This is a genomic window from Thalassotalea montiporae, assembly GCF_053485855.1.
The window spans coordinates 288,358-519,043 of record NZ_JBQRUO010000001.1 but is presented as its reverse complement, the minus strand read 5'-3'; the positions used below and the strand labels follow the sequence as shown (position 1 = coordinate 519,043).

The window sequence follows — 230,686 nt, the reverse complement described above, 5'->3', positions numbered from 1 at the left end:
CACCACCATCAACAAGGTTAACCACCGAATAACCGCACCAAAACCGGCAGTTATGCGATCTATCATGGCCAAAAACACCGTTAAGCCGTTCATCTCCCCTTCTTACTCCCTACCTATTCTTTTTCTAGTATTCTTATTTTAGTAGGGCTAGTAATATCAGAAACACGTTAGAAAACAAATGTAAAAATGCCTAATCAAGCTGATTGACCAGCTGATTAGGCAGAGATAGATTCATCGCTAGTTCGCTATACGGGGGTGGTTACTTTCACTATGTAAAACAAACTGCTTATCGTGTTATGGCTAATCTTTTTGACGCTTTGGAATTGGCTCATGTGAGTAGGCTTTATTAAAGATATAGCGATTAAACCATTCAAGCTCTTTGTTAATCTTGAACAATCGGTTTTTGGGTTTGCGAAAACCGTGTGGCTCGCCCGTTGCGATATAAAGCTCGGTATCGACACCGTTATCTCGAAGGCCACGAAATAGCATCTTTGATTGTGTCGAAGGCACCCTGACATCTTTTTCCCCAACAAAAATTAAGGTCGGGGTTTTTACTTTCCAAAGCTCACTAATGACTGAATTATTGCGATATGTATCAATTGGCGCATTTTTCTCCCATGGCTTACCACCAAACCACCAAGTTCGCATATATGCTGCATCAGTTTCACCATACATAGACATCCAATCAACCGCGCCAGCACCAGAAGAGGCTACTTTGAATCGGTCAGTGTGGGTGATCATTTTGTTAGTCATATGACCACCCGCACTCCAACCCATTTTAACCAGTTTATGCTGGTCTGCTAGCCCCTCTGCGATTAGAAAATCGACACCAGCCAACACATCTAAATGGGCGTTTCTAAAGTAGCCTCCAACCATATCTCTAAGAAATTCATCGCCGTAACCCGTACTACCGCGATGGTTAACCATCAAGATACCATAACCATTAGCTGCCAACACAGGCAGATAATCAGAGGTACTCCATAATCCAAATTGATCTGAACTGCGAGGACCGCCATGTGTTTGAACAACTAACGGGAAAGCATTCCCTTCCTTGTGATTAAGGGGAAACGTCAGCAAACCTTCAATAATTTGCCCATCATGGCTAGGCCAGCTGATTTTTTGCTGTTCTGGAAGCTGGTACTGCTGGGAAATATTTTGGTGATGCTTAGTTAAACGTTTTGATTTCAAGCCTTGTTGAACATCAGAAAAGCTATTTTCATGCTTTACTAATTGCCAAAAATCCCCTGGTTCAGTAGCACTTCGCTTTTCAATAATATGGCGGTCAAGTGACGATTGATAAAACCAATCATCTATCGTCCAATCACCAACAGTCAGCTGGATAATTTTATTATTACGGATATTAACCTGATGCAAATGGCTACTTACCCCAATATTGGCAACGAAGAATACATAATTAGCGTCGGCAGCCCATTCAACCTCTTCAATTTCACCAGCAAAATTTTGGCTCAATAAGCGGCTCGTTTGCTGCTCAACATCTAAGACAAATAAATTACTGTTGTAGTATTGTTCCTTCTGACCATTAACCGTCGCCGTGTAGATAACCATTTTACCGTCAGCTGATAAGCGGCCATTGCGCTCAAAGTAATGATTATTAGTTAATCGTCTTTCGCTTTTATCTGCTAAATTCAATAACCAAAGCTCTGCTTGATGGCGCTGGTCCAATAACTTGCCTGGCGCTTTACTCAACAATACGGTTTCGCTGTCATTCGCTAACTGATAATAAACAATTGAGCTACTAGCTTGCGTCAGCTGTTCGACCTTTCCTGATGATAAGGCAATTCGCCACAGAGCATTTTTATCTTTGGGGTCTTCAAATGCTGTAATAATGGCTTTATTTTTTTTTGCCTTTTGCTGCTCATTAGAAAGTGACGGTCGAGCCGTGAAATACAAGTATTGCCCATCAGGAGACCAAGTTAGATTGCTAGGACTAACCTCAAGCTTACTCAATCTATAAGCCTCGCCACCATCAAGATGCATTACGTACAGCTGACGGCTTTTGTCTTTGCCGCGTCGAGTAAAAAAAGCAATTTGCTGATCGTCAGGGGATAGCACTAAATTACTTACTGAATCTCGACCAAACGTTAATTGGCGGCTTGCGCCAGTTGCTTCTTGAAATCGCCATACCTGATTCACCCAGCGATTCCCTTGCCAATCGAGTTTATTTTTCAAATACAGTAAGCTTCGGCCATCACTGGTTAATCGTGCATTGCGAACTTTGCTCAATTCAAGCACATCTGAAATACTCATCGGTTTGGTGAAAGCTTTTGTTGACGAACGCGATTCGAGCGCACTCTTTTCTGGAATAGTGTTCAGCGCTCCTACCGATGGCTCTGGCGTTGCTAGCGCATTGGCGGTACAAGCGGTCAAAAAGACTGACCATAACACTATGATTAGCTGATGAAACTTAAACATAATTTGCTACTCGATAAATTTTCTCTAGGTGTTAGCAGCCAGCTGAGTGACGTATAACCATAGAAAGACTGGGTAATAAGAAAAAGTGGATGCCTAAATCAAATTGGCAAGCTGGCTAGCGAACGCTAGCCAGCCAAGTTTTAGAAGGTTAGGTTTACACGAGCGTAGCCATAACGTCCGCGATAGCCAAAGGCGTCGGCAACATTATGTGAACCACCCGCCTCGGTATCACCAGTTGGCAGGAATGGCCCTTCATTGTCAAAGACATTATTTAAACCAACCGAGAAGCGGGCTTTAACATCGTTGAACTGGTGCGTGTACGACAAAGTGAAGTTGTGAAAGAACTCTTCATCAATATCAAGAAATAGAGGTTTTTCCGGCGCTGTAGCATTTGGATTACTGACCAGAGCTTCTTGATGGTCAGCAATAGCATCTTCATACGCACCTTTGAGTTCGTTACTATCAAAACTAGAGCCGTAATAAATGGTACGCCAGCTGACACGCCAATCATCGTAACGCCAAGTTAGACTTAAACGACCTCGATCTTCAAACTTCTCATTTACTAGTTCACCTTTTTGATCATCAATGATTTGGCCGTCCAAACCTTCGGAGGTCAACACGTGCTTGATCAAGTGAGTATGTAAGTAACGTACCTCCAGCTCTCCAGGTAACCCCAGACCATCAAGCTCAAACTCGTAGTTAACTTGATAATCCACACCGCTACTTTCTAGCGAATTCAAATTAAATTGGCGCTGAATAATATTGGTTAGCTGGCCATCTTCGGCGTTTCTGCTGATATCTTGGCAAAATGGATTATCTGCCCCAAAGCTGTCGCTGTCATAGCACTGGCGTAAAATATCAGAGTTCGAGTATGAATCGATCACATCAGTGATTTCGACGTTGTAATAGTCTGCTGCAAAACTAAAACCTTCGAGATAAGACGGCTGCCAGACAAAGCCTATAGTGCGCGTATCAGCTTTTTCTTCTTTAAGGTTTAAATTACCGGCATTTGGTGAAGAATGGCTGCCACTGTCCTCTTCATACACACCAAGCTCTGCGATTGTTGCTGCAATACCAGGATTAGAACGGCAATTATCGGCAATACGGCCTGTTGTATTGGCATCAACACCATCACAAATATCAGTAAACGAATCTACATCACCGCGTGGTGGTGAAAATAGCTCGGTTAAATCTGGTGCGCGTAACGCTCGTTGAAATGAGGTGCGAATATTAAGTTCTTCAATCGGTTGCCATTGCAAACCAGCACCAAAACTAACAACAGTACCAATATTGTTAATGCTATAGTCAGCAACACGAACCGATAAATCTGAACTAAGGCGTTCAACCGCAGTTATGCCTTCTACTAACGGAATTGAAACTTCTGCAAAGATTTCTGTGACATTGTAGTCACCGTCAAATGCTGGCACATGGCCTGATGAATGGCCACCACGCTGATTTAGGTCATCTGGGTTAAGCTCCATTTGGTCTTTGCGATATTCGAAACCAAATGCCGCGCCAACAGTACCTGCTGGCATTTCAAATAAGTCTCCAGCCATATAACCTTGCACCGTAAACTGCTCGACAATTGCTTCTTGTGCAAGGTTAGCACGTATATAATCTGCCGCTTCTGGGGTAATTGAGCCACGACCAAATAAATTAACGGGTACACAACCATTGGCACGTGCATCAGCGTCTGCACACTGGATTGTGCCATCTGCGAGTTGTTCAGCATTTAAACCATTGCGCAAGTTAACAATATCAATTTCGTTAAAGCGCACTTGCTCTTGCTTATAGCGACCATAACCAACTGAGGTTTCCCAATCCCACTGCCCGTTGAAAGCTGTACCACTGATACCACTCCAAAAACGAGTCGTTTGACGCTCATTTTCAGTAAGTTGGCGGCCAACTTCGACGAATCGGCGATCCCAGCGAATGCCTCGACTTGATTCAGCATCAATAATCACTTGTGGGGCAAATGGATTGTCCAATGAAATTCGACCAGCATCAAAGTCTGTGGCAGCAAAGGTTACTGGGTCGATAAGTGGATGGTTGTCATTGTAGTCATCCCCTTCAGGTTCACGCTGGTTATTCGTGTCAATGTCAGAGTGAATCAAGGTTGCAAATGCTTTAATATCTTCCGTAATTTGGTAACTGCCCTTAAGCGCCAAGTTTAGGCGGTCACGAGCACCGTCTAAATCATCCTCAATACGAAAGTCATAACCGTCGCGATCGCCTTCAAAATCTTCACGCAAGCCATTCTCGTCATACCAAAAATTACTGCCATCAAAGCGCCCACCATCGGGGTCTGAGCTTAAACTGCCGTATTGATCTGGTGTGATATCGGCAACGGGGATACGGTCACCTAACATGTTAACAAAAGTATTCACACCATCGTCATATTGATAGTCAGCCTGAATTAATGAACGAGGTACATTGCGAGCGCGAATTGCCGTTTCCTTGTCATAATTAAGTGAAGCAAAAATATAACCTTTGTCGTTAGCAAAGCTGCCGCCCCAGCTTATATCAAAGGTATAATCTTCATTAGATAAACTGTTACTGCGCCCTGCTCTAGCATCGATTTCAAAGCCTTCTTGGTTGTTTTCAGTAATGATATTAACTACACCAGCAACCGCATCGGAACCATAAACTGCCGATGCCCCACCGGTAATCACTTCCACTTTATCAACGAAACTAGATGGAATGGTTCCCAAGCTAACCCGATTACCATTAGCACTGTTCGAGACGGTGCGACGTCCATCAATTAGCACTAATGTTCGGTTATCACCTAAGCCACGTAAATTGGCAGTATTTAAACCCGAGTTTTGAATACTCGTGGTCGATGTAGATGAGCTGATGCCAGCAACAGCTGATGGAACTTCAAACAATACATCGGCGATATCGTTACTGCCGATAACATCTATATCGTCTTTATTTAAACCGACCAAAGGCATCGGCATGGCAAACTCATAGCGTTTAATCCGTGAGCCGGTAATTTGAATTTTCTCTACTTCTTTCTCAGTGGCTTCGTTTTGAGACTCTGATTGTTGTGCGAATGCGCTTGGTAAGCTAGTAAAAGTAATGAGTGGCGTTAGTATCGCAGCAGTAAGAGTGCTTAGCTTGAATTTTGCTTCCATCTTGTTATTTCCCAAGTGTGTAATCGTTATTATTGTCGCTAGCTGAGCCCTTATAACAGTCCACATCACTTACTCAACTTTGAGCTTTTTTCAGTGGTTTAATTACAGGAATTGTTTTTGAAGGTATGTTAGGTAAATTTTCTCAGCATAAATAGCGCTCAATATTCTTATAGAGAAAACAGAATTTTAAAAAAAGAATAGACAGCTCGTTTTTTTCACCTTTTAATATCTATTTAATCTCTATTTTCTTATTTTTACTGGGCTTTACGCCATTTTATGACAATAACTAGCAGTACATCATTTACAGTCGGTTCTTACACCGTTATTCCTGAAGATCATAGTGTTCAGAGCGAACAGGGTGATATTGAATTATTACAACCCAAGTTTATTGAAGTACTCGCCTATTTAGCCCAAAACTATCCGAACCTAGTAAGCCGTGATGAGTTAATTGAGAATATATGGGATGGCAACAGTTATGTGGGTGAAAAAGCACTGACTAACGCCGTTTGGCACATTCGACAAAAGCTTCACCAAAATGATGATGAATATATCCAAACCGTGCGCAAAGGTGGTTACCGACTATTACATCAGCCCCACTACCTTACTAGTGAACAACTTGTGGGTGTTAAATCATCGCAGTTAAGCGAGCAATTACCAGAACAATTCAATGAATATCGAAGTGAGCATTCTGGAAAAGAAAGTTCTAACAATCACAACACCTCAATCCACCATAGTATTAAACAGCTGGGTTGGCGGCTAACAACTATTGCACTTATTATAGTTATCGCCCTGTCATGGTCCTATACATATTGGCATAGCGCTCCATCTTCGGTTCCCAAAATCACTTCACTGACTTCGCTACCTGGCCGTGCTATTTACCCTGCAACTTCACCTGATGGCCGCTACCTCGTTTATTACTGGAAACAAGCAAACAGCGCGCCTGATTTATACCTTAAAGATCTATCGCAGCCGAGCTTGGCCCCTGAGCAACTGACGTTCGACACTGACAGAGAATCAAAGCCAGTTTGGGGAAAACTAGGAAAGTTTATCTACTTTGTCCAAAAGTCTTGGCAAAAAGATCGCTGCCACATTGTGAAACTCGATCTGCAAACTAAGGGACAAACAAAGCTAGCCAGCTGTAAACCGCAAGTAAACGGTGCAATCTCTATTTCCAATAATGGTCAGCTATTAGCCTTTAACGGTATCGACACCAATAACGAAGACGTTGGTATTTATTTACTCGATTTAACCTCAAAAAACGCAAGACCAGAGCGGATTTCATGCCAAACCAATTGTGAATACTCTGATCGCGACGCAGTTTTTTCGCCAGATGATCGCATACTGGCTTTTACAAGGCGTGCTCAGCCATATGAGGAAGATATCTTTCTGTATGATCGTATTAACAACCAGGCTGAGCGACTAACTACAGGTCAAACTGACATCCATGGTATGGCCTGGCATCCATCTGGCCAACACATAGTTTACAGCGCCGAAATAGCAAACCAACGAGATGGCTACATTCTTGATATAAAAACAAGCGAGGTTAGCAAGCTCAACGTACCAGGTTTTAGCTTTCCATCTTTTGTTGCTAACACTAGTCGTGTTGTCTATCACGACTGGCAGCTAAATAGCTTCATTGGCAGTTTATCGCTGGCTGAACAAGTACTTTCTGTTCCTTTTCCAATTTTACAGTCTAGGTTCAACTACAAAGATGTGGATTTTTCTGAGCAACGTCAGCAAATAACCTATGTTTCGAATGAATCGGGGAATAATGAAATATGGTTTGCCGATAGCGACGGAACCAATCGCAAGCAATTGACCAATCTCGCTAAGAATGTTTCGGTTCCGCGTTGGTCGCACCAAGGTGATAAAATTGCCTTTTTGGTACGCGACAAAGCCAGTGCCCGTAATGCAGTATATGTTATTGATATCAAGACCAAACAGGTCACTCGAATTAATAGTCGATTAAATAGCTTTGGAACGCCTAGCTGGATGCTAGAGGATCGTAGCTTGCTAGTAGAAGCTTTTGATGATGCAAGTGAGAAGGCACAACTCTATCGGCTGACATTAGATGGGCAAGCGGAAGTGCTAATTGAAGTCGAAGGTATCTATGCAGTGCAAAGCTCAGTTAATGAAATTTGGTACAGTGTTGATGACCAAGGCCTTTATCGCTTGAGCATAAAAGACATTCCCAATCAGCTTGAATCAAGTGCTGACATTAAGCAAGCTGAGTTAATCATTTCTGGCGAACAACTAGCCAGCGACTATAGTTGGTTAGTTAGTGGAAACTATATTTATTTTTTACAAAATTTCGCCAACCACCAAGAAGTAGTGTTATTTGACCTCAGCAGCAACACAAAACAAACACTGCTAAAAATGCCTTTACGTACGTTAGATCGTAATACACCGCTTAGTATTAACCAGCAGCAGCAACAATTAATTTTTAGTCAGAGTCAATCAATGAATGTTGATATCAAGATGTTGGAGCATCCCCTGCTAAGTCAATACGAGTAAGAACGCGATTAGCTAATAGCAGGGGGGCAGAAAAAAGATTAGCGTTTGCTGCCACCAAGGCAAGCTGGTGAGAGCGGAACGTTGTCGGCGTAATAGTCTTGCCACTCCTTTTCCGTATAGGTATGCAGAGCTAAGGCGTGGATATGCTCAGACAGCTCAGTTGCGAGTACTTGATTGATCGCTCGGTGGCGTTTGATTAAGCGTTCGCCTTCAAAATTCTTAGAAACAATAATCACTTTAAAATGGGATTCACTACCTGGCGCAACATTGTGTTGATGGCTTTCATTAACCACATCTAAATGCAATGGAGAGAAGGCTGAAAGCAATTTTTGCTCGATTGTTGTTGCTATATTCATATTTTTTCCCTTAGTAAACAAACAATGGTAATACACTGTTTTTATTTTATTTTTCACCTTTGTTAGCGAGTACGTGTTTACTCTAAGTCTAGTTTGTCCCGCTTTAAGTGCCAGCCGTTTGGTGTTTGAAATGCGCCAAATACAATTAACTTACTAGCAGACAAGGCAATTTAGTTTCGGCTTTTGTCTGAGCGAGCAACACGCTGATCTGATGCCAAGATAAAGCGCTACGGCACTACAATTTGCCGAAAGGTTAAGTTAATGCGCGGCGATTTTACGCGCTTTGTTTTGGCGATACAATGCTGCCAATAATGCTGAGTTTCGCCCGCCATCAGTAACAAACTACCGCTACTTAAAGGCACAGTCAGTTTTTCATTTTGCGCTTTGTGCTTTAGCTGAAAGTCGCGTTTCGCCCCCAGTGAAACAGAAGCGATCACTGGATTTATGCCTAATTCCGCTTCATCATCACTGTGCCAGCTCACACTATCATTACCATCGCGATACAAGTTAGCTAAACAGCTATTAAAAGAACAACCACTGTAGGCCTCTACTGCTTGTTTAACTTGCACTAAGGTCGATGTCCAAGGTAGAGCATTTAATGTCAGCCCAGAATAAGTGTAGGCTTGTTGGTTGTCACCGTACCAAGCTTGTAGACGCGGAATAGTAATTTGGCGGCCATAAACAAAAATATCATCCTGTCGCCATGCAAGCTCTTGGTACAGTTGCTCAAAAAGCTGTTGTGCTTGTTGCATTCCATAGAACTGTGGCTCAAAGGTCAACGTGGCATTGGGGGCAGTAATGTTAATAATAAACCTCGATAACGTTCAGTTAGTCACTACGATGAGAAAAAGTGCTTAGCACAAGCGCAACAGCACAAAGGCGACAGCACAAACGCAACAATACAGTACATTTTCACTTGGCTGATGGCTCGTGAATTTGCGACAATACTAGCACTTTTGACTAACCCAAACAGCGCAATTGGTTGCTGCTTGCTGCCACGAAATTGTCACTACATATGATGCACAGCCCATTTTTTTTCGACGATAAGCCGCTTCGCTTGTCACGCTTTCCCGTAAAACAAGTCAACCGCAGCCTACAAGCTTGGGACGCCACTGACGAATATTTACTGTCCCATTGCCACGAGCAAAACTTACTGGCAGGCAACAAAACGGTGCTAGTTTTTAACGACAGTTTTGGCGCACTCGCCTGTAACCTTACTGATCATCAAGTCTTTAGCGTCAGTGATTCTTATCTGGCTCAACAAGGCAGCCAATACAACCTAGAAGAAAACGAACTAAACACGAATAATGTTCAGTTGCTAAGCTCGTTAGATGAATTACCAACAAATGTTGATGTTATTCTTTATCGCATTCCTAAAAGTAATGCGCTGTTGAGTTACCAGTTGAGCTTGATAGCAAATACGTATCACGCTAGCACGCCAACCTTTATTGCTGGCGCAAAAGCTAAAGATATTCACAGCTCAACGCTCAAGCTATTCGAAAAGTTTTTAGGTACTACAACCACCTCATTAGCCAAGAAAAAATCTCGACTGGCCTTTGCTCAGCTTGAGAAAACTCACAACACCTTAGCGCATCACGATTGCCAATGGTCGCTAGCACACAATGATCTAGTGATGAATATTCACAATATGGCTGGGGTGTTTTCCCGTGAGAGTTTAGATATCGGTGCACGTTTTTTACTGGAGCATTTACCTGAGGTAAAAGCGAACCAGCAGGTGGTCGATCTTGGCTGTGGTAATGGTGTTTTAGGTTTAACTCTACTGGCTAATCAACCTGCTGCACATATCATTTTTAAAGATGAGTCATTTATGGCGGTTGCAAGCGCCGAGCAAAACATTGCTGAAAACTTGCCGGAGCAGCTTTCACAGTGTCTTTTTAACGCCGACGACTGCCTAACAACAGAAGCAAGCAACAGCGCCGATGTAATTGTTTGCAATCCACCATTTCATCAACAGCATGCCATCACAGACCATATTGCATGGCAGATGTTTAATGATGCAAAGCGCGTATTGAAACCCGGTGGCGAACTGCGCATTATTGGCAATCGACAATTGGCTTACCATATTAAATTACAGCGGGTATTCTCGAACTGCAAAACCATTGCGAGTAATAAAAAATTCGTGGTTCTCTCGAGTATCAAACGTTAAGGAGCAATTAGTGTCTTACTTTTCAGCCATCTCTTCAGTTATTACACATTGCTTTTCTATGAGCAGTTTGCCCAATGCCAAAGCGAGTAAAGCCGCAAAAAATAGCAGTAAAGCGGTAAAAACTAATTCCTATCGCACCATTTTGAGTGTTTCATTTGTTACTTTGCTAAGCGCCTGTGCGACACCACCCTCACAGGTGATTGTCGCGCCACAGATAAGCCAAGCAGCCATGCCTATTTACAGCGGTGACAATATATCGTTAGCTGTAGTTGATTTACGACCAAGTAACCACTTGATTCAAATTTTGCGCCAAGACAAACCTGCTGAATTATTCTCGCCAGCACAGTCGCTATCTGACTCCTTAAGCGCAAGCTTAAGCCAGTATCTCAATGCACAAGGGCTGAGCACGCAAGGTGGCGTAACACAAATGAAAGTGTCGATTGAAAAAGCCTTGGTTAGTGTTCAACAATCGATGGTGAAATACCAAGCCAGTAGTGAAATTCGCCTGCTAGTCAACATCAATAAGGGGGATAAGATCTACAGCCAAGTGTTGACTTCCAAAGGTAACAGCAATGGTCCTATCAAGGCAGATATCGCTGTATTGGAGCGCGACTTAAATCAGCAGCTTGGTAAGGTAATTAGTGAGCTTGCTAACAACCCAGAGCTAATTGCATTTATGCAAAACAACTAACGTAACCAAAAACAACTAATACAAGTAAAACAAGAAACTGATATCAGCCAAGGACTATCGATGAAAAATATATTTCTTGCCACTACTTTGCTACTCATTAGCGCATTTGCTAACGCAAAGAATTTGGCAATTGACCCAGACAACCTCTTCCCGAAAGTAAAGTTGGAAACCAGCAAAGGTGACATTATCGTCGAGCTTGATCGCATCAAAGCCCCTGTCACTGTGGATAACTTTTTAACTTACGTGGTTCAAGGCGATTTCGACAACACGATTTTTCACCGAGTTATCGAAGATTTTATTGTCCAAGGTGGCGGTTATGATAAAGACTTCACGCATTTAAAAACCTTGCCAGATATTGTCAATGAAGCCGGTAACGGGCTAAAAAATGAAGAAGGCACTATCGCTATGGCGAAAGAAAATCGCCCTCATACTGCTAATCGCCAGTTCTTCTTTAATTTAGCAGATAACACCAATTTAGATCCTGGCCGGCAATGGGGCTATGCGGTTTTTGGTAATGTTGTTGAAGGGATGGAAGTTGTGCAAGCAATGGGCAGTTCAGCGACAGAGTACAATGAAGTGATGGGCTGGGACGATGTGCCTGTTGAGCCAATTATGCTTATCAAAGCGACCTTATTACCAGCAGAGTAATTGCATCTCAAAGACAAGCTAACGTAACGGATTAAACGCCAGCTAGCCGGAGCGTTCTAGCATTGCCTAGCTGGTTTATCTGATAATGTTCAGCTGGATACTTACCTCTGTTATTCCTCCTGATCATTTCACCCAGTCGTGCCAATTCACCTTTCTGCTAACCTTTCTGCCAAATATCTTCATCTAGCTACCTAACCTAAGTACCTAACCTTGCTACCCCAACCAAGCACTCTCGCAAATTTGCTTAACCTGTGACAGCACTTGCTGCTTATATTTCCATAATTTTAGCAGGGCTATAAAAAAAGTTCATACCTATCAAACTTTTACATCTGACAAGTGTCAGATTAATATGATAATTTAACCCAATTCTTTGACAACAGCTCAATGTTGGTCAATAACTAAGTTAAATAATAATCATTATCGAGCCGAGAGCTTTTAATGGCTTTTTAAATAAATTTCCATCGTTGGCAAGAGTAACCATCATGATAATTGAGCAGTTTATCAATGAAAAAATAAAGCAAATCAGAGCTTACATTAGCGCCGTGATTGAGCGAACACTTCATTATACTGAGCTCGACAAATTCATTGTCGATACCATGGAAGAGTGGACAACTTATAGTGTCAGTGATGAAACACCGAGCAATGCAAAAGAACGGGTATTCTGGCACTTGGTACATGAAATCAGCTTGCATGGCGCGCAAGCATTAACCACCGATTTGTTTTTTAAAAGTGAAATTAATACCTGCTTAGATTTCTTTGCGGGTAAAGGCAGCTATCCAATCGATTGCATTGGCTGGCGCCCACTGCCCTAGTCTGAAACCTTTAACTCCAAATCTTAGCCACAAACCATAGTTCCGAGCCTTAATTCCGAGCCTTAGTTCCGAGCCTCAGTTCCGAGCCTTAGTTCCGAACCTTAGCTTCATAACTTAGCCTCAAATCTTCGTCCCGAATTTTATCCCTCAATATTAGCCCCAACGCCCAGCGGCCAAATAACTCCTTTTGTCCGCTACCACAGTTTGATAGGCTTAGCGCACTATTAGTTATTCTTGTGTCGTATGCCCGCTCGCTCGCTACTTCAATCTCTGCGCTACTTTAAAGACCGCCGTCTACTTACCGTTTTCTTTTTTGGCATCGCCAGTGGCTTCCCATGGGTGATGATTGGCTCTGCCATGACAGGTTGGCTGAAAGACGAAGGCTTATCTCGCTCTAGCATTGGTTTATTTGGTCTAATTTTTGTTGCCTATAGCATTAACTTTTTGTGGTCACCGCTAGCAGACCGCATCAAAATCCCATTGCTTACGGCTAAGCTTGGTTTGAGGCGAAGCTGGATATTCACCACACAATTACTGATTTGTTTATTTACCTTACAGCTCAGCTCGCTTGATGCCACTAGCCAACTCTCTATGATGGCATTGTTTGGTTTGTGTTTGGCGATTAGTGGTGCGACTCAAGATATTGCCATCGACGCCTATCGGATCGATATTCTCAATCAAGCAAGCGATAACAGTAACGGGTTGATGGCTGCAGGTTCTGCCATGGCAACAGCAGGTTGGTGGACAGGCTACGCCGGCCTTGGCAGCATTCCGTTTATTTTGGCCAGCTCACCTGACTGGCAGTGGTCAGAAGTGTTTATGGTGTTAGCGGTAATGATGGCGGCTTTATCCATTACAGCGCTTGTGGTGCAAGAGCCAACGAGTCAACGTGAGCAAACGCTCAATCAAATTCAGCAAGCCTACCTCACGGTACTGCCCAGCTACAAAAGCCAAAGTGTTGGTATTTTACTACTGCTCCCCTTGATTATGCTGACCATACTTTACGCCAATATTGGCTACCCTCTCTGGCCTGAGTTCATCAATGAGCAATACCAGTTTAGTATCGCCACCTTTAGTGTCATTACCATGATTGCCCTATTTGCCCGTCAGCTGACAAAACTTAATCGTGCGTTAAATTCACGTACAGATGCAGTACTAGCGACTGGGCTTGCGCGCTCAAACGATAGCATTTCAACGCTAACGGCATGGCTACTGGCAACACTAGTGGCGCCAATACAAGAGTTTTTCCAACGTAACGGTGTGCGCTTAGCCTTTTCAATTTTGATGTTTATTTTCCTATTTAAGTTAGGAGAAGCGTACCTTGGCAGAATGTCGATCGTGTTTTATCGAGAAGTCGGCTTTTCCAATGAAGATATTGCTTATTACTCAAAACTGATCAATTGGGGCACAACTATCGTTTTTTCACTGATTGGCAGTGTTTTTACGATTAGATACGGGATTTTAAAAGGGTTATTTATTGGTGGTATCGCCATGTCAGCCAGTAACTTGTTGTTTTCTGTGATGGCGGTAATGGGGCCTGTAAAGTGGCTATTTGCCATGACCGTTTTTGTTGATGGCTTTACCTCAGCATGGGGCTCAGTCGCCTTCGTCGCGCTCTTATCGGTATTGTGTAATAAAAGCTTTACCGCCAGTCAGTATGCCTTGATGGCGTCACTGGGTACCTTTGGCCGTGTAATGCTAGGCTCATACTCGGGCATATTTGTCGACTGGCTAGATGGTAACTGGGCGCTGTTTTTTGTCTTAACTTCGATGATGGTGATCCCGAGTTTGCTGTTCTTGTACAGTATTCGTAAGGCACTAACTGCGTTAATTGAACAAAATGAATCGTCGCAAGACAAGCCTAAAGCAAAGTAGGCAAACACTGGTATTTGCTCTATGATTAGAAAAAAACAAAAGCATTAACTACATGATTAAATTATTTTTTTTGCTGCCTATTTTAATGTGTAGCATTTGGTGGTTGTACTTAAATCAAAAAGGCTACAGCGCGAAAGACGGGTTAAAAGGCTTCGCCTATATTCTTGGGCTAAATGGCCTACTACTCGGTTTTTTATTGGTGATGATGTATATCACTAACTAAATTAAGCCGAACCTATCACTAATCTATTCCAATTTAATGGTCTATTTTAAGCTCTAGGCTAGGCTGATAAATTAGCGCTAGCCTGTCGCCTCGATATTAGCCATGCGTGTAATTTTAGTCGCTATCAAAGGCACCATTGTCATTGTGATTGACTAAATCAATGGTTGCCACGGCAGCCAGCATCAACGGAATGTCTTCCTCATATTTAATATCAATGCCGTAGCTATCACCTAAACTAAACCAGCGTTTTGACACATATGCTATCTGCTCTCCAGCGGCAACAAACTGATATTCATGTGATAACAAATCACCATCAACCACCACTTCTGCTTTAGGGGTCGTTAGTACAAAGCGGCTGGTAAATAATGGCCAAAAACACTTTTTAATTTTACAACGCTCGCCAGTCACCAAGGTAATATAAAACGTTGGCCTCCACGCTATGAGCTTTTGCTTGATTCGCGCGACTTCCGTTTCATTAGGCAACATCAACCTAAGTCCCTTGCGGATGCTAAAAAAGCCACCTTTTGCAATAAATGCTAGCTCGTCATTTTGGTCAAATATTTTAAAGCTATCGCGCAGTGAAAATAGCTTTTGTTTCATGGTATAGCGCACGTGTGACAAACCTCCATGTTGTTTTAAATTCGTTAACTAATTTAAAGATTTAAGCACTAACTTAAGTTCACTCTGCAACTGAGATATGCGTTCATTGATTGTCGCCAGTGCTTGTTCATCGTTTGTGATTTCATCCCAATGGTTCGCCCACGCTTGTTTTAACCGCTCTGCTGCCACTTCCACCTTGGGGTCGATAAGTACGCTTAGTTGCTCAATTAAACCAACCTTGACCCAACCTATGCGTGGTGATCCCGCGACATCGTCTTCATCATAAACCGCAGCAAAAATATTTTGCTCAAGTTCAGCAATGGCAATTATCACCTCAAATGATGCCGTTCGAACCGTAGTATTGTGCTCACTTTGCTCTAATCGCCAAGTGTTGTAGCCAAAACCGAGCACAGCAAAACACAAGCTCACAATTGAAATGGTGTAATAAATTTTTAAACGGTTTTTCGACATAAAAGCGCCCACCAATTATCGTCAAGCCACTATACTTCCGCTCAGCTAGTGCGACTTAAGAAAGCTGCGCTAGCAAAACGCCAAGCCCAGCAAAACTTGCCACTAACACAAGTACTGGAACCTTAAGTCCTCTTAGTAACCATATGCCAATCAAGGCTATCACTCCATCCAACCAACCTGAGATGGCAGAAACTAGCACAGGTTGATAAAGCGCCGCGAGCAACAAGCCAACAACCGCCGCATTAACGCCCGCTAATGCACCGGCAATTTTGGGATTGCTGGCATAAGATTGCCAAACAGGCTGAAATGCTAATACCAACAAGAAGCCTGGTAGAAAAATAGCTAACGTTGCGGCAATAGCGCCGAGCACAGGGGCGTTGTGTAAGATACTCGCGCCCAGATAAGTTGCTAACGTAAACATAGGCCCAGGTACCGCCTGCGCTGCCGCATAGCCGATTAGAAACTCGCTTTGCGAGAGCGTGTCGGCCACTGCTTGCTGAAGTAAAGGCAACACGACATGACCACCACCAAAGACCAAGCTGCCAGCGACATAAAAATCTTTGACTAACTGAACGATTGCACTACCACCAGTTATCAGCACCCCCGCTATGAGCAGCAAAGCAAAAAGCACAAACATCGGCCAATTCAACGTGCGGGACTTTCCGCTATCGTCTAACGCTGGTGTCAAACCGTTAGTGCCGCTCGCGCTAAAACACGCCCGGCCTATCACCGCCGCACACCCTAACAGCACCATTTGCATCGCCGGAAAAGGCGTAAAAATCAAGACACAAGCCGTTATAACTGCTAACACTTGTTGCCACAACTTTTGACAAAAACTCTTTGCCATCGTGGCAATAGCATCGGCAACCACTACCACGGCAAGTAATTTTAATCCGGTGACGACGCCGATAAATGTTTGGCTGCTGGCAAACTCTAAACCAACAAAATACAGCAATAGCATTAATACAACCGACGGCAACGTAAAGGCAACAAAGGCAGTAATGCCCCCCATAATGCCAGCCCGATGACAGCCAATCGCAAAACCAACTTGGCTAGAACCAGGACCCGGTAAAAACTGACTTAACGCCACGATATTGCCAAACTCTTGCTGGCTTAACCATTTGTGCTGTTGAACAAAGGCTTGTTGAAAATAACCAATATGGGCGGCAGGACCACCAAAGCTAGTGCAGCCTAAGGTAAAAAATCGGATAAAGATTTCAACTAATGATGTCATTAAATTTTGTGCTCATTGTGGTTATTAATCATTTAACTAGTTATACCAATCCGCATAAATATATGTTCACTCAGCTTGAGATAAAACGCTTTAATGCAAGGCGCATGTTTGCTCGTCATAGTTACTCTATTTCAAGAACATGCAACACAGCAGTAAAGTGTTTTAGCCAAGCCCTTCGGGAGCTTTTCAGCAGCCCAATCACGGCGGCAAATTTTCTAGATGTAGAGCGACTATATCAGCAAAAATTTTTCTTGTACTTGAACCGCTGAAATAGCTCTGAGTTAATCATACTATTATGCGGATTGGTATGACTTGGCAAGCCATCAGCGACACTGATTTTTCTTTGCCAATAAGTTGTTGCTGGCCAATTTCGATAAAGCCTTGTTGTTGGTGAAATGCGATTGAGGGCGGATTTGCGGGTTTCAAATCAATTTCTGCACACAGCCAATGAAGCTGCTGATTTTGCGCATAGTTTTTTAACGCTTGGTAAATTTGACTAGCAATACCACGGCGGCGATATTGCTCACCAATAACAACGCGGTCTATATACAAAAACTGCTTTAATCGCTGACTAAACCACTGATAATTAACACTGTCGTATGCTTTATTATCTGTAAAGGCAAGTAAGAAAGCCGCCACTTGCTCTTCTACCTCAACAATCCAAAAGAGTTCGGTCATCGTAGTGAGTAATTCAAGTCGTGCTCTATCCATCGGGCTTAACACCGAAACCGATGCTAAATTTAAAGAGAGAACTGCGTCATAGTCTGCAGTGGTTGCACCGCGAATGATTGGCGTTGGCACTAAGCGCCTCCTTAACCTGAGTTTTTGGAAAGTCGAAATATCACAATAAGATCAACAGTAAGTTAAGCCTTCTATGCTGCTCAACATGAAGGTAAAGCAATCTGAGTACAAGACAGAGTCAAGTACAGCCAAAACCAATGTATAAGCAGCAAACGCAGAAATAGTATAAGCATATGAAGAATTTAATAAAAGCAAAGCGCTTGTCGCAGGGGAAGCGAAACAACAATAGTGCGCAGAGCAGCAGCGAGCAGCAAAGTGATTGCCCAGTAGCTAAGTTCGCCAACTATCGTATTAACCGCTTACTGATCACTATTATTGTGATAGCGAGTTTTATTTACGCGCCAACGTCTTTAAACGCAGAGCCTGTGCGCTGGCTAAATGATCACGGTTTCTCATCCAGCCAACAAAAAACAGTAAATAAATGGCTGAAATTTGCGGTAGATGCCACTCAAAAAAGTTTCGGTGTACTGCCGTTTGACACTATCGACTTTCGCGTCAAACACAGTCGCCGCCACTCAGAACCCGTACCATGGGGTCAAGTGAATAGAGTCGACAACTCTATTTTACTGCATATCTCTCCCTACTACGGTTTAACAGCCTTAAAGGATGATTGGACGATTTATCACGAAGTCGCCCACCTTTACTTACCATTTTTAGATGACCACGACACTTGGTTAAGCGAAGGCTTCGCCACCTACATACAGCACATCACTATGATGCAAGCCAATGTATTGACGCAAACGCAGGCTATTTCACGTATAGAAGCTGGATTTGGCCGTGGTCAGGCAAATATGCGCCGAGCTCGCGGCTCGTTGTATCGAGTCAGCGATAATATGCATTACAACCGCGCCTATATGCGCGTTTATTGGAGTGGCGCTGCGTATTTCATTGAAGCGGATCTCGCACTTCATCAGCAGGGCAAAAAGCTAACGACCATAATTGCAGACTATGCGAGCTGCTGCTTAACCATGGATGGCACGGGGAAACAGCTGGTCAAAGATCTCGATAAGCTCAGCAATACGTCGATTTTCTCAGAGTTATATTCGACTTACCGATATCGCCGTGATTTTCCTGTTATTGAGCGTCAAGCACTGACTGAATTACTTACCAGCTATCAAGTTGAGTGAATATCAGTAAATACCTGTAAAAGCCAGTAACAGCGATTAACTAGCATTTATAACCATTAAATTCATCGTAACAAGGTAAAACAAACGACTCATTTCGATATAGAATTTATTATTGCTAAGTGATTAGTATTAAAGAAATAAATTAAAAATCTTTAACTTTTGCGCAGGTCCCGACCAATTCTAGCTTAAAGATTGGTGCAATCTCGTCATGACAAACTGTAAGTAAAAATGTAATATTACAGAATAAGTTTCATATTTTTAGATAGGCGATATTCTCATGGCACACAATGAAGATACAGTATTAGCAAGCATTAAAGAAGAAACTGCACAAGCACAAAAGTCGCTAGCACAGCAATTAGCTGACGCACAGCAAGAAATTGAAGAGCTCAAATTAAAGCTAATGTGGATGGAACGCAGCTACGAATAACAGGCTAACGGTTGTTCAACTACGTTAATCGCCATTAGCACTTTCTGTAAACTTACAGGGCGGTTTTCAGGCTAGGCTCATACGAAGTGTACGGATTGACATTAAGTGTACGAATCCACATTAACGTTTTACGAAAGCTAATAATTCCAGCGAGAAACCATAAGGCTTCAACTTAGCCATATGGTTTGTGTCATAAACACTCTGCTGAGTTAGCTTTTGTCACTTTTTACCAGCCTGTACTGTCGATAATTCGATCTGCTGCGTCTAAATGCTGATATAGCTTAGCAACTGAGCCGATATCAGCTTTAAAATCTCCCCACGATCTCACCAAGTCACTCGCTTGAATATCTTGCCTGATTGGTAATTCATGGTTGATATTTGAGTACATCGTTTGTGCTTGCTCTGTTAATAAGAACTCGATAAACAACTGTGCGTTTTCTTTATTTTTTGCCGCGTTGGTAATAGCTGCGCCACTGATATTAACGTGAGTACCACGGCCTAATTGCTCTGGCCAAATCACACCAAGATTTGCGTAGACTTGGCGGTCCTGCAGTGAAGCACTTTGCGACATTGTGCCAAAGTAGTAGCTGTTTACGATCGCCAAATCACACTTACCTCGATTAACATTACGCAGTTGATCGCGATCGCCACCCGTTGGTCGCATTGCCAAATTATTCACTAAGCCCTTAGTCCACTGCCCTGCCCATTTCTCGCCATACAAGGCAATAAAGCTGGCCAACATGGAGCGGTTGTATGTATGGCTTCCCTTACGAGTACAAATTTTATTGTGCCAAGCTTCGCTGGTTAAATCTTCATAGCGATTAATATCACTAGCATTAACTTTGTCTTTGGCATAAAAAATAGCGCGCGCTCTTATCGACAAGCCATACCAAAAACCTTCAGGATCTCTAAGTTCAGGCGAAATATGTTGTTTCAGATAGTCAGATTCAATCGCTTGCAGCAAGCCAAGTTGCTTAGCCTTTTCCAAACGAACAACATTAGAGGTTAACAATACATCTGCAAAACTATTGTCACCATCTTGTATTAAGCGATTTAGTAGCTTGTCTGCTTTACCACTAACAACGTTTACTTTAATTCCCGTCGATGCTGAGAAGCGCTCTATGATAGGGTTAATTAGCTTTGCTTCACGAAACGAGTACACGTTAACCACAGACGACTCGGCACTATTTGCAGCCACAATAGGTAACATAAAACCAAGTGCTATTTTTGCTATAAACTTCATACAACACGCCCTAACCTCTAACGGAGCTAAACGTAAGCTAAGCGAAACCTAGAGGGCAGCTATCTTACGCGTTAAAATCACCAGTCATATTAATGATAATAATTATCATTTACAAGCAGTATTAACTGACATATGATACACAGGTTGCCATTTTTGGTGCCTCGCCTGTTTTATTAGTTGTAGATTGCTCATTTTCATGTTCGAAAAGTTGATTCGTTATAAAACTGTTGTTCTAACTGCGTTGATTGGCTTGGCCATGGCAATCGGCGCGTTTGGTGTTATTCAACACTATGAGCAACAGCAAATTAAAAACCAATTTCACGCAACCTTTATTGACAAGGTCACGGGCTTATCACAAGCCATTATCGCGATTGAAAAAGTGCTGATTGCGACCCAACAGATGCTTAAAGTTTACCCAGATTTAAATCGGCAACAATTTTCTCAACTGGTCAATGACGAGTTACTCTCCGGCACGGTCATAACAGGTATTGAGTGGGCGCCGAGAATAAAGCAATCTGCCAGCGCTGTTTTTGAATCAAAAATGCGTGAATCAGGCATATTTGATTACCGTATTCACAAGGTGGCGCAAACACAAAGCTGTGAACCAGCTGCCGACCAGACCATACTTCCCGTCGCGTTTACCGAGCCAAGCACTCATCTAGGGCAAGAACTAGGTTTAGACCTCAATTCAGATTGCCAATTACGTACGCAAATTGAAGAAGCCATAGACAAGCAAATTATCAGTTCAAAAACGTTCACAAGTGATCAGGATGAAATTGGTGTGAGAATGTTGCTACAGGTATCCAACAACAGTACTAATGTGGGCATTATTGTCGGCATGGTAATGGTAAACCAATTGGTAGACAGCCTATGGGGTGGTTTAACGCAATCTGAAAACTTGGTCTTAACGATATACGAAAATACCCAACTCAACGACGCGCACAATCAAAAACACAAACTCTACGATTCTCGTTGGCAGCTAAATTGCGAAAATAACATCGCCTGTTTTACGCGGCCTGCTTTAGTCGAAACCACCAATATCCCTTTTGCCAATCAGCAATGGGTCATTGAGTTTAGCCAAATTAAGTTAACTAGTGGTGAAGATTACTTTCCTTATCTTGCTGCAGCACTGGTACTGGTAGCAACAGCGAGTTTAAGTTATTACCTGTTCACGAATATTACCCGTATTCAATGGGCCAACTCGTTAGTCGAAGAAAAGACGGCATCGTTAAAGTTTCAGGCAAGCCACGATTTACTAACGGGGTTGCTTAACAAGAACGCCTTGTATGAATACTTGCAGCAATTGAACAAGACTCATCTGGCGTCTAAGTTTATGCCGTTTAGCGTTTTATTTATTGACTTGGACTACTTCAAAAAAATCAATGATACCCAAGGTCATATGGTCGGTGATTTGCTACTGGAACAAGTTGCCAACAGACTAAAACACAACAGCCGCAGTAACGATTTACTGTTTCGTTTTGGTGGCGATGAGTTTGTTATCGTACTGCAAAATATGTCCTCAGAGCGACGCGCAACGAACATCGCGCAACGCTACCTAAGTGAGCTGCAACAACCGTACAATATTGAAGGGAACACCTACACTATTGGGGCAAGTATCGGCGTAACGGTCATCGATTCCGACGACTTTCATCCTGAAGATATCATCAGAAACGCTGATATTGCGATGTATCAGGCCAAAGAGTCAGGCCGCGGCCAAGCGATTTTTTTCCAGCATAAAATGTTCGATGACATCGTTCACTTGCATCGCTTAGAGTCAGATTTAGACAAAGCGATTTCACAAGATCAATTTGAACTGTATTACCAACCGATATTTAACAATGAACAACAGCTTATCGGTTTTGAAGCCTTGGCTCGTTGGCAACATCCAAGTAGAGGGCTGATTATGCCGCTCGACTTTGTACCTATTATAGAAAAAACCAATAAGATTAAGCCATTTGGCTTACTCGTTGCGCGCAAGGCGATCGCCCAACTTGATAAATTTCGCCACCTTTATGGGGTGGAACAATGCCCAGCGATTAGTATTAATGTCTCCGCCCTGCAAATTGTTGACGATGAAATTGTACAGCTCATTGAGTCACAACTGTCCCATTACGCATTGCCAGCTCATTTGTTAGCAATAGAGCTGACCGAATCGGCATTAATAGAAAATCACACGCTTGTAAAAGCGCGTCTCAAGCAACTTAGCGATCTTGGTATTAAAATATACCTTGATGATTTTGGCACTGGCTATTCATCACTATCGCTACTGCAACACCTGAATATTGATGTGTTAAAAATAGATCGTGCTTTTATCTCAGCATTAGCTGAGCAAACGCCAGAAGCCAAAAACTTAGTGAAAGCCATCATTCATATGGCGCAAGCACTTCATTTGAAAGTGATCGCAGAGGGAATTGAGGATAAGCAAATAATTGCTCAATTGACGGCAATTGGCTGCCATGCCTTTCAAGGCTACTACTATGCTAAGCCACTCCCTGTGGCGCAGTTAGCCAGCTTTATGGCACCGCTGCTTAACCATAAGCGCAATAACAAACGTGTAATCACGAATTCAGTGGCGATAGCTAACGCAAAAGCTATAAATACCGCAATCAAGCATATCGCTTAGCTTGAGCTACTCTACCAGCGCTTATGTGAAAGCCCATTGAGCAAGGTGCTAACGACCAAGTAAGGCATTGGCTACTAAGCACCCTGTTGAGCCATTAAGGCAAGTGCTCACTTGCCAGATAATCATGTGATTGCATTTCCTGTAAACGGCTTAGACAACGTTTAAATTCAAACTCCAAACCACCATGGCTGTATAAGTTATCCATAGCCACCTCGGCCGAAATAATCAGCTTTACTTTGCGCTCGTAAAATTCGTCAACCAAGGCAATAAAGCGACGTGCTGCGTCATCACAATCAACGTTCATTTGCGTTACATTGGCTAGCAACACAGTATGGTATAGTCGGCTCAACTCCATGTAATCGCTTTGACTGCGAGCACTTTCACACAGCTCACTAAATTCAAAATGCACAACCCCATCAGACTCTTCAATGGTGGTCAGCTCGCGATGGTTGATTTCAATGACTCTACCTTTTTCACCCGGTTCAACTGACAACTGCGTGAAGTATTGTGCAAGGTTGCGACTAGCTTGTTCATCTAATGGATGATGATAAATTTCGGCTTGTTCAAGTGTCCGCAGTCGGTAATCAACACCACTATCAACATTAACGACCTCACAGTTTTCATTAATCAGTTTAATTGCCGGTAGAAAACGCGCACGCTGCAAACCATTTCGGTATAGCTCATCGGGGATGATGTTCGACGTTGCCACTAAGGTGACGTTGTGGGCAAAAAGCTCTTCGAATAAAGTCCCTAAAATCATTGCATCGGTAATGTCAGAGACAAAAAACTCATCAAAACAAATAATGCAGGCTTCATCAGCGAAACGCTTAGCAATGATTTTCAGTGGGTCAGATTGCCCAGCTAAGGTTTTCATTTCATCATGCACGCGATGCATAAAGCGATGAAAATGTACGCGCATTTTATTTTCAAACGGCAGGCAATCAAAGAAAGTGTCAACCAAGTAGGTTTTACCACGCCCAACACCGCCCCAAAAATACAGGCCTTTGACATTACTTGGTGCTTGCTTACCAACTACGCGCTTCCAACGATTAAGCACTTTTTTGAAGCCTGTCACAGGTAAAGGTTTGTTTTCTAGGTCATCGAACACACGCTGTAAATGTTTAACAGCATTCTCCTGCGCCGCATCGTATTGAAAGTCGTCACGTGTTAAGTCTTGTTGATATTTTTGCAGCGGCGTCAAATTGATCATGAAGCGTATATTCCAGCTATTACTGTTATCATCTGTATAAGTTTATTGGAGGCTTATTCTAGTGTTAATCAAGCTTCGCGCTTGAAAAACCAAAATTAGCAAACATATTCGCTATATTAGGCCTGCATTAAACGCTATATTTACGTTATACCAATTGAAATAAATACTTAATCATTCAGCGAGAATTAAAAGGCTCATAAGCAAGGCATTGATTGCAGAGAATGGCCCTCTCCTTGTCAAAATCAATAGTGCAGTATTTGAGGCTTTTAAACTCGCCCTTTGGGAGCTTGTCAGCGTCGCGATAATTGCGCCAAATTTATTCGATGTAGAATAACTATATCTGCACAAATTTGGCTAATTCTCCCACCGCTGACAACGCTCTGAATTGATCAATTAATTAATTCAATTGGTATTTATGCTAATGGTTGAATATTCTCACTAATTTTCTGAACGAATACAACGAGGAACCTAGATATGACAGTTGTAACAAGTATCGCGCTTTTGTTAGTTGGCATCGTAATTGGCTTTATTGGCGGTCGCTTTTTATCGGCATCTGCTAAAGAAAACAAAGCACTAGCGGAAAAGGTCACTAAAGGCGAAGCAGCTTTAACCCAATATCAAAACGATGTTGCTGAGCATTTGGATGATTCTGCCAAGTTACTAGAGCAAATGAACGCAACCTGCCAGAAAGCGATGAAACAAATGGAGCAAAGTACTGCTTTATTACAACGCGCTACGCCAACCGAGAGCGAAGCCATGCCATTTTTCTCTCAGGAAACTCAAGAACAGCTCGCACAAACCGTTAAGTTGCGTCATGAGAAGAAGCCTGACTTTAAAGAAGAAACGACAGATGAAGCACCTCGTGACTACTCAAGTAACCCGAGCGGTTTATTTGATGATAAGAAACAAAGTGTTACAAATGCCGAATAAGGTTATTTTGAACTAAGTTAATTACGATTAGTCTGTTAATGGGTCTACTTAATTCTTGTTAAGGAGTTTTTTTAAGTATGAAAAAATTGTCGTTAGTGATCAGCGCCGCATTAATTTCCAGTTCAATTGCGTTATCGTCAAGCCCAGCATTTGCCAATCTACCCCTTGCTGTTGAAGGCCAAACGTTGCCAAGTTTAGCGCCTATGCTTGAGCGCACGACACCAGCGGTGGTTAGCATTTCGGTTAAAGGTACGCATGAAGTAAACCAGCGTGTACCAGATGCTTTCCGATTCTTCTTTGGGAATCCAAGACGTAACCAACAGCCGCAAGAGCGTCCATTCCAAGGGTTGGGCTCTGGCGTCATTATTGATGCAGATGAAGGTTATATCGTTACCAATAACCATGTGGTTGATGAAGCAGATGAAATCTTAGTAACATTAAAAGATGGTCGCCAGCTAGAAGCAAAAAAAATCGGCTCTGACGCCGAAAGCGATATCGCACTGCTACAAGTCAAAGACGATGATTTAACGGAAATTAAAGTATCCGACTCAGATCAATTGCGCGTTGGTGATTTTGCTGTCGCTATTGGTAGCCCGTTTGGTTTAGGCCAAACCGTCACTTCAGGTATTGTCAGTGCATTAGGTCGTAGCGGGTTAAATATCGAAAACTTCGAAGACTTTATCCAAACTGATGCTGCAATTAACAGTGGTAACTCAGGTGGCGCATTGGTCAATTTGCGCGGTGAATTAATTGGTATTAACACCGCAATTCTTGGCCCAAACGGCGGTAACGTCGGTATCGGTTTTGCCATTCCCAGCAACATGATGAATAACTTGGTCAAACAAATTATTGAGTTTGGTGAAGTTCGTCGCGGCGTGCTTGGTGTTGCTGGCCGCAGTGTTAACGGCGAAATTGCCAAGGCAATGGCCTTAGAAACTACCCAAGGTGGCTTTATTGAGCAAGTGGTTGCAGACTCTGCCGCCGCAGAAGCGGGCATTAAAGCCGGTGATGTTATTACCAAAGTTAATGGCAAAATGGTGAAAACCTTTGCTGAGCTACGCGGTAAAATTGGCTCAATTGGCGCAGGTAAAAAAGTGAAATTAACTGTCATTCGTGATGGCAAAGAAAAGCGCTTTACTGTGAAGCTAAAACAAGCTGAATCAGCCAATGTGGAGGCGGCGAGTATTCACCGCATGCTTGATGGCGCCGAGTTAGACAATGCCGCTGATGGCAAAGGCATTGAGATTACTGACGTTGAAGATGGCAGTGCGGCTGAGGCTGTCGGCCTACAAGCTGGTGATGTCATTACAGGGGTTAACCGCAAAGATATTGCTACTATTGCTGAGCTAAGAAACTACCTGAAAGACAACACGGGTGTATTAGCACTGAAAGTTGAACGTGGTAACCGTGCCATGTACTTAATGATTCGCTAACCCAGTAAATCAGTAACATCTAGCTTTTACTGATATTAAAAAAGCGCTGCTTTTGTAAAAAGGCAGCGCTTTTTTGTATCTTGCATTTATTAGAAGAAAGAGTAACAGCTAGCCTTGATAATGGGCTTTGATATAAGCCAACAAATCGCGATGACTCTTACCAGGCTTATTGTTGGCCTGCTCTTTAGACGCTTGGCGAACTAGTTGCCTTAACTTTTGACGTTCCATACCCGCGCACTGCGCCAATAAGTCTTCAACCTCTTGATTACCGCCAGCCAGTAATTCATCGCGCAGCAGTTCAAACTTCTCGTGTTGCTTACTTTGCTGTTGATGCTTATTCGCTAATACGTCCATTTCCGCTTTAAGCACATCAACATCCACCTCTGTCAGCAATTTCGCAACAAAGCGGCTATGACGTTTTAACGCATCCGGTTTATTAAGGATTTTATCAGCCAAAATCATCGCATCTTGCAACTCTTCGTTTAGTGGCAATTTATTGCGCTTCGCTTTAGGCAGACGAATAATGGTCAAGGCTAAATCCTGCAATTTATGCATGTAGCGTTTGACATCGGTTTTACTTACATAATCTTCATCGAATTCGTCGATATCGTGGTCTAAGTGGTGCATAATGATCACAAATCAAAGTCAGTTTCCCGCTATTATACAGCAAATGTACAACAAACACTCTTCGGGCAACGCTTAACTTAGGCGCAACAACTCGCCAGTACCTCATCGGAAGCAAGTAATGAAAGAAGTCGATAGCATTAACACCCAAATTGATCATGTTAAAGGTCGCGTAGAGAACGCGTTAGCACTCGCCCAAAAACTGGGTGCAGACAACGCAGAAGTTGCCTTAAGCCGTCAACAGGGGTTAAGTGTTAACACCCGCATGGGCGAAGTCGAAAATGTCGAATTTACCAATGACGGTGCCCTTGGTATTACGGTATACAAAGATGGACGCAAAGGTAGTGCTTCAACAGCTGATTTATCAGAAGAAGCGTTAAATAATGCCGTTAAGGCGGCTGTCGATATAGCCAAGTACACTTCAGTGGATGACTGTTCAGGTCTAGCAGATAAAGATCGCCTAGCAATGACACCCGTTGAGCTAGATTTATACCACCCGAAAGCGCTCACCACCGAAGAAGCCATCGACATTGCCAAGCAATGTGAAGACGCAGCACTAGCAAGTGATGCACGTATTACTAACTCTGACGGCGCAACACTAGCTAGCTTTGAAGGCTTTAAAGTCTATGGTAACAGCCACGGTCAATTAGTCGGTTATCCAAGTACACGCCACAGCCTAAGTTGTGTCAGTATCGCGTCAGATGGCGACGATATGCAGCGCGACTACGCTTATACGGTTAATCGTGACTTTGCGCAATTAGATGCACCAGAGCTTGTTGGCCAACAAGCAGCGAGCGAAGTTATCTCAAGGCTACATGCCGAGAAAATTAGCACTCAAAAAGTGCCCGTCATGTTTCGTGCTGATATTGCCAATACCATTTTTGGTCATTTTATTGCTGCCATCAGCGGTGGTAATTTGTATCGTAAATCATCTTTCTTGTTAGATGCGTTAGGCCAACCAATTTTCCCAGAGCACCTAACGATCAGTGAACGCCCTCTCCTAACCAAAGCATTAGCGAGTAGTAGTTTTGATGCAGAAGGCGTTGAAACTATTGATCGCGAAATCATTAGCCAAGGACAATTAGAAACCTATCTTTTAACGAGCTATTCAGCGCGTAAGCTTGGCTTACAAACGACGGGTCACGCTGGTGGCATTCACAACTGGCTCGTTACCGCTAACGGTGGTGACTTTGACGCTATGCTGAAACAGCTTGGCACTGGCCTGTTAGTCACCGAACTAATGGGGCAAGGAGTAAATGTAGTCACTGGTGACTACTCGCGCGGTGCCGCAGGCTTTTGGGTTGAGAATGGCAAAATTGCTTACCCTGTGTCAGAAATCACCATCGCTGGTAAACTACAAGATATGTTTAAGGGCATTGTTTCGATTGGCAAAGACACCGATATGCGCGGTAGCATTCGCACGGGTTCGTTATTAATTGAAGAGATGCAAATCGCCGGAAACTAAGCTTCAGTTAAGACTACTCCCCCCAAAAGCTTACCGTTAAAACACAAAAAGCGCGCTAGTTTATGCCTTTAGGTAAAAACTAGCGCGCTTTTTATTGTCTGTTAGATTTCTATTTGGCCTTTTCTATTCGCCCTTTTCTACTTCTACCTGGGCTAGGCAGGCAACCTTACGCAACTTAAGTCAGTAATAATGTTGCAGTACCGAGGAAAGCAAAAATACCCACCACATCGGTAATTGTCGTCAAAATGACACTGCCCGCCAGTGCTGGGTCAATATTCATTCGTTTTAACATCAGCGGAATCATCACCCCAGCGATCCCCGCTGCGGTCAAGTTCATGAGCATGGCAAAAGCAATAATGCCGCCAAGCGTTAAATCTTGCTTCCACACCGCCACCACAGTCGCAATTAAAAACGCCCAAATTAGGCCGTTTAAAAAGCCAACGGCTAGCTCTTTGTACAATAAGGAACGGGCATTACTATCACCGACATGACCCAGCGCAAGACCACGAATAACCAAGGTTAATGTTTGGTTACCCGCAACGCCGCCCATACTGGGTACCAGCGAGTTCAATACCGCAAGAATCGCTAGCTGGCTAAATATGCCTTCAAACATGCTAGTTACGGCAACTGCGAGCAATGCAGTGATCAAGTTAACACCAAGCCACACGGAACGCTGGCGCGTACTTTTGATGACGGGCGCAAAAGTATCGGCTTCGTCATCAAGACCCGCCATACTCATCATTGAATGCTCAGCTTCTTCACGAATAATATCAATTACATCATCAATCGTAATACGACCGAGCAAACGCCCATCTTCGTCAACAACAGGCGCAGAGAGCCAGTCGTAACGCTCAAATAATGCCGCAACATCATTTTCAGGCATATCAGGGGCTACCGCTTCAATATCTGCGTCAATAAGGTTAGAGACGACAGTTTCAGGCTTTGAAGTAACAATGGCTGATAACGACACCGCGCCAATAAAGCGATCGTGACGATCAACCACATAAAAACTATCAGTGGCTTCTGGCAATTCACCTTTTAGGCGTAAATAGCGCAACACCACATCAACCGATACATCTGGGCGAATAGTGATGGTATCGGTATTCATGATACCACCAGCAGTATCTTCTTCGAACGATAACGCCGCCTCGACCCTAGCCCTGTCTTGTGTGTCCATACTTTGTATGACTTCTTGGTAGACACTATCAGGTAGGGTACGCAGTACTTCGGCTAAGTCGTCAACATCCATCCCTTCAGCGACTTCTGCAACCTTTTCTGGTCGCATGCTCTTCAAGATGCCCTTGCGCACCTCTTCATTGAGCTCTTCAAGTACTTCACCTTGGTGATCAGGATCGATAAGTTGCCACAACACAGGTCGGCTTTTAACGGTGGAAGATTCGAGTATCAGCGCGAGATCATAGGCAGGCAATTTTTGCAGTAGTTTGCGAACATAAACAAACATACCACTACCAAGCGCTTCATTTACCTCTTGTAGTCGTTGTTGATTAAATTCTTGTTCTGATATTTCCGGCATAACTCACCCTGCGCCGACTGATTTACTGGCTAACTTACTGAGAGACATTGACGATATCGATGTCGCGAGTAACGATAAGTATGCGGTTAATAGCTTAACGCTTGATGACAACTTGGCAACAGTTTAAACCATGTAGCATTAGTTACTGCACTGCCAGCAAGTGTATATGAGTTGCTTGTGTTTTTCAGCTTTTAATTTGGCTAAGCCTAAGATTTTTCAACTTTATTCTGCTTCGTCGAAGCGCTGGTTGATGAGTTGGCAAACACTTGCTAGGGCTTGTTCAGCATCATCACCATCGGCAGTTACCTTAACAACTTTACCTTGGCCCCCCGCAAGCAACATGATTGCCATGATGCTGCTCGCATCAGCGCTATTGCCATCTAACGCTAAAGTAATTTGTGCACTAAATTGTTGGCTTAATTGTGCAAGCTTAGTGGCAGCACGGGCGTGTAATCCCAGTTTATTAATGATTTCAATATCTTTGGAAACGCTTGCCATGTGACTTCCCAATGTAAAACTAGGCTAAATTTAGGTGCTCTTGATGTCGATATCGCGATGACGCGATTGCACATCTTCACGTTCTTTGCGAAAGTTACCAGCAAGTAATTCAGCAATATAGACTGAACGATGTTTACCACCAGTACAACCAATCGCTATTGTCACATAACTACGGTTATTTCGCTCTAGGTGCGGCAACCAAGTCATTAAAAAACTATTAATTTGCCAAACAAACTTAGTGACAATCGGCTGGCTGGCGAGAAAGTCACGGACGGGTTGATCTAAGCCAGTTTGCGATTTTAACTCTTTGTCCCAGAATGGGTTAGGTAGAAATCGTGCATCAAACACGTAATCAGCATCTGCAGGAATACCGTGTTTAAAGCCAAAGGATTCAAACACTAGCACCATAGCCCCTGTTTTCTTACCGAGTATACGTTCACGTACGAGATCGGCTAACTGGTGTGGCGAGAGCTGGCTAGTATTCATATATAAATCAGCGCGAGTTGAAACAGGCTCAAGCAGTTTTTTCTCTAATTCTAGCGCTTGATCAAGTGCAATATTTTGTCTGATCAGTGGATGCAAGCGGCGTGTTTCACTAAAACGCCGGATCAGGTCGTTATCGTTCGCATCAAGATACAGAATGGTCAGCTCTACGGCAGCAGGCAGATAATCAAGAATCTCATGAACGTCTTTGGGCTCAGCAGGCAAATTACGTACATCGAGCGATACACCAACGTTTTCGTATTCGTTAATTACTGTATGGGTAAGCGCGGGTAGCAAGTTTACTGGAATATTATCAACGCAGTAGTATCCTAAATCTTCTAAAACTCTGAGCGCAACTGATTTGCCAGAGCCTGAACGACCACTGACGATAATAAGTTTCATAGTGTGCTTACCGTTATTCCGCTTGGTTAATCAACTCGTAAAGCTCATGATTACTAGTACATTTACGAATTTTTTTATTGATTTGTTTGTTGCTCAGCAGCTTAGCAATACTTTGCAGTGTGGATAAGTGATCTTTACAACAGTCTTCAGGCACAAATAACGCCACGAAGATATCAACAGCGCGGTTATCAATCGCATCAAACGCCACTGGCTGTTCAGTGGTCATCAGTACTGCCACAACTTGATTCGTGCCAGTAAGGCGACCGTGTGGTATTGCAATACCATTGCCAATGCCTGTGCTGCCCATTTTTTCACGAGCCAGCAAACTTTGCAGCAATTCAAATGTTGAGTGTTCAGGAATGTGACTAGTTGCAATACTGCAAATTTGCTCGAGGATTTTCTTTTTGCTTGACAGTGGGACTGCACAGGATGTGCAGTCCTCGGTTAGTATATCTTGCAGCTTCATAGTTTAATGCTGAGTAATTTTACCTTTGTATTTAAGGATTTGGCGGTCAAGTTTATCAATGAGCGAGTCAATTGATGCGTACATGTCTTGATTTTGTGCTGAGGCGTGAACCTCTGTGCCGTTGAGGTGAACTGTCGCCTCGGCTTTTTGGTTTAATTTTTCTACGGTAAGAACGACGTATACATTGTTGATGTGATCGAAATGTCGCTCCAGCTTTGCAAACTTAGTGTTAACGAAATCGCGTAATGAATCTGTCACTTCTACGTGGTGGCCTGATAAATTAATTTGCATAAGCTTTATTCCTCATTGCTTGAATACTTAAAGTAGACTTTTTCTTTGATTTGACGGTGGAATAGATAAGGACTCTCGGTACTTAGCTATTGTCCGTCGCGCAACATTAATCCCTTGCTCTGCTAATAGTTCCGCCATTTTGCTATCACTTAATGGTTTCGATGGAGTTTCTGCTGAGACAAGCTTTTTAATTAATGCTCTGATAGCAGTAGATGAACATTCCCCCCCATTTTCCGTACTAACATGACTAGAAAAGAAGTACTTTAATTCGAAAATACCTCTAGGCGTGTGCATGAACTTTTGCGTGGTTACACGCGATATGGTTGACTCATGCATATCAACCGCTTCTGCGATGTCGTTTAACACCATCGGGCGCATCGCTTCTGGCCCGTATTCAAAAAAGCCTTGCTGACGCTGAACAATACAGTTTGACACTTTCAGCAGCGTTTCGTTGCGGCTTTCTAAACTTTTAATGAACCATTTGGCTTCTTGCAGGTTTGAACGGATAAACTGATTATCGTCCGATGACTTCATACTTTTGGTCATCGCTGCGTATTGCTGATTAATTGATAATCTTGGTGCTGTACTTGGATTAAGCTCAACCACCCAGCGACCATTTTTCTTTTCCACAGAAACATCTGGGATAACGTACTGATCATCACCTTGCACTACCGCATCACCAGGTCTTGGGTTTAATGATTGGATCAGGCGCAGTGCCTCGCGCAGCTGGTCTTCCTTGAGCTTGGTTTTTCGCATTATTTGACGATAGTCACGATTACCCAATAAATCAATGTGCTCGCTAATGATCAGCTTACTTTCTGCTAAATACGGTGTGTCGTTATCAAACTGATTCAATTGAATCAATAAACATTCAGGAATAGAGCGCGCTGCCACCCCAATAGGATCGAACATATTAATACGCTTTAATACCGCTTCAACTTCATCAAGTTCAACTTCTTCAAGACCTAGACTTTCCAAAATATCTTCGGCAGAAACAGTTAGGTAACCAGCATCGTCAACGGCATCGATAATTGCCATAGCAATGGCTTCATCGGTTTCACTAAAGGGTGTTAGCTCCATTTGCCAGCGCAAGTGGTCTTGAATAGAATCGGTGGTTTCACCTTGATAAACGTAGTCATCACTGCCTGCAGTGCCAATGCCTGAGCTACTTACACCTGCACTAAATGACTCATCCCAAGTGGTATCAATACTCAACTCTTCTGGAATGTCATTTTTTTCCATCGCCTCGGTAGTGCTGACTTCATCAGCGGTAGGCATAGCATCTTCAGAACCATCTGTTGTCACCTGCTCAGTCGTTGCCGTAGCAGAATAAGCATCGTCAATAGACTCGCTGTCACTACTTTCCGATGAGGCACTCGCCGACTCATCCACTTCAAGCAGTGGATTGCTTTCCAGCGCTTCTTGAATCTCTTGTTGAAGGTCTAATGTTGATAATTGTAGTAACTTGATAGCCTGCTGAAGTTGCGGCGTCATCGTAAGTTGCTGACCAATTTTTAACTGCAATGATGGACGCATTTAAGTCTAACGGTTTCCTTTTGTTGTGTTCTTTTATTCAAGTAAAACGCTAATGATTTAACTATAGCGTGAATTGCTCACCTAGGTATACATCTCTTACTTGCTGATTCGCCAAAATTTGTTCTGAATCACCTTCAGCGATTAATTCTCCGTGACTAACGATATATGCATGCTCACACACATCAAGTGTTTCGCGAACATTGTGGTCAGTGATCAAAACGCCAATGCCACGTTGCTTTAAATGCAAAATAATCTTTTTAATATCGCCAACTGAAATTGGGTCAACACCGGCAAAAGGTTCATCTAGCAAAATAAACAATGGGTCGGCTGCTAACGCTCTGGCAATCTCAACACGACGACGTTCACCACCCGATAAACTCATGCCCGTATTATCTCTTATATGGCCGATATTGAATTCTTCAATAAGCAATTCGAGTTTTTCTTCACGCTCAACTTCCGTTAAGTCTTTGCGTGTTTGCAAGATCGCCATGATGTTTTGATAAACCGTCAGTTTGCGAAAAATAGACGCTTCTTGCGGCAAATAGCCAATACCGCGACGCGCGCGCTCATGCATAGGCAACAAAGTTAAATCATCTGCCCCTAAAGTGATTTCACCGCTATCGTTCGGCACTAAGCCAACAATCATATAAAACGACGTGGTTTTACCCGCACCATTAGGGCCAAGTAAACCCACAATTTGTCCAGTACTGACCGACAAGCTGACATTTTTAACAACCTGTCGACCTTTATAAGCTTTTGCTAAGCCAGACGCGGTAAGTGTTACTTCTTGTGTCATCGGCTATTTATCACTTTTTGCTTTAGGTTTTAAAATGGTGGTTACCGACTGGTTACTGCCACCCTCTGCTTCCAATTGTTCAGTTAGCGTGTTGTATACGATTTTCTCACCGCTAACTTCACTACCAGCTTGCGTCAACAATGCATTGCCCGAGATGGTGATAGTGAACGTTAATGGTTCATATTTAATTTCATTGGCTTGCAAACGAATCTTACTGCCATCTTCAAGCAGTTGTTCAAATGTTGCTGGTTGCCCTTTAGCAACATAGGTTTGCACGTCTTGATCTTTTTGACTAAAAACTTGCACGAGGTCAGCTTTAATTTTCAATGAACCTTGTGAAATCACTACATCATCTAAGTAGCTGGCAATTTTGTTCTTTAAGTCACCTGCTTGACGCCCCGCCGAGATATGAATTTCTTGCTCAAGGTCAATTTTTGCAGCAAGTGTCGGAGTGCTGATCACACTCGCGACCGCTAGGCTAGCTAGCAGCTTTTTTATAAATAGTTTGTACATGCTCGGTCAATGTCATTTGTTTAGTGTTTAAGTCTATAATCAGCCCAGAACCATACATAGTAAAGTCTTTTCCCTGAATCAATATGGTTTGATCAGAGCTAATAATATTGGTATTCAAATCCAGTTCTAAATATTTACAGTGAATTTCCTTAATCAAACTGTCTGGCTCTGTCGCCATTAATGTCACACGGTTTTTTAATACCACGCGATTATTGTTATAAAGCGTGCCTTCAAGTGCTTCGAGTTGCCATGGTGCCGAATCATTTTTTGGATATACAGTATATTTAGGCTGCTCAAAGTGAGTAAATGCCAACTCAGCATAGTGTTCCATGCGCTCGGCAATAACATGATGCGATAATTGGCCGCTCTCACTGTAAATATCACTATTAAGCGCCTCAGCAATAAAGTCAGGGACAAGCTCTGCTTCAACAATGTCAGCGTCTTGCTGCTGTGCTTGACGCCATTGCACAACGCCATAGGCCATAAGGCTAAACAAGAAAGCGATTAGCGCTAGGCCATAAAGTCGATTCATACACTCGCGCCTTTAGCGTCTACCAATGTGTCTTGGCTATGCATAATAAGATCACAAAGTTCGCGCACAGCGCCAAAGCCACCTAGCGTAAAAGTGCGATAATCTGCTTTGTTAATGACAGCTGGGTGTGCATCATTAACCGCAACTCCCAAGGCAGCATACTCAATGCAAGGTAAGTCGGCCATGTCATCACCGATATACGCCACTTGCTCAGCCGTAATCGACAGTTCGCTCATTAGCGCTTTCATTTCGGGTAACTTGTCTTCTTTGCCCTGAATGATATGTTCAACGTTTAGCGCTTTCATGCGATCGTTAACTATTCGCGAATTTCGGCCAGTAATAATGGCGACCGTTACACCCGAGGCAATCAACGCCTTGATGCCATAACCATCTTTGGTATGAAACGCTTTGAGCTCTTCACCTTGGTTACCTAGGTAAATACGCCCATCAGAAAATACGCCATCAACGTCACATACCAATAGCTGAATGTTGCTGGCAATGGCAATAACTTTCTTGGCGACGGGGCCGTAAAGTGTCGATACGAGGTCTTGTGCTGTGTCCATCGTGTTTTCTAGTGTCATTAGAGTACGCCTGATTTTAACAAGTCTTGTAAATTTAGGGCACCTACAGGTTGGTTTTGCTCATCAACCACAATCAATCCGTTTATTTTTTTCTCTTCCATCACATTCAACGCTTCAGCCGCTAATAAGTCAGCCAGTGCAGTGGTTGGCGTTTTCGTCATCACTGACACAATTCCGTCGTGATGAATATCAATTTTACCATCTAAAATGCGGCGTAAGTCACCATCGGTAAAAATACCAGCGAGCTTTCCTTGTTCATCACAAACAGCAGTCATACCTAAGCCTTTTTCGCTCATTTCGACTAAAGCTTCTTTGATTAAGGCGCTAGTTGGTACAACAGGCAAGCGCTCACCGGTGTGCATAATATCACTCAGGCGCAGTAGTAATCTTTTTCCTAGACTGCCGCCTGGGTGTGACAAAGCAAAATCATCCGCTGTAAAACCACGCGCATTGAGTAAGGCCACTGCAATGGCATCGCCCATCACAAGTGTGGCGGTAGTACTAGAGGTTGGTGCCAAGCCAAGCGGGCAGGCTTCTTGTTCAACCTTCACACAAACGTGATGTTCAGCCAATTGAGCTAACGTTGACTCAGGGTTGCCTGTCATCGCAATAAGCGGCGTGCCGATTCTCTTAATCACAGGGATAATTGCCAGTAATTCACCGGTTTCACCAGAATTTGAAATAGCGAGCACCACATCATTTTCGGTAATCATTCCTAAATCGCCATGGCTAGCCTCACCTGGGTGCACGAAAAACGCTGGCGTACCAGTACTTGCTAGTGTTGCCGCAATTTTACCACCGATATGACCCGACTTTCCCATGCCAACCACTACCACTTTACCTTGGCAATCAAACATGGTTTGGCATGCACTCGCAAAACCTTTGTCTAAGTACTGCTTCAAACCTTCAACTGCAGCTAATTCAGTCTCAAGTACCTTATTACCCAAGGTTATAAAATTTTCAGAATTCATTAGTAAAGCAAACTCTTAATTGATGTAAGCATTTAAATATTTATCGACAATGTTGCTGATTAAGCCGCTTATGCCACTTGGCTAAACAAAATAACTTGGTAGAGAATAAACGCTAAAAACAAGGTCGCGCCTTTTAGTCGCGTGATACGGAACGCACCTTTTTCGCGACTAAAACACAGCGCAAACAGCAACAAGGTAATCGCCAGCATATATGGCGCATCGCGGCTTGCAACTTCGGCATCTATAGCGCCAGGCGCAATTATTCCTGGCAGTGATAACACTGCAAGAATATTAAAAATATTGGAGCCAATGATGTTACCAAGTGCTAAGTCATCTTCTTTCTTTATCAGACTCATCATACTTGCTGCCAGTTCTGGCAAGCTGGTACCAATAGCAATAATAGTTAAACCGATAACGAGGTCACTAACCCCAAAGGATTTGGCAATAAAGGCGGCTGAGTCAACCAAGTAACTTGCACTTAACGGCAGCAACACCATGCCAACAGCCAACCACAGAAATGCTTTGCTATTACTCGTTGCTTCTGGCACTTCTGCTTCGGCCTCGACAATCATAGGGTCGTCAACAGGATTAGTTTTAGCGCGGCGTAAGGTGATCACTAATAACGTTGCGATGTAGACAAAAAAGCCGACCATTAGAATGCTGCCCTCAACTATGCTTAACTCAAGGTTGATCAGCATTAGAAACGCAATAAATGTAATGCCCAAGGCAATCGGCAACTCGCGTTTAACTGTTGAAGAGGAGACTTGCAGTGGTTTAAGTAGCGCTGTTAAGCCTAATACCAAAGCGATATTAGTGATATTGGAGCCAATTGCATTACCGATTGCAGTATTTGCTTTGTCATCGAGCGATGCTGTTGCTGCCACCATCATTTCGGGCGCAGACGAGCCCATAGCAACAATCGTCAAGCCGATAATCATAGGTGAAACACCAAAATTTCGGGCAACCGACGAGGCACCATATACAAATTTATCAGCACTCCATACAAGGACAACGAGCGCGACAACTAATATCAATACTTGCAATAACATTTACTACTCCTGACTCTCACGTTAAATTGTCGCTGTTAAGCAGATAAAAAAAAAGAAGAAAATGAATTTACCGTCAAATTCACACACAACCTGCTGCTTTTTTGTTCAGTTATCACTTTTTTACGAACAGGCCGCAGCATTGGGTAGCTAACATGCTTTGAGAACGCAAACTTTACAAAGTTCTAAATAGAAACACTTATACACATTTATTCTGTAAAAATTTGTCAAATTCAGATGAACAATGTTAGCCGCTAAGGTAACATTCGCCACTTATATTCCTGTTAAATTGGTGTAAAAAGCGTTAATGCCAGAGACTTTGGTTGAAATTAAAAACGTTACCTTTAAACGTGAAGAAAGGACGATTTACGACAACATCAGTTTGTCTATCCCAAAAGGAAAAGTAACCGCAATAATGGGACCAAGTGGTATCGGTAAAACCACCCTGTTGCGCTTGATTGGGGGCCAACTTAAGCCAGAAAGTGGGCAAATTCTGTTCGACAATCACAATATTCCGACGCTCGGTCGTAACGCATTGTATGATGTGCGCAAGCGCATGAGCATGTTATTTCAAAGTGGCGCTTTATTTAGTGAGATGTCAGTGTTTGACAACATCGCTTTTCCAATTCGCGAACACACTAAATTGCCAGAACATATCATCGAGAAAATGGTCTTGATGAAGTTGCAAGCCGTTGGTTTACGTGGTGCGCGCCAATTGAAACCGAGTGAATTGTCTGGTGGTATGGCAAGACGTGCCGCGCTAGCACGCGCAATTGCACTTGATCCTGAACTTATTATGTATGACGAGCCATTTGCGGGCCAAGACCCTATTTCTATGGGCGTTATTGTGCGGTTGATCAAAGCACTAAATGACGCACTAGGGTTAACCTCGATCGTGGTTTCACACGATGTGCCAGAGGTGATGAGCATAGCTGATTACATTTACATTATTGCCGAACAAAAAATTATTGGTCATGGCACACCTGAGCAAATTCATCAGCAATCTTCACCTCTAGTGAAACAGTTTGTGCAAGGTGAGGCCGATGGTCCGGTGCCATTCCACTTTAATGCGCCACCTATCTCTTCTGACATTTTGCGAGGCCAAAGTTAAGTTATGCAGGCGATTTCCCAATTAGGACGCAAGACCCTAGCGATAATTGCGGGTTTAGGTAAAGCCGTGATGATGCTGTTTTCTGCAATTGTACAAATGCCTAACCCACGCAAAGGCTTTCCATTGCTGGTTAATCAACTGTATGCAGTCGGTGTGTTGTCACTGATCATTATTGTGGTCTCAGGCACCTTTATCGGCATGGTACTGGCGCTACAAGGCTACACCATCTTAGTCGGCTACGGCGCCGAAGCGAGCTTGGGGCCGATGGTTGCGCTATCTCTATTACGTGAATTAGGCCCTGTGGTTGCGGCCTTGTTGTTTGCTGGTCGCGCAGGTTCGGCGTTAACCGCTGAAATTGGTTTAATGAAAGCGACCGAGCAGTTATCCAGCATGGAAATGATGGCGGTAGACCCACTACGCCGTGTTATCGCGCCGCGTTTTTGGGCGGGCTTTATCAGCCTACCACTGCTTGCCGGCATATTTTCGATGGTCGGTATCTTGGGTGCGCACTTGGTCGGTGTTGATTGGCTTGGCGTTGATGGCGGCACTTTCTGGTCAGTTATGCAGGCACAGGTTGATTTTGAAAAAGACGTGCTCAACGGCATTATCAAAAGCTTAGTGTTTGCTTTTGTTGTCACTTGGATTGCCGTATACAAAGGCTATGCTTGTGAGCCGACATCAGAGGGCATCAGCCGCGCTACTACCGCTACCGTAGTGCAATCATCACTGCTAGTGTTAGGTTTAGATTTTATATTAACGGCGCTAATGTTCGCGCGCTAATTTTCGGGCACTAATGTTCGGGTGCTAATGTTTGGGTATAAATGCATTCGATTTATTTTTTTGCAGAGAACTGTTGCAAAGAATTATTGCAAAGAATTATTGATAGGTTAGGTGAAAGACATGACGTCTAAAAAATTAGAATTATTGGTTGGCTTATTTGTTGCGCTCGGCTTAGCCGCGATATTAGCGCTTGCACTAAAAGTTGCCGACTCTGGTATTTCAGGCAATGGGCAAACATACGAGCTATATGCAAAGTTTGACAATATAGGTGGCTTGAAAGTGCGCTCTCCAATCAAAATTGGTGGCGTAGTTATTGGTCGAGTAAGCAATATTGCGTTAGATAACGAAGACTTTACGCCAATTGTTACCTTAGAAATTTTCGCAGAATACCAAGGCTTTTCAGAAGCAACCTCCGTATCTATTTTAACTGCAGGATTGCTTGGCGAGCAGTACTTAGGGTTAGATCCAGGGTTTGTTGATGAGTCAGTCGACACTTTAGTACCAGGTGATTTTATCGAAGATACCAAGCCAGCCCTAGTATTAGAAGAGTTGATCGGTCAATTTTTATTTAGTCAGGGGAGCGACGATTAGATGAGAAAATTTATCCAATTAATAAGCAATGCAGTGCTGTGTTCAGCACTATTGCTTACGACCAGTGCTCATGCACAAATCAGTAAGCAAGACCCTTATGCAATGATTCAGCAAGTAGCTGAAATTACATTTAAACGCGTCAAAGACGAGCAACAAGCGATTCGCGAAAACCCAAACTTGCTAAAAGCCGTTGTTCGCGAAGAGCTATTGCCATACGTTGATTATCGCTATGCGGCATACAAGGTGATTGGTAAAAACATTAAGAAAACAACAGAACAAGAGCGAAAGGCGTTTGTGCCAGTGTTTCGAGACTACCTAGTCACCTCATATGCACAAGTGTTTACCTTGTACAATGACCAAACAGTGGAATTCGATCCCGGCCGCAAATTAGACAAACAAAAGATTGTCGCTGTGAATACGCGTGTTTTACAGCCAGGCGGCGAGCCAATTGATATTTCCTTTAAGGTGCGCAAAAACCGTAAAAAGAATGAGTGGAAAGCATTTGATATGGTTGCTGAAGGTATAAGCTTGCTCGACAGTAAACAAGCGGAATTAAGCAGTATTATTCGCCAGAAAGGCTTAACTCATGTGACCGATATGCTGAAAGAAAAAGCAGAACGTGACGTGGTTTTTAAGCAAGATGAGCAATAGTTCAGATGCTAGCTATAGATATCAATAACCAAGTTACTCAGCTAAAAGGCAAGCTAACCAGCAACACGGTCGCGACGATAAAAAATAAAGCGCACCGCAACATTGTCAAAACAGATAAAATGGTGGTGAATCTCGCGCAGGTTACCGACGTTGACACCGCAGGGCTTGCTTGGCTGCTTTTTTTGGTTGAGCAAGCAAAACGCCATAAATGCCAGTTATCGTTTGCAGAGCTGTCAGAAGATTTATTAAAATTGGCACAACTTAGTGATGTAGATCAGTTACTATTATCACCCAGCGCGTAACCCACTAGGAGACACCTTTGGAAATTTCAGAAATCGAACAACTTATTAATGACGCTATCAAACTAGATGAATTGCACGTAGCCTTTGATGGCTCACAGTGTAAAGTTATTGCGGTCGCAGAAGTTTTCGCTGAACTAAGCCGTGTCAAAAAACAGCAGGCAATCTCTAAGCCATTAGCGGTGGCAATTAATGACGGTCGCATTCATGCTTTAACCGTTAAGACTTTCACGCCTGAGCAGTGGAAGAAAGATAAAATGTTTAACCTTCCGCTTTAGTCATTGCAATTTAAACGCCATCAGACACAAACGAAACTGACTCAACAGAAACATACAGAAATAGCACCTTGGATTCTTTTAAAATAAACGGCGGTAACCGATTAAACGGCGAAGTTACCATCTCTGGCGCAAAGAACGCTGCCTTGCCGATCTTAATGGCTGGTATTTTGACCGACCAAAAAGTACAGATCACAAATGTTCCACGCCTAAACGACATTAATACCACCATTAAATTGCTTGAACAGCTTGGTGCACAAGTAAGTTGGGACGCGGAAAATACGCTATCTATCACTGCCGGCTCAATCGATCAGCACATAGCTTCATACGAACTTGTTAAAACCATGCGTGCATCAATTTTGGTGCTTGGCCCTTTATTAGCTAAGTTTGGCCATGCAGAAGTTTCATTACCAGGCGGCTGTGCTATTGGTGCTCGCCCAGTTGATTTGCATATTCAAGGTTTAAAGCAAATGGGTGCTACCATTGACGTGGAGCAAGGCTATATCAAGGCTAAAGTTGATGGCCGATTGCAAGGCGCAACTATTTTTATGGACACCGTCAGCGTCACGGGAACAGAAAATTTAATGATGGCTGCAGCCTTAGCTGAAGGTACAACGGTTATTGAAAACGCGGCGCGTGAGCCTGAAATTGTTGACTTAGCTGACTTTCTAAATGCCATGGGCGCAAAAGTAAGCGGCGCTGGCAGCGACACACTGACCATTGAAGGGGTGCCAAGCCTGAACGGCACTCAGCATAGAGTCATGGCAGATCGCATTGAAACCGGCACATTTTTGGTCGCAGCAACAGTCACTCAAGGTCATGTAAAATGCCTTAACGCCGATCCAAAAGCGTTAGATGCCGTTTTAAGTAAGTTGCAAGAAGCTGGCGCAAATATAACCACAGGTGATGATTGGATCGAATTGAACATGACGACGCGCCCAAAAGCCGTTAATGTTAAAACCGCACCACACCCAGCTTTTCCTACCGATATGCAAGCGCAATTTGTCACCCTTAACGTACTTGCCGAAGGCTCGGCTCACGTTACCGAGACAATTTTCGAAAATCGCTTTATGCACGTTCCAGAACTTCAGCGTATGGGCGCGAATATCGCTTTAGAAGGCAACACAGCAATCACTACTGGCGTTACAGAGCTTAATGGTGCACAAGTGATGGCTACTGATTTACGTGCCTCAGCGAGCTTAGTGATTGCCGGCTTAGTGGCCAGCAGTGAAACACAAGTTGACCGTATTTATCACATTGACCGTGGTTATCAGCATATTGAAGACAAACTACAAGCACTTGGGGCAGATATTACACGAGTTAAAACCTCGTAATATGCGTGCTATCTAACTAGCTTATATTGAGGCCAGCTAATTGCTGGCCTTTTTTTCGCGTGCCCTACTAGCAGTGAGCGTATAACGCTTACCCAACGCCGATGAGTCGATGTGTTGATCAAGAACTAAAAGGTTATGCCTTTAGTTACTCCCCTATGCCTTACTAATTGCCTCAACGAAAGCTAATTGCCTTAACGCAAACTAATGTTCTGAACGCAAGCTCACTGCCTGAACACAAGCTAATTTCTTTAACGCAAGCTAGAGTAACGCTTGATACATTACTATGGCATCGTCTTCATAAAGCTCTGGTAGGCGTTTTGCCCTTTTACAAGCCACCCTGGTACCGATTCGCCAGTGCCAGCAAGCTGTAACTTAGGGTGATGACTGATCACTTTGGCTAACATTTGCTCTTGGTTTTGCTCGATATCAACAAATAACACATGTTTCCCTTTTCTCAGCACTTCTTGAAAGCGCTCAAAATGCACGTTATTGCGCTGAATACCGATGAAACCGCCTTCCCAAGTACAAAACCCTAATACAACGATCGCTAATAAGACGAAAGGTAACCAACCTGCGGCCGATTCGGTCCAGCCCATATAATAAGCAACGAATAATGTAATTGCTGCCGCAATCACACCAATAACCGCACCAATTTCAGTTGAGTGGACAACGTCTTTTTTCAGTACAGATTCAACTTCAGGCAAGTTGTGCTCGTCAATAGCAGCATCATCATGGCTTAAGACATGAATTTGCGGATCAGTAACGCCTTGCTCAGTCAACTCGCTTTGCAGGTTTTTTAACTCAGATAGGTTTTCACTAATAAAGTAGTGTCTAAGCATTATCAATTCCTCAGCTTATGTGTTGCCAAGTATTAGCCTAACTCAGACTGCCGCACGTTATTGTTGGCAATTACTTACATACGCGAAGTACATCTAGGACACAGGTTAACTACGTTTAGTGTTTGCGTGGCAGATCATTATGCCAATGCAGTAATAAAATTATAGCAGCATGATTGTGCTGCTACATTATTAGTAATTTTGGAGAAGGGGTTGCTGTTAAGATTGGGGATCCAGTTGAGAATCAATCAAGGCGAGCGCCTCGTCTAAAATAGTGCTTACACACTCTCTTGCTTGTTCAGGGTTTCGGGTTTGTATGGTATTAAAAATGTCAGCGTGCTTTTGTACATCAGCCCCGGGAACGCCTTTAATACGATTGGTATAGCGTATACTCACTCGAAGTGCAGTCCCAATAAAATCGGTAAGCTGAGCGATAAATCGGTTACCACTGGCCAGTAGAATGGCCGTATGAAAGGCGATATCGGCATCAAGCGGGTCATCTAAGCCTTTATCTGCATCGGCCATGCGAGATAGCGCTTTTTCAATCTCTGCTATTTGCTCATCACTGGCATTTAAAGCGGCAAGAGCAGCGGCTTCGGGCTCGATTGCAGCCCTAACTTGCGTAAATTCTTTAAGTAAAGTCAATGAAGGCTTACTGTTTAAAATCCAACTCAGTACATCAGTATCAAACATATTCCAGCTGCTTTCTGGCAGTACTAAGATGCCTTGTTTAGGACGAGAAGATATCAGTCCTTTTGCTGACAGCATTTTAACCGCTTCACGCGTCGCACTGCGGCTAACATCATATTGCAAGCAAAGGTCAGCTTCAGATGGCAACCCAGATCCCACAGGGTAGTCACCTTTAACAATTGCCATGCCAAGGTTATGTGTTAATTGATGGGTTAAATTGTGTTTAGGGCTACTTCTCATCACATTCTCTTGCTTCTAAGGTTTTAATGGCGGTAGTGCAATTGCCATATTCACCACTTTTTATTGTTGCAACTAAAAGGTTTTATAGTCTGCGTTCTTATGCCTGATAAATATATACTACTGCTTTTCCTTAGCACGCGATAGCCAGTTAGTTACTCTTTTTTAACATAAACAATAGTGAGTTGTTTCGCAGCGTTTTGCTTTTTATTATTATTAATATAATAGTATATAACATATTATTGATTAAATAACGAACACATGAAATTTGCGTTTGCCATTGGGTCACCTGTTTTTGCGGTGCGGTTTGCACCTGATATAAAATTCGCTAAAGTGTTATTAGTGCTTATTTATTAGGAAGTTATATTGTCTACTTCAACCCAGTACTTGAGTTTGCGCAACAAGCGTATTTTTATCACTGGCGGTGCCTCTGGCATTGGTGCAGCGATGGTTCGAGCTTTTGTCGAACAAGGCGCTTACGTTGCATTTATTGATATCAATGAAGAAGCTGGCCAATTATTGCTTGAAAAATTATCGAGCTTTCACCAACAGCTTTGGTTTCAGGTAGTTGATGTGACTGTACAACCTGAGCTTACCCATGCAATTGCCAGTGCAACTGAGGCATTGGGTGGCATGGATGTACTGATAAACAATGTTGCCAATGATATGCGCCATAGGCCACAAGATGTCAGTCCACAAGATTGGCAATCATGCATGCAAATAAACCTAGATGCGGCATTTTATGCTGCACAAGCTGTTTTCGAACAAATGCGTAAACAAAAAAGTGGCGTAATTCTTAATTTTAGTTCAATCAACGCACTCATTGGCCCGAAAAATATGGTTGGCTACACCACAGCAAAAGCTGGCCTTATTGGCATGACAAAATCCTTAGCCAAAGACTATGGTCGCTACAACATTCGCGTTAATGCGATTTTACCCGGCTGGATAGCAACCGATAAACAACTGGCCTCTTACCTTAGCGAGCGCCAAGAAAAGCAATGGATGGCAGCAATGGCAATCAAGAAAAGAATAGCGCCCTCTGAAGTGGCGAAGTTAGCGATGTTCTTATCGTCTGACGATAGTGCAATGATCACTGGTCAATCAATCACCATTGATGGTGGACGCACTTAGGGTGGATGCAACACATATGAATAGCATTGAACATGCAGATCTCATTGCCATTGATTGGGGAACTAGCCATTTGCGAGCTTATCTATGTCAATACAGACAGGATAATTCGCTTAGACTGCTAGCAACAAGTTATGCGCGTGGCGTCACTAAAGTCACCCATGGCTTCGAACAAGAGCTGTTTAATTGCATTGCGCCATGGCAAGCGCACTATCAACATTTGCCAATTATTATGGCTGGGCAAATTGGCTCAAGCATAGGCTGGCAAGAAACCACTTATTTACCCTGCCCTATTTCACCTAATATGGTTGCACAATCGTGTTTACACTTTACTTGCCGTGATCAGCAACTATCCATAGTGCCAGGGCTACACTGCAGCCATGAAAATAACCATCGCGACGTTATGCGTGGTGAAGAATTACAAGTGCTTGGCTGGTTGGCGCAAGACCAAGCGCATCAACAAGGGCAGCACTTAATCTGCTTACCAGGCACACACACCAAGTGGGTGTTAGTTGATGATGGACAAGTAAAGCTGTTTAAAACCGCCATGACAGGTGAGCTATATGATCTTTTGTGTCACCACAGTGTATTAATTCAAGATGCACATGGGGAGTTTTGCCCCCACGCCTTTGCCTCTGGTGCCCAATATACGCTAGCAAGTGCACTAGGTAGCTTTATCCATGGCTTATTTAGTGCCCGCAGTAAACAGCTATTCAAAGAACTTGCGCCTGAGCATGCGACCTCATATTTATCCGGCATGCTTATTGGCAGTGACGTCAGAGCGGCAATTAATGCAACCGAATGGTCGTTTGAACAACTTAACTCCGTAAGCATTATTGGTAATAACACGCTCAGCCAGCGATTTAGCGAAGTATTAACCATGCAACAGATAGCTACAACACGATACGACGTTGAAGCAATTACACTGGCAGGGTTCGCATCAGTTTATCAGCAGCTATTGGTCGGCTCACCGTCCAGTATTTAATTGCTTTCTTACAAGATCAAATAGCTAAACCAATTAGCCAAACGCAGTAGTCGAGTGAAATAGCCAAGTGAAATAGCTAAGCAAAGTGCGCAACAATGAAAAAGTAGGTGTCAGGTGAATACAATCAATGAGTGGATACCAAGCAACCCGATAATAGCCATTTTACGTGGTTTAAACAAAGCAAGTGCGATCGCAGTAGGTCAGTTGCTGTATCGATACGGCATCAGAGTGATGGAAGTGCCATTAAATCGACCAGAAGCGCTCGAATGTATCACTTTGCTGCGCGAGCACATGCCTTCAGACTGCTTAGTTGGCGCTGGTACTGTGATTAATATCAATCAAGTTGAGCAAGTAAAGAATGCTGGTGGCCAAGTAATTATTTCACCCAATTGTGATGCTGGGATTATTGATTACACACTTGAATTAGACATGATCAGCATTCCAGGAATTGCCACGGTCAGCGAAGCATTCCAAGCCTACAACGCAGGGGCGACCGCACTCAAAATATTTCCTGCTGCAACTTATGGCGTTGAACATATCAAAGCATTATTAACGGTATTACCCCAAGAATGTGGACTTATCGCAGTCGGCGGCGTGTCGTTAGCAAATCGTCAGCAATGGCTTGATGCAGGCGCTAGAGCAGTCGGCATTGGTAGCCAACTCTACACCCAAGGTGATAGCCTGTCGCAAATCGAACATAAGTTAACCTTGCTTTAATGAAATTAATCAAAACCTTAGCTGTAGAAAATCAACTGGCAGAAGGCGTGTTATGGCACCCAGAGCAGGATTCATTGTGGTGGACTGATATTCAAACCAGTAAGGTGTATGAATATCAGCTCCGAAATGACCATCTCAAATGCTACAGCATGCCGGAGCGAGTCGGCTGCTTCGCATTTACCAAACAACCTCAGCAACTACTCGTTGCTTTTGCATCAGGTGTCGCTCTCTATAATTTAGCTAGCCAAACAATCAACTGGCTCGCCCATTTAGACACCGCCAACCAAGGCCATCGCCTCAATGACGGCCGACTGGATCGCAGCGGCAGGTTTTGGGTTGGAGACATGGTCGAAAATAATGTCGAAAAAGAGCTCGAATGTGCTCATCAGAGTGATAAAAACGCTAGCCTTTTTCAGCTTGAGCAAGATTCGTCTTCATTTCGACTCCGAGCCAAAAAAACAGGTATCAAGATATCCAATTCACTGTGTTTTAGCCCTGATGGTAAAACAATGTATCATGCCGATTCACCAACAGGCATTATTTACCAATATCAGTTATCTGCAGACCTGCAATTAACCAACGAACAAATTTTTGCAAAAACTGAAGCAGGCGCCTACCCAGACGGAGCTTGTATCGATAAAGATGGCAACCTGTGGTCTGCCCAATGGGGCGGTAGCCGTGTGGTTCAATACTCGCCACAAGGCCAAGTAGTACAACAACTTGATTTGCCAGTGTCTCAGCCGACTTGTGTCGCCATAGGTGGCCCAAACCGCAATTTACTGGCAGTCACTAGTGCTCGTGATGAACTTACACAGCAACAACTTGCCAGTGAGCCAGAGGCAGGCAATATATTTATCTATCAGTTGGAAGAAAGCATTGGTATTGACGAGGTTTATGCAAATGTTGACGATGTTGCAGCGCCCGTTCAATGATAAGAATTGGTTATGTTTCCTGAATATTAAAAAGCTCTAGAGCCATTCAAGGCGAATCAAAGCAAGTAAACAGTTTATACCAGAGTTTCTATGCCAGTGCTGTTTAGATCAGAGCCTATAACTTTATTGCCATTTATTACAAAGTAAGGCAGAAGATAATTATCCAAGAAGCGGTTTTAAACGCGCAAAAATAAAGATAGTATATATAATACAAATAAAGCAACTATCTACTAAAGCTAGCTGATACATAGCTTTTTTCACCACTATAAATAGCAATAATTCATTGATAGGTTAAAGACTTAAACGCTAAACCATATTGAAGCTAGAGTCTTTATTGATATCGAAACAAGGTGAAATGCCAAGCGTGTATAGCCCTAAGCCTGCCCTGATTATCCAGAGCAATCTCTTGGTTAGCGCTAGCCCAGTGTCTAAGAGGAATCAAGAATGTCAGCACAAGCCATACAGGTCATAGTGTTTTTCGGAATTACTGCACTAATTGCTTTCGCTACCTATCTAAAATGTGCTGGTCACGCCCGCTCAAGCGATTCTAACAAAGAATACTTTCTTGCCAGTGGCGGTTTATCTTGGATGTTTGTTGCTGGCTCAATCACGCTAACCAACTTAAGTACTGATCAGTTGATTGGCATGAATGGTAACCAAATGGCGTTGCTCGCATGGTGGGAGTTTGCCGCAGTGATCGGGTTAATCATACTTGCTAAAGTCTTTTTACCCGTTTACTACAAAAATAACTGCACAACTACCACAGAATTGTTAGAAAAACGCTATGGCGACAAGAATATACGCGCAGTAATTGCCGCCCTATTTCTATTAGGTAACGTATTTATTTTCTTACCCGCAGTGCTATATAGTGGTTCATTATTTATGAAGTCACTATTTGGCACTGAGCTAAGTATCATGTTCTTGGCAGTGTGCTTTGCGTTGGTGGGCGCCTGTTACGCAGTATTTGGTGGTTTGCGCGCCGTTGCAGTTTCAGATACCTACAGCGGTATATTATTGCTTGGCATGGGTATGTTAATTGTTTACCTTGCGGTTGCTGCCATCGACTTTGATTTTTCTGGAATTCCTACCGAACGCCTGACCATGATAGGTGGTGATGACTCTCCACTCCCTTGGCATGTACTGCTAACGGGGATGATATTTATTCAAGCCTTTTATTGGGGTACAAACCAAACGATTACCCAACGCGCAATGGCAGCACCTAACCTGAAAGAAGCGCAAAAGGGCGTATTTTCAGCTGCGGCTATACGTTTATTAATTGTGCCACCAATGATTGTAGTGCCTGGTATCGTTTCGTATAAACTCTACGGCGATATTGGCGATGCCGCTTATGGCACCATAGCAGCAGATGTTTTACCAGTGTGGTTATCAGGCGTTTTTGCTGCAGCCATTGCCGCCGCCGTGTTAACAACATTCAACAGTATTTTGAACTCTTCTGCTGCGCTTTACTGCTGTGATATTCACGAGGCTTACGTCAACAAAGATGCCAATGTCGGTAAGCTCAATGCAATTATTACCATTGTATTTGTTGGCATTGCATTAGCGCTAGTACCGGTTTATGCCGCCCAAGAAAGTATTATCAATACGGTTCAAGAACTTTATGGCCTGCTCAGTATGCCTATTCTTTCGACCTTTATTGTTGGCCTGCTATTTAAAGATGTTGATGCTCGCGCCGCGATTATCGCAGTTGTGTTTGGCACCTTGTTATACGCTTTCTTTGTGTTTGTTTGGGCACCGTTCCACTACATTCATATGATGTGTATTACCTTATTCGCTTGCGTTGGCGTGGCACTAGCCACCAACCGCTTGGTATTTGGTAATAAAGTTTCTTTTGCTCGCCAGCAAACAGCCTAGTCGCTGTGGTAGTGATAACAGGTAAGCAACAATGACAAGTAAGCAACAAGTTTCAGCGATTAATTTACTCGTTAGTGACTACCAAGCGGCTCTCGATTTCTACACCAAAAAGTTAGGTTTTTTAGTTAGCGATGATGTGCAAATGAAAGATCACCGCTGGCTAACTGTTAGCCCAAGTGAGCAAAGTAGGTTAAAGCTGATACTGCATAAAGCACAAACGGAAGCTCAGCAAAGCGCTATCGGCAAGCAAGCAGGTGACGCCGTACTTGCGATATTACAAACAGATAACTTTGAGCAGAAGTATGCTGAAATGCAGCAAGCAGGTGTTGAATTTTGTGAGCAGCCTCGCCACGAGCCCTATGGTACTGTAGTTATCTTTAAAGATTTGTATGGTAATCGGTGGGATTTAATCGAGCTGAGCGCATAGATAGCTTTAAGTTACCCTGACTTTATACATAAAACTGAACACTTTATAAAAAAACGAGTAAGGCAACTTACTCGCTTTTCTTCCTCGTTGTTCTTCACTTTTTCCCTGCCACTATTTTGTAGCATTATTTTCTTCGTTTAAGCCGTTACAGGCACGATATTGATACCCGAAATTGGTTCACCCAATTTAGTATGACCTTGAATCAAACGATTAAGCTGTGTCATTGACGATAACATCGCAAAAATAGCGGCAAAATACCCTTGGTTTAATAAGTTTTGCTGATCTTGTTCAGCGAGTGCATTAAGGGCTTTTTCATTTAAGTGACAAAGTCCTTTCAAGGTGCTCTTCTTGCCACTGGGAATCGTAATTTCAAGCTCTATTGGTTGGATAAGATCGAGCGCTTCAAGCGCTTTAATAAACTTGCCTGTTTCTAACTGGCCAAGATAAAACTGCTCTAGCTGTTGGTTATAACGCTGAAAAAACGGCGTAGCTTTACCATCATTAAATAGCGCTTCACCTTGTGAATCGCTGACTAAATTAGACTCGACATCTAGGTAGGGAATAATGTTCTTATCGTTATCTGGGTCAATACCTAATGCAAAGGGACGCAAGCTAGCAGCAAGCGGAACATAAGCCAGCTGATGCTCGCCCTTGTCATCGGTCAGTACATTTGAGTCCATCACAAAGGACGTGATTGCCGCAATTGAGGTGGTACCTGTTTCACTATTTTTGATAAAGAATAATGGAAAGCTCGACGCTGCTTGTTGCGCTTCTGTGACCGTAACTTCAAGCTGGTGTTGCCTAGCAATAAATTCCCAATCTAGGCTAGGGTCGAGTTTTAACTGCTGATGCTGCTCGGGTTTGACTGGTTGGAAATCTGACATTGGCTTACCTTCTTGTTGTTATGATTGGTATCATTGTTGGCTGGTTACTGTTAGCTAGTTATTTTTAGCTTAACGAGTTAGCCGCAAGTGTAAAGCTAAAAAATGAGCAGGTTCACATAAAAATAGCCTGAACAATCAGGCTATTTTTAATCCAATTTAATGTGTCGAATCAGGCGCTCGTTAATATAGACTCTCGCTAACTTAAACTTTTGTTAACTTGAAGACCAAAGAGTTTTGCGGAAACAATACAGGCATTTGCATACCGTGTTCCATTAACAGTTCACCACTAAAGGTTTGTCCTAGCGCTTTATCTAAAATTGACTCAGAGTACTCTTTGAAGTCTTCGCGTTTAGCAGGCCAAACAAGATCAAGCTTGTATTGGCTCTGTGCATCTAACCCTTTAAACATAAACTGATTAGGCATATAACGCAGTGGCTCAACAACACTATTGTACGCAAATAGTGCCTCAGACTTATCAGCGTTAACAATACCAAATTCGATAGAGTTTCCGTCGGTATCAAGGCGAATTAACTGCCCCTGATGAATTAATTCTCGATGTGCCTTATGCAGTGCAATCGCCGCTTTTAAGCTCGTGCGCTCTTGCTCAGTTAGCTCGCGCGGGTCCATTTCAATGCCCATATGACCAAACATCGCAACAGCAGCACGCATTTCGATATTAACGCGACGGCCAGTAATGTGACAATCTCGTGGGCCAACATGCGCACCCATCACATTAGATGGGAAGAAATATGAGCAGCCCTTTTGAATTTCTAAACGATCTAACGCATCGTTGGAGTCAGATGTCCAAACGCGATCAGTATGCGCCAAAATACCATAGTCAACACGACCACCACCTGAACAGCAACTTTCAAACTCCACCTTAGGGTGCTTAGCGCGAAGCTTATCAATTAAGGCGTATAGGGCATGCATTTGCTGGTGAATAGCTGGTTTTCCTTGACCATTACCCGGTTGATTCACATCGCGGTTCATATCCCATTTAATGTAACTAATATCTGGATACTCTACCAAAATATCATCGATACACTTAAACAAGTAATCACACACGGCAGAGTTGTTAAGATCCAACACATATTGATTTCTAAAACCAATTTGCGGGTTGCCGCGTGTTTGTAATACCCAATCAGGATGGTTGCGATACAAATCACTATCTGGGTTAATCATTTCTGGCTCAAACCAAATACCAAATTCCATGCCGGTTGCCAGTACTTGATCAATCAAAGGCTGCAAACCCTCAGGATAAATTTCTTTATCAACAAACCAGTCGCCCAATCCTGCATAGTCGCCACGGCGGCCGTTAAACCAGCCGTCATCAAGCACAAAACGCTCAGCACCTATTTCTGCTGCTTGTTTTGCCAGCTCTGCTAAAGTATCGGTGTCATGATCAAAATAAATACCTTCCCACGTGTTGTAGTGAACTGGGCGCGGTTTATTGACCACCTTGTCACTCAACAATTGCTCGCGCACAAAGGTATGAAAGCTAGCCGACATCGCATTAAAGCCGGTATCCGAGTAACAGGCATACAGCTTAGGTGACTGATAAGACTCGCCAGGCGCCAGTGTTAGCTCGCTTGGTAACAGCAACTCGCCCATTTGGACAAAGCCACGGCCATCTGCCAACAATTCGCTCATCACTTTGTGATTACCACTCCAACCTAAGTGAAAACCAATACAGTCACCTTGGTGTTCAGCTGTTGTCGCTTTGTGCATAATCAAGCCAGGAAAGCTGTCGTGCGAGGTCTTACCTTTGCGGTTTTCACGTACAAAGTTGCCAAGGAAACGGGAAATGTGCTGGCGGCGAAATTCATTTGACCAACGACCTTCAAACGCCATGATTTCTGTATAATTTGCCGGCACTTGGAAAGTGGGCGCTGCACACCATGTAACATCAAGCGGACTGTCACTATTGTTGAAAAGTGACGTCGAGCACTCAATTACATCAGTTTTAGGGCATAGCCTGAGCTCATGCAGTAACGACAAGCTTCGCTCATTGTCGGTGGTTGTAATAGCCACTTGATGTTCATTAATTTGCTCAACGGCACTAATGTCTCCGCAAAAAGACCAAGCGTCATCGTTATTGCTAACTTCAAGCCCAACATGTCCGGTAAAACCGCTACCGTAGGTTGGCGTTAATGCAATGGGCGGCTCTTCAACCACAGCACATTTGGCTTCTTGACGCGTTGCTAGCATCTCGATCATCTGTCCAGAAGACTGAGTTGATAGCTTTTTACCATAGTAACTAATACGCGGAGTGCGCTCGCTAACATTAATAATAATGCTGCTACGTTGCCCTGCTAAATGAATGTGAGTAGGTGTGTTGTTCATATTTATGCTCTTTCACTGCCATGTAGCTAAACTACTCGTCTGGCTGCTGATGATCTCTTTGGCTATTTGATAATGAGACTATTTAGTCAATACCTAAGACTAAATAACTGCAAACAAATAACCACTAACTCAAATAATAGTAGCGATTTTACTTCATCATTTGGGTGGCTTAGGGATGGTTTATTTTATTGAAAAAACCAACTTATTGTCGTATTTGTAATATAAATTAATTTAGTGTTTTTGAGAATAACATTTGAACACTATTTACGAAGGATTTAGTGGGTTCTAAGCACTAACTAAGATCAATTGTTCTAGCTGTTCTGAAAGGGTGTAAAGAAGCAGCTAAATAGGCTGTGTTCAGCTACTTCTTATAGGTGCTAAGGCAAAATTATAATGCGCTAGCTAAAGCTGTTACCTGAATTAACTGCGATTTTAACTTCGCTAATGGTGTTAAATCGCTGTTCTAGATTATTTCGGCGAATTAACGAATTAAGTTGATAAATCGACATTAAAATTGCGTACATTGGTGCTAAATAGCCTTTGTCGCTGAGTGACTTTAATTGCTCACCAGGTAAGGCGTTAAGCTTATCTTCGTCAATGGTACACAAGCCTTGCAAGGTTTCTTGACTACCGTCTGGGCGATGAATCACTAAATTGATTGCTTTAACGAGCCCCAAATCATTAATTGCCTGACCAAATTGATAAGTTTGAATATCTTGCTCGATACTCGCTTCAAGCAATTGAGTTGCTCTCATCAGTCGCTGGCTGGCTTTACCCTCGTCAGTAAAAATCGTATCGCCCGACTGCTCAGAAAAGGCACTACTTTCAGGGTCAATACCGACGGTATAGCCCTTCTCTTCGCCTTCAGCTTTCATCAAGAAAAACGGAAATGTTTGCATCGCCAAGGGTTTAAACGTTGGCTGCCATTGATTGTCTTCCACGAAAAGGTTTGTGCCCATTGCAAAGCTAGTTACAGCAGAAACACGCCATACACCTGATTTGGGATCTTTCATCAAAAACACAGGAAGACTGGTACCTGCATGACCAACTTCATGAATTTTTAAATTAAGTAAATGCTGGCTTGAGGCAAAGTTATTTTCAGCGCCTTCTTGAATGTAAAGTGACTGATGTTGTTCGCGCTTAAGTGCGACTAATGCGGCCATAAACTTCTCTTTGTTGTATCTATTATTTTTAAGTATTTGCAGTTAACTACTTTTAATTGAATTTTCACTAGCATGTGTTTAGCAATCTCACTTGCTCGCTCGTTGCTAACCCGTTGCTAGCCCGTTGCTAACCATTGCTCAATATAATCTCGATGAGCAGGCAAATTCTGCAGCATTTGTTGGGTCAGTTGCTGGTTACGTTTGATTAATTGCTCAGCTTGTTGGCGTTGATTATATAAATAGGCTTGGCTCGAAAAATCAGGTTTAAACTCCATACCATAAAGCACGTATTGATAGCTCGCGGCTGGAAACAGCTCTATGGCACTGTCAAAATCACTGGTGGCTGGACCACGATATCGCCAAATTGCTAAGTCATCTTTCAGCGATTGTGGAAAAGTCGCTTCGTCACAGTGAGCTTGCCAATAAGGTTCAGGGCGCTGAGTAAGCATGTAATGTAGCTTTAAAAAGTCTGCTATACGTAGCCAGCGATAGTCCATCTGCTGATTAAATCGTTTCGCGACCACTGGCATTAACGCTTTATCGGCGGGTAAATTCTCGCCAATAAAGCGTGATGATAGCTCAATCAGCATAATCGCCGTCGCTTCCAGTGGCTCAACAAAGCCGGCAGCCATCCCAACAGCGACACAGTTTTTATGCCAGAACTTTTCTCTATGCCCAGGTTTGTAGGAAATTTTTCGAGCAGCTAAACCATGTGCTGCTTTTCCTAAATAGCGTCTTAGATTCGCTTCGGCCTGCTCATCGCTGGTAAATCGGCTCGAATAGACATGGCCGACACCTCGGCGATGCGTTAGGCCAATATCCCATATCCAACCAGCGTCCTGTGCCGTGGCAATTGTATGCGAAGCAACGGGGGTATCAGCATTCTCGTATGGCACTTGCATAGCCAGAGCGCTATCGTTAAACAGCACGTCACTAAGTGACTTATAGCCAACCCCCAGCGCTTGTCCCAGCAATAATGAGCGTGCGCCTGTGCAATCAACGAATAGGTCGGCTGCTAGTTGCCCTGTTTTTTCCAACACGATGGCTTCAATACTGCCATCATCGGCGATTAGCGTATCACACAAGGTATCAACTAGGTGTTTTACACCCAACTTTTGGGTGCAATGCTCTTTAAGCATATTAGCCAGTTCACCCGCATCTAAATGATAGGCGTAATTACAAGGCCCTTGATAGTCAAGGTCGGCATGCCCTCTAGGGGCTAAGCCCGCTTCACATATATGGTGTTGAAAGTTTGATTCAACGGCAAAATTCTCAACGCTTTCTACATAAGGGGCGAGATCAAGCTTCCCGTAACCCAAAGGCACAGTAAACGGATGATAATAAAAGTCACCATTGCCGTGTACCCAGTTAACAAACTTGCCACCTTGCTTAAAAGCTGCATGACAACGAGCAAACACTTCTCGCTCATTTAAGCCGATTTGTCGCAAGGTATTTTTCATGGTTGGCCAAGTGCCTTCACCCACGCCAATCGTTGGTACGTCAGAGGATTCAACCAAGGTAATTCTAAACTGTTCGTCACTAGCCCCTTGGTGATAAGAAGCGATCACCGCAGCAGATAACCAGCCAGCGGTACCACCACCGACAATGACAATATTTTTCACCGGATGCGACATAAAATTTCCTTTGCTAACGACCTGCTTTAACTTATCAAATAAGTTAAGCAGGGGTTATCGCTTACTTCTTTGTTTATTTGCTTTACTTAGCTGCCTTGCTTAGCTAAACATTAACACTAAATCAGATCAACGGATGTCGAGGTTGCTAAAAGGCAATACTTAGTTATTTCAATTGCTATAAGTATTTAGCTAAGCAAAACAAACAATAAAAAATGGCCTGTTTGAATACAAGCAGGCCATTTGTGTCGAGATTAACTCGGCAAACTAAGTTCGACTAGAACTTAGCACGCACGCCAACTGCGTAACGAGAGCCGTTATCTTCAATATTGTATACTTGGTTTGCAAAACGACCTGTTTGTACTAGCTCTTCTTCAGTAATGTTAATACCTTCGAAGAATACCGAAACATTTTCATTAATATCGTAGCTAGCACTGATGTCCCACTGACCAAAGGTATCAGTATTGACTGGCTCACCATTGAAGCCGTTATCCACTAGGCGTAAGAAGCCTTCACGGTTGTTAAACGCAACACGTGCTTGCCAGTTGTCTGCTTCGTAGAATACGATTAAGTTTTGTGAATCACCCAAACCTTCTAGCGCAAAGGCCGTTGATTGGTCTTCACCTAATTCAGTGTCGCTATCAACAATTGTCGCGTTAGCAGTGAAACCGAAACCGTTTTCAAAGATATGGGTTAATGCCACTTCGTAACCGGTTACTGTGATTTCTTCCGAGTTTTGTGGACGCGTTACCGAGTAAACCTCTTGCGCACCAAATAGCTCTTCAGCGTCAGAACAGAATTCACCTTCACAGGCAAAATCAGGTGCTGTACGTCCCGTCATATCGAAGGTTTCAGTACCTGTACGGGTAATGATGAAGTCATCCACTTCTTTGTGGAAGAAAGCGAAGCTAAATAAGCTTGCATCGCCGTAATACCACTCGTAAGAAATATCCCAGTTCTCAGAGGTGAATGGTTTCAACGACTCATTACCACCTTGCGCCGTTAAGTTTTGGCGACGTGGTTCGTTAAACGTTGTCGCTGGCGAAAGCTGCGACAGAGTTGGACGCGTTAATGAATCGTATGCAGCAAAACGCAATACCATATCATCTTGTAATTCTAACTTGATGTTTAAGCTAGGTAGCAAGTTTGAATATGAACCACTTTCTGAAATGTCACGTGCTGGGCCAAAGACGTTAGCAAATAAGGTTTGGTCAGAAGTTGGTACCACGTTAACAATATCACTTTGTACCGCTTCCGCTTCAACGTCAGTTGTCGAATAACGCGCGCCGACATTAATTGTCACAGGCATATCATCTAAGTCAAAGCCAAAAGTGAAATCAGCGTATAGTGACGTAATATCTTCGTTTACTGTGTAACGGTTGTTTTGCAACGTTGGCTCGATTGGGAAGCCTTGGTCTGCTAAGTAATCAACATAAGCATCACCATCATAAGTGTAGAAAGTGTCGATTAAGCCAGAGAAATAGTTCTCTGCGGTGAATGGTCTAAAGTCGATGACATCAAGTGGTGCTGGTGTGCCGTAACCACAGAACTGACATTGGTTACCAAAAATTTGGAAGCTCTTCTTCTCACGTTCTTGACGGTAAATACCAAAACGCGCCTTCTCAAATACATCACCATCCGCTTCATAAACAAAGTCAGCTTTCAATTCAGTGATTTCGTCTTCGTCGCTAAATTGGTTACCTTTTTCGTTGTAATGTAAGCGAGCAAGTTCTGCTGGCAATAGCGAACCATTAACAAAACCGTCGTGAGTTACCGTTGGGATACCGCCTGTGCCGTCGAACTGGTAGCTATTGATAATACCAACTACGTTGAATCGGTCGCGTCCAGCGCGATCGTTTTCTGCCGATGAAGTCGACAGGTCAAATGTTGCTTCTAGCTGGTCGTTAATCGCCCACTCAACATTTAAACCAAAACCGTCGTTAGAAACATCACGTGAATTACGCGTATGTGATACGAAGTCAGTTGCTGGGTTACCACTACTTACGAATAAGTCAACATCTTGCGTAAACTGGGTTAGCGTACCCGTTTCAGGATCAATTGTTGCTGAGCCAACGCGATCAGGCTCAAACCATGACGCCAAGTCAGTTACTTGTGATTCAACTTCAAACTTAGACACAAAACCATCAAGCGTAATAGTAACTTCATCGCTTGGCGCATATTGGAAGACTAAGCTGGCATTAGTACGGGTACGCTCTTGTTGATCAACAATTTGATCCCAGTTACGTGGAATATATGCGTTAGTGAAAAGCACACCGTCACGGCTGTTAGAAATCGTTTGACCACCGCGCCAACCCGCGGTTTCAATACGGTTAATTTGGACGTCACGCTCTGAGTGAGTTACCGCAAGCAAGACACCCATGGTGTCGTCGTTAAAGGTATTGCTAACCAAGAACGAAGCACTTGGCGAAGTCTCTTCCGACAAGCTTTCGTACATGCCTTTTAGTGAGCCAACCACTTGTAAGCCGTCGTAGTCAAATGGACGTGCAGTAGACACATTGATTGTGCCACCAATGCCACCTTCTTGCAGTGTCGATGTCGAGGTTTTGAAAATATCAGCACCGGTGATTTGATCCGCCGCGATAATGTCAAAGTTGAATTCACGACCAGCACTGTCGGTCGCGATTTGACGACCATTAACAAGCACGGTATTGAACTGAGGGCCAAAACCACGAACCGTCACTTGCTGGCCTTCACCACCACTGCGATCAATCGATACACCTGTAATACGTTGCAAAGACTCGGCAACGTTTAAATCTGGGAATTTACCCAGATCTTCCGCGGCAATACCGTCTGAAACAACATCAGATTCTTTTTTATCTAACATTGACGATTTTAAGCTACTGAGCATGCCGGTAACTGTAATCACCTCAACGTCACTTTCGGCGCTATCTTGAGCGACAGCTACTTGCGAGTAGCCCCCCAAAGCACCTGAAATTGCAACTGCTAACGCAGTGCGTTTTCCTAGAGTAAACATATATCTCCCCTTTTGTACTTACTTGTTGTTTTCTCTACTTTTTAAGTAGATTTTTTACACTTTTTATAAAGCTTATATGTAAAATTTTTACTGGGTTTGTTTTCACTTAACGCTTACCTTGAAGCTTCAATTGAAAACAAACACGGGCTACTAGGTAGTTTTTACCTAATAGCCAGGTTACTAGCTTGCCATCACTCAATCTAAGCTGAGCTTGGCCTTCCTAAACTTTTTATCGCTAAGCTATTGCGACATATACTGATGTATTCTTTGTTTTTGTTGTTCATCAAGTAATAGGCCTAACTTAGTGCGTCGCCAAATCACATCGTCTAACGTTGTTGCCCATTCATTGGCCACCAAATAATCGAGTTCTCTTTGATACAAACCAGCACCAAAATCTTCTCCCATATCGGCCAAACTCTCACAGCCAGTGAGCAATTGCTTGGCAATAGTGCCGTAAGTTCTAACGTAACGAGCCGTTAACGCTGCTGGTAGCCAAGCAAAATCCTCAGCGTACTGCGCCATCAATGTTTCGCGATCAGTAAAATCACCACCAGGCAATGCCGCTTTTTTAGTCCACGCGGGTTTCATGGTGGCAAATACCTGGGTGAGCTTATCAACTGCTGCTTCGGCTAAAGTTCGATATGTGGTGATCTTACCGCCGTATATATTCACTAGCGGTGCATGACCTTCTGTGACTAATTCAATGGTGTAATCACGTGTTACTGCTTTGGCGTCTTCCGCTTCATCGTGCAGTAATGGGCGAATGCCTGAGAAAGTGTGAACTATGCTGTCACGGGTGATTTGACGTTTAAAATAGTTGTTGGTGATGCTAATGATGTAATCAATTTCAGCGGTTTCAATGGCGACATCTTGTGGATCACCTTGGTAATCAACATCTGTGGTGCCCACTAGCGAGTAGTCTTGCTCAAATGGTAAAACAAAGACAATGCGTTGATCTTCATTTTGTAAAATATACGCATGTTCGTCGTCATGAATACGCGGTACGACAATGTGGCTGCCTTTTACCAAACGCAAACCGTGAGTGCGCTCTTTCACCACTTTGCCTGTAATGTTTTCAACCCAAGGTCCGGCCGCATTCACTAGGCTTTTACTACGCACAATTAGGGTTTCACCGCTGGCTTTATCTAATAACGATAAATGCCAAATGCCATCAATCGTTTCTGCCGCGATTAATTGCGTACGAGTTAATATTGTCGCCCCTTGCGCTTTGGCGGATAGCGCATTGAGTACAGTTAGGCGCGAGTCATCAACCCAAGCGTCTGCGTATTCGAAGCCTTTCTTGATGTCTGACTTTAGCGGTGATTGCTGATCAAATTTAAACGAGCGAGATTTTGGCAGTGTAATGCGCTTACTTAGGTTGTCATAAAGAAACAAACCCGCTCGGATCATCCAAGCGGGTCGCAAATGAGGTTGATGAGGCAATCTGAACACTAAGGGCGAAATAATATGAGGCGCATTTTTAAGCAATACTTCTCGCTCTGCTAATGCTTTTTTAACAAGCCCAAACTCGTAGTATTCGAGGTAGCGCAAGCCGCCATGAATTAGCTTACTGCTGGCACTAGAGGTCGCAGATGCAAGATCATTCATTTCACAAAGCAGGACATTCAATCCACGACCCGCAGCGTCATTGGCAATTCCAACACCGTTAATGCCGCCGCCAACAACCAATACATCGTAAATTGTTTCTGTTACATCCATCTAACTTGCCACTCAATTGTTCAAAATAGTTTCAGAACTGTGCAATAAATATAATTTATATGATAAATATAATCAATATGACAAAGCGTCTAGTTTGCGCTAATTTTTGTTTTTATAAAGCCAGCTGATTGCGGTAGCTCTAATGCCTTTTAGTTTTCCACTTGTAGCTGTTCAACTTGGCAGCTTGGCACAAGACCTCAATTATTGGCCCTTAATTACAGCCCCTTAATTACTGGCCTTTCATTACTGGGCGCTTGGCACACCATCCTTGTTTGATGATTTCAGGTTTTTAAGCCTTAACTGCTCTAGCTGAGCAGTTGCACGTTCTACATTTGGCACTTCAATAAATTCAGCGAATATTGCTAAACTCGCCCCTACCATGCTTTGACTTACGCCACGATCAAAATATTGATCTAAGCCAACGGCACTTGCTAACACTGGCTTATTCAAGCGGGCAAAATGTCCTTTTTCTTTGCTTGCTTTGAGGTGTGGAGAGCTTTGACCAATCGCATTGGCAATTTTGGTTTGAATATCAGGCCGGGCAACAAAGCGTAAAAATTTCATCGCAAGGGCAGCGTGTTTAGTTTTTCGCGCAACGACTACAACATCCGTTGGCACATTCTCAAACTGTGCGATATTAGAATTTATTGTCGGGAACGGCATAAAGCCGAGATCCTCTGCTAGATGTGCAGGAACGTGGTTATCAAAAAAATTTCCTAGCAGTGTCATTGCGGTCATCTGCCGATAAAGCGGTGGCAGCATATCTCGCCATGTCACCAATTGATGATCGCTGTTAAAGCAATTTGCTTCTATTAACTGTTGCCAGTGTGTAAAAACCAATTTTACTCGTTGGTCTGTGTAGGCAATTTCACCGGCTAAAAGCGCTTGGTGAAACGCTAAGCCATTAAGTCGCAAATCTATATAATCAAACCAAGCGGCCGGTAACCAAGGATCACCACTACCGATCATAATCGGCACTTTGCCAGCCTTACTAATTTTTTCACACATCCCTAGCAATTCCGCCCAATTTTTAGGTGGAGCTATTGCTAATTTCTCCAACAAAGGTTTGTTATAAAAAAGACCCCAAGTGTAAAACGAGTAAGGTATGGCATAAACGTCTTGGTTAACGCTCACCAAGTTTTTAACAGTTTCAGGAAAGGCTTGGTCGAATTGTTGGCTTTGCCAAAGCCCGGTAAGTGGTAACAACAAGTCTTGTCGCACTAAGTTTTTTAAGCGTTCACCCGCCTGCCAATACAGAACATCCATCTCACCGCTTTCAAGCCATGGCACAAGTGCTTGCTTGTAACTAGCGTCCACCAAGCCAGTAAAATTCAATGTAATATCAGGGTGATGCTGCTCAAACTCTTCCCGCACTCCTTCAAACAAACTGCGATGACCAGGAGTGCTGTATAACACTGCTACATTAAGCGTGGCAGGTGCTTTTTCTTTAGATAGAACTTCTTTAGGCTCGCTTATTACACCACGCGTAGCGTTATCAGAAACAACTGAAGCATTTGCCGTTTTCGGCGATGGCCAAGCCGTTAAGGCAATAATAAATAGCCAAGCGACAAGCCAACTCGAATTGACAATAGGATATTGGTTGCTGGTATCTGCCACAAACTTCACAGCAGTTTGGACATTTTTTTCGTGATGCGTTTTCAAAGTTGAGCTTAACTATTTGATTATTATTATATATTAGCAAATTTTTAACAGAACATAGCGATAAATTTCAAGCGTATTAATAATCAACAAAATGGAAAAACCTTATCATTTTCAAACAAATAACAAGCAAATTGACATTGTGTATCGCGCTTAGTCACACCTAATAGTCACAACGCAAAGTCAAACTACATAGTCAAACCGCTTAACCAAACCTTAACCAAACCAGACAATGTATAGTTGACTTAACAAGTGCTAGGCTTAAGATAAATAATCATATTTATCATCTTATACAAGAGGCGGCTATGGAAAAGTACCTACTCTCTATCGACCAAGGTACCACCAGCTCACGAGCGATTTTATTCAACTTACAAGGTGAATTAGTCGACAGTGTTCAACAGGAGTTTACTCAACATTATCCAGAAAATGGTTGGGTCGAGCATAATCCTGACGATATTTTGTCAACGGTTATTAGCACGGCAAAAACCCTGCTCGCCCAAACAAAAGTTTCGCCAGAGCAAGTTGCTAGTATTGGCATTTGTAACCAAAGAGAAACCACACTAGTATGGCACCGAGAAACCGGTGAGCCGATATACAATGCCATTGTTTGGCAAGATAGACGCACTGCAGACTATTGCACTGAGCTAGTCAACGCGGGTCATAGTGAGTTGATCACCGAAAAAACCGGATTGTTAATCGATCCTTATTTTTCTGCGACAAAAATTAAATGGATTTTAGACAACGTCGAGGGTGCTCGTGACCTAGCGGAGCAAGGACAACTAGCATTTGGTACCGTTGATACCTATATCCTTTGGCATTTGACACAAGGGAAATCACACCTAACCGATGCCACCAATGCGTCACGCACTATGCTTTACAATATCCACCAAGGCTGTTGGGATGAAGCGCTACTAGCTTTGATGGATATTCCAGCGTCATTATTACCTGAAGTATGCGATAGCGCTTTTGATTTTGGCGAAACCAGTGTGTTTGGTGGCTCTATCGCTATTCAAGGCATTGCTGGCGATCAGCAAGCTGCACTCTTTGGTCAAACTTGTTTTAGCCCAGGCACCGCCAAAAGCACTTATGGCACAGGCTGCTTTTTAATGGTGAATACTGGCGAAGAAGCACTCAAATCAAACAATCGCCTACTAACCACCATTGGCTATCAAATTAATGGGCAAGTTCATTACGCGCTCGAAGGTAGTATTTTTGTCGCAGGGGCTGCTATTCAGTGGTTACGTGATGGTGTGAACATGGTTAGTTCAGCCAAAGAAACCGAAGCCATTGCCACGAGCACCTCAGTTGATAGTGGTATTTATTTTGTACCAGCCTTCACCGGCCTTGGTGCCCCCTACTGGGATCCAGAGGCACGTGGCGCCATATTTGGTTTAACCCGCGCCACCGGTATTAACGAAATTGTTTCAGCTGGCCTGCAATCGGTGTGCTATCAAACTGACGATTTAACCCAAGCTATTGCCAAAGATGGCATTCAAATTCAGCAAATGCGGGTTGATGGCGGTATGGCAGCAAATAATTGGTTTATTCAGTTCCTTGCCGACATTTTAAATGTACAAATCGATAGACCGAAAACTGTAGAAACCTCAGCACTAGGAGCCGCTTATTTAGCTGGCTTGCAAGCGGGCGTTTACGACTCACTCGAACATATTCAATCACTGTGGCAATCCGATACTCAGTTAACACCACAAATGTCGCAAGCGCAACGAGAGAAACTGCTTCATGGCTGGCAAGATGCCGTTGCTCGAGTATTAAAGAAATAACCTTTTAGGAGCTGTTGAGAGCGGTAATTTCAACCCCCTACTTGATTTTTATTATCTGCAGTAGTCAGAGTAAATTAACGACTCTGACTACTATTTCCCAAAGCCTTCTTATTCAATTTCAACAAGTTAATACTGATATCAATTTCACTAGAAACTCATTGGCTTTAGCCCACTTATCTGCCCCCTATTTTTCTGACTAAAAAATGGCTTGCTAGCGAACTTTCGCAATAGTAGTATTTATACTATAAATACTTTTTTAGTCATGATGTTGCGACACTTGCTGCCTCATGAACTCAATCTATTAGCATCAGGAAGATATTGTGAAGGTTCTTGTTACCGGAGGTATGGGCTATATTGGCAGCCATACCTGTATTGCGCTGCACAATGCAGGCTATATTCCTGTCATATACGATAATTTGTCGAATGCCAGTGTTAAGGTTATCGACCAGTTAGCACAAATTACCGGCCATCACTTTGACTATATTGTTGCCGACATCGGCGATAAAGCGGCCTTTGCTAGCGCGATTAAAGAACACGATATTCAAGCGGTTTTCCATTTTGCCGCATTGAAAGCCGTTGGTGAGTCGACTGAGCAACCCGTTCGTTACTACCAAAACAATGTCGCCAATACGTTAGCCATGATTGAAGTGATGACGGCGCTCAATGTCAAAAAGTTGATCTTTAGTTCATCCGCCACCGTTTACGGTGATCCGCAATATTTACCGATTGATGAGCAACATCCGATTTCATCCACCAACCCCTATGGCTGGAGCAAGGTCATGGTTGAACAAGTGCTGGCCGATTTAGCACAAAGTGATGATGAATGGCTCACCATTGCGCTGCGCTATTTTAATCCAGTAGGTGCCGATCAAAGCGGCTTAATTGGCGAATCTCCCAAAGGTATTCCAAATAATTTAATGCCGTTTATTGCCCAAACTGCGGTTGGGCGTCGTGAATATATTAGTGTTTTTGGTGATGACTACGACACCTCAGATGGCACAGGCGTGCGTGATTATATTCATATTAGTGACTTGGCTGATGGCCATGTTGATGCATTTACTTATCATCTTAATCATCAGCAAGCTATGACGGGTTGTCACGCATACAATTTGGGGACAGGTGAAGGCTACTCGGTACTGGATATGATCAAGGCATTTTCAACTGCTTCGGGCGTTGACATCCCTTACCAAGTTGCACCGCGCCGCAGTGGTGATATTGCCTGTAACTATGCTGATGCTAACCTTGCAAAAGAAACATTTGGCTGGCAAGCAAAACGCGACATTAATGCCATGACTGAAGATACTTGGCGCTGGCAAACAAGCTACCCGAATGGTTTGGAAGATTAGGGCTTTGACCATTATTAACACATCGTTATCTGAACATATTAACAGCAAGGCTAGTGCCACGCTGAAATAGCGCAGGACTAGAGTAGACATGAGTGAATTTGAATACACACACCGCAGAAAAAACCCATTAACTGGCGATTGGGTGTTGGTGTCGCCACATCGAAATAATCGCCCTTGGTTAGGTGCAACCGAGCAAGCTAGCACCGAGAGTCTGCCTAGCTATGTGGACGATTGCCCGCTTTGTCCGGGCAATAACAGAGCCAACGATACGAAAAACCCCGACTATCAAGACACTTTCGTGTTTGTGAATGACTTTGGCGCGCTTAACCAGCAACAACAAACGTCTGATACTAATGTCACTAGCGATGATGAGCTCTTTACTTTTGAAGCGGCAAATGGCGAATGTCGCGTGGTTTGCTTCTCACCAGATCACAGTAAAACCATGCCAGAGTTATCCGTTGATGAACTCACTAAGGTCGTCACCACTTGGCGCGAAAATTACCAAGAACTGGCGAGCAAGTTTGCCAATATTCATATTTTCGAAAATAAAGGCGAGATCATGGGCTGCTCCCAGCCACACCCGCATGGACAAATTTGGGCGCACCAGCATGCGTCTAGTGAAATCGCCCAAGAAAATAGCCAGCAAGCGGATTATTACGCTCGCCATCAAACATCATTATTAGCCAATTACATCGACAAAGAAATCGCCGATGGCAGTCGTGTTATTTGCAGCAACGAACATTGGATAGCAGTGGTACCTTTTTGGGCGGCATGGCCATTTGAAACGCTTGTCGTCGCAAGAGAAGATATTCGCCAGTTTGGGCAAATCAATGATCAACAGGCTCAAACCCTTGCCAGCCTGCTTAAAGAGCTAACAACACGTTACGACAACGTTTTTAATTGCAGTTTTCCGTATTCAATGGGCTGGCATAGTGCGCCAACCAATTTAGCTGACGACAGCCATTGGCGATTACACGCCCACTTTTATCCGCCACTGTTGCGCTCAGCAACGGTGAAAAAGCATATGGTTGGCTATGAGATGATGGCAGAAAGCCAACGAGATTTAAGTGCTGAAACCGCTGCCGCTATTTTGCAAAAAGCCAGCACGACTCACTATAAGCAAGCTCAACAAGGTAACGACTAAGTGCCCAGTAAAAAGCCTGCTCAAAAGCATACACAAAGAACACGCAAGGTATTTATTCAAGGTCTTAATTTCAAGAGCTTTATTTTAGGTAATCACGATGAATAACAATCAATTTACAGCCGATTTTCAGCAACTTTTTGGTCACCCTGCGCAAGGCCTAGCTATTGCGCCCGGCCGTGTTAATTTGATTGGTGAATTTACCGACTACAACTTGGGCTATGTGTTGCCTTGTGCATTAAATTTTAGCACCCAAGTACTGTTCAAAAAACGCGATGACAACCAAGTCATTGTTTACTCGAACAACTACCCAGGTGAGCAAGACAGCTTCGCTGTAGACGACACTATTAGCCAAGGTAACTCACAATGGGGCAACTATATTCGCGCCGTTGTCTACGTGTTAAAAAAGCGTGGCTACCCACTTGGCGGTATTGAGTTGCTAATTAGCAGTGATGTGCCACAAGGTGCCGGTCTATCCTCGTCAGCAGCGCTTGAAGTCTCGATTGCTGGGGCACTTAATCAAGCGTTCGACTTAGGTATCGACACCAAAAACATTGCCTTAATTGGCCAGCAAGCAGAAAACGAATTTATGCACTGTCAATGTGGCATTATGGACCAGCTAATTTCCGCCCAAGCGGCCCCTGGCCATGCATTGAAAATAGACTGTGACGATCTCAGCACAGAAAAAGTCAGCATTCCTAGCGATTTAAATTTAGTGATAGTGAATTCTAACTATCCACGTAAGTTGGTAGAAAGTGAATACAACCAACGCCGTTTAGACTGTGAAGGAGCAGCTGCTAAAATGCAGGTAAGTTCGTTGCGCCAAGCAGATTTAACCCTGCTTGAAAGCACTAAACCAGCACTAACCGAAAATGAATATAAACGTGCATTTCATGTCCTCAGTGAAAATCAGCGGGTTATTGATACCGTTAATGCGTTAGCAAATAACGATATGAGTGCATTGCGTGATTTACTCGCAGCCTCTCACCAATCGCTCCGTGATAATTTCGAAGTGACAGTCCCTGCAACTGATGGTCTTGTCGATATTATCAGTCGAGCACTCGATGGCAAAGGTGCTGTGCGCATGACTGGCGGTGGCTTTGGCGGCGCCGTTATATGCTTGTGTCGCGATGAAGAAATCAACACAGTGAAAGCCGCAGTTGAACGTGAATATCAGGCTAAGTTTGACTTAACTGCCGATATTTTTGTCTGTCAGGCAGGAACTGGCTTACAAGTGACTGAGATTGCTTAGGCGTAACATAAAGTTAATTTCAGTTTAAAGCGGAGTAAGCTTCCCCCCTGTTTGCTTACTTCGCGCCTTTCACATTTCTATCTTTCTGCACCTTTATAAAGAATGCAAATCATGTTGCCTTTAAGCTAGCTAGTTTAGTGAACACCATCAAGTGCAATCCAACTTAATAGGGTATCAACAATTTCCTGAGTTGATGGCAATACTTGATAAGCGGCGCTTCCCAAAGGAATAAAGCTATCTTGTGCGCAAATGCGCTTGAGCTCAGTATCGCTTGCTTGCTCATTGAGCAAGGTCACTAAGGCTTCACTAATCGAGCCAGTTTCACGGCATTCATCGACAATCAGCACCTTTTTAACATCTCTTACTTGCTCAATAATACCCACTTCATCTAATGGCGCTAGAAAACGCAAATCAACAACACAAATCCTGATACCTTGCTCAGCCAGTAATGCCTGCGCTTGGCGTGACAAATAACAACCATTGCCATAGGTGACAATACAGACTTGTGCTCTGCTTGTGCTGTCAGTCGCACCTTCGCTAGTAATATGACCAGTAATATCCCTAGTTTTAGCTGCTTTTGGATAGACCTTAACTCCCATATCAATAACGTGTTCAGCAAGCGTTTGATATTGATAAGGCGAGGTCCATAAGCCATCAGCTTGAGCTTTTTGACCACTTTTATCACTTTGAGCATTGCTACTAGGAAACAAATCTTTGGTCATATAAAGCGCTATCGGCTCTAAAAAAATCACCACCCGTTGCTGCTCATAAGCCAGCTTAATGCAGGAGCGCAGCATTTCAACGCCATCAGCACCGTTAGAGGGGCAAGCTAAAATCAGCCCAGGAATATCGCGAAAGACGGCAAACGAGTTGTCGTTGTGAAAATGACCGCCAAAGCCTTTTTGATAAGCAAGACCAGCAATTCTAATCACCATAGGGTTGGTAAACTGCTGATTAGAGAAGAATGACAAGGTTGCTGCTTCACCGCGAATTTGATCCTCTGCATTATGCACATAGGCCAAAAACTGAATTTCTGGGATAGGTAAAAAGCCATTGTGCGCTAAACCAATTGCTCCGCCTAATATCGATTGCTCATCCAATAAGGTATTCATCACACGATTGCTACCAAAGCGTTCATTGAGCTTGCTGGTAACGTTATAAACACCGCCTTTTTTTGCGATATCTTCACCTAGCATGACGATATTGGGAAGCTCAGCCAGTGCGTCCATTAGCGTCCAATTAAGCAACTTAGCTAAGTGTTGTGGTTTATCTAAATTATGTTGTTCATGGGCAAACAAGGCATGCCGCTGTGCTTGACTAACAACTTGATAATTTTCAGCATTATCAGGTATTGCTTTCGGAATTAGGCTTGCCATTACCTCTCTTGCACTTTCAAGCCTTGGCTGCTCAGCCACTTGCTCAGCTAGTTCGGCGATATGTGCTGCCGTAGCCTGATAAAGCGCGATCATTTTGTCCGCAGTCATTATGTTGTGGGTAAGTAAAAGCAGGGCAGAATGAAGCAAAGGGTCTTGTCGCTCAATGGCTTCAATTTCGCTTAGCTCACGGTAAGCAAATTCACTATCAGAGCCTGCATGACCTAACAAGCGCACCATTTTGACATGCAAAAACACAGGCTTTTGCTGTGTTCTGGCAATTTTCTCAGCTTTACAAGCAGCCTGGTAAGTATTCAACAAATTTAGGCCATCACAATAAAGGTAAGTAATACCGGCTCTATTGCTAAAATTGGCAGCAATCCAGCCTTGCGGAGTTGAAGTTGAAATACCGATGCCGTTGTCTTCACAGATAAAAACAATGGGCATTGGAATCGACTGGTAAGCACACCAAGCGGCACTGTTAATTGCCCCAAGCGCTGTTGAGTGGTTTGCGGAAGCATCACCGAAGCTACACAAAATAACGCCGTCTTTGGTCAGCTTTCCTGTGAAATCTAATCGCTGTGCTAAGCCTATCGAAAATGCCGCTCCCATTGCTTTGGGTAAATGGGAGGCAATAGTGCTAGTTTGCGGTGGAATATGATGAGCTTTAGAGCCCAACACCTTGTGGCGACCGCCTGAAACAGGATCTTCACTGCTAGCGGCAAACGAGAGTAGCATTTCATAAAGTGGCGCATGACCTGTCGCCTCTTTAGCACGTTGCAAGCAAAAAGCACCACTGCGGTAATGTAAAAACGCCATATCGTCAATGCGAAATGCTTTAGCATAGACTACATTGCCCTCATGGCCGGCACTGCCTATGGTGTAAAAGCTTTGCCCTTGTTTTTGCATCACGCGCGATTGCAGATCTAAATGTCGGCTCATCATCTGAGTCGTGAACATATCAATCAAGTCTGACGCATTAAGGCCAACCGTATCAGGAGTATACGATACGCTTAGTTCCGGTAAACTGCCGACGCTGACAAACTTAGCAAAATTATCTTTGACTAGCTTATTTCTATCACTCATATTTCAAGTACTTAGTCCATTATTTCCCCTTCTAACGCTAGTAACCAAACGCCCAGAGCGCAAACTCATTTGTGATAAAAACGTGATTCTTTTGTGACCACTTTGCAATGGCGACGCAATATCTATCAATCATGCTGTAATGGTCCAAGGTGCTAGCTAGGTGCTTGCTGTTTGAGCAAACGTAACTGCCTGGCCGCTAATTCGTTTGCTTCATTTAGCTTTATTTAATCGACTAGCTAGACCTTGTTTTAACCTTTAAGTTGTATAAATACAGAAGTGCTCGCGCTGTGGTGATCGAGATGACGATCACACTTTCAATTAGTGCGCTAATCGACCTGCAGATTAGCGCGCTTTTGCCTATCTTTTAATTTATTTAAAAACAATTAAATAAGACTGAATAAAAATGTGATGTTATCCGGTCATGAATTATTAGCTCTATCATCGATAGTGACGGGAAGCTTTGTTTTCGGCCTTTTCCGTCACTGCCACTTAGGTGTTGTAAGTGCTGATGATAGTTAAAAAATTGGTTCTAATTCAGGATATTTATGAGCTTTTATAAAGTTTTCTGAGCTTTTTCTGAATTAGGGTCGAATGTTAGTTTTCTTATAACACAAACAGAATAGGCAGTTGGCAATAGCCAACTGGTGGCCAGGGATTATGACTGACAAAATTTTGATCATTGAAGACGAACAAGATATTGCTGAGCTAGTTGCTGTTCATATGCATGAACTTGGTTTAACACCTGACAAATGTCACACCGGAAAACTAGGCTTAGCTGAAGCATTAAGCCAAGACTATGAATTAGTTATTCTCGACGTGATGTTGCCCGATATGAGCGGTTTGGATATTTGCCGACAATTACGCGAAGCCAAGCCATTGCAAGCTATCATGATGCTTACGTCGCGCAGCTCTGAAACAGATCGGGTGCTGGGCTTAGAGCTTGGTGCTGACGACTATATGGCAAAACCTTTTAGCGTGCGGGAACTGCAAGCGCGAGTCAGAGCACAATTAAGGCGTGTGCATAGCCTGCAGAGTATAGCCATTCCAACTCAAGCCAAGGCCGTCACATGTATTGGCAACCTAACGGTAGATCACCAGTGTCACAAAGTGACTTACCAAGACACGGCTATCGACTTAACTTCCACAGAATTCGAATTATTGAGCTTTTTAGGCAAGCATCCTGATCAAGTGTTTTCGCGTAGCCAATTACTTGATTCAGTGTGGGGTTATCACCACAGTGGCTACGAGCATACCGTGAATTCCCACATTAACCGCTTGCGCAACAAGCTGGAAAAAGATGTTACCCAGCCACAAATTATTCAAACCGTTTGGGGCGTAGGCTACAAACTCAACTCAGCAGGAGTGCATTGATGAAGGTTATCGCCAACTCTCTTTACCAACGGCTGGCGATTTCTGTCACCTTAACGTTTGCTTTATTGGGGTATTTATTTTTTTGGTGGAGTAGCTCACTTGCCCAGCATTCTCAATTTCAAGCTGAGCAAAAGCTTCACATTGAGCTCGCGGAACACTTAGCGCAAGACAACCCTCTGCTACAAGACGGCGTTTACGACAAACCAGCCCTTGAAAACCTGTTTCACACCTTAATGCTGCTTGGCCCGGCATTTGAGTTTTACTTCCTCGATCCGAGCGGAAAGATTCTGACCTACTCAGCTAAGCCCGACAAAATTAAACGCAAATCAGTCGACCTAACACCAATATCGCAGCTTATTGATGCCCCTCACCAAGTACCGATTTTTGGCGATGATCCACGGCACTTGTCGAGGAAAAAAATATTCTCGGCAGCACCTGTTTACAAGGGTGAAAAGCTTCAAGGCTATTTATACGTGATCATTGGCGGCGAAATTTATGATTCAACTTATGCAAAAGTAAAGTCTGATCAGCAATTGTTAGAACACTTGTCGCTACTCGGCGGCAGTTTACTGCTGTTGTTGATTTTATTGCTTATGCTGTTTCGCAGTTTCACTAGCCCTATTCGCCGGTTGGTACGCGATATCAATAACATTCGTGATGCCAACTTTGATCAGGAGAAAATTAGTTTAAATCACTGGCGCGCAAACTCGACGATAACAGTTGACCAAGCCGTAACTGAAGCTACTTATGACGAGTTCAAAGAGAGCACTAAGCAAAATGAAGTTGAGCAGCTCGGCGCTAATTTTGTCGCCATGGTGGAACAAATCAATAGCCAATTTCAGCAGCTTAAACACAACGACAAAATTCGTCGCGAACTGCTGGCTCATCTATCTCACGACTTGCGAACACCGTTGGCGGCGATGAAAGGCTATGTAGAAACCTTATCGCTTAAAAATGAAGAGCTGAACATTTCGCAGCGTCAGCAGTACATCAATACAGCACTGCGAAATGTTGAACAGCTCAAACTGCTCATCGATCAAATATTTGAGCTAGCTCACTTAGAAGATGGGCAAGTGTCAGTAAACAACGAGGCTTTCGCTGTTGGCGAATTACTGCATGACATCATTGCGAAATTTGCACTAAAAGCACAACAAAAGCATATCAATTTATCGCTATTACCCGACCACTGCGAGCGTGTAGTTTATTCTGACATAGCTAAACTTGAGCGTATTTTAACTAACCTTATTGAAAATGCGCTGCGTCATACGCCAGAAAACGGCAACATCAGTGTTCAAATCACACCAGTGAACGATAAGTTGAGAATTAGTGTGGTGGACACTGGCACAGGTATTCATCAAAAAGATTTAGCTTACATATTTGATGCCCGCTATCGCGCCAGTAACGCACAAGGAGAAAAGAACCGACATGCTGGCCTAGGCTTAGCCATTAGTAAACGTTTGAGTCAGCTACTTAATAGTGACTTAAGCGTGACCAGTGAGTTAGGCAAAGGCAGTGCTTTCTCACTGACGCTGGCGCAAGCTAGGTAGCATTAATATATGGGTAAGCGAGTTATTTAATTTTTGTAACAATAAGCCTGTATTAACTAGATACAGGCTTATTGCGCAAGCTTTAACATTAATATCAGCGTGTTACTGCGTCTCTTTGGCGGTTTTGGCAGCTTTGCCGAGCAAGGCAATACACTCATCAATTGGCACCGCAGGACTAAAATAGTAGCCTTGAATTTGATTACAGCCATAGTCTCGCAGGCAATTGAGTTGCTCTATGGTTTCAACGCCTTCGGCAATCACTTGCATATCTAATTTACCAGCAAGATCAATCAAGGTTTGTGTCAGCAAGCTTTGATTGCGTTCTATCAAAATATTATCCACAAACGACTTATCGATTTTCAAAATGTCGACTGGGTATTCAATCAGGTTACTAATGGATGAAAAGCCAGTGCAGAAGTCATCTAGCGCAATTTTAACACCTGTATCTTTAAGCTTAGCCAATGCCTCATTTACGTAATGATTCGATGACATAGCCACTGACTCTGTAATCTCAATAACAACTTTGTCAGCCGGAATAGCATACTTGGCTATGGCTTGCGTCACCAACGCCACTTGATCGTTGTCAGTACGAAATTCATTGATTGAGCGGTTAATGCTAAAACTAATGTGCTCATAACCTAGTTGGTGTAAGCGCCCTAAATCTTGGCAAGCACGCTCTAGCACAAATTGGCCCAACTTGGAAATTAAACCAAACTCTTCTGCGATGGGGATAAACTCTCCAGGGGAGACAAAACCAAATTGATCATCATGCCATCGTACTAAGGCTTCAAACTTTTCTATTTGCTGGGTTTTAGCGCAAATAATGGGTTGGTAATTAACCGTTAATGCATGTGCGGCTAGCGCGAGTTTTAGTTTGTCTCTTAATGCCAAGCGACGCAGGTACTGTTGCTGTAATTGCTGGTCATGAACGCCAATCGCGTGTTTATTTGAGCTTTCACGGTTACTGTTCGCTTTTGCCCGCTGCATTGCATGACTGGCATTTTTTAAAAGCTCAGTTGCGGTGGCATTGTTTTCACAACAAAGGCCTTGAGAAAACTCTGCCAAGCCAATGCTCACCTGTATTGATAGAGCAAGTTGTTTAAACTCAAAAGGCGCTGACAATAGCTGTTGAATTTGCTCAGCTTTCATTTTCGCTTGTTTGAGATCGCTATTGGGCAACAACAAGGTAAATTCATCGCCACTATAACGACAAATAAGGTCGTGATTGTCGTAGGCCTCTTGCAATCGCTTACCAACAGCGACCAACAAAAAGTCACCCATCACATGGCCGTAAATATCATTAATCTCTTGAAAACGGTTGATATCAAGGTACATCACCACAAAAGGCTGGTGAGACGCTTTACTGCGTTTGACCTGTGAATCGACACTTTCAATAAAAGCTCGACGATTAGCTAGTCCAGTTAACGGCTCTTTATCAGCATAAAAGCGCAAACGTCGCTCAGTTTCTTTCCATTCGCTAATATCACTAAATATAGCGACGTAGTTAGTAATCTCTCCGTGCTCGTCTTTTACGGCATTGAGCAATAACTCTTCTGGAAAAATTTCACCATTTTTTCGTTGGTTATAAATTTCACCGCGCCAAACTCCCTTTTCAACTAAGGTTTCCCACATATCTTGGTAAAAATCTGCGTCTTGTTTACCTGAGCTAAAAATAGCGGGGTCTTGGCCAATTAGCTCTGCTTCATCATAGCCAGTTAAATTTTCTAACGCTTTATTAACCCATACAATTTTGTTTTTACTATCAGAAATCATTACTGCTTCAGAAGCATTTTCTAGCACGGTATCAGCCAAACCCAGTCGCTTAATCAGTTGCTGCTGTTCAGTAATATCCTGAATGCTCAATTGCACAACGAGTTCATCGGTAAGGCTATCTGTTTTGGTTTCACCCAACACTTTTAGGTGTTTACTCTCGCCAGCAGGCGTCGTAATTTCAACTTCAATAGCAAAGCATTCAACATCGCCTTGTTCGATAGCCGCCAACTGTTCAGTTATTTTTTGATGATCTCTCGGTACAATTAGTGCTGCTAATTGTTTACGTGTAAGTTGCTGCTGCTCTGATAAACCAAAAAGTTGATAAGCATAATCACTAGCAAACACGGTATCAGCGCTTAAATGCCACTCAAGCGTACAAAGTTTTGCGAGCGATTCACCCAGTGACATATGTGAGATTAGCTGCTCATTTTCTACAGAATTTAATTCATATTTAAATTCGGCACCAATTAGGTAGCCAACTTCACGAAACCAAGCGCAATCACTTGGCGCCACATCAGTTGGACAATCAAACAAACAAACTAAAATACCAACTGGTTTATCGTTAAATGATCGAATCGTAACGGCAATATAGCTTTCAATTTTCCAGTCCTTTAGCGCATCATCATAGGGGAATATTTCCTGCACACCACTTGAGAACTTGCATGTTCCAAGCGATTCTTTGGCTTTAGCACAAGGAGTGCCAGCAAGTTGATAAACGAAGTTTTCCGCTTCTTTGCCATCGGCTAAATGCAATACGGTTCTTACTTGATCGTCATCGACAAATTTACCAATAAAGCAATGGCTAGGTTGTAGCTTTTCTTGAATACTATGCAACGCATGACGATACCGTCCTTGACTGGACTGGATGCCAAAAAACTGCGCTAGATCGTTAGTCATATATTAAAACCGGATAACAAAGGCCACTTAAAGTCGTAATGTGGTTGCAACCTCACCCTATAATGTGAAGTTGCGACATATTACCTAAACAGCCCTGTTGTTTATTGATTATAGGTCAATGAATTAATTAAACGTTGTTGTTAGCTCTTCAATGTCTTCAACATTGCTGAAAACATCAATACTGTTTTGCTCAACTTGTCGCACTATTTCATTACTGCGATGCGAGCTATCAGTAATAGTCTGAACACTTTCTCTAAGCTGCTCGGTAACGACACTTTGCTCTTCCGTCGCAGCGGCAATTTGCGAAGTAACATTGTCAAGTTCATGCATCATATGAATGACTTTATCCATCGCCTGTTTTGCTTGAACAGACTCCGAATTACATTGCTCTGCATTATCTTTACTGACCAACATTAAATTACTCCATGAGGTTAACGTCGCTTGTAACTCTTTCACTGAACCACGAATTTGCTCTGTCGCTCCTTGGGTACGACTTGCTAAGGTGCGCACTTCGTCAGCAACAACAGCAAAGCCACGTCCTTGCTCGCCAGCGCGCGCAGCTTCAATGGCAGCATTTAAAGCTAATAGATTTGTTTGGTCGGCAATACCTTCGATTTCCGCCATGACAGTCGATATCTCATCGGCATCACTCACTAATTTATGTGCCGTGCTTGCGGCATTATCAACTTCCCCAGCCAATGTACTGATTTTTGTTTGACTAGAGTTAACAATTTCAATGGCATCATCACATGTCGCTTGTACTTCACGGACTTTTTCGTAGGCATTAGCGGTATTCTGATTCACTTCTTCAAAGCTACCACTCATTTGCGTAATTGCCGCAGCTAATTGATCAAAGTGACCGCTTTGTTCCATGATGCGAGCAAACGCTTCACCGGTTGATGTTTGTAACTGCTCAGCAACACGCTTTAGCTTACGGCCTGAATCATTACCACGCCCCAACACGGTGCGAATTTTGGCTGATAATATTTGACGAGGATAATCAATAATACCGACACTTCCTTTACCGCTAATAATCAAACGCGTTGGGCTATCGTATAGGGCTTTTGATTCGGCCACATACCTAGGGAGGCGAATAAATTCTTCGGAAAAAATAACGACCAATATTGCTACCAGCAAAAAAGGTAAAAACGCTAGGCTCAAAGCGCCTGTCTGCCAGTAAAGTAGAACAGCAGTGAGCATTGTTACCACTCCAGCCAAGCTAAGTTTCAGTGGGCGATTTGCATGAAAGTCAGTCAGTGACTTTTCTTGATTAACAGCATCATAAAGTGCTTGAGCCTGATCTTTTTGTGCTTGGCTAGGTTTACAACGCACAGATTGATAACCAGTAACGACTCCGCCTTCGTAGAGTGGTGTGACAAAGGCATCTACCCAGTAATAATCGCCATTTTTACAGCGGTTTTTCACTAAACCACGCCAAGAGTCGCCGCGTTTTAGCTTTTCCCATAAGTCGCCAAAAGCCACTTTAGGCATATCTGGGTGACGAACAATATTGTGCGGCTGGCCAATTAACTCGTCTTCACTATAGCCAGCAATTTTACAGAACTCTTCATTGGCATATGTGATCACACCACGGGTATCCGTGATTGAAACCAGCTGCTCTGATTCTGGAAATAAAACTTCTACACCGCTCATAATATTTACCCCAATGATTACGCCTGATTTTTTATATAAAATTTGTAATTTATTTGTTTTTTATCAATAAACTCATCCATGAATCCGATCAAAATTTGATCATTATCAATAACTATAGAAATAGATGCAAGACCACTCAAATTCATAACTTTATTTGGGATATGCCTATCTTAAGCCGCTATACCAGTGGCTTAATGGCAAATTATTCCAAGCTAAGTAATTGCATGTATATGTAACAAGGTGTTACTGCACGCAATTTAGATAAATCAGAAAAGCAATAGAGTTGACCAAGCAGTCAAAATAATAACTTAGTCAAAATTAAATCAACGTAACTAATTGTAATCGTTGGTTTAAGTATAGAGGGAGCAATGATTAGCAAGTTCGCATAATTATCGAACAACTAGCGTACTACTATGAGCAATCAAAAATAGGCGTAATAAAAGCTGGCCACAGCGTCTGTGCATGCTTAGATCGAAAGAAACCAAAGTGACCAATCTGTTCAAGGTTTTGTTCTTTCGGTGAAATATATTGATGATTTTTTTCAGCTGTTTGATAAAAGCTATGCAGCTTATCAACACTGGCATAGTTAATCAGTTCGTCGTCCTGAAAAGCTAAGGCTGTAATCGGCAACGTTAACGCATGGTATTGTTCGCGCACTTGGTTACCCTCACAACCAACTAAGTAGTCTGGATTTAGACACCATTGCCGCCACTGGCGCATCACCCCATAAGGTAAATCACCAATGATACCGAGCTTTTTACCCGGAAAATAACCAACAAGACGAGTTGCAATCGGCACCACTAAAAACCACAACATTAACGAAACAGATTTAATTTTAATGTCTGATGTTTTCCAATAACCTGAACCCGAGGCTACCGTAATTAATTGTGTTACCTTGTGTCGATTGGGGATCATCGCAAAGACTTGCCCACCTAAACTATGGCCTAACCAATAGATAGGTTTTCCTTGCGCAAGTAACTCAGCTTTGTCGATCATGTAAACACAATCTTGCTGTACCCAATCAGAAATAGTTATCGAGACTTGTGCAAGCGGTTGTCGCAATGACTGCCCCATGCCACGGTAATCAAAAGTAAGTACCTCGAATCCTTGCTCTGCCAACCACTGAGCAAAGTCAAAATAAAACTTTTGCTCCACACCCATCGCAGCGGCAATGACCACCACACCGCGATCGGCTTTACTGGTTTGAAAATGGTATCCAACCAATGGATTATGACAACAAATTTCAACACTAAACCTTTGCTGCACAAGCTATTCCTCGCTTACTTTTTGCTCTAGCATATAAAACTGTACCTGCTTAAGCAATCAGCTTGTTTAAGCAATTTTACGGGCAGCTTTACCTATTTTTTTGACTACTTCTTGTCGGTTCGGTAACTGTGGCTCTGCGCCCAGGCGTAGCTCTTTTACCTCTAACATCTGACAGAATTTTTGGAAGGTGGCAATATCTTGCGCGGAAAAACCTTCTTCACCGGCGTGTAAACTACCGTCTAAAAACGCAAAGTCACCATTAACGTTTAGTTGGGCAATCGCCCTATATGGCTGTCCATAGCTATCAACTTTTAGAGCGCGTACTAACTTGATTTCAAAAATCCAGTCATCCATGCGCACACATCGTGAAATAGCTTCAGTCATCGTGCTACCTTATTGTCCTATGTTACTTATTTTAATAAGTTATGTGTTGTAAAAAAGCCGATTGCAGGTTGGGGGTACAATCGGCAAGATGGGAGAAAATACTCTTTATAAGTTATGCGGAAACGTTTAATACCAAACGGGTATAAACTGCCTAGAAGTTCTTTTTGACATCAACTTTGGCAAGAAAGCTCTTCAACTCTTCTTCGCTGATACCTTTATCTTCATTGCGATCAATTTTTTTGAACTGCTCTTTGAGTAGTTTATTCTTACTCATGCTCAGCTCTTGTTCGCTGATCACGCCATTGCTGTCGATATCAAGCGGGGCAAACAGCTTGTCATGCGACACCATATGGCCTGCTTTCACAGATTTTTCTTCCATTTGAGCCTTGGCCTTATCAAGCGCTGCTTTTTCTTTTGGATCTTCGTTAGCTTGTACCGTAATTGAACAAACAGCTACGGCAAATACCAATGCAGATACTTCAAGTAAGCTTATGTTTTTCATGATGTAATATCCTTGTTTCTATAATATCGCTGGTTTGAGGAGTCAGACGTTTCGCATGCAATAACAAATGTCTATGCTCCTTTAATAACCAGAATGCAGTTATCGCACCTGTGCTATTGCTCTTGTGCTCCTGTTCTATTGCACTTGCCGTACCAAGAAGGCAAACCATTGAAATATATAAATATTAACTATTTTCACAGTGCAGAATTGTTGTTTATCAACGACAGATATAAACAAGGAAATAACTAAACTTTGCAGGCTCCTTTACTCCAGAGGTTTTTATTTATATTTATCAAAACGTTAGCCAAACAAAGCGAATAACTCTTGCACTGTTGCCAAAAAGCAACACGCTTGTGTTTAGCAATTAAACACCTTTAAAGTGATAACAATCATATTCAATCTTTTAGAGCGAAAATCAGCATGACTAGCGATCTACCGCTGCTAGCACGAGTGCAACGAACGATTCGACAGTTGTCAATTAAGCACTTGGCAGTATTAGGTTTTTTTAGTGTTATTGGGCCTTTGTTTGCGGCTTTACTGTTTATTGCAGAGCAAACTAAGGCAGCATCAACCTTAGGTGTGCAATCGATATTGGCAGTGTCTACTTTGGTGGAGGCGAACCAAGATCTCAGTCAAACACTCACTAAAGCTGAGCGCTTTGCCAGCCAATACATCGTACTTAAAGAAATTGAATTATTAGACAGATTCACGGTTGAACACTTTAAAGCGGTCAATATTTTGGATAGCCAACTTGCCAAAATTAAAGATCCGAAACTCGACAGCAATATTGACGCACTTAATCAGCAATTAAGTTGGGTCGCTGAACGTTTACCCAGAGATCTAAATAATCTTGAAGAGGTCAGCCAGGCATTTCGCGATATAGCCCCCTTGAGCCAAGCACTAAGAGAACGCAGTGATCAGCTAATTCAGTTAAAAGCCCATGCCATTCGTGGACAAACAGAAAAAGTTGATAGCGTTATTTATCAAAGCCTAGTTATCGTGCCCATCAGTTTGCTGATTGCGGCGATTTTTGTTTATTTGATCAATCGACCACTGCGCCGGTTAACTCAGCAAATTGCGCACCTGACGCAAGATAATTTTGAGCATGCCTTTGCCTTAGGCGGTCCAAAAGAAATTAACAATATCGCCCGAGCATTAGAGACTATGCGGGTTCGATTAAGGGCGCTAGAACTGCAAAAATCATCGTTTATCCGCCATATTTCTCATGAATTAAAAACACCGCTAGCAGCAATTCGTGAAGGGAGTGCCTTGTTAAACGACAGCAGCTTAGGAGCATTAAATGCAGGCCAGCAAGAGGTCAGTGGCATTATCGTTAATAGCGTTATGCGCTTACAGCAGCTTATTGAAGACTTGTTAGCGTTTAACATTGTGCTTGATTCCACGAGTTTGCAAGACCGTCAGCTAACCAAAGTGTCAGATGTTATTGAAAACGTTGTCAGCCAACATAAACTCGCGCTGCAACGTAAAGCGTTAACAGTTGATTTAACGTTAGTTGATGTTCAACTCATGACTAATCAGAAACAGCTTACCGTGGTAGTTGAGAACCTCTTATCGAACGCAATCAAATACACACATCATGGCGATACCATCACAGTAGCGACTAAGCTAGATAAAGAGAAACTAATACTCTCAATTAGCGACAATGGGCCGGGTATGTCAGCACAAGAGATGGAACAAATATTTGATGCCTTTTATCAGGGCAAGTTGGCGAATACCAGTGAGATAGACAGCAGCGGACTTGGTCTTACCATAGTGCAAGAGTTAGTGATGCGTTTAAATGGCAAAATTACCGTAAATTCCAACCAAAGTGAGCACACTCACGGCAGCCAATTTGTCGTAAACTTACCGCGCCCTAGTGGGCAGGAGTCCTAGCATGAAGCGTATCAAAGTTGTTATTGGTCTATTTGCTATCAACTTATTAATAGGGTGCAGTCATTTAATCTTGCCCTCCTCGCCTACTTCTTCTCAACCGCAGGAATTACATTCAATAGATGCAAATGCTCGGATAAATACTATCGGTCAACTTAACTTGAGTGGCTATTATCAATGGCTAAAAGGTTTAGAGCCTGAACAACTGGCTAGTGAAGTGGCACTGCAACAGTCGCGCAAAGCAAAAGATAACCCAGATGCTGATTTATTCTTACTGTTACTGAGAAGTTTACCTAGCACTTCCATTCACAACCCATACACAGCGAAAGCTATGCTTAATCAAGGGGAGTTCAACCAATACATTTATGCCAATGTCAGCCCCGCTGATTTGGCCTTTGTCACAATGTTGCGCGATCAACTCAACCAACAACTTTTACTCATACAAGCGAATGAAAAAACGATTGAGCAAAGCCAACAAGAAATCGCCAAACTGACAATTAAGCTTGCCATGTATCAGCAAGCAAATACCTCGCTCAATGAAAAACTTGAACAACTTAAAGCTATTGAAGCTCAGCTCAACGCAAGAGAACATCAGTAATGTCTACTTCCCTATTCTCCAAAGAAAACGTCACAAAGAACACTACGGATAGCGCCACTGAGCATGCCCGAATTCTTGTTGTAGACGACGATCCTAGCTTGCTTAGATTGCTCAGTATTCGCTTAGCCGGTGCTGGCTATCAAATTGAAACTGCTGAGAACGCAAAGGTTGCGCTTGGTGTAATGACAAGCTTTCAGCCAGATATGGTGATTAGCGACTTAAAAATGGAAGGGATGGACGGTTTTGCGCTATTTGAGCAAATTCGCGCCCGTCATCCCCACTTACCCGTTGTCATCATGACCGCACACGGCACAATTCCCGATGCTATTAATGCGACGAAACAAGGGGTGTTTAGCTTTCTAACCAAACCCTTTGAGAGTAAACAATTATTAGATACGGTTGAACAAGCACTCAAATTGCAGCCTTTGCACGCCAATGACACAGCTGACGAAAACTGGCGTAAACGTATAATTTGCCGAAGCTCAAAAATGGCTCAACTACTGGTGCAATCGAAACAGGTGGCACAAAGCAATTTTAGTTTATTAATACACGGTCAAAGCGGTACAGGCAAAGAATTGCTCGCCAATGCCATTCATCAAGCCAGTAAGCGATCAAGCCAGCCATTTACCGCAATCAACTGCGCAGCAATCCCTGAAGCATTACTAGAGTCAGAACTCTTTGGCCATGTCAAAGGTGCATTTACAGGGGCAGATAAGCGCCACATTGGCCTGTTTGAAGCGTGCGATGGTGGCACTTTATTTCTCGATGAAATTGGCGATATGCCAATGAATTTTCAAGTTAAGTTGCTACGTGCGTTGCAAGAAAAAGAGATTCGCCCGGTCGGTAGCACGCAGTCAATTGCAGTTGATGTTCGGGTTATTTCAGCGACCCATAAAAATCTGCGCAAAGCGATACTCGAAGGTAAATTTAGAGAAGATCTTTATTATCGGCTTAATGTCGTCGAGCTCGAAATTCCGCCGTTAGCAGAGCGCCGTGAAGATATTCCGTTGCTCGCACAGCACTTTCTTCACAAGAGCAAAAACCAAACCGACAGTGTTAATGTCACTGGGTTTACCCAAGAAGCGATGGAGCTATTAATTACTGCCCCTTGGCCTGGCAATATTCGTCAATTGGAAAATGTTGTGGAACAAAGTATTGCACTTGCAACTGAGCCACTCATTAGCGAGCAATTAATTAGCAATGCACTGCGCAACAAACCCGGTGTACTGCCTTCTTTTGCACAGGCTAGAGAGCAATTTGAGCGCGACTATCTAGCCAAGTTACTGCGACTAACTAATGGCAATGTAACGCAAGCCGCTAGAATTGCTCAGCGCAATCGTAGCGAATTTTACAAGCTGTTAAATCGCCATCATTTAACACCTGAAGCTTTTCGTGATGCTAGTGACTTACACGAGTGATAATTACGACAGTGCTAACTCACGACAGCAAGGTAGCGATTTAGCATTTCAGATAGCGCGTCTTTATTAATCGGCTTGCTCAAATAATCATTCATGCCTGCCGCTAAACACTTTTCTCTATCTCCTGCCATGGCATTCGCTGTCATGGCAATAATCACCATTTCTTGATGCCGCTTACCACCATCGCCAGCACGAATCGCACGTGTTGCTTGATAGCCATCCATTTTAGGCATTTGAATATCCATCAAAGCCACATCGTAGTGCGCATTGCTCGCACTTAACATAGCTATCGCCTCAAGACCATTGGCTGCAATATAGCAGCTGTAGCCCAACTTATTCAGCACCCCTTTAGCAACCATTTGATTAACGCGGTTGTCTTCTATCAGCAAAATTTTATGCTGCGTCGCTGGATTTTCCTCAGGTTGCGAACTGGTGCTGATTGACGTCACACGCTCAGTTTCGACTATCGATATTGGGCTGTTGTTATTCTCAGCGAGCTGTTCTAACGTGTTTGGCTGGTCATTTACTCTGTCTTGGCTGCCCTGTTCACTTTGGTTGCCCTGCTCACTTTGGCTACCTAGTTCACTAATGTAATGTCTTGTCACAAGTGGCTTGGCAAAACGCAGCGCTTCGCCATCATCAGCAATAATATTAACTGCGGCGCGCAAATCGTTAATCGTTGCAGGTTTTGGGAAGTAACCACTAAAGCCCATTTGTGCAAAGTGTTTTGCATCACCCGGCGTTTGCATCGATGTCATCACAATCAGTTTCATCTGATGTTCAGGGTCAAGCTTGATTAACTCACGCGCCAGCATTTCACCATCCATGGTTGGCATTTGCATATCTAAAATACCAATATCGAATAGCGGCTGCTTAGCTTCAATGCGTTGCTGACAAATCAGTAGTGCTTGTTCACCACTACTACAACTCGTCACATTCGCTCCCCATTGAGTGAGCTGGCGGTTTAAGACTTCGCGATTGGTGTCATTATCATCCACCAAAAGAATAGTCAGTTCACTGATATCAACTTCCGGCATACTGGCAACAATTTGCGGTGTTTTGCCAACCCGAATATCACAAGTAAATTCGCTACCTTTATCTTGCACTGTGCTGACCGATACATTGCCATTCATGCGCTGACAAAGCTTCTTAACAATCGCTAAACCAAGGCCGGTACCACCGTAATGGCGAGTTGTTGATGAGTCAACTTGACGGAATTTTTCAAATAATAAATGCAGTTTATCTTGTGGTATGCCAATGCCAGTATCTTTGACAACCAGCCGCAAACGCCAATAAGTTTCATCTTCTTCCGTCAGACTTGCTGAAATAACCACTTCACCACTGTGCGTAAACTTAATTGCATTACTAATTAAATTAGTCAGCACTTGCCTGATACGGCTTGGATCACCGATGACTTGTCGGTCGCTCAGCCCAACCGTATCAAGGATTAATTCAATGCCTTTGCGCTGAGCCTGTGGCGCCATCGCTTCGCTCAACTCACCCATCATATGAGCAAGATCGAACACAATCGCTTCCAGATCTAGTTTATCGGCATCAATTTTAGAGAAATCTAAAATATCATTAATCAACTGTAACAATGAGTTTGCGCTACTTTGCGCTAGTTGCACTTTGTGTTGTTGATCGCGCTCTAATTCACTGTCTTGCAGCAGCTCTAACATGCCAATAACACCATTCATTGGTGTACGAATCTCATGGCTCATGCTGGCAAGAAATTCATTCTTGGCTTTAACCGCAGATTCAGCCTGCGTTTTCGCTGCTTTAAGCGCAAGTTCGTCACGCATCCTGTCGGTCACATCGTAATTTACACCAATTAGATTAGTAACTTGCCCTGCCTCATTGACCGTATTGATGGCTGAGGCTTTGATGTAACGCACTTCGCCCGATGGACGAATAATTCGAAATTGTGCGTCAAACTTACTAGCAGTGCTGATTGCCTTTTGTAAGAGTTCATTAATTTGAATTCTGTCGTCTGGATGCAGTCCTTGCCTCCATGCAGACAGCGCACCTGAGAAGTTATCACGCTCAAGACCATAGAGTTTGAGCATCCACTCGTCCCATTGGAGCTCATTGGTCAACACGTTAAAGTCCCAAATCCCGATCCCTGCAGAATCAGCAGCTAAGCTCATACGGCGGTTACTTTCCGTGATTTTACGAGCTGCAGCTTTTTGTTCGCTGATATCGAGATGTGTTCCGATCATTCGCTTAGGTCGGCCGTCTTCGTGCCACTCGACAACCTTGCCCGTGTCTAACACCCACAGCCAATGTCCGTTTTTGTGGCGTAAACGGGTTTCGCAATTGTAACGCTCGGTTTCACCGCGCCAATGACGTTCAAGTTCAAGTTGAGATTTTGGTAGGTCATCAGGATGAACCCTTAACGACCAAGACTTGGCACTGACTGGTGCTAGCTCTTCTAAGGTATAGCCAATAATATTCGCCCATCGCTCGTTGAGTACAGCCTCGTCGGTGTCAATCTCCCAATCCCAGATACCAACGGCGGTAGCATGTATTACCGAAGCTAATCGCTCATTGCTGTCGGATAGTGCCTGCTGCGCTTTAACGCGTTCGGTAATGTCTTGAAATGAGCCATACAAACGCACGCACTCACCGTCTTCAAATTCTGCTTCGCCCTTGGCAATGACCCATATTTCACGGCCTGTTGCGGTAACTAACTCCAGTTCTTGCTCATAAGATTCACCATAAGCGATAGAACGTTCAACCAACTGAGTAATAAGGTCGCGGCTACGACCTTCTTTATAAAAGTTTATCGCCGTAGCCAATTCAGGCACATAATCTGCCGGCACTTCATGAATTTGCTTGGTCATAGACGACCAATAGATGTGATTCGTTTTTAAATCAACTTCCCATGCACCTAGACGCGCCAATTGGCTCATGTGCTCCATTAACTGCTGTTGACCAGAAAGTTGGTCGCGCTGACGACTGCGTGTTAGCTCATAACCAACCCAATGCGCCATAAGTTGCAATAGCTCAATGTCTGAATCTTTAAAGCTCTGCGCCGAAGGCGAATCACTAGAAAAATTCATGGTGCCATAACGTTTGCCATCAACCCACAGTGGCGTACCTATGTAGGTTTCTAAAGCAAACTCTTGATAGCAAGGGTGACCACTTAACTCACTGTTAGCAACGTGTTCAATTGCCATGGGTTTATTAGCATTTAGCGTATGAAAACAATAAGTTTTAGCCAGAGTGAAAGTATCTCCTGGCTGTAAAGCATCGTCAGGACTACGGGCACTCAGAATCACATAATCATCATCTTCAATTTGACTAATAATGCCATTAGGCAGGTGAAATAAATCACAGCCTAACGCTAAAATTTGCTGCATTTTATCGTCAAGGTCAGCGTTACTGTCTGTGGTGATTTCGTGTATACGCTTTAAGGCAAGTTCCGTTCGTCGTTGCTCAGTAATATCGTTTTGAATAAGGATGAATTTGTTGCGTTTGGTATCTGCCTTTAATGGCACTATGGTAGTCGTGAACCAAAGTTTGCGACCGTAACTTGAGAGCGTGCACAACTCACCACGCCAGACATTACCAGTACGTAAGGTTTGATAAATTTTTTCAATAAAGCTATCGCTGTGATGATCGCTACGCAGCTTTTCGACTGGTTGAAACAAAAGCGCATCTGGCTGGTAACCATACACTTGACTAAAACGCTTGTTATAAAACGTGATGGTACCTTGCTGGTCGAATTGTAATACGAGTGAGTGTTTATTAATGGCAAACTGAAAGTCTGAAGCACGATTGCGTTCATTACTTAACTTTGAGTATGTGTCGCGCAATAGTTTGCGCATCACGTAATAGGCATAATAAGCAACAAACAAAAAGACCAAAATAGTGACTGACCAAATCACATAACCTTTGCGCTCACTCGCATGATATCGTTCGCTTGCCTCTTGCTGAAAAACATCTAAAGCATGCTCAAGCAAGTTAACAAAATCATCGCCTACTAACGCCCTAACTTGCACTTGTTGCTCGGTAGAAATTGAGGGGGCACGTGCCAGTGCTTCAGCGCTGTCCAAATAAGCAGTAAGGCGTTGGCTCAAATCATGGTATGCGTCGTAATTTCTTGAGAATTCTGACGATTTATTTTCCATTAACAAACCAACATGTTGCACTAAGACACTGAGGTTATCTCGCATTCTGGTTGCCGTAGAAATTACTTTGGTCGCTAACTTGGTATCACTATCAGTTTCATTACCTTGCTGATAACTTTGCAGTAATAGGGTTATTTGTTGAAGCAAATTGCGCTGTTCATTAGCTGTTATCGACACTTGCTGAAAGATTTGCTGCTCTTGATAATGAACGCGTAATTGGTAAAAAGCAGCGATCACCAAAACAACATTCAACGCAAATAATAAAACATAACGTCGAGTAAAATTGGCGAGTACTGAGTGCATTTTTTGCATTAAGCAACCTTAGTAGGTTTAGGTTAAGTAGATTAGGTTAAAAAAGACTTATTAACCTCGGCTCGGGATAAGAAATAGTGAAAAACAAATTTAATCCCAAAGTTACAATTAAAACCTTCTTCTAGCATGATATTTTTGCTGATATCAAGGCGAATTTACGCGTCAATAGCTAGTCTATTGCAAGTGAATTCAACACAGATAGCAGTGTAAATAGCTGCTAGAAGTACATTAATTATCCTGAGCTGAGGTTTCTTAATAATTTGTAAAGTATTGCACGCCTTCAAGGCAAATCAATGCCAATGTTTATACGTAGCACCATACTGGCGGACATTTGCTGCTGGTAAACATAAACAGCGAGCAGCCATACACGTTGTGAGTATTACTATTCCATTAACAATCGACTAAGCGACTGCTGATATTTCTCTTTTTTCTCCTCGGTAAAGCCTACATGGGTTTCTACTAGTTCACCTTCGCGATTAAATATCATGCTGCTTGGCATGCCCGGCAAGTTAAAATGGCGAGCAATTTTGCCATTTGGGTCGTAAATAACATCAAAATCCGCCGGATGCTCCTGCAAAAATACCAAGGCATGTGCTTTGTCGGCATCTAAATTGACGGTAATAATTTTTAACCCCTGAGACTGATATTTTTGCTGCATCTCATTCATCCAAGGGAAAGATGCTTTACAAGGAATGCACCACGACGCCCAAAAATCCAAATAAATCACCTGGCCTTTATGATTGGCAAGTGACGCTTCCAGTTCGATAAGTTTGGCGTGTTTCGCTGACACTTGGCTCGAAAGTACAAGCATCAGCGCGATGCTTAGCATGGTGAGTAGTCGATGGGTCAGAGGAGCAAATATTTTTTTCATAGTCATAAAAATACGGAGTAAATTAACATTATACCTATTGAAATAAAGCATTAATCAAAACGGTAGCTAAGTGAGACAAAGAGCGAGCGCGGCTCACCAACAAAGTAACGGTATTGGCCAAAGCCAAAGTCAGCACGTTCAGCATAGTCTTGATCCGTTATATTAAGCCATTGTGCTGCTAAGGTTAAATTCGTTGCAATGGGTGCACTGGCACGAAGGTTAATCAAGTTATGGCCTTCATAGTCTGCCGTGTTTTCAGGATTAACAAAATAATTCCCCATATGTTGCCACTCAAGCACCACTCGTTTGTCGTCAGGTGATTGCCAGCCCAACTGAACACTGCCCATGTGCTGCGGCGCAGTATCGATTTCATTCCCTTTAATGTTCAACCGACTTAGCGTCAGGTCAGCCTCATACGTATGGTTGGCTAAGGTGCCATTGGCTTGTACAAAGAAGTTATTCGGCAATTGGTAGCGTAACAAGAACTCTATACCACGATGACTCGTTTCACCGTTATTAACGTTTTGGCGATCAGCATCTTGAAAAATAACCTGCTCTTTTTCCATCGCGAATAACGATACATCATAAAACAGCTCACTTGTTTGACCGCGCATGCCAAGCTCAATGCCATCTGATGTTTCTGGCGCTAAGTTCGCAACGGTTTGCCCCGCTTGCAGGCGAAAAAGCTCCGTTGCTTGTGGTGCTCGGTAACCTTGTGAATATTGGCTGTACACTCGATGGTTGGGCGCTAACTGATAACTTGCTCCCACTTCAAAAGAGGTTTCATTAAAGCTCACTTGCTGTGAACTTGGGCGCGTATACCGACAATTCGTCACCTCTGGTGCGCAAGCGCTGCCATCACTCAAGTTATTTTGGTAGTCATAATCTGTGTATTCGTAGCGCACACCAGCTGATAGTTCTAATCGGTCTACAACTTGCCAAAATGCTTTCGCATAAGGGGCAATTACCGTGGCATCGACTTCATAATCATAGTGAAAACCAGTGGGTAAATGCGGTGCAAAGGGCTCTGCTTGAAACTGAGTAAGTTCACCCTGAGTATGGTCGATATCTACCCCTGCTATCCAACTAAACGTTTGCTGTACTTGTTGATAACTAAGCTTTACACCTGCCCCAGTTTGGCTATTTTCTTCAACAGGCTGCCACGGCAGAAAGTGTTGCAGAAATTCCATATCAGTCCAGCGAATGTAAGGAGTGATGTTAACCACTGAATGCTCACTCGGTCGATAGTCGATAAGCGAATAGGCTCGCATACTTTGACTGTCGCGATAAGCTTCAGGGTTTGGATTTTCACGTTTGCGAGACTGCTCTTTGTACGCCTCAAAGCCCCGAATAAAACCAGCGGTGTCTTGTGCTAAGTTAGCACCTGATATGACATTTTTTATTGACCAATTTGCCCCTTGAAATTGATGAATAAGCGTTAGTTTTTGCTGTTCAAAGCCGCTGTCATCCTTGTAACCACCGTCGTGACTGGCATTGCCATATGCCATAACACCATGTTCACCTTGATGATGGCTGACACTGAACTTAGCTTGTTGGTAATCGTGAGGACCTAGCGTAAGGCCAAGCTCACCACCCTGGTTCGACAAAGGATCTGGTGTAATAACATTAATTACACCGTGTACCGCATTTGAGCCATAAAGTGTGCTGGCTGGCCCGCGCAGTACCTCAACACGCTGCGCTTGCAACGCGTTGGTATCGAATAGTTGGTTGATATTGCAAAACCCCAAGCCACGCAACGAAATACCATCTTGCGCCATAAAAAATGCGCCACAACCGCCACCGCCAGTAAGCACAGGAGAGCGCAATGCGGTTAAATGCTCTTGACCATTTCCTCGACTCACCCAAGCGCCAGGCACGCGAGACATCACTTGGTTAATGTGTTGGTGATTTACCTCTTGCAAGGTATCTTGACCAAGTACCGTTAAATTACTGCTCAGTTTCGCCAGCTGTCGTTCAATACCAGATGCCGTTACAGTTATGGTTTCAAGTGTTTGTTGTTGCTGTGCATAGGCGTAAGAAGAAAGACCAACCACAGAAATATAGATAGGCGTGCAAAACAATAAGCGAGAAAAATTCAAAATTTGTCCTTAGTAAGGCAGCAAGCTCAGGTAAAAAGTTCAAGCAGAAAGCACCGGCTAAAAAGGGCTGCTACTTATGAAATTTCGCTATGACTTTCTAGCCAATATTTTTATTTGTTTTATAAGTATTCGTGAGCACTAAGCAATCGATTTAGTTAGCCGTCATATAGGCAAAGATTGCTGCTTAGTTACTAACATAAGCTACTTAAATTAGTTGTCACTAACCGCTGCAATACATTCCACTTCGACTAAAGAGCCAAGCGCTAATTCGCTTACTGCAAACGCGCTACGTGCAGGATATGGTGCACTGAAATACTGTGTGTAAACTTGGTTAAATGCTTTGAATTGTTTGATATCAGTCAGCATGACTAAACACTTTACAACGTCCGACATTTGGTAGCCGTGTTTAGTTAATGTCGTTTGAATGTTTTTCATTACCTGATGTGCTTCGTCCTCAAAGCCACCCGTTGCTAACTTTCCGCTAGCTGCATCCCAGCCAATTTGCCCAGAAAGATAGAGTGTATTGCCAACTTTCACGGCTTCCGAAAATGGTAGAGCTTTATTACTTTGTTTGCTGTTTAAGAATTGAATGTCGTTTGCTTGTGATGCAAAAGAAGGTGTTGCGACTAACATACTCATCGCAGCCACTATTGCCGTAATCGTTTTTTTCATGTTCCAACCTAATCTAATTGTTTTTATTGATGTTGTTTATATCCATTACTAAATCAGTAACAGGATGTCAGCTACCGAATCTTTATTGTGCTTGCTTACGACATAGTAAGACCTGCAGATTAAAAAATACATTCAAAAACGATGCATGTAAATTTACATTCACATAAATAATAAATTGATATGTATAACATTCACCAAGCCTTCCTGTGAAAACTTGTCAAAAACGATTTAGTTATTGGCATCAAAATTAGGCCGTGCGGCTCATCACTTCACCATTGATATATTGACCTATTCAAAGCCAACGATGGATACAAAGAACAAATACAAATAACTTGCGTGCATTTAGTTTGTGTGAACAAAGAGGAATTTCACTTTCAACTTAATAAACGACAGGCTATGGTAATAAGTATTGGTAAATTCGTGATTGCAATATTCATCATAGCTATAAAGGCAGCGCTCTTTATTGACTATTGCGCGACTAATAACCTTATTGCTCAATAAGTTAAACTTAACGACTCGCAATCACTTAGTTACAAGTAATAGAGCTAATGAAGCATTTATTTTTCATCTTACTAATCATTACCAGTACCTGTGCACTCGCAACTGCTAACCAAGTAGAAGTAGTTTCTGAACATTGGCCGCCATTTATTGTCCATCAGAAAGGTCTTGCGCACCAGTCAACGCATAAAGTCACAGGCCAAGTAACCCGCAATGTCCGTGAAATTTTACATCTGGCGGAACTTGATTATTCTTTAACCATTTACCCATGGGCACGAAGCTATCATTTGGCAACCAATAAACCAAATGTACTGATTTATTCAATTTTTAAAAATGAACAAAGAGCACCTAAGTTTCATTGGTTCTGTCCTATTTACCCATCCACACCAATTAAAGCCTACAAATTAGCCAATAACGACGCTGACGTTCACTCACTTGAGGCATTGAAGTCTGCCGTTGTTGGTGTGATGCGCGGTGACAATAGCTACAAGTATCTACTCGACAAGGGATTTGAAGAAGATACGCATTTGGATGTTTCTGCCAATGAAGAGATTAATTTGTTAAAGCTTATTACTGGCAAAATTGATGTAGTAATACAGTCAGAGCAAGCGTTGCGTTATCGATTGAAACAGCTTAACGCCAGCCACCTAACTGTTGTTGAAGGACTTACTCTGCATCCCATAAAACAAACAGAGCATTGCATGGCGCTTAGCCGTGGTTCGGACGAAAAAATAGTGGATAGAATTGATCACGCTTTTAAACAATGGTTGGCGCAGCAGAGTTCGCTAACAAGCAGCTAGTACTTTGCTAGAAATCTGCAAGTAAACGCCGACTAGGTATACCAATTTCAACAAAGCACTTGAAAAGTATTCTGCAATGAATATAGGTTTGCTAGACTGGTTATATTAACACTTTTTAACTTAACCAATTTAGTGCTTTTACAAGCTTATTCAATACCTTATCTTCGTTATGCCCTATCAAACGTTTAAACAACTGCTTAGCCCTATTGTCACCATGGATGACAGTTTATGGGAGGCGTGGTACGCAATCACCAAGCCGGTGACCATAGCAGCGGGTGAACAAGTACTTTCGGCGGGTGAAAAGCAGACCCACTTTTATATTATCAAACAAGGTGTGGTGCGCTTTTTCTATATTTCTCCCGACGGCAAAGAGTGGAATAAAGCGTTTTTTAAAGAAGGCGACCCCATTGGCTCGTTGTCAGCCTATTTAACTGACTCACCCAGTCAATTTACCGTTGAAGCGATAGAGCCTTGCACGCTATATAAAATTGCGATTGATGACTTTAATCGCCTGATCAAAGCACACCCCAAAATTATGGGATTTCTAAACAATCTAACGATTAAATTATTTACCAGAAATGAGCAACGTGAGGGAATTTTGCTAACGGGCAATGCAGAAGAGCGGTATCAATGGCTAATGGCAAATGAAGCTTGGCTAATTGACAGGCAAATTCCGCAATATCACATTGCCTCATACCTGAGTATGGATGCGGTTTCCCTATCACGCCTTAAACGTAAAAATAGCGCAAACTAATGCGCTATTTTTATGCCTTTAACGTTTAGCCTTTATGTTTTAAACCTCAAATAACTTAAAGGTTAATTTCAAGGTTTAAGCTTTCCGCTAAATGATGGCATGTTTGGGCTAAAGACTCGCTAGACTCAGATGTTGAAACATCTAACGACACTTTACCGCAGCTCAGCATTTTCGCCGTAATATCAACAGCAAGGCTCGGCTCTTGCTCTGCCAACTGTTCTTTTACCGCTGATGCAGCAGCCAGAGCGCGTAATTCCGTTTTTTGAATTTTACCCACTGCCGTTAGTGGTAATGCATCAAGCAAAGTAATCGCCTTTGGTTGTGCCGGTGGCTCATCAATATGTTGTTTAGCATGGGCCATTAATTCCTCAATACTGACATCCGCTCCCTCATGCAATTGCACGTATACCACAGGCAATTCACCAGCATAGGCATCTGGTTTACTTACGGCTGCTGCCAGTGATACCGCTGGGTGCTCCTCTAAACAACTTTCAATCACCACAGGGTCAATATTGTGCCCACTGCGAATAATCAAATCTTTAGAACGGCCAGTAATAAATAAACTGCCTTCGTCGTCTAAATACCCCAAGTCACCGGTTCTAAACCAACCGTCAGTGAGCGGTGATTCCGAAACGCCAAGGTAATTTTCAAAAACCATAGGGCCACGCACACATATCTCGCCGACACCATCTGAATCAGGTGCTAGCTCATCAATGGCAATTTCCATTCCTGCGGCTTTGTAGCCTGCGCTCAACAACTTGGCAGGCGCATCTAAATGCGGCATCGCAATAACGCCTGACGTTTCCGTCATTCCATAGACTTGATACAACTCAAGGCCAGTCAATTTAGTGATGTCTTGACCAACACTTTCTGGCAGTGAAGCGCCGCCTGAAAGTAAGTATCGTAATGAGCTAATATCACTGTCGATTGGCACGCTAGTTAGCGCTGCAACAGAAGTTGGGATCGCACCACCTAGCGTTGCTTGATAACGCTCAACCAACTGCCAGTACTGTTTGATAACTTGCGGATCTCTAAATCCAGCCATAGTCGGAAATACAGTATGAATACCGGCCGCTAAACCGCCAAGGCCAAGCACAAGCGCGCCAGCAACATGAAATACCGGTAAACCATTAATTAACGTGTCTTTGTCACTTGCCTGCATCGCTTCAACAAAAGCGTTGGCTGTGGCTAAATGGTTTGCTTGGCTTTGTACTACCAACTTAGGCGAGCCGGTTGTTCCACCGGTATGAAAATAGGCTGCAACATCAGTTTGTGTTGGCAGCCAATGCTGAGGTAACGTAGCCGCATCAAAATCGCTGAGCTGAGCACTAAATGCAGGGGCTTCGTCAGCAGGAAAAACCACAGGGACGAGTTTAATATCGCGAGCAGATTTTGCAGCGGCAGCTTGTGCCTTTTGCCAAAAGTCCGTTCGAGGGTTCGGTCCTACTGCAAAAATAATATCAGTTTCTGCTTTGTCCATTAGCACGGTGAGTGCATCAACACTTAGCAGTGGGTTTAGTGGGTTAGCAATGCCGCAACTTTCTGCTGCCCATAGAATATATTGAGCTTCAGAAATATTCGGCAGTAAGAAAGAAACCACTGGGCGCTGGCTGCTATCCTCAGCAAGACCAATATGGTGGCGAATTAATCTGACGGTGCGATGTAGATTATCAAGAAATGTTTGGTAACTAACGGTTTCGTCGACTAGCTCTGGCGCTAACTGTTTAATTAAGGTGAATGCTTTAGCATTAGGCTGTTGCTGACAAACATGTTGCAATAAATGATAAACGCTTGGCATATCAATCGGTGCTGGTGATGCGGAATGTGACATGAACTCTCCCCGTTTCTTTTTAATATTTTAAGAAACATACTGAGTGTTATTGAAACTAGGGTCATTAACAAATGTTAATGCAATTGTAAGCAAGTAACGGCAAACGTTTGGTTTGCTCGAGCTGCAATCGCTATCGGCTAATACTTTCTAACGAGGAAAGAAATGGTGGAGAAAAGAAAGAAGAATATTGGTAGAAAGCCTTGGTTTTACAAATAAAAACCAACTAATTTCAGTTGTTTATTCGAGTACGGATTCGTTTATTGATTCGTTTATTGATTAAGTAATGAAAGCGCTAATTCTGGTTGGATATTAGCTTGCGACAAAATCGATTGTGATGCTTGTTGCAAAACTTGCTCTCTGGCTAATTTTGCCGTTTCGCTGGCATAGTCGGTATCTTGAATACGAGAAGTGGCGGCAACAATATTCTCATGTGAATTCATCGAGGTTCGAGCAGCACTCGACAACACATTTATCGACGCACCATATTCACTGCGATAGCCAGCAATTGTGTTTAATGCGTTTTGCAGCGCGCTAATTGCTGTTTGAGCGCCCGATGCACTGGCAATGGTTAAGGGAGCTATACCCAAATCAACCGATGAACTGGCAGTTTTTTCGATATCAATAAAATCGTCATTGTTTCCATCAGGTGTGGTCGCTACAAATACTTTAAACGGTTCATCGTTGTTAACTGTGTTCCCTAGGTTGCTATAATTCACGGTGAGATCAAAACTACCGCTACCGACTACCGCCACATAGAGTGGCTCTGTCGTGGTATCAATATGAACCGCTTCAATAAGCGTCCCTCCGGTATTAACACCATCATTATTTCCATCAGCGGGAGAAGTACGATCACCGTCTCCACCAAAGCTTATCGTCATACCATTGTAGCTAGTACTGTTCGCCGCGCTGGGCGAGTAAACCGGGCCACCAGAGTTTAAATTACTCGCGTCATAACTCGCGCCAGGAGGGAAACCATTTTGCGGGGTAAATAAATTATTTTCGACATCTTGCGGTGTGCTAATGGGAATATTGTCAGCGTTATTTTGCCAGCTATTATCATTTAAATCGGTACCCACCAAATGCCTACCATCCTGCGTAAATATTTGGATGTCATCATCTAAACCAAGTGAGTCTAGTGTTAAGCTGACATTGTTGGAGCCGGCAGGGATTGCAGCAAACGAACGGATACCAGAGCTAAACGTACCACTTCCCCCACTGATGGGGAAGATATCCCCAAGCGAAGGTACGTTGTCACCACCAAGTAGCGGGAATCTGCCAAAAATTTCAGTTTCGTTAGCGATGCGATTTATTTCTTGCTTTAATCCTTGAAATTCAACATCTAGCGCTTGCTTATCTGTTGTCGTAAGCGAGCCATTTGCCGATTGAATCGCCAATTGGTACATGCGTTGTGCCATATCTGACACCTCAGCCAACGCCCCTTCAGCCACCTGAGCATAACTGATACCATCGTTAATATTTTGCTCAATGCGTGTTAATGCATTCGACTGGGCGGTAAGCCGTACAGAGATCTGCAAACCAGCAGCATCGTCGGCGGCAGAGTTTATTCTCTTCCCCGATGAAAGCGCTTCATAGCTTTTTTCCAGCCGATTAGCATTAGTGTTAAGCTGATTGATAGCGTTGAGTGCTGACGTATTGGTATTAACAAACATCAGTCACTTAACCCTAAGCAGAGTTCAAGTTGCATTACCTTTTCAAAACGATTCAAAAAATTGACAGAAATCTAGGTAATGCAGGTAAAGCACGAGCTATACCAATGTAGAATTAACCGATAAAGAAATCCTTTACGTGTGATCTACCATTGAAAAATAGCAATAAAGACAAAATTTTAGGAGGGGTTTAACTTTGTTACATCTCCCCCTGAAGATAGGGGTTAGCGCGCAATTGCTCGGCCGCTAAATCAATAAAAGTCCGAATTTTGGCGTTGGCTCGACGCCCTTCAACATGAACAATCGATACTGGTAAATCATCTTCCTCAAAGTTAGTTAATATTCGCTTAAGCTGGCCTGTTGCTAATGCTTCGCCAGCCTGATAAGACATAAGCCGAGTTATCCCTGCGCCCATTACAGCTGCCGATAGCGCAGCGGCATTGTGATTACACATTAAGCTTGGGTTGAGTTTAACGGACAGCGTCTGACCGTTATTATTAAACTGCCAACTGCGGCCAGTTTCATAGGTGGTCGGAAAAATAATTTGATGTTCACCGAGCGACTTAGGCTCTAACGGCAAGCCATAAGTTTCAAAATAACGAGGAGCACCACAAACAATACGTTTCACCGAGCCAACTTGCATCGCATAAAGGTTTGAATCTTTCAGTTGACCGATACGAATTGCCACATCAATCTCTTCTTCAAGCAGGTTCGTGATGTTGTCGTAGAACAGTGTTTTCACATTAACATCTGGATATTGTGCCAAGTACTTAGTGACAATCGGCATAATATGCAAAGTACCAAACAGCACAGGTGCAGTAATGGTTAAGGTACCGCTTGGTTTTGCATACACACCACGCACCGCGCCTTCGGCTTCAGCGACTTGCTCTAAAATATGTTGAGCGTCTTGTAAAAAACCAGCGCCAGAGGCCGTAAGCCGAACGTGCCGTGTTGTACGATTAAACAGCTTGACGCCTAATCGTGCTTCCAAAGTGGCAACCGCTTTAGTTGTCGCTGGTGCAGAAATACCTAACTCGTTGCTGGCCGCCACAAAGCTTCCTTGTTTTGCTACCGCGACAAATACTTGCATGGTTTGAAATTTATCCATTAAGCACGCCTTTTATTTCAATTTAAGAAATTAATAATTTTATTTTTAGCTAATTATTTCGTTTTTGTATACGACTATAGTGCTTATCAAGCATTGAATATCATTCTGATGAAAAGGAAAGACCATGACTAGACCGCCCCTCCCCCCTTTTAACGAACAAAGCGCAGCAGAGAAAATTCGCCTTGCCGAAGATGGTTGGAACAACCGTAATCCAGAAAAAGTTGCACTGGCTTACACGCCAGATTGTCAATGGCGAAATCGCGCAGAGTTCGTCACTGGTCGCACAGAAATCCAAGCCTTACTCAAGCGAAAGTGGACACGCGAATTGGATTATCGCTTGATCAAAGAGTTGTGGGCATTTACTGAAAATCGCATTGCCGTGCGCTTTGCCTATGAATTTCGCGACGATTCAGGCCAATGGTTTAGAGCCTATGGCAACGAAAACTGGGAATTTAATGATGATGGCTTAATGCGTAAACGCATTGCCAGCATTAATGAACACCCAATCGCAGAAGCTGAACGAAAATTTCATTGGCCCTTAGGTCGCCGACCTGATGAACACCCTGGATTAAGCGAACTAGGCCTGTAGTTAAAAAACCGTTTAGTCAAAAAGACAACATTCAAATCAAACAATAAGGCACACAAATGAACGCACAATTTTCACCACAACGAGCACCGATAAAGCTCTACCGTCACCCACTATCAGGCCATTGCCATCGGGTTGAACTCATGTTGTCGTTACTTGATTTACCTTATGAAACAGTAGATCTCGACATGGCAAACGGTGCTCATAAAGCGTCTGAATTTTTAGCTTTCAGCCCTTTAGGACAAGTCCCTGTTATTGACGATAATGGCACCACGTTATGTGATTCAAACGCCATTATTACTTATGTAGCAAACCGCTATAACGATGGCTACGAATGGTATCCGCGAGCACCAACAGAAGCAGCTGAAGTGCAGCGCTGGCTATCGATGGCAGCTGGTGAAATAGCCTATGGCCCTTGTGCTGTGCGGCTAGTCAAAGTTTTTGGTGCAGCCCTTGATTATTCAGTAGCCGCGCAAAAAGCACAAACCATTCTCGCGGTAATGGAAGCTACGCTTTCGCAACGTCAGTTTTTAGCAGGTGATGCCATCAGCATCGCTGACATTGCTGGCTATAGCTACATTGCCCATGTGCCAGAAGGCGGCATCAGCTTGGCGCCTTATCCAGGCATTCGCGCTTGGCTAGCACGTATTGAAGCGCAACCTCGATTTGTTGGCATGACACGTTCACCTATCCCAGCAGAGCTAATCTAGAAAAAAGCAAATATCACAAAGGAGACAAGTCATGAGCGACAACAACTCTCAGCAAAAGCAGGTGCAGTTCACAGACTCTCAATTTCATGCAGATGAAATCGCAGTGCAAGCCCGTTTAGGCATTGCCGAGAAAGTCGCTCATTACAGTAAAGGATTTATTCGCGACGCCATGCCCGAGCAACACCGTGAGTTTTTTTGTCAGCTCCCTATGGTCGTTTTGGGCATGGTTGACCATGATGGCTTTCCTTGGGCGCTGCCACTTTATGGTAAGCCTGGGTTTATTCAATCACCCAGCGACACTCAATTGACCTTAGAGGCAACGCCGGATTTGGCGTCATTATTCGCTTTAGACGTTCACCATGGTCAAAAGATCGGCCTATTAGGAATTGAGCTAGAGACTCGCCGGCGAAACCGAATGAACGGCACAATACGCGAAATCAGTAGCCAAAGCTTGGCTATTGAGGTTGAGCAAAGCTTTGGCAACTGCCCGCAATATATTCAAACCCGAGCGTTTAATTATAACGAGCTTGAATCAAGCGCTTACCAAGCAGATCCAACAGGCTTTGAGCACTTAACACTTGCTACAAATATAGCGCCGTCATCAAAATCACTGATTGAATCTGCCGACACTTTTTTTATTGCCTCACGCACTCGCGATTTTAATGAAGACAAGCGAACAGGCATTGATGCCTCACATCGTGGCGGAAAACCTGGGTTTGTAAAAGTGACCGGTAATTCGCTGAGCTTTCCAGACTTTAGTGGCAACAAGTTTTTTAACACCTTAGGCAACATTACCTCTGATGGTCGCGTTGGTTTGTACTTTCCCAACTATGCAACGGGTGATGCGGTTTTTCTTACCGGTCAGGCAAGTATTGCTTGGCAACATAAAGCCCTTCCCGACATTAAAGGCGCTGAACGAATTATTGAAGTGACTGTTGAAAAGTCAGTGTTTATCTCGGGCTACTTACCAGTTACGGGTGAACTTGTGGAAAACTCCCCTGCGCTCGATAACACGGGGACTTGGCTTAAACAAGCTGCCACTCCTAGTGTCACTTCTGAGACAGCCCCAAACATGTCGAACGTCCTTAACACGCAAAATAATGCTTTTAGCCCTTTTGTTATCACCAAAAAACAACGTGAAAGCAGCACCATCACCTCGTTTTATTTTGCCCCACGTGATATTAAGTCACAGAACCCTGAGAAAGTGCGCACTGATATAAAGCGAACACATAAAGAGTCCACTGAGAAAGTGAGCACTGATAAAGCGAGCACTGAAAAAGCGGCGTCGAGCTATCAAGCTGGGCAATTTATTCCAATAAAAATAGCACTCCCCAATAGTCAAAAAACCGCACAACGCAGCTATACCTTATCGCAGGCTCAAACCTCTAGCTTGTCGCAAGCTCACACTGGCGCAACAAACAATCATTATCGAATCTCGGTAAAACGCGAGCCACAAGGGCTAGTATCAAAAGCACTACATGACCATTATCAAGTCGGCGATACCGTTTGGCTTGGTCAGCCAGCAGGAAATTTCACCTTAAAAACCAGTGACAAACCGATAGTACTGCTTTCAAGCGGTGTTGGCATTACGCCGATGATCGCCATGTTACAAGGCCAAATTAACCTGTTAAAAGAGCAAAGCGCTAATGTCATAAAACCTCGCCCTGTGTGGTTTATTCACGGCAGCCAAAACAGCGACACACAAGCTTTTAACGCGTACCTGAAAACACTAAGTGCACAGCACCAATGGCTAAACATCAAGACATTTTATTCTCGCCCGCTCAAGCGCCATAAACTCGGTCAGGACTATGACATCAAGGGGCGAATATCAGTAACGGAGTTACGCCAGATACTGCCGGATATAAACTGTGATTACTACTTGTGTGGCTCAGAGCAGTTTATGCGAGATTTATTCGCAGGACTGATAAAACTCGGCGTTGAAAAAACCAATATTTCATACGAGTTTTTTGGCGCCGGCAGTATTGAAGAACCAACACAAAGCCAGCAACCGACTCACCAAACCAGTCACAGTGCTCTACCTGAGAAGTCGGCCAAGTCAGCTAAGGTCATATTTTCCAGCTCACAAACCAGCGCCCAATGGACACCAAACGAGACAAGTTTACTAGCACTTGCCGAAGCAAAAGGGCTAAACCCTATGTATAGTTGCCGCTCAGGTAACTGCGGCGCTTGTACGTGCAAACTGGAAACAGGACAAGTGACTTATCCCCAGCAACCAGCTTATCCGGTGGCTGAAGGTGAAGTGTTGATTTGCTGCGCGCAGCCTGCTGCGGGCACGAAAACACTCACGCTTACTTTGTAGCTGGTTACAACCCATTCATACCCGCAGGCTCTGCTGGCTGGCTTGGCGCTTGTTCGTTAATGTTCGCAGGTGTTATCAAATAGTCTCTAACAATCACTAACATTCGAGAATAACGAGCGGCTATTAATCATGCGATTGGTGCACGAACCCTTAAATTCAACGATTTTTCGATTATCGCGAGGTGCTAGCGCGTGAATTTCATCAACCGTTGAAGTGCCATCTACCTGACTGTAAAACACCGCAAGTTGACCAGCAAAATTATCTATTGCTCGTGTCACTGAAAGCGCCTTCAAACGCACTCTGTCGTTGATGAACACCTCTTTTTCCATGCGTGCAAGCAACATACTCGGTAGGCGGTTTTCACGAATAAACTGCTGTAACCTTTGGTAGAAATCAAGTACTGGTGAAACCAAGGTTAACTTACCTTGGTAGCGGGAAAACCACATGCTGTTACCTACAATTGAAGTACCAACTCCTTGGGTAATCACATGTGATGGTGCTGGCAAATAACGTGATACAATATCAAGCGCATTACTCCAATTGGGTAGAGAGACAAATTGCTCGCTTCGGCAGTGATTATGGTGATGATTATGTCCGGTTTTGCTATGACCACCTCGCTCTGGTAAAAATTCAATGGCGATGCAAGTATAGCCCTGCTTCACTAAGCGTTTGATAAGGGGAGTAAACTGATGCGCATTACCCCAACCGTGCACTAACCATATATACCTACTCTCTGTGTCACCTTGGCTTTCGCCTCGACTCTTGTTATCGCCGGTAGTGTAAGTGCGAATACAACCATATTTAGTACGATATAACTTTCGCTTGCTCTCCTTAGTCCAACGCACGCTTGAAGAGCGTGGGGTGAGTAATTTGCGCTTAACTAGCCTGTAAGCATACTCGGGAAAACATTTGCTCAACAGCTTAATCCCAAAAATGAATAGTCTTTCCTCGCTCATCACTTATCCTACTGCACTTGTGATCCAGTTTTTGTTGCGGATGAATCGAGTTCAAGCGAGCGGTCAACGTAAGGGTAAAACTCGCTTTCGGTAAAAATATGCTCAAGTAACTCAAACTTAGCGCGGCAGCTACAACAAGTAGTAACAACTTTCACTAAACCTTCGTCAAACAAATGATTATTTGAACCATACACGTTAAACAGAAGCTTTAATTTTTTTAGATGCTCTGGTGTCACCTTGCCAGCCAACTGCTCCAGCATCATCAGTACTTCTAGGCAATTATTGGTATCAGGACGAGCTATGGTGAAAATACGACCTAAAATTTCATCTGCATCAAGCTCATCGGCGTTAATATCGCTTTTTCTAGTACTTTTTTTAGCAATTGTATTTTTTTTCTTCGACGCACACTGCAACGGTTGCGAACTAATGTTTTCCACGTTTTGATTAACGGTTTGTTCAGCTTGAGCATTTGTATATTGATAGACTTCCTTGGCTTGGCTAGCTTGGTTAATGTTGGTTAGGTCGGCTATTGAAGAGTTAAGAACTATATCGTGGTTGAGCTTATAGCGACTTTGTCTCATCAGATATAAATCAATCAAAACGGCAATTATTATTAAGATGATTATGCTGAACAAAAGCCAGTCCATAACGTTAACTCCAAAGTTAGGCTCGTATTTTTCCTAGGACTATAAACTGCAAATAGGGAGGAAATATGGATAGGCTTTTCGTTTGTTTTTCTAGAGAAAAGAAAGCGCCAATAAAAATAGCGCGGTTATCTATGAGGCTGGAACAAGCAGCACAGCTATAAGTGGCAAAAGCACAGCTTTGTTCTTAAAGGATTGCTCGCCGAAGGTTATCAAAGAACAAACAAGCCGTTTGCTATGGCGTAGCAGAGTGTTCAACGAGTGGCAAAGTGATCAATATAGCGACACCGCCCAATGCGCTTTGCTTCGCTTCAATGGTACCTTGGTGTGCATGGATAACATTTTGGCATATCGCAAGCCCCAAACCAGAACCACCAGTCGCCCGATTTCTCGATTTTTCAAGCCGATACAAACGCTCGAAAATTTTAACAAACTCACTTTCTGGCACTGAAGGCGAAGTGTCTTGTACGCGAAAATGCACCAGCCCATGTGCTTGCCAAACTTTCAATTCAACTCGGCCAGGTTTATCGGTGTAGCTATCGGTGTAGTTAACACTGTTATTAATCAGGTTCGCCAATACTTGTTTAATGCGATCTTGATCAATGGCTACCCAAGCAGGCTCTGAAACGATGTCGTCATGCCATTGCAGCTCATGCCCTGTTACATATTGCTCAAATTCGCTGCTCCACTGCTTGAGCACAGGAGAAATATCGAGCTGCCGCGTATTGATAGACAAACCATACACATCTGAAACCGCTAACTCATAAATATCGCGAATCAAATGACTTAGATCGGTAATTTTGTTACTGAGTTTTTGATAACTCAGCTCCACATCATCCACCAAGTTGTAGCGCAGCGCATCTACTTGCAGTTTCAAGGCAGTTAACGGTGTGCGCAGTTCGTGTGAAACATCGGCAAGTAGCTGATTTTTCTGTTGTAGTGCATCTTCATACAAGCTGGCAGAAATCATCGCAAGTTTGCGCCGCTGATGTAGCACATAGAAAATCAGCAGAAATAGCACCACCAAGCCCAAAGTGAGCAAGGTCACTTTTTCCGTGACTTTTTTCTGTGCAACCACTTCTAGTTCCGATTGCTTACTGGCCTCTTCCAATTTCGCGACTTTCACTTGCTGTTTCAGCAAGTTGATATCGCGCTTGTACTTTTCTAGTTCTTTAATACGCAGCTCTGAATCCAATTGTTGCTTGAGCTCATACGCAGCCTTTAAATGAATGAGGGCGAGGGAGTCTTGGCCTAGTTGGTGATGAATTTCACTGAGTAGCCTGTTGTCATCGAGCTGGTCTTTAAAAAGCTCAAGTTTTTTTGATATTGCTAAGGATTTGCTGACGTAGTGCTCTGCCTCTGTTAATGCTTGGTGATCAAAATGGTAAACCCCAAGGTTGTGCCATACTGATCTCATTTGGAAATCAGCGTTAGAGACTTGTCCTGTTTTTTCAGCCAATAGCAAGCTGGCTAAACGGGCCTCTTGCTTATTGAGCTTGTCAAAAATTTGCGCCCGCTGAACATACGAGCGAGACAACACCTGATGGAAAGACCCTTCAGCAAAGATATCAATCGCTTTTTGGGTAACATCCAACGCTTCATCAAGCTTGTGCTGCGCCATGTAAATAGAGCCAATTCGATGATAGTCGTAACCAATATATTCTGTGTCGCTGAGCTTTTTATCGAGTTCTAACGCCTGCTGATAAAAAGATAATGACTTATCGTAATCTTCTGAGCGGTAGAACAATTCACCTAAATTGAAATAACTACTGGCTTGGTCTTGCGCATTACCGATTCGCTCAAATAGCTTCATGGCTTTGATTTGATATTCAGCGGCGAGCACTAAGTCATCTTGTGATTCATACAACACCCCTAAAGAGCCATACATACGTGCAATTTCTAATTCATCACCTAGTACTTGATAATTTTCTAATGCCAACAAGTAATACTTTTCAGCTTCAGCATGTTGTTTGTCCAGACGGTAAAACCTTCCTGTATGCTGATAAGTACGCGCTAGCAAAGCTGCATTTTGGCCAGCGAGTGGAATCCCTTTAGTTTCAAGCATCTTCGCAGCAGTTACATAGTTATTTTTCTTGCGTTCAAGTTGCGCTCCGCTAATCACAACTTCCAACTGCAATTCATTGCTAAATTGTGCTGCGGCTTGGTTTAAATCAAGTAACAAGGCACTCGCTTTTTCAACTTGTGCGCTGCGACGATAAATACCGACCAGTTTTAGCTGCGCATAGACTCTATCTTCGCCACTTAATTCTGCAATTAACGCCATAACAGCTTGCTCGGCGCTCAAGTCTGATCCTTCAATTTTCGCCAACTGCGCTTTAATGGCTGATGATGCTGGAACAGCACTATTGGTGTTTGTGTTTACGCTTATGTTTGCAGACATAGCCGCCGATTCACTGGCGAGTGCCTTGGTAGATAGCACGCTAGTGAATATCATGGTGCTGCATAGAAACGAAGAGACAAGCCAAAAGACAAGAAAAAAGAGACGTGAATAGTGATCATGAATACTCAATATGCGCTGCGTTAACTGTATGAAATACAAATTGATGCCTTTAGTTGATAATGCGTGATGACTCGTAAATATTCGTTTGGTTCCTTCGCTCGCTTCCACTCGCAGCAAGTACATAACGAAGCCGATGCTATAAGAAAGAGCAATTAATAAAATAGCGGCAAAATGTGCAAGAAATATGGATACGAGTCTTTAGCCACACTATTCACTCAGAATTCGTTGTGTATAAGTCAGTTACAAGCTGAGGATACTTGCCATAAAAATCTCAATAACAAACGACTAAAGGCGTTTACTTTTATATAGCGTTGAATGCATGTTTAAATGAACCTCTTTTACAAAAGGCATCAAAAAATAAAAGCATCATTAGTAAATCAATGATTTACAGCCAGTATTTATCTAATATGAACGTTTCACTGGTATTTAGTAATCAATTTAGTGCAGTAGATACTTCGATTTACTCTTGATAAAAAATAAGGCTTGCAAAAAATAGCAAGCCTTACTGATAACCCATTACGTTAGAAGTTTAATACCTCTTATAGTCCTTATATCATAGGAAAAGTAGATAAATTCCGACTATAAAAAAACACCACAACGTACAATATAATCTTTAGTGATTAATTGTTTTTTAAAAACACTTCCATTGAATTAAAGTAGTCGGCGGCGATTAGCTAATACTGCAAGCATCAATGCAAATACAGCCATCACTGACGGTTCAGATATCACCGACGCTTGACCAAAAGATAGCTGGCCAAATTGGTCACTATTCGCTGCCGTTACGTTGATAACATTATCAAGTAAAGGATCTGGGCTAAAGGCATCAAAAAAGCCATCATACCCAACACCATTGCTCGATAGTATATCAAACTCAAAAAACTCAATTCCGGCATATACATCGTCTACGAGGACTTCTATCGTAAACAAAAACAAATCTGCCATACTAAATTCATCGACTGATGTTATCGCTCCAAGGTCAGGATCAAAAAGTGTCAAACTAAAAAATGATTCAATTACAAAATAGTCGCCATCGATAAATCCATCACGAGTATCAACCGTTATTTCACCAAACACATTATCATCAAGTAAAATGTCTTGTGTTATAAGCGCAGCGTTTGCTGTTTGAGAGAGCATGAACACCACACATAGCGAGCCTATTGTTGTTGCTAACCAATTTTTTATAAATTTCATCATTTAACTTCCTATAAGTCTGTAAATGTTAGCTAGGGCTTTACACACCCTAGCGTAATATCTCTACTAATTCTGAACTTCTATTAATGTGGTAGCTTGAGGTGTACCACCATCGTCATAGAAAGTGACTGCGCCCATATGCAAGTTACCTTCAATTAAATTTCGACTGGTGATAGAAACTCTATTGAATCGACCATCAACAGCACGTGTTGAAGCGCGAATACGAGTAGAGCTTTCTGCTTGATGCAATACCCAGCTTGTCACTGTATAGTCAACGCTAGCTTCACCAGCAGTATCGAATGGACGCATGTACAAGATGTAGGTATCAAGCTCTGCTGGATTATCTCTCACTTCAGGATCCATCACGATAATCTGCTCATTGTTACCAAAGTTTTGCGATGTCGCCGCAACTGAACAGAAGCCCTCACGACAGACAATTAACCAAAGATCAATATCAGCAGCAGGTACACTGACCATATCTTCTGTAAGTTGAACTCTTAGGGCTTTAGTACCTTCAGGTACTGGCAAGTAATAACCTTTATCGAATACAGAGCCAAACGTAAACGGCTCATTAGCTTCTGCAGTATTGGAGAATGATTCAGATGGTGTTAAGCCCACATAGTCAATACTCGTTTCACCCGAATAAAGCATTTCCACAACAAATGAACCACGACCGCGACTATTCAAATCGACAGATACTGCCGGTGGAGCATCAATTAATACGGTTTCTGCAGGTAAAATAGCAATTGGACTACGCACGACATGACCACCGTTACCTGTTAATGTCACCGAACCAAATACCCATTGCCCAATCACCGCACTTTCAGTGCGAGAGAATGTCAACGCATAGTTAGCTTTGCCATTTGCAGGCACAACTAATGTGTTTCCTTCTGTTGGATTATTTTCACTGTCAAACGCAGTGATTACTACGTCAATACCAGCTGGCGCTTCAACAGATATTTGATATTCACCGCCATTGTCTGTTGCATCTGTTACTGTGCGAGAAATTGTTTCTGGCGAGGTAAGCTCAGCAATAGCTATCGAAGGTAAGTTAAGCTGACTCGCGTCTGTTGTGAAACCACTGTCACTGATGGCTTGACAATCACTCCCTTCCAATAAGCCCGAAATTAAGCCATCTGCGCCTTGGCCACATAAAAATCCAAGGTAGTCTAGGAAATTAGCGTCATAAACAAGTCCAGGATCAGTAGCATCTACAGGTGAGGCATGTCCTGCACCAAAATCGAAGGGATCAGCTGGCGTTGTACCATTAGGCTTAAATACCCCTTGATAAGCTGTTGTCATTAAGGCTGATTTCACCTGTGCTGGAGACCAACCTGGGTACTTTTCCATCAAAAGCGCAGCCATGCCTGCAATGTGCGGGCTAGACATTGATGTACCAGACAAATACGTAAAGTTCTCACCGTCAGAGTTTGAACCAAGTTGATCAAAGCTCGAAGCAGCTAAGATACGTGAGCCCGGCGCCGTAATATCTGGTTTAATAATGTCAGCAGTTTGAGGGTTAGGGCCTATGGAAGATGACGAATTCATAATGTTGCCCACTTCAATTGAATCTTCATCAATAGAGTTGTTGGTCATATTCACAGTCACAGGCGGAGGGACTTCTGCTGTTAATGCCGCTAAAAGAACTAGGCCATCAGAGTTTTTAATCATTACGCCTGGGATTAAGATATCGCTTGTATCTTCAGTAGCCCCCATTTGCAATGGCGCTCTGTCGTCTGTGTAAACAACAATGCCGTCAGCGTTAGCTTCTTGCGCATTTCTAAATTTGACGGTGAAGTTACAGGTGCCACGAGCAATTAAGGCGATTTTACCCGTCAAGTCAACAGTTAGAGGGTCACAAGCAGTGTAGATATTTTCTGTATCCTCAGCATTAACCAATTGAAGCTCTCGATTTAGCCCTTCTGCAGGAACTGGTGGGTTGATCGTACCAACAAATGAAAACACCGCCGTCGTCTCTGCATCAGCGATGTTATATTCGAGCTGGTTACCAATAAGCTTTGAAGTACCGTCATAAGTAGAGTTACCCACTGTTATCATCCAAGGCATAATATTACGAACAGAGCCCGGACCATCTGTCCCTTCGTTACCCGCCGAACCAGCAAATAAGACACCTGCTTGGGCAGCTTTTAATGAAGCAATGTTAACCGTACTCAAACCACCAATGGTCGGTGAATTGCCAATTGAATGGTTAATAACATCAACACCGTCAACTACTGCTTGATCAATAGCTGCTACACGGTCAACAGTTGTACAACTTCGAGGCCAACATACTTTATAAGCAGCAATACGAGCACGTGGTGCAATGCCTGAAATAACACCAATATCTATGCCCTGGATAGAGGCTTGAACCCCTGCATTACCGCCAGCTGTGCTTGCTGTATGACTTCCATGGCCATCAGCATCTCTTGCGGACACAAATTCACCGCTGTCGAAATCTATTCCTCCACTAGCAGTAAAGCCCGTGCCAAAATAGCGCGCACCTATTAGCTTATTGTTACAGGTAACTGTTTCGTCTTTATCTGTTGTTTCATCAGAATAAATAATAGTATCGTCATCGCCGAGTAGTGTTCCTATCGTGCCGACGTTACAAGCACCTTGCCAACCTTCTGGTGGGGCGTCATAGGCTCTTTCTGGAATATTAGAATCTTCAGCAAAGGCTGGGTTTTCAGGCCAAATACCGGAATCTAGAACACCTATAATGATATTCTCACCTTTCACATCGAGTGTCGGTTGATTGACTGCATCTACCAGCCCTAAAAAAGCAGGGGTATTTGATGTGTCAAGAGAGTCTATTCGATCTTCACTTACTGAGAGAACCTCGGGATGAGCGCGTAAAGAAGCTACTTGTTCTGGCGACAACTTCGCGGCAAAACCATTAACCGTGTGCGCGTAGTTATAAAGTATATCCACACTACCAATGTCAGACGCCACTTGCGCTTGTTTCGCTTTCATTGTTGCGATGTACCTGGTGATATTCGGTGTAGTCGGGTTATAACGGTTACCAAAGCTTGCCACTAACTGATTACTTGGTAATAGCTCCCCAAGCTCGGATGCTTTGGTAATACCTGATGCCCCTTTTAGCTGAACAATATAGACATCTGATTGCTTTTTACTTTTAGACGTAAGTCCGGTTTGGTCGACACTGGTGCTGGCACTAGTTGTGTTGGCACTAGTTGTGTTGGCATATACATGACTTTGAGCGATACCAACGGTCAGCGCAAGTGTTGCTAAACTCACCGTTAGTTTTCTTTTAAACTTCATTGCTTTCTCCTGTCGAAGTTTTTAACTTCTATGTGAATTACGTTCGTCAACAGCCACAAATTTTATGAGATGGCTGTATAAAAACGGTTTAAAACAACTGCCGTTTTTGAGAAAAGAAATGTTTAAGGATGGTAATAATTTATTGTCATATGAAGGTTCCTTTGTTTAGTTATTCTTATTATTAATCAGTTATTGTTATTGGATAGCGGTAGCTATGCTTAAAAGGCACTGCACCACTTTTTCTGACCGACACAAAGACTACTAGCTATGAACCAAGCCAGAATTTGTTATGACTAGCAAAGCTCGATCCAAAATCTCATCCAATTGATTGTTAAGGGTTTGTTAACATTACGATAATAAGAGGTGAACTATATTGTTAAATAAATTGACATATTTTGAGACAAAATATTGCTTACTCTTCTATTTTAGCAACACAAGGAGATTGAAATAGGCTCAAAACCAAGCTATACCGTTGATATGTATAATAAAATACTAGATAAAATTTATTTTAAGTATATTATTCATATATTATCTAGCAGTGTGGAAATTACTCTTATTGCCGTTTAACGCAAATACCTGTTGCCTAAACGCTTCTGCGCTTGAACAGAGAATCATTTCAAACTAGTGTTACTTTGTAACAAAAAATAACGATAAACTCGGTGAAACATGAAAAACCTACTCAAAGCAGCGATAGCTGCCTCCTTGATGGTGTCTGCTGCTGGCGTCTCAGCCAAGTCGGACGACGCCGAAAACAAATCACTGTTTACCAGTAAAACCTTTGATGCGATGGAAATGCGCAATATCGGCCCTGCTTATATGTCGGGTCGAATTGCTGACATTGCCGTCGACCAAAACAATCCGTCTACCTGGTATACCGCGGTAGGCTCAGGAGGTATTTGGAAAACGGTTAATGCAGGTACAACTTGGACACCTATTTTCGACAAGCAAGCGGTTTACTCAACCGGTGATGTCACTATCGATCCGAGTAACTCAGACATAATTTGGGTAGGTACAGGTGAGAATAACGGTGGCCGCCATATCAGTTTCGGCGATGGTATTTACAAGTCACTCGACGGCGGTAAAACATGGAAAAACATGGGCTTAAAAAAATCTGAGCGCATTTCCGATATTATTGTTCATCCGACCAATTCCAATATTGTTTGGGCGGCAGTGCAAGGCCCATTGTGGACGGGCGGCGGCGAACGCGGTCTTTACAAAACCACTGACGGTGGTAAAACATGGAAACAAGTATTAACGCCTGAAGACGAGTGGACGGGTGTTACCTCACTGTTGATCGACCCACGTAACCCTGACAAACTTTACGCAGCCACTTGGTCACGCCAGCGCAAAGTTGCCATTTACGTAGGTACAGGCCCAGGCTCAGGTATTCACACATCAGACGATGGCGGCGAAACATGGACTGAGCTAAAAACTGGCCTGCCAAAAGGCAACATGGGTAAGATTGGTATGGCAATCTCGCCAACGAATCCAGATGTGGTTTACGCAACGATCGAAACCGACAATCGCAAAGGTGGTTTTTATCGCTCCGCAAATCGCGGCGCTAGTTGGGAGAAAATGTCTGACGAAGTCGGCGGTGGTACAGGCCCTCACTACTACCAAGAAATTTTTGCCGATCAGCACCAATTTGATCGCGTTTACATTGCCAGTAACTACTCAAAAGTGTCGGATGATGGCGGTAAAACTTGGACGCCGATTAGCACTAAACGCAAGCACGTCGACGATCACGCATTTGCCTTCCACCCAACCGATCCTGACTTTGTCTTAATTGGTTCAGACGGCGGTATTTATATGTCGCACGATCGCATGGAGCACTGGCGCTTTATTGCCAACTTGCCATTAACTCAGTTCTACAAAGTCGCTCCTGACGATGCTGAGCCTTTTTACAATGTTTACGCAGGCGCACAGGATAACTCAACGCAAGGTGGTCCATCGCGCACTGCACGAGCAGAAGGCATTAAAAACAAAGACTGGTTCCTCACACTAGGTGGCGATGGTCATCAGCCGGCAACAGAGCCGGGCAACCCAGATATTATGTACTCGCAGTGGCAACAAGGTAACCTTAACCGCCGTGACGTAAAAACGGGTGAAAATGTTTACATCAAGCCACAGCCTCGTCCGGGTGAGCCAGCAGAGCGCTACAACTGGGATGCACCAATCAATGTTTCAAGCCATGATCCAAAGCGTTTATATTTTGCGTCACAGCGCGTTTGGCGATCTGACGATCGCGGCGACAGTTGGACACCCGTTTCAGGTGATTTAACTAAAAACGGTAATCGTATGCACATCCCAATGATGGGACGTACTTGGTCGGTAGAAGCTGGCTGGGATATTTACGCGATGTCGGAATATCACACCATTGCTAACTTCTCAGAAAGTCCAGTGGATGAGAACATTTTATGGGTCGGTACAGACGATGGGTTAATTCAAGTCACCACTGACGGTGGTAAAACGTGGAAAAAAATTGACTTAGGCAAAGTGCGCGGCGTACCTGCGACTGCCTATGTAAACGATATCCGCGCCGATCTTTACGATCCAAACACAGTTTATGTTGCGCTTGATAACCACAAGTACGGTGATTTTAAGCCTTACTTAATCAAATCCACTAACTTAGGTAAAAAGTGGACATCACTGGCCAAAGACCTACCAGAGAAACACTTGGTATGGCGCATTGTTCAAGATCACGTGAATAAAGACCTGATGTTTATCGGTACTGAATTCGGTGTTTTCTTCACGGTTGATGGTGGTAATAAGTGGTTAGAGCTAAACGGCGGCATACCAACGATTTCAACTCGCGATGTAAAAATTCAACGCCGTGAAAACGATTTAGTTGCCGGTACTTTTGGCCGTGGTATCTACATTTTAGATGACTATGCACCACTGCGTAACCTCACTGAAAAAGCGATGGAGCAAGACGCACTATTATTTGCGCCAAGCCGCCCAGTAAAATGGTTCTCGTTAGATACGAATCATGCAAGATCTGACGGTGACGATCGCTATGCAGCGAAAAACCCAGCACATGGTGCGACCCTAACCTATTTCTTAAAAGACAGCTTATTGACCGCAAAAGAAAAGCGCCAAGCAGCTGAAAAGAAAATGGTGAAAGATAAGAAATATCCTAAATACCCAAGCTGGGAAGCGATTGAAAAAGAAAATCAAGAAGCTAAACCTGCTGTTTACCTTGAAATTACCGACGCAAACGGCCAATTTGTTAACCGTGTTGCAGGTAAAACAACAAAAGGTTTACACCGTATCACTTGGGATATGACCTATGCTAAGAGCACTGCGGTTACAGGCGAGAAACAATCGCCTTGGCACCCACTTGCTAAGGGTTTAATGGCATCACCAGGTAAATACACAGCGACTTTATATCAGCGCGTTGGCAGTGAAATTAGTCAACTTGCTAGCCCTGTAGCCTTTGATCTTAAACCTATTTTTGACGCGGCAATTAGTGGTAATTCACAAGATGAAATCGTTAAGTTCGGCCAAGATGTGGTTGCAGCAGAGCGTCAATCTTCAGCCGCAAGTGCCGTACTTAAAGGTATTACCAAGAAGATGGAAGCGATTCGCACAGCCATTGATCGCACGCCGAACAATATTGCAGCGTTAGAGCGACAATATGCTGACATTCAGGCAGAAATTAACGCCATCAACCTTGAGTTAACTGGCTTGAAATCACGTGATCGCAAAGGCGCGAAACCGGCCAATATCGCAAGCCGCTTAGGTTACGCCATGTCGGCAGTACGCTCGTCTTATGGCCCTACTCAGCAGCATCGCGAGCAATTTGGCTATGCACTTGAAGGCCTGAATGCGGTAACCAAGCGCTTGAATGTGCTGGAAGTCACGACAATTCCAGCATTGCAGAAAGCCATGAGTGAAGCAGGTGCCCCTTGGACGGTTGGCTCTGCACTTATCACACAATAGTTAGGTTAAGCTGAAGGCTTTTTACTGTTTAACCTCCTCTCACCAATTTGAGACAGGTGAGTAATCAAAAACGGCGTCTACATTAGACGCCATTTTTATGCCCATACGATAATCAACAAAGGTTGCCCCTTGTTCACCTTTCAAATTGATATAGAAAATAACAGCTTACTCATGTTAATTTTCATCAGCATGAGTAAGATAAGAGCTCAGCAGACGCTCAATCGAATAAGGGACGCCTTAACTAATGAAAAAAATCAACAAAGTTGCCGTAGTCGGTGGTACGCACGGTAACGAATTCAGTGGAATTTACCTGTTAAGAAAATGGCAAAAATCCCCTGATTTACTCGCCAGAGAAGGGCTTAACGTCGAAACCTTATTCGCCAACCCCAAAGGCTTTGAAGAAAATAAACGCTATCTTGACTGCGATCTTAACCGACAGTTCACGCTTGAAGATCTCGCCAACCCAGCATTGGCTAACTACGAACAAAGCAGAGCTAAAGTTATCAATGCCCAGCTTGGTCCGAAAGGAAATGCCAAGTCTGACTTTATTATCGACTTGCACAATACCACCAGCAACATGGGGCCAACCCTGATCCTATTAAAATCGGATGATTTTAATAAAAAAATGGGCGCTTACGTATTGTCAAAAATGCCTGAAGCCATTGTCGTTTATGAAGATCAGGTGTCGATGGAAGAACATTACTTCTTGGCATCCATTGCACCACAGGGGGTGATTGTTGAAATTGGTCCTCAGCCGCAATCGGTGATACGCCAAGACGTGCTCGATTGGATGGAGACCATGACGCAAACCATCTTAGATTTTGTCGTAATCTACAATAACAACCGGTTGCCTGAACTGCCTGCTAGCTACGATGCTTACAAATACACCGAAAGCCTCACACTGCCACAAGATGAAGACGGCGAGCGTATCGGTATGGTGCACAAAAACGTGCAAGACAACGACTTCAAGCCATTGAGTAAAGGCGACCCTATTTTCACCCTATTTGATGGCGGTGAAATTACTTACCAAGGTGAATATGAAGCCTATCCGCACTTTATTAATGAAGCAGCGTATTACGACAACAACCTAGCAATGTCACTGGCTGAGAAAATTACCATCACGCTTGATTAAAGCGTGATGGCTTACTTGCTCGACAACAAAATTTTATTAGACTTTTCGGGAACAAGTAGGACGTTTATACTTGCCACATCTAGAGTTTGATAGTTTTGTTAATCGGCTGAAAACCAAAGGCACTAATCAATTTTTCATCATTTGGGCAAATTTGCATCAGTTAAGTATAAAGTAGAGAAAGGTATTATGGGTTCAGGATTTTGGAAGTTATATTCGTTTATTGAAACGAGTTTTTTTTATACCTTGTCGCGAAAAATCATCGGCAACATAGGTTTTCTACTCTTATTTCAAATCGCTGCGTTTGTCTTATTTCTACAATTAGATGGCGCTTCTGCCGAGCAAACAGAAACTATTTTAACTTGGGGGAAAACGCTGTTTGCCCTCAGCTTTTTAGCCTTCGGTTTTACTCTATTCTATCTGCACTACTTATTTGTTAGGCCAATTAAAGCGATTTTAGCCAGCTTACAAAACATTAACTCCCATGATGGTGACTTAACCACTCAGCTACCGGCATTCACTCACGACGAATTTCGCCAACTTTCTGAACAGTACAACACCTTTGTTGCCAACTTATCTGAGCTACTTAACACCATTCACAGCAATTCAGAGCAAGCCAATAGTGCTACCGACAGCGTTGTTCACGCAGTCGCTGTTGCCAACGACAAAGCGAATTCTCAAAAGCAGCTCAGTGAGCAAATTTTTGAATCCAGTAACCATATCAACAACAGTATCAGCCATATTGTTGGCGCGTCAGAAACGGTTGCAACTAGCAACAAATCGAGCTTAGATAAAGCGATGTCAGCAAACCAGCAGCTGACCCAAATACAAGAGCAAACTGCACAAATCGGTGCCTTACTTGGCCAGTTCGCAACAACCGTTGACGGCCTACAGCAAAATGCAGGTAATATCCGTAACATCCTTAAAATGGTGGAAGAATTTGCCGACCAAACCAACCTACTGGCATTGAATGCTGCAATTGAAGCAGCGCGAGCGGGTGATGCAGGTAGAGGTTTTGCCGTAGTAGCGGATGAAGTGCGCTCGCTTTCCTCTAAAGTTGCTGACGCAACCCAGCAGATTACTTCATTTATTAACGATATGGACAGTTTGGTCACTGACACTAAAACGGAATCTGACAAGCTAGTTGACCAATCGCAGCAAACGCATAATACCATTGAAGAAACCAACTCAACGTTTGCTCAAATGATGACTGACTTTAATGCCAACACCAAAGAGTTTGACGCCATCAGTGATGCCATTCATGAGCTCAACGCACAGTACCTTCAAACCCATAGCAACGTTGAAAACATCTCAAGCTTGAGTGAAACCTTACAAGGGCAAATGCAACAAGCCAACAACGAAGCACAAGTGGCACAAACACAAGCCGAACAAACCCAAAACCGACTATCTCGCTTTGCTCGCTAAGTTTGACTGACGATAATTATTAGCGATGAGGTATTTAGAGCCACCGCCTCGCCTGCCCCCCTAAAACTATTTACTCGATTGTTTGAATCGAGTAAATAGTGAATAAACCTACGAAATTATGAGAAACAATCTAACCGCTTGATAAGTTCACTTAGTGATGGCTCAAAATACATACTGATTAACGCTAAGAGCTAACTTAAGAATCAAGCCATCCATACTCTCTTTAATGCTCCTCACGAGTTCTTATACTTCTAATTATTAAAATAAATCTCAAAGAGTGCCGCTCAGAATATATAAACAGTCTGCGCTTTATGGCAACCAGGTAATTAATCACATTAGTTAATTTCAATGTTAATAAATCTCTTAAGGTTTCGTTAAGATTCACTTCTTAGTGTTTGCACATAGCCAGTGAAAAGGAGCTCGTTATGATGCAAGCATACAGTCTAGAAAGACACTTTACGCCGCCATTATTTGTCCCTCAGCAACCCAAGGCATTAGATAAAAGTGCTGAGAAACAGGTGATTTTTGCCAACCGCCATTCATCATCGAGAGCAGAAATAGCGCAATTTATTCAGTCGGGCTTTCGCACAGCATATGGTGCATCTATTCAAGTTTCGATGCCTTACTTAATTGCAATTGAGCAGTCAAAAAAGAAAGCATCACTTGGTTTTAGAGGGGGACACTTACCCTTATTTGTCGAGCAATACTTTCACCATACGATTGAGCAACACCCATTTTTTAAGGCGGAAAAAGTCGCGCGCAACAACATCGTCGAGATCGGCCATTTGTATAGCAATAGCCGTATGCTAACCCTGCCGTTATTTATGGTGACTGCGCTTAGCTTGCAACAGCTAGGTTTCGATTACCTGGTTTTTTCCGCCTCGCACAAGGTTAAAAACATCATCGAAAAAGGCGGTATCCAGCTTGACTATTTAGTCGATGCCTGCCCAGAGCAGCTGCGTGATTCAGACGAACACTGGGGCAGTTACTATCAAACCAATCCGAAAGTTTACGCCTTATCGCTCAAAAACATCGTCGATAAAGTGCGAACTTCCCCTTACCACAGGCCTTATCGTCACTTTTTAAACGCTGGCGTCGATGAAATCTGTGAACAGTATTTAACGCAATTAACTCAGCAATACCTAGCTAAGCAATACCTATCTAAATAAGGAATATAAATGAAATTAGCCACTTACCTTTTATCTAGCTGTCTACTGTCAAGCGCCGCCCTTGCCACCGAAGTAAGCAACACCTTTAATGATAAACTGCTTGCCGTTCAGCATGCTTGGGCAAAAGCTAACTATGAAGCTCAGGACAAAACTCAACAGGCGGCGTTTAAGCAGCTATCAGAGCAAAGCTTAAATTTAGCAAGTGAGTATCCTAAAAAAGCAGAGTCATGGATCTGGCATGGCATCGTTCAGTCAAGTTATGCAAATGCAAAAGGCGGTCTAGGTGCCCTATCGCTAATTGATGATGCAAAAGAAGCGTTTGAATTAGCCATTGACCTTAATGACCAAGCGCTTGATGGCTCAGCACATACCAGCTTAGGTATTTTGTACCTTAAGGTGCCCGGTTGGCCGGTCAGTTTCGGGGATGATGACGAAGCCGAGAAACATTTAAAATTGGCACAACAAATCAATCCTGATGGCATCGATGTAAACTTCTTCTTGGCGCAATATTATATTGAACAAGACAAGTGGCCAAAAGCCAAAGAGCATTTACTGCTTGCCCAAGCGGCGCCAAAACGAGCGCATCGACCATTAGCAGATAAATACCGACAGCAAGAGGTTGCGACCTTACTCACCGAGGTAAATAAGGCGCTCGACTAGCCACTTCAATCTGCTTTTAATTATCTAAGCTTGTCAAACGACAAGCTTTTTTAGCTTTCACTCCCCTCTGTGCTTGCACAAAATAAGCGTTATTGCATCCAAAATTCTTCAACAAAATTAACTCAATTCATGCCTGAGTAATTATTTTGATTTCTTAAGATTGCGTTAAGGATCGCCCCTTAATTTGTACATAACGACGCTTTAGGAGCATGTTATGAGGCAAGCACAGGCAATTCAAAATCGTCATCTACTTATCTCGAGGCCAGCCGAAAAGACGGGTAATCTCCCGCCAGTTACCCATGGCGTCTTACCCATACTTTTTCTCTATTCAAAAAAGGGCTGCTATCGCAGGCCGCTCCTTAGAGCAAGCACTGAGCTAGCCAGTTCAGCGATGCAACACATCAAACAGTTAACCGAGCAAACCTTTAAGCCACAAGTCAACCAATGGCTAGGTGTAGCGCCTACTTGTGGCTGCAATGGATTTTGAAACAAGTCGCGGTTGTTGCGACTGACTTCAAAAAATAGGCACAAAAACGTGCCACTAACCCTTACTTAACGATCTGATACAAAGAGGACATTGATCATGAAAGTAAAACACATCAAAAGACTGACCATTGCTAACGCGGTATCTGCCGCCTTAGTTTGCGCTGCAAGTGCGCAGGCCGAAGAGCAACTGGTCGACGCGAAATTTACCCTACATAACCAGCAACTACTGATTAATTCTATCGTGCAAGAAGATAATGAGACTTCAGCAGAAGTCGATTTGCTGACCAAGGTCGAGATGCTACCTAGTGAGTGCGATACCTTAGGCACATACCCTGATAGCGAGCTTTACCTTAGCGATCCTGCACTAGAACTGGTCGGTAGCTGGACAGCAGATGATATTGAATTCGTTGAACTAGATAACGCGTCGGAAGATGAGGTCGATGATGAAGATGACGACCTCGATGACGGCGACGAAATCGACGACGACGACGAAATCGACGACGACGACGATGACGACGACGATGACGATGACGATGACGACGAAGATGACGACGACAGCGATGATGCGTTAGAAAGCGAAGTATCAGAGCAGGAGACGCAATATTTAAGCATCTCGTTTGAAGGCTACCTTGTCTTTAGTGAGTTGGTAACAGAAGCTGGTGTCGCCACCTGTAACTCGACCTTTATTGGCGAGTTAAACGGCGATACTTACACGCCACCAGTAGTGGAATAAGGCTCACACTCCAAAAACAATCAAATCATGTAGATGCGGCATTCGCCGCTCTACTTTTCTTACTTATTGAACTCATGGTTATTTAGTAAATCGCTATTTGATTAGCCGCTGTAGCATATAAGTTGTCGTTTGCTGGAATATACAGCCGTTTACCGTTACTGCCATTCGCTTTCACAAGCATTCTTTACCACAAACATTCATTATCATGACAATTGCCTGTATCGGCATTTTATCTTTAAAAGAACGCCCATGTCCGCAACATTGCCGCGCCATTTATGCCCCTAATATAGAGGCTAAACCCATCTGTTATAGAATAAAGAGATTGGCGATTGGCAAGCGCTGCCAGATTAGCCATGTACAGCAAATGAAAACTCAACCGCTAAGCCACCTTCTGGTCGTTGCTGCAGTTGCCAGTGAATTTCATGCAGGCTAGCAATTTTATCAACAATGGCTAAGCCTAACCCTGAGCCTTCGGCTTTCGCGGTTGGGACTCTGAAAAACCTGTCTTTAACACGCTCTAATAGCTCTGCTGGCACGCCAGGGCCTTGATCTTGCACTGTCACTTTTTGCCCATCGAGATCCACCAAGATAGTTATATCAGACGACATTGGTGAATACTTAATGGCATTGCTAACTACATTGCTTAGCATATTGTGTAATAGTGGCGCATTGCCTTGGAATTCCAAACTATTTTCCGTGTTGTTAACGTATTTTATCGTAAGCGTTTGCTCTTTATTTTGCGCAAGCTGACGATTATCCGCTAATACCTTATCGACAATCGCTAATAAGTTCACTGCATCAAATTGGTGGTGTGCTACTTCAGCGTCAGCTCGGCTTAGCGCGAGAAGTTGTGTTACCAAATGCGATAGCCGGTGAATGCCGCGTTTAAGGTTGATGATAGCGCCGTCAAGCGCGGCATTATCATTTTCTTCCAGCAGATTTTCGGTATGGATCATTAATGCCGCTAATGGTGTTCTTAATTCATGTGCCGCATCTGATGAAAAGCGCCGCTCCTTTTCGTATTGCCCCGATAAAGAGTCAAAAAGCAGATTAATTTCATCGATAAGACTGCTCACTTCTTCTGGCTCTTTGTTATAGGCAAGCTTTTCTAAGCTGTTGTAATCTCGATCCTTAACATCTTTGGCGATGATAGCCAGTGGTTTCAGGCCATTTCTGATCACTAGGTTGACGATAAAAATAAAAAACGGCGTAAAGGCAAAGAGTGGAATGGCGTGATCAAGGGCAATATCGTGCACCAGTTCATCGCGAATATCCATGCGCTCACCCACCACTAACCACCAGTTGTCTTCTTTGGAAAACAAGGTGAAGATTCGCCATTCAAATTCGCCTACTAGATGAAAGGTATACCCTTGCTTTAGTCCAGACTCAGGATGATCAGGGGCACTGGCTGAGCGAAGAATTAAGCCAGTTTCGTCAATCACTTGAAAAGAGACTTTTTTCTCGTAATTGTGTTGCATTACATGCGGATCTTTTTCCTTGGCCAGCAAGGCTTCAACCATAGGTACCTGATGCTGTTCAACGGTTTGTCGACTGAGCATACCGTGCAGCACGCGTGCCGATTGGGCTAAGCTGGCATCGAATAATTCTTCGACTTCACGCGAGGTGTCATAGTAGACCCAAGCGGCAGGAATAATGGTCATGGTTAGCACCCATGCCGTAATATTCAGGGTGAGATAACGCCTGATTGAATAGGATTTCATGATTTAGTTACTTTCTAATTTATATCCAACACCCCTAACCGTTTTTATGATTGAACTATAAAGTTTTTTACGCAGGTGATGGATGTGAACTTCAATACTGTTGCTTTCTACTTCTACATCCCAGCCATATACCACATCTTCAAGCTTCTCTTTGCTGAGCACACGATTAGGATGATTGAGAAATTCAACTAACAAAGTTGTTTCTCTGCGGCTAAGTTCTACTTGTTGGCCATCTAAGGTCACTTCTCGTGAGGCAGGATTAAATGACACTCGACCATGTTGCACTAATGGCTCGACATGACCATGATTTCGCCGCCCTAAGGCTCTAAGTCGCGCTTTTAATTCCGCGAGTTCAAAAGGTTTGACTAAGTAGTCGTCGGCGCCGGAATCTAAGCCAATGATCTTGTCATCTGTGGTATCGCGAGCGGTGAGAATGATAATCGGCGTATCAAATTTCTCACGTCTGGCATCCTTTAACACCTCAATACCGTCTTTACTTGGCAAGGTTAAATCTAAAATAACCAAATCAAAGGATTCTGTTTGAATAGCCTGACTCGCCTGAGCCCCATCCGTTAGCCAATCCGTTTGGTAACCCTCTTTATTAAGAGCGGTTTTTATTCCTTCACCTAAGAGTTCGTCGTCTTCAACAAGTAAAATGCGCACGTAAAATAAGGCTCTAAGCTATGATAATTGTGATACGCGTTAAACTAGCGTATTTGTTTAGCTACATCAATCTGCTTAGACCCTTATTTGTTATGGTCATCAACACTTTAGCGCAAAGCTTTTGATCACCGGCAACTGTTTGGCAATGGATTGACCGACCAGATTGGGAAATAGCTGATTCAGTTTGACAAAAAAGCGCTCAGGCCAGCCAATATAGCGCTCACGCTTGCGACTGGCTAACAAGGTGACCAGCTCCTGTGCCACTAACTCCGGGCTATCAGTCGCTGTTTTTAGTACTTTATTGAGCTGATTAACCGCATCGCTATTTATCGTGGTCGCGGTCGCACGCGGCGAAAAATACTTAACCGCGACTTGTGTGTCGGCTAATTCTCGCCCTAATGATTCACTAAAGCCTCGAAGTGCATATTTACTGGTGCAATAAGCTGTGTAGCCGGGATAGCCGATACTGCCAAATGTAGAGCCAACGTTAATAATTTGCGCGCTATCTTGTGTTAATAACATCGGCAATAGACATTGGGTTAGCTGCATTGGCGCTAACGAATTAGTCACCAGCATATTTTCTAATTGCGCTGGGCTGGTCTGCTCAAGCAATGCAAACTGACTAATACCAGCGTTATTAATTAGAGTATTCACCTTAAAAGGCAATGCCTGTAATGCAGTAAGTAATGTTTGGCGATCATTTTCATCAGTGATATCCACCTGAATGGCAAACACTCGCTGCTCAGAACTAAGGCAGTTAGCTTGTAACTCGCGCTGTAACTGCTCAAGTTTTTCTTGGCTTCGCCCCAGTAGCACCAGATTTGCCCCTGCTTTACATAATAACTTGGCAGTGGCTTGGCCAATACCACCGGTTGCCCCGGTTAACAAGACATTAGATGAGGCTAAGGTTTTTAACTGAAGTTTGTTCATCTTTATTCCCTCCAACACAATAAACGACTAACTACCCATACCGATAAATAGCTCGCGCTCGCTCAGTGGTACGGTGATTTCTCGGCGCCCATGCATCACTCTATGGTTGTCGATTAGGATGACATCGCCATCCTGCCACTGGTGCTCTATCGTTAACTCCTCTGCCAGCGCTGCGGTATCTTGAATCAAGGCGTCACTGACTTTTTCACCATTTTCAAAGCGGTATTCTGGCGTTTGGTAGTTAAACGAAGGCCCTAATATTGCGTTTGCAAAGGCCAATTTGTGGCTGTCAGTGCTGCCGTTTACTTTCAAACAGGGATTAATATCAAGCTCGTAATGAAGGTTATCTTGCTCATCAATGGTGCCGCGCTGCCGTGCGTTGACCTTGATTAAATCTTGCAAATGCTGCGCTGAAACTTGCTCAGGATTGTCTAGCAGCGGATGTTGATCGACCACGTATTGTCGCCACAACGCAGAGGGCAGTTGACGGGAGACGGTTACTTGCCGTTGCCACTGTTTTTTCATCGCAGGCGGCATCGCTTCATATAATTCAACGCCATCACATATCGTAGTTTGTGACCCCTTAGCCGCACTTTTCGCGCTATAAAATGCCACAAGTTTTGGCGGGAACGGCGTATTACCGTTTTCTATATGCAGGCCAACCGCAGCCGTACCAGCATCGACTTTTTGGCTCACGCCATCGATAAAAGCTCGCGCAGGGTCAAAGGTTAGCTGATTGGTATATTGCTTTAATAACGCACTAAACATCTCAAGGTTTTCGCAATACTGATTAACCAGTGCCCAGCCACGCGTGCTAAGTTGTTGCTGAATATGCAAGCTTGCCTGGTTGGCAAGTATTGAGCGCTCTACTGATTTGGTGTTAGTTAATGTCATCTTATCTCTCCTGCTAAGCTGCGCTAGATGTGGCTAGTGTTGAAAATGTTTTGTTTTCATAGTGGCTCAGTATCTCCGCTCGCTTAGGACGGCCATTTGCGGTTAGTAGTCCATTTTCGGCGGTAAATGGGTAAGAGCTGATATACCAATGCCCCAGCCTTGCATAATCAGGTAGCTGCGCATTAACACGAGCTAATATCTGGCTGACATTGACCTTGCTCTTGCTCTCATCATTTAGCACCAAAACCGTCGATAATGTCGCTTCAGCTTCGCCGATAACCACCGCCTGTTTAATTTCTTTTTGCGCCGTCAATATCGACTCCACCCACTCTGGTGAAATATTGCGGCCAAATGAGCTCACTAAAATATTCTTCTTGCGACCAGTGACAAAGACATAACCCTCTTCATCGATATAACCGAGATCGCCGGTCGCAATTGAGCTCCCAGTTGCCGCAAACTCGCCCAAATAGCCCAACATTGACTGACCATGAACAATCAGCTCACCGTCGGAATTAACCGTTAACTGGGCGTGATCTAATACCTTGCCAACGCTGCCAACTTTGTTGTGCTCAGGCACGTTCAAGCAAACAACGGAGCCACATTCGGATAAGCCGTAGCCTTGGAATATTGGCAGCCCTATTTGCTCTGCCAGTTGTAACACCTTAGGAGAGACAACGCCGCCCCCCACGGCAACAAACTGCAAATTGTTAGCAATTCGAGATAAGTGCTTGAACGGCTGCGCGACCAAATTTTCCAATATCTGAGGAAATAAAATCATGCTTGCTACCTGAAAACGGGCAACTTGCTCAATTAGCCGTGCTGCATCAAATTGAGCATTAGAGTCAAATCCGAGTTTCTGAATTGGCTGGGTGATAACAACGCCACCACTCAATAGCGGTAAATAAACCCCTGCGATGTTTTCCAACAAGGTTGCTAACGACATCACACATAAATGACGAGGATTGGTATCACGAGTATTCGTCTGAATTGCCTGCAATAGGCTTAAACAAACAGTTTCTATATTGTCGTAAGATAAACATACCCCTTTCGGCTCACCCGTAGACCCAGAAGTAAAGGTAATTTTGGCAGTGTTTTTGGGATACTTTTGCTGCTGGCTAGCTAGCGACGTAGCAACTAATTGACAGTGTTCGCCAGAGACCTCAATCCCCTGAGTCGACGTATCCGTTATCGGCAATACTTGGCGCAGTTTAGGGTTATTGAGCAATACAAAATCAATACCGGCGTTGGCGATCAAATGTTGAGTTTGCCTAGGAGAAAAGAATAAGGGGATAGGGATAACACAGATGCCTAACTTTGCCGCCGCAAGATCGTAAACGATCCAATCCGCACAGTTATCCATGTAGATACCCAGACAACTTACATTCGCTGCCTGCAAACTCCCTTCTGCCGCAGCAATAGCATCAAGCAAACCTGCATTACTAATGATTTTTGGGATGTCACCATCACAAATTAACGCCGTTTGCCGTGGCGCACTGGTAGCCCGTTGCTTTATTGCTTCTAAAATCAGTTCCATATGTGCTCCTGTAGGTAAAGGCTAAGCGTTAGCGCTATGCTTTTGCGCTATACGTTGGTTTTAGGAACACTTTGCTAAGTGAAGCTTAAGGAAGTCTTAAGTAAATAAAATAATTCGAACAGGCTTAGTCGGATTCAATGCAAGCCTTTAATTCCATATGCCTACAGAAACCAAGCAAAGCAAAGCAAAGGCAACTAATCACTCCAAAAGTTTGAAACAACAGAACACTTCACAATAATTTCAATATCCACATTTTGCTCACAATTGATTGTTACTATCGCAATACAGGATGTATTACCGATGAGTGAAGAGTCTAATACGGGTGAAAAGATTACCTAAAGCGGTGTGATACTGGCCTCTGATATTGTGACAAAAGTGCTTTGCTTATGTTTGATCACAATGACATCTACCTCCTCAAAGGTAGTACCAGTTGAAACATATATGCTAGCGATGTATTTGTCATAATTGCCTTGACAATAAACGAGTCTAGTTCAATATAATTGATTAAAAAATATAAGAAGAACATACGAAAACGCAATGTTGTTATTCTCTGATGGGGACACGTTAACGTCCGGAGACTATCTAAAAGCAGATCGTTCGAAGTACCGCGAGTTACGCAACTTGCTTAACGTCGCTCAAGCGAGTCTGCGTAAATTGGTAGAGACGACCGAGTCACTCAGTGATAAAGCGCTTCAGCAAACAAATGCCGCAAGTTGGGAAGACTTGCAGGTCGCTTGTCAATCTGCCTTAAAAAATCAATCTCGTGACATTGAAATATTTTGTTGGTGGTTAACGGCTCTTGCCTATAAACGCAGTGATCTATCCTTGTTGGAGCAAGGCTTAGACGACTTTGTATTCGCTGTGACAAGTCTAGGTGACACAATTCACCCCCAACTGCCAGAAAAAAAGCTTGCTAATTATGACGGTAACCAAGTTCAGACAAAACAGTGTGAAAATCAAACACGCCCACTAGAGCAGCTTATTGGTGACAACCCAAATAGCGGATTGCTCAGCATCCCGTTAATGGCATTTCCTTTTTTAGATGATTACGCGCTGCGTAATTACCTTTCCGACAAAAAATCAGGGAATACTGACTCTGTAAAAGCAGAGTTTACCGCCAGCGCACTCAGCCGATACGACGAATTAAAAGAGCGTTATGACCGTATTCTGGCCATTGACAGTAAAATTGCGGTTATTCAACAGTGCATTAATGATTATCGATTCGAGGTCAGTAAAGAAGCGGCGATAGGCGACAAACTGCAACCGCTGGGCTTTAGCTTTGTGCGTGATAATTTAAAGCAGATCAAAAGTATGTATTTATACTTTTGCCCAAAACTGGAAACAGTAGAAGAACCTGATTCACAGGAGTCTCTCGAGCCTGCAACTCAAAATGTAGCTAATGACCAAACTAGTCTAGAACAGCATCAGCCAACGAGAACCTCGGCACCTAGTGTTACAACGCAACAAGCTACAGCAGTTGAGACAAGCTCAAGAGCTTACACGAGAGAAGATGCACTAGCAGACTTAAATCGCATTGCAGTTTTCTTCAAAAAAACAGAACCACACAACCCAATCCCCTACTTGCTAGCACGCGCGATTAAGTGGGGCAATATGTCATTTTCTGAATTGATGACTGAGTTAGTCAGTAAAGATTCACCTGTACTAGCTGAAATCAGCAAGCTCACAGGCGTAGACAGTGATATTAATACGTTATTAAACAACGATGTTGCTTTGCCGACAGCAGAAGTAGAGCAGCCTAAACCAGCAGCGCAAGCGCAAGCTCCCGTAGAAGCAAAAGAAGCTTCTACGCCGCAAGTAAGCCCTGCTGAACCAACGCAAACATCGCAACCGACTTCTGAAAGTCAGTCCGGTAGTTTGTGGTAATAAACCGATAACAAACAACCTAGATATAAGAATTTTACAACAAGGAGATTAAAATGGCTTCAATCTTTATGAGAATTGACGGCAACGAATCCATCAAAGGTGCAGCAACTGTAGTAGACCTAAACAGCAAAAAAGGTTGGTTTGCCATTGACAGTTTATCATGGGGTGCAATGCGAGGCGTGTCAGTTGATATTGGCAATGCCAACAACCAAGATAACGGTATGGTCGCGTTGGGCGAAATCAGCATTGCCAAAGGCTACGATGGAGCAACACCTTACCTACTAACATACCTTTTCCAACCTGGTGCGGAAGGCAAAACAGTCGAACTAGTGATGACGAAACCATCACGCGACGGCAAAGGTATCGTCCCTTATTTCGTCATTTCTTTAGAAGAAGCACGTATGGCTAACTTCAGTATTTCAGGTAGCGACGGTGGTCAGCCATCAGAGTCTTTTTCATTAACTTACACTAAGATTGAACAAATGTTCTTCGTTGAAGACGAAGGCGGTAAATTAGAGAAAGCGGCATCCGTTAAGTATGACGCTACCAATAACCAGTTAACGTCAGCTGCTGACTTGAAATAAACAGGTGTAAATCATGGCCTTAAATTCACAACATAAACGCGTGAGTAAAAACCGCGTAAGTATTACTTACGACGTTGAAACTAACGGCGCATCAGAGAAAAAAGAACTACCATTCGTGTCAGCGGTGATGGGTAACTTTTCCGGTGGGAAAGAAGATCCTAAAGACGTCGAAGATCGCGAATTTATCCAAGTGGATCAAGACAACTTTAACGATGTATTGAGTCGCATTGGACCAGAGTTGTCGCTCAAAGTTGATAACGTGATCGAAGAAGACGATAGCCAGTTTGAAGTTAACTTAGCGTTTAATTCGATGAAAGACTTTGAGCCTGACGCCCTTGTTGAACGAATTGAGCCACTTAAAAAGCTGCTAGAAACGCGTAATCAACTCAATGAACTGCTTAGTAAAGCGGATCGTTCACGCGACTTTGAAAAATTACTAAAAGACATCTTACAAAGCGCTGACTCGTTAAGTGCGCTGTCAGATGAACTTGGCGTCAAGGGAGAAGAGTAATGTCTGAAGAATTAGAACAAGGCGGCAGTGCTAGTGGCGAAAGTTTATCGTTTTTAGATCAAGCCATTAATGCAACCAGCCAAACGGCACCGGATCGCACCAAAGAACTGTTAACTTCGCTAACACAAGAAGCGATGTCAGGAACAGTAACATGGGATAAGAACTTAACTGATACCATTGCTAATGCAGTAGCCGCGATTGACAAAAAAATGTCTGCTCAACTTTCTGCCATCATGCAGCAAGATGAATTCAAGCAATTAGAAGGCTCTTGGTTAGGTTTACAAAAACTTATTCGCAACAGCGCATTAGGCACATCGCAGAAAGTAAAACTGCTTAACATCTCAAAAGACGAGTTATTAGAGCAATTTGAAGATGCGCCAGCAGTCGATCGCAGCCCAATTTTTAACTCGCTTTATCAACACGAATACGGCACCGCTGGTGGTGAGCCATACGGTTTATTACTCGGTGACTACGAATTCTCACAAAGCGATGAAGATGTCGCGTTATTGCGCTATATGGGTGAAGTTGGCGCAGCAAGTCACGCACCATTTATCGCCGCAGCATCCCCTGAAATGTTTGAATTGAACAGCTTCAAAACCTTCGACGAAGGTAAGCCAATTGCGCCAGCTTTTGACTCGCCTAGTTACGCTTCTTGGAACTCGTTCCGCGAAAGTGACGATGCGCGTTATGTTACCTTGACGATGCCGCGTACCATGGCGCGCATGCCATACGGCGCCAAAGGCAAATCAATAAAGTCGTTTAACTTTGAAGAATTAGGGGTAGACAGCGCAGGTAATCCTAAACCGCAAAGCAACGACGAAATCGTGTGGTCTAATGCAGCTTACGACTTAGGCCTTAATATGAACAAAGCCTTTGAAGCTTACGGCTGGTGTACCGCTATTCGCGGTATGGACAATGGCGGTAAAGTTGAGGCACTGCCTAACTTAACCTACTTAACTGACGCTGGCGACATTACCCAACAATGTCCGACTGAAGTTAACCTAACCGATGAACGCGAAAAAGAGCTGAGCGATTTAGGCTTTATGCCATTGGTTCACTACAAAAACACCGACTACGGCGTGTTCTTGGGCGGTCAAACCACGCAGAAACCCAAAGAATACACAGACCCTGATGCCACCAGTAATGCAGCGATTTCTGCCCGTTTGCCTTACATTATGGCCAGTAGCCGTATCGCCCACTACCTAAAGGTTATGGGTCGCGATAACATCGGCTCTAATATGGAAGCAGCTGATATCCAGAAACAAATGAGTGAGTGGATTGCTATGTACACCAACTCAGGTGCTATGGGTAATGAAGAACGTGCGAAAACTCCGTTGGCTGAAGCAAGTATTTCAGTTATCGAGCAACCAGGTCGCCCTGGGGCTTACTCGGCAGTTGCACACTTGCGCCCATGGTTACAGATGGAAGAATTAACCACATCTGTGCGCATGGTAGCTAGCCTTCCAGGTTAAATAATCGAGTATCAAAGGCGCCATACTTTGTGGCGCCTTTTCTCTATCAAGTAAACAGTCACTAGCATTTCTTTATTGCATTTTAGGTAGTCCAGTGTCGTCATTAACTATTGAAGCACAAGCAAGTAAGCGCTTTGCGCTAATTGCACAAGTTAAATACTTGATGGCTCAAATCGACCAAAAAGTGAGTGCTCAGTTAACCGAAATAATCACGCACCCAGCCTTTGAGCAACTAGAGTCTCGCTGGCGCAGTTTACATGAATTAATTCACTTACCGGTGAACTACCAAGCCGTCAAAGTGAAAATATTGAATATCAGCTGGTCAGAAATTTCACAAGATTTGAATATCTCGCCTTCGGTCAAGCAATCCAAACTCTACAATTTAGTTGCCAACAAAGAGTTCAATACGTTGGGAGGTGAGCCGTACGGCCTGATTGCAGTAGATCATCAATTTAGTCTAGAACTGAACTATGACAATGAATTTGACGATTTATATACGCTTGAATTATTGGCAGAGCTGGGCGAAAGGAGCTTATGCCCATTTGTTTTAGATGTTGATGAAAACTTTTTTGGCGCCAAAGGTGAAATGTATTTATCAGATCTAGAGCGCGTCTCGCGTGTTTTAGCTAGCAGCGATTTTGATGGTTGGCACCGACTACGAACCCTGAGTAACACCCAGTTTATCGGACTAGTGTTTAATAAAGTAGCTATTCGAGAACGTTACCGACAACTCAGTGCGAATTTCATTTTTAACGAAATCCATAATGAAACACACCTCTGGGGTAACGCCGCCATGACATTCATCAAAAACGTGATGCTTGAGTTTAATCGCGTCAGGTGGTTTGGTTTTTTAAAGTCTCGAAAAGTGAATTCATTAGGGGGAAGTACGATTGGTACTTTTGCCCTAAGTAGTGTTAGACCGCTCGACCGTCCCTATTTCAGAACGCGGCTCTCTGGCGAGACGGCAACCTATCTTGCGCAACAGGGCTTTATTGGTGTCTTTTACAATCCTTTGAACGAAAAATATTTCTTTCAATCGAACAACTCAGTGCGTAAAGAATCAGGCAGTGAAAATCGCTTTTTGCTACAAACAACACTAATGATCTGCCGAATTGCTCATTACCTCAAAATACAACTGCGCGCCATGATTGGTACTATGATGGAGCCTCATGATTGTGAAAATCAGTTAAATCATTGGTTAGAGCAATACTGCTCAAATTCGATCGTGACCGATGAAGCAACTCTGGCAACAATGCCGCTGCAATCTGCCACCGTTAAAGTGGTTGAAGAAGACGCCAGCGAAAGGCGCTACAGTTGCCAGATTGAACTAGTACCTCAATATCAATACGACAGAGTTACCTCAATGGTAAGTCTCTCGACTTCGACAGATTGATAAGGGGATAGCCATGGGGTTTTACAGAGCGTTTTATGCCGAAGAAAATGTCGACGTACTTGATACTAACATCTTAGCAATTTACCAAAACATCGGTCTGATATTAAAAACAGAGGCCGCTTATTTGTTTGAGGGACCAGCGCGACTTAGCCATCAATCTCATTTGTGTTTTGGCATCGAAGATATCGCCCTGTTTAGTCGGGTTAATTCAGGTGAGCAGATAGCGCTGAGAGTCAAAAACAAGCTAGTTCAATTTGAACCGAGACTAGCAAATATAGCAGTGCAATATATTGACAATGAAAGCAGTCATAAGCTCACTAATACCTTGCGCTTTTTGATCTCTGCGACGCGCGAGGTTAATGGTAAAAATGAAAAACTGATGTTGGATACGGATATCGATCTAACAGAAATGAAAGTACTGATAGAGAACGACAGCCAATATGATGAATAAAATGCTCAAGTATTTTGAACAGGAGCTCTCTGGTATTCGTCAAGGGCTAGAGGCATTTCGCCTTAAATTTCAAAAAGAAGCCGAGATTCTCAATCTAAACAACAAAGGCCAAGAAGATCCTAATGTCACGCGTCTCATTGAAAGTTTCGCTTGGGTAAGTGCCAAAAACGCACAAGAAATTGATCAACTGAAATATCGTCATATTGAAGAGTTCATTGAAGTCACATCACCGAACCTATTTAAACAAGTACCAGCAACTATTGCTTGTACTTTTGTCCACAATCCCGACGATTTCACCAAACCCGTAGTTTTAGGCAAAGGCGGTGAAGTTAGTTTTGATTTAGCGGGCCAGCAGGCAAAGTTTACACATCCGATAGCAACGGTATTGTCACCCTTGACCATCACAGGGACTCAATTCGAACAAACCCCGTTTAATCACCCGACGCCAGTTGATATCGACCACGGTAAAGTCAAATATTGCTTGCGAGTGAATATTGACTTAGTCAACGATGAAGTAGACATCAACACGCTGCTATCGTCAGGTCTTCAGTTACATTTTGGTCATAGTCGAACAGGCCGATGCAACTTAGATATTATTATGCAATCCTTGTCTAACATCGCACTCACTTGCGATGTGCAACAAACCTCGATTAGCATACCGAAAGAAAGTTTCACCCCAATTGCTCATGACCAACAAGCGCTGTTCTCACCGATTAGCGACAATGAGCTGGCAATTTATTTTCAGCTGAAAGAGTTTTTCACAATCGCTGACAAGCGTAATTACGTGCACTTACAGCATAAAACGGCAGGAAAATTAGCACCAAGCAGCCACTATTTTCTTGATCTTTATTTAGATGAATTTGCCCAAGAGCTGATGGCAAAAACGGATATCCAAGTTTCGGTTAATCGCTTCTTGATGACCAATTTATTTAAGCAGGTGTCTGAGCCTATTTCAGTCACTCATCAAGAATTATCGTACCCCATTATTGCTGATGCCAGTGTCGGCAATAATCTCGAAGTATATAGCGTTGATGACTTGTACAAAGTGAACAGTGCAAGCCAAGAGCGCATTAAACCGGTAATTGGCAGCGAACACATCAATTACCAACAAGATTGGTATTGGTCAGGTAAGCAAAAAATTTCCGCCAACGGCAACCTCGAGCACCATGTTGTTTTGCCAATCAACAAAGCATTAACTCGCGAGTCAAATGGTTTTACCGCTTTTGCCAATATTACGTGCAGCAATAGTAATCTCCATTCCTTGGTGCATATTGGTAACCAGTTTGTCGCAGATGCACAAGAGGCACTGCCGGGGGAGCTTTACATTAATGATGTCAACTTCACCCCCAATAGTACCGATATTCCAGAGCACCACTATTGGGATTTTCTCAAGTTAATGTCGTTCAACCTATCAGCGATGATCGATAAACCTGATGCAAAAGCGCGATTAGTGCAATTTTTGCGTTTGTTTACCTACAACAATGGCAAATACGTTGAGCTAGACAGTATAGAAGCGCTTAATCTAACAAAAGTGAACGCACCGTTTTTGGTGGAAGGTCGCATGTTGTTTGTGCCCGGTATTGAACTTAAATTATTGTTTAATAACGCAGAGCAAAACGCTGATTACTTTTTGTTTTCACAATTACTCAATCTATTTTTTGCCTCAATTACCTCATTCGATCGCTCATTCAAGTTAACGGTAGAGTTTACCCACTTTAATTGGTTGCCAATTAATTTTGAGCCTGTACTCGGAGTTCGAGCATGCGCTTAGGCAAAGGGGTAATGGCTAGGGTGCGATCATCGTTTCAATTGAAGCGACTTGCCAACGCACTATCTGATAAACCTGTCCGCTATCAAAGCGAGCTATTTTCTGACCACTACCACGAACAATACTGCCGTTATGAACAGGCAGCAGATGGCAGTTATCTCGTTGAGTCCAAAGACAAAGGGCTATTTGGTGTTAGAGGTGGGCTACCCAACTTTATTTTGGATTGGCTGAAGCTAAGCTTTCATCGTGCAAACGAAGCCTTCTTTTCGTTTCTCTCCTATTTCGAGCAGCGATTTGTCGAGCTTCGCCACGCTAAAGCTGAGATGACTTCCGTGGTGTATCGCGCGGAGCAAACGCAAAGCACACAAGACCAACAAGCGCTACTGAACCAGTATTTTGCCTCAATGAACTTTGAGCATAGCGACTACAACACAGTGCCTGCAACCTTACTCAATAGGCATTCAGGTCGCTCACTCAATACCATTCATCGAATGCTGGGTTTCTACTTTCCATACAAATTCGAAATTTTCGCCGACAATATTGAGTGGAAAGTTATACCAGTGGCGGCACGCAGCCAATTGGGACAAACTCAGATTGGCCGAGGTACAGTGCTCGGCCATAAGTACCCGCAGCTCAGCCATAAAGTTACAGTGACAATAAAAGTAAGTGATGCAGATCAATTCCAACAATTTTCAGTTGCTGGTAGCACGGCGGCAAAGCACCTTGAACAAATCAAAGAATTTTGTCGCCAGTGCTTTTCTGAGCACGCATCTGTTGATGTCATCGCACAATACCACGGTCACCGAGTGAGCCCGGCGTCACTTAATAAAAAGAATACAAACGCAGTAGTGCTTGGCAGTAATGCCCAGTTGCTGACTACGCAAAAAAATCAATTACAACGAATTAGAAAGCACTAAAAGGGAACCTTATGTCACACGTTTCGATCGCCAAACTTGTTAACTACCTCGACAGCAATTTAAAGAATGCATTGGAATATGCCGCGGCAGATGCAATGAAATCGGAAGTTGGTGCGATCGAAATTGAACACTGGTTATGCTCATTACTGCAAGGTCGCGATCCTAAATTACAACAATTTTTAGAAGCCCAGCGCGTTAACGTTGCCAACTTAGTAGCCGAGCTTGAACAACGCTTAGCAAAACTCGATAAAGTGCATTCAGGTCAGCCAACCATTAGCCCAGACATTATTGAGCTAATCAAGTCTGCCTGGCTGTTCGCATCTATTGAATTTAATCACGGCGCCGTTTCTGGTTTGCATTTATTACTCGCGGTGTTACAGCCCGATAATTTTGGCGTCAGACAACGAGACTTTCAAGCACTAGAGAGTATCTCACTAGAAAGTCTTAAAGAGACGATCAAAAGCTTGGCTCAACCCGCTAAAACAGCGAATAAATCTGGCGCATCTGGCGCTCCTCAGCAAGTGGTATCAGGTGCATTAGATAAATACACAGTTAATTTAACCGCCGCAGCGCAAAACGGCGAGCTAGACACCATTTCGGGTCGCTCTGAAGAGGTTCGCCAAGCCATCGACATCCTATGCAGAAAGCGACAAAACAACCCGATTTTCGTTGGAGAACCAGGGGTGGGTAAAACAGCTGTTGTTGAAGGGCTCGCACAAAAAATCGCGAATAACGAGGTACCATCGATTATCGCAGGTGTGCAAATTCACTCATTGGATTTAGGTTTGTTACAAGCGGGGGCTAGTGTTAAAGGCGAGTTTGAGAATCGCCTAAAAGATGTGATTAACGAAGTAAAAACGTCAGAAGTACCCATTATCGTTTTTATCGATGAAGCCCATACCTTGATTGGTGCTGGCGGTGCAGAGGGTCAAAACGATGCCGCTAACTTATTAAAACCAGCACTAGCACGCGGTGAATTTAGAACCATAGCCGCGACGACATGGGAAGAGTACAAAAAGTACTTTGAAAAAGATCCAGCCTTAACGCGTCGCTTCCAAGTGGTCAAAATTGAAGAACCCAATGCAGAAGACGCACTGCAAATGCTGCGCGGTGTGGCTAACTCATTAAAAAAACATCACAAGGTGTTTATTACCGAAGCTGCATTAACGTCAGCCGTTAACCTATCTATTCGCTATTTACCCAGTCGAAAATTACCAGATAAAGCAATTAGTATTTTAGATACCGCCTGCGCGCGTATTGCGTTGACGCAAAGTGCAACACCAGCTGCTATCGAATCGACCCAACAAGCGATCCGTTATTTGGACAATGAAATAGCGTCATTGTCAAAAGAAAACGCCATGCTCAATAACCAAGCTGAGGCCATTGCAGAAAAGCGCACGCAAAAAGTTAGATTTGAAACAGAATTAGACGCGTTAAATACTCAGTGGCAGAAAGAAACTGCGCTCGTCAATCAACTGGCTGACATTCAACAACAATCCGAAGATGGCGAGCTGGCAACCAGCAATGATTTTTCAAATCTGCTTGCAGAGCTCAAAGAACTGCAAGGCGAATCGCCTATGGTTCACGCTATTGTTGATGAGCAAACGATTGCCGAAGTGATCGGTGCTTGGACAGGTATTCCTATTGGCAACTTGATGAAAGAAGAGGTTAATAAACTCTTACAATTAGAAGAGTCACTACATACCCGAATTATTGGCCAAAGCCATGCGATGAATGAGCTCGCCAAAAGCATTCGTGTTTCTCGCGCTGGCTTAACGGACAAGCGCAAACCCGTTGGCGTGTTTCTAATGTGTGGCCCAAGCGGTGTAGGTAAATCAGAAACCGCTCTGTCACTTGCTGAACTGTTATATGGTGGTGAACAGGATATGACTGTCATCAACATGACCGAATTTAAAGAAGCTCACAAAGTTTCTCAACTATTAGGCTCGCCAGCAGGTTATGTTGGGTACGGTAAAGGCGGCGTGTTAACCGAGGCGATTCGACGCAACCCATATTGCGTATTGCTGTTAGACGAAGTCGAAAAGGCGCATCCAAGCGTGCACGACTTGTTCTATCAAATTTTCGATAAAGGTTGCATACAAGATAGTGAAGGCCGCAATATCGACTTTAGAAACACCCTTATTATCATGACCTCGAACGCCGCCGATAGCGCTATTGTTGATGTTTGTGAGCGCTCGCAAAACCGACCGGAAATTGTCGATTTGGTTGATGAAATTCGCCCAGCATTGCAAGAATACTTCAAACCTGCATTTTTAGGACGTACCAACATCATTCCTTACTACCCATTAAATGAGCAGGAACTAGCGCAAATTTGTGGTATTTCCCTTAACCGCGTCGCCAATAAACTAGATGAAACTTATGGCGCTGAATTAGACTACGACGAAAACTTTGTTAGCTACGTCGTCAACAAAGGCAACGAGCCGACTATTGGCGGCCGAGCTATTGAACAAATTGTTAATCGTCACCTAATGCCACAGCTTGCTGAGCACTGCATTGAGCGCATCAGCCAAGGATTACCCATTACTAAAGTAACCGTAACGGGTAGTGATGATGGCACTAGTTTTGAGCTAGTTGTCGAGTAGCTCACTGGCAAACGATTCCAAGAGATAGAAGACACCTTGAATATACATATCGCCAAAAACCAGCATGTTAAATTGCTCGTTGTTTTATTGTTACTGCTAGCTCAGTGCCGCACAGCAATTGCTGACGGCACTGTGATGTTGGCCACTCACGATGTTTATCCGCACCATTATATTGAGCGCGGTGAAATTAAGGGCCGTGTTATTCGCCAACTGCAATGCGCGTTCAATCGGATGGAAACCCCCTATCGCGCAGAATTTGGTGGTTGGGTTGACGATGAACTGAGCCTACGAACGGGCAAGATAGACGGCATTTTTGCCGTTTCGATGAACGATACGCGTAAAGACTACGGTGAACTTTCCACCACGCTGGCGACGAAGAATCTCTATTGGTATTTTTCAGGAACCAAGCTCGATGTCACTAAAGACAACCCTTTGTATCAAAGGTATCGCGTCGCCGCTGAATTTGGCTCCGACGAGTGGTTTATGATCAAACGACAAAAATACAATGTGCGAATGAAGCCTAAGAATTCACAATCGCTCGTAAAAATGCTAATCAATCACGAAGTTGATGCCATCTTAATCGACGAGCATGTCTTTGAGTATCAAAAAAATAGAGCGAATGTAGGTAACTTGAGTTTTACCCGAACACCTTTTCAAACCATTGATTTAGGTGTTTTGTTTTCAACAGCATTCTTACAAAAGAACCCAAGATTTTTGGCTTCTTTTAATTTGGCGGCGTCTAACTGCCTCATTTCAACAACAAATAACTAAGTGGAATGAATTCAATGACTTCAGCCATTTTACAAGTTACCGAAAGCCCTGCTGACGTGAAATTAGTGACACGGGTCGCCACGATCAATGACGGCACTGTCACACTCGGGAGCTCAATTGAATGCGATTTAATCCTGACGGCCGAGCAAAGCCAGAGTGATGAAATATGGGCAAGTATTACGCTCAGCGCTGACAAAGGTCAGTACTTACTCAAAGCCCATGTCGATGATGTTGTCGTTAACAGTCGCCCAATCATTAGCTCAATGGAAAAAGCCTTAGCCGATGGCGATATCATTGCGGTTGCAAACTACACAGTACTATTTTCCTGTGAGCAAGCGATTAAACCAGTAGAAGAAGTTATCGAGCCAGTCAATTACCAAGAGATTGATTTTGATGCCAATAATATTTTAGCCGGGCTTGGTGATGCGCCGACTGATCATCAAGCGCCGCTGACCGAAGAGGCACAGGCAGCATTTTTAGCATACGACGAGCTTGCGCACGCTAATAATACAAATCAAGCCCCTGACAGCTCCGTTGGCGCACTTTCGGACAAAATAGATCATTTGTTGGAAATATCGCAAAACCCTTGGATTCAACAAAAGAAATTGCTTAGTATGCTAGACGGTGTAGTTGATGAATTTATTAAGGAATTTGACCCCGCGTTAATCGAAGAAATGGTCGGCCAGCCCAGTTTTTTCAAGAGTGGAAAACAGTGGCAAGCCTATAAAAAATACTACCAACGAAAGCACAACGAAGGCCACTTTAAGCGACAGTTTAAAGCACTACTTATCGAATGTTTGCAAAAATAATAACAATATTCTCATTTATCATGCTTTTATCAGCCTGCGCTAGTGATGACGTACTCGATCGCTATTCACTGCCAATTACCGTGCGCGTCGAAGCGTCAGATAATCTCAATTGGGCTAATAATACCGCCAACCCTGTGGCATTGCGTGTTTATCAATTGACCAATGCTGAACGTTTTCAGCAGGCAGATTTTATCTCCCTGTTTCAATCAGACAAACAGTTGCTAGCAGAGCAGCTCGTAGAGCTCAAACGCATCTACCCAATTCTGCCTGCAACGACACAAGATATCACCGTCAAACTCTTGCCAACAACGCGATTTTTAGCCGTCGTCGCTGAGTTTACTGACTATCAAAATCTCGTGACAAGCAGCGTTATTGAACTACCAGAAGACATCTCAGCGGAAACTGATATTTGGTTGGGATTGCAGTCGACCGGTGTTAGGCTAAGCGTGATAAAAGAAGAAAGCTTGTTGGATAAAATAATAAAATGGGATTAAGCATTCTTGAAAAATAAAATTGTTTGGCGCGAAGGGACGTTTCTATATCCGCAACATTTTCAACAGATGGAATCTCATCTTGAAACTAGTTTGCAAGCATCGACAAATATGCTGGTTGGGGACTTAGCACCTCAATTTGGATTAGCGAATATTTCCTTTAACGAAGCCACCTTAAAGCTGGGGCAAGTATCGATTACAAACTGCCAAGGGCAACTGCCTGACAGCAGTTATTTTGAGCTGTCAGAAGAGATTGTTATCGACATTCCCGCAGGTACAGTAGATAACGTGATTTATCTTGTTGTTCCCATGTACTTGGCCGGGCGTAATAACTTTAACAACTCAGCACAAACTTCGCGTTTTATCACGACACACAAAAAAGTTTATGACTTAAGCGCTGATGACCAAGAGCAGATTGAAGTTGAAACCGCCACACTCAACATCGGCTTAAAGCTAAGCGATGACAATTTGGAAGGTTACATCAAGCTCGCAGTTGCCAAAGTCTTAGAGGTTGATGAAAACGGCCACGTAATTTTAGATAAGTCGTTTATCCCACAATGCTTGGCAGTAGGCTCTTCAAAGTACATTCTTGAGCGAGTAAAAGAACTAGAGATTCTCGCCAACGCCAAAGCCACGCAATTGCTGACCCGTTTGCAAGCAGCGGTCGACAGCCAAAAATCACTGGCTTTATACCAAGATCAGCAATTGCTCGATGCCATCTACCGCTGGCTACCGTGGTTGGAAGCTGTGCTAAGTACACCGAATTATAAATTAGGGCGATTTTTCCTCGAGTTAAAGCAGTTCGAGTCAGCACTCAACAGCGTCACCTTGACCGAGCGAAGCCCTTGGCAACCACTGCAGAACGAACAATTATTCAAACAGCTACAACCCGTATTTAGTCGCTTAAAAGCAACCTTGTCGATTACTCAGCAAAGCAATGTCACTGAAATTCCTTGGGATGACGCGTTGTTTGCCAGTCGCCGCATGATGCTGGCCAAACTCAAAGGCGCAGCGCTCGAAGCAAATACGCGCGTTATTATTGCGGTGACAGCTGATCATGGTCAAATATCGAAAGACGTGTTTCGCACAGGCTTTAAGCTAGCGGGGAATAAATCGATTGTCAGTTGCCTCAAAAACGCGACGCCCGGTATTGCCGTTAACCCTTTAATGTATGCGCCGCCTGAGCTTAAAAGCCAAGCGTTGACAGATTACTTTGAACTAGAGACCGAAGACGTCCTCTGGCAACAAGTACTGGAACAAAATGAGTTATTGGCCTTACACATCGATAGCCGTTTATTTATCAGCGCAGTAAAACTGTTTTTAATTAACTGATCATGCATTCGGCGAACTACACCGTTAATCAATTTTCATTGGTTGACGAAAAGAATGAAGCGCTAACGCAATTGCTGGCTAATTTTAGCTGGCAGGATGAGCCTTTACTAAAACTAAGCTTGCCATTGTTTCCGCAGATTGATGCGATTAGCTGTATTGATGACAACGCAACACTTGACGCTTTTCGTCACAACCTTGTGGCTCGTTTAAAGCAGCTTAAAGCACAGGGACAATCGCTTAATTTGTCACCTCAACTGCTGGATAAGCTCAGCTTTATGTGGGCGGCGTTTCTTGACGAGCGTGTTATTTATGAAAGTGACATTGACACCACTGCGTGGGAAAACAATACGTTAGTTAGCCAACTGTTTGGCATTCGCAATAGTGGCGAAACGTTTTTTACGCTCGTTAAACAGCTAATGAATGAACCCAGTCATAACCTTGAATTGCTGCAAATCAGCTACCTGTTGTTGCAACTGGGATTCAAGGGAAAGTACCACGACCGACGGGCGATAGAGCTCAACCAGTTTATCGCTGAGGTCAGCCATGCATTGTCAGAATTTGGTGTGTTACAAACCCAAAATCATCGCTACAGCGCCTACAGTAAAGTGGTGAAAAAGCCCTATCGCATGTTGCTCAAACCGGGCATACGGCCAAAATGGTTTTGGTTAACTTGTGTTGTGATACTCACCGCTGCAATAGGGGTTTATCAACAAGAGCTCAGTGAGCTATATGCTAATCAGCAAGATGAATACCGTGAAATGGCAAAAGAAACGCGCCAATATTTAACAGCAATTCAGCCAAAAACCCAATTTATTGAGCAAAAAGATTTTATTAGTCAAGGAAGTCACCTTGGACAAGGAAGCTACACTGGGCAAGGAAATTACATTGGTCAAGCAAGCAGTATGAGTAATGACACCGAATTGGCTGTCACCAAACAACAGCCAAGCGACACAGCAAAACAGCGGGTTGTTTCAAGTGCGCCTGTCGCTAATGAAACTACAGCAACATTATCAACAGAAATTTATCAACCAATAACAAAGCCAAAAACCGATAAACGTTACTTAGTACAGCTAGGCGTATATGATCGTGAATCAGCGGCCCAACAGTTAACGTCTCATTGCAGTAACGATACCTATCCATTGCAATTTGGTCACGCCGATACACGCACATTTGTCGGTTATGTTACCGAAAGTTACACACAAGCAAATACAGTCAGTCAGTTTTTTCAAAACCACTGCCAACTTGTCCCTTATATTAAGGAGTACAAGCCATGAGCCGTAAGCTGACCCATATTTTGGCTATTATCGTCGTTATTGTTGCGTTATTGCTGTCAACGGCGATTGTTTTTCTTCCGTTGGCGATGTCTTGGTGGTGGCTAGTCGCAGCACTAGTGTTTGTGGTCATCGCCATGTATACCATTCCCCCAATGGCGAACCTGTTAACCAAAGCGATAACGAGAAGGCGCCAGCGCAGGTATCTACACGCCAGTTACCAACACATTAAGAAAAAGTTGAAATTACCGAGTAATATTTATGAAACCGCTTGGTTTTTTGCTTGCGCGCAGGATACTTGTGAACACGACTTTTCTCAGTTTCACCAAATAAAAGTCCCCAACTTACCCGCCAACATTAAGGTTTATCACGTTGAGGGGGCACTGGTATGGCTGCTCAGTCCGAAACAAGACTACGACACGAGTTTATTCGTTGAGTGGCTCAAGGTAATACGCCCTAAACAACCTGTTAATGGCGCTATGTTGATATTAGACGCCTTTAACTTAGTACAAAGAGCGCATAAGCAAACAGATATCTTCATTGATCGTTTCAAGCACGGCTGTGAAGAACTTCACAATCAAAGCGACATTCTGTCGCCTCTGCATGTTTTTGTATCGGGTATCAACAAACTGGACGGGATCGCAGAAGCGATCTACGAGCAATCAGATTTCGCCCAGCTGTCGATCGATCTCACCTGTGGCGACAGCGATAAAACAGCAGTGTTTAGCACCGCCTATGACGAACTATTTAAGAGCCTGTTTGTCGCTAATATTAAGCAAGTTTCGCTACAGCTCGACGAAGACTTCAAGCGCAAACAATTGCTTGGTCCTATGCAGTTGCAATACCTAAAGCTGTCAATTGAGCAACTCTTTTCCAGCTTGCAATCGTTTGATGGCGCCGACCTCCCATACCAGCTAACTAGCTTACATCTGGTTGAAAGTGAACACGCTGAGCAGCGCATCAATTTGGCAACAGCACATGCTCTTATCAATGTTAACCAAGTTAACTTACCTGTCGTGCACGGTACCAATTTAAAGCCGCAAGCATCACTGCAAAAGGCCTTTACGCATGGGGTGTTAGCGCAATCATTCAAAGCACCTGTTAACCGTTTGCAAGTTGCTACTTACTGGCTAAAACAGGGCCTAATGGTATTCTCAGGGGCAGCTTTATTAGGCTTTGCCGCTTGGGTCGGCTATTTGAACTTTGCCTACAATGAAGGCTTACACGCACAATTCGACCGGGTTCATCAAGAATATAAACTCGTATTAAATCAACAAAAATTCGATATAGAGGAGCCAAGTAGTATTCTTGGGCCGCTCGAAGTTTTGGAAAAAGCCTATCGAAAATTTAAGGCGCAGGAGCAAGACAAACCCTGGTTTGTGATGCCGTTTATCGCTTCCATCGAACGCGAAAAGCATTACCGCACTTTATATCAGCAGCAACTGGTGATGGCATTGCAGCCGACACTTAGCAGTTATTTAGAAGAAGAGCTCTTCGTTTACTTGGAGCTTAAAGACTATTTAACTGTATTGAATATCGAAAATGTTTACGAATCATTTGCCAGTGCCAATGCGGATAATCAAGACATTATTCTTGATTATTTTACCGAGTCATTCTTGAACAGCGGTGTTATGTCTCGTGAGCAGATAAGAGAGTTTGCCATATTACTGACCGATTTATTTGAGTTAGGGTATGAGCCATTCGATGTTAACAACGAGCTGATTGCCATTGTTGATGCCGAAATATCAACGCAAAACCGCTTTCAGTTGCTGTATCAGTACATTGAAGACTTACCTGAATTTAGTAAGCTCAACGATGTTCGTTCGGTATTATTTGGTGAAAACATGCTGCAAAGTGGCGGTAAAGACCTACTCTACTTTGACCAAACTCATGCCAGTTTTCTGGTGCCTAATTTATATACCCCAGGCGGCTTACTGCAATTGTCTTTTATCCCAAATTCGGGCTTTTTCCAAACCTTAGTAAAACGCAATCACGGCCTGTTTAGAAAAATACCAGAGCCACGCGATATGGAACGCTTGGGGAGCTATTTAAAATATACCTATATCAATGAATACGTGGGCTTTTGGCGAGAGTATCTAACGCATATCAAAGCGCGTGAAGACATGGGCTTAAAACAACTTTTAGCAGCGTTAACCAAAGCTGAGGACTCGCCTTTGCCGCAGCTAAATTCGGGGGTTAGGCACTTTGTTAATATCCCACTGATAACAATAGAGCCAACACCAGAGCAGCAAGTAAAAGCGCCTAAAAAACTGGCTGCGACACTGAAAAAAGTTGAAACTGTGGCTGATAACTTGCTCCCTGAAAAGCAAGAACTGACCACATTAATGGCGCAAGAGCAAAATGAAATAGCGACCAAAATCAATCAAGCCTTTGACGATAACTTACTGCTTTCTGGCTCAACCAAGCAAGTGGATGCGATCTATCAAAGCATTCAAAAAGACTTGTTAGCACTGAAAGAGTGGCTTGATAAAGCCGACAATGAAGTCATCCCAGGTAAAGCCTATTTTGAAGACGTTACTAACGAAAAGTCATATCAAGCATTTGCCAACCTTTGGCTAAATGATTACGAGCAAACGCTGATTGATCACCTGATTGACAATATCGTTGCGCAATCTAGCCGTTATGTGGAAAACAAAATAGTGAATTTCTTAAACACACAATGGCAAACGCAAGTGGTTGCACCTTATCAGCGTGAGTTAGCTCCCTTCTTCCCTTTCAGTGACAGCGAAGAGGCCGTAAATATTCGCGCCATAGATAAGTTTTTTGCAAGCGATAGCGCATTAGCAAAATTTGAACAATCAGTGCTGAGCCAGTTTGTTGAGGTCAAAGGCAAACAACAATTAGCCTTATTTGGCAGACAACACCTACTGACGCTAAATAATGATATTTCGCCCTTTATTACCGGCTACAAAACTATGCGCGAACAGTTGTATAGCGGCGCCGACAAGATCACCACAAACATTACCTATACGCCGATATCAATGGCTCCTGAGTTAATGTCATTTACACTGAGTACCGCAGATAGTGCATTAAATTACACTCATGGCCCATTGATTGGTAAGAAGACGCTATGGCCGACAGACTATCAAGACAGCGCAATGACTATCAGCATGCGAGATAAAAATAACAAACGCCAAAACACTAGATTTGAGGGAATTTGGGCGCCAATGCAACTACTTGCCAAATATCAAGACGGCGCGGCGAGCGAGGTCTTGACCATACCTTACCCTAAAACCACAGGTGTTAAACTCAAAGTTAATGATGCAGACAAAGCAAGCAATATCATCAACCCGAATTTTTTCAGGCGTTTAACGATCCCGTCCCAACTCGTCGGCCAGCCATAGCAACATTCTAGGAGTAAGAAAAGCAATGGAAAATTATGTTGCTGGCAGCACCAGCTATTTAGAAGCTAAATCGAGCACCAATAAAAGCTATCGAATCAATAAGTGCACGATTAATCAAAAGCTCAACAACAATTTCACCATTAATGCGAGTGTGGTTACCGATGGTGAAGACTTAGACGACTTACTCGGCGATTCCCTGACCATTAGCTGGTTTCAAGATATTGCTGGTCGCGCCAACGAATTGCTCAACTATCACGGATACGTGACAGAAATCACCGAAGTTGATACAGATGCCGACAGCATTCGATCGTTTAATCTGATTATCAAGCCTTGGCTTTGGTTGCTTACATTAAATCGCTGCAACCGTATCTATCAAGCAAAGTCGGTCAAAGACATATTAACCGACATCTTCGATAGCGCTGGTTTTAAAGGTCAGTACAAATTTGGCACTATGCCGACAACACAACGAGAGTATTGTACTCAGTACAATGAAACTGATTTCGCCTTTGCCCTGCGGGTTATGGCAGAAGCGGGCGTTATTTTTTATTTTATTCAAGAAGGCGGCAAGCACACGCTACAAATCCAATCTGCTGAGGCAAGTATTACCAAAAACACCCAAGCAACCTTCGATCATGCACAGGTCAAAGACAGTAATAACCTATTGCTCAGCACATGGCGAACGAAACAGCGCAGCACCCGTAAATCGCTCAGTTTATCGGGTTACAACAGTAATAAAGTGAAAACGGAACAAGCGAGTAGCCAACTGACTAACAGCGCGGTCAGCACTTATTCAAATAAGCACTTTGAATTTCACGGTCAACCAACCGATAAAGCTGACTTCTCCGACGTTGCGACCTTGGCAAAACAGCTTATTGCCAGTGAAGAAAGTCGTGCTCAAGACATTGAAGCAACGACGGATTCGAACCTAGTGCTGATAGGGCAAACACTGACCTTAGCCAAGCATCAAAATGCGGACTTCCAAGGTGATTACAATGTTATCGGCCTAAAGCACGTCATCAATGTGACCAGCAGTGCGACACAAGCTACCTACAAATGCACCATTAGCTGCCGCAAGAATACCCTAAGCGTCGCACCGCAAATGCCAGTGAAACCCAAAGCGCCGGGCTTAATGACCGCCGTTGTGGTTACAGATGCAGGCGCGTTTGACAGCAAAGGCGATCTCAACCAAGACAAAGACGGCAAAATTCGCGTCCACTTTCATTGGGATGTTAGCGACACTAAATCAGCCTCTTGCCTACTGCGGGTTGCTCAATTGATGGCGGGGAGCCAAGCGGGTATGCAGTTTATTCCCCGTATTGGCGATGAGGTATTAGTCGACTTTATCAATGGCGATATCGACCAGCCGATTGTTGTTGGTAGCGTTTACAACGGTTCGAACACGCCACTGTACAACCAAAAAGACTCCACACAATCAGGGATTAAAACCGGCTTTGCTCAAGACACAAGCCATGAATTGTGTTTTGACGATAAAAAAGGTGAAGAAAAAATTGCTCTCACCTCAGGCAAAGACCTCGCGATAACAGTTGCCAACAACGCGACAACACTAGTCAATGCTGACGATAAATTAACAATTAAAAAAACGCAGACCACGGCGATCGAAGACAAGCAAACCATCACGGTCACCAATGGCTACGGTTTAACGGCTGACAAGATTGCGCTTGAAGGTAAATCAGAAATTGAGCTCAAAGTAGGTAGCAACAGCATTAAAATTAGCAGTTCGGGCATTACCATAGACGCATCAAAAATCACCCTGAGCGCTAGCGGTGACATTAGCCTGTCAGGTACCAATGTGAAATCATCAAGTACCGCGTCAACGTCAATTAAAGCGACCGCGAACCTTGATTTAAAAGCAACCGCACAAGCAAATTTAGAAGGTACCGCTGGGGTCAATGTTAAATCAACGGCAATGGCAAAAGTTGAAGGCACTGCTGGCGCCGAACTCAGTTCAACCGCCATGGCCAAACTCACAGGTACCGCCATGGCCCAGATTTCCGGTGCTTTAGTGAAAATTAATTAACGATTGATGAACTAACAAAATGCAAATCATTACGCCAAAAGTTGTCAGCCAATTAACACAAATGAATGCGGGTCATATTGTCAACCGATACCCGATGACCGACGAAGCCAAAGCGCTTGTCACGAATGAGATGACACCGTCAGAGGCGGTTGAGAAATTGCAACAAGCTGGCCTTGAGCGCGATGCGATACAGTTTATCGCCCACGGTTTATCAGTGATGTCTGCAATAAAATGGGGGCTTAGTTGCCTTCGTCAAAAAATCGATTGGCAAGCAGATGACGAACAGATATTTGATTGTGTCGAACGTTGGGTAGCTGCGCCGAATGAAACGCTGCGTATTCGCGCTCAACAACTGTCTGATCGCAAAGGACTGGGAGAATATCCGAGCGCATGGTTAGGCTATGCTGTTTTTTGGTCAGGAACCGGCTCTATCGCACCGCCTGATTTACCTGCAGTGATGCCGCCTGACAATATGGTTGGTCATGCCATTAACGCGGCAATTTTAATGGCGATGATTTAAGCGTGGCATAACAAGCCAGCGAAAGCTTTTACGTAGCACGTTTAGATAAAACTGCGCAGGCATTAAACGCACAAAATGGCGGCTAGGTGAGCAACTAATCAACAGTTTCTCTTTATAAATGAGCAAAATACAAACAATTAACACAGTGGTAGGTTTTGTTTTACAGGCAAAGCCTCGTTACTCTAACAACCATAATAACGATAACAAGCTATTGCCTGTTTGTTCAGGTGTAAAAAATAGCGACGACACGTATGTAGGGAATTTCTATGTCTATCATTCGCAAGCTTAATTTAGCAGGCCGCAAAGTCGGTAAAGTACTTCACCTCGTCGATGCCTCTAATTACGATAAGTTACGTCGTCTCGACGCACTGATAACAAAAATCAACGCCGCGCGCAGCAACAACAATCGCTCTTTCCTCAAAGCAATAGAAACCATCACCGAAAAAGCTGGTGGGCTAAAAGAATTTAAAAAGCAAGAAATGTCAAAGTTGGACAACTTTGAGTGGGTATTTTATTTATCAGATCAGCAATGGGACAGTTTCTGTTTCCAATGGAACGAAACAAAATCGCTGTTAACCGCCAACAGGAAATCCCCTTTTAAAAGCGAAGACGAATTAACCCAAGCCTATCAAACAACGCAAGGTCCTTTTAACAGTAAAATCCAATGCTTTTTAGCGCTTTATAAAGAAGAAAAGGTGGTTAGTGATTACAGCAAGCTAGATGACTGCTTTAAAGGGGTGCCTGTTGCCTCCCCGGCACAGCAAGCGCTGCCTAAAGAAGATACAAAAATCGCTAACGAAAAAGACATTTGGCTTATTTTCCAGTCTCTTAAAGAGGACTTTCGTGAAATTGGCCTAGTCATGAAAAAGCAAATGCTGATTTTCGCAAAAACACATCTTGAGGCGATCAGAGGTGGTGCCAACTTAGAGGGCTTCAACAACATAGATAATGTCGAAGCCTTATTACCCATTGCCGATCGTGCACGAAAACAACAAATCATTATTAAGCGTTCAGGTTGGTTAGCTCCACTAAAAGACATTTACAACGCCTACAAAGTGATTGGTCTTATGGACAAAGAAACCCGTTACCGAGGAGCATTTGACGAAGGCTTCAGTGGTAAAGCTAACCGTGCAAAACTGGTGAAATACACGCAAGAAATGGTGACAGGGATCATTTCAGCGGTAACCACTACAGCAATGACAGTTGCATCTTTTGGCGCAACCTTGATTTTGTGTATTTTACAGTGGATTAAAGTATTCGATATATTGTCGTCATTTGCCACACTCATTCGCAGTTTCATCAAAGCCAAGCAGGCAGATCCCAATGTTGATTTAACCAAGTTAGATTTTCGCATGCTAAGCCAACGCACAAAAACTGGCGCTATTGCGATGAATGTGATCAGCACCTCAACAGGTGCCTTGAGTGCAGGCTTGCACGTTGGTGGTGCGGCTGAAACAGGAGCTTATGTATTAGCAGGTGCTAAAGCTACCTACAAAGCAGGCAAAGGCGCGTGGAGTAGTAAATCGGCAATCAAAAACGTTAAAAACTTCAAAGATGATCAGCACAACTTATCTGAGCAAGCGACGGAAAAAGACCTCCTCAAAGCTAAGAAGAATTTAGCGAAACGATTGAAAAACGTTGAAGAAATTGACTTTACCTTTAGCAACCCATTGCAAAACCACGAAGAATTAGCCCGTAAAGTAGAAGACTCTAAATCTAAGCTGCGCCGCTTTATGGACAGCATGGTGAAATGGGCGAAAAAAGCGTTCAGTTATCTCGTTAAACTACTAACCAAGTTAATTAAGTTTGTACTAGGTGTACTTATTGTGTTCGCCAACATTGTTGGCGTGTTAATCACAGGAATTGTGCTGTTATTTAAGCGATTTTGTGAGCTTGTTGGCTCCACCATCAACAAATTTATGGTCAAAGCCAAAGGTGATATACAAGATGGTTTGAGGTACTTAAAGCGCATGCTAAGGCAGGAAATTATAGACATTGACGCCAGATTAAAAACGGTAGCGATGAGTCCTGCGGGGTAAGTTCGGCAAACGCATATAGAGGCTCTTCGCAAGGAATCATAGACAATAAGTACTTTTAGTCATTCCTCTGTAGAGCCTTTCCCAAATGCCCATAATTACAGTAAAACAAAGACTTTAACAAATTGGCGAGCAAACTCTTTTAGTTAGCTAAAAGCAATGAGCAAGCTATAAGGTATGAGTGCAGCAGGCACCCCCAATTGTAACGAAGTCTAATCAAACTCAAAAATGTTATGTTCGCGGCTATTTGCTAATCACCGCGATAACGAAGTGAAGTATTGACAGTTATCATGCAACTTATTAACGAAAAAAGCGCAACGCTAGCGAAAAATGTGAGTGGTAAGTTCATTACCCCATTGTTAGTAGCAGGCATCTTAATTTGCCTTGTTAATGCGATTATCGCGTGTTATCTCATTTATCAAGAATCAAGTGTTTTTCAAAAGACGGTACGCGCGGAAGTAAAAACGCAAACTATTGATGCCGCTAACCAAATTAGCGAAAAACTTGCTGGCATCATGAATGATGTGAACAATTTTGCCGATCGCATCACTCGCCTTGAAGATAAACAAGACACACTCGGTTTTTTACGCCACGAGTTTTACCAAAACAGTAATTTATTTTCGTTAAGCACGACATTCAAACCCTATGCTTTTGATCCCGCAAGAAAATACGTTGCTCCTTATTATGAACGCCTTACCGACGAAGAAAAAGAATTTGAATTAACTGGCTACGATCAAAACAGTACCGAATTCAGTTGGTATAACCGACCGCTCAAAGAAGGTCCAATTTGGACAGAGCCCTATTACGAACCAGTGAATAGTGTGCTGATGACCACTTACTCGGTGCCATTCTATCAATCAGAAAAGGCGCGTGAGGCGGGCGAAACACCACTCGGTGTTGTGCCTTCCGATGTATCACTGGATCACCTCACCACCGATTTAAAACAAATTCAGTTTGGCGCTGGTGGCTACGGTATTATTTTTTCGAGCAAACAAAACTTAATCTCCCACCCTGTTTTTTCTCATGTGCGCGAAGGTGAAAACCTTAATACGCTTAAGCACAAAGACGGCTTTAACTATCTCAATAAAATCGATAAGTGTTTCGCTGACGATCTCACTTATGCCTTTTACAATGGCGAAGTGATGGATAACGACGAAGATTACGCGGCATGTGCACATATTCCGCAAACCGATTGGATTCTTATCACTCGCATGTCTGCCGATATGTTTCAAATGGACAAAGACTATCGTCGCAAAAGCAATATAGGAGCAATCAGTTGGATTGCTGCCTCATTGATTTTGATCATTTTATTGCTGACCCGTTATAAACGAATTAATTGGTCGCAAAATAACATTTGGATATCCATCATCTTAGTGACAGGAACTGTCGCTTCACTTGAGTTTGCACGCAGTCTCAATACGTTGGAGGAAGACAGTACGGTAGTGATCACCAATACCGCCCAGCGAGAAGCGTTTATCAGTAACTATGACGCCCAACTTACGCAATTGCGCTTAGACCTGCCGGACTATATTTCGACTGGCCTGATGGTCGACTCCTTAGAGTTTGTCAATGCCAATAACGTCCATCTCACTGGCATCGTTTGGGAAAGGTTTGAATCTCCTAGACCTGAACAGATATCGCCAGAAATCGCGTTCAACGAAGCGATAGAATCTGATTTAAAATTAGCATATCGACAAACTTTGCCCACAGGGGAAGAAGTTATTGGCTGGCATTTTTCGGTTGTTATTCGTCAAGAACTTGATTACTCAAAGTACCCGTTCGATCACAAGAATATTGTCATCCGGTTAACCGCTAGCAACATTGGCAGCAATACTGTTTTAGTGCCGGATTTAGAGGCCTACGAAAAACTGGGAAAAACGGATAACCCAGCCGTTGCTAAAGATATCGTTTTAGAAGAATGGACACTTAAGCAAAGCTACTACAAATACACCTATCAACATTTCAACACCAACTTTGGCATTAATGCGCATGGCTTCCAAGAGATTAGCCCTGAGCTAAACTATTCAATCAATATTGAACGCTCATTTTTAGGGCCATTTGTCACGACATTATTACCTGTCATGGTCATGGTGTGCCTGCTATATGCATGTGTCGTCAGTATGCCCTACACCCCTTATGGTGAGCTAAGAAATAATATTACGGCGGTAGTATTCACCATACTACTCGCTCATTACAGCATACGTGAACACTTACAAATCAATGAAGTCGTCTATTTTGAAGTGTTCTATTTCCTGCTTTATGTGATCGCAACCGTATTTATGCTAATTGCTCATTACTATTATCGCGCCAAAGCGCTGGACTTAAATTCAATGCGCTATAAACGTGTGGCAATCGTCTGGTACTGGCCAATACTGACATCAGCAATCTATGTGATCACTATTTGGACTTACTATTAGGCTCGATGAAAGGCAAACATGGGCGTCACCATAAAAATGACGCTCTAAGTTAAAACTAAGAACAATAACAACAGGTTAATTTTATGAAGCTCTACCGTCCATGGACCTCACTGTTTATTATTGTGGCATGTATTGCTGTCACGCTGGGATTTCACCACCATATCGCGGGTTATTACGTTAAACATGCTATCGATGCCGAATTAGAGTATTTAATTGGCAAGCTCGACAGCCACGTCACAGAAGCCATCCGCTTAAACGATGAATTTACCGAAGAGCTCGCGTTTGACTGTTCAATCTCAGATATTGAGAAAATGCAGCGAGTTGCCTTTACCAGCCCTCATGTTCGCCTGTTTGAAGTGCACATTGCAGGTGGTAAAGAATGTTCAAGTCACGGTTTAGCGGTAGAACAAGACGAAAAATCGTCTTGGAAAAACTTACGCGATAATATTTTTATTGGCTCTGAACTCAATAAGATTACCCACACGCATGATTTAACGGTGATTTATCAAGGACAAGGCTTCAACTTAATTGCCGACATCGAGCCTATCCATATCCCTAAAGCATTTTGTGAAAATTGCGCCGTACTAAAAGTGCAGCTGGGTAGCTTTGACATTCTCGTCAGCGATTTAAATCACCTTGCAGAAGACCTCTCGCTTTCCTCCTTTATTTACTCTGAGCAATATCCTTTCTCGCTATCCTTAGCGGTTTCGAAGAATTACCTATCCCCCGTCGAACACTGGAGCGGAGGCATAAGTTTAGGCATTGGTTTTTTAATCGGCATATTACTGGTCATGGGTATGCAATGGCTGCTAAGTCAAAACCAAACGTTAGAAGCACTAATTAAACAAGGGCTAGATAAGCATGAGTTCAAGCCATTTTATCAACCTATCGTGCACTCAAAATCGGGGAAAATTGTTGGTTGCGAAGTACTGGTACGCTGGGTAAAAAAAGACGGAACCATCATCCCACCTTATCAATTTATTCCCTTTGCCGAAGACTCTGGGCTTATTTTACCCATTACAGAACAGCTGCTCTATCGCGTGGTACGCGACATTCAGACCCTAAATTGGGGCGACACAGACAAGTTTATGAGCGTCAATATCGTGCCAGAGCACTTGCAAAACGACGACCTGTTCCACACTATAGAATCGTTAAAAAATGACCATTGGCAATACCACAATCTCTCATTAGAAATTACCGAGCGCAGAAAAATTGAAGATTTAGCCCAAGCTAAAAAAACACTCGAAAAATTTTATGATGTGGGCATAGACCTCAAACTAGATGACGCTGGCACTGGCTATGGCGGTTTTGCTTATGTTCAAGAATTAAAGATTTCGACCATCAAAATAGACAAAATGTTTATTGATGTTATTGGCACAGACGATATGAAAAATTCGGTGCTGTCATCGATCATCGCTTTTGCCAATGAAGCATCATCCATGAAAACCATCGCAGAAGGTGTCGAAACACGCGAACAAGTCGAGCTGCTCGCCAAACATGGGGTATACAAAATTCAGGGCTATGTTTACGCCAAACCTATGCCCATTGAAGAACTGGTTGAATGGAAAAAAATTGCCAAAAACCTAATAGCTATGGCCAGTCATTAATGATTATCCGAATAGCCAACTAACCACCAATTAGCACGGTCGGCATGCCTAAGACAATACTGCCACCGTGCGAAGTTGTATCTCCCATCCTCGCGGCAGGTTTATTGCCAATCAACACTGTCGCACTACCTTTTACAATCGTATCAGGTGGACCGACACATGTAGCCATATCCCCCATCACTACAGCAGGCATACCGCCAATTAAAACAGTAGGCACTCCGGGGCCAGATACGGGTCCGCCAACATGAGGCACTGTACCTGTTACCATTGGGCATACGTGCATGTCAGTCAAACGAGAAGCAGGTAAACTCATCACAACTCCTAAGTAATCTTCATCAAATCAACTTACTAACAAGATTAATTCAGTTTTTGTGAAAAGACTATCCAGTTTAAGACTTAAACTCTATTTGCAAACAAAAGCACTTGGCTCAAAAGCTGACGCAAGCGCTCTATTCATTTGTGATTCATCTCATAAAGGAGTTACTTCTGATCTCCAAAAACTTAACAAAAGATTTTGCAATGGCGCTTTTATCACCAATAATTTTTAAAATGAAGACCGAGCAGAAAGACCACCAGAGCCAGTAGCATCTCTAACGCCAAGGAAGGAACTTGGAAACCCTTCAAGCCCTTGTCGTCCAATGGCTATATGACAACCTATAGACGTTGCACATTGTTTCCCTTTAAGCCTTGAGCCAGTTGTTTTGATATGTTTTCGATAGCTAAGTAATTGCTGATCCAAAATATCAGTGATCGGCGGAGAGGTAACCGTAATCACTTCAATATCCTCATCTTTTGGCCAAACAAATTCATTTTGAGCATTTTTCTCTAACTTATCCGTTAACGTCGTGGCAAAAAGCATCGGAAAATTAGTTTGGTTGAAAAGCCCTTGACGCTCTAAAGCATTAATGACTTCAGGAATTTTGGGGTGCTCTTCGCGATAAGCTCTGATCAAGTAGCTATCTGAAATAGCGAGATCTTGCTCAATAAATTGATTGTTGAAATGAAGTACACCAAGCAGAATATTGGCATCTTTATAATCTCTAAATGCGGCTTTCTTTAGATACTTTATCGACTCTTTGGCATCTAAATGCTGTTCACTTATTAAGTGAATTAATCCAGTTTTATACTGCGCCGCAGGCTCACCATATTTAGACGCTTTTTTGAGGTATTTCAGTGCTTGAGCTTCGTCTTTCTCAACACCGTAACCGTTGTAATAAAACTGACCTAGTGTTGTATAGGCTTCACTGTGTCCTCTTTTAGCCGCCAATTTAAATTTGTGAAAGTAGGTTTGGCACAGTTCCGTTTGGCAAGCACTAAGCTCGCTACTTTTTGGCGAGCTGACAATATCTACAGCTTGTGAATTAAAGCTGAGAAAAATGGAGAAAAAAGTGAGTAGTGATTTTTTAAACATGCGTGAGATCCCTTCCAAGCCGCCAATAGAGTATATTTGAAGTGATAACGTTTACTAACCATCAACGAGCAGCTAACTGAGATGAACGTCAATTAGAGGCCGCTTCAAACTTCAGTATTCACTTCAAAAACAGTATCAACTTATCATCTAGCGACCAAAATTAAAATATGCTAATCACCTGAGTACAAAGAAAAATATGCTATATGAACTAACCAAAACCGCATTTGCATGTGGCATGCTTGAGCTTTGATAACACTGAAAGAAACCGCTTTGAAATGAAAAAGCCCCTGCATTGCTGCAAGGGCTTGTGGAATATGTGAGTTGGCCGATAAGCCGGGTTCTGTGTCTATCCCATAAATAGGAAAGCGACAATCATTCGTCTAGGCCTTAACTCGCGCTAAGGCTCAAGCAACCTACCCGGTTCCAACGCGAGCCACGCACTCACTATAAAAGTAATGGAACCCTATTTGGTCTTGCTCCGGGTGCCAAGTGGTTTTAGCACCCTGCTACCAATCGTTGACTTTGACATCCATAAAATGAAAAAGCCCCTGCATTACTGCAAGGGCTTGTGGAATATGTGAGTTGGCCGATAAGCCGGGTTCTGTGTCTATCCTATAAATAGAAAAGCGACAATCATTCGTCTAGGCCTTAACTCGCGCTAAGGCTCAAGCAACCTACCCGGTTCCAACGCGAGCCACGCATCATTGTCATTGATAAATCAACGCAAACTGGAACCCTATTTGGTCTTGCTCCGGGTGGAGTTTACCCTGCTGCCAACTGTTACCAGTGGCCCGGTGCGCTCTTACCGCACCCTTTCACCCTTACCTGTGCTGTTGCCAGCCATCGGCGGTTTTCTCTCTGCTGCACTTGTCGTCGGCTTGCGCCGCCCAGACGTTATCTGGCACCCTGCTCTTTGGAGCCCGGACTTTCCTCCCCCAACACTTATAAATAAGTGTTGGCAGCGATTGTCTGGCCAACTCGGCGCGTATTCTACATCAAGCCCACAGACAAATTAAAGCAACTTATTCGACTAAGCTTATTGTTTATTCAAAATAGCGCTATCAAGTTGTTGATGTAGCCAAGCGATAGCTTCAACTCTATCGGTAAATATTTTGGTGTTTTGCAGATCTAATGAAGGGGATCGGCTAAACAAAATATCAGGCTGAACCGCACTATCATAAAGTAAGGCTTTAGCGGCTATGGATTGGGTAGCCAGCCACCGATTATAATTATCAAGGATCTGATAAGCGTCAGGTGTGCCACCTTCCACTCGCGTTAAATCGACCAGCACAACAAATGGTTGACCGTTATATCCTTCTACTTGCTCACGCATTTGTTGAATATACAAAGTGATGCCATCTTCATTGAAGCTGCCAATTAAGGTGCCAAATAACATGTTACCTTGGCGACTTACTTCGCATTCACCATGTATATTCATACGCGCTTACCATTTCATCGCTAAGGTTAAATCGTAAAGCTTGTTTTTCTTCAGGCCGTAAATTTCAGCAGCAATTGAACAAGCTTTTTTCGGTGGTAATTCTTTAATCAGCAGTTTCAGTGTCTTTTCAACCTCTGCAGAAATACTGTCTGGTTCTGGCTGATAACCTTCGATCATCAGCACCATTTCTCCCTTTAGCTGATTAGGATCTTGGCTAAGCCAATCAACAAAATTACCAGCACTATCTGCTTTTATCGTTTCAAAGGTTTTGGTTAGCTCACGAGCAATAACTACTTGGCGCTCAGCGCCCATCACTTCAACGATATCTTGCAAAGTGTCCAGTGCGCGCCTTGGTGCATCATAAAAAATCATAGTACGAGTTTCGTTTTTTAGCTCGCTTAACACTTTTTGACGTGCACCTGATTTCGACGGTAAGAAGCCTTCAAACGCGAAACGATCCGTTGGCAAGCCCGCAACTGATAAGGCAGTAACTGCTGCACATGCCCCCGGTACAGGTACCACAGGTAACGACTGCTGTTTTAACCCTCGGACAATATGAAAACCAGGGTCGCTGATCAAAGGCGTACCCGCATCGGATACTAAAGCAATGCTTTTTCCTTCCTCCAACCAGTTGGCAATCTGTTCTTGTCGCTGACGTTCGTTGTGATCATGCAGCGAAAATGTTTTAGCTTTAATACTAAACGCTGTTAGTAATTTTTGTGTGTGGCGCGTGTCTTCACACGCAATCAAGTCAACTTGGCTCAGCACGTCTATTGCGCGTTGAGTCATATCCCCCAAATTGCCAATTGGCGTTGCGACTACGTATAACGTACCAGGCACTATTTGAAATTCTGTCATTTATTTACCGCTATGCTTTAAATCAGGTGATGCGTTAACTTGCGCATCAAGTGATGCAGTGGTTGAGAGTCATTAGGATGAAGTTTATTATAAACTCATACTTAAACCCACGGATTTCCAAGTAGTGAAGTCAGAAAGTCATCGGTTCTCTATTCTACAACTTACGTTAAGCGCCGTTATTGTTGCGCTTCTAGCAAGTTGCGCAGCGCCAAAAACACCTAAAATTGTGCAACAACCGCAAGTTACACAAACAGCCGAGCCTGAACAGTTAAGTGCAAGTTACTTTATTCGACAGAGTAAAGAGCAAACGGGAAAGGAAGCCTTAAATTCTCTTATTACCGCAAGTGAGTTCCAGTTAACTGAAGGCCAATCATTAAAAGCGCTTTGGTTAGCAAACCAACTGCAAGCACAGACATCGGGTGAGCAAAAATACCGCGTGTTAATCGTTAAAGCGCAAGCATTATTAGAGCTAGAACAAATTGATTTAGCCTGGCAGCAGTTAGTTAAGGCAAAATCGGTAAATACTGATCTCGACGTCAAATATTATCAGTTAGCACAGCAAATTAATTTGACGCGAGGCTTTACCCTTGATGCTTTAGATGCTCAGCTATTTGCATTTTCGATGAACCCACAGGCCGGTGAAGAAGAGATTGAGGCGCTATGGCAAGCGTTTCAACAGCTCTCTTCTTGGCAATTGAGCCAACTTGATAATAACAAAGCACCTTACCTAAGTGGCTGGGTACAATTAACGAAATACGCTCATCGTTTTGGCGATGACTTGTCTGCCTTTCACCGTTACCTGCAGCAATGGCGCAGACAATTCCCAACTCATCCGGCTAATAATTTAGTAGGTCAATTACTTAACAAAGAAAAAGCCTACCCACTGGGGGCAGAACGTATCGCTGTTATTCTCCCTTTATCAGGCAGACAGCAAGCAGCTGGTAGCGCAGCACAGCAAGGTATTTTAGCTGCGTATCAAGAGCAAAGTACCACTAAATTACATTTCTTTGATTCAGAAACCCTCGACTGGACCACGCTAAAATCGACGTTAGAGACACTAGAAATAGATTACGTCATCGGCCCCTTGTTGAGAGAGCGGGTCAATCAATACCTAGCAATTGATGACATCACAATTCCAAGCCTATTGCTGAACGTTTCAGCGCAACATACCCTAAGCGAAAATCAATTTGCCATTTCGATGCGTCCAGAAGATGAGGCCGTGCAAGCAGCGGCCACCTTAGCGCGTAAAGATTACCAAATGCCGATTGTCTTAGTGCATCAAGACCAAGTAAGTCAGCGCATTGCCACAGCGTTTGTTGATGAGTGGCAGCGGGTCACTGGTTATGCGCCTAAATTAATGCCATTTAGTAAAGGTAAGAAAATGCAAACGATGCTGAAATCTGCGCTTGGGGTTTTTCAAAGTAAAGCACGCATCGATGACTTGAATAGTAGAATTAAGCACACAATTAAGGCTGAAACACGCAACCGACGCGATATAGATATGATTTATATTGTCGGTTCAGCAACGCAAACGCGACTTCTAAAACCGCATATTGATGTGAGCATTAGCCCATTTGCCGACACTATTCCAATCTACGCCAGTAGTCGCAGTCATAGCCTCGCGGTTGATGAAGGAGATACGCGCGACCTTGCAGGCATGAGCTTTACCGAAATGCCTTGGCTGTTAGCGAGCCAAGCGCAAAACAAACCGCTAATGCAAGTCACTAAGCAACTCTTTCCAACCCGCAGTGATAGCCTGCAACGAATATTCGCAATGGGTTACGACTCGCTCGCATTAGTGAACAAGTTAGCCTTAATGCAAAAGTACCCGTATGTGCGCCACTATGGGCAGGTAGGCACCTTACAGCTTGCTGCAAATCAGGTATTAACGCGCACGCTATTATGGGGCCGCTACAACAAGGATAGTGTGCAACAAATTGCGATGGATTAAACAACCCACCACCAAAAACATTGGTGAGCAAACCGAACAACTAGCTGCGCACTACCTGTGCCAACAGGGGCTGAATTGTTTAACTTGCAATTTTAGCAGCAAATATGGCGAAATCGATATTATTGCGCAAGATGGCGAAGTACTCGTATTCGTTGAAGTAAAATATCGCAAACAAGCAAACTATGGCGGCGCAATTGCCGCCATTTCTGCAGCTAAACAACAAAAATTGAAACTTTGCGCCTCTTTTTATCTCCAACAGGCACAATTAAATGAATATAATACGCCATGTCGTTTCGATGTGGTTGCCCTGCAAGGGCCAATTGAACAACCGAATATAACCTGGCTAAAAAATGCCTTTTAAGGAACCATTACTCTTATGTTAGAGCGTATCAAAAGTAATTTTACCGAAAGTATTCAAACCAAAATCGCTGCAAGTGAAGCGTTGGCGGCTCCTATTGAGCAGGCTGGTATGGTGATGGTACAAGCCCTACTTAACGGTAAAAAAATTCTAAGTTGCGGTAACGGTGGCTCTGCTGGCGACGCTCAGCACTTTTCATCAGAGCTATTAAATCGCTATGAAACAGAGCGTCCAAGTTTACCTGCGATCGCATTAACCACAGACAGCTCAACAATTACTTCTATTGCTAATGACTACCACTACGATGAGGTGTTCTCTAAGCAAGTAAGAGCCCTTGGTAACGAAGGAGATGTACTACTAGCAATATCGACTAGTGGCAATTCAAAAAACGTAATCAAAGCCATTGAAGCGGCTGTTGCCCGTGATATGCCGATTATCGCGTTAACTGGTCGAGATGGTGGTGATATTGCTGGCCTGCTTGGTGAGAATGACGTTGAAATTCGCGTTCCATCGCCGCGCACTGCACGTATTCAAGAAGTGCACTTGCTAGTTATTCATTGTTTATGCGAAATTATCGATAGCACATTATTTCCACAAGGTGAGTAGTTCTCGTGAAACTTCATAAACTAGCTGCGCTCATTACCGCAGCTTCGTTGCTACAAGGCTGTGTCGCTGCTGCGGTTGTTGGCGTTGTTGGTGGTGCAACTGTGGCGGCAGATAACCGCTCAGTCGGCGCCCAAATTGACGATCAAAACATCGAATTACAAGGCTATGCAAAGCTTGCTGAACATAAAGGTATTAGTGACAACACTAACCTGCAAATCACCAGCATGAACGGTTCTGTATTAGTCGTCGGGCAGGCCCCCAATACCTACTTACGTGATGAGGCGTTGAAAATCCTCAAATCAGTGACAGGTGTCGTGCAAATTCACAATCAAATTCGTCTTGGTAATACCGTTTCAGTGGCGACTAAATCTAACGATATTTGGTTAACGTCGAAAGTTAAAACGGCACTATTTAAAAGCGATAAAGTAGACGCTAACAATATTAAAGTGGTCACAGAAAACGCCGAGGTCTTTTTAATGGGCTTAGTAAGCCGTGGCGAAGCAGATCAAGCGGTGAATATCGCTCGCAATATCGGTGGTGTAAACCGAGTAGTTAAAGCCTTTGAATATCAATAGAGCTTGGCTACTTTTAGCCCTAAGCCCTAGCATACGGTAAATAATTTTCGAAAAACCGTCATAGTCTATGACGGTTTTTCCTTTTTACAGCTCATTAAAGTTGTTGAATGACGGAAAAAGATGCCGCTAACTCAGCTTTCGCTTTTATTGAGCTTTCTTTGAAATTAATCAAACCGTTTGGAGGCCACATTAGCGATAGCAGCTTAGCGTCTAATTCAAGTGTTTGCTTATAAAGCGCTTTTAGTTGGTTATTGTCACCCGCCACCCGGTAAATCTTAGTCGCAATCAAATCTAGGTCACTTAAGTAGGTCTCTTTCGCGGTCATCACCGCTTTTTTAGCTTTTGGCTCCACCACATTTAACCACAGTGAGTCTAGTCGCTGACGACCATAGCGGTTGTTTAGTAGCGAAAGTAAGTAATCGTTTGACTGGCTAGCCGTTGCTATACCCTGCTCAACTTGCTGCTTGTAAAGCCAAACTAAAATACGTTGGATATCCGCTTGCTCTTGGTTAATACTTGCAGATAATGCTTCTACTTTTTCGGGCGTTAGCTTAACTAAAAAGCGATGTAAACGTATTTGCTCTTGATTGATACTATGAACATTACTTAAGCCATTAACAATTGCATTAAGCTGATAACTATTGAGTATTTCAGTACGATAGCTACCAAGTAGGTTGCGAGCATACTGTGATTGAAGAAAATACGGCGCTATGCCCTTTAAAGTAATTTGAGTTTCGTAAGCCTCAATATGACTTGGTGTTTTTTTTAATTTCTCTAATAGCCCCTTCTTAAGCAAAGCTACCTTGTTCTGCGCATTTTGAATATTGCCTTTAATTCGCTGCTTTTCAGCTAAATGCATGGCCGCGTATGAAAAGGGCTGATAGCTCGGTGCAAAGTCAATCACCAAGGACAATTGCTCATCGCTTATGCCTGCAAAGTTTTTCGGATTTGCCATGAGCTGTTCAATCACTGCACCTAGCGCTTGTTTATCTTCATAATCTTGCGCATAAACCTCAGGCGCATGTTGGTATAGTTCGTCAAGTAAGGTGAGTTGAGTAACGATGTCGCCATTGTCTAGCGCGTCTTCATATTGTTGTTCGGTAAGGTGGAGATTTGCGGTATCACAACCTGAAAGTACTGCCGTTAACAGCACAGCAGTATAAAGCCTTTTCATAACGTCCCTATCAGCATATTGCAGGCAACACAATTATCCTCTTGCTCAGCTCTCTATATTATTAGCAGAACTTTAGGTTAATGATCTATGCCTATAACTTGGCGCATTGTTAAAACACATGTTGTAAATTACTTACTTAGATGATTCAGCCGAATAGTTAGTTTTATCATTAATATGGATGGCTTAAGTAGTAACTTTCATCAAAGAAGCTATTGAATCATATTGAAATTTCTTACAAAAGTAGAGGAGTTTTTGATGAAAAGTTTGTGTCGAGTTATGTCATGCCTCAGCACAATTGGTGACCATCAGCTGCTATAGCTAATTTAGCGCTGAAAACAAAAAATCCCGCACTGGCGGGATTTTTTAATTATCTCTGAGCTTGTACTATTTCTGAGCTTGGGCTCTACGCTTAAAATAGTGCTTAAATGAAGCTCTGGTAATTGCACACCTATAGTAAGTGTAGTGTGTGCAATAGTTTATTCTGTCTCAGCTTCAGTTTCCGCTTCGGCTTCACTTGGCTTAGATAGGAACATCTCACGTAAACGGCCATCAAGCTCTTGCGCTACTTCAGGGTGCTCTTTTAAGTACTTGGTTGCGTTCGCTTTACCTTGACCAATACGGTCGCCATTGTAGCTATACCAAGCACCAGCTTTTTCTACCATCTTGTTCTGTACGCCAAGATCTAAGATCTCACCTAGGTTATTGATACCTTCACCGTACATAATTTGGAATTCTACTTGCTTGAATGGTGGTGCAATCTTGTTCTTAACAACTTTAACTCGAGTTTCGTTACCGACAATTTCATCACCCGCTTTTACTGCACCAATACGGCGAATATCTAAACGAACTGAAGCGTAGAATTTAAGGGCATTACCACCGGTTGTGGTTTCTGGGTTACCAAACATCACACCAATTTTCATACGAATTTGGTTGATGAAAATCATCATAGTGTTTGACTGCTTCAGGTTACCTGTTAGTTTGCGCATCGCTTGCGATAGCATACGCGCTTGCAAACCAACGTGCGAATCACCCATGTCACCTTCAATTTCTGCTTTTGGTGTCAATGCGGCAACCGAGTCAACCACAATCACGTCAACCGCACCTGAGCGAGTTAGCATGTCACAAATTTCTAATGCTTGCTCACCAGTATCTGGTTGAGAAACAAGTAAATCGTTGATGTTAACACCTAGCTTTTCCGCATAAATTGGGTCAAGTGCGTGCTCAGCATCAACGAATGCACATACTTTACCGTTGCGCTGTGCTTCTGCGATAACTTCTAACGTTAACGTTGTTTTACCACTCGATTCTGGACCGTAAATTTCAACAACACGACCCATTGGTAAGCCGCCTGCACCTAAGGCAATATCTAAGCCTAGTGAACCAGTAGAGATGGTTTCTACATCCATACTACGGTTTTCACCAAGGCGCATAATTGAACCTTTACCGAACTGACGTTCAATTTGACCAAGCGCGGCCGAGAGTGCTTTTTCTTTGTTGTCGTCCATTTATCGCTCCAATAAATACGATAGCGTTAATTTGTTAAGTTGCGCTTAGTATACTGTACGCTCGTACAGTATCAAGTGTAAAATAATATTATTTACCAAATCAAAGCTAAAGCACTGTTAATAATAAACTTATTGTTTCACTCCTTAGTTTGAGTATTTCTTATCCAGTAGTTTTAACCAGTACTTTAGCGAGTAATTCTCTAGTAGGGGAATGCAGGGCTTTATGGCATAATCCACGTCAATTTTATGCTAACAACACTTATCTTTTTATGACCACAGCGCCTGCCGATTTATCTACGCATACGCCTATGATGCGCCAATATCTTAAAATTAAAGCGGAATTTCCCAATATTCTGTTATTTTACCGTATGGGTGATTTCTACGAGCTGTTTTACGACGACGCGAAAAAAGCCGCAGACTTAGTGGACATTTCACTGACCGCACGTGGCAAGTCTGGTGGTAATGCCATTCCCATGGCCGGCGTGCCCTATCATGCAGTCGAAAGCTATTTAGCTAAGCTAGTGCAACTAGGAGAATCGGTCGCGATTTGTGAACAAGTGGGTGATCCTGCAACGAGCAAAGGGCCAGTTGAGCGCAAAGTAGTAAAAATTGTTACGCCTGGCACTGTCAGTGATGAAGCCTTATTGTCCGATCGCCAAGACAACCTAATTGTTGCCATTAGCGAAGTGAAAACTGGTTTTGGTTTGGCCTATTTAGATATGACCAGTGGCCGCTTTGTGGTCAGTGAACCAAACAGCGCAGAGCAATTACAAGCAGAATTACAACGACTATCACCGGCGGAGTTGCTGTACCCAGAAGATTTTAGCGCACCGCAATTACTGGAAGCTCACAAGGGATTACGTCGCCGCCCAGAGTGGGATTACGACCTAGACACCGCCATTAGTATTCTCACTAAGCAATTTCAAACCAAAGAGCTCACTGGCTTTGGCGTGGATGATCTGCCGCGCGGCTTAATGGCGGCCGGTTGCTTGCTGAATTACGTACAAGACAGCCAGCGTACTGCCCTGCCCCATATTCGCGCCATTGTCGCCGAATCATCACAAACTGGGGTAATTTTAGATGCAGCGACGCGTCGTAATTTAGAGCTAACCCATAACTTACAAGGTGGCGTTGAAAGCACCTTAGCCTCAGTGTTGGATAAATCAGCCACGCCTATGGGCTCTCGACTGTTAAAACGCTGGCTGCACTTCCCGCTTCGCGATTTAGCGGTATTAACGGCAAGACAAAACGCTGTGGGTAGTATTATCAACGACGAGTTACATCCAGAGTTTAAAACCGTGCTTAAGCAAATTGGTGATATTGAACGTATTGTTGCCCGTATTGCCCTGCGCTCTGCGCGCCCTCGAGATTTTGCTCGCCTGCGTAACGCGTTAGGTCAATTGCCAGAACTCCAAAGTTTACTAGCAGAATCAAGCACGTCAGATTTAGCGGCGTTAGCGCAGCAAACCCAGCCGATGGGTGAATTGTATGCGCTACTAAGCAGCGCGATTATTGAGAACCCACCAGTGCTTATTCGCGATGGCGGCGTAATTGCTCCCGGCTATCACCAAGAACTAGACACCTTGCGCGATTTAAGCGAAGGAGCAACGAACTTACTGGCAGAAATTGAAACCCGCGAAAAAGAACGCACCGGTATTCAAACGCTAAAAGTGGGTTATAACAAGGTACACGGTTTCTTTATTGAAGTAAGCAAAGCCTCTTCAAATCAAGTGCCTGCGGAATATATTCGTCGTCAAACCCTGAAAAACAACGAGCGCTATATTACCGAAGAGCTTAAAGCTCATGAAGAAACGGTACTGACCGCGCAAAGCCGTTTTCTCGCGCTAGAAAAGCGCCTTTACGACGAGCTATTCGATAAGGTGATGCCTGTACTTGAACAGCTGCAAACTTTAGCGCAAGGTATTGCAGAACTTGACGTACTTAACACTTTTGCTGAGCGCGCAGAAACGCTTAATTACGTAAAGCCTAAGCTAACCAAAGACAAGCGCATTAACATCGAGCAAGGTCGCCATCCTGTGGTAGAGCAAATGACCAATGATGCCTTTATTGCCAACCCCGTTGTGCTTGATAACAGCCGCGAAATGCTGATCATTACCGGCCCGAACATGGGCGGTAAGTCCACCTATATGCGCCAAACCGCACTGATTGTATTGCTAGCGCATATTGGTTGCTTTGTTCCGGCTGACAACGCTGAAATTGGCTTAGTGGATCGCATATTCACTCGTATTGGCGCGTCAGATGATTTAGCCAGTGGCCGCTCGACCTTTATGGTGGAGATGACAGAAACCGCTAATATTTTGCACAACGCCAGTGATCGCAGTTTGATTTTACTCGATGAAATTGGACGAGGTACTAGCACATACGACGGCTTATCACTGGCCTGGGCTGTTGCCGAAATGCTCGCCTTAAACACTAAAGCCTTTACGTTATTTGCCAGCCACTATTTCGAACTGACTTTATTGGCAGAGCAAATCGACACGCTAGCTAATGTCCACTTAGATGCCGTTGAGCACGATGACAACATTATCTTTATGCATGCCGTGCAAGAAGGTGCCGCCAGCAAGAGTTTTGGCCTGCAAGTGGCGCAATTAGCCGGTATTCCAAAACCTGTGATCAGCCGTGCCAAACAGCGTTTAGCGGAATTGGAAACGCAGCAAGCACCAACGGTGGCCACTAAACCGCAAGCATTTGAGCAGTTGCCGTTAATGGATGTTGAACATCCTGTGGTAGAGTCGTTAAAACAGTTAGACGTTGACGAGCTTAGTGCCAAGCAGGCACTTGATTTACTCTATCAATTAAAATCACAGTTATAGTTTTATCTATATCAAAACAGGAGCATCAGTTAGTGAAATTACCCATTCGTATTGCTGCCGAGCAGCAAGTGTCTGATGCCCTAAATATTACTAAACATGAGTTAGAGCGCATTGAAGCTTGGGCGAATTTTGAAACCTTAAAAGCCAATTGGTATGGCGACGAAGCCAATAGCCCAAGCTGCCAGATCACCATAGTGTCGCCTGAGTATTTTGATAAAAAGTTCAGCACTCTGTTACAAACAACAAGTAGCGATGACCCCATAACAGGCTTTCAATTAGACGAGAGTCAAACTGTAGCGTTTAAATTTGCAGAACTCGGCAGTAAACAACTGATAGTGATCAGTACAACTGAACAGCTTCTGATTGATCAATTGTCGAAAATAAGCGACAAAAGCGGTGGCGCTCAAGAGAGCCAAAATAGTAAATGGATAGGCACTGAAAACGCGGTAAAACTCCAGCAAGTGATTCGCCAATGGCTATTGAGCATGGCAAAACATTTTGGCTTAGACTTAATAGATTAACCTGACAGCTAAAATCATTTTTTACATGCTTGTTGCCTATCCAACGCCTTATCTTATTGATTAGCGAGTAGAATAAATTAAGCAGCGAATCTAAGGCCTGTGAAACGTTCAGTATGGTTTACAAAGTGCTCTTATAAATGGCTCAAACAGTCTACTTTTTGATCACCAAATCTCTTTACATCACCACACCTGACCTTATAATCCACGCCGATTTTTAGTAAGAGATTCAAGTCATGCGGTGCTTTATGTGCAGCCTGACAATTTTCATAGCGAGGTAGTGATGAAAAAATTAATCGGTCTAGTAGCATTTACCGCAGTGACGCTAAGCACACAGACATCAGCGGCAAACATTCAATTTGTTGGCAAAGATAAGTCAACAGAAACCAATTTATGCATGCTGGCAGCTGAGCAAGGCTACAACGCTGTTGCAGCAAAATTTGCCCAGAATAAACGCCAATTACATAACACTAAATGTAATGGCGAAACGTTGAAAGACTTCGCTGCGTCATTCAAAGCAAGTGCAAACAAGGTTGAGCACAAGACAGTGATTGTTTCTGGCAACCAATCAATGGAAAGCCAATTGTGTATGAAAGCCGTTAAAGAAGGCGTGCGTGCTGTTGGCCACCGAGTTTCGTCATTGAAATGCAATGGTCAATCTGTTGCTAGCTTTGTTAAGGCAGTAAAACGCTCTTAATCAACAAGCCTATGCTGTAACTCAAACCGAAAGGCACAAGTTCTGCCAATAAAAAAGCTCGTTAAATAACGAGCTTTTGTTTTCCCTTACCATTCTTGTTGACATAGTTCAGGGCAAATTAACTTTGCATTAATGTATTTAACGATACTTGAATTGGTGCAAATTCCTCCGCCGCAATAATCGCCCCTCGGTGCTGAATAACATGCGCTGCTAATAAACTCGCGTAACTTACCGACAAAGTTATGTTGCTGCCAACTAAGCGAGCATAAAGATAACCAGCGTTAAATGAGTCACCCGCCGACGTGGTATCGACAACATTCGCTACAGGTTCAATAGCAATAAACTGGCTTTTTTCGTCCTGAATCACTCGCACGCCATGTTCACCATGCTTAATCACCAGTTCATCAATGGCAAAGTCATTCAGGGACATTGCTACGGAATTAAAGCAATTACCCATCGCTAGTTGTTCGAGATCTTCCACGCCAGCAAATACCGTAGTGCTTACCCTTAACGCACGTTGAAACGCTTGCTGAGCTAGAGCTTTGTCTGGCCATAGTTGAGGGCGAAAGTTGGTATCGAAAACAATTTGTTTGCCAAGAGCAGCCAGTCGCTCAACAAATAGCCAAAAACGCTCGCGATCATTTTTTGCAAGAATCGCAATTGAGATACCAGAAAAATAAAATAAGTCTGTACGCTCAATAAGCTGGCTAAGCTGCTCATCACTGACTAATGCAAAGGTCTCGCGCGCCGCCGCTTGACCTCGCCAATAAGTAAAGCTGCGCTCCCCTGCACTATCAATATCAATTAAATAAGCACCAACAGTTTGCTCAGGGTGACGATAGACGTAATCGGTACTAATCTGCTCCACTTGAAACTGGCTGACCATATTGTCACTTACCGCATCACGGCCGACCGCAGATAGCAGTGATACCTGCGCCAACCCAGTCGCCAAGCGTTGCAAATAAACACTGGTATTATAAACGTCGCCAGCAATACCACGCTGATATTGCTGTGCAGCTAAGGGTGCAAACTCCAACATGCACTCACCAAATACGACTATTTTTTTCATAATTATAATATAAATCGCAAAAACACTTATCATATCACATGACATCATGTATGATAGCAAACAGTCAACAATTTAGTTTAAAATTCAAGCAGCTTACTTTTGACAGGCTGCAATAGGAATTAGAGCAGTAAATGCAGCTAACTGGCACTAAAGATCATTGTTCATTGCCGATAAACGCTGTAAAGTCACTAATGTGCCCTAGTTGAAACAAATTATTAACATTGAAAAGAATAATCGCCGCATGAAGCATTTACACATTGGACAAATTCAAAGTTCACGCAGCTTGACTAATGATTTGGTTGAGTCACTAAGAAGCCAAATTCTAGAAGGTAATCTGGAGCCTGGTACAAAATTGCCAGCTGCTAAAGATATTGAAGAACAAGCGGGTGTTAGTCGCAGTGTAGTGCGTGAAGCGGTTGCCGCGTTAAAAGCAGAGGGCTTAATTGTCAGTCGACAAGGTGTTGGCATGTTCGTCGCTAACAACACACCTAAGCAGTCTTTTGAAATTGAAAACAAAGAGTTTACTTGCATTGAAGAAGCTGTCCAAATTCTAGAGCTGCGTATGGCTGTTGAAATTGAAATGGCATCAATGGCAGCGCGCAATCGCACAGATAAGCAGATGGCTGATATCTGGGCGGCACTTGCAGCGTTTGACCAGCAAGTAGCTAATGGAAATGATGCTGTCAAAGAAGATTTGAATTTCCACTTATCTGTGGCAAGCGCTTCTGGTAACCCATACTTTTCTCGCTTTATTAAATATATTGGCGAAGGTGTTATCCCAGACCGAGATATTGTCACTGACTATGAAGAGTCCATTGACTCAACAGATTACCTGAAAATTATTCAAAATGAGCACAAAAAGATTGCTGAAGCGATTGAAGCGAAAGACAGCGAAGCGGCTCGCTCGGCTACGCGTGAGCACTTAGGAAATAGCCGTGATCGCCATATAAAAATTGCGGAACATGTGAAACGCAAGCAAGGCTTGTAATACTCACTTTACCTGCCTAACTTAAGGTAACTGGAAAAATGGCGCTTACTAAGCGCCATTTTTTATTGAGCTATATAAACAAAGTAAACAGTGAGCTACAGACACTTATTAGTGTGGTGCTACTGGGTAATCTTGCCAACTTGCACCAGCGCGATGAAGCTGCATGTAGTTAGTTAATGGTTGGCTACCAAAACGTTGCTGGTAAGCGTTAGGCAAGTCTGCTCGGCGTTTAAAATAGCCATTAGTGCCTTTATCTAGATCGGCAACTGGGTTTTGCAGATCAACTATCCCATTATCCTGCCAACTCACGCCTTCATAGGGCATAGAGGATAGTAACTGCCAACCAGGCTGACCGTAAATTAAATTGGCAATAAAACTAACATCATGGGCCAAAACACTGCGGTCTTTATTAAGTTTTCGCTTATCTATTTCAGCCAGCACACCCGTTGGAATAAAATTATTGCGACGTAGCACTACCTGTTCAGCTGCAATATGATGACGCGGTAACGATTTTGGCCGCCCCGGCTTTTGGTACCCTTCTGGCTGCCCATTAACTAGCTTCACCAAGTTGGGGCCACCACCTTGAAAATGATTGTTCTCAATTAGATGATGTTTACCACGGATCATGACTCCAAAGTCACGAGCCCGCTTACTACGCTTATGCTGACTACTTTCTTTTATATTACCTATATGCGGCGATTGCTGGCGCTCAAACCAATTGCCATAAACATGGCTATAATTGCCTTGGCGTAAGCTCAGCCCACCCAAGTTATTGGTAAAACGATTTAGGCGTATGGTGTTGCGGCTCGACTTGTCGGAAATCACTTCCCCTTCGCCATTACATTGTTCAAACACGTTGTATTCAACCGTCATATAAGCATCGATATTATGTGACCATCCAGTCGCAAGGCGAATCACTTCAGCATTGTCAGAACCAATATCTGGGCGTGAAAAATAATTATGATCAAAACGGTGAAACGCGCCACTGGCCGGTGGTTTAGCATTGCTTAGCACACCACCATGAGTTTGCTTATTGACAAAGGTGCAATGATCCACTCGATTTTTACTTCCTTCGATATTAAGCCAAGTGGCATGATGACGGTCGAAAAAGTCGATACTGCAGTTGCTAATGCGAATATAGCTCCCCTGAAGATCCAATATATATGGGGCTTTTTGGCTGATCTTATTGCCTTTATTTTCCACATAAGCACTGTTATCAAAACGGCTTCCGTCAGTAAAGCGAATGCCAGTTAAGGTAATGTGCGAGCCCGTAATTTTTAATGCCGGTTTGCCGGTAAATAACACTTGTCCCGGCTGTTTCGCTTTAATATAGATGCGTTCGGTAAGAGTTCCTGAAGTGCTTAGTTCAGCAGCAACATCAGGGTATTTGCCACTTTCCAACCAAATAGTGGTGCCCGCTGTTACCTTAGCCAGCGCATCGATTAATTGTTTGCTATTGCTAACGGTAACTTGCTGTTTGCTCGCAGGTAATTCAAATGGATTTTGCTGCAATTGATACAGATTAAAATCACTGACCATAGCACGGGCACTAGCCATAAGCCTTAAACCGACATGCCCACCTTGTAAGGCATTATCCTTATCCACGTAATCCATTTGCAGCTGATCGTTTAAGTAAAGTTGAAAGCGATCACGCCATTTGATTAACCGATATTTATAGGCTTTATCCGGCGCCAATGCTGCCATATCAGGTTGGCTTTTCAGTAACTGGCCACCATGATGGTTTTTGCGTAAATTCGCGGTACTGCGATGTGGCGTATAGCTGGACACGTGGTAAGACTGAATATCACCACTGGTATATTGTTTAAACACGCCATTACGTTTGGCCAACGCTGGCGAGAAAATGGATTCATTGTTGAGTCCAGATGCAGAGAAAAACAAAATAAACAGTCCCATTGGCGACTGGTGCTGTAAATCAAACTCAACAATGTAACTGTCAGGAAGTTGCTGTTTATTCCACAGCACTACATGCCCGCCTTTAAAGCGCTGCTGTGCATCTAACATACGCTGATATTGCTCGTTCGGCAGTGTCGCTTGCGCCAGCTGCCCCAGCACTTGGTAATATTGGCTGAGTTGATTCGGCACAAAATCAAATAAACCTTGCTGATAAGCTTGAATAAAGTCAGTAGTGAGTTGCGATTCAAAAGTCAGTTGCTGAGCTTTATTTAACGTGAGCTTAGCAGGCCCTTCTACTTGCCACTCTTTAGCTAGACTTTCCTTTGACGAAAAGTCAGCCTGATAAATTCGACGGCTGCCAAGTACCTGATGCAACTCATCGCTTCGATAGTCACCTTGCAGTAACACTGGCATTGGGTGATCGACAGGTAGTGACTGCCTCGCAATGGAGCTTTTTTGAACAACTGAGCTGGGCTGGGCGGCTACGTGCATGCTTAACAAGCACAGTAATATCATTAGTTTATTACGCATCATTTACTTCAACATCAGAGTAGATAATTGCTATACACAACTTGGCGGCCATCCCAATTAGGTTAAATCATTACATTAAGCCAAATAGCTTAGGTAAAAACTCGCTAATCGCGGGAATATAAGTCACCAACATTAAGGCGATAAACATCGCAAAATACAGTGGTAGCATAGGTTTGATCATTCGCTCTATAGAGGTTTTAGCGACCGAGCAGCTAACAAATAAAACGGCTCCAACGGGTGGTGAACACAGGCCAATCGATAAATTCAGCACCATCATAATGCCGAAATGAATCGGCGACATACCTAAGCTCTCAGCGACAGGTAGAAAGATTGGAGTGAAAATTAGTACGGCTGGTGTCATATCCATAAAGGCGCCAACCACAATCAGTACGATATTGATGATCAATAAAATAATCAGCGGGTTTTCGCTTAACACTAACAAGGCGTCGCTGATGGTTTGCGGTACGTTTTCGTAGGATAAAATCCACGACATCGCAGACGAAGTGGCAATTAAAAACATCACAATTGCGGTAATACCTGCCGCTTTTAGCAAGACATCTGGAAGCTCTTTTACCTTCACTTCCTTATACAGCACGACAGATAAGAACAAAGAGTACAACACCGCAATTGCGCCCGCTTCGGTTGCAGTAAATATACCGCCGACAATGCCACCAATAACTATGCCAATCAGCAATAAACTGGGCAGTGCCGCAAGCACCTTTTCCGCCACCAGTTTAACTGGTAACCTGTCCTCTGTTGGAAAACCCCGACGTAGCGCATAAACCGAACAGACTAACATCAAGAAGCTAGCCACTAGCACGCCCGGTAAATAACCAGCGACAAACAGTGCCGAAATAGACACACCACCGCTGGCAATGGCGTAAATAATCAAGATATTACTAGGCGGAATGATCATTCCCGTAGTTGCTGCGGTTGCTGTGACCGCTGATGAAAAATTGCGATCATAACCGCGCTTTTCCATTTCTGGGATCATAAAGCTACCAATCGCACTAGTTGCTGCTACTGCTGAGCCGGATATGCCACCAAACAAAGTACACGACAACACGTTAACTAAGGCTAGACCGCCAGGTAACATACCAATTAATGCCATGGCACATTCAATCAGTCGCCGAGCAACGCCACCTTGTCCCATCAATAATCCCGATAGTACAAAAAATGGAATCGCCAGTAAGGCAAAGCTGTTTAAGCCCCCCACCATACGCTGAGCTATGGTGGTTACCGCTGGCATAAAGTCGATGCTAAATAGCATGGTCACTAAGGTGGCAACGCCAATACACACGGAAATTGGCAAGTTAATCAGCAATAGCGCGAAGAAGACGCCAATCAGTATTAGGCCACTAACTTCCATGTTCTTCCCCTTCACTGATCACACCATGCTCTAAAAGCCCAGCAATTTCAGCGATGCCATAGATACAGAACAATATGCCACTCATTGGCACTATGGCATAAACATGCGCTACTTTAATGCCTAGTGCAGCAGAGGTTTGTACTGGCGACATTGCCATATCAATTAAGTTAAAGCCACCCATGATCAAGGTAGTTACCGCAAAGAAAAATACCATGGCATGGCTAATAAGCGCCGCAACTAATTGCCCCTGCGCCGTCATTTTGTTAGTTAATACATTTAACCCTAAGTGCGCTCTATTGCGATAACAATAGACGGCACCTAGCATGCCTATCCAAATCAATAAGAAACGCGCCAGCTCTTCCGATCCAGAGCTTGGCGACTGCAAAATATAGCGTGATAGTACTTGCCAAGTAACCGTGAGTACTATCGCTAGCATCAATACCATTAAGGTCCGGGTGATAATCCAGTCCAAGCTTTGTAGTATTTTATTCACCTGCGCCCTCCTGCTGATAGTCAGCGACAGTCATGTTTTTTACTTGTTTGATACGCTCGAGGTAACGCCCTACTAGGGTATTGTTAAACGTGGCGTGAAAGGGAGCAACAGCTGCGAAAAATTCGGTTTTATCTGGATAGACAACTTTAACACCGGCTTTCTTAACTTCGGTTAAGGCGTGGTTTTCTGCCGCCAACCAGCCCGACTTTTGAAACTCAACCGCATCATTCATCGCCTGTGCCAACCATGCTTGCTGTTGCAGGGTCAAGGAATCAATAATATGCTTGCTTGCGATAATAACGTCGGGAATTGAGGTATGTTCATTTAACGAATAGTTTTGACAGATCTCATAGTGACGTGATGAATAAAATGCTGGTGGATTGTTTTCCGCACCGTCAACCACGCCCTGTTGCAAGGCCGCGTAGAGCTCCCCCCATGAAATAGGTGTCGCCGCACCGCCAAAGGCATCAATCATCTTAACGGCAGTTTGGCTATTCATCACTCGAATTTTTTTACCGACGACATCTTGTGGCGAGTGCACCATGTCATCACAGGTATAAAAGCTGCGGCTCCCCGCATCAAAATAGCCAAGGCCAGCAAGCCGTGCTTGCGCTAAGGAATCTAGAATATCTTTACCGACATCGCCTTGCAGCACCTGCCAGCGATGGGCTCGGTCGCGAAAGATATAAGGTAAACTGTAGACCTTCATATCTGGCACAAAGCCTTCTAGCGCCGCCGCTGAGACCTTAGTCATGGCCAAGCTGCCAATTTGCAGTAACTCAACCATTTCACGCTCTGAGCCTAACTGACCATTGGCGTATAGCTTGAGTGCCATTTCACCGTCGGAGTAATGTGCCAGTCGCTCAGCCATATGCTGCAGTGACAAATGGACATTATGTCCCATGTCCAATGTATGCCCGACCCTAAGAGTTAGCTTGTTGCTTTGTTGCTGGCAGCCTAACATCATTAGGCTCAGCAGCGTGATTATCATTATTTTTGTTATCTTAATCACCATACTTCCCCCATCGCTTCCTAGAGACAAAAAACAGGCCTATTGGCCTGTTTTTTATCTGCTTATCATTACCTTAACTCAGTTGGCGCATACTTATCCATATCATCGTAATCTAAATTTTCGCCCGCCATTCCCCAAATAAAGGTGTAATTTGAGGTGCCTGCGCCGCTGTGAATTGACCATGCTGGTGAAATCACCGCTTGCTCATTCGCCGTCCAAATTAGGCGCGTTTGTTTAGGCTCTCCCATAAAGTGGGCAACTGCTTGGTCTTGTGCCAAATCAAAATATAAATAGGCTTCCATCCGGCGATCATGTTGATGGGCTGGCATAGTGTTCCACACGCTACCCGGCTTTAAGCTGGTCATGCCCATTTGCAGCTGGCAGGTATCGACAACACCGTTAATGATCAATTGATAAATTGAACGTTCGTTTGAGGTCTCTTGCGAGCCCAGCTCTAATACATTTGCCTCAGCCTTAGTGACCTTTTTAGTTGGGTAACTTTTATGGGCAGGTGCTGAATTTAAATAAAATTTAGCAGGTGATGCACTATCAAGGCTACGGAAGGTTACTAGCTTATTGCCAGCACCCACATATAACGCTTCTTTGTTATCAAGGAAGTATTCCTGACCATCAACAACCACCACGCCACTGCCGCCAATATTGATCAAACCCAGCTCACGTCGATCTAAAAAGTGTTGCGCTTTTAATGGGTCAATGGCATCTAACGATAAGGTTTGATTGACGGGCACAATACCCCCAACAATTAATCGTTCATAGTGTGTGTAAACCAGCTTGATTTTGTCTTGCTGAAATAAATCATCAGCGAGAAAGTTTTCTCTTAGCTGAGTGGTATCAAATCCTTTAGCCTCGTTATGACCAATGGCATATCTGTTTTCATAATCAATTGTCATAATACTATTCCGTTGTTGTGCCCATTATTATAGTTATTAACGCTTGTTGATTCATCACGGCCTACCTCGCTAACCAACCACCATCAACAGCCAACACATGGCCATTAACGTAGTCGCTTGCAGCTGTCGCCAAAAATACTGCGGCGCCCACCAACTGCTCCGGCTCGCCCCACTGCCCGGCAGGAATACGCTTTTCAATATCGCGATTGCGCTCAGGGTTGTCTTGCAACGCTTGGGTGTTATCAGTTCTAAAGTAGCCCGGGGCAATGGCATTCACCTGCACATTGCTAGCCGCCCACTCATTAGCAAGCGCTTTGGTTAAGCCGACAATAGCGTGCTTACTCGCGGTATAGGCTGGCACTGTGATGCCCCCCTGAAATGAGAGCATTGACGCGATATTGATGATCTTACCCTGACCAGCCGCTAGCATTTTTTGACCAATAAGCTGACTGAGCTGAAACGCAGCATTTAAGTTAACATCGACCACTTTTTGCCATTCGGTGAGTGGATATTCCGCTGCTGGAAAACGTGAAATTGTGCCGCCATTATTTATCAGTACATCAATTCGGCCAGTCAGTTGGTATGCCTGAGCAGCTAGACTGGCTACTTGATCAGGATCTGATAAATCTGCAGCTAAACCATAAGCTTTACCGCCCATTGCAGTAATCGCAGCTTCCGTATCAGCGCTACCGCCAGGGCGAGAGCTGCTGCAAATCACTTCCGCGCCCGCTTGTGCTAACCCAATCGCCAACGCACGGCCTAAACCTCTACTCGCTCCTGTGACCAAAGCGACTTTACCGTGCAGCGAGAATAGTGCTTGCTGTGAACTCATTATCATACGCCCTAAGCTAATTACCTTGACTTACTAATTAAGATATCAGTCCTCATGTTATCATACAAGTAAAAATAAAAAGATAATTTGCAGATATACAGGGGAACTATCGAGTGATTATCACTTCGCTATTTGTTTTCGCCATAATAAATACAATGGTAAACAAACGCTTAACTTAAAGCACTGAAGTGATTGTCAGGAGATGAATATCAGGTATCGAGTTGCTTAGTGTTAGCCAATGTTCCCATTAAGGATAAAGAACAGCGCTGGTTATTCGCCCAATAAGCTAAAGTAAGCTCAAACTTCCGCCTTTGGTTACTTATTAAACGTTGACATCTATTCGTTACTTATATGTAATCATACAAGATGACAATAACCTGTACCCACCAAGTTCAACTTAACACTAATGTGCTAAGTTGAACCCATTTAGATAACGATGGCGACAGGAATAAACAACAGGTAAGCAAGACATGCATAATAAGCCAAGTAAATTCACCTATCTTCTGGCTGCGACGGCAGCCACCACACTGCTAGGTTGTTCGCCACAGCCGAAACTAACCGCGACCGACAATGGTTCGAATAACACAGTATCGACCACTGCACCGGCTGAGTCGAGCATTTCCTTTTCAGTCGCTAACCCAACAAAGCAAAATCGCAGTGAAGAGCTAGTCACCATAGCTAAAGCGCAACTATTAACGTTAGCGTCAGAAGTTAACCTAAACGCGGCAACCCTGTATCAAGGTGAGCAAGAAGTTGCTAGTCAAACGATTGATAATGATGGTGATGGGCAAGCAGATGCCCTGCTCTTTATCAGCCAGCTTGACGCCGAGCAAAATAAAACCTTTACCTTAAGTTATCAAGCTAAAGGACAAGTGACACATCAATACCCGTCGCGCGCGCATGCTGAGTTATCGATTAATCAAGGTGGTATTCGCGGCGCCGATGGCAAGTTGCAAGGTGGTGAATTTATTCCTGTTAAGTTTCAACAGATCCCAGAAGATCATATCCCCGGTGACTTTCAATTTCGTTATGAAGGGCCAGGCTGGGAGTCAGATAAAATTGCCTATCGCCTCTACTTTGACGAGCGAAACGTTAACGATATTTTCGGTAAAAGAGTGCCTGATATAGTCTTGCCGGAAGTGGGTCATATCGGCGTTAGCTACCATGAACCAGCGCCGTGGGGCATGGATATATTAAAGGTTGGCCCCTCATTAGGCATCGGCGGTTTAGGTATGTTGGTAAATGGCAAGTTAAGCCGGGTTGCCACCGCCAGCGATATGAGTGTCAACATTATTGAGCAGGGACCAATCCGCGCTCATTTACAGGTAAAGCATACTGACTGGGCAATCGCCGAGCAAAAATTTCAGTTAACTAGTGATCTAACCCTAAGCGCGGGCTCGCGTTTGACTCACAACCAATTAACCATAGATGGCTCGCCAGATAATTTAGTGACAGGTATTGTTAAACACCAACCGAGTGAATTAATCACCTCTGACACTAGTCTAGGAGACTGGGCTTACATAGCAACCTTTGGCAAACAAAGTTATGTCGGCGATGAAATGGGCATGGCGATTTTCTATAAAAAATCGACATTACTTGAAGTCAGTGAAGATAGCCATAACCACTTAGTGGTGATGAAGCCAACACAAGGTAAGCTGGACTATTACTTTGCTGGTACTTGGGCGCAAGATGTCGACGGTATTGCCACTAAACAAGGCTTTGTGGACTATTTAGAGCAAACCTTAGCGGGACTAAATCAACCGCTTACCATTAATTTATAGGCGCGCGGTATGATGACTAAGGTAAACACTATGCTGCTAGTGGCACTAGCTCTGTTAGTCTCCAGCTATTCACAGGCAGACACACAAAAGCCCAATATTGTCATTATTTATGCCGATGACTTGGGAGTTGGTGATGTTAGCGCTTATCAAATGGGCAAGCTACAAACCCCAAATATTGATGAAATCGCCAAGCAGGGGCTGAAATTCAATCAAGGCTATGCTACTGCCGCAACCTGCACTCCAAGTCGTTACTCCTTGTTGACTGGCCAATACCCGTGGCGTAAAAACGCTAAGATCTTGCCCGGTGATGCGCCATTACTGATTGATCCGGCACAAGAGACGCTCCCTAAAATGCTCAAGCGTGCTGGCTATCGCACCGGCATTGTTGGTAAATGGCATTTGGGCCTTGGCCATGGTCAGGTCGATTGGAACCAAACCATAGCGCTTGGACCAAACCAAGTGGGTTTTGATTACTCTTATATAATGGCGGCGACGAATGATAGAGTGCCAAATGTCTATTTAGAAAATGGTGCGGTTATTGGCCTTGAGCCAGACGATCCTTTATATGTTAGCTACCAAAAGAACTTTGCAAACCAGCCAACTGGTCTCGACAACCCAGAGTTAATGACCAAGATGAAGTTTAGCAACGGTCACTTCCATAGTATTAACAATGGCATACCGCGTATTGGCTATCAAACAGGAGGGAAAAAGGCACAGTGGCGAGATGAAGATATGTCAGATCTATTCTTGGCAAAAGCAACAGAGTTTATCGATGCCCAAGTAGTACCAACTGTGACCCTAAAAAACCAAGACCAAAACCAACCATTTTTTCTATTCTACAGCTTACATCAGCCTCATGTACCACGAGTGCCGCATCAGCGATTTGCCGGCAGTTCAGGGCTAGGGCCAAGGGGTGATGCGATTTTAGAAGCAGATTGGGCGATTGGTCAGTTAATCGAACACTTAGCTCAACAAGGCTTAGCGCGCAATACACTGGTGATTTTCTCATCTGATAACGGCCCAGTTCTAGATGATGGTTATCAAGATCAGGCCGTTAGCAAAAACGGCGAGCATACTCCTTGGGGTATCTACCGTGGTGGCAAATATAGCTTATTTGATGCTGGCGCGCATGTGCCACTGCTTGCCAGCTGGCCGGGGACAATCGAAGCCAATAGCGAATCAGAGCAGCTATTTTCTCAGCTCGATTTGTTAGCGTCTTTATCAGCTCTTACTCAGCAGCCAGTTAGCAATAACGATACGCTCGATAGCGAAAACCACCTATCAACGCTGTTAGGTAAGTCAGCTAAGGGGAGAAAAGCGTTAGTTGTGCAAGCATTGGGTGGGCGAACTGCCTATCGCGAGCAAAACTGGTTATTTATTCCTGCCTATTGGGGTGATGAGAAACTGGCAAAAGAAGACATCGAAACCGGTGCCTGTTCTTGCTATCAGCTTTATGATCTCGCTAATGACCCCGGACAACAAACCAATTTAGCGGAGAAATACCCAGAAAAAACAAAGGCGATGAAAGCTGCCTATATGCGAATTATGGCTACCGCCGACTAATCCAACCAGCAAATTATTCACAGAGAATCTGTAACAATACCTACAAAAAAGGGCGTAAAACACGCCCTTTTTAGCACAGAAAGTTCCGCTAGCAGCGCTAAGGTCTGCTAAGGATTATACGGCCACTCTAGTGCGCGCACTTCACCTGTTTGCATATTGTATTGAATCACTGGCAAGCGAGAACCGTCTTGACCACTAAATCCACCACTTAGAAATCCGCCAGTGTAGACAAAATGACAAAATACATCAGTGGTCTCATTTAATAGTGCTAGCTGACCAGCATTGCTCGACCATTGTGCATTATTACTGTTGACACTAGACGACCACCCGTGATTAGCGGTAATAAAGCTCGGTATTGGTTGATCGTCAATCACATCTTGCCAAATAATCCGACAATCACCTTCGAACGCTGATGTAATATCATTTCCACCGGCAGGAAAGCCAGTAGCCGAAGGTACGCTAGTAACACCAGCAAAAGCTTGATCAGGTTGCCCTTTTGCCTGCCAACTTAGGTGGTAAAGGTTAACTCCTGAACGAAATGCGCCGACAAAACCATTGAACACAGCGCGCTCTGCATCTTGATTTAAATTGATAAAGCGAGGTAAGGCTACCGCGGCTAAGATACCAAGAATAACAATAACGACCACTAATTCAATTAATGTAAAACCCTGATTTTTCTTTTGCACTGCCATGACTAAATTTTGGTTAGATTACGACTAATATTGGCTGCAATTATTAAAGTTATATCTGTCGATGTAAAGTAAAATAATTGTTAAACACTATATAAATCATATGTTTTAGCACCACTTCTGAAAGCACATTAGCCAACATTACTCAATCAACCACTTAACTAAGTATTTGATCTTGTCAAACCAGTTACTTGTGACAAAACTCTCGGCATATCACAATAAATAAAGAGCATCTTAAGGTGGTAAAAAGCGCAATAAAAAACCAGCCTATTGGCTGGTTTTTTTACTACGTCAGTTTTCTGCTGCTTCGCAAAATTTATCGCGATATTAACCACGATACCAAAGCTTTCGGTTTAGAAGTGGAAAGTAACTGATGCGCCCCAGTATCGCTGTGAATCTTTACCGATAACACCTCGTAAGCCACCACCCACTTGATTAGAGCGCGTAACTAATCGAGTGTAGTATTCTTCATCCGTTAAGTTCTTAACGAATAGGTTAACGTTGTAATCGTACTCACCAATTGTTCCTTCGGTACCCACGTAAAGGTCTAGTAAGCCAAAAGATGGATGAATAGTGTCTGGGTTATGGTCGAAACGGTATTGAATTTCATCTTTCCAACGATAACCTAGACGAACATGTGACTCCTGCCCCATAAAGTCAAAGTCATAACGAGCATCAATACGGAACTGATGCTCTGGTGCTTGAGCTAATTCACGACCTTCAAGAATCAATACTTCTAGAGCGCCGTCATTCACAAACATACATTCGTCTGTACCCTTTAGCCCAGCAGGACAGTTCTGGAAGAATCCATCAAATTCATCATACGTCGCATCAATAAAGGCATAAGTACCATCTAGGGTGATGTTTTCAGATAAAATCGCTTTCCACTCAACTTCTAAACCTTGAGATATCACTTTACCCGCATTAACGAATAGTGGGCGACCAACTGTACCGTCTTCTGCTTCTTCATCTTCATCTTCAACGCGCACGCGCTCTTGGAAGTCCTCGTATTCAGTGCGGAACACAGTGACATTCAAGCGCAAATCATTGTCAAACCAATCTGAGCGCATCCCTAATTCAACCGACTTTGACTTTTCAGGTTTAACTGGGTTTAGTTCATCATTAGCAATATCTGCCGGAGCATTTGAGATCGCATTATACCAACCGACACCTTTGTAACCTGTACCGTATGAGCCGTAAAACATTAGATCTTTATTTACGCGATATTGCGCACCTAAGCGGTAAATAAATTCTGTATCATTGCTGTCTGCTTCATGAGTAAAACCCAGTGCTTCTTGATCTGCAGCATTCAACGTTCGGCCATTTAATTGCTTTAATAAAGCACGAGTCGCGTTACGACCACCTTCATAATAAAGCTCCGAATCTTCATCTAAGTAGCGAGCACCAACAAAAGCGGTTAACGCTTCAGAAAGGTGGAAATCAAACTGACCAAATACTGCCTTATTGGTTGATTCCACGGTAGTACGATATTGAGCAATTTGGTTGTAAAGCCCGCCACCTGTGGCGATACCACCGGTTTCTTGCCAACCATTGCGACACGCTAGCAAGTTGCCATCAACATCAAAGTCGGTCGGGTTGCCGTCATTGGCTTCATTACCTGGTTCCCAGTTTTCTAAACTCCAGAAAGTATCCCGTGCGGTTTGGTTACAGAACGCTTCCTTGGCCTCACGAGATTGATCAACGTTTTGATAAAATAGACCAGCAACAAACGACACTTTCTCATTGTCTGCCGAAATTCTTAACTCATGTTGGCGTGATTGGAAGGCGTTTTCACCACCAAAGTAGAATTCGGTATTATCTAACGTTGCACCACCAAATTCAGTATTGTTAAACAAACTCCAGTCGCGATAATGGCCAGTATAAGTCAATAAGTAATCACCAAAATCGTAGTTAGCTTCAACGGAGAACCCTGTGTTTTCAATGTCGCTAATTTGGTCATCGCTCATATAGGTGGCAAACTCCCCCCAGCCAGTATTATTCTGAACAAAGTCGCGTATCGCTGGGTGGTTTAAGTGAGCATTAAATTGGCGTGTTGGGTCAGTTTCAATAATGGTTGAACCACAACAATTACTGCTACTCTCTTTGTATTCTGCACGCACAAGCAAGTCGAAGATATCGCTTGGCTTATATAAGGCTTGCAATCGTGCACCTTGACTATCACGGGCACCAATATCATCTTGACCAGGTTTAAGGTTTTCCATAAAACCATCAGTGTCGCTATAAAGCAGGTTTAAGCGAAGCGCAACATCGTCAGTCACACCAAAGTTTGTCGTCAACTGTGTTTGCTTTAGGCTGTACTCGTCAGTAGCAAACTTTACCTTTCCGTAGTTTTCACCCAGCTCTGGGCGCTTTGAAATGTAATGAACAATACCTGATGACGTATTCTTACCAAACAACGTACCTTGTGGGCCGCGCAGAACCTCCACTCGCTCAGTATCCATTAAGTCGCCATTGAGCGCAGAAGAGCGCGGCAATACTTCGCCATCAATCATCATAGTGGTACTTGGTTCAATGCCCATATTGTTTTGGCTTGAACCAACACCGCGAATACTAATCGATGTAGTACGCGTTTCAGCACCTTGGTCTAACGTAATACCAGGTGCCAGCGAAACAATATCCGCAAATGTTGAAAGCTCTGAATTGGCAATGAAATCGCCACTAATCGCAGAAACCGATACCGGAACGTCTTGAATGTTTTGAACGCGTTTTTGCGCGGTAACTTCAATAACTTCAATTTCTTTATCGTCCTCAGCAAACGCAGTAAGCGACACGCTGGCGACAGCCGCACCTAATAGGTGGGTAGCAATAGCTTTGCTGATCAGTGATCTTTGGTAATTCATACTTATCCCCTACTTATTATTTTTTCATTAACTTGGTTGGATACGCCAGTTAATGATAAAGCTCGTTTGTTTTAGTGTTGTTTACAGCTTATATGATAACAATACTACCTGACCAGAATATAAGCAAACGCTTTTTTGATTATTTTTCGTTCGAAACTAAATCATTAAAAATCAGATAGATAGTTACAAATATGTGAGTAGGTTGATTTGGAAGATAAAAAAAGCCCAGTAATATTATTACTGGGCAACTTGGAAGGGGCACTCTGCTGGTGCCTACTATTCAGGAGCTAGTTGAGTATTTATCGGGTGTAAAATAGTGGAGACCTATCTCGCCATAGCTAACTTGGCTAATTTGCCAACTTATAAAGTTCAACACCCGTTAACAGAAAACCGCCAACACCATATATTTGTGTGTCATCTGCAGAAACAGTATCTGGTGCATGACCAATCTGCTGTACCCAGCCTAATTTGCCATCCGGCTGTACTGCATTAACTAAGCCTGACCACGCCTTTTGCACTGTTGGCAAGTAAGTTTGCTTATCCAGCAATCCCTGATTGATGCCTGACGCATACGCATAAGCAATTAATGCCGTGCCACTGGTTTCTTTATATGGCTGTGACTCAGGTGCCAACACCGAAGGTCGCCATAAGCCATCGTCTTGCTGAGCGGTGACTAAGCGTGCCATGACTTTTTTGAAAATATCTTCATAGTCAGCTCGTTGTGGATGTTCTGCTGGAACATTTTCTAAAATACGCGCTAAGCCAGCAACGACCCAGCCAACACCGCGGGCCCAGATAATCTTTTCACCATTGGCTTCTCGGCGGTCAAAGAAACGGGTATCACGGAAAAATAAGTGGTCTTCTTTATCCCATAACAAATTTGCCGTTTCCCAGAATTCTTTATTGGCAAAATCAAAGTACTTTTGTTCGCCTGTTACCTTAGCTAAGTGCATCCATACAGGTGGGCCCATAAACAACGCATCTGCCCAGCACCAGCGACTCTTACAAGGTACGATACTAAACTGTCGGCCTTCAAATTCATCAAACGGCAGCTCGTTGTTATCTTGATCCGCCTTGGGGTCAACCTTAATTTTCTTGAAGTACAAATCTGTGGTCGACGGCGATAACAAAATAATGTCGAAAATGGTTTTTAGTGGTTCAAGTACACTTGGGTCTTGGTATTGATCGTATAAGTCGAGATACAGCTGACCTATTGCATAGTCATCAGCATTGTAAATACGAGGCGCAAATAGGTATTGGTTGCGTTTGGCAATGTCTGCCAATTGCTTGAAGTAGCTTTCATCGCCCTGCTCTGCCGCTAATTTTGCCCACTTCGCCATGCCAACATGAAACGCTGCATACACCCAGCCTTGCGGATGACTATCAGCTTGATCTGCCGACATAAAAGCGCCTTCTTCATAACCTTCAAACAGATTCGTTTGCTGATTAAACTTACTCATCTGCCAGTCAGACACGTATTTCATAGTTTGGTAAACGGCCGCTTTACTTAGCTCATCAGATACTGGGCTAGCCGCCTGGCTGCTTGCTTGCACCGCACTAGGCTGCTCACTGCAAGCACTAAATGCCAGCACTGCAGCACTAATTGCCCCCAAATAAAGTCCGGAAAGTTTTTTCTTATTTATCAGCGTCATTGCATCTATTCCTGTGAATACACTTTATCTATGCTTGAACTTAGTGAATGACTCACCTAGCACGTTATATGTTTTCATATAAGCATACATTAAATAGAACCTCAAGAATAAACTTGTCGAAAAGTTAAATAGTTTTTGTTGAAAAAGCAGGCACAAACGAAACTAGGCTAGCAAGTGTAAGTATTGCTTGCAAATAGCAAACTTAGTTATATGATATCTTACAAGATAAATAATTCATTATTAAATGAACCGCCACTAATTACTAACGAGCAATAGCTGAATTAAGGAAGAACAAATGAAACTGCCCGCATATCCACAATTCTTTATCTTCGCTATTGTCCTATTACTGACAACAACAAGCCATACAACACAAGCGGAGCAGACAACTCAATTACTGTCGTTTGAACAGACCATCGACTCGCAACAGATTAACGCAACCAATAGTCGGCTTACGATTACTGACCAGCAAGCAAAATTCGGCCAACACTCACTAAAGTGGCAGTTTAGCGCAGGCAGTGAATTAACGTTAAATCAGCATATAGGCTTTAAGACGTTTAACCCAAACGCTAAAAAGCAAGCACGCCATACTTTTATGACATGGCTATACAATGAAACACCAATCAAAGATAAGCTAACTTTTCAATTTGCTGAGAACCAGCAGGTAGCGGTCAGTTTTGATGTTAACCTTGACTTCCAAGGCTGGCGAGCGGTCGCAGTCCCCTTTGAAACAGATATGCAGGGGCAACCACATGAGGCGATGAACCAGCTCATTGTTAAGGCGCCAGCTGCTCTTTCTCCTAGCACCACGGCTACCATTTACTTCGACTTAATGGCGCTAAGCATTCCTGTTGACCCTCGTTGGCCAACACCAGACTTTCAAGTTCCGCATGTTAATAAAGCGATCATGGCAAGGGCCAATGCACATTGGGGTGCACTGCTGACCTATGACGAATGGCAACAGCAGTACGAGCAATTACCGCATACACCAACAACCTCCGCCGAGCAAAGCGCTATCGCACAAATTACCGCCCGCATCGATCAAGATATTCTCAATAGCTTTAACAGTTCACTCAACAAGAGCGGCAAAGTGAAAGAGCGCGCTAAACACAAAACCCGTAAGGCGTTGAGAAGCCAACAACAAAACTTAGTTTCAGGCAAGTACGCAGAAAATACTCTCAATCGAGGCGAAGAACGCTACTTCACCGACAATGGCCAATTAAAGCCAATACAAATGGGGCGTCAATTAGAGGTTTACAAAAAAGCGCCAATAAATAAGCAACAGTGGCAATCACTAAATAAAGAAACGGTAAAATTTAGACAAGTCGCTAGGCATCTCCTTCAACTCGCTAGAGCGTATCGACTAACTAAACCTGCACATATGAAAGCGAAAGTAAAAAAACAATTTACGAGTCTGGTTGCTCATATGTATCAGCAAGGTTATGTGCGCGGTAGTGCGGTCGGTATAATGCACCACCAGGGCTACTCGATGCGTGAATGGTCAAAAGCGCTGTTTCTTGGCCGTGAAATGCTTAACCCTGAACTTTTAAAAGACAGCCAGCAAGCCATTGCTTGGCTAACTGGCCTAGGCCGAATCTTCCGCCCTGAGCAAGAAAACAATGGCTTTAATGTCGATGTCATGAATACCTTTTTACCCGGTATGTTAATGTCGATCGTAATGCAAACTGAGCAAGATCTGCAGGTTGCTTATTTACGCGCGCTGTCGCAATGGATGTCCTACTCTATGCTGGCAATAAAAGGGCTCAGTGGCGGCATTCAGCCAGATGGCTCTTTTTACCATCACGCCCAGCATTATGTCGCTTATGGCAATGGTGGTCTCAATGGCCTAACCCCAGTGGTGTACTACCTTAGCCATACACCATTTGCACTGTCAGATGATGCGTACCTGAGGTTGCGCCACGGTGTGATGATGACACGCCTTTTCTCTAATGGTTTAAAGGCGCCGATAAGTTTAGCTGGACGGCACCCTGAAAAATACGAAGAGATCACACTAGCCCCGTTTAAGTACCTCACTTTAATGGGGGATAAAAAAGTCGCTAGTGCTTACTTACGTTTAGCCAACATCGACACCAATAAACTCAAAAACAAAGCCATTTCAATAACCCCAGAAGCAACACCCAATGGCGCTTGGGTCATGAACTACTCTAGCTTAGCCATACAACGACGTAACGACTGGCTGGCCACCGCTCGTGGCTTTAGCCGCTACTTGGTAGGTAATGAAAGCTATGCCGACGCTAACCATTTTGGCCGCTATATGAATTATGGTCATGTCGAAATTCTGCCATCAGCAACTCAAGACGGCGGTTATCAAGAAGCGGGTTGGAACTGGAACCGCTGGCCCGGCACCACCACAGTTCACTTACCGTTAGATTTACTCGCTGCGAATATTTATCAAGTGGATCAATACTCGGGTGTTGAAGAGATGTTATTGTCAACGCAAAGCTATGCGGGGGCAAATCATCTTGATCAGCAAAATGCCATGTTCGCCATGAAGTTGGAGGGGCACGCCAAATACAACGATGATTTAACCGCGAATAAATCCGTCTTTTTCTTTGATAATCGCATGGTGGCGCTAGGCTCCAATATCAGTAACTCCAATCGCCACTATCCAACGGAAACCACCCTATTCCAACAAAGTATCAGTGAAGATCAACCAAGCTTTATTGGCACACAAGCGATCACTGGGAACAACACTAACAAGCCCACACAGCTCAATACCGATAGTTTCTATCTAGATACCCTAAATAACGCTTACTTTATACCTAAAGACCAAACTGTATTATTTGCCCGCCAGCATCAGCAATCACTGGAAAATGAGCGCAAACAGCCAACCGAAGGGGACTTTGCCAGCCTAGTGTTAAGCCACGGTAAAGCGCCACAAAATGCCAGTTATCAGTACGCCGTATTAATTGGCAGTACGCCGACAGAAGCACAAAACTTTCATCAGCAGCTAGACAGTAAAACACCACCATATCAGGTATTACAGCAAGATAAGCATGCTCATATCGTTCACGATAAGGCGACGGATATTACTGGCTATGCGTTATTTAGCAGCAACCAGCAATTGGCTGATAGCTTAATTGCCGCCAACGACACCCCGATTATGGTTATGGCGCAAGTCAAGACTTCAGCTGCTTCGCCAGCTAAACAGGGCAAGCAGGCCTCGGTGCTAAAACTCGCGGTTACCGATCCCGACTTAAACTTGTACCAAGGGGTTGATGCCAATCAAGTAGGAGTTGATGGTAAACAAAAAGAAGTCAGTATTTATTCCACCAAGTGGCGACATAACCAGCCACAAGCCAAAACCAACCAGCTGACCCTAAATGGGCTATGGCAAGGCCAAGGGGAACATTACCAAGTGCTTAGCCATGACAATAATCAAACGGTACTGGCGGTTACCTCGATTGCGGCTACGCCAGTGCAAATTCAGCTAACCCAAATTTAACCAACATAAAGATTTAGCAAAGATAGAGAAGGTAAGGTGATGGTTTCCCGACGACAGTTTTTGCAATTAACCGGATTATCGCCGCTACTTGCTACCGCAAGTTGCAGTAAGCCCACACCAGAGCAAACAGTCGCTGGCTCATCAGTTAATCCAACCGTTAATAAACCCAATGTACTATTTATTTGTATTGATGATCTTAATGATTGGATTGGCAGCTTACGGGGGCATCCACAAGCGAAAACCCCAAATATCGATCGCTTAATGAGTTCCGGCGTCAACTTTACCAACGCCCACTGCTCTGCCCCAATTTGCTCGGCCTCGCGCAATTCGCTACTCACTGGTTTAAAACCCAGTACCACTGGCTGGTATACCAATGCTAAATTTGAGCATTCAGTCGATGATATTTTAAAAGATATTCCGACCTTGCCAGAGCACTTTAAAAATAATGGCTATAAAACCATGGCAGGCGGCAAAGTATTTCATACCGGGGTTTCAGATTACCGTCACCACCAATGGCATGAGACTTTACCTGAATATGTGATCACCAATGAGTATTTGTTAGGCCGCGGCTATGGTTATGGCCGCTATGGCAACAAAGATCACAAGTATTACCCCTTCCCTAAAGATGGCGGTCAAATTGTCCAAACCTTAGGGCCAGATACCCGTGGTAAGTCGCTATGCTGGGGCGCGTTAGATCGTAAAGACATTCCTCACAATGGTGTGATGCCCGATGAATATATTGCCAACTGGGCAATAAAGCAGTTGCAGCAGACACATCAACAGCCGTTTTTCCTTGCAGCAGGTTTTATTCGGCCGCACTCGCCTTTTACCGCGCCAAAAGAATATTTTGATTTGTTCCCATTAGAACAAGTGCAAATGCCAGAAATTATTGACGATGAAATGGCAGATATTCCGCTGTATGGCAAAGCCATGGCATTGGGCATTATTGACGGTGGCGATCATGCAGCGGTTACGCAAGTCAGTGATAGCTTTTGGCGCGAACTGGTTAGAGCAAACCTCGCCTGTATTGCCTTTGTTGATGATCAAGTGGGTAAGTTGTTAGATGCGCTAGAAGCTGGGCCAAACAGCGCGAATACCTTAGTGATGCTGTGGTCAGATCATGGTCAAAACTTTGGTGAGCACAGAAATTGGCGAAAAATGACCTTATGGCAAGAGTCTACCCATGTGCCTTTTGTTATCCGCCTGCCCGGCCAAACGCAAGGCAAAGTTTGTCCACAAGCGGTTAGCCTATTAGATATTTACCCAACCTTAACTGCCCTGTGTCAGCTACCTGCAGTCGATACCAATGAAGGCTTATCATTAGCCAGTTTGTGTGCTGAACCGAGCTTGGAGCGTGCGCAACCGGCAGTCAGCACTTGGGGTTATAAAAACCATGCGGTGATCACATTGACATGGCGCTATATTCAATATCGCGATGGCAGCGAAGAGCTTTACCACAATATCGATGATCCTAATCAGCATTACAATTTAGCCGAAATGCCTGAGCACCAAGCGGTTAAAAATACCCTGCAAATTTGGTTACCGAAGCACAACCAATTGCCACCGGGGATGAGCGATTTTACAGGCGACTTTTTAGAGCAACGAATTAATCAATGGCAGCAGGCAAATGGTGTGCCCGACTGGCTAAGCTAAAAGTGGTTAAGCTAATAAGCTCAATAACGTAAGTTCAACCGTAAAGAACAGACATAAAAAAACGATAGCTATTGCTATCGTTTTTTTGTTTTACTGGCACCTGTTAACTAGGTGCCATCTTGCCATTAGAACTCGTAACGGGCACCAAAGTAATAAGTACGGCCACCGTAACCAAGCTGTTGGAAGCGCTCAGGTACACCTGAGTAATCCACATCAGGCTCACCCGTCACATTTAGCGCACGTAACGATAGGGTTAGGTTGTCGTTAACGTTGTAGCTAGACGAGATATCTAACTGACCACGTGAATCACGCTGCTGCACACCTAAGAAGCCGCCTAAGCTCGCAAGGAACGAGCTCCGATAGTTGTAAGCGGCACGAATCGCGAAATCATCCGTTTCATAGTAACCAATAAAGTTGTAAGTATTCTTCGACAAGTTAATTGGCGGTAAGTCTTCACCTGTGATTGGATCTTGCTCACCAGAATCAGCTTCTAAATAAGTTGTATTGAATACCACACCAAAGCCATTTTCAAAGTTATGGGTGACACCAAACTCAATACCTTTGTAGGTATTACCTTCAGGTGAGTTGTAGGTTTGGCTGATATCAAACGTATTGCCAGCGCTATCCTTACACACACCAGAGGCTTCACTTAGCGCGCCTGTCGCTAAATCAAAAGTGCTTGGACAAACAGAGCGTGTACCCACGGCATCAGTCACATCTTTATAGAAAATCGAGGTATAAACCGCATTACCATCGCCGTAGTAGTACTCTAGCGTCGCATCAAAAGCATCGGCTAATTGTGGCTCTAGGTTAGGGTTACCTTCAACAATCGTATAGTCAGTGGTACCTGCAGAAGGATCTTCCACTTGGCGTACCGTGCGATTAAAGTTACTAGCCGCCAATTTCGGACGAATCAGCACTTGCGAGGCGCTAAAGCGCGTTACCCAATCATCGTTAATATCTAACGAGAACGAGAAACTTGGCAAGGTATTGTTGTAGTCGCTATCAAAGTTTACGTCTTGATCACCTTGCACCACTGGTGCATTACTGGTTTGCTCGGTCCGAATATGGCGAACGCCAAGGTTCGCTCTAAATGGCATTTCACCAATTTCACCTTCAAAATTCGCCATCGCATAAGCGGCATAGATATCACGTTCAGCAGAGAAGATATCACCTCTAAATTCCGTTTCCTGACGAGTCGCTCGCACTTCAGGTGTTAACACCATATCTAACAAACGTGGTAAATCGACAGTTAACCAATGTGCTGGCCAACCATTCGGGCGGTTACCACCTAAGAAGTTAGTGGCGGCATTTTGTGACACTTCGGTAAAGTCAGGCATCACCTGTGCCACCAGTGCAGCGTCATGAGTTACCCGAGTACGAGTACGCTCACTTTTCTCATTGCGGTATTTGACACCAAATTCAACCGAGCTCAAGATGCCGTTGTCGAACATGCGATCAACATCAATTTGAAAGGCATTTTCTTCCAGCTCAGTACCTTTTGGCTGGTTCGCCCCCAATGAAATTGAGTTAACTGCGTCAGGGCGGGCATTGGCTGACCAAGTATTCGGGTCGTTCACCGCCTGCGAAGAAACAAAGCTTAAATCATTAGTATCACCCGCACCCGATGAAGTCATATCAGCCGCTAAGTGATCAACATTGAAATTAAAGATAAAGAACTGGTTATTCTGGAAAGATTCACCTTTAGAAGTATGCAGGGCACTGCTCACCGTCCATGTACCGTCAGTCCATTCTATATCTGCGGTATAGGCGTAGGTTTTCATATCGTCGGTACGATAAACCGGTAGGTTCCAAAGTTGTACATTGTCAGCTTCAGTGGCAAAGATAGTATCTTTAGCGCCATCAACACTGGCTGGTTCAATTTTAGAATCAACAATGTTGTCGCCGGTATTAAAGTCTGGGCGTAAGTTGGCAATTGAATTCACACCAACGTTTTCTGCTTTAATGCCCTTAAGGCCAAGGGTAAGCTGATCATTCACTTTATAATCAAGCGCTAAGTTAAAGGTTAAACCATCCGCTTCGTAGCGCTCAATACGCGAACGTGTTTTACTCAAGCGCACGGCATTGTCTTCGCCATCACCATTGGTATCAACCAAGCGTGGGCTTTGGATCCAAATCGCATCAAAGCGCGTGTTAACGTCTTCTGAAACAACATTGAACAAGACACCTAGCTTGTCATCGAGAAACTTATCCGCGAATGTCGCGCTTAACCGCGGATCCACTTCTTTGTCTAAATCGCCATAAATACCATCAACAGAGATAATTGCGCGGCGCTCATCAAAATCTAATGCTGACGCGGTTTCAATATTCACCACACCAGCTAAACCACCTTCATCTAAATCAGCTGTTGGCGATTTATAAACATTGATACTTGATGCCACTTCCGATTCGACAAAGCCAAAATTAAAGCCGTCAAAGCCTGCCGCCGCGAAAGTTTGGCCATTAACAGTAGTACGCGCTAAACGCGGGTCTAAACCACGTACCGCGATTTGACCACCACGACCTTGCGAGCGGGTAATTTGCACACCGGGAATACGCTGAATCGCTTCGGCAATATTATCGTTCGGTAATTTACCAATATCATCAGCCGAAATACCGTCAACAATCTTAATGTCGGCACGCTTAACATTGAGTGCGTTAATGATTGAACTGCGAATCCCTCTAACTTCAATCACTTCCGTTTCCTCGGCGCTTTGGCCAGACTCTTGGGCAAACACAGGCACACTAGCAAAAGCGCTTAGTATTGATGCTGCCAATAAGTTCTTTTTATATTCCATACCCTACCTTTATTATTGTTATATGTGCTTGCCACATTACAACTAATCCATTGATAACAAATGAAGTTATAATAGCTAACGCAAACCAAGTTGTATGATAACAATATCACCAGAACAAAAAACAAGCAATTTTTAATTCGCACTAAGGCGCGGCTAAAGTAGATGGCATAAAATAAGTAAATTTTTTTATATATTTATAAGAAATTCACAACAACCACTAAACAACTGGTTTTTAAATAATTTATAAGAAAATCACATGTTCATTTCGAGCATCCAGTATCTGAATGAAGCGTCGCAAGTTTGATCATTCCTTAATCCTAGTATAACTTGTGATCTAATCAGTTATCTTATAACTGATACTAAGGAGCAGTAAACAACAGGAACACCACACATATAACGACAACTAAGAGTTAGCCATGAAAAGAATTCAAAAAACAAAAGTGGCAACAGTGATCTCACTGCTACTGCTAACCCCATCCATCAGTTATGCCGACATTCTTGCCAATGAAGTAGTGCAACTGCCGCTAGATGAAAACACAGGCATACAAGCGACTGACACGAGTGGCAATAGTAATGATGCCACACTGCAAGGCAACGCAACTTGGTTTGCGGGAAAAAATGGTAGTGCACTATTATTCGATGGTGATGATAGTCATGCAGATCTAGCCAATGACCCTAATGGCCAACTATACAATTTACACAAACAAGATCATTCGATTGCCGCTTGGGTTAAGCCAACCGCTACTCTCGCTCATCGCAGTGGTATTATTACCCGTTGGGGCGTGCATCAAGGGTTATTTTACAACGCTGATCAAACCTTCACCTTTAAACATAGAATTGGTAGTAAAACGCTAAATTTAAATTCTAGCCAAGCTTATCCGGCAGGTGAGTTCTACCATATCCTAGTCACAATTGACGGTACCAATGGCGAGTTAACGCTATACATTAACGGTCAAGAAGACAGCAAGTTAACTTACGCACCAGCTCAATCAACACAGAACTTTTTCCGACCATGGCGTTTAGGTGTAAAAGATCCCAACGCCAGCAGTCCAGCCGCACGTGAAAACTTTGCTGGCTTAATAGATGAAGTTTATTTTTACGATGACGTCCTAAGCTCCACAGAAGCCAATGAATTGTGGCGACAACTGGGCGAGTTAAAGCCCCTAGTCTACTTAAAGCTCAATGACAATACAGGTTTAACTGCGACAGATAGTTCAGGCAATGACAACCACGCCGACTTATATGATGCCACATGGGTGTCGGGACGTAACGATGCAGGCTTAAGCTTTGACGGTGTTAATAGCTATGTTGATATCAATAATGTTGATAACTCAGCGCTTGACCTACTCCATGAAGACAACTACACCATCTCAGCTTGGGTACAGCCAACTGCAGCTTTGGGACACCGCAGCGGTGTGCTCACCCGCTGGGGAGTTCACCAAGGACTATTTTACAACGCAGATAAAACCTTCAACTTTAAGCATCGAACCGCGACGGGAACAAAACAAGTCACCACAAATGAAAGTTTTGAGCCGGGGCAGTTCTACCACATTACCGTCGCGGTTAATGGTAATGAAGGAAACTTAAGCATCTATGTCAACGGTCGTTTGGCAGGCAGCCGCGACTATGATCCTGGCGATCATTCTACCCAAGGCTTTTTCCGACCATGGCGCTTAGGGGTTAAGAATATTGATGCCAGCACGCCAGCAGCGCGCGAGAACTTTGCTGGTGTACTTGACGAAGTACAGTTTTTCCAAGGCGCAGCATCAAGCACCGAAGCTCTTGGCCTCTGGCAAAAACAGCTAGAGTACTGCACCTTAGGCGATGAAGCCGGCACTGGCACGGGCAATTCAACAGCGCTGCTGAGCAATAATGACTTTGTTTCATTTGAGCAAAATGATGTGCCTTATGAATGGCAAATTAACAAAGGAAAATTGGCAATGAATTCTGAGCGCGCCAAGCATGGCAGCAATGCTCTGGAGTGGCATTGGGTTGCTGGTGACAGTATTGATGTTAGCGATATTCAAAACCAAGGTTTAGACCCTTACGCCATTGATCGCACTAACTTCTATCAATCCACTTTCCGCCTTTGGCTATACAATGAAACACCACTTGAAAACGATACGATGCGCATCGAATTTTATGATGCGAATGACGAGCTACAATACTTTTATCCAATCAATTTAAACTTCACTGGTTGGCGTCCAGCAAGCGTAAAATATCGTACTGATATGTCAGGCAACAAAAATAGCCAAGATCTAACCACCATGAAGATCAAGGCACCTGCATCAACTTGTCGCGGTAAATTACTTATCGATTTAGTGGACTTCACGGCTCCTAAAACCTTAATCCAAGGGGGCGACTATCAAGTACCAATGGCAACAACAGGTTACAGAAATCATTGGACCGATATGCTGGTGTATGAAACTTACCAGAAAGGGCCTAGTGTTACCGCAAGCGATGCTCAAATCGCAGAATCAGTGCAAATGAAAGCCACCTACCGCGAGAAAGCGCTGGAGTCTGAACGTAGCCGAACATCCGGTATTACCTCGTTAGCCGATGCAATTGCTAAGTATGACGAGCTTGGTATTATCGTTGATGGCGACAAAGTCACTGCACAAGTACCTTTATTTGGGCCTCGCCATATCCACAAAGACTTTGGTATAAAAAGTGACGTGGTCGACAGCTACATCATGGTATTTGCGCGAGAATATCTAGATAACAACGACGAGCTTAGCAAAGAGTACTTCCTCAACCTTGTTCGCTATATGTTAGATCAAGGTTTCGCAGCAGGCTCTATGCTTGAAAACATGAGTCATATTGGTTACCACGCGCGCGGTATTAACAATGCCATATTGCTAATGGAAACACCGCTAAAAGAAGCTGGTTTGTGGCAGCAAGCTTTTGATGCGGTTGCTTGGTATAACACCTTAGAGCAAATATGGCAGCCAGTGTCCGATAACGACAGTAACGTTGACCACGCGCGCACGCGTGTCGGCTTTATTCTGGGTGTTATCTTACATATTGATGATCCAGATAAACGTATTCAGTACCTGAACGGCTATAAACAGCATCTAGAAACTTGGTTAACCTATTACAGTCGCGGCCAGAACGGCTTTAAACCGGATTATTCAGGCTTCCATCACAATACGCATTACCCCGGCTATGTCTATGGCGCTATTAATTCAATCACCAAGGCGGTCGACAACATTGCCAGTTCTAGCTTTGCAATCAGCCAAGATAAGCTCGATTTTCTGATAAAAGTGGTAAAAAGCTACAATGTTCAACATGCCAATCGAGACATGCCAATTTCATTATCTGGACGTAACCCATTCTCTGTGCCATCACTAGCAGGTAGCTTGCTTAACTTAGCCAATACCACTGGTGACACAAGCTTTTATCAAACTTACAATCGCTTATTCCTCGAAAATGAAACTACACAAGATGCAGGTAAAGAGCCTAACCCTTGGGGCTTCTGGCAGTTCAACTACCGACCTATGGGGGTTTATCGCGATAAAAACTGGGTAGCCAACTTTAAAGGCTTAAGCAAGTACTTTTGGGGTAGCGAAATTTATAAAGATGCCAACCGTTTTGGTCGTTATCAAAGTTACGGCAGCATCATTCTTAACTACCAGCTACCTGACGATGAACACAGTGGCACAGTCACCGTAAAAGGTTCAACTGGCTATACAGAGGCTGGCTGGGATTGGAATAAAATACCAGGGACAACGACTAAACACTTAGCGTGGGCAGATCTCGTCGCCGCCAAAGATCGACAAGATGAGTGGAACGATAAAGCATTTGCTGGTGCATTGCGTTTTGGCCAGCAAAATAATGCGTTATTGTATGTCGACCATGATATCGAAGGCCAGTGTGGCATATACGGCTTAGATTTCCAGCAACGTGCTGATTGGTCGCCAACTCACGATGGTAGCTTCACTTTTAAAAAATCAATGTTTGCCTGTGAAGGTATGATTATCGCGTTAGGCTCTGACATTAACAGTGATGACAGCCAGAACATCATTGCTACTAACCTATTCCAGCAAAGTTTGCTTGAATCACCACAAAACTTAGTGGAAAACGGTGCGGATATCAGTGGCAATAACTACAGTAAAACACTGACAGCAGAGCGGAACTGGTTAATCGATATGTATGGCACAGGTTACTATGTGAAATATGGTGGCGACCTCGAAGTTAGAATTCAAAACCAAGGTTCACCTAGCCAAAAGTATAATGATATTAATAACCTAAGTTTTGGTGACTTTGCTTCTGCGTGGATTAATCACGGTGAAGCACCGCTCAATGGCAAATACGAATACGCTATTTTGCCAAATAGCAGCAAAATGGACATGTTCCGCTTTGCCATGGAAATGCAAATGCAGCTTTCATATCGCGTATTACAGCAAGACAGCGATGCGCATATCGTCAGTTTTGGACGCAGCACCAAAGAAGGTTACGTCATATTTAACCCAAGCAATAGCCTCGCAGGCCGCTATGTTGCGGGAAGTGATACCCCTGTGCTGGTCATGGCTGAGCAACAAGGTACACAAATGGCGCTCAGCTTGAGTAACCCAGATCACAACTTTACTGGTAAAGCTCCGCGCTGGGGCGATAATCAGCCAATGTCGGTCACGGTGACACTGAAGGGGAAATGGTCACTTAACCAGCCAGTGACTGAGGTCACTAGCTTTGGCATTGTCGGCGAAAATACAGAGTTCACCATTACCACAACTGATGGTAAAGCCTATGATCTAAGCCTTAGCCAAGTCGAGTAGTGTTGGCACTATTCGCCAGAGCTTATTGAGCTTTTAATCAGGCTCAAAGTTAACGCCCGATAGTTTCATTAATATCGGGCGTTTTTTATTTATTTCTATCACCTATATTCGCTCTTCGCAAAAACTTAGCTTATCCGCATAAAGCTGCCACGGTATATGTAACAGGCTAGACCGATAGCAGGTTTTGGTTGAGAGCAAGTTTGGCTAACGTTGATTGAAGTGTTAGCTGCCAGAGACAGATAGTATGTAATTATCAAGTATCATGGATAGGCATTTAGGTATGTTATTCAGCATCAATTAAGCCAATAATTAGCCCAGTAAATAGCTCCAGTAAACAACTCCAATAAATAATCCAATACACCTGACAGCCGCGACTTAAACCTTGCTTAAAATATGCTGATTTCCCAGTGATACGCTTAATGAGCATCAGCTCATTGTTTAAGTAAAATTTCTTGCGCATATACCGAAAGTACTTATCTAAAAGCCTTGTCTAGGCGCAAGACGTTGTTTCAAATAAGACCAAAAGAAAAAGACATATCACCATAAGCGATATGCCTTTTAAGGGAGAACTGTTTTAGGCGCACGTAGCTGTTGTTAATTAACTATAGCGGCCAGTTGCTATTAAATTATTTCCCGCGCTTGATCGTTCTGAGCTATATTTGCGATCGGTGTTTTCGAACTAAAGCGAAACTCAGCAAGGCACTCACTAATAGCCAAATAGCATGTGGCAGTGGCACACTGGCAACTTGACTATCAAAACTAATTTGCTGTAAACCAAAGAAGCGATTAACGTTACCGCCACCATTAAAAAATTCGATTCGGCTGATACCTGAAAATGCCGAGAGATCAAAGCTCGCTAGACTAGCCGTAAGATCGTTGCCGGTAGCAAGCTCTGTGAGATTTTCATCAAAAATACGCCACGTCATTAAACTTGCTTCTGGACCAAAGCCGTTAAAATCAAACATTAAGTTATCGACTAAGCCATTAAAGTCGACTCGTAAAATCGAGTTAGTGGGAAGCAAAAAAGGTTGCGACGAATTAAACAAATAGCCGGGCCCTAACAAACTACTTTTAATAGGGTCGCCTGTAACACCCTCGCCAACTAGCGAAAAGCTGGTGTCCCCCACCGTGGCATAGTTGCCATCTGGCAGCGCATCAAAATCAATCAGCGTTGCCTGCACCGATAGCGGTAGTGCCAAGCATATTCCTAGCAACCAAGATTTATTCACTATATTTTTTATCATCGTCGTTTCCTGCTTATCATGTTGTTACTATTGGTAGTTTGATTATCTACACTTTGTTTTTATGACATCAGTTATCAGACAATAGGTTGCCGATAAATGCTGGGCAACTGCATGACTAATACCAATTGAAATAAATACTTAATCATTCAGCGAGAGTTAAAAGGCTCAGAGGCAAGGCATTGATTGCAGAGAATGGTTATTCCCTTGTCAAAATCAATAACGCTGCATATGAGACTTTTAAACTCGCCCTACGGGAGCGTGTCAGCGTCGCGATAACTGCGCCAAATTGATGAGATGTAGAATAACTATATCAACAAAAATTTGGCTTGTTCTCCCGCCGCTGACATCGCTCTGAATTGATCAATTATTTAATTCACTTGGTATAACTACATAAAAGCGATAAATTAAAATCTTTTACTAGAGCACGATCTAGTGTTGTGCAAACAAAGTCACGGTGCCTTGCGGCAGCTTCATCTCTTCATCTTTATCGGTAACGCGATTCACTGGCCACTGCACATCCATACTTTCCAACTCTTGTTTTAAGCGACTCGCAAGTTGCGCAAGTTTAACTGGATAACGCTGAGCTAAATTGTGCTGCTCGGTCAGATCGGTTGCCAGGTCATACAATAACCAAGTGCGGCTGTTATACAGATAAATCACTTTCCAATCGCCTAAACGCATCGCACTGTGTGGCTCGTAACCGGGACCATGCGGCCCCCACACATGTGGGTAGTGGAAAACAACCGGGCGCATCACTTGTTTATCGGTGGCTTGCCAGAATTGGCGGGTGTCCATGCCATCTAACGGATAGCCTTGCGGTAAATGTTGTTTTGCATCGGCAACCGCAACTAAGGTCGGAAATAAATCTTCAATCATTACTTGCTGATACGACATTTTATTAACCGCAATTGGCAGCGCTTGTTGCATCGCAGCTTGTTGATCTGGCTTGGCCCAAGCAACTATATAAGGTACGCGAGTTCCCCCTTCATAAGCAGAGCCTTTCCCTGAATGTAGTGGCCAGTTATGACTATTAAGCTCAGTGCCACGCGGTGTTGTTTGGCGGCTATGGCCAGATAAACCACCATTATCTGAGGTAAACACCACTAAGGTATTTTCAGCGATACCTAACGTCTCTAAATGCTGAAGCACGCCACCAACACTGTCATCCATACCTTCTACTAATGACGCATAATTCTCTTCCACTTCAGGGATATCAATATCAGTACCTTCATAGGTTCTATTTTGATAGTGCTTGACCAGACGCTGGTGTGCTTCAATCGGTGTATGGACCGCGTAGTAGGCCATATTTAAGAAGAAAGGTTTGCCCGTTTGTTGCGCTTTGGAAATTTCTTGCTTGGCTTTCTCAGTTAGTACATCAGTGAGATGCACTTTTTGTTGATGGTACTCTGCTAGGCCCGGTACCCCTTGTGGCAAGCCTTCTGCCCCTTCCATGCCATTGCCAAAATTCTTCTCGCCCCAATAGGAGGCAGGCGCACCTGCGGCATGGCCAGCAATATTTACATCAAAGCCTAAATTTTTTGGTTCGGCTCCTTGAGTACCGTAAGCGCCAAAATGTGCTTTGCCGACATGAATCGTGTGATAACCCGCCTGCTGTAGTGTTTTCGCTAGTGTCACATCGTTTGGCTGTAAACCTTCGGTGCGCCAATCGCGAGGCGCAGCGTTTGGCCCCCAACTGCCGGAATGATCAATATCTGGTAATTTCGTCCAGTTACTAACATGGTGACGGGTCGGATTTTGCCCGGTCATTAATGACACGCGACTGGGTGAGCACACAGCATGCGAATAGGCTTGAGTAAACTTCACCCCTTTTGCCGCCAGCGCTTCCATATTGGGTGTTCGAAAATGCTGGTTCGCAGGCGTTGGCTGGGCAGTAAAAGCCAATGACGTATCTTGCCAGCCCATATCATCCACTAAAAACAGTACGATATTAGGTTGCTCGCTTGCCTGCTTTACTAGCTGAGAGTTTGGCTGCGATTGCTGGCTATCTGACGTGGTTGCCAAAGCTTGCGTTTGACCAGCTAGCAAGCCAATGGCGAGGCTGGCGAAAGCAGCAGTTAATCTGCTGACAGTGAAACGCTTAGCGTGAGTAACTCTATGTGTTTTTATCATTATTATCCCATTCCTAACGCTAGTGATGCTTATCCGCCGTTCATTGACTGACTATTGTCAGCTGGCAAACAAACGGCGTCGCATATAAAACCAAAGGTATGAATTCAGCTTATCATACAAGGTGAAAAATAACAGTGCTAAAAACCAAAAGGGTTTACACTGAGCCACTAAGCTTTCAAGACCAAGCTTTCACTACCAAGTATTCGCTAAAGCTAGCGCGAACATTAAAGAAATCAGTAAGTAACTTAGTCGGCTTCCACTAATTCAAGTCGAATACCGGCATCAATCAATGCTTGCTGATACGCTTGTGGTAACTTGCTATCGGTAATTAGCACATCAATATCCGCAACATCACAAATAATATGCAGCCCCTGCTTACTAAACTTAGACGAGTCAGCAACCGCAATAATTTCCACATTAGCTTGGCACATCACGCGATTTAAATGGGCTTCTGGTTCAAAATGTGTGGTAATGCCAGTCGCAACATCAAAGCCATCAACACCGAGAAATAACTTATTAAAGCGATAACTGCTTAAACTAGCTTCCGCTTGACGTCCATAAAACGACAGAGATTTCTTTCTAAGTTGCCCGCCCGTTACCATAACCTCTGACGACGGATGCTTAGCTAACTCAGAGGCGATATTGAGGCCATTGGTCATCACCACTAAGTTTTCCTTGGCAAACAGTGCTTTGGCAACTTCCAAAGTGGTGGTACCGGAATCAATAATTAGGTTATCACCATGTTCAACAAACTGCGCAGCACGTTCCCCAATCGCCTCTTTAATGGCATGATTTTGCTGCTTTTTCTCACCAATTGATAATTCTTGTGAAAGTGCTTTCGTGATCCGCTCACTGGCCACAGCACCGCCGTGCGAACGCACCAATAGCCCTTTCTTATCCAAATAATTGAGATCGGTGCGAATGGTAACGGTCGACACCGCAAATTGCGCAGCTAAGGCCGGTACTTCGACTCGGCCATCTGCTTGCAACAGGCTTAAAATACTTTGTCTACGCTCTAGAGTTGACATTACAGCTCTCAGATATTGCTAACTGGCGACGATTATACATGTTTTGCAATCGCTTTTGATTTTGACCAGCGCGCAATTTTATGACCATAAACCGCATACCAGAGTATCACCAGATAACAAGGTAACATGATCCAATACGAACTTTGTGAGTTACCACTCGACTCCACCAAAGCGCCATACACCATCGGCATAATGGCACCACCCGAGATACTCATGATCAATAGCGCTGAACCTATGCTTGTCAGTTTACCTAAGCCATCAAGCGCCATCGGCCAAATCGCTGGCCAAACTAGAGCATTGGCTAAGCCAAGTGCCGCAACATAAAGCACCACATTAGGCAATGCCGTTATTCCCGTCCACGCCAATAAGCTGTTCCATACGCTATAGCTAGTTGTGTCGGCACTTAATAGTAAAGTCGTTAACACTAAACCAAGTAACGCGGAAGCCACCAAGGCATTTTCCTGCGAAATAACTCGCGGGATACAAATCATACCCAGCACATAGCCTAGCATCATAAAGGCCATAGTATAGGCGGTCAGTTGGCCAAAATTCGCTACGCCCATTTCTTTACCAAACAAGCCAATGGTGTCACCAGCAACCACTTCAACACCGACATAGAAAAATAGCGCGAAGACGCCAAAAATCAGTTTTGGATGACCCAGAATCGCCCAGCTATCCTGTGCTTCATCATCACTATCGCTTTCTGCTTCCAGTTCAGGTAACGGCGAAAACTTGATCAACGCCGCCAATGCTGACAAGACAATCGCCATAATGATATATGGCATGACCAGACGTGACGATAACTCAGATAATGCTCGCGCTTTCGCCTCTGGGCTTAAGGTGGCTAAATACGCTTCACTAAATTGTGACATATCGCTAAGTACTAGTGCCGTGAATACCAGTGGTGCTAGAAAGCCTGCGCCTTTATTGAGAAAGCCCATAATACTGATGCGCATCGCCGCTTTGTCTTTATCCCCCAATAAAACAATGTAAGGGTTAGCTGCGGTTTGCAAAATGGTTAAGCCAGAAGCGAGCACAAATAGGGCAACTAAGAAGATACTGTAAGTACGAAACTCTGCTGCAGGAATAAAAATAAGCGCGCCGACCGCCATTAATAATAATCCCAGCATCATGCCATTTTTATAGCCAGTTCGCTTGAGAATAGCCGCCATGGGTAAGGCAAACACGGTATAGGCAATATAGAAGGCCATGGTCACCAAGTAGGCTTCCATATGGTTTAATTCACAGGCGATTTGCAAGAAGGGAATTAACGAGCCATTTAACCAAGTCACAAAACCAAATATAAAAAATAACCCGCCAATGATGGCGATCGGTAAGGTATTAGACACTTTTGTTGGCATTATTTTCGTCTCCCTCTTCCATTTATTAACAATCGTTCATTAACAGTCGTTTTTGAACAATAATGAACAGCTAACTTTCATTTGCTTTCATAAACTGTATTCATATCTCGAAATAATTGCAAGCATCCATTAAAAATTCCTTTCACTTGCCATTTATGATGCAAAACCTTAATGAACGCTTATCAAAGAAACATTAAGAAAGTCACAAAAAATACAAATGAAAGATATTGAAAGTTTCATTTTCACTGTTAAGATAAGATCAAAATGTAATCAACACTCACTGCCAATCGAGAAAAAAGATGCCTGATATCCGCGATATAGTTTCCGCTAACCGCAATGGCCAAGCCTGCGGTATTTACTCTGTTTGCTCTGCCCATCCTATGGTCATTGAAGCTGCAATCGAACAAGCCAAGCAAGACAATACACCGCTGCTGATTGAAGCAACCGCTAATCAGGTAAATCAATTTGGTGGTTACACAGGTATGTTACCCGCTGACTTTATGGCATTTGTTGGTGCCATTGCCGATAAGCTTGATTATCCACGTGAGCAGTTAATTTTAGGTGGCGATCATCTTGGCCCTGTTTGTTGGGTTAATGAACCCGCCGAACAGGCGATGAACAAAGCAGATGCGTTAATTGCCAGCTATGTCGCTGCTGGTTTTAAGAAAATTCACTTAGATACCAGTATGCCATGCGCAGATGACCCTACTAACCTACCCGATGTAACCGTCGCACTGCGCGCCGCCCGCCTCTGTGCCATTGCCGAGCAAACCGCAATTAAAACGTTTGGCGACACAGATTTAGTCTATATTGTCGGCACTGAAGTACCTCCGCCGGGTGGCGCCACTGAAGAAATTGATGAATTAGCGCTAACCCCAGTAAGCCGGGTTAAACAAACCTATCAGCTACATCAGCAAGCATTTGAACAAGCGGGACTTAGCCAAGCGTGGCAGCGTGTCGTTGGCTTAGTAGTGCAGCCGGGGGTTGAGTTTGATCACACCAGTTTAATTGACTATCAATCCGATAAAGCGCAGGCGCTTAAAGCCTGCGTACAAGAGCTACCGCAAGTGGTCTATGAAGCGCATTCCACCGACTATCAAAACGATCAAGCCTATATCGATCTTGTGAAAGATCATTTCGCTATTTTAAAAGTAGGCCCGCAATTAACTTTTGCGCTGCGCGAAGCCTTATTTGCGCTTAGTTATATAGAAGAGCAGCTTGTCGCCAATGAGCAGCGCTCCTATCTGCGCGATATTTGTGAGCAGGAAATGCTAGAAATGCCCACCAACTGGCAACGCTTCTACCCAGTACCTGCGAGTAAAGGAGAATTGTATCGTCGCTATAGTTACAGTGATCGTATTCGCTACTATTGGCCTAACGAGCGCATTCAAGCGGCAACCGAAACCTTGCTAAGCAACTTAGCGAAAATCGATATTCCACTGCCGCTGATCAGCCAGTTTCTGCCAGAGCAATACCGCGCAATTCGCAATGGCCAATTAACCGCTGACCCTCATGCTTTAGTCAAAGCTAAGATCAAGCAAGTAACCAATAGCTACGCCAATGCCTGTTATGGCCAAGTTGCCAGCTAATCGCAGACGAAAAAGTACCAACGAATTAAATTTAGGAAAGCCAATGAGCACTTACTTAACCTACAGTGAAGAATTTCTTAAAGCCAACAATGGTTATTGGACAGCAAAAGAAATTGAGCAACAGCCAGCAATTTGGCGTCAAGCTGCAGCCAATGTCAACCTTCAGCGCGAGCAATTAAATAACTGGCTTGAGCCGATATTAGCCCAGCCGAAACTGCGCATTATTTTAACTGGTGCTGGTACCTCAGCTTATGTTGGCGAAAGCATAGCACCACATTTAACGCAGCATACCGGCCAAGTATTTGAAGCAATCAGCACCACAGATTTGGTTGCCTGCCCGACTCAGTATTTACTCAAGCAATCCCCCACGTTAGTGATCTCATATGGTCGCTCTGGCAATAGCCCAGAAAGCGTTGCCGCGATAGAGCTTGCCAACCAAGTGGTCGACCAATGTTATCACTTGGTACTCACCTGTAATCCAGAAGGCGCATTAGCGGTAAATGCCGAGCAAAATTCAAATGCATTTTCGCTGTTGATGCCAGCAGGTACCTTAGATCAAAGTTTTGCCATGACCAGTAGTTTTACTTCTATGTTGGTTAGTACCTTAGCGATTTTCACACCCGATCAATTACAGTTGGAAGCCGCAGCAAAATGGAGCGAAACCTTACTAGAACACGGCATTAGTAGTTTAAAGCAAGCCGCCGAGCGTTCGTGCCAACGCTTAGTCTTCCTCGGCTCAGGTGGCTTACAAGGGATCGCCCGCGAAGCCGCATTAAAATGTTTAGAATTGACGGCAGGTCAAACCCTAAGTTATTGCGAGAGTCCAATGGGTTTTCGTCACGGACCAAAATCGTTAATGGACGCAACCACCGAAGTGATCTTACTCACTTCAAGCGATGCTTATACCCAGCAATACGATGAAGATTTATTGGCAGAGCTGATTCGCGACGATCAAGCTTTAGCCATTACCGCACTGGACAATACCAGCTTTGGCAGCAATGACAAATTGCAGGATGTTTGGGCGGGTTTACCTTATATTGTCTATTGCCAGATACTGGCCTTTTTCAAATCAATTAATGCTAAACTAACGCCAGATAACCCTTGCCCAACTGGTGAAGTCAACCGCGTGGTTCAAGGGGTAACCATTTATTCGTTAGAGCAGTAAGCCATGAAGCCTGCAGTTAATGCAGCTGTCACTACGGCAGCCAGATCACAATCTAGCTTAGCACAATCCAGCTCAGCACAATCCAGCCCAGCGCAATACTGCTACGGGCTGGATATTGGTGGCACAAAAATAGAAATTGCCGTATTCGATAACCAGCTGAATTTAGTCGACAGCTGGCGTACACCAACCCCAACAGACAACTACCAAGCATTTATTGCCACAGTTGCTGGCCTAGTGCAGCAAGCTGAGCAAAAATTTGGTGCCACTAACACTATTGGCATTGGTATGCCGGGCATTATCGATTCACAAGGACGGGTAAAATCCGCCAATATCCCTTGCGCAACGGGTCAACAACTTGCGCAAGACTTACAACAAGCATTGGCGCAACCAATACACATTGCTAATGATTGCCATTTATTTGCGCTCTCTGAAGCCAACGGTGGTGCGGGCGATGGCAAAATGAATGTTTACGGTGCCATAATCGGTACGGGTGCTGCGGGCGGATTCTGTATTAATGGTCAACTGGCTAAAAGTCGCCAAAATATTATTGGTGAATATGGCCATATTGCCGCGTCGGCCAGCGTGATTAATCAATATCAATTACCAATCAACGCCTGTGGTTGTGGCCTAAAAGGCTGCTACGAAACTTATATTGCCGGCCCTGGTTTAGCTAAGCTTTACCAGCATTTTGGTGCCGACCAAGCCGATACCAAGGTCTTTGTTGAACAGCTGAAGGCTGGTGACCCCGTCGCCAAACAAACCTTTGACTGTTATATGGATCTACTCGGCGCTGCCTTTGCAAGCCTAGTGTTAAGTTATGATCCCGATGTTATTGTTGTTGGTGGAGGCTTATCAAAAATTACCGCGATTATTGAAGCGCTACCAGCCGCTATTGCCAAACACCTGTTTGCCGGTGTTGAAGTGCCACCAGTACAAGCAGCGAAATTCGGTGATTCCAGTGGCGTGCGCGGCGCCGCAATTCTGGGAACACAATTGACTAAGAATGACGTAAATGGAGAGCGTTTGTGAACTTACCGCTAGATACACAAAAAAATCAGCCACTACCGGCTCGCTTCTACCTTACCGCTAAGCAAATTTTTACTGAGCAGCAAGTACTTGAACATGCCTATGTGTTAATCGAGCAAGGGCAAATCGTCGCTATCGAGCAAAGCCCAAGTGCAGATTTACCGGTTCTCGATTTAGGCGATAATAGTGTCTTACCCGGCTTTCTTGATCTCCATATTCACGGCCGTGAAGGTTGTGACATTATGGACGCTAAACTCGAGTCAATTGAAACCATTTCACGCTCATTGGCTAAGCATGGTGTCGTCGGCTTTTTAGGTACCACAGTGACCTCTACGTGGCAAAATACGCTCGACGCATTTCGTTGTGTTGGCGAGGCTTATCATCAACAGCCCAGCGGTGCACAAGTGTTAGGAGCCTACAACGAAGGTTTGTTCTTTACCAAAGATCATAAAGGCGCCCACGACGAGCAATACTTTTTGCCACTTACCAAAGACAATATCGATGCCATTATCGATGCCGCACAAGGCTCATTAAAAGTTGTAGCACTAGCACCGGAATTAGAAAATTCTGAACACATTATTCCCTACCTAAAAAGCAAAGGGATTCGCACTATGCTTGGCCATACCTCGGCGAACTATCAGCAAACCTGCGATGCCTTGCATGCGGGTGCCTGTGGTGGGGTACATGTGTTTAATGGCATGAAAGGTATTCATCATCGCGACCCCGGTTGTGCTGGTGCAGTGCTACTTGAACAAGATGCCTATGTCGAAGTGATCGCCGATGGCATTCATCTGCACCCTGCGATTTTGCAACTGATCTATCGCTTAAAAGGCGCAGAGAAAATGGGCTTGATCAGTGATTGTATTGTTGCTGGTGGGCTTAACGATGGTCAATATCGCCTTGGGATGTTGGATGTATTTGTTAACGAAGGTATTGCTCGCACAGACACAGGTTCCCTTGCCGGCAGCACTTTAACCTTAGAGCAAGCAGTCGCTAATTTGATCAAGCTTGCAGATATTCCAGCGCTTGATGCCGTCCATACCGCCAGCTTACGACCTGCCGAATTTCTTGGCATCGACGATCAGTTAGGCAGCATTAAAGTAGGTAAACGCGCCTGTTTTGCCATTGTTGACGACAATTATGATGTGCAAGCAACCGTGATTGATGGCCAACTAGTTTACGGCGCACCTACCCTATCACTAACAGAGCCTGCATAAGCGCTGCACTTTTCAGCTAGTCTCTAAGGCTAAATTCGACTGCCGATGTTAATTGCCAATATCAGCCTTGGTTTTCAACATCGGCATCGGTAGTCGAGATAAAGTACTGCTCAAGATTTCTTAGCAGTACCGATTGTGGCAAGCTCACCAATGCCTGCTGCACATAGCTTAATGCTTCAGGCCTACCTGCTACTTTTTCTAGCGCCAACGCATAAGTGTAATGATACTGATCTTCATTCGGTGCCAACTGCGTTGCTTGTGCCAAACTGGTTAACGCCTGACGATATTGCTGCTGGCGTACCCAAGACAATGCCATGGCGTAGTGTAACGTCGCGGATTTTGGCAGCACAGCTAAACCTTGCTGATAGATTTCAACTTCCTCATTTACCTTAGCGAGATTGCGATAAATATCCGCCAAATTGATATAGCTGGCTTCGAAATAAGGATCTATCGCGATGGCCTGTGTTAACTGGTTGATTGCTTGTTCGGTCTGTCCTAGTGCTAACTGTCGCAGAGCAATATTAACACGCCCTTCCCCACGCCATGCTACTTGTGCCTGTGCTGTGCTGAGCTCATTAAAGACTTGCGCATATTGCTTAGCATAAGCTGCTGGAATATGAGTGCCCAATAAACTGGATAGCGCAGCAATGCGCACTGCCTTAAATTGATCGGCTAACACCGGCAGCATATAGCGCTGTTTATCTGATGCAGATAATAAGGCGCCAAGGTTTGCTGCTGCCATGCGAATTAATGGTGACTCGTGCTGTAAATATCCCGCCAACCAATTGCCTGGTAACGACTGGGTTAATAAAGGTAGTTGCGCCAGCAAACTCGCTTTTTGAATAGCCGATAATTGCGGATCATCTAGCAAGCGCGCTAGCCGCTCTGGGTGAGACGCTTTGCCAGCGATAAAACTAGCATAATCAAAGGTTAGCTGATGTTTAGCGGCTTTTTGGGAGCTTTTTACTGAGTCTGCTTGCCAGCTTGCTATTTTAATCTGTGCCCAGTCAGCATTCTGCGCTGGATGACAGGTTAAACAAGCAAGTGGTGTATCAAACTGTTTGGCGAGCTCAGGATTAGGCACTTTAAAACTATGATCACGACGGGCATCAACCCCCATATACGTAGTCGTTGGCATATGACAATTAACACATTGCGAGCCTTGTGAATTATCACTGTGGCCATGATGCGTTTTATCGTTAAACACTTGTGGTGAGTGACATTGTAGGCACAGGCCGTTACCGTTAATTTTCACTTTGCCGGAATGCGGGTTATGACAATCCACACATTGCACCCCTTGGTGATACATTTTGCTCTGTAAAAATGATCCCATCACATAGACTTCTTCTTTAATTTGGCCATCGGCGTGATAAAGCGGCGCATTTAATAAACTAGGGGAAAACTGGTTGAGATAGTGCTCATTAGCGCTAAAGCCATCGGTTAGTGGGGTACGCAGCGAATGACAAGCAAAGCAATTCCACATATCGCTTGCCTCCCTTGCCGTACCTTGCCAGTGCGCTGTTGGCAACTGGTTTCGTTGCCAACTACCGACATCTTTACTATTTATGCTGTCATTCGATTGAACTTTTGCTTGCACTTGCGGGTTTACTTTAGGATGTGCTTGTTGATAGCCAGCATGACACGATTGGCAGCCAACATTATCTGCTTGCCACTTGCTGTCAAAACTATCTTTTTGCGCATTATAGTTTCGCTGAAAGCCATCAGAATGACAGTCGGCACACATGCCATTCCAGTTTTGTAGCGGCTGTAACCAATGTAAGCGATCATGCTCGGTAATTTGCTCGGCACTTTGCTCGGTATTAGCTTCTTGATAGATATGAAACCAGCGCTGCCCACCTTGTTCTGCGGCTCTACTATCCCACGCAAAAGGAAATACCTGCATTTTACCGTTAGCGGTTTTCACTAAGTATTGCTGCAACGGATAATGACCAAAGGTATAGGCAAATTGATAATGCTGCGCTTGCTCAGCCTGATTTATTTGGCTGTGTTCTTCCGCTTGCTCTTGTTTAGTTAATTCTGCCCAATATTCCCCGCCTTTTTGGTAAAAGCGTGCGGACAGCTGATAGTGCGTTGCATGTGCATTGTTAAAATCTCCTTTTACCGTGTTACGGTTGGCTGGCTGCATCGCTTGTCGATGATCTGAACTAAGCCAATCCTGATATTGCTGACGATGACAAGATTGGCAATCAGCAAAATCAGTTGCATTGGCAATGCTAAAAAAACTGAGGCTAACCAGTAAAAAAGCAAGATAACAAGGAAGTAAAACGACGAGATTCAAACCAGTAACTACATAGCAAACAGTGCAAATACTATAACTACTTCCTTAGTTAATGCCTACGGCTAATTCGACTTGTGCATCTATGTGGTTATTGATGTGTTTATTCAGTTATTAATATCCTAGCTGCTTGACTTATTTTGGAAAAAACTGATATTCAATGGCTATAGTCACCAGTGATAGCAAAACTAAGGTTCAAGCGCCAAGATGTTCACCATTGATAAACTCAGCCACCCAAATCTAACCATAGACCATTGGCAATTATCACCAAACCAGCACTGGTGTGTGTTAACTCAGCTTGGCTGCGGAGAACAATATTTACTTGATCTGTTTAATGGTGACTTAGTCGGTTACCAAGCCAGCAACTTAACCTTGCCAACACAAGGTAAGATCGCGGTCCTTTCTTTTCAGGCGTTGCAAAATCTCTATGAAGTTGAACTGAAAAGGGATCGCTCAGATGAGCTTAATAAACTCGATATCGGCCGACGCGTCCGTGATTTTGTTCCGCTTAGTGAACCTAACCTCAAGTTGTTAGAGTTAATCGGTTTGAGCCATAAACTCGACACCGGCTTTCGCCAGCTCAGCACAGGTGAAAGTCGCAAACTGATGATCATTAAAGCAATCTCAGATGGCGCTAAGTTGCTGATTTGCGAAAATCCGAATGACAGCTTAGATAAAGAATCTCGCCATAAATTAGCCTTGCTGTTTAACCAGCTGATGGCGCAAGAGATTCAAGTTATCTACCTGATCAATAACCGTGAAGATATCCCCACTGATTGCCAACACTTTGCCACCATGTCACATGGTCAATTGGAGGTGTTAACCGATCAGCTAAGTCAGACAACTCACACAATTGACCAGCAAATTAACCATTACTTTGCCAGCCAACGAGCTGAAGTAAACTGGCCCAATCAACGCTTTCCGCTTGATAGTTACTCCCATCCGTATTTAGCCAAGCTGGTCGATTGCACTGTTCGCTATGGCGATAAAGCGGTATTTGAACGGTTTAATTTAACCATAAAACCACTGCAACATACCTTAATTCAAGGTAAGAATGGCTCGGGCAAGTCTACTGCATTGCAGCTTATTTCCGGCGATTGCCCACAGTGTTTTGCCAATGATGTTACGGTGTTTGGCTATCGGCGCGGTAGCGGCGAAACCATTTGGGACATTAAAAAACATATTGGCATGGTAAGCTCAGATTTACATCGCTCCTATCGCGTACGTTGTAACGTGCTGACGGTGGTGATTTCTGGCTTCTTTGATTCCATTGGTGTCTATCAAGCGGTTGGCCAGCAACATATTGACAATGCTAAACAATGGCTTGCCATTATTGGCTTGGCAGACCATAGCCAGTCGCTATTTCACGATTTAAGTCATGGTCAGCAAAGACTCGTATTGATTGCCCGCGCTTTAGTAAAATCACCCTTAATGCTATTGCTCGATGAACCGACACAAGGGTTAGACGAAACCAGCCGGCATATGCTGCTCGGCTTTCTTGAGCAGCTTGCCACCATGCAGCAAACCACAATTTTATATGTCAGTCATCGGGAAGATGAACATCTACCGCTATTTACTCAGCAACTGGACATGTGAGGTCTAGCTCTAATTGGATTAGGATAATTGAGGCTAACAAATATTAATTTTCAACACGCCCCAACTGGCTGACAAACAGATAAGTATCTAAAATTAAAATGAAATTTATTGGCTGCTATTCAGCTCTACACTGGCAATACTTAGTAACCAATTTAATGAGTAATCTGAGTAACAATGTAAAATAAAAGAAAATAAGGGCAAAACAATCATAACCCAGCAATAACGATTACATAAAAACAACACTAAACTAACATTAGGTTGTAACAAAAAATCACGGCAATCATCACAGTAACTTTAGTAAGACAAAAGCACTGTAAAGTGAATACATTAAATAAAAAGACGAGCGTTCAATGTTAAATTACTTAACTCTACTTCCAGTTAAAACCCGCCTGACAATTGGCTTTGGCGTTATCTTACTACTAATGTTGGTGTTAACCACACTTGGCATCCAGAAAGTGAATGTGATCGATCACACACTGACTGAGATTACCGATATCAACTCAGTCAAACAGCGATACGCAATTAACTATCGTGGCAGTGTGCATGACCGCGCGATTGCTATCAGAGATGTAGCCAACGCAAGAAACAACGCCGAAGTTCAATCATTTGAACGTGAAATCAACCAATTAGCTGGATTTTATCGAGAATCTGAACGCTTGATGCAGCAAATGCTTATAGATGCCCCCAGCAATTTTAGTAGCCAAGAACGCAGTATTTTAGAAAAAATTAAACGTATTCAAGCCCGTACGTTACCGATTGTTGAAAACATTATTCAATTGAAAAAGAGTAATCAACTGAGTGAAATTAACAACTTAGTGCTTGAACAAGCTAGACCTGCATTTATCGATTGGTTAGCAGCGATCAACGAATTTATCGATTACCAAGAAACCGCTAATCAAAAGGCAACGCCAGCCGCACGCGAGGTTGCCAGTGGCTTCCAAGAATTAATGCTCGCGCTTACTGCCGTCGCCTTAGTGATTAGCCTATTCGTTGGTTACCTGATTGAGAAAAGCATGCGCCGCTCACTTGGTGGTGAGCCATATGAGGCCGCAGGTGCGCTAGCAAAAATAGCACAAGGCGATTTAACTAGTCAGGTAACAACACATGATGCCAACAGTTTGCTTGCCTCACTGAACAGCATGCAAAGCACCCTAAGTGGCATTGTTGCCAATATTGTTAACGCCGCCGACCAACTAAGCCATCAGACTATGACGGTATCTTCAGGCTCCGAACAAGCCTATGAAGCCGCGCAAAACCAAGCGTCATTAACCACTGATACCGCAGCTCGCCTAGAAACTATGCGCGACAACATAGACCAAGTATCGCAAACGGCATCTCGCACTGAAGAGAACTCAAGTTCAACCGCTAGCTATGCCAAGCAGGGGCGTGAAGCAATCAATGCCAGCGCCAAAGAAATGGAGCGAATTTCTGATACCGTAAACGGCACAGTAGAGCAAATTAGACGTCTTGAAGAACGTACAAAAGAAATTGGTGGTATTGCCAATGTGATTAGCGGTATTTCAGAGCAAACCAACTTGTTGGCATTAAACGCCGCTATTGAGGCGGCGCGAGCAGGTGAATCAGGTCGAGGCTTTGCTGTAGTAGCCGATGAAGTTCGTCAGCTAGCTAAGCGCACCGGTGAAGCCACCGCTGAGATTGAAAATATGATCGGCCAAGTACAAGCTGAAACAGCGGCTTCCGTAGCAGCAATGGAAACAACTCAGCCACAAGTTGAAAATGGCCGTTCACTGACCTTGCAGGCAACCGATTTATTGGAAAATATTGAACAACAAGCGACTGATTCACTGGCACGCATTCAAGAATTAGCCAGTGCTGCAAGCGATCAAGTAACAACCATAGGTGATATCGCTCATACCATGGAGCAAATTGCCCAAATGTCAGAAAACTCAATCACTTCGCTACAAGCGAACAATAGTGCAACAAACTCACTACATGAATTGTCTGAACAACTAAAATCCGATGTGGGTTACTTTAAACTCAAATAAAAAAAGCTAATAACAAAAATAAAAGGCCAGCAAAACTGCTGGCCTTTTTTGTTATTTAAATATTTATTGCGGCGTTTTAATTAATATCAACGGCAATCTAACTCGCCGTTCTAAATTGATAGATCAGCCCTTGTTGCAACCAGGTTTGGATGCTTTGCACCGCAAACACAGGCACTTGCTCAGGCTCATGCCATGTTAGCAAGCCTTCACAAACGTCAGCAAAGTCTGCACCTTGCAAGTACTGCTCAATCATAAAGCGCTCGTCAGCTTCTAATGACCTAAATTCGGTTAAACGATCGTGATTACGCCATAACAACCAATGCTGCTCTTGAGTATGTTCAGCTGCTGGCGCTGGTGCTTGATTACCTTTAATTGCCTGCCAACTGCGTACTGCATTATAACGCTCATTAAAGAGTTGCATGCTTGGGTGGAAACGCACTTGAATCGTCGGCCATAACTCAGGCGCAATTACTGCTAAGTCTTGCGGCTGAGCACGCGCAATATCTGCGGCATCAAAGGCAGCCAATAGTAAGCGCTCGAAACGCGCTAATTCGGCTAATATCGGGTGCTCACTAAAAGGCGCATTATTGGCGAGATACTCTGGAATAAACTGGCAATAATGGCGCAATGAATCAAATTTTGATGGATAGGCATCAAGATAACCCGCAAACATTTTATCAAATAGCTCATCGCCTAAATACAAGCCAAGAATCTCGTGGTCGGTTTCAACCACTTCTTGTAATCGAATACGATACGCGTTGCCATAAATAGACACGCGTTGCTCAGCGCTGATATAGCCTTGATCATTTACAACATGCTCGGCGAATGGGCCATTGCCATGCAGTAAAAAGTGCAGGAAGTCTTGTTGAATTTGTTTAAGAGAACTCATTTAACCAACCTCAGACTAGACTTCAATCTGGCTGCGAATATTGGGAATATGCTGCTCAGCAATATTTCGTGCGATGTTTAGCTCTGCCGTTAAGTCAGCAAAACTGGGAATATTCGCATCGCGCTCGATCATAGTGCTTACCGGGCCAAACAATTTTAATGCTTCTTTGTATAGTTGCCAGACAGGATCTGGCACATCGTGATCATGGGTATCAACCACATAATCTCCAAAGTCAGAATGCCCTGCTAAATGGAACTGTTGCACGCGCTGAGGGTTTAACGAGCGTAAATATTCCATGGCATTAAAATCATGGTTGCGCGCACTTACGTAGATATTATTGATATCTAATAACATGCGGCAGTCAGCTTGCTCACAAACTTCACGATAAAACTGCCATTCATTCATCTCGTCAGTTTTATACGTTAAATAGCTGGATACATTTTCCATCAGCATTTGGCGGCCCATAAAATCTTGTACTTGCTTAATGCGCTCAACAACGTGAGTTAATGACTCTTCTGTGTATGGCAGTGGCAGTAGATCATGACTGTTAACACCACCAACCGACGTGAAACAAAGATGATCAGAGAACCACTCTGGCTGCACATCAGCAATTAAGGTTTTTAACTTGGTCAAATACTCCATATTCAATGGATCAGTTGAACCAATCGACATCGACACCCCATGCATCACAATAGGGTAATTTTCTCTGATTTGGTCAAGGTAATATCTTGGCTTACCACCAGCAACCATATAGTTTTCTGAAATGATCTCAAACCAATCAACATCAGGTTTTTGTTCAATCACATCATTGTAATGATTCGTTCGCAGGCCAAGGCCAAATCCTAGAAATTTTTTCAAAATAGTCACTCGTGTCTAGTAATAGAGATAGTGTAAATGAGCTTGGGAGTAGATAAAAACTCAAAGGCTAATGATGACAGGAAAATTGTCAGTTTGTTGATCTATGCGAATTGCTCGCAAAGTTTATGTAAGGTCAAGTAACGTAAAGCAGCAATTGAGTTTGTCGCTAGATTCAACTGACTACTTTACTTTATCGCAAGGCTGTTTAGCGTAAGTAACTAAACAACCTTGTCCAATCATACTAACTAATACTTTTTAGTTAATATTATTTGCCTACAGTACCGCCGATATCGCCACATGATTTCGCAGTAGTAGAAACAAAGCCTGTACCTTTACAAGTTGCATGGCCTGCACATGCGTTTTCAGCAGTTTTACAGTCGTTGTGACCTTTACAAACGTTAACACCGTAGCAGTGTACTAAGTTAGCCGTTGAAATTTGGCCAGTCCATTCATCAGAAACGGTACCGCCAACATCTTTACACGCTTTAGTTGGCATGCCAACAAAGCCAGTACCTTTACAAGATGCTTGACCTGCACATGCGTGCTCTGCTGTTTTACAGTCGTTGTGACCTTTACATACGTTAACGTCGTAACAGTGAACCATTTCAACTGTGTTAGTGTTTGTTGCTGCTACTGTGCTGCCAGCAGAACCTGAGTTAGAAGCAGTTGCACCACAACCAACTAAAGTAGCTGCCGCTAATGCCATTGCTGCGCCTGATAAATGAGTCTTTGTTGCTTTCTTCATAATTTCTCCGGGGCTTAAACGCAGTATTGAAAATTGTTCAAATACCGCTTGTTTTTCATGAGTCAGGGCATAAGACCCGACACCGTCAAAAAAATTGACACAAATTGTAAAAAAATTTTAATCGAACAAAAGATAAGCATAGTCGATGAGCAAAAAGTTGAGTATTCCTAGGGTAAAAACCTGCTCATATAGACTTAGCTATAAGCACTTATAAAGAGAGCTCTGACCACCAAATTCGATGTTGAAACAATAAGCACTGTAACAATATAATCCTCCGCCCTTTTGGAGAGCAAAATAAAGTGCAAATAGTCTAATTGCATCTATAGTTTAATTAAACCTCACTCTATTAAGGCATTAGATTTACTCCATTTTTAATACCCATTTTGTTTACACCTGATCATTTAGCAACTAGATATCGCTAGCAGGTAGCTACAAGCAATATCATCAGACGTCCAATGAATTAAGCCTTTGCTTAACTCGCATTAAAGGAAGACAGCGTGAATAAAGACCGTCATATCAGCCAGAAAGAGTATCAATTCCCAACTAGCCAACGACTTATCTCATCAACCGACAAGCGCGGCGTAATTACTCACTGTAACGATGCTTTTGTTGAAGTTAGTGGTTTTACCTGCGACGAACTTATCGGCAGTAATCACAACATTGTTCGCCATCCTGATATGCCAAGTGTCGTGTTCAAAGAAATGTGGGAAACCTTACGCGCTGGCAAAATTTGGATGGGGATTGTTAAAAATCGACGCAAAAACGGCGATCATTACTGGGTATCAGCCTTCGTCACCCCGATCTTTGAAGGCGATGATATCGTTGGTTACGAATCAGTCAGAGTTAACGCCACTGACCCAGAAAAACAGCGAGCTAGTCAAGCGTATCAAAGGTTGCAACAAAATAAGTCCGCACTGCCAATTAGCGACACAATTCGCCACTTTACTCGGCAAATAAGACCTTTTATCGTCGGCGGCCTTGCCTGTGTTGGCGCTGGCTGGCTCACCAACTCTACTGAGTTAATGCTCATTGGCCCGGCGGTGATGGTGCTGTGTGGATATTGGAGCATTAAGAGTCAGCAAAAGTCATGGTCATTGTTTTTAAATATTGCGCCCGATGCCTACAAAGATACTACCGTAGCGCAAACTTACTTTAATGCTAACCAAGCACAGGCACGTGCTAAGCTAGCGCTAATTTGCGAAATAGCCCGCGGCAGAACCGGCCTAACAAGAATTGATGACGCCTCTGTGGTGCTTGCTGAAGTTGCCGAAACAACCCACTATCAAGCAGAAAAAACCAGCCAAGTTATTGAACAGCAAGAAACAGCAGTTCAAGTCATTGCTTCCGCCATTAGTGAAATGTCGAGTGCCATTCAAGAAGTTACCGAGCGTGTTGAAGGTAACGCAAGTAGCGCTAAAGAAGCTGCGGCAAGTGTGAACAATGGTAACCAGCAGGCTAAGCAAGCCGCAAAATCCATTGAGGAACTGAAAAACTCAGTGACTTCCATCGCCAGCACAGTAAAAGACTTAGCCGAATCGACAGAAGAGATTAACCAAGCGGCAACCATGATTTCATCCATAGCCGAGCAAACTAATTTACTCGCCTTAAACGCCGCTATTGAGGCTGCCCGCGCGGGTGAGCAAGGTCGCGGCTTTGCTGTGGTAGCGGATGAAGTACGCAGCTTGGCAATGCGTACACGCGAATCAACCGAAGAAATTCATAGTATTGTTAACAAGTTGATCACTCGCTCGCAAAAAGCTGCTGAAGTGTCTGAACAAGGCTTAGAAGAAGCGGAAAAAGGCATGCAAATTGTCGATGGTACGCGCATTGCTTTGGGCGAAATTAATAAGGCGGTCGACAATATTGCGGATATGACAATTCAAATGTCGTCTGCAGTTGAAGAACAAAGCGCAGTGGCTGAGCATATTAACCAACAAGTGGGTGATATCGCACAAGGTGCATCAGTCGCTAAACAGGCAGCAGAAGAGTCGTTTGGCGCCAGCCAGCAGCTAAAAGATACCATCGCGAATGTCAGCTCCTTGATTCGTCGCTTTAATACCTCAGCTTAACTAACTTCAGGTTTACTCGCACTCGCAACTGGGCTTTAAGTGAGAAATGAGGTTTAAAGGCCGTTCGCCTATAGGCAATTATCGCCTATTGGCTGCCGGCAGCTGATTGTTGACACTCTTGGTTTATAAGCGTGTTAAAGTCGTTTTTCGGCATGGGTTTGTATAAGAAATAGCCTTGTGCACTTTGGCAACGTTCACGCATCACATAGTCGAGCGTTGCCTGATCTTCTACCCCCTCAGCAATTACCGACAATTCCAAGTTATGACCAATATCAATAATGGTACGCGTGATCGCTGCGCTTTGTTTATTGGTGGTAACTCCCTGTAAAAACGCCTTATCAATTTTCAAATAATCAATGGGCAGAATTTGCAGATAACTAAATGACGAATAACCTTTGCCGAAATCATCAAGTGCAAACGCAATGCCACGGGTTCGAAGTTGCTCCATCGTACGGCTGATGACTTCTTTGTTTTCCATGAAAATAGATTCAGTTAGCTCAATAATCAATTGGCTTCCGCACTCGTTGCTTTCGTCACATTTACTCAGTAGATAGCGAATAAGCTCGGCATCTTGAAATTCAATAATCGATAAATTAATCGCGAGTTTTAAATGACTAAGCCCTTGGCTTTGCCACTGACTGATGCATTCAAACGCAGAGTCGATAGCCTTCTTACCGACTTGGCTGATAAGCCCAGTAGTTTCTGCGACCGGAATAAAAATATCGGGAGGAATAGAGCTTCCATCTGGCTTAAACCAGCGCATCAATATTTCTGCGCCGATGATCTCACCTGTGCTTAAATCAATTTTTGGTTGGAAATAAGGCTCAAGTTCATCTGCCTGCAAAGCTTTGCGCAATTCACGTTCAACTTTTACTTGCAACATCGCTTGCTGCTCTAGGCTTTGATCATAAAACTGGTAGTTATTTTTGCCTTGTGCCTTTGCTTGGTACATCGCCATATCGGCTTTCAAAATTAAGTGTTCAGCGCTGTTGTCGTCTTGTGGAAAGCACGCCACACCGATACTACAACTGACAAAGTGCTGACGACCGGAAAGACAAAATGGCTCGGTTAAAATCGCCAGCAATTCCTCACACAGTGCGCGAATGTCCTGCTTACTTGCGACCGACTCTAACAACAAGACAAATTCATCACCACCCAGACGAGCAAGTGTATCTTGCTCGCGCAAACGAGATTTAACTCGTTGCACTAATTCAATCAGTAATTCGTCCCCTGCTTTGTGGCCTTCGGTGTCATTAACGCGCTTAAAGTTATCCAAATCAATAAACAAAACCGCTAACAGCTGCTCTGAGCGCTTTGCTAATGCAAGTGCGTGTTCAACGCGATCTAATAGCAAGTTGCGATTGGGCAGGCCCGTCAAAGCATCGTGGTAGGCTTGGTGTTGAATTAAATCTTCACTTTCTTTTTGCTGCGTAATGTCACGAAAACACCAGACACGACCGATGAGTTTACCCTCAGCTATTTGTGGCAAAGAGCGATATTCAAAAAAGCGGTTACTGCTCAGCTCGATAACCCCATTAATGTGGCGCGTTGGGTCTTCTTCTAATTTTTGCTTAACTTGAACCGCTTGGTTTGGATATTTAAATAGTGATAGTAGCGCCGACCAACGTTGATATTCAGTAACACCATTTTGCAGGAAAAATGTTTGACCCATGCAATTGATGCTCACGACATTGCCATCAACATCGTAAACCACAATGTTTTCGCCCGTCGCATCAAAGGTAGCGTTGAGTACACTCAACGATGATTGCAATTGGTTTTTTGTTTCGCTGAGTTCACCAAGTTGATTTTTTAGCAGCGTGTTGCGCTCATTGAGCTCTTCCGAAATTAAAAACAAAGAGCGTTCAAGGGTGCTAACGTCTTGCTCGTAACCGACATAAGCTTCAGACACCGCAGCAAAATAATCTCGGTGCTCTGTTTTTAATGAATCGTCAATGCCAAAGCGTTTAAGTTGGCGCTTGGCTAGCTTGTGTAACTCAGTCACTCGACAGCTCTGATAGCTTTGATAGCTCTGATAGCTCTGATAGCTCTGATAGCAAAGTGATGGTCATGGTTTGGTTATGCAAACCACAACGACCAGCAGGCACAATGGGGGAAATTTCGCCATAGGAGTAAAAACCTGTCATGGCACAATTTGCTGGCAAGGTTTCTTCAACAATTTCGAGTTCTTCTTCTACGCGCTGTGCCAGCACTAATCTGCGGCCAACACAGCTAATTAATATTGCCAATTGAGGTTCTATTTGGTCAAAAAAAGTGAGTGCTTGCTCAGCTGAATCTTGTGCGCCATCAACAAGGTGGTCGTAATTTGCGCGCATGAGTTGGCAACTTGCCCCCTCTGGCATATTGCCCGCAAAAATCATACTTTGACGTTGTTCATCAATATTTAAAATAGTGCGCACCACAGGTTGCTCTTGCTGCTCAGTTTTCATAGCAAGCGGAAAACGTAGCGCAGAGGCTGGCAAGTTTTCGGCATGTTCACCTAAAAACTCTTTATACAATTCAAGCGCTGGTTTACCGTCAATTTCAAATAATTCATTGTCTTCTGAACGAGTAATTTCGCGCATGGGGCCAAACTCTCGCCAACCACCAAGGTGACCATGCCCAACCACTAACGCATCGCCGTATAAACCAACGATCACAACTAAGCCACTGGCTTTTCGGTCATTATGCCAAACAATGGTTTCTTGAAACTTAGCGGCATCCCCCGCTAACCCACCGGTAACAACAACATTTTCTGGCAGCACGCCACTAATCCCAGCAATAAGCTCAGAGCCGTTAATTGCCTGACCGTCAGAAATAACAAAGGCGTGCTTAAGACCTTGTGCTGGAATACCACGCGCTAACGCTTGGCCAAGTTGAAAACTATTATCAAAATCACATACTAGTTGGCTAAAAACTTCGACATTTACACGGTCAAATTCAATCGCTGTTAAACACAAGGTGTCATCGTGTAACTGCGCACTTTGTATCTCACCACTGGTGGTGCAGCCGACAATTTGTGCATCAGGGAAAGATTCTTGAAGTTCTGAATAAAGCGTTTTGTCTAAGGCAAAGTCACGATTGCCATACGCCATAACCAACTGTGCAGGTGAATGTTGGACAAGTGGTGTTGACCAAGCAGACGCTCGATAAATTGACTGAAATGCTTTCATTACTTCCTCATTTCTAAAGCAACTTACGGCGCTATCTTTTACCAATAACTGCGGGTAACTGCTACTTCAACAAACATTAAATATGATTAATCGGAATAGAGCATAATCTAACCAAGTCGCACTAAAGTTACAATATGTAACAAACTATCTATGCTCTTGATTTTAGATAATAAAGTATAAGCTCTAGTCGCTCGTGCTCGCGCACTTAGTCTTCAATTTGCTGTTTAGATCAACACTAGGTCATTCATTACGTTTTATTACTGCCATAGTTGACCTACAAATTGTTATAATTATTACAAATTTTTGATTAAGGAAAACCATGGCTGTTCACGAAATTACTCACCCGCTTGTTCAACACAAACTTGGCTTAATGCGCGCTAACGGCATTAGTACAAAAAGCTTTCGCGAGTTTTGCTCTGAAATTGGTACTTTGCTGACCTATGAAGCAACACGACAGTTACCAACAGAAACAAAAACCATTGACGGCTGGCAAGGTACGCCAATTGACGTTGAGCACATTAAGGGTAAAAAAATCACGCTAGTGCCTATTTTACGTGCAGGTTTAGGCATGCTAGACGGCGTTATGTCGCTACTACCAAGTGCCAAAGTCAGTGTCGTTGGCTTATATCGTGATGAAGAAACGTTAGAAGCCGTACCATATTTTGACAAGGTGGTTGCTGATATTGACGAACGCACGGCACTGATTGTCGACCCTATGCTGGCAACTGGCGGTACCTTAATTGCCACCATCGATTTGCTTAAGAAAAAAGGCTGTAAAGACATTATGGGCCTATTCTTGGTAGCTTCTCCTGAAGGTATCGAAAAGCTCGAAGCAGCGCACCCTGATGTGGATATTTATGTCGCATCGGTTGACGATCACTTAAATGACAAAGGCTATATTATTCCTGGCCTAGGCGACGCAGGCGATAAGATTTTCGGTACTAAGTAACATGCAGCAATTGAAAACCCCATTACTTGGGTTACAAATGCTGTTTGTAGCCTTTGGGGCGCTTGTTTTAGTGCCTATCTTAACGGGATTAGATCCCAACGTTGCCCTGTTTACTGCGGGTATTGGTACTTTGGTGTTTCAGTTAGTGACGAAACGCCAAGTCCCTATTTTCCTTGCTTCTTCTTTTGCCTTTATCGCCCCTATTAGCTACGGCGTCGCCACTTGGGGCATCGCCGCCACCATGTCTGGCCTAGCCGCCGCTGGTGTGTTGTATATGGCACTGGGGTTACTTGTGGCATGGCAAGGCAACCAAATCATTCATCGCGTTTTACCTGCCGTTGTGGTGGCGCCGGTGATCATTGTGATTGGCCTAAATTTAGCCCCTGTTGGTGTGAACATGGCACTTGGTAAAACAGGTGATGGCGCGGTTCAGTTGGTTGAAGCAAGTACAGCATTAACCATCTCGCTAACGGCGCTAGCCGTTACAGTATTGGTTTCGCTATTAGGTAAAGGGTTATTTAAGTTAGTACCGATTTTAATTGGTTTAACTGTTGGCTACTTGCTTTCGTTATACTTCGGCATCATTAATTTTGATTCCGTAAGTGAAGCTGCATGGTTTGCTTTACCAAATTTCACTGCACCAGAGTTTCACTGGGAAGCGATTCTGTTTATTTTGCCAATAGCCATTGCGCCAGCAGTTGAGCATATTGGTGATATCACGGCAATTTCTAATGTGGCTGGTAAAGATTTTCTCGAAAAGCCTGGCTTAAAACGCACACTTATGGGCGATGGCTTAGCCACTTCTGCTGCAGCACTTTTCGGTGGCCCACCAAATACGACCTACTCAGAAGTCACTGGCGCAGTTGCTTTAACCAAATCATTTAACCCAGTTATCATGACTTGGGCGGCTGTTTTTGCCATCGGTTTATCTTTCCTAGGAAAAACAGGCGCCCTACTAGCAACCATTCCTGTACCTGTGATGGGTGGCATTATGGTATTACTATTTGGCGCTATTGCTGTTGTTGGTTTAAAAACGTTAATTACTGCACAAGTCGACCTTGGCAAAGGTAAAAATATGGCGATTGTCGCTGTAGCCCTAGTATTTGGCCTTGGCGGTATGCAATTCGATTTGGGCTTATTCCAACTACAAGGTATCGCGTTGGCTGCAATCTCGGCAATAACACTTAATCTATTACTGCCAAACGAGAAGTAAGTTTTACGTTTAGTTTGACTAGCATTTGTCGGCATAAAAAAATCCACCAAATAAGGTGGATTTTTTCTTTCTGCGAGCATTTATAAAAATTAGTAAAAATCTGAGTACTTAATATTCAATAAGGCAATGGCAATTGCGCCAACAATCGGAAACAAAGCCAAAAACAGTTTCCAAGCGGCATGACTTTTACCTATCGATACAAGTTGTGAAGCAATCAGCATTCCTATTAATACCATTAATTTGACAAGTAACATAACGCCTCCTTACGCATATGTTTCAACGTCTTAACTCAATAGTTAAATTAATTTCACCTATTAGAACGAATCGCCGACTATCCTTTAAAACATAGACCTTTTTAGTATTAATCAATAAACAACAAAATTGCACTGTCAGTTCTGACAGGTATTTACAGGATGTAGATGTGAGATGGAATGGGACGATATTTATCAGCTGATAAAATGTCAGCGAGAAGCCGAACTCGTCAATTTGTTTGAGCAACAGCTCATTAAAATTGGCATTAAAAGCTTTGGTTACTTTCAGTTTAACGCACAACACCCCAGTGAATTAAACGTGATCAGTACCTACCCTCAACAATGGGTCGATGAATATATTGCCAAGAACTACCTACAACTAGACACTACCATTCCACTATGTGTAATGAGCAATTCTCCAGTGGCTTGGTCATACGCGAAACAATGCTGCAAAGGCAAAGCACAAATAGACTATTGGCAGCAGGTCAAAGCCCACAAGCTCAATGCTGGCACTTCAATACCACTTAGCAATAATAAATTATTAATCGCAGGGTTAGGTTGCGCTATAGACAATGAAGCAGAAACAAAATGGCTTGAACAGTATGGCAAGCAACTTGAGATCCTCGCGACCGTATTTCATCAACAGCTTTGTGCCTTAAAAAGTCGCCCAGATGCTACCATTCAGCAGCTAAAATTAACCCATCGAGAAATAGAGTGCGGTAAATGGTTGAGTAATGGCTGCACATATAACGAGGTCGGTAAAAAGCTCAATATTTCTGAACGAACAGCGAGATTTCATTTAGAAAATTTAAAGCTTAAGCTGGGGGCAAAAAATAAGGAGCAAGTAATATCTAAGCTCGTCGCACATCAGATCATCACTCCTTAACCGTCAAGAGTCAGGGGTTAGGCCTTGTAGGCACCACAACATTTGATACATAGCTGCATACCTCTTGCTGATCTTGGTTTGTCGCTGACACAGCAATAGTAACTAATCCTTGTTCGGGCTTTGAACTAGACGCTTTTGCTTCAATAACCATGACCTTAGCTTGCAAGCTATCACCAGGGCGAACAGCTTGATTGAAGCGAAGCTTATCAACACCTGCGCCAATCAAACCACCGGCGGGTTTAGCATCACTTGCCACAATTAATTTCATGGTAAGAGCTGCCGTATGCCAACCACTGGCCACTAGCCCTTTAAAAAAACTACTTTTGGCTTGTTCTTCATTGGTATGAAATGGCTGCGGATCAAATTGCTGAGCAAATTCGATAATTTGCTCAGCAGTGACTTGATGTTGTTCTGTTGTGAACACTTGACCAACGACAAAATCTTCAAGAAATATTTGCTTCATAAAAGTCCCTTTCAAGCGTTGTACTTATCGCCTATTGCACCTTGTACTGCTGACGATATTTTTTGACTAATTTATGGGTGCAAACACCACCAATGACACCCGGCAGCACCCAAAACATAATCTGCCACTGATCACTTACAATATTGGCGAGTAGTTGGCGACCACCAAAAGCAAAAAACGCGGTGTAAGCCCCAATGCCTGCACCAATAATATGACGTAAATGCTGAATTAGCCATTCTCTTGGTTGAATAGACGGTTTAAAAATATAATGTAGTAATTGGTAGCTATTCACTAAACACAAAACGCTAAATACCTGTAACAAAACAAAAGAATACTTAGTACCTAAATAGCCGACATAGGGCGAAATTACCGCCATAGTTAGAATTGGCAACAGGTGTGGCCATTGACGCAGGGCCTGTCGGTTCTCTCGACATTTCAAAACAAGCACCGAGTGACGTGTACTGTTAAGCACTAGTAACGACAACATCAGTAAAAACCAAGCAAACATTTCGCTCCACCACACCAACTTATCGGCTTCTGCACCAGATAATGAAGACGAAGGATCTTTAATGGCTAACGGATCGAATAACACCATTAAAGTGATAGCAATTCCAGATAAACTGACAGCGAGCATGCCAAATTCAAACCACTTACCTGACCGTTTGTGAAAATGCCCGCCTTTTTTGGCAATAACAGGCAACCAAAAAGTGATTAATGACACACTGCCAACCACAATGTGTAAAAACAGTAAAACGGAATAAATTGAATAGTACATATTTTCTCTCCCTAAGTTGTTGGGAGTAGTCTACGCACTGCTATTTGGCGACATCAGTGCCAAAGGTCACGATTTAAAAACATGACTTTTGGCCTATAGGTTTTTACGACTTAATCTGAAATAATCCTTAAAAGCTATAATCGTCAACAGGTTACCAATAATAAGATATGTATAAAGCCATCGCTAAAATTAGCCAACACTTTGAGCGACTTGATGTTTTAGCTGTTGTGACTTGGGGCTTAGTACTTGCCATTTCACTCTACGCCTTACCTTCACAAACCGCCAACGTGCAAGCAAATACATTGGGGATTGCCATTTGTTTCGCCGCTTATATTGTCTGTTTTTTTGGTGCGACCAAACTTAATAAAGCGTCACTCTTTGGCCGTGCCCATCAAGTATTTTTTGGATTACAACTAGCGAGTGCATTTGCCATTATGTTAATGCTGCCACTCGACTTTATTCCAATCCTTACCATTATTTGGGCTGGCATGCTGATTAATTTCTGCCGATTTGAAACTGCCTTACTCATTATTATTGCGCTAGTCTTCGTATGGTTTAGCGTCTATGGTTGGCGTTGGCAAAAAGACCATGTGTTATTGACGGGCTCTCTGTATGGCACGTTTCATATTTTTAGCTTACTAATGAGCCAACAAACGCAAAAAGCTAAACAAGCGAGCGAACAAGCGAATGAACTTAATCGCCAGCTACTAGCCACTCAGCAATTGTTAACGCAATCGACGAAGCAACATGAACGCACACGTATTGCGCGTGAGCTTCACGACTTGCTTGGTCATCACCTCACCGCGTTAACCATAAACCTGCAAGTGTCATCTCATTTATGTGAACGTGATGGCAACTCAGCTGCGAAAGAAAAAGTTGATGAAAGCTATGCGCTCGCCAAACTTTTGTTAAGCGATGTACGCGAGGCGGTCAGCACAATTAAGGCGAATCAAGCTATTGACGTGCAGGCAGCAATCGAGGCGCTTGTCGCTGGCGTACCTGCACTCAAGATTCATCAGTCGATTCAAACAGATATCCAACTTGATTCATTTGAATTGGCAAATACCTTAGTTCGCATCAGCCAAGAGGCGATTACCAATACGCTGCGTCATAGCGGTGCTAGTGAATTTTGGCTATCAATTACCCTGCAACAAGACGAAATTCAGCTAAAAATTTATGACAATGGCAAGGCTCCCGCGAAGCTAATCGCGGGCAATGGACTGTCAGGTATTACTGAGCGCGCAGAGCTTCTTGGCGGCACGGCAAACTTTGAACGTCAAAATGGTGGGTTAACAATTGCGGTTAATTTGCCTAATCACATACGCCAATAAATTTAGCATGTAACACCAAGAAAAGAGCGAGACTTGATAAGTGACAATTAAACTACTACTCGTAGACGACCAAACCTTAGTTAGGCAAGGAATTAAAAGCTTACTTGCGCTATCAGAAAAAGTTATCGTGAGCGCTGAGGCTAGCGATGGCACACAAGTATTAGCGCAAGTAGCAACACATAAGCCTGATGTGATTTTGCTCGATATCTCAATGCCGAAAATGGACGGTATTGAAACTTTAGTGCAGTTAACGCAAGCGGGAATTACTACGCCCGTTATTATTCTGACCACTTTCGACGATTCAGAGCTGGTTCTCAAAGGGATGCAAGCGGGTGCAAAAGGCTACTTACTTAAAGACGTATCACTGGAGTCACTTATTAGTGCCATTGAAGCGGTTCATAATGGGCAAACTATGGTGCAGCCCGCAGTTACAGAACGGCTG

Annotated in this window: 178 protein-coding genes and 1 other RNA gene (2 of these 179 running past the window's edge); 91 read left to right on the top strand and 88 right to left on the bottom strand. The window is 43.6% G+C overall.

Features of this window, described 5'->3' with window-relative positions; genetic code table 11:
* From ACSLUR_RS02155 to ACSLUR_RS02145, 3 genes are all read right to left on the bottom strand, one after another.
* A protein-coding gene (locus ACSLUR_RS02155) for a TRAP transporter small permease subunit (protein ID WP_448551387.1) crosses the window boundary here: on the bottom strand, positions 1 to 93 show its beginning. Its footprint begins 483 nt before the window's first position; 93 of the gene's 576 nt are visible here — the first part of the coding sequence; it begins with the start codon at positions 91 to 93; its stop codon lies beyond the left edge, outside the window.
* Between the two features lie 207 nt (positions 94 to 300).
* Complete coding sequence (locus ACSLUR_RS02150) at positions 301 to 2,433, bottom strand: S9 family peptidase (protein WP_448551385.1); 2,133 nt, start codon at positions 2,431 to 2,433, stop codon at positions 301 to 303.
* A 140-nt stretch (positions 2,434 to 2,573) separates the two neighbouring features.
* On the bottom strand, positions 2,574 to 5,567 hold the full coding sequence (locus ACSLUR_RS02145) for a TonB-dependent receptor plug domain-containing protein (protein ID WP_448551383.1): 2,994 nt from the start codon (positions 5,565 to 5,567) through the stop codon (positions 2,574 to 2,576).
* A gap of 276 nt (positions 5,568 to 5,843) precedes the next feature.
* Between ACSLUR_RS02145 and ACSLUR_RS02140 the strand changes: the two genes are divergently transcribed.
* Positions 5,844 to 8,081 (top strand): DPP IV N-terminal domain-containing protein, encoded by a 2,238-nt coding sequence (locus tag ACSLUR_RS02140; protein WP_448551381.1) that lies wholly within the window; start codon positions 5,844 to 5,846, stop codon positions 8,079 to 8,081.
* A gap of 38 nt (positions 8,082 to 8,119) precedes the next feature.
* Here the strand turns inward: ACSLUR_RS02140 and bolA are convergent, their stop codons facing one another.
* Positions 8,120 to 8,437 carry a transcriptional regulator BolA gene (bolA, locus tag ACSLUR_RS02135; protein ID WP_115999127.1) on the bottom strand — a complete coding sequence of 106 codons (318 nt, stop codon included), beginning with the start codon at positions 8,435 to 8,437 and terminating at the stop codon, positions 8,120 to 8,122.
* Positions 8,438 to 8,664: 227 nt separating this feature from the next.
* The gene (locus ACSLUR_RS02130; RefSeq protein ID WP_448551378.1) at positions 8,665 to 9,216 is read right to left on the bottom strand and encodes an alpha-ketoglutarate-dependent dioxygenase AlkB family protein; all 552 of its coding nucleotides are present in this window, start codon (positions 9,214 to 9,216) and stop codon (positions 8,665 to 8,667) included.
* 239 nt (positions 9,217 to 9,455) lie between these two features.
* On the opposite strand from ACSLUR_RS02130, the gene ACSLUR_RS02125 reads away from it, so the two are divergent.
* The 6 genes from ACSLUR_RS02125 (at position 9,456) to ACSLUR_RS02100 (ending at position 14,853) form a co-directional block, all read left to right on the top strand.
* Positions 9,456 to 10,604: a methyltransferase gene (locus tag ACSLUR_RS02125; RefSeq protein ID WP_448552965.1), complete on the top strand. Its 1,149-nt coding sequence runs from the start codon at positions 9,456 to 9,458 to the stop codon at positions 10,602 to 10,604.
* Between the two features lie 10 nt (positions 10,605 to 10,614).
* Positions 10,615 to 11,295 (top strand): YajG family lipoprotein, encoded by a 681-nt coding sequence (locus tag ACSLUR_RS02120; RefSeq protein ID WP_448551376.1) that lies wholly within the window; start codon positions 10,615 to 10,617, stop codon positions 11,293 to 11,295.
* A gap of 60 nt (positions 11,296 to 11,355) precedes the next feature.
* Positions 11,356 to 11,943 (top strand): peptidylprolyl isomerase, encoded by a 588-nt coding sequence (locus ACSLUR_RS02115; protein ID WP_448551374.1) that lies wholly within the window; start codon positions 11,356 to 11,358, stop codon positions 11,941 to 11,943.
* Positions 11,944 to 12,425: 482 nt separating this feature from the next.
* Positions 12,426 to 12,755 (top strand): hypothetical protein, encoded by a 330-nt coding sequence (locus tag ACSLUR_RS02110; protein WP_448551372.1) that lies wholly within the window; start codon positions 12,426 to 12,428, stop codon positions 12,753 to 12,755.
* A gap of 243 nt (positions 12,756 to 12,998) precedes the next feature.
* Positions 12,999 to 14,630, top strand: coding sequence for an AmpG family muropeptide MFS transporter (locus tag ACSLUR_RS02105; RefSeq protein WP_448551370.1), 1,632 nt, complete (start codon positions 12,999 to 13,001; stop codon positions 14,628 to 14,630).
* A 52-nt stretch (positions 14,631 to 14,682) separates the two neighbouring features.
* Positions 14,683 to 14,853, top strand: coding sequence for a hypothetical protein (locus tag ACSLUR_RS02100; protein ID WP_181901508.1), 171 nt, complete (start codon positions 14,683 to 14,685; stop codon positions 14,851 to 14,853).
* A 114-nt stretch (positions 14,854 to 14,967) separates the two neighbouring features.
* On the opposite strand, the gene ACSLUR_RS02095 is transcribed toward ACSLUR_RS02100, so the two are convergent.
* The 4 genes from ACSLUR_RS02095 to ACSLUR_RS02080 all read right to left on the bottom strand — a co-directional run bounded on the left by ACSLUR_RS02095 (position 14,968) and on the right by ACSLUR_RS02080 (position 17,959).
* Positions 14,968 to 15,453, bottom strand: coding sequence for an LURP-one-related/scramblase family protein (locus ACSLUR_RS02095; RefSeq protein ID WP_448551368.1), 486 nt, complete (start codon positions 15,451 to 15,453; stop codon positions 14,968 to 14,970).
* 48 nt (positions 15,454 to 15,501) lie between these two features.
* Positions 15,502 to 15,924 (bottom strand): hypothetical protein, encoded by a 423-nt coding sequence (locus ACSLUR_RS02090; protein ID WP_448551366.1) that lies wholly within the window; start codon positions 15,922 to 15,924, stop codon positions 15,502 to 15,504.
* 55 nt (positions 15,925 to 15,979) lie between these two features.
* Positions 15,980 to 17,158, bottom strand: a complete 1,179-nt coding sequence (chrA, locus tag ACSLUR_RS02085) for a chromate efflux transporter (RefSeq protein ID WP_448551364.1) — start codon at positions 17,156 to 17,158, stop codon at positions 15,980 to 15,982.
* A gap of 285 nt (positions 17,159 to 17,443) precedes the next feature.
* Entirely contained in the window at positions 17,444 to 17,959 is a 516-nt protein-coding gene (locus ACSLUR_RS02080) for a GNAT family N-acetyltransferase (RefSeq protein ID WP_448551362.1), read from the bottom strand.
* Between the two features lie 173 nt (positions 17,960 to 18,132).
* On the opposite strand from ACSLUR_RS02080, the gene ACSLUR_RS02075 reads away from it, so the two are divergent.
* On the top strand, positions 18,133 to 19,086 hold the full coding sequence (locus tag ACSLUR_RS02075; protein ID WP_448551360.1) for a gluzincin family metallopeptidase: 954 nt from the start codon (positions 18,133 to 18,135) through the stop codon (positions 19,084 to 19,086).
* Positions 19,087 to 19,363: 277 nt separating this feature from the next.
* The gene (locus ACSLUR_RS02070) at positions 19,364 to 19,513 is read left to right on the top strand and encodes a hypothetical protein (protein WP_181901510.1); all 150 of its coding nucleotides are present in this window, start codon (positions 19,364 to 19,366) and stop codon (positions 19,511 to 19,513) included.
* A gap of 226 nt (positions 19,514 to 19,739) precedes the next feature.
* Here the strand turns inward: ACSLUR_RS02070 and ACSLUR_RS02065 are convergent, their stop codons facing one another.
* Entirely contained in the window at positions 19,740 to 20,756 is a 1,017-nt protein-coding gene (locus ACSLUR_RS02065) for an extracellular solute-binding protein (RefSeq protein ID WP_448551358.1), read from the bottom strand.
* Positions 20,757 to 20,952: 196 nt separating this feature from the next.
* Between ACSLUR_RS02065 and ACSLUR_RS02060 the strand changes: the two genes are divergently transcribed.
* Positions 20,953 to 23,379 carry a bifunctional diguanylate cyclase/phosphodiesterase gene (locus ACSLUR_RS02060; protein WP_448551356.1) on the top strand — a complete coding sequence of 809 codons (2,427 nt, stop codon included), beginning with the start codon at positions 20,953 to 20,955 and terminating at the stop codon, positions 23,377 to 23,379.
* A 94-nt stretch (positions 23,380 to 23,473) separates the two neighbouring features.
* Here the strand turns inward: ACSLUR_RS02060 and zapE are convergent, their stop codons facing one another.
* Positions 23,474 to 24,589 (bottom strand): cell division protein ZapE, encoded by a 1,116-nt coding sequence (zapE, locus tag ACSLUR_RS02055; protein WP_448551353.1) that lies wholly within the window; start codon positions 24,587 to 24,589, stop codon positions 23,474 to 23,476.
* A gap of 474 nt (positions 24,590 to 25,063) precedes the next feature.
* On the opposite strand from zapE, the gene ACSLUR_RS02050 reads away from it, so the two are divergent.
* Both ACSLUR_RS02050 and ACSLUR_RS02045 read left to right on the top strand, forming a co-directional pair.
* Complete coding sequence (locus tag ACSLUR_RS02050; RefSeq protein WP_448551351.1) at positions 25,064 to 25,519, top strand: Z-ring associated ZapG family protein; 456 nt, start codon at positions 25,064 to 25,066, stop codon at positions 25,517 to 25,519.
* A gap of 77 nt (positions 25,520 to 25,596) precedes the next feature.
* Positions 25,597 to 26,952, top strand: coding sequence for a Do family serine endopeptidase (locus ACSLUR_RS02045; RefSeq protein WP_448551349.1), 1,356 nt, complete (start codon positions 25,597 to 25,599; stop codon positions 26,950 to 26,952).
* A 108-nt stretch (positions 26,953 to 27,060) separates the two neighbouring features.
* On the opposite strand, the gene yjgA is transcribed toward ACSLUR_RS02045, so the two are convergent.
* Positions 27,061 to 27,579 (bottom strand): ribosome biogenesis factor YjgA, encoded by a 519-nt coding sequence (gene yjgA, locus ACSLUR_RS02040; protein ID WP_448551347.1) that lies wholly within the window; start codon positions 27,577 to 27,579, stop codon positions 27,061 to 27,063.
* 118 nt (positions 27,580 to 27,697) lie between these two features.
* Between yjgA and pmbA the strand changes: the two genes are divergently transcribed.
* Entirely contained in the window at positions 27,698 to 29,041 is a 1,344-nt protein-coding gene (gene pmbA / locus ACSLUR_RS02035; protein ID WP_448551345.1) for a metalloprotease PmbA, read from the top strand.
* Between the two features lie 175 nt (positions 29,042 to 29,216).
* Here the strand turns inward: pmbA and mgtE are convergent, their stop codons facing one another.
* From mgtE to ACSLUR_RS01975, 12 genes are all read right to left on the bottom strand, one after another.
* Complete coding sequence (gene mgtE, locus ACSLUR_RS02030) at positions 29,217 to 30,575, bottom strand: magnesium transporter (protein ID WP_448551343.1); 1,359 nt, start codon at positions 30,573 to 30,575, stop codon at positions 29,217 to 29,219.
* Between the two features lie 222 nt (positions 30,576 to 30,797).
* Complete coding sequence (locus tag ACSLUR_RS02025; RefSeq protein WP_116015010.1) at positions 30,798 to 31,073, bottom strand: HPr family phosphocarrier protein; 276 nt, start codon at positions 31,071 to 31,073, stop codon at positions 30,798 to 30,800.
* Positions 31,074 to 31,103: 30 nt separating this feature from the next.
* Positions 31,104 to 31,958: an RNase adapter RapZ gene (rapZ, locus tag ACSLUR_RS02020; RefSeq protein ID WP_115999106.1), complete on the bottom strand. Its 855-nt coding sequence runs from the start codon at positions 31,956 to 31,958 to the stop codon at positions 31,104 to 31,106.
* Between the two features lie 13 nt (positions 31,959 to 31,971).
* The gene (gene ptsN / locus ACSLUR_RS02015) at positions 31,972 to 32,424 is read right to left on the bottom strand and encodes a PTS IIA-like nitrogen regulatory protein PtsN (protein WP_115999105.1); all 453 of its coding nucleotides are present in this window, start codon (positions 32,422 to 32,424) and stop codon (positions 31,972 to 31,974) included.
* A 3-nt stretch (positions 32,425 to 32,427) separates the two neighbouring features.
* Positions 32,428 to 32,715: a ribosome hibernation promoting factor gene (hpf, locus tag ACSLUR_RS02010; protein WP_115999104.1), complete on the bottom strand. Its 288-nt coding sequence runs from the start codon at positions 32,713 to 32,715 to the stop codon at positions 32,428 to 32,430.
* Between the two features lie 27 nt (positions 32,716 to 32,742).
* Positions 32,743 to 34,251 (bottom strand): RNA polymerase factor sigma-54, encoded by a 1,509-nt coding sequence (locus ACSLUR_RS02005; protein ID WP_448551340.1) that lies wholly within the window; start codon positions 34,249 to 34,251, stop codon positions 32,743 to 32,745.
* A 61-nt stretch (positions 34,252 to 34,312) separates the two neighbouring features.
* Entirely contained in the window at positions 34,313 to 35,047 is a 735-nt protein-coding gene (gene lptB, locus ACSLUR_RS02000; RefSeq protein WP_116015015.1) for an LPS export ABC transporter ATP-binding protein, read from the bottom strand.
* 3 nt (positions 35,048 to 35,050) lie between these two features.
* The gene (gene lptA, locus ACSLUR_RS01995) at positions 35,051 to 35,509 is read right to left on the bottom strand and encodes a lipopolysaccharide transport periplasmic protein LptA (RefSeq protein ID WP_448551338.1); all 459 of its coding nucleotides are present in this window, start codon (positions 35,507 to 35,509) and stop codon (positions 35,051 to 35,053) included.
* A 16-nt stretch (positions 35,510 to 35,525) separates the two neighbouring features.
* The gene (gene lptC, locus ACSLUR_RS01990; RefSeq protein ID WP_116015017.1) at positions 35,526 to 36,092 is read right to left on the bottom strand and encodes an LPS export ABC transporter periplasmic protein LptC; all 567 of its coding nucleotides are present in this window, start codon (positions 36,090 to 36,092) and stop codon (positions 35,526 to 35,528) included.
* Entirely contained in the window at positions 36,089 to 36,673 is a 585-nt protein-coding gene (gene kdsC / locus ACSLUR_RS01985; protein WP_448551335.1) for a 3-deoxy-manno-octulosonate-8-phosphatase KdsC, read from the bottom strand. Before kdsC ends, lptC begins: the two co-directional genes overlap by 4 nt.
* Positions 36,673 to 37,644 (bottom strand): KpsF/GutQ family sugar-phosphate isomerase, encoded by a 972-nt coding sequence (locus tag ACSLUR_RS01980; RefSeq protein ID WP_448551333.1) that lies wholly within the window; start codon positions 37,642 to 37,644, stop codon positions 36,673 to 36,675. Before ACSLUR_RS01980 ends, kdsC begins: the two co-directional genes overlap by 1 nt.
* A gap of 68 nt (positions 37,645 to 37,712) precedes the next feature.
* The gene (locus ACSLUR_RS01975; RefSeq protein ID WP_448551331.1) at positions 37,713 to 38,693 is read right to left on the bottom strand and encodes a calcium/sodium antiporter; all 981 of its coding nucleotides are present in this window, start codon (positions 38,691 to 38,693) and stop codon (positions 37,713 to 37,715) included.
* Between the two features lie 304 nt (positions 38,694 to 38,997).
* Between ACSLUR_RS01975 and mlaF the strand changes: the two genes are divergently transcribed.
* The 7 genes from mlaF to murA all read left to right on the top strand — a co-directional run bounded on the left by mlaF (position 38,998) and on the right by murA (position 43,731).
* Positions 38,998 to 39,801 carry a phospholipid ABC transporter ATP-binding protein MlaF gene (gene mlaF, locus ACSLUR_RS01970; protein ID WP_448551329.1) on the top strand — a complete coding sequence of 268 codons (804 nt, stop codon included), beginning with the start codon at positions 38,998 to 39,000 and terminating at the stop codon, positions 39,799 to 39,801.
* Between the two features lie 3 nt (positions 39,802 to 39,804).
* Entirely contained in the window at positions 39,805 to 40,581 is a 777-nt protein-coding gene (gene mlaE, locus ACSLUR_RS01965; RefSeq protein WP_448551327.1) for a lipid asymmetry maintenance ABC transporter permease subunit MlaE, read from the top strand.
* Positions 40,582 to 40,701: 120 nt separating this feature from the next.
* Complete coding sequence (mlaD, locus tag ACSLUR_RS01960; protein WP_116015025.1) at positions 40,702 to 41,172, top strand: outer membrane lipid asymmetry maintenance protein MlaD; 471 nt, start codon at positions 40,702 to 40,704, stop codon at positions 41,170 to 41,172.
* Positions 41,173 to 41,823 (top strand): MlaC/ttg2D family ABC transporter substrate-binding protein, encoded by a 651-nt coding sequence (locus tag ACSLUR_RS01955; protein ID WP_448551325.1) that lies wholly within the window; start codon positions 41,173 to 41,175, stop codon positions 41,821 to 41,823. It begins immediately after the preceding gene.
* Between the two features lie 5 nt (positions 41,824 to 41,828).
* Positions 41,829 to 42,125, top strand: a complete 297-nt coding sequence (locus ACSLUR_RS01950) for an STAS domain-containing protein (RefSeq protein ID WP_116015029.1) — start codon at positions 41,829 to 41,831, stop codon at positions 42,123 to 42,125.
* 17 nt (positions 42,126 to 42,142) lie between these two features.
* Positions 42,143 to 42,400: a BolA family protein gene (locus tag ACSLUR_RS01945; protein WP_115999092.1), complete on the top strand. Its 258-nt coding sequence runs from the start codon at positions 42,143 to 42,145 to the stop codon at positions 42,398 to 42,400.
* A gap of 68 nt (positions 42,401 to 42,468) precedes the next feature.
* Positions 42,469 to 43,731: a UDP-N-acetylglucosamine 1-carboxyvinyltransferase gene (murA, locus tag ACSLUR_RS01940; RefSeq protein ID WP_448551322.1), complete on the top strand. Its 1,263-nt coding sequence runs from the start codon at positions 42,469 to 42,471 to the stop codon at positions 43,729 to 43,731.
* A gap of 281 nt (positions 43,732 to 44,012) precedes the next feature.
* On the opposite strand, the gene ACSLUR_RS01935 is transcribed toward murA, so the two are convergent.
* Both ACSLUR_RS01935 and ACSLUR_RS01930 read right to left on the bottom strand, forming a co-directional pair.
* Positions 44,013 to 44,570, bottom strand: coding sequence for an NAD/FAD-utilizing enzyme (locus ACSLUR_RS01935; protein WP_448551320.1), 558 nt, complete (start codon positions 44,568 to 44,570; stop codon positions 44,013 to 44,015).
* Positions 44,571 to 44,786: 216 nt separating this feature from the next.
* Complete coding sequence (locus ACSLUR_RS01930) at positions 44,787 to 45,497, bottom strand: FadR/GntR family transcriptional regulator (protein WP_116015033.1); 711 nt, start codon at positions 45,495 to 45,497, stop codon at positions 44,787 to 44,789.
* Between the two features lie 363 nt (positions 45,498 to 45,860).
* On the opposite strand from ACSLUR_RS01930, the gene ACSLUR_RS01925 reads away from it, so the two are divergent.
* From ACSLUR_RS01925 to ACSLUR_RS01900, 6 genes are all read left to right on the top strand, one after another.
* Positions 45,861 to 46,625 (top strand): SDR family NAD(P)-dependent oxidoreductase, encoded by a 765-nt coding sequence (locus ACSLUR_RS01925; RefSeq protein WP_115999088.1) that lies wholly within the window; start codon positions 45,861 to 45,863, stop codon positions 46,623 to 46,625.
* A 16-nt stretch (positions 46,626 to 46,641) separates the two neighbouring features.
* Entirely contained in the window at positions 46,642 to 47,607 is a 966-nt protein-coding gene (locus tag ACSLUR_RS01920) for a 2-dehydro-3-deoxygalactonokinase (RefSeq protein ID WP_448551317.1), read from the top strand.
* Between the two features lie 114 nt (positions 47,608 to 47,721).
* Complete coding sequence (locus ACSLUR_RS01915; RefSeq protein WP_448551315.1) at positions 47,722 to 48,324, top strand: 2-dehydro-3-deoxy-6-phosphogalactonate aldolase; 603 nt, start codon at positions 47,722 to 47,724, stop codon at positions 48,322 to 48,324.
* The gene (locus tag ACSLUR_RS01910; RefSeq protein WP_448551313.1) at positions 48,324 to 49,256 is read left to right on the top strand and encodes an SMP-30/gluconolactonase/LRE family protein; all 933 of its coding nucleotides are present in this window, start codon (positions 48,324 to 48,326) and stop codon (positions 49,254 to 49,256) included. Before ACSLUR_RS01915 ends, ACSLUR_RS01910 begins: the two co-directional genes overlap by 1 nt.
* 444 nt (positions 49,257 to 49,700) lie before the next feature.
* Entirely contained in the window at positions 49,701 to 51,128 is a 1,428-nt protein-coding gene (locus tag ACSLUR_RS01905) for an SLC5 family protein (RefSeq protein WP_115999085.1), read from the top strand.
* Positions 51,129 to 51,159: 31 nt separating this feature from the next.
* Positions 51,160 to 51,555: a VOC family protein gene (locus ACSLUR_RS01900; protein WP_448551311.1), complete on the top strand. Its 396-nt coding sequence runs from the start codon at positions 51,160 to 51,162 to the stop codon at positions 51,553 to 51,555.
* Between the two features lie 137 nt (positions 51,556 to 51,692).
* On the opposite strand, the gene ACSLUR_RS01895 is transcribed toward ACSLUR_RS01900, so the two are convergent.
* The 7 genes from ACSLUR_RS01895 to ACSLUR_RS01865 form a co-directional block, all read right to left on the bottom strand.
* Complete coding sequence (locus ACSLUR_RS01895) at positions 51,693 to 52,439, bottom strand: SapC family protein (RefSeq protein ID WP_448551309.1); 747 nt, start codon at positions 52,437 to 52,439, stop codon at positions 51,693 to 51,695.
* Positions 52,440 to 52,640: 201 nt separating this feature from the next.
* Entirely contained in the window at positions 52,641 to 54,782 is a 2,142-nt protein-coding gene (locus tag ACSLUR_RS01890; protein WP_448551307.1) for an alpha-galactosidase, read from the bottom strand.
* A 398-nt stretch (positions 54,783 to 55,180) separates the two neighbouring features.
* Complete coding sequence (locus ACSLUR_RS01885) at positions 55,181 to 55,945, bottom strand: SapC family protein (protein ID WP_448551304.1); 765 nt, start codon at positions 55,943 to 55,945, stop codon at positions 55,181 to 55,183.
* Between the two features lie 116 nt (positions 55,946 to 56,061).
* On the bottom strand, positions 56,062 to 57,579 hold the full coding sequence (locus tag ACSLUR_RS01880; protein WP_448551302.1) for a tryptophan halogenase family protein: 1,518 nt from the start codon (positions 57,577 to 57,579) through the stop codon (positions 56,062 to 56,064).
* Between the two features lie 274 nt (positions 57,580 to 57,853).
* Entirely contained in the window at positions 57,854 to 60,571 is a 2,718-nt protein-coding gene (locus tag ACSLUR_RS01875; RefSeq protein WP_448551300.1) for a TonB-dependent receptor, read from the bottom strand.
* Between the two features lie 240 nt (positions 60,572 to 60,811).
* Positions 60,812 to 62,290 carry a glycerol-3-phosphate dehydrogenase gene (gene glpD, locus ACSLUR_RS01870; RefSeq protein WP_448551298.1) on the bottom strand — a complete coding sequence of 493 codons (1,479 nt, stop codon included), beginning with the start codon at positions 62,288 to 62,290 and terminating at the stop codon, positions 60,812 to 60,814.
* Positions 62,291 to 62,533: 243 nt separating this feature from the next.
* Complete coding sequence (locus ACSLUR_RS01865; RefSeq protein WP_448551296.1) at positions 62,534 to 63,952, bottom strand: ABC transporter substrate-binding protein; 1,419 nt, start codon at positions 63,950 to 63,952, stop codon at positions 62,534 to 62,536.
* 302 nt (positions 63,953 to 64,254) lie between these two features.
* Here ACSLUR_RS01865 and glpK point away from each other — a divergent pair, with 302 nt between their 5' ends.
* The 4 genes from glpK to galK all read left to right on the top strand — a co-directional run bounded on the left by glpK (position 64,255) and on the right by galK (position 69,469).
* Complete coding sequence (gene glpK / locus ACSLUR_RS01860; RefSeq protein ID WP_448551294.1) at positions 64,255 to 65,730, top strand: glycerol kinase GlpK; 1,476 nt, start codon at positions 64,255 to 64,257, stop codon at positions 65,728 to 65,730.
* Positions 65,731 to 66,050: 320 nt separating this feature from the next.
* Complete coding sequence (gene galE, locus ACSLUR_RS01855) at positions 66,051 to 67,076, top strand: UDP-glucose 4-epimerase GalE (RefSeq protein ID WP_448551292.1); 1,026 nt, start codon at positions 66,051 to 66,053, stop codon at positions 67,074 to 67,076.
* An 88-nt stretch (positions 67,077 to 67,164) separates the two neighbouring features.
* The gene (locus ACSLUR_RS01850; protein WP_448551290.1) at positions 67,165 to 68,220 is read left to right on the top strand and encodes a UDP-glucose--hexose-1-phosphate uridylyltransferase; all 1,056 of its coding nucleotides are present in this window, start codon (positions 67,165 to 67,167) and stop codon (positions 68,218 to 68,220) included.
* Positions 68,221 to 68,317: 97 nt separating this feature from the next.
* Complete coding sequence (gene galK, locus ACSLUR_RS01845; RefSeq protein ID WP_448551288.1) at positions 68,318 to 69,469, top strand: galactokinase; 1,152 nt, start codon at positions 68,318 to 68,320, stop codon at positions 69,467 to 69,469.
* A 134-nt stretch (positions 69,470 to 69,603) separates the two neighbouring features.
* Here the strand turns inward: galK and ACSLUR_RS01840 are convergent, their stop codons facing one another.
* The gene (locus ACSLUR_RS01840; RefSeq protein WP_448551286.1) at positions 69,604 to 71,928 is read right to left on the bottom strand and encodes a thiamine pyrophosphate-dependent enzyme; all 2,325 of its coding nucleotides are present in this window, start codon (positions 71,926 to 71,928) and stop codon (positions 69,604 to 69,606) included.
* A gap of 657 nt (positions 71,929 to 72,585) precedes the next feature.
* Between ACSLUR_RS01840 and ACSLUR_RS01835 the strand changes: the two genes are divergently transcribed.
* Positions 72,586 to 73,299 carry a winged helix-turn-helix domain-containing protein gene (locus ACSLUR_RS01835; RefSeq protein ID WP_448551284.1) on the top strand — a complete coding sequence of 238 codons (714 nt, stop codon included), beginning with the start codon at positions 72,586 to 72,588 and terminating at the stop codon, positions 73,297 to 73,299.
* A gap of 8 nt (positions 73,300 to 73,307) precedes the next feature.
* Positions 73,308 to 74,846: a sensor histidine kinase gene (locus ACSLUR_RS01830; protein WP_448552963.1), complete on the top strand. Its 1,539-nt coding sequence runs from the start codon at positions 73,308 to 73,310 to the stop codon at positions 74,844 to 74,846.
* A 102-nt stretch (positions 74,847 to 74,948) separates the two neighbouring features.
* Here ACSLUR_RS01830 and ACSLUR_RS01825 read toward each other — a convergent pair whose 3' ends face one another.
* The 5 genes from ACSLUR_RS01825 to ACSLUR_RS01805 all read right to left on the bottom strand — a co-directional run bounded on the left by ACSLUR_RS01825 (position 74,949) and on the right by ACSLUR_RS01805 (position 81,321).
* Positions 74,949 to 77,516 (bottom strand): EAL domain-containing protein, encoded by a 2,568-nt coding sequence (locus ACSLUR_RS01825; RefSeq protein WP_448551282.1) that lies wholly within the window; start codon positions 77,514 to 77,516, stop codon positions 74,949 to 74,951.
* 123 nt (positions 77,517 to 77,639) lie between these two features.
* Positions 77,640 to 79,169, bottom strand: a complete 1,530-nt coding sequence (locus ACSLUR_RS01820) for a methyl-accepting chemotaxis protein (RefSeq protein WP_448551280.1) — start codon at positions 79,167 to 79,169, stop codon at positions 77,640 to 77,642.
* 411 nt (positions 79,170 to 79,580) lie between these two features.
* Positions 79,581 to 80,435: an alpha/beta hydrolase family protein gene (locus tag ACSLUR_RS01815; RefSeq protein WP_448551278.1), complete on the bottom strand. Its 855-nt coding sequence runs from the start codon at positions 80,433 to 80,435 to the stop codon at positions 79,581 to 79,583.
* Between the two features lie 66 nt (positions 80,436 to 80,501).
* Complete coding sequence (locus ACSLUR_RS01810) at positions 80,502 to 80,819, bottom strand: hypothetical protein (protein WP_448551276.1); 318 nt, start codon at positions 80,817 to 80,819, stop codon at positions 80,502 to 80,504.
* A gap of 151 nt (positions 80,820 to 80,970) precedes the next feature.
* Entirely contained in the window at positions 80,971 to 81,321 is a 351-nt protein-coding gene (locus ACSLUR_RS01805; protein ID WP_448551274.1) for an EF-hand domain-containing protein, read from the bottom strand.
* Positions 81,322 to 81,741: 420 nt separating this feature from the next.
* Here ACSLUR_RS01805 and ACSLUR_RS01800 point away from each other — a divergent pair, with 420 nt between their 5' ends.
* From ACSLUR_RS01800 to ACSLUR_RS01790, 3 genes are read left to right on the top strand one after another with little or no spacing between them, the layout of a single operon-like run.
* A complete protein-coding gene (locus ACSLUR_RS01800; protein WP_448551272.1) occupies positions 81,742 to 83,214 on the top strand; it encodes a sensor histidine kinase in 1,473 nt (490 codons plus the stop codon).
* Position 83,215: 1 nt separating this feature from the next.
* Positions 83,216 to 83,809, top strand: a complete 594-nt coding sequence (locus tag ACSLUR_RS01795) for a hypothetical protein (RefSeq protein WP_448551270.1) — start codon at positions 83,216 to 83,218, stop codon at positions 83,807 to 83,809.
* The gene (locus tag ACSLUR_RS01790; RefSeq protein ID WP_448551268.1) at positions 83,809 to 85,227 is read left to right on the top strand and encodes a sigma 54-interacting transcriptional regulator; all 1,419 of its coding nucleotides are present in this window, start codon (positions 83,809 to 83,811) and stop codon (positions 85,225 to 85,227) included. The genes ACSLUR_RS01795 and ACSLUR_RS01790 overlap by 1 nt, the downstream gene beginning before the upstream one ends.
* Positions 85,228 to 85,241: 14 nt before the next feature.
* On the opposite strand, the gene ACSLUR_RS01785 is transcribed toward ACSLUR_RS01790, so the two are convergent.
* The 4 genes from ACSLUR_RS01785 to ACSLUR_RS01770 form a co-directional block, all read right to left on the bottom strand.
* Positions 85,242 to 89,672, bottom strand: coding sequence for a PAS domain-containing protein (locus ACSLUR_RS01785; RefSeq protein ID WP_448551265.1), 4,431 nt, complete (start codon positions 89,670 to 89,672; stop codon positions 85,242 to 85,244).
* A 382-nt stretch (positions 89,673 to 90,054) separates the two neighbouring features.
* On the bottom strand, positions 90,055 to 90,549 hold the full coding sequence (locus ACSLUR_RS01780; RefSeq protein WP_448551263.1) for a TlpA disulfide reductase family protein: 495 nt from the start codon (positions 90,547 to 90,549) through the stop codon (positions 90,055 to 90,057).
* A 44-nt stretch (positions 90,550 to 90,593) separates the two neighbouring features.
* Positions 90,594 to 92,642 carry a TonB-dependent receptor gene (locus tag ACSLUR_RS01775; protein WP_448551261.1) on the bottom strand — a complete coding sequence of 683 codons (2,049 nt, stop codon included), beginning with the start codon at positions 92,640 to 92,642 and terminating at the stop codon, positions 90,594 to 90,596.
* A gap of 210 nt (positions 92,643 to 92,852) precedes the next feature.
* A complete protein-coding gene (locus ACSLUR_RS01770) occupies positions 92,853 to 93,314 on the bottom strand; it encodes a RidA family protein (protein ID WP_448551259.1) in 462 nt (153 codons plus the stop codon).
* Positions 93,315 to 93,862: 548 nt separating this feature from the next.
* On the opposite strand from ACSLUR_RS01770, the gene ACSLUR_RS01765 reads away from it, so the two are divergent.
* On the top strand, positions 93,863 to 94,612 hold the full coding sequence (locus ACSLUR_RS01765) for a substrate-binding periplasmic protein (RefSeq protein ID WP_448551257.1): 750 nt from the start codon (positions 93,863 to 93,865) through the stop codon (positions 94,610 to 94,612).
* A gap of 169 nt (positions 94,613 to 94,781) precedes the next feature.
* Entirely contained in the window at positions 94,782 to 95,366 is a 585-nt protein-coding gene (locus tag ACSLUR_RS01760; RefSeq protein ID WP_448551255.1) for a Crp/Fnr family transcriptional regulator, read from the top strand.
* 55 nt (positions 95,367 to 95,421) lie between these two features.
* Here ACSLUR_RS01760 and ACSLUR_RS01755 read toward each other — a convergent pair whose 3' ends face one another.
* From ACSLUR_RS01755 to ACSLUR_RS01745, 3 genes are all read right to left on the bottom strand, one after another.
* Complete coding sequence (locus ACSLUR_RS01755) at positions 95,422 to 97,197, bottom strand: AMP-binding protein (RefSeq protein ID WP_448551253.1); 1,776 nt, start codon at positions 97,195 to 97,197, stop codon at positions 95,422 to 95,424.
* Between the two features lie 269 nt (positions 97,198 to 97,466).
* Positions 97,467 to 98,867 (bottom strand): flagellin N-terminal helical domain-containing protein, encoded by a 1,401-nt coding sequence (locus ACSLUR_RS01750; RefSeq protein ID WP_448551251.1) that lies wholly within the window; start codon positions 98,865 to 98,867, stop codon positions 97,467 to 97,469.
* Positions 98,868 to 99,063: 196 nt separating this feature from the next.
* The gene (locus tag ACSLUR_RS01745; protein WP_448551249.1) at positions 99,064 to 99,972 is read right to left on the bottom strand and encodes a LysR family transcriptional regulator; all 909 of its coding nucleotides are present in this window, start codon (positions 99,970 to 99,972) and stop codon (positions 99,064 to 99,066) included.
* A 124-nt stretch (positions 99,973 to 100,096) separates the two neighbouring features.
* Between ACSLUR_RS01745 and ACSLUR_RS01740 the strand changes: the two genes are divergently transcribed.
* Genes ACSLUR_RS01740 through ACSLUR_RS01730 form a run of 3 tightly spaced genes read left to right on the top strand, consistent with a single transcriptional unit; the run spans position 100,097 to position 103,588 of the window.
* Positions 100,097 to 100,561, top strand: coding sequence for a nuclear transport factor 2 family protein (locus ACSLUR_RS01740; protein ID WP_448551247.1), 465 nt, complete (start codon positions 100,097 to 100,099; stop codon positions 100,559 to 100,561).
* Between the two features lie 56 nt (positions 100,562 to 100,617).
* Positions 100,618 to 101,268 carry a glutathione S-transferase family protein gene (locus ACSLUR_RS01735; protein ID WP_448551245.1) on the top strand — a complete coding sequence of 217 codons (651 nt, stop codon included), beginning with the start codon at positions 100,618 to 100,620 and terminating at the stop codon, positions 101,266 to 101,268.
* Positions 101,269 to 101,299: 31 nt separating this feature from the next.
* Entirely contained in the window at positions 101,300 to 103,588 is a 2,289-nt protein-coding gene (locus ACSLUR_RS01730; protein ID WP_448551243.1) for a 2Fe-2S iron-sulfur cluster-binding protein, read from the top strand.
* An 86-nt stretch (positions 103,589 to 103,674) separates the two neighbouring features.
* Here the strand turns inward: ACSLUR_RS01730 and ACSLUR_RS01725 are convergent, their stop codons facing one another.
* The 5 genes from ACSLUR_RS01725 to ACSLUR_RS01705 all read right to left on the bottom strand — a co-directional run bounded on the left by ACSLUR_RS01725 (position 103,675) and on the right by ACSLUR_RS01705 (position 112,182).
* The gene (locus ACSLUR_RS01725; RefSeq protein ID WP_448551241.1) at positions 103,675 to 104,505 is read right to left on the bottom strand and encodes a hypothetical protein; all 831 of its coding nucleotides are present in this window, start codon (positions 104,503 to 104,505) and stop codon (positions 103,675 to 103,677) included.
* A 47-nt stretch (positions 104,506 to 104,552) separates the two neighbouring features.
* The gene (locus ACSLUR_RS01720; RefSeq protein ID WP_448551239.1) at positions 104,553 to 105,125 is read right to left on the bottom strand and encodes a hypothetical protein; all 573 of its coding nucleotides are present in this window, start codon (positions 105,123 to 105,125) and stop codon (positions 104,553 to 104,555) included.
* A 298-nt stretch (positions 105,126 to 105,423) separates the two neighbouring features.
* Positions 105,424 to 107,643: a tetratricopeptide repeat protein gene (locus tag ACSLUR_RS01715; protein ID WP_448551237.1), complete on the bottom strand. Its 2,220-nt coding sequence runs from the start codon at positions 107,641 to 107,643 to the stop codon at positions 105,424 to 105,426.
* Positions 107,644 to 108,360: 717 nt separating this feature from the next.
* Positions 108,361 to 108,903, bottom strand: coding sequence for a hypothetical protein (locus ACSLUR_RS01710; protein WP_448551235.1), 543 nt, complete (start codon positions 108,901 to 108,903; stop codon positions 108,361 to 108,363).
* 63 nt (positions 108,904 to 108,966) lie between these two features.
* A complete protein-coding gene (locus ACSLUR_RS01705) occupies positions 108,967 to 112,182 on the bottom strand; it encodes a S8 family serine peptidase (RefSeq protein ID WP_448551233.1) in 3,216 nt (1,071 codons plus the stop codon).
* 705 nt (positions 112,183 to 112,887) lie between these two features.
* Here ACSLUR_RS01705 and ACSLUR_RS01700 point away from each other — a divergent pair.
* From ACSLUR_RS01700 to ACSLUR_RS01675, 6 genes are all read left to right on the top strand, one after another.
* On the top strand, positions 112,888 to 116,124 hold the full coding sequence (locus ACSLUR_RS01700; protein WP_448552960.1) for a VPS10 domain-containing protein: 3,237 nt from the start codon (positions 112,888 to 112,890) through the stop codon (positions 116,122 to 116,124).
* A gap of 244 nt (positions 116,125 to 116,368) precedes the next feature.
* The gene (locus ACSLUR_RS01695; protein WP_448551231.1) at positions 116,369 to 117,256 is read left to right on the top strand and encodes an aspartoacylase; all 888 of its coding nucleotides are present in this window, start codon (positions 116,369 to 116,371) and stop codon (positions 117,254 to 117,256) included.
* Positions 117,257 to 117,442: 186 nt separating this feature from the next.
* Positions 117,443 to 118,678, top strand: a complete 1,236-nt coding sequence (locus ACSLUR_RS01690) for a methyl-accepting chemotaxis protein (protein WP_448551229.1) — start codon at positions 117,443 to 117,445, stop codon at positions 118,676 to 118,678.
* Positions 118,679 to 119,103: 425 nt separating this feature from the next.
* Positions 119,104 to 119,847, top strand: a complete 744-nt coding sequence (locus ACSLUR_RS01685) for a thermostable hemolysin (protein ID WP_448551227.1) — start codon at positions 119,104 to 119,106, stop codon at positions 119,845 to 119,847.
* A gap of 9 nt (positions 119,848 to 119,856) precedes the next feature.
* Positions 119,857 to 120,507: a tetratricopeptide repeat protein gene (locus tag ACSLUR_RS01680; protein WP_448551225.1), complete on the top strand. Its 651-nt coding sequence runs from the start codon at positions 119,857 to 119,859 to the stop codon at positions 120,505 to 120,507.
* A 583-nt stretch (positions 120,508 to 121,090) separates the two neighbouring features.
* Positions 121,091 to 121,726 (top strand): hypothetical protein, encoded by a 636-nt coding sequence (locus ACSLUR_RS01675; RefSeq protein ID WP_448551223.1) that lies wholly within the window; start codon positions 121,091 to 121,093, stop codon positions 121,724 to 121,726.
* A gap of 347 nt (positions 121,727 to 122,073) precedes the next feature.
* On the opposite strand, the gene ACSLUR_RS01670 is transcribed toward ACSLUR_RS01675, so the two are convergent.
* The 5 genes from ACSLUR_RS01670 to ACSLUR_RS01650 all read right to left on the bottom strand — a co-directional run bounded on the left by ACSLUR_RS01670 (position 122,074) and on the right by ACSLUR_RS01650 (position 127,468).
* Entirely contained in the window at positions 122,074 to 123,447 is a 1,374-nt protein-coding gene (locus tag ACSLUR_RS01670; RefSeq protein ID WP_448551221.1) for an ATP-binding protein, read from the bottom strand.
* Between the two features lie 3 nt (positions 123,448 to 123,450).
* Positions 123,451 to 124,110, bottom strand: coding sequence for a response regulator (locus ACSLUR_RS01665; protein ID WP_448551219.1), 660 nt, complete (start codon positions 124,108 to 124,110; stop codon positions 123,451 to 123,453).
* A gap of 99 nt (positions 124,111 to 124,209) precedes the next feature.
* Positions 124,210 to 125,040, bottom strand: a complete 831-nt coding sequence (locus ACSLUR_RS01660; protein WP_448551217.1) for an SDR family oxidoreductase — start codon at positions 125,038 to 125,040, stop codon at positions 124,210 to 124,212.
* 27 nt (positions 125,041 to 125,067) lie between these two features.
* On the bottom strand, positions 125,068 to 125,934 hold the full coding sequence (locus ACSLUR_RS01655) for a TauD/TfdA family dioxygenase (protein ID WP_448551215.1): 867 nt from the start codon (positions 125,932 to 125,934) through the stop codon (positions 125,068 to 125,070).
* A 13-nt stretch (positions 125,935 to 125,947) separates the two neighbouring features.
* Positions 125,948 to 127,468, bottom strand: a complete 1,521-nt coding sequence (locus ACSLUR_RS01650; RefSeq protein ID WP_448551213.1) for an AMP-binding protein — start codon at positions 127,466 to 127,468, stop codon at positions 125,948 to 125,950.
* 537 nt (positions 127,469 to 128,005) lie between these two features.
* Here ACSLUR_RS01650 and ACSLUR_RS01645 point away from each other — a divergent pair.
* The 20 genes from ACSLUR_RS01645 (at position 128,006) to ACSLUR_RS01550 (ending at position 155,708) form a co-directional block, all read left to right on the top strand.
* On the top strand, positions 128,006 to 129,352 hold the full coding sequence (locus tag ACSLUR_RS01645; protein WP_448551211.1) for a type VI secretion system protein TssA: 1,347 nt from the start codon (positions 128,006 to 128,008) through the stop codon (positions 129,350 to 129,352).
* 53 nt (positions 129,353 to 129,405) lie between these two features.
* Positions 129,406 to 129,936: an Hcp family type VI secretion system effector gene (locus ACSLUR_RS01640; RefSeq protein ID WP_116015109.1), complete on the top strand. Its 531-nt coding sequence runs from the start codon at positions 129,406 to 129,408 to the stop codon at positions 129,934 to 129,936.
* A gap of 13 nt (positions 129,937 to 129,949) precedes the next feature.
* The gene (gene tssB, locus ACSLUR_RS01635) at positions 129,950 to 130,447 is read left to right on the top strand and encodes a type VI secretion system contractile sheath small subunit (RefSeq protein WP_116015111.1); all 498 of its coding nucleotides are present in this window, start codon (positions 129,950 to 129,952) and stop codon (positions 130,445 to 130,447) included.
* On the top strand, positions 130,447 to 131,919 hold the full coding sequence (gene tssC / locus ACSLUR_RS01630; protein WP_116015112.1) for a type VI secretion system contractile sheath large subunit: 1,473 nt from the start codon (positions 130,447 to 130,449) through the stop codon (positions 131,917 to 131,919). The genes tssB and tssC overlap by 1 nt, the downstream gene beginning before the upstream one ends.
* 94 nt (positions 131,920 to 132,013) lie before the next feature.
* Positions 132,014 to 133,312, top strand: coding sequence for a type VI secretion system contractile sheath domain-containing protein (locus tag ACSLUR_RS01625; RefSeq protein ID WP_448551207.1), 1,299 nt, complete (start codon positions 132,014 to 132,016; stop codon positions 133,310 to 133,312).
* 13 nt (positions 133,313 to 133,325) lie between these two features.
* Positions 133,326 to 133,763, top strand: coding sequence for a GPW/gp25 family protein (locus ACSLUR_RS01620; RefSeq protein ID WP_448551205.1), 438 nt, complete (start codon positions 133,326 to 133,328; stop codon positions 133,761 to 133,763).
* Positions 133,753 to 135,534, top strand: a complete 1,782-nt coding sequence (locus ACSLUR_RS01615; RefSeq protein ID WP_448551203.1) for a type VI secretion system baseplate subunit TssF — start codon at positions 133,753 to 133,755, stop codon at positions 135,532 to 135,534. The genes ACSLUR_RS01620 and ACSLUR_RS01615 overlap by 11 nt, the downstream gene beginning before the upstream one ends.
* Positions 135,525 to 136,448, top strand: a complete 924-nt coding sequence (locus tag ACSLUR_RS01610; RefSeq protein ID WP_448551201.1) for a type VI secretion system baseplate subunit TssG — start codon at positions 135,525 to 135,527, stop codon at positions 136,446 to 136,448. The genes ACSLUR_RS01615 and ACSLUR_RS01610 overlap by 10 nt, the downstream gene beginning before the upstream one ends.
* Positions 136,449 to 136,459: 11 nt before the next feature.
* On the top strand, positions 136,460 to 139,051 hold the full coding sequence (gene tssH / locus ACSLUR_RS01605) for a type VI secretion system ATPase TssH (protein ID WP_448551199.1): 2,592 nt from the start codon (positions 136,460 to 136,462) through the stop codon (positions 139,049 to 139,051).
* A gap of 36 nt (positions 139,052 to 139,087) precedes the next feature.
* Complete coding sequence (locus ACSLUR_RS01600) at positions 139,088 to 139,822, top strand: transporter substrate-binding domain-containing protein (protein WP_448551197.1); 735 nt, start codon at positions 139,088 to 139,090, stop codon at positions 139,820 to 139,822.
* Positions 139,823 to 139,836: 14 nt separating this feature from the next.
* Positions 139,837 to 140,631: an FHA domain-containing protein gene (locus tag ACSLUR_RS01595; RefSeq protein WP_448551195.1), complete on the top strand. Its 795-nt coding sequence runs from the start codon at positions 139,837 to 139,839 to the stop codon at positions 140,629 to 140,631.
* Complete coding sequence (gene tssJ, locus ACSLUR_RS01590; protein ID WP_116015121.1) at positions 140,616 to 141,125, top strand: type VI secretion system lipoprotein TssJ; 510 nt, start codon at positions 140,616 to 140,618, stop codon at positions 141,123 to 141,125. Before ACSLUR_RS01595 ends, tssJ begins: the two co-directional genes overlap by 16 nt.
* 6 nt (positions 141,126 to 141,131) lie before the next feature.
* Positions 141,132 to 142,454 (top strand): type VI secretion system baseplate subunit TssK, encoded by a 1,323-nt coding sequence (tssK, locus tag ACSLUR_RS01585; protein WP_448551192.1) that lies wholly within the window; start codon positions 141,132 to 141,134, stop codon positions 142,452 to 142,454.
* A gap of 2 nt (positions 142,455 to 142,456) precedes the next feature.
* Positions 142,457 to 143,728 (top strand): DotU family type IV/VI secretion system protein, encoded by a 1,272-nt coding sequence (locus tag ACSLUR_RS01580; RefSeq protein WP_448551190.1) that lies wholly within the window; start codon positions 142,457 to 142,459, stop codon positions 143,726 to 143,728.
* Positions 143,725 to 147,090 (top strand): ImcF-related family protein, encoded by a 3,366-nt coding sequence (locus ACSLUR_RS01575; protein ID WP_448551188.1) that lies wholly within the window; start codon positions 143,725 to 143,727, stop codon positions 147,088 to 147,090. Before ACSLUR_RS01580 ends, ACSLUR_RS01575 begins: the two co-directional genes overlap by 4 nt.
* Positions 147,091 to 147,115: 25 nt before the next feature.
* Positions 147,116 to 149,128, top strand: coding sequence for a type VI secretion system Vgr family protein (tssI, locus tag ACSLUR_RS01570; RefSeq protein WP_448551186.1), 2,013 nt, complete (start codon positions 147,116 to 147,118; stop codon positions 149,126 to 149,128).
* A 19-nt stretch (positions 149,129 to 149,147) separates the two neighbouring features.
* Positions 149,148 to 149,648, top strand: a complete 501-nt coding sequence (locus ACSLUR_RS01565) for a DUF6931 family protein (protein WP_448551184.1) — start codon at positions 149,148 to 149,150, stop codon at positions 149,646 to 149,648.
* A 266-nt stretch (positions 149,649 to 149,914) separates the two neighbouring features.
* A complete protein-coding gene (locus ACSLUR_RS01560; protein WP_448551182.1) occupies positions 149,915 to 151,687 on the top strand; it encodes a hypothetical protein in 1,773 nt (590 codons plus the stop codon).
* A gap of 287 nt (positions 151,688 to 151,974) precedes the next feature.
* Entirely contained in the window at positions 151,975 to 154,101 is a 2,127-nt protein-coding gene (locus tag ACSLUR_RS01555; protein WP_448551180.1) for a PDC sensor domain-containing protein, read from the top strand.
* A gap of 83 nt (positions 154,102 to 154,184) precedes the next feature.
* Entirely contained in the window at positions 154,185 to 155,708 is a 1,524-nt protein-coding gene (locus ACSLUR_RS01550; protein ID WP_448551178.1) for an EAL domain-containing protein, read from the top strand.
* Between the two features lie 19 nt (positions 155,709 to 155,727).
* On the opposite strand, the gene ACSLUR_RS01545 is transcribed toward ACSLUR_RS01550, so the two are convergent.
* From ACSLUR_RS01545 to rsmI, 5 genes are all read right to left on the bottom strand, one after another.
* On the bottom strand, positions 155,728 to 156,021 hold the full coding sequence (locus ACSLUR_RS01545; protein ID WP_448551176.1) for a PAAR domain-containing contractile injection system baseplate protein: 294 nt from the start codon (positions 156,019 to 156,021) through the stop codon (positions 155,728 to 155,730).
* Between the two features lie 231 nt (positions 156,022 to 156,252).
* Complete coding sequence (locus tag ACSLUR_RS01540; RefSeq protein ID WP_448551174.1) at positions 156,253 to 157,119, bottom strand: tetratricopeptide repeat protein; 867 nt, start codon at positions 157,117 to 157,119, stop codon at positions 156,253 to 156,255.
* Between the two features lie 574 nt (positions 157,120 to 157,693).
* Positions 157,694 to 158,100: RNase P RNA component class A (gene rnpB / locus ACSLUR_RS01535), an RNA gene on the bottom strand.
* Positions 158,101 to 158,155: 55 nt separating this feature from the next.
* Positions 158,156 to 158,557, bottom strand: a complete 402-nt coding sequence (locus tag ACSLUR_RS01530; protein ID WP_448551172.1) for a hypothetical protein — start codon at positions 158,555 to 158,557, stop codon at positions 158,156 to 158,158.
* Between the two features lie 6 nt (positions 158,558 to 158,563).
* The gene (gene rsmI / locus ACSLUR_RS01525) at positions 158,564 to 159,415 is read right to left on the bottom strand and encodes a 16S rRNA (cytidine(1402)-2'-O)-methyltransferase (protein ID WP_448551170.1); all 852 of its coding nucleotides are present in this window, start codon (positions 159,413 to 159,415) and stop codon (positions 158,564 to 158,566) included.
* A 124-nt stretch (positions 159,416 to 159,539) separates the two neighbouring features.
* Between rsmI and ACSLUR_RS01520 the strand changes: the two genes are divergently transcribed.
* Genes ACSLUR_RS01520 through dolP form a run of 4 tightly spaced genes read left to right on the top strand, consistent with a single transcriptional unit; the run spans position 159,540 to position 162,905 of the window.
* Positions 159,540 to 161,366 (top strand): penicillin-binding protein activator, encoded by a 1,827-nt coding sequence (locus tag ACSLUR_RS01520; RefSeq protein WP_448551168.1) that lies wholly within the window; start codon positions 159,540 to 159,542, stop codon positions 161,364 to 161,366.
* Entirely contained in the window at positions 161,353 to 161,727 is a 375-nt protein-coding gene (locus ACSLUR_RS01515; protein WP_448551166.1) for a YraN family protein, read from the top strand. Before ACSLUR_RS01520 ends, ACSLUR_RS01515 begins: the two co-directional genes overlap by 14 nt.
* A gap of 15 nt (positions 161,728 to 161,742) precedes the next feature.
* The gene (locus ACSLUR_RS01510) at positions 161,743 to 162,330 is read left to right on the top strand and encodes a phosphoheptose isomerase (protein ID WP_116015143.1); all 588 of its coding nucleotides are present in this window, start codon (positions 161,743 to 161,745) and stop codon (positions 162,328 to 162,330) included.
* A gap of 5 nt (positions 162,331 to 162,335) precedes the next feature.
* Positions 162,336 to 162,905: a division/outer membrane stress-associated lipid-binding lipoprotein gene (gene dolP / locus ACSLUR_RS01505; protein WP_115999039.1), complete on the top strand. Its 570-nt coding sequence runs from the start codon at positions 162,336 to 162,338 to the stop codon at positions 162,903 to 162,905.
* 94 nt (positions 162,906 to 162,999) lie between these two features.
* Here the strand turns inward: dolP and ACSLUR_RS01500 are convergent, their stop codons facing one another.
* Both ACSLUR_RS01500 and recA read right to left on the bottom strand, forming a co-directional pair.
* Positions 163,000 to 164,079, bottom strand: coding sequence for a hypothetical protein (locus tag ACSLUR_RS01500; RefSeq protein ID WP_448551163.1), 1,080 nt, complete (start codon positions 164,077 to 164,079; stop codon positions 163,000 to 163,002).
* A gap of 476 nt (positions 164,080 to 164,555) precedes the next feature.
* A complete protein-coding gene (gene recA / locus ACSLUR_RS01495; protein ID WP_115999037.1) occupies positions 164,556 to 165,584 on the bottom strand; it encodes a recombinase RecA in 1,029 nt (342 codons plus the stop codon).
* Positions 165,585 to 165,853: 269 nt separating this feature from the next.
* Here recA and mutS point away from each other — a divergent pair, with 269 nt between their 5' ends.
* The 3 genes from mutS (at position 165,854) to ACSLUR_RS01480 (ending at position 169,633) form a co-directional block, all read left to right on the top strand.
* On the top strand, positions 165,854 to 168,418 hold the full coding sequence (gene mutS, locus ACSLUR_RS01490) for a DNA mismatch repair protein MutS (RefSeq protein ID WP_448551160.1): 2,565 nt from the start codon (positions 165,854 to 165,856) through the stop codon (positions 168,416 to 168,418).
* Between the two features lie 32 nt (positions 168,419 to 168,450).
* The gene (locus ACSLUR_RS01485; RefSeq protein WP_448551158.1) at positions 168,451 to 168,939 is read left to right on the top strand and encodes a hypothetical protein; all 489 of its coding nucleotides are present in this window, start codon (positions 168,451 to 168,453) and stop codon (positions 168,937 to 168,939) included.
* Between the two features lie 280 nt (positions 168,940 to 169,219).
* Positions 169,220 to 169,633: a hypothetical protein gene (locus ACSLUR_RS01480; RefSeq protein WP_448551156.1), complete on the top strand. Its 414-nt coding sequence runs from the start codon at positions 169,220 to 169,222 to the stop codon at positions 169,631 to 169,633.
* Positions 169,634 to 169,751: 118 nt separating this feature from the next.
* On the opposite strand, the gene ACSLUR_RS01475 is transcribed toward ACSLUR_RS01480, so the two are convergent.
* Positions 169,752 to 170,702: a sugar kinase gene (locus ACSLUR_RS01475; RefSeq protein WP_448551154.1), complete on the bottom strand. Its 951-nt coding sequence runs from the start codon at positions 170,700 to 170,702 to the stop codon at positions 169,752 to 169,754.
* A 241-nt stretch (positions 170,703 to 170,943) separates the two neighbouring features.
* Here ACSLUR_RS01475 and ACSLUR_RS01470 point away from each other — a divergent pair, with 241 nt between their 5' ends.
* A complete protein-coding gene (locus ACSLUR_RS01470) occupies positions 170,944 to 171,690 on the top strand; it encodes a FadR/GntR family transcriptional regulator (protein WP_115999032.1) in 747 nt (248 codons plus the stop codon).
* A gap of 108 nt (positions 171,691 to 171,798) precedes the next feature.
* Here the strand turns inward: ACSLUR_RS01470 and ACSLUR_RS01465 are convergent, their stop codons facing one another.
* From ACSLUR_RS01465 to kduD, 6 genes are all read right to left on the bottom strand, one after another.
* A complete protein-coding gene (locus ACSLUR_RS01465; RefSeq protein ID WP_448551152.1) occupies positions 171,799 to 174,138 on the bottom strand; it encodes a DUF1961 family protein in 2,340 nt (779 codons plus the stop codon).
* A 67-nt stretch (positions 174,139 to 174,205) separates the two neighbouring features.
* Entirely contained in the window at positions 174,206 to 175,504 is a 1,299-nt protein-coding gene (locus ACSLUR_RS01460) for a TRAP transporter large permease (RefSeq protein WP_448551150.1), read from the bottom strand.
* Positions 175,494 to 175,997, bottom strand: coding sequence for a TRAP transporter small permease (locus ACSLUR_RS01455; protein ID WP_448551147.1), 504 nt, complete (start codon positions 175,995 to 175,997; stop codon positions 175,494 to 175,496). The genes ACSLUR_RS01460 and ACSLUR_RS01455 overlap by 11 nt, the downstream gene beginning before the upstream one ends.
* Entirely contained in the window at positions 175,990 to 176,988 is a 999-nt protein-coding gene (locus tag ACSLUR_RS01450; protein WP_448551145.1) for a TRAP transporter substrate-binding protein, read from the bottom strand. Before ACSLUR_RS01450 ends, ACSLUR_RS01455 begins: the two co-directional genes overlap by 8 nt.
* An 89-nt stretch (positions 176,989 to 177,077) precedes the next feature.
* Positions 177,078 to 177,920 carry a 5-dehydro-4-deoxy-D-glucuronate isomerase gene (gene kduI, locus ACSLUR_RS01445; RefSeq protein ID WP_115999028.1) on the bottom strand — a complete coding sequence of 281 codons (843 nt, stop codon included), beginning with the start codon at positions 177,918 to 177,920 and terminating at the stop codon, positions 177,078 to 177,080.
* Positions 177,921 to 177,981: 61 nt separating this feature from the next.
* Entirely contained in the window at positions 177,982 to 178,752 is a 771-nt protein-coding gene (gene kduD, locus ACSLUR_RS01440) for a 2-dehydro-3-deoxy-D-gluconate 5-dehydrogenase KduD (protein WP_448551143.1), read from the bottom strand.
* Positions 178,753 to 179,222: 470 nt separating this feature from the next.
* Between kduD and ACSLUR_RS01435 the strand changes: the two genes are divergently transcribed.
* Positions 179,223 to 180,533, top strand: coding sequence for a DUF4861 domain-containing protein (locus ACSLUR_RS01435; protein WP_448551141.1), 1,311 nt, complete (start codon positions 179,223 to 179,225; stop codon positions 180,531 to 180,533).
* Positions 180,534 to 180,542: 9 nt separating this feature from the next.
* Positions 180,543 to 182,096, top strand: a complete 1,554-nt coding sequence (locus ACSLUR_RS01430) for a sulfatase-like hydrolase/transferase (protein WP_448551139.1) — start codon at positions 180,543 to 180,545, stop codon at positions 182,094 to 182,096.
* A gap of 107 nt (positions 182,097 to 182,203) precedes the next feature.
* Here ACSLUR_RS01430 and ACSLUR_RS01425 read toward each other — a convergent pair whose 3' ends face one another.
* The 3 genes from ACSLUR_RS01425 to ACSLUR_RS01415 all read right to left on the bottom strand — a co-directional run bounded on the left by ACSLUR_RS01425 (position 182,204) and on the right by ACSLUR_RS01415 (position 187,298).
* Positions 182,204 to 182,788, bottom strand: coding sequence for a type II secretion system protein (locus ACSLUR_RS01425; protein WP_115999024.1), 585 nt, complete (start codon positions 182,786 to 182,788; stop codon positions 182,204 to 182,206).
* A gap of 350 nt (positions 182,789 to 183,138) precedes the next feature.
* On the bottom strand, positions 183,139 to 185,646 hold the full coding sequence (locus ACSLUR_RS01420) for a TonB-dependent receptor (protein WP_448551136.1): 2,508 nt from the start codon (positions 185,644 to 185,646) through the stop codon (positions 183,139 to 183,141).
* 347 nt (positions 185,647 to 185,993) lie between these two features.
* Positions 185,994 to 187,298, bottom strand: a complete 1,305-nt coding sequence (locus tag ACSLUR_RS01415; protein ID WP_448551134.1) for a glycoside hydrolase family 88/105 protein — start codon at positions 187,296 to 187,298, stop codon at positions 185,994 to 185,996.
* 295 nt (positions 187,299 to 187,593) lie between these two features.
* On the opposite strand from ACSLUR_RS01415, the gene ACSLUR_RS01410 reads away from it, so the two are divergent.
* Both ACSLUR_RS01410 and ACSLUR_RS01405 read left to right on the top strand, forming a co-directional pair.
* Positions 187,594 to 190,761: a chondroitinase family polysaccharide lyase gene (locus tag ACSLUR_RS01410; RefSeq protein ID WP_448551133.1), complete on the top strand. Its 3,168-nt coding sequence runs from the start codon at positions 187,594 to 187,596 to the stop codon at positions 190,759 to 190,761.
* Positions 190,762 to 190,800: 39 nt separating this feature from the next.
* Positions 190,801 to 192,414 carry a sulfatase gene (locus ACSLUR_RS01405; protein WP_448552958.1) on the top strand — a complete coding sequence of 538 codons (1,614 nt, stop codon included), beginning with the start codon at positions 190,801 to 190,803 and terminating at the stop codon, positions 192,412 to 192,414.
* Positions 192,415 to 192,539: 125 nt separating this feature from the next.
* Here the strand turns inward: ACSLUR_RS01405 and ACSLUR_RS01400 are convergent, their stop codons facing one another.
* Positions 192,540 to 195,212, bottom strand: coding sequence for a TonB-dependent receptor (locus ACSLUR_RS01400; RefSeq protein ID WP_448551131.1), 2,673 nt, complete (start codon positions 195,210 to 195,212; stop codon positions 192,540 to 192,542).
* A gap of 416 nt (positions 195,213 to 195,628) precedes the next feature.
* On the opposite strand from ACSLUR_RS01400, the gene ACSLUR_RS01395 reads away from it, so the two are divergent.
* Positions 195,629 to 199,987, top strand: coding sequence for a LamG-like jellyroll fold domain-containing protein (locus ACSLUR_RS01395; protein ID WP_448551129.1), 4,359 nt, complete (start codon positions 195,629 to 195,631; stop codon positions 199,985 to 199,987).
* A gap of 283 nt (positions 199,988 to 200,270) precedes the next feature.
* Here ACSLUR_RS01395 and ACSLUR_RS01390 read toward each other — a convergent pair whose 3' ends face one another.
* The 5 genes from ACSLUR_RS01390 to ACSLUR_RS01370 all read right to left on the bottom strand — a co-directional run bounded on the left by ACSLUR_RS01390 (position 200,271) and on the right by ACSLUR_RS01370 (position 205,750).
* Positions 200,271 to 200,447 (bottom strand): hypothetical protein, encoded by a 177-nt coding sequence (locus tag ACSLUR_RS01390; RefSeq protein ID WP_448551127.1) that lies wholly within the window; start codon positions 200,445 to 200,447, stop codon positions 200,271 to 200,273.
* 193 nt (positions 200,448 to 200,640) lie between these two features.
* A complete protein-coding gene (locus ACSLUR_RS01385) occupies positions 200,641 to 201,231 on the bottom strand; it encodes a hypothetical protein (RefSeq protein ID WP_448551125.1) in 591 nt (196 codons plus the stop codon).
* Between the two features lie 429 nt (positions 201,232 to 201,660).
* Positions 201,661 to 203,361, bottom strand: coding sequence for a sulfatase (locus ACSLUR_RS01380; RefSeq protein ID WP_448551123.1), 1,701 nt, complete (start codon positions 203,359 to 203,361; stop codon positions 201,661 to 201,663).
* A gap of 245 nt (positions 203,362 to 203,606) precedes the next feature.
* The gene (agaR, locus tag ACSLUR_RS01375) at positions 203,607 to 204,389 is read right to left on the bottom strand and encodes a transcriptional repressor AgaR (RefSeq protein ID WP_448551121.1); all 783 of its coding nucleotides are present in this window, start codon (positions 204,387 to 204,389) and stop codon (positions 203,607 to 203,609) included.
* A gap of 32 nt (positions 204,390 to 204,421) precedes the next feature.
* Positions 204,422 to 205,750 (bottom strand): sugar MFS transporter, encoded by a 1,329-nt coding sequence (locus ACSLUR_RS01370; protein WP_448551119.1) that lies wholly within the window; start codon positions 205,748 to 205,750, stop codon positions 204,422 to 204,424.
* A gap of 299 nt (positions 205,751 to 206,049) precedes the next feature.
* Between ACSLUR_RS01370 and ACSLUR_RS01365 the strand changes: the two genes are divergently transcribed.
* From ACSLUR_RS01365 to nagA, 4 genes are read left to right on the top strand one after another with little or no spacing between them, the layout of a single operon-like run.
* Positions 206,050 to 207,339 (top strand): D-tagatose-bisphosphate aldolase, class II, non-catalytic subunit, encoded by a 1,290-nt coding sequence (locus ACSLUR_RS01365; RefSeq protein WP_448551117.1) that lies wholly within the window; start codon positions 206,050 to 206,052, stop codon positions 207,337 to 207,339.
* A 43-nt stretch (positions 207,340 to 207,382) separates the two neighbouring features.
* Positions 207,383 to 208,504 carry an SIS domain-containing protein gene (locus ACSLUR_RS01360; protein WP_448551115.1) on the top strand — a complete coding sequence of 374 codons (1,122 nt, stop codon included), beginning with the start codon at positions 207,383 to 207,385 and terminating at the stop codon, positions 208,502 to 208,504.
* Between the two features lie 3 nt (positions 208,505 to 208,507).
* The gene (locus tag ACSLUR_RS01355) at positions 208,508 to 209,533 is read left to right on the top strand and encodes an ROK family protein (RefSeq protein WP_448551113.1); all 1,026 of its coding nucleotides are present in this window, start codon (positions 208,508 to 208,510) and stop codon (positions 209,531 to 209,533) included.
* The gene (nagA, locus tag ACSLUR_RS01350; RefSeq protein WP_448551111.1) at positions 209,530 to 210,747 is read left to right on the top strand and encodes an N-acetylglucosamine-6-phosphate deacetylase; all 1,218 of its coding nucleotides are present in this window, start codon (positions 209,530 to 209,532) and stop codon (positions 210,745 to 210,747) included. The genes ACSLUR_RS01355 and nagA overlap by 4 nt, the downstream gene beginning before the upstream one ends.
* Positions 210,748 to 210,808: 61 nt before the next feature.
* Here the strand turns inward: nagA and ACSLUR_RS01345 are convergent, their stop codons facing one another.
* Positions 210,809 to 213,046, bottom strand: coding sequence for a multiheme c-type cytochrome (locus ACSLUR_RS01345; RefSeq protein WP_448551109.1), 2,238 nt, complete (start codon positions 213,044 to 213,046; stop codon positions 210,809 to 210,811).
* A 204-nt stretch (positions 213,047 to 213,250) separates the two neighbouring features.
* Between ACSLUR_RS01345 and ACSLUR_RS01340 the strand changes: the two genes are divergently transcribed.
* Positions 213,251 to 214,639 (top strand): ATP-binding cassette domain-containing protein, encoded by a 1,389-nt coding sequence (locus tag ACSLUR_RS01340; RefSeq protein WP_448551107.1) that lies wholly within the window; start codon positions 213,251 to 213,253, stop codon positions 214,637 to 214,639.
* 350 nt (positions 214,640 to 214,989) lie between these two features.
* Positions 214,990 to 216,645, top strand: coding sequence for a methyl-accepting chemotaxis protein (locus tag ACSLUR_RS01335; RefSeq protein ID WP_448551105.1), 1,656 nt, complete (start codon positions 214,990 to 214,992; stop codon positions 216,643 to 216,645).
* Positions 216,646 to 216,742: 97 nt separating this feature from the next.
* On the opposite strand, the gene ACSLUR_RS01330 is transcribed toward ACSLUR_RS01335, so the two are convergent.
* The 3 genes from ACSLUR_RS01330 to bufA2 form a co-directional block, all read right to left on the bottom strand.
* Complete coding sequence (locus ACSLUR_RS01330) at positions 216,743 to 217,534, bottom strand: HvfC/BufC family peptide modification chaperone (protein WP_448551103.1); 792 nt, start codon at positions 217,532 to 217,534, stop codon at positions 216,743 to 216,745.
* Between the two features lie 15 nt (positions 217,535 to 217,549).
* Positions 217,550 to 218,395, bottom strand: coding sequence for an MNIO family bufferin maturase (gene bufB / locus ACSLUR_RS01325; RefSeq protein ID WP_448552956.1), 846 nt, complete (start codon positions 218,393 to 218,395; stop codon positions 217,550 to 217,552).
* 262 nt (positions 218,396 to 218,657) lie between these two features.
* On the bottom strand, positions 218,658 to 219,137 hold the full coding sequence (gene bufA2, locus ACSLUR_RS01320) for a BufA2 family periplasmic bufferin-type metallophore (RefSeq protein WP_115999003.1): 480 nt from the start codon (positions 219,135 to 219,137) through the stop codon (positions 218,658 to 218,660).
* Positions 219,138 to 219,634: 497 nt separating this feature from the next.
* Here bufA2 and ACSLUR_RS01315 point away from each other — a divergent pair, with 497 nt between their 5' ends.
* Complete coding sequence (locus ACSLUR_RS01315; protein ID WP_448551100.1) at positions 219,635 to 221,206, top strand: methyl-accepting chemotaxis protein; 1,572 nt, start codon at positions 219,635 to 219,637, stop codon at positions 221,204 to 221,206.
* 85 nt (positions 221,207 to 221,291) lie between these two features.
* Here the strand turns inward: ACSLUR_RS01315 and ACSLUR_RS01310 are convergent, their stop codons facing one another.
* Both ACSLUR_RS01310 and ACSLUR_RS01305 read right to left on the bottom strand, forming a co-directional pair.
* Positions 221,292 to 223,208 (bottom strand): putative bifunctional diguanylate cyclase/phosphodiesterase, encoded by a 1,917-nt coding sequence (locus ACSLUR_RS01310; RefSeq protein ID WP_448551098.1) that lies wholly within the window; start codon positions 223,206 to 223,208, stop codon positions 221,292 to 221,294.
* Positions 223,201 to 224,376, bottom strand: a complete 1,176-nt coding sequence (locus ACSLUR_RS01305; RefSeq protein WP_448551096.1) for an FIST signal transduction protein — start codon at positions 224,374 to 224,376, stop codon at positions 223,201 to 223,203. The genes ACSLUR_RS01310 and ACSLUR_RS01305 overlap by 8 nt, the downstream gene beginning before the upstream one ends.
* Before the next feature lie 319 nt (positions 224,377 to 224,695).
* On the opposite strand from ACSLUR_RS01305, the gene upp reads away from it, so the two are divergent.
* Both upp and ACSLUR_RS01295 read left to right on the top strand, forming a co-directional pair.
* Positions 224,696 to 225,325, top strand: a complete 630-nt coding sequence (upp, locus tag ACSLUR_RS01300; protein WP_115998999.1) for a uracil phosphoribosyltransferase — start codon at positions 224,696 to 224,698, stop codon at positions 225,323 to 225,325.
* 1 nt (position 225,326) lies between these two features.
* Entirely contained in the window at positions 225,327 to 226,538 is a 1,212-nt protein-coding gene (locus ACSLUR_RS01295) for a uracil-xanthine permease family protein (protein WP_448551093.1), read from the top strand.
* 89 nt (positions 226,539 to 226,627) lie between these two features.
* Here ACSLUR_RS01295 and ACSLUR_RS01290 read toward each other — a convergent pair whose 3' ends face one another.
* On the bottom strand, positions 226,628 to 226,792 hold the full coding sequence (locus ACSLUR_RS01290) for a hypothetical protein (protein WP_448551091.1): 165 nt from the start codon (positions 226,790 to 226,792) through the stop codon (positions 226,628 to 226,630).
* A 172-nt stretch (positions 226,793 to 226,964) separates the two neighbouring features.
* Between ACSLUR_RS01290 and ACSLUR_RS01285 the strand changes: the two genes are divergently transcribed.
* A complete protein-coding gene (locus ACSLUR_RS01285) occupies positions 226,965 to 227,675 on the top strand; it encodes a helix-turn-helix transcriptional regulator (RefSeq protein ID WP_448551089.1) in 711 nt (236 codons plus the stop codon).
* 10 nt (positions 227,676 to 227,685) lie between these two features.
* Here the strand turns inward: ACSLUR_RS01285 and ACSLUR_RS01280 are convergent, their stop codons facing one another.
* Together ACSLUR_RS01280 and ACSLUR_RS01275 are read right to left on the bottom strand one after the other, a co-directional pair.
* Positions 227,686 to 228,138, bottom strand: a complete 453-nt coding sequence (locus ACSLUR_RS01280) for a MaoC family dehydratase (RefSeq protein ID WP_448551087.1) — start codon at positions 228,136 to 228,138, stop codon at positions 227,686 to 227,688.
* Positions 228,139 to 228,169: 31 nt separating this feature from the next.
* Complete coding sequence (locus ACSLUR_RS01275) at positions 228,170 to 228,913, bottom strand: hypothetical protein (protein WP_448551085.1); 744 nt, start codon at positions 228,911 to 228,913, stop codon at positions 228,170 to 228,172.
* A gap of 167 nt (positions 228,914 to 229,080) precedes the next feature.
* On the opposite strand from ACSLUR_RS01275, the gene ACSLUR_RS01270 reads away from it, so the two are divergent.
* Positions 229,081 to 230,244: a sensor histidine kinase gene (locus ACSLUR_RS01270; RefSeq protein WP_448551083.1), complete on the top strand. Its 1,164-nt coding sequence runs from the start codon at positions 229,081 to 229,083 to the stop codon at positions 230,242 to 230,244.
* A gap of 40 nt (positions 230,245 to 230,284) precedes the next feature.
* Positions 230,285 to 230,686, top strand: the 5' portion of a protein-coding gene (locus ACSLUR_RS01265; protein ID WP_448551081.1) for a response regulator. It continues 255 nt past the right edge of the window; the window shows 402 of its 657 coding nt (coding positions 1-402); it begins with the start codon at positions 230,285 to 230,287; its stop codon lies beyond the right edge, outside the window.

Excerpts from the sequence above, each read along its gene's own strand:
- ACSLUR_RS02150 (WP_448551385.1), bottom strand. The coding sequence starts at position 2,433 with ATGTTTAAGTTTCATCAGCTAATCATAGTGTTATGGTCAGTCTTTTTG.
- ACSLUR_RS02145 (WP_448551383.1), bottom strand. The coding sequence starts at position 5,567 with ATGGAAGCAAAATTCAAGCTAAGCACTCTTACTGCTGCGATACTAACG.
- ACSLUR_RS02140 (WP_448551381.1), top strand. The coding sequence starts at position 5,844 with ATGACAATAACTAGCAGTACATCATTTACAGTCGGTTCTTACACCGTT.
- bolA (WP_115999127.1), bottom strand. The coding sequence starts at position 8,437 with ATGAATATAGCAACAACAATCGAGCAAAAATTGCTTTCAGCCTTCTCT.
- ACSLUR_RS02125 (WP_448552965.1), top strand. The coding sequence starts at position 9,456 with ATGCACAGCCCATTTTTTTTCGACGATAAGCCGCTTCGCTTGTCACGC.
- ACSLUR_RS02115 (WP_448551374.1), top strand. The coding sequence starts at position 11,356 with ATGAAAAATATATTTCTTGCCACTACTTTGCTACTCATTAGCGCATTT.
- ACSLUR_RS02110 (WP_448551372.1), top strand. The coding sequence starts at position 12,426 with ATGATAATTGAGCAGTTTATCAATGAAAAAATAAAGCAAATCAGAGCT.
- ACSLUR_RS02105 (WP_448551370.1), top strand. The coding sequence starts at position 12,999 with ATGCCCGCTCGCTCGCTACTTCAATCTCTGCGCTACTTTAAAGACCGC.
- ACSLUR_RS02100 (WP_181901508.1), top strand. The coding sequence starts at position 14,683 with ATGATTAAATTATTTTTTTTGCTGCCTATTTTAATGTGTAGCATTTGG.
- ACSLUR_RS02095 (WP_448551368.1), bottom strand. The coding sequence starts at position 15,453 with ATGAAACAAAAGCTATTTTCACTGCGCGATAGCTTTAAAATATTTGAC.
- ACSLUR_RS02090 (WP_448551366.1), bottom strand. The coding sequence starts at position 15,924 with ATGTCGAAAAACCGTTTAAAAATTTATTACACCATTTCAATTGTGAGC.
- chrA (WP_448551364.1), bottom strand. The coding sequence starts at position 17,158 with ATGACATCATTAGTTGAAATCTTTATCCGATTTTTTACCTTAGGCTGC.
- ACSLUR_RS02075 (WP_448551360.1), top strand. The coding sequence starts at position 18,133 with ATGAAGAATTTAATAAAAGCAAAGCGCTTGTCGCAGGGGAAGCGAAAC.
- ACSLUR_RS02070 (WP_181901510.1), top strand. The coding sequence starts at position 19,364 with ATGGCACACAATGAAGATACAGTATTAGCAAGCATTAAAGAAGAAACT.
- ACSLUR_RS02065 (WP_448551358.1), bottom strand. The coding sequence starts at position 20,756 with ATGAAGTTTATAGCAAAAATAGCACTTGGTTTTATGTTACCTATTGTG.
- ACSLUR_RS02060 (WP_448551356.1), top strand. The coding sequence starts at position 20,953 with ATGTTCGAAAAGTTGATTCGTTATAAAACTGTTGTTCTAACTGCGTTG.
- zapE (WP_448551353.1), bottom strand. The coding sequence starts at position 24,589 with ATGATCAATTTGACGCCGCTGCAAAAATATCAACAAGACTTAACACGT.
- ACSLUR_RS02050 (WP_448551351.1), top strand. The coding sequence starts at position 25,064 with ATGACAGTTGTAACAAGTATCGCGCTTTTGTTAGTTGGCATCGTAATT.
- ACSLUR_RS02045 (WP_448551349.1), top strand. The coding sequence starts at position 25,597 with ATGAAAAAATTGTCGTTAGTGATCAGCGCCGCATTAATTTCCAGTTCA.
- yjgA (WP_448551347.1), bottom strand. The coding sequence starts at position 27,579 with ATGCACCACTTAGACCACGATATCGACGAATTCGATGAAGATTATGTA.
- pmbA (WP_448551345.1), top strand. The coding sequence starts at position 27,698 with ATGAAAGAAGTCGATAGCATTAACACCCAAATTGATCATGTTAAAGGT.
- mgtE (WP_448551343.1), bottom strand. The coding sequence starts at position 30,575 with ATGCCGGAAATATCAGAACAAGAATTTAATCAACAACGACTACAAGAG.
- ACSLUR_RS02025 (WP_116015010.1), bottom strand. The coding sequence starts at position 31,073 with ATGGCAAGCGTTTCCAAAGATATTGAAATCATTAATAAACTGGGATTA.
- rapZ (WP_115999106.1), bottom strand. The coding sequence starts at position 31,958 with ATGAAACTTATTATCGTCAGTGGTCGTTCAGGCTCTGGCAAATCAGTT.
- ptsN (WP_115999105.1), bottom strand. The coding sequence starts at position 32,424 with ATGAAGCTGCAAGATATACTAACCGAGGACTGCACATCCTGTGCAGTC.
- hpf (WP_115999104.1), bottom strand. The coding sequence starts at position 32,715 with ATGCAAATTAATTTATCAGGCCACCACGTAGAAGTGACAGATTCATTA.
- ACSLUR_RS02005 (WP_448551340.1), bottom strand. The coding sequence starts at position 34,251 with ATGCGTCCATCATTGCAGTTAAAAATTGGTCAGCAACTTACGATGACG.
- lptB (WP_116015015.1), bottom strand. The coding sequence starts at position 35,047 with ATGACACAAGAAGTAACACTTACCGCGTCTGGCTTAGCAAAAGCTTAT.
- lptC (WP_116015017.1), bottom strand. The coding sequence starts at position 36,092 with ATGAATCGACTTTATGGCCTAGCGCTAATCGCTTTCTTGTTTAGCCTT.
- kdsC (WP_448551335.1), bottom strand. The coding sequence starts at position 36,673 with ATGACACTAGAAAACACGATGGACACAGCACAAGACCTCGTATCGACA.
- ACSLUR_RS01980 (WP_448551333.1), bottom strand. The coding sequence starts at position 37,644 with ATGAATTCTGAAAATTTTATAACCTTGGGTAATAAGGTACTTGAGACT.
- ACSLUR_RS01975 (WP_448551331.1), bottom strand. The coding sequence starts at position 38,693 with ATGTTATTGCAAGTATTGATATTAGTTGTCGCGCTCGTTGTCCTTGTA.
- mlaF (WP_448551329.1), top strand. The coding sequence starts at position 38,998 with ATGCCAGAGACTTTGGTTGAAATTAAAAACGTTACCTTTAAACGTGAA.
- mlaE (WP_448551327.1), top strand. The coding sequence starts at position 39,805 with ATGCAGGCGATTTCCCAATTAGGACGCAAGACCCTAGCGATAATTGCG.
- mlaD (WP_116015025.1), top strand. The coding sequence starts at position 40,702 with ATGACGTCTAAAAAATTAGAATTATTGGTTGGCTTATTTGTTGCGCTC.
- ACSLUR_RS01955 (WP_448551325.1), top strand. The coding sequence starts at position 41,173 with ATGAGAAAATTTATCCAATTAATAAGCAATGCAGTGCTGTGTTCAGCA.
- ACSLUR_RS01950 (WP_116015029.1), top strand. The coding sequence starts at position 41,829 with ATGCTAGCTATAGATATCAATAACCAAGTTACTCAGCTAAAAGGCAAG.
- ACSLUR_RS01935 (WP_448551320.1), bottom strand. The coding sequence starts at position 44,570 with ATGCTTAGACACTACTTTATTAGTGAAAACCTATCTGAGTTAAAAAAC.
- ACSLUR_RS01930 (WP_116015033.1), bottom strand. The coding sequence starts at position 45,497 with ATGAGAAGTAGCCCTAAACACAATTTAACCCATCAATTAACACATAAC.
- ACSLUR_RS01920 (WP_448551317.1), top strand. The coding sequence starts at position 46,642 with ATGAATAGCATTGAACATGCAGATCTCATTGCCATTGATTGGGGAACT.
- ACSLUR_RS01910 (WP_448551313.1), top strand. The coding sequence starts at position 48,324 with ATGAAATTAATCAAAACCTTAGCTGTAGAAAATCAACTGGCAGAAGGC.
- ACSLUR_RS01905 (WP_115999085.1), top strand. The coding sequence starts at position 49,701 with ATGTCAGCACAAGCCATACAGGTCATAGTGTTTTTCGGAATTACTGCA.
- ACSLUR_RS01900 (WP_448551311.1), top strand. The coding sequence starts at position 51,160 with ATGACAAGTAAGCAACAAGTTTCAGCGATTAATTTACTCGTTAGTGAC.
- ACSLUR_RS01895 (WP_448551309.1), bottom strand. The coding sequence starts at position 52,439 with ATGTCAGATTTCCAACCAGTCAAACCCGAGCAGCATCAGCAGTTAAAA.
- ACSLUR_RS01890 (WP_448551307.1), bottom strand. The coding sequence starts at position 54,782 with ATGAACAACACACCTACTCACATTCATTTAGCAGGGCAACGTAGCAGC.
- ACSLUR_RS01885 (WP_448551304.1), bottom strand. The coding sequence starts at position 55,945 with ATGGCCGCATTAGTCGCACTTAAGCGCGAACAACATCAGTCACTTTAC.
- ACSLUR_RS01880 (WP_448551302.1), bottom strand. The coding sequence starts at position 57,579 with ATGTCGCATCCGGTGAAAAATATTGTCATTGTCGGTGGTGGTACCGCT.
- ACSLUR_RS01875 (WP_448551300.1), bottom strand. The coding sequence starts at position 60,571 with ATGTTTACTCTAGGAAAACGCACTGCGTTAGCAGTTGCAATTTCAGGT.
- glpD (WP_448551298.1), bottom strand. The coding sequence starts at position 62,290 with ATGGATGTAACAGAAACAATTTACGATGTATTGGTTGTTGGCGGCGGC.
- glpK (WP_448551294.1), top strand. The coding sequence starts at position 64,255 with ATGGAAAAGTACCTACTCTCTATCGACCAAGGTACCACCAGCTCACGA.
- ACSLUR_RS01850 (WP_448551290.1), top strand. The coding sequence starts at position 67,165 with ATGAGTGAATTTGAATACACACACCGCAGAAAAAACCCATTAACTGGC.
- galK (WP_448551288.1), top strand. The coding sequence starts at position 68,318 with ATGAATAACAATCAATTTACAGCCGATTTTCAGCAACTTTTTGGTCAC.
- ACSLUR_RS01840 (WP_448551286.1), bottom strand. The coding sequence starts at position 71,928 with ATGAGTGATAGAAATAAGCTAGTCAAAGATAATTTTGCTAAGTTTGTC.
- ACSLUR_RS01835 (WP_448551284.1), top strand. The coding sequence starts at position 72,586 with ATGACTGACAAAATTTTGATCATTGAAGACGAACAAGATATTGCTGAG.
- ACSLUR_RS01825 (WP_448551282.1), bottom strand. The coding sequence starts at position 77,516 with ATGACTAACGATCTAGCGCAGTTTTTTGGCATCCAGTCCAGTCAAGGA.
- ACSLUR_RS01820 (WP_448551280.1), bottom strand. The coding sequence starts at position 79,169 with ATGAGCGGTGTAGAAGTTTTATTTCCAGAATCAGAGCAGCTGGTTTCA.
- ACSLUR_RS01810 (WP_448551276.1), bottom strand. The coding sequence starts at position 80,819 with ATGACTGAAGCTATTTCACGATGTGTGCGCATGGATGACTGGATTTTT.
- ACSLUR_RS01805 (WP_448551274.1), bottom strand. The coding sequence starts at position 81,321 with ATGAAAAACATAAGCTTACTTGAAGTATCTGCATTGGTATTTGCCGTA.
- ACSLUR_RS01800 (WP_448551272.1), top strand. The coding sequence starts at position 81,742 with ATGACTAGCGATCTACCGCTGCTAGCACGAGTGCAACGAACGATTCGA.
- ACSLUR_RS01795 (WP_448551270.1), top strand. The coding sequence starts at position 83,216 with ATGAAGCGTATCAAAGTTGTTATTGGTCTATTTGCTATCAACTTATTA.
- ACSLUR_RS01790 (WP_448551268.1), top strand. The coding sequence starts at position 83,809 with ATGTCTACTTCCCTATTCTCCAAAGAAAACGTCACAAAGAACACTACG.
- ACSLUR_RS01785 (WP_448551265.1), bottom strand. The coding sequence starts at position 89,672 with ATGCAAAAAATGCACTCAGTACTCGCCAATTTTACTCGACGTTATGTT.
- ACSLUR_RS01780 (WP_448551263.1), bottom strand. The coding sequence starts at position 90,549 with ATGACTATGAAAAAAATATTTGCTCCTCTGACCCATCGACTACTCACC.
- ACSLUR_RS01770 (WP_448551259.1), bottom strand. The coding sequence starts at position 93,314 with ATGAAAAAAACGATTACGGCAATAGTGGCTGCGATGAGTATGTTAGTC.
- ACSLUR_RS01765 (WP_448551257.1), top strand. The coding sequence starts at position 93,863 with ATGAAGCATTTATTTTTCATCTTACTAATCATTACCAGTACCTGTGCA.
- ACSLUR_RS01760 (WP_448551255.1), top strand. The coding sequence starts at position 94,782 with ATGCCCTATCAAACGTTTAAACAACTGCTTAGCCCTATTGTCACCATG.
- ACSLUR_RS01755 (WP_448551253.1), bottom strand. The coding sequence starts at position 97,197 with ATGTCACATTCCGCATCACCAGCACCGATTGATATGCCAAGCGTTTAT.
- ACSLUR_RS01750 (WP_448551251.1), bottom strand. The coding sequence starts at position 98,867 with ATGTTTGTTAATACCAATACGTCAGCACTCAACGCTATCAATCAGCTT.
- ACSLUR_RS01745 (WP_448551249.1), bottom strand. The coding sequence starts at position 99,972 with ATGGATAAATTTCAAACCATGCAAGTATTTGTCGCGGTAGCAAAACAA.
- ACSLUR_RS01740 (WP_448551247.1), top strand. The coding sequence starts at position 100,097 with ATGACTAGACCGCCCCTCCCCCCTTTTAACGAACAAAGCGCAGCAGAG.
- ACSLUR_RS01735 (WP_448551245.1), top strand. The coding sequence starts at position 100,618 with ATGAACGCACAATTTTCACCACAACGAGCACCGATAAAGCTCTACCGT.
- ACSLUR_RS01730 (WP_448551243.1), top strand. The coding sequence starts at position 101,300 with ATGAGCGACAACAACTCTCAGCAAAAGCAGGTGCAGTTCACAGACTCT.
- ACSLUR_RS01720 (WP_448551239.1), bottom strand. The coding sequence starts at position 105,125 with ATGAGACAAAGTCGCTATAAGCTCAACCACGATATAGTTCTTAACTCT.
- ACSLUR_RS01715 (WP_448551237.1), bottom strand. The coding sequence starts at position 107,643 with ATGATATTCACTAGCGTGCTATCTACCAAGGCACTCGCCAGTGAATCG.
- ACSLUR_RS01710 (WP_448551235.1), bottom strand. The coding sequence starts at position 108,903 with ATGATGAAATTTATAAAAAATTGGTTAGCAACAACAATAGGCTCGCTA.
- ACSLUR_RS01705 (WP_448551233.1), bottom strand. The coding sequence starts at position 112,182 with ATGAAGTTTAAAAGAAAACTAACGGTGAGTTTAGCAACACTTGCGCTG.
- ACSLUR_RS01700 (WP_448552960.1), top strand. The coding sequence starts at position 112,888 with ATGGTGTCTGCTGCTGGCGTCTCAGCCAAGTCGGACGACGCCGAAAAC.
- ACSLUR_RS01695 (WP_448551231.1), top strand. The coding sequence starts at position 116,369 with ATGAAAAAAATCAACAAAGTTGCCGTAGTCGGTGGTACGCACGGTAAC.
- ACSLUR_RS01690 (WP_448551229.1), top strand. The coding sequence starts at position 117,443 with ATGGGTTCAGGATTTTGGAAGTTATATTCGTTTATTGAAACGAGTTTT.
- ACSLUR_RS01685 (WP_448551227.1), top strand. The coding sequence starts at position 119,104 with ATGATGCAAGCATACAGTCTAGAAAGACACTTTACGCCGCCATTATTT.
- ACSLUR_RS01680 (WP_448551225.1), top strand. The coding sequence starts at position 119,857 with ATGAAATTAGCCACTTACCTTTTATCTAGCTGTCTACTGTCAAGCGCC.
- ACSLUR_RS01675 (WP_448551223.1), top strand. The coding sequence starts at position 121,091 with ATGAAAGTAAAACACATCAAAAGACTGACCATTGCTAACGCGGTATCT.
- ACSLUR_RS01670 (WP_448551221.1), bottom strand. The coding sequence starts at position 123,447 with ATGAAATCCTATTCAATCAGGCGTTATCTCACCCTGAATATTACGGCA.
- ACSLUR_RS01660 (WP_448551217.1), bottom strand. The coding sequence starts at position 125,040 with ATGAACAAACTTCAGTTAAAAACCTTAGCCTCATCTAATGTCTTGTTA.
- ACSLUR_RS01655 (WP_448551215.1), bottom strand. The coding sequence starts at position 125,934 with ATGACATTAACTAACACCAAATCAGTAGAGCGCTCAATACTTGCCAAC.
- ACSLUR_RS01650 (WP_448551213.1), bottom strand. The coding sequence starts at position 127,468 with ATGGAACTGATTTTAGAAGCAATAAAGCAACGGGCTACCAGTGCGCCA.
- ACSLUR_RS01645 (WP_448551211.1), top strand. The coding sequence starts at position 128,006 with ATGTTGTTATTCTCTGATGGGGACACGTTAACGTCCGGAGACTATCTA.
- ACSLUR_RS01640 (WP_116015109.1), top strand. The coding sequence starts at position 129,406 with ATGGCTTCAATCTTTATGAGAATTGACGGCAACGAATCCATCAAAGGT.
- tssB (WP_116015111.1), top strand. The coding sequence starts at position 129,950 with ATGGCCTTAAATTCACAACATAAACGCGTGAGTAAAAACCGCGTAAGT.
- tssC (WP_116015112.1), top strand. The coding sequence starts at position 130,447 with ATGTCTGAAGAATTAGAACAAGGCGGCAGTGCTAGTGGCGAAAGTTTA.
- ACSLUR_RS01620 (WP_448551205.1), top strand. The coding sequence starts at position 133,326 with ATGGGGTTTTACAGAGCGTTTTATGCCGAAGAAAATGTCGACGTACTT.
- ACSLUR_RS01615 (WP_448551203.1), top strand. The coding sequence starts at position 133,753 with ATGATGAATAAAATGCTCAAGTATTTTGAACAGGAGCTCTCTGGTATT.
- ACSLUR_RS01610 (WP_448551201.1), top strand. The coding sequence starts at position 135,525 with ATGCGCTTAGGCAAAGGGGTAATGGCTAGGGTGCGATCATCGTTTCAA.
- tssH (WP_448551199.1), top strand. The coding sequence starts at position 136,460 with ATGTCACACGTTTCGATCGCCAAACTTGTTAACTACCTCGACAGCAAT.
- ACSLUR_RS01595 (WP_448551195.1), top strand. The coding sequence starts at position 139,837 with ATGACTTCAGCCATTTTACAAGTTACCGAAAGCCCTGCTGACGTGAAA.
- tssJ (WP_116015121.1), top strand. The coding sequence starts at position 140,616 with ATGTTTGCAAAAATAATAACAATATTCTCATTTATCATGCTTTTATCA.
- ACSLUR_RS01580 (WP_448551190.1), top strand. The coding sequence starts at position 142,457 with ATGCATTCGGCGAACTACACCGTTAATCAATTTTCATTGGTTGACGAA.
- ACSLUR_RS01575 (WP_448551188.1), top strand. The coding sequence starts at position 143,725 with ATGAGCCGTAAGCTGACCCATATTTTGGCTATTATCGTCGTTATTGTT.
- tssI (WP_448551186.1), top strand. The coding sequence starts at position 147,116 with ATGGAAAATTATGTTGCTGGCAGCACCAGCTATTTAGAAGCTAAATCG.
- ACSLUR_RS01565 (WP_448551184.1), top strand. The coding sequence starts at position 149,148 with ATGCAAATCATTACGCCAAAAGTTGTCAGCCAATTAACACAAATGAAT.
- ACSLUR_RS01560 (WP_448551182.1), top strand. The coding sequence starts at position 149,915 with ATGTCTATCATTCGCAAGCTTAATTTAGCAGGCCGCAAAGTCGGTAAA.
- ACSLUR_RS01555 (WP_448551180.1), top strand. The coding sequence starts at position 151,975 with ATGCAACTTATTAACGAAAAAAGCGCAACGCTAGCGAAAAATGTGAGT.
- ACSLUR_RS01550 (WP_448551178.1), top strand. The coding sequence starts at position 154,185 with ATGAAGCTCTACCGTCCATGGACCTCACTGTTTATTATTGTGGCATGT.
- ACSLUR_RS01545 (WP_448551176.1), bottom strand. The coding sequence starts at position 156,021 with ATGAGTTTACCTGCTTCTCGTTTGACTGACATGCACGTATGCCCAATG.
- ACSLUR_RS01540 (WP_448551174.1), bottom strand. The coding sequence starts at position 157,119 with ATGTTTAAAAAATCACTACTCACTTTTTTCTCCATTTTTCTCAGCTTT.
- ACSLUR_RS01530 (WP_448551172.1), bottom strand. The coding sequence starts at position 158,557 with ATGAATATACATGGTGAATGCGAAGTAAGTCGCCAAGGTAACATGTTA.
- rsmI (WP_448551170.1), bottom strand. The coding sequence starts at position 159,415 with ATGACAGAATTTCAAATAGTGCCTGGTACGTTATACGTAGTCGCAACG.
- ACSLUR_RS01510 (WP_116015143.1), top strand. The coding sequence starts at position 161,743 with ATGTTAGAGCGTATCAAAAGTAATTTTACCGAAAGTATTCAAACCAAA.
- ACSLUR_RS01500 (WP_448551163.1), bottom strand. The coding sequence starts at position 164,079 with ATGAAAAGGCTTTATACTGCTGTGCTGTTAACGGCAGTACTTTCAGGT.
- recA (WP_115999037.1), bottom strand. The coding sequence starts at position 165,584 with ATGGACGACAACAAAGAAAAAGCACTCTCGGCCGCGCTTGGTCAAATT.
- mutS (WP_448551160.1), top strand. The coding sequence starts at position 165,854 with ATGACCACAGCGCCTGCCGATTTATCTACGCATACGCCTATGATGCGC.
- ACSLUR_RS01480 (WP_448551156.1), top strand. The coding sequence starts at position 169,220 with ATGAAAAAATTAATCGGTCTAGTAGCATTTACCGCAGTGACGCTAAGC.
- ACSLUR_RS01475 (WP_448551154.1), bottom strand. The coding sequence starts at position 170,702 with ATGAAAAAAATAGTCGTATTTGGTGAGTGCATGTTGGAGTTTGCACCC.
- ACSLUR_RS01470 (WP_115999032.1), top strand. The coding sequence starts at position 170,944 with ATGAAGCATTTACACATTGGACAAATTCAAAGTTCACGCAGCTTGACT.
- ACSLUR_RS01465 (WP_448551152.1), bottom strand. The coding sequence starts at position 174,138 with ATGATGCGTAATAAACTAATGATATTACTGTGCTTGTTAAGCATGCAC.
- ACSLUR_RS01460 (WP_448551150.1), bottom strand. The coding sequence starts at position 175,504 with ATGGAAGTTAGTGGCCTAATACTGATTGGCGTCTTCTTCGCGCTATTG.
- ACSLUR_RS01450 (WP_448551145.1), bottom strand. The coding sequence starts at position 176,988 with ATGATAATCACGCTGCTGAGCCTAATGATGTTAGGCTGCCAGCAACAA.
- kduI (WP_115999028.1), bottom strand. The coding sequence starts at position 177,920 with ATGACAATTGATTATGAAAACAGATATGCCATTGGTCATAACGAGGCT.
- kduD (WP_448551143.1), bottom strand. The coding sequence starts at position 178,752 with ATGAGTTCACAGCAAGCACTATTCTCGCTGCACGGTAAAGTCGCTTTG.
- ACSLUR_RS01435 (WP_448551141.1), top strand. The coding sequence starts at position 179,223 with ATGCATAATAAGCCAAGTAAATTCACCTATCTTCTGGCTGCGACGGCA.
- ACSLUR_RS01430 (WP_448551139.1), top strand. The coding sequence starts at position 180,543 with ATGATGACTAAGGTAAACACTATGCTGCTAGTGGCACTAGCTCTGTTA.
- ACSLUR_RS01425 (WP_115999024.1), bottom strand. The coding sequence starts at position 182,788 with ATGGCAGTGCAAAAGAAAAATCAGGGTTTTACATTAATTGAATTAGTG.
- ACSLUR_RS01420 (WP_448551136.1), bottom strand. The coding sequence starts at position 185,646 with ATGAATTACCAAAGATCACTGATCAGCAAAGCTATTGCTACCCACCTA.
- ACSLUR_RS01415 (WP_448551134.1), bottom strand. The coding sequence starts at position 187,298 with ATGACGCTGATAAATAAGAAAAAACTTTCCGGACTTTATTTGGGGGCA.
- ACSLUR_RS01410 (WP_448551133.1), top strand. The coding sequence starts at position 187,594 with ATGAAACTGCCCGCATATCCACAATTCTTTATCTTCGCTATTGTCCTA.
- ACSLUR_RS01405 (WP_448552958.1), top strand. The coding sequence starts at position 190,801 with ATGGTTTCCCGACGACAGTTTTTGCAATTAACCGGATTATCGCCGCTA.
- ACSLUR_RS01400 (WP_448551131.1), bottom strand. The coding sequence starts at position 195,212 with ATGGAATATAAAAAGAACTTATTGGCAGCATCAATACTAAGCGCTTTT.
- ACSLUR_RS01395 (WP_448551129.1), top strand. The coding sequence starts at position 195,629 with ATGAAAAGAATTCAAAAAACAAAAGTGGCAACAGTGATCTCACTGCTA.
- ACSLUR_RS01390 (WP_448551127.1), bottom strand. The coding sequence starts at position 200,447 with ATGCGCAAGAAATTTTACTTAAACAATGAGCTGATGCTCATTAAGCGT.
- ACSLUR_RS01385 (WP_448551125.1), bottom strand. The coding sequence starts at position 201,231 with ATGATAAAAAATATAGTGAATAAATCTTGGTTGCTAGGAATATGCTTG.
- ACSLUR_RS01380 (WP_448551123.1), bottom strand. The coding sequence starts at position 203,361 with ATGATAAAAACACATAGAGTTACTCACGCTAAGCGTTTCACTGTCAGC.
- agaR (WP_448551121.1), bottom strand. The coding sequence starts at position 204,389 with ATGTCAACTCTAGAGCGTAGACAAAGTATTTTAAGCCTGTTGCAAGCA.
- ACSLUR_RS01370 (WP_448551119.1), bottom strand. The coding sequence starts at position 205,750 with ATGCCAACAAAAGTGTCTAATACCTTACCGATCGCCATCATTGGCGGG.
- ACSLUR_RS01365 (WP_448551117.1), top strand. The coding sequence starts at position 206,050 with ATGCCTGATATCCGCGATATAGTTTCCGCTAACCGCAATGGCCAAGCC.
- ACSLUR_RS01360 (WP_448551115.1), top strand. The coding sequence starts at position 207,383 with ATGAGCACTTACTTAACCTACAGTGAAGAATTTCTTAAAGCCAACAAT.
- ACSLUR_RS01355 (WP_448551113.1), top strand. The coding sequence starts at position 208,508 with ATGAAGCCTGCAGTTAATGCAGCTGTCACTACGGCAGCCAGATCACAA.
- ACSLUR_RS01340 (WP_448551107.1), top strand. The coding sequence starts at position 213,251 with ATGTTCACCATTGATAAACTCAGCCACCCAAATCTAACCATAGACCAT.
- ACSLUR_RS01335 (WP_448551105.1), top strand. The coding sequence starts at position 214,990 with ATGTTAAATTACTTAACTCTACTTCCAGTTAAAACCCGCCTGACAATT.
- ACSLUR_RS01330 (WP_448551103.1), bottom strand. The coding sequence starts at position 217,534 with ATGAGTTCTCTTAAACAAATTCAACAAGACTTCCTGCACTTTTTACTG.
- bufA2 (WP_115999003.1), bottom strand. The coding sequence starts at position 219,137 with ATGAAGAAAGCAACAAAGACTCATTTATCAGGCGCAGCAATGGCATTA.
- ACSLUR_RS01305 (WP_448551096.1), bottom strand. The coding sequence starts at position 224,376 with ATGAAAGCATTTCAGTCAATTTATCGAGCGTCTGCTTGGTCAACACCA.
- upp (WP_115998999.1), top strand. The coding sequence starts at position 224,696 with ATGGCTGTTCACGAAATTACTCACCCGCTTGTTCAACACAAACTTGGC.
- ACSLUR_RS01295 (WP_448551093.1), top strand. The coding sequence starts at position 225,327 with ATGCAGCAATTGAAAACCCCATTACTTGGGTTACAAATGCTGTTTGTA.
- ACSLUR_RS01290 (WP_448551091.1), bottom strand. The coding sequence starts at position 226,792 with ATGTTACTTGTCAAATTAATGGTATTAATAGGAATGCTGATTGCTTCA.
- ACSLUR_RS01285 (WP_448551089.1), top strand. The coding sequence starts at position 226,965 with ATGGAATGGGACGATATTTATCAGCTGATAAAATGTCAGCGAGAAGCC.
- ACSLUR_RS01280 (WP_448551087.1), bottom strand. The coding sequence starts at position 228,138 with ATGAAGCAAATATTTCTTGAAGATTTTGTCGTTGGTCAAGTGTTCACA.
- ACSLUR_RS01275 (WP_448551085.1), bottom strand. The coding sequence starts at position 228,913 with ATGTACTATTCAATTTATTCCGTTTTACTGTTTTTACACATTGTGGTT.
- ACSLUR_RS01270 (WP_448551083.1), top strand. The coding sequence starts at position 229,081 with ATGTATAAAGCCATCGCTAAAATTAGCCAACACTTTGAGCGACTTGAT.